This window comes from Pseudomonas sp. SWRI111, assembly GCF_014268555.1.
GTDB classification, from domain to species: Bacteria; Pseudomonadota; Gammaproteobacteria; order Pseudomonadales; family Pseudomonadaceae; genus Aquipseudomonas; species Aquipseudomonas hamedanensis.
The window spans coordinates 226,241-433,973 of the sequence record NZ_JABWQQ010000002.1 but is presented as its reverse complement, the minus strand read 5'-3'; the positions used below and the strand labels follow the sequence as shown (position 1 = coordinate 433,973).

Sequence of the window (207,733 nt, the reverse complement as noted above, 5' to 3'; positions counted from 1 at the left end):
AACCACTTGCGCTTCCGATCTCTCGTTAGCGGGAGGCGAATTCTACAGCGTTACTCGCTGTTGTCAACACCTCTTTTACACCGCTTTCGACCGAGAAGATCGAACCGTTGAAAGCGCCAAACATCACTGCGATTCCAACTCCTTCCAGGCTTCGATGATCTGAAGCAAGCCGCTGTCGAAAACCGCGTAACTCTTTGAATCTCAAGGAGTTTTCCGTTTCGACTGCGCCGGAAGTGGGGCGAATTATAGACTTCCAGAATCTGCCGTCAACCGTTAATTTCGCTTTTCTTTCAATAACTTGCAGATTGGCTAAAAAACAGACAATTCGCCGTCGAATATGAGGAAAAACCAGCGCCTTCTATATAGAAGGAGATCTTAGAGCACCCCAGCGCCCTTAAGCTCAGCCACCGCACCCGCACTGAGACCCAGCACCCGCTGCAAAACTTCCAACGTGTGCTCGCCTAATAAAGGAGGAGCATGACGATACTTGACAGGCGTCTCTGACAGCCGAATCGGGCTGGCCACTTGAGGCACCAATCCGGCGAGCGCGTGCGGCAGCTCGATAGCCAGACCGCGTGCCTTCACCTGCGCGTCTTCAAATACCTGCGACAAATCATTGATCGGCCCACAGGGCACACCCGCTTGCTCCAACCGGGCTACCCACTCGGCCGTGGTCTTGAAGACCGTGGCCTGGCGGATCAATGGAATCAACACTGCGCGGTTCGCCACTCGCAGCTTGTTCGTCGCGAAGCGCGGATCATCCGCCCACTGCGGCTGCCCCGCCACTTCGGCAAACTTGCGGAACTGCCCGTCGTTACCCACAGTGAGGATGAAGTCGCCATCAGCCGTAGGAAAGTCCTGATAAGGCACGATGTTCGGATGCGCATTACCCAGACGCTTTGGCGCATTGCCTGTGGTCAGGTAGTTCATGGCCTGGTTGGCCAGACAGGCGACCTGCACATCGAGCAATGCCATATCGATATGCTGACCACCGCCACCATGGTCCCGATGGGCCAACGCCGCCAGAATCGCCACCGTCGAATACAGCCCGGTCAGGATATCCGTCAATGCCACCCCAACCTTAACCGGACCAGCCCCTTCATCGCCATCGGGCCGGCCGGTCAAGCTCATCAAGCCGCCCAGCCCCTGAATCATGAAGTCATAGCCGGCACGCTTTGCATACGGTCCGGTCTGGCCGAAGCCGGTGATGGAACAATAGATAAGATTCGGGTTGATCGCTTTCAGCGACTCATAGTCCAGCCCGTACGCCGCCAGACCGCCGACCTTGAAGTTCTCGATAAGAATGTCCGACTTCGCCGCGAGGTCCCGCACCAGTTTCTGCCCTTCGGCACGTGTGAAATCGATGGTCACCGATTGCTTGTTGCGGTTCGCCGAAAGGTAATACGCCGCCTCGGACGTATTCTCGCCATACGCATCTTTAAGGAAGGGCGGCCCCCAGGCACGCGTGTCATCACCATTGCCGGGGCGCTCGACCTTGATCACCTCGGCGCCAAGGTCAGCGAGGATCTGCCCGGCCCACGGCCCGGCCAGCACTCGCGATAAATCCAGTACCCGCAGATGCGACAGCGCGCCCATGGTCCGCTCTCCTATTAATAGAACGCCTGCAGACCGGTTTGCGCCCGCCCGAGGATCAAGGCATGAACGTCGTGAGTACCTTCATAGGTGTTCACCACCTCAAGGTTGACCAAGTGACGGGCCACGCCGAACTCGTCAGAGATGCCGTTGCCACCGAGCATGTCGCGAGCCATACGGGCGATGTCCAGCGACTTGCCGCACGAGTTGCGCTTCATGATTGAAGTGATTTCGACCGCAGCGGTGCCTTCATCCTTCATGCGCCCCAGACGCAGGCAGCCCTGCAGGGCCAGCGTGATCTCAGTTTGCATGTCGGCCAGCTTCTTCTGGACCAATTGCGTAGCGGCCAAAGGACGACCGAACTGCTGGCGATCCAGGGTGTACTGGCGCGCGGTGTGCCAGCAGAATTCGGCAGCGCCCAATGCGCCCCAGGAAATGCCATAGCGCGCAGAGTTAAGGCAGGTGAACGGCCCTTTCAGGCCACGCACTTCGGGGAAAATGTTCTCTTCCGGCACGAACACGTTGTCCATCACAATTTCACCGGTGATCGACGCCCGCAGGCCGACCTTGCCATGAATCGCCGGCGCGCTCAGGCCTTTCCAGCCTTTCTCCAGGACGAAGCCGCGGATGTCGCCGGCATCGTCTTTGGCCCAGACCACGAAGACATCGGCGATCGGACTGTTGGTGATCCACATCTTTGCGCCAGTCAGGCTGTAGCCGCCGTCGACTTTACGTGCGCGGCTAATCATGGCGCCAGGATCGGAACCGTGATTCGGCTCGGTCAGGCCGAAGCAGCCGATCCATTCGCCGGAGGCCAGTTTCGGCAGGTACTTCTGCTTCTGCGCTTCGGTACCGAATTCGTTGATCGGCACCATCACCAGCGAAGACTGCACGCTCATCATCGAGCGGTAGCCGGAGTCGACGCGCTCTACTTCACGAGCGATCAAGCCGTAGCTGACGTAATTCAAGCCGCTGCCGCCGTACTGCTCTGGGATAGTCGCGCCCAACAGGCCGACTTCACCCATTTCACGGAAGATTGCCGGGTCGGTTTTCTCATGTCGGAAAGCTTCGAGGACACGCGGTGCCAGGCTCTGTTGAGCGAACTGCTCGGCGGTGTCGCGGATCATGCGCTCTTCTTCAGTGAGCTGTTGATCCAGCAGCAGGGGATCGATCCAGTTGAAACTCGCTTTACCGCCCATGGGTGTGTCCTCGCAAATCGGGTGAATTAACGTGGCATTGATCCTAGGCGCGGTTCTCGTTGGCGGCAAACGAGGATTTCGCATGCTGTTGTGTGATTTTCTCACTTCGAAACGGCGTAAACTGCCGTTTGCCCGACGTATCAGTGAGATTAACGTACATGCGCAGGAAGATCCCCAGCACTGCCGCCCTGATCAGCTTCGAAGCCGCCGCACGCCACGAGAGCTTTACCAGGGCCGCCGAAGAACTTTCGCTGACTCAGGGCGCGATATGCCGACAGATCGCCAGCCTCGAGGAGTTTCTCGGAGTGGAACTGTTCCGGCGTTCGCGGCGCGGCGTAAAGCTGACCGAAGCAGGCCTTTCCTACAGTCGTCGTGTGGCGACTCAGCTTGATGCCGTCGAGCGCGACACCCTTTCAGTGATGGGCCAGCAAGGCACCAACGTGATCGAATTGGCCGTAGTGCCTACCTTCGGCACGCAATGGCTACTGCCACGGCTCAAGGATTTCCAGCTCAAGCACCCGGAAGTCACCGTTAACCTGACCAACCGCACCCGGCCCTTCCTGTTTGCCGATACCGAATTCGACGCTGCGATCTACTTCGGCGACGCCGATTGGTCCGGTACCGAGTCCCACCGGTTGATGGGCGAAAATCCGATGCCGGTGTGCAGCCCCGCCCTGCTTCAAAACCAAGAGCAACTGACAGCTCAAGCCATCGCAGAATTGCCACTGTTGCAACAGACCACTCGCCCGTATGCCTGGCGTCAGTGGTTCAATTCACAACAATTGAACATCCCCCGAGACATGACAGGCCCGCGCTACGAGCTATTCTCCATGCTCGCCCAAGCCGCGATGCACGACATGGGGATTGCGTTGATTCCCCCCTTCCTGATTCAGCGCGAGCTGGCCGAGAAGCGCTTGGTGATTGCCAACCCCCAAGCACTTACGAGCATCAAGGCCTATTACTTGATGATTCCCGAGCGAAAGGTCGAATCGGCGTCGCTCAAGGCATTTCGCGACTGGTTGGTGAATCAGGCACATAGCTACAGCCTAGAGGAATAAGGGCATACAGCACTTCCTAACTGCGTAGTCAGGAAACCGAAAGCACTACAGATATAACTATTTGTCGCAATTTCGGTGACTGTATCCGAAAGTCGTACAGACGTCCCAGAAGCGCCTAAGTACGTGGCTTTGAGCCTCCATTGGCGACGCATTACTGCCTATTCACGCCACCGATGAGAAATTTTTCCATCTTCAGCCAGAATCCTTACAGGGCACGGTCTGCAAGGGATTCAACTGGCCATCTGCGACATTCGGTCACGGCATGACTTGTAGTTAATTTTCCGTCACCCGTCATAATCCCTTGAAGGGCATAAAGTTCGCCTGCAAAATGCCGCGCCCCGCCCTGATTTGGCGGGATCGTGCTGATCGGCCGCCCCAGTCGCACCATCCGCAGTGCCTGGGTTTACTCAATAAGATCACGCAGGAGATTTGACGTGCACATTGGTGTTCCTCTCGAAACCCAGACCGGTGAAACGCGGGTTGCTGCGACCCCGGAAACCATTAAAAAGCTGATCAGCCAAGGTCATAAGGTCACTGTGCAAACCGGTGCAGGCGTCAAGGCCAGCATCGTCGACAGTGCCTATGAAGCGGCAGGCGCAACCATTGGCAGTGCCAACGATGCGTTTGGCGCCGAGCTGATTCTCAAGGTGGTTGCCCCAAGCGATGCCGAACTGACGCTGATCAAGCGCGGAACGGTGCTGGTGGGCATGCTCAATCCGTTCAACAACGAAACCCTCGCGAAAATGGCCGAGTGCGGTATTACCGCGTTTGCCCTCGAAGCGGCACCACGCACTTCGCGGGCGCAGAGCCTCGATGTGTTGTCATCGCAGGCGAACATTGCTGGCTACAAAGCGGTGTTGCTGGCCGCGCACTACTATCCGCGTTTCATGCCGATGCTGATGACTGCCGCGGGCACGGTTAAAGCGGCGCGGGTGCTGATTCTCGGCGCGGGCGTGGCCGGGTTGCAGGCGATTGCCACGGCAAAACGTCTGGGTGCAGTGATTGAAGCGTCTGACGTGCGTCCAGCGGTGAAAGAGCAGATCGAGTCCCTCGGCGCGAAGTTCGTCGACGTGCCTTACGAGACCGATGAAGAGCGCGAGTGCGCCGTCGGTGTCGGCGGTTATGCGCGGCCGATGCCAGCGAGCTGGATGCAGCGCCAGGCCCAGGCCGTTCACGAACGCGCGAAACAGGCTGACATTGTCATCACCACCGCATTGATCCCGGGCCGCAAGGCTCCAACGCTGTTGAGCGCAGACACCGTGGCGCAGATGAAGCCGGGTTCGGTGGTTATCGACCTCGCTGCCGCTCAGGGTGGCAACTGCCCGCTGACTGTGGCCGACCAGGTTGTCGTGGAAAACGGCGTGACCATCGTCGGTCCGACCAACCTCGCTGGTGAAGTCGCCGCCGACGCCTCGGCACTGTACGCACGCAACCTGCTGGACTTCCTCAAGCTGGTGTTCACCAACGAAGGCCAGTTCGACGTCAACCTCGAAGACGACATCGTCGCCGCGTGCCTGATGTGCCGCGACGGCCAAGTCATCCGCAAAAACGCCTAAGCAGGGATTCAGACGATGGAAGAGCTTATCTCCCCCGGTATCTACAACCTGATCATCTTCGTGCTGGCGATTTATGTCGGTTATCACGTGGTCTGGAACGTTACACCTGCGCTGCACACACCGTTGATGGCAGTCACTAACGCCATCTCGGCAATCGTGATCGTCGGCGCCATGCTTGCGGCCGCATTGACCGTGACCCCGCTGGGCAAAACCATGGGCACGCTCGCCGTGGCACTGGCGGCGGTCAACGTCTTCGGTGGTTTCCTGGTCACCCGCCGCATGCTCGAGATGTTCAAGAAGAAAGCCCCGAAAGTAAAAGAAGAGGCGCCGAAGTAAATGAGCATGAATCTCGTCACGACGCTCTACCTGATCGCGTCGATCTGCTTTATCCAGGCCCTTAAAGGCTTGTCGCACCCGACCACCTCGCGGCGCGGCAACCTGTTCGGCATGCTCGGCATGGCGTTGGCCATTATCACCACGGTTGGCCTCATCTATAAGCTGGGCGCAGAGCTTGCGACTGCCGGCATTGGCTATGTCATCGTCGGCCTGCTGGTCGGCGGCACCGCCGGTTCGATCATGGCCAAGCGCGTTGAAATGACCAAGATGCCGGAACTGGTCGCCTTCATGCACAGCATGATCGGTCTGGCGGCGGTCTTCATTGCCATTGCCGCTGTGGTTGAGCCGCAGTCGCTGGGCATCGTCAAGCAATTGGGCGACGCGATCCCGGCGGGCAACCGTCTGGAGCTGTTCCTCGGGGCGGCCATCGGTGCGATCACCTTCTCCGGTTCGGTGATTGCGTTCGGCAAGTTGTCGGGCAAGTACAAGTTTCGCCTGTTCCAAGGGGCACCGGTACAGTTTTCCGGTCAGCACAAGCTGAACGCGGTGCTGGGCCTGGCTACGCTGGCGCTCGGCCTGACCTTCATGTTCACCGGCAACCTCACCGCATTCGCGCTGATGCTGGCGTTGGCGTTCGTGATGGGTGTGCTGATCATCATCCCGATCGGCGGCGCCGACATGCCGGTCGTCGTGTCGATGCTCAACAGCTATTCGGGCTGGGCGGCAGCGGGTATCGGCTTCTCGCTGAACAACTCGATGTTGATCATTGCAGGCTCCTTGGTGGGTTCGAGCGGTGCGATCCTCTCGTACATCATGTGCAAGGCGATGAATCGTTCCTTCTTTAATGTGCTGCTGGGTGGTTTCGGCAACACCGCCGATGCCGGTCCGACCGGCGCGAAAGAAGCACGCCCGGTGAAATCCGGTTCGGCTGACGACGCGACCTTCCTGCTGACCAACGCCGACACCGTGATTATCGTGCCGGGATACGGCCTGGCAGTGGCTCGGGCACAACATGCCCTGAAGGAACTGACCGAGAAGCTGACCCACCGCGGCGTGACCGTGAAGTACGCGATCCACCCAGTGGCAGGTCGGATGCCCGGGCACATGAACGTATTGCTCGCCGAGGCCGAAGTGCCTTACGACCAAGTGTTCGAGATGGAGGATATCAACTCCGAATTCGGCCAGGCCGACGTGGTGTTGGTGCTCGGTGCGAACGACGTGGTCAACCCGGCCGCGAAGAACGATCCGAAGTCGCCGATTGCCGGCATGCCGATCCTTGAAGCGTTCAAGGCCAAGACCATCATCGTCAACAAGCGTTCGATGGCCAGCGGTTATGCCGGCCTGGACAACGAACTGTTCTACCTCGACAAGACCATGATGGTCTTCGGCGACGCGAAGAAAGTCATCGAAGACATGGTTAAAGCCGTCGAGTAATCCCCCGCAGCGATAACGAACGCCCCGACTTGTCGGGGCGTTTTAGTTTGCGCAAAACGCTGGACAATTTGCCGCGTTGTTGCCGATCCGGTAACGGTGTTTTACTTGAAAGCCGCTAAATAGACGCCTCATTTGCGACCTTGGTAGCGGGACAGGCGCCCGGCAAATTCACTAGACTGCGCATCCTGCTACTCGCTGCCCGAGAAATCATCAATGTACCGTGACCGTATTCGCCTGCCTTCGTTGTTGGACAAAGTGATGAGCGCCGCCGACGCCGCTGCTCTGATTGAGGACGGCATGACCGTCGGCATGAGCGGCTTCACCCGCGCCGGCGAAGCCAAAGCCGTCCCGCACGCACTGGCCGAGCGCGCCAAGGTCACGCCGCTGAAAATCAGCCTGATGACAGGCGCCAGCCTGGGCAACGACCTCGACAAGCAATTGACCGAGGCCGGCGTACTGTCACGGCGCATGCCGTTTCAAGTCGACAGCACCCTGCGCAAGGCGATCAACGCCGGCGAGGTGATGTTCATCGATCAGCACCTGTCGGAGACTGTCGAGCAACTGCGCAATCAGCAGCTGAAGCTGCCGGACATCGCCGTCATCGAAGCCGTCGCCATCACTGAACAGGGCCACATCGTGCCGACCACTTCGGTAGGCAACTCGGCCAGCTTCGCGATCTTCGCCAAACAGGTGATTGTCGAAATCAACCTGGCGCATAACGCCAACCTCGAAGGCCTGCACGACATTTATATCCCGACGTACCGCCCGACGCGGACGCCGATCCCGCTGGTAAAAGTAGACGACCGTATCGGCAGCACGGCGATACCGATCCCGCCGGAAAAAATCGTTGCCATTGTCATCACCCAGCAGGCGGACTCGCCGTCCACGGTGTCGACACCGGACGTTGATACCAACGCCATCGCTGAACATCTGATCACCTTTTTCAAGCAGGAAGTCGACGCCGGGCGAATGACCAACAAGTTGGGCCCTCTGCAGGCCGGGATCGGCAATATTGCCAACGCGGTGATGTGCGGCTTGATCGACTCGCCGTTCGAAGACCTGACCATGTACTCCGAAGTACTGCAGGACTCGACCTTCGACCTGATCGATGCTGGCAAGCTGAGCTTTGCCTCGGGCAGCTCGATCACCCTGTCGGAACGACGCAACAGCGACGTGTTCGGCAATCTGGAGAAGTACAAGGACAAGCTGGTGTTGCGTCCGCAAGAGATCTCCAACCACCCGGAAGTGGTGCGCCGCCTGGGCATCATCGGCATCAACACCGCGCTGGAATTCGACATCTACGGCAACGTCAACTCCACCCATGTCTGCGGCACGCGGATGATGAACGGCATCGGCGGCTCCGGCGATTTCGCGCGCAACGCGCATCTGGCGGTGTTTGTGACCAAATCGATTGCCAAGGGCGGCGCAATTTCCAGCGTGGTGCCGATGGTCAGCCACGTTGACCACACCGAACATGACGTCGACATTCTGGTGACCGAGGTCGGTCTGGCCGACCTGCGCGGCCTGGCACCGCGCGAACGTGCCCGTGTGATTATCGACAACTGTGTGCATCCGGATTTCCGCCAGGCGCTGAATGACTACTTCACCGCAGCCTGTGCCATTGGTGGGCACACGCCACACATCCTGCGTGAAGCCTTGAGCTGGCATATCAATCTGGAAGAAACCGGACGCATGCTCGCGGTGTAATCGCACAGATAAACCATCGGCGTACACGCACTGTGTGCCGATGGACTTTCGCACACGTCCTTTCCTGCAAAAACTGTACTGCTGTACCGGTCTATTCCCACGATAGTAGACTGCGATCTGGACTGAATCGGGCATAAACGCACTGAATCGGTGCGGACAGGTACAGTTTGCTCGATTTTGACCCGTACACCGCCTATAAACAGTTAACTGGTCACTCACAATACAGCTGAACTGTATCTACAGAGACTAGGCAAACAGGAGGATCATGGGCACCAGTCAAACCACTACCTGATCCCGCCACAAGCGGAAGGATGTCAACCATGGAACGTACACTCAGTTCCGAACTGTTCTTCGAAGACAAAGCTGCAAAAACCCAGGCTTCCCTGCCTCTGCGCGTTCTCGCCAACCTGATGTTGTGGCAGCGCCGCATCTCCAGCCGCCATCAACTGGCTCGTCTGGATTCGCGTCTGCTGGCTGACGCCGGTATCAGCGAAGCACAACGCTACGAAGAGCTGAGCAAGCCGTTCTGGCGCTAAGTAGCGTCGCTGGCTCTGGTCGCCAAGACCCACCGCCAGCAACCTGAATTGAATAAAACAGAACCCGTCGTGGGAAACCACGACGGGTTCTGTCGTTTTGGACTGCGGTGCCTCTAGCGTGCCGATTTGCGGCCGACCGTTACAGTTTTATCAATACAAACAATCACCATAACAGTTATGAAAAAGGCGCTTGCAAGGGTTGCCATCACTGGGCGAACCGCGCCCGCCAGCCTAATATCCACACAGTACGTGGCGAACGTTAAGCAACTGGCGTCTGACTCCTCAGATACCGAGCCACCTCTCACTACGGTTTATCCAAAGGAGTTACACCATGACCCGTCTTCGTCTGCTCAGTGCCGCTGCCCTGCTGGCTATGGCTACCAATGCCAGCGCTACCAGCTTCATCGTGACCACCGACTCCCTCGTCGGCGCTCTGAAAGCGTCTTCCGACGCCACGTCGGATGTGACGTCCTCCTTTCGTGACGACAAGATCGTCCTGGCCGCTCGTGACGACGCCGCCAGCTTCGTCGCCAGCGAAGGCGAGATCCGTGGCGTGAAGCTGGAAAGCGCGCTGGACCACATTCGCCACCAGGCGCCACAGCTGCAGGCCACCGACGCCCAGTTGGCTCAGGCTATCCTGACGATCTAAGCGACGGAACTGATCGGGACACTTCGCTCGTGTCCCGATGTTTCAACGCTGGCTCTGGCCCGGGCATTGCGCTAGCCTTTGAGCTCGCCAACCATTACCGAGTCTCATGCGTTTTCTTTCGAATCTGCTGTTCCCTTCTGCTGTATTGATTGTCTGCTGGACAACGCCTGCCAGCGCCTTCGATGCCTTCAATGCGTCGACCCAAGGCACCGTTGTCAGCGGTTACGCCACCAGCATGGTGTCTTCTGCACCGTTCGACCGTAAACTGCTGCTCGCCGCTCACGATGACGCGGCGGTATTCGTTGCCAGTGACGGTGAATGGCGAGGTGCCCGGCTGGAGTCCGCGCTGCATTATCTGCGCAAGACCCGGCCAAAACTTCATGCCAGCGACCTTGAACTGGCCGAGGCAATTCTCGTCCAATAGTTATCCTTGTCCTTCCGGAGTCGTTCCATGCGTAGCCCGCTGATTGCTGCCGCCCTTGGCCTGTTTTTGTTGGCCGACGTGGCCCAGGCGCAAACCCTGGTAGCCACCAGTAACATCATCGTTCGTGCCTCCCAGCGCACCATCGATTTCACCTCCGACACCACCACGTCCATCCGCGATTCGAAAATCATCCGCGAAGCCCATGACGACGCCGCCAGTTTCGTCGCCAGCAACGGCGACATCCGCGGTGCTCACCTCGAAGCCGCGCTCAATACCCTGCGTACCCGCGTGCCGGAAGCGCGCGACGCCAGTGACCAGGTACTCGCCGAAGCTATCCTCGCACTGTGAGGTCCATGGGTGCCTGGCTGCTGGCCGGGGCGTTGTTGCTGCTTGGTAACAGCGCCCACGCCGGCCTGCAATTGCGGCTCAAGACCGAGGGTCTGAGTCCGGCTCAACAACAGGCCAGCCAGGCGCTGATCGATGAGGCTCTGCAGAAGCTGCCGCCGAGCTTCATCGAGCGGCTGGACCGGCGCATTGATGTCGGCTGGACCGACGACATGCCCGCCAATGCTTACGGGCAGGCGACGCTGGTTGCCGAGCTCGACCTGAACCGCAAGTTGCTGCCCGGACTCACCGACGGCAGCGCGGCCAAAGAGAAAACCAATCGCCCCCACGGCACTGTTCGTCAGGAACTGCTCGCCACGGTGCTGCACGAGATCACTCATATTTACGACCGCGCGCGCTTATGGCCGGGCGCCGAACGCACGCTGATCCAACGCTGCACCCGGCGTTTCGATAGCGCAGGACTGATCGGCATTCCCGATGAGTGTCGCGGACAGAATGGCCGTCGCTTCACCCTCAGTGACGACCCGCGCCTGCTCGACCTTGCCGGCTGGCAGCAATATGTCGGTCGTCGCGGCGAGCGTGAACAACACAACCGGCAGATCGCCCGCAGCCCCGATCTGTACGAAATTTCCAGCCCCAAGGAATTCGTCGCGGTCAACATGGAGTACTTCCTCCTCGACCCGAGCTACGCCTGCCGCCGCCCGGCGCTGTATCGCTACTACAAGGACCACTTCGGCTGGGCGCCATCGGCCAAGGACACCTGCAGCAAGAGCTTCGCCTTTTTGAATGCGGGCAATGACTTCGCCAGGCAGCCCTTGGGGCGCGTCGATCCGGAACGCGTCTATGCCGTCGATTACCTGCTGGCCGAGGCGAATCAGAACTGGGTCAGCCGCTGGGGCCACAGCATGTTGCGCCTGGTCATCTGCGCGCCGGGCCGCCCGCGTGGCCCGGATTGCCGCCTCGACCTCGATCAGCATCTGGTGTTGTCGTACCGCGCCTTCGTTGGCGACGTGCAGCTGTCGAGCTGGGACGGACTGGTTGGCAAATACCCCTCGCGCCTGTTCGTATTGCCGTTGGCACAAGTGATCGACGAATACACCAAGACCGAGCTGCGCAGCCTCGCCTCCGTGCCGCTGAACCTGTCTCGCGAGGAAATCGAAGGCGTGGTCGAACATGCCGCCGAGATGCACTGGAGCTACGACGGCAATTATTTTTTCCTCTCTAACAACTGCGCGGTGGAAGGCTTGAAACTGTTGCGCAGCGGTAGCAACAACAGCCAACTCGTTGGGCTCGACAGCATCATGCCCAATGGCTTGCTCGAAGTGCTCAAGGGCCGAGGATTGGCCGACACCAGCGTGCTCGACGATCCGAAAGAAGCGCTGCGTCTGGGTTATCGCTTCGACTCGTTCCGTGATCGCTATCAGGCGATGTTCGATGTGCTGAAGAAGCAACTGCCGATCAAGGAGACCACCGTCGAGGACTGGCTTTCGCTGACAGCAGAGGAACGCCGGGAATGGTTCGAACGAGCCGACCTGCGTACCAGTGCGGCGCTGCTGCTATTGGAGCAGGCCAGTTTCCGTCGGCAGTTGCTGCTCGCGCAGGACGAGGTCAAACAGCGCTACCTCGGCGCGCGCGAACTGGAGAATGGTGGCATGGATAAAGCCAACGCTACCTTGCAGCAGATCCTCGCCAACAGCGGTTTCCTAAGCCGTCCGGCGGAGCTGCTCGACTCAAAAGGTTATGGATTACCGCAGCCAAGCGAGTTTGACAGGCTGGAAGCAGAAAGCAGTCAGCGGCAGAAGAAGCTGCTGGCCCTGTCCGGCGATCTCGATACCGAAGTGCGCAAGCTGCTCGAACCCAAGCGTGCCGCCGAGATTGCCGCCAGCGAGGCCAACGTGAAGCAGATTGGCGAGCATCTGCGCAAATTGCACAAGGCCTCGGGCGGACTGCAATTGCCCTGAAAAACAAAGGCTTCAGAACACGGTTCTGAAGCCTTTTTGTTTATTCTTTGTGCGCTTAGCCGCGAGCCTTGCGCACGCCTTGTGACAGCGCGGAGCACAGGCTCAATACACCGTCGATCGCCTGCTCAGGCGTATCGGCGCTGGCGATATGGTCGATCAAGGCCGAGCCCACCACCACACCGTCCGCCAGACGCGCGATCGCCGCGGCTTGCTCCGGCGTGCGGATACCAAAACCAATGCTGATCGGCAGATCGGTGTGCCGACGCAGACGCGCAACCGCCTCTTCGACATGCTCCAGCGTCGCCGCACCCGCCCCGGTCACGCCCGCAACCGACACGTAGTAGACGAAACCGGAACTGCCGTTGAGCACGCGCGGTAAACGCGCGTCGTCGGTGGTCGGCGTGGTCAGGCGAATGAAGTCCAGGCCGGCCGCCTGCGCCGGGTCGCACAGTTCTTCGTTGTGCTCCGGCGGCATGTCGACCACGATCAGGCCATCGACACCGGCATCCTTGGCTTCGGCGATAAAGCGCTCGACGCCGAATTTGTGGATCGGGTTGAAATAGCCCATCAGCACCAGCGGCGTGTCGCTGTTACCTTCACGAAACTCGCGAACCATTTGCAGGGTTTTCGCCAGGTTCTGCTTGGCGCCCAGCGCACGAATGTTGGCCAACTGGATGGCCGGGCCGTCGGCCATCGGATCGGTAAACGGCATGCCCAGTTCAATCACGTCGGCACCTGCCGCCGGCAAGCCTTTGAGGATCGCCAGCGAGGTGTCGTAGTCAGGATCGCCAGCGGTCACGAAGGTCACCAGTGCGGCGCGGTTCTGTTGCTTGAGGTCGGCAAAGCGGGTTTGCAGGCGGCTCATCAGTGTTTCTCCTGCTGCGATTGTTCCATATGGTGCATGACGGTCTGCATGTCTTTGTCGCCACGCCCGGACAGGTTGACCACCATCAGGTGATCCTTCGGCAGCTTCGGTGCGCGTTTAAATACTTCAGCCAGGGCGTGGGCACTTTCCAGCGCAGGGATAATCCCTTCCAGGCGGCAGCATTTGTGGAACGCTGCGAGCGCTTCGTCATCGGTCACCGAGGTGTACTGGACGCGGCCGATGTCGTGCAACCAGGCGTGTTCAGGACCGATGCCCGGATAGTCGAGGCCGGCGGAAATCGAATGAGCGTCGATAATCTGACCATCGTCGTCCTGCAGCAGGAAAGTCCGATTGCCGTGCAGCACGCCCGGAACACCGCCATTGAGGCTGGCCGCGTGCTTGCCGGTTTCGATGCCGTAACCGGCTGCTTCGACGCCGATGATTTCAACGCTCTTGTCATCCAGGAACGGGTGGAACAGGCCCATGGCGTTGGAGCCACCGCCGATGCACGCTACCAGGCTGTCTGGCAGACGACCTTCCTGAGCTTGCAACTGGTCGCGGGTTTCTTTGCCGATCACGGCCTGGAAGTCGCGAACCATCGCCGGGTACGGGTGCGGGCCGGCCACGGTGCCGATCAGGTAGAAGGTGTTGTCGACGTTGGTCACCCAGTCACGCAGGGCTTCGTTCATCGCGTCTTTCAGGGTGCCAGTGCCGGCGACTACCGGAATCACTTCGGCGCCCAGCAGCTTCATGCGAAAGACGTTGGCCTGCTGACGTTCGATGTCGGTGGTGCCCATATAGATCACGCAATCGAGACCGAAACGCGCAGCGACGGTGGCCGTGGCCACGCCGTGCATGCCGGCGCCGGTCTCGGCGATGATGCGTTTCTTGCCCATGCGCCGCGCCAGCAGGATCTGGCCGATGCAGTTGTTGATCTTGTGCGCGCCGGTGTGGTTCAGCTCTTCACGCTTGAGGTAAATCTTGGCGCCACCGCAGAACTCGGTCAGGCGTTCGGCGAAATACAGTGGGCTCGGACGTCCGACGTAATCACGCTGGAAGTAGGCCAATTCTTCTTTGAAGGCCGGATCTTCCTTGGCCGCTTCGTATTCGCGGGCCAGGTCAAGGATCAACGGCATCAGGGTTTCTGCCACGTAGCGACCACCAAACGCGCCGAACAGGCCGTTGGCGTCAGGGCCGTTACGCAGATCAGAGGTGTTCGAAGTCTGGGTCATGGGTCGCTCCAGGTGAATTCGGTCAAAAGACAATGAGTCCACTCTACCCCTGACACTGCGCCCTGAAAACCGATAAGATCGCCACAACCTGTCAGAAAAACTCACACATACTATGAGCCACGACCTGCCCCCGTTGAATGCCCTGCGTGCCTTCGAGGCCACTGCCCGCCTGAACAGCGTCAGTCAGGCTGCCGAGCAGCTGCACGTTACCCATGGGGCTGTCAGCCGCCAGCTCAAAGTGCTGGAAGAACACCTCGGCGTCAGTTTGTTCGTCAAGGACGGGCGCGGCTTGAAACTCACAGATGCCGGGGTACGTTTGCGCGATGCCAGCGGCGAAGCGTTTGATCGGTTGCGCAGTGTTTGCGCCGAACTGACGCAAAGTACCGCCGATGCGCCGTTCGTGCTCGGCTGTTCCGGAAGCCTGCTGGCGCGCTGGTTTATTCCCCGCCTGGGGCGTCTGAATGCCGACCTGCCGGATTTGCGCCTGCACTTGTCGGCCGGTGAGGGTGATCTCGATCCGCGTCGGCCTGGGCTGGATGCTTTGCTGCTGTTCGCCGAACCGCCGTGGCCGGCAGACATGCAGGTCTACGAACTGGCGGCAGAGCGCATCGGCCCAGTGATGAGTCCGTTGTTCAGTGGCTATCAACGCTTGCGCACAGCGCCCGCTTCGGCATTGCTCAAAGAACCGCTGCTGCACACGACGTCGCGCCCGCAAGCCTGGCCAAGCTGGGCGCAGCAATATGCCCTCGACGCCAAGGCGTTGAAGCTTGGGCAAGGATTCGAGCATTTGTATTACTTGCTGGAGGCTGCGGTGGCAGGCCTGGGCGTGGCCATCGCGCCGGAACCGCTGGTGACTGAAGATTTGAAGGCCGGGCGCCTCGTTGCACCGTGGGGCTTTTGCGAAACCCCGGCGCAACTGGCGTTGTGGCTACCCAAGCGCGCCGCAGACGGGCGCGCCCGGCAACTGGCGCAATGGCTCAAGAACGAGCTGCGCCAGACGGATCACTCGCCGCGCTTGAACAGCAAATAAGCCGCCAGCAGACCGATTGCACCGACCGCCACGCCGGCGGTGGTCCACGGATGCTCCTGCGCGTAGTCGCGGGTCGCAATGCCGGTCTCGCGGGTTTTCACTTTGACTTCTTCATAAGCGTCGCTGAGCAGGTGACGCGAGTGCTTCAGCGCACTTTCAGCATTGCTTTTCAGCGCCTTGAGGGTCTTGCGCGACTCGTCCGAAGCATCGTCTTTCAAGCTTTCCAACGATTTGAGCAGACTCTCGATCTCGGCTTCCATGCTTTGCAACGAGGCTTTACGTAAAGAGGTGTTGGCCATGGTGGCTCTCCTGCATTGGTGATGAGTGGCGTGTGTTGGTTGGGACTTCGCCGCTTCGAGAAAGTGCAGAAAATCTGAACTTCGGCAGCGCAACGCCGCCGAAATCAACAGAACGATTCACTGCTAGTCTCAATTCCACACGCCAAGGAGATCGCCATGAGTGACCATCACACCTACAAGAAAGTCGAGCTGGTCGGTTCGTCGACCACCAGCATCGAAGACGCCATCAACAACGCGCTGGCCGAAGCCAATAAAACCCTGCGCAACCTGGAATGGTTTGAAGTGACCGAGACCCGTGGTCATATCGAAAACGGCCAGGTGGCACATTTCCAGGTGACGTTGAAAGTCGGTTTCAAGATTGCCGCCAGCTGAGTTTGGTCCGGTCTTCTGAACTTGCGCGCTGGCGGAGTGCCATAGGGAATGGCAAAGCGCTATAGGTGAGCGTATCGGGCGAGGTCTCGATGCGCGCCTTTTTCAATCCGACCAGGAGTGCAACCGATGAAGAAGATCATGTTGGCAGTAGGTTTGTTGAGCCTTGCCGGTGGTGCGTTTGCAGCCGGCAAGCCTTGTGAAGAGCTGAAAGCCGAGATCGCGGCGAAGCTCGACGCCAAAGGTGTTTCCGGCTATTCGCTGGAGGTCGTCGACAAGGGCGCGGCGGCTGACGCCAAAGTGGTCGGGACCTGCGAAGGTGGCAGCAAGGAAATCGTCTACAAGCGCGGTTGATTGCGCCTGAAATACAAAAGCCGACGCGGATGCGTCGGCTTTTTTATGCACGGCACATTTCAAATGTGGGAGCGGGCTTGCTCGCGAAGGCGGTGTGTCAGTCGACATCCTGAGTGTTTGGCACTCCGCTTTCGCGAGCAAGCCCGCTCCCACAAGGTAACGTTTTGGCCGTGGATATCGGCTGTACTCAGCCCTTCATGACCTGCGCCAGCAGCTCGTAGGAATGCAGGCGGTCGGCATGCTCATACAGATCACAGGTAAAAATCAGCTCATCCGCCTGTGTCTGCTCAATCAGCACCTCCAGCTTGGCGCGGATCTTCTGCGGGCCGCCGACCATTGCCAGGCCGAGGAAATCACCGACGGCTTCCCGTTCGTGGGGCAACCACAGGCCGTCCATGGTTTTCACCGGTGGGCGCTGCACCAGGCTTTGCCCGCGCATCAGCGCAAGGATGCGCTGGTACACCGATGTCGCCAGATAATCGGCCTGTTCGTCGGTATCCGCTGCTACCAACGGCACACCAAGCATCACGTAGGGCTTGTCGAGTACCGCCGACGGCTTGAAGTGGTTGCGATAGACGCGGATCGCCTCGTGCATGAAGCGTGGCGCAAAATGCGAGGCGAAGGCGTAAGGCAAACCGCGCTCGCCGGCCAGTTGCGCGCTGAACAGGCTGGAACCGAGCAGCCAGACCGGCACGTTGGTGCCGGTGCCGGGCATTGCGATCACGCGCTGATCCGGGGTGCGCGGGCCAAGATAACGCACCAGTTCGGCGACATCTTCAGGAAAATCGTCAGCGCTGCCGGAACGTTCGCGGCGCAAGGCGCGGGCGGTCATCTGGTCAGAGCCGGGCGCACGGCCCAGGCCCAGATCAATCCGTCCCGGGTACAGGCTTTCAAGGGTGCCGAACTGCTCGGCAATCACCAGCGGCGCATGGTTGGGCAGCATGACGCCGCCGGAGCCGACCCGAATCGACGAGGTGCCGCCTGCCAGATAACCCAGCAGTACAGATGTCGCCGAACTGGCGATGCCGTCCATGTTGTGGTGCTCAGCAACCCAGAACCGTGTGTAGCCGAGTTTCTCGGCATGCTGGGCCAGATCCAGCGAATTGCGCAGCGACTGCGCGGGGCTGCCGTTCTCGCGCACCGGCACCAGATCGAGGGTGGAAAATTTTACGTCGGACAGTTGTTTCATGAACCTGCGTCTCCAAGTGGGGAGGCAGGTTTTTCTTGCGAACGAAAACCTGCCGAATCCATAAGCGTGTTTTATGGAATGAGGGCATATACCCGAGATTCAATAGCAGCGAAGAAATTTCCTACTAAAAAAGTCAACGATTCAGCCAGGCTGAACTTTGTTCCGCCGTCTATCCTCAGAAGCCTTGCATGCAAGAACCACGACGGCGCGGCGTTGCGCGCCACATTTAGGAGGCAGACATGGCTATCGTGAAAAAGGCATCCGCGCATTGGGAAGGCGACCTGAAAACCGGTCTCGGCTCGATTTCCACCGAAACCGGCGTCCTCAGAGAAGCCCCCTACGGCTTCAAGGCACGCTTTGAAGGCGGCAAGGGCACCAACCCCGAAGAACTGATCGGCGCGGCCCACGCCGGCTGCTTCTCCATGGCGTTTTCGATGATTCTTGGCGACGCCGGCCTGAAGGCGGACAGCATCGACACCAACGCTGAAGTGACCCTCGATCAGGTCGATGGCGGCTTCGCGATCACCGCAGTGAAGCTGATTCTCAAGGCGAAGATCCCGGGCGCGACTCAGCAGCAGTTTGAGGAGTTGAGCAACAAGGCCAAGGAAGGGTGCCCGGTTTCCAAGGTATTGAATGCGAAGATTACGCTGGAGGCTTCGCTGGTCAGCTGATTTGGCGTTGGCAGGTCTGAAGTCTTCGCGAGCAGGCTCGCTCCCGCAGGGGATTTGTGCACGACGCAGATTCAATGTGGGAGCGAGCCTGCTCGCGAAGGCGGTCTCAAAATCCAACTCAGCAGCTGGCGATTGATACAAGGTGTGAGCAAAGTCAGAACCCGCTCTGTAAAAATATGCTCGAATATCGACAGCAGCTTCAGCGCACGCCCGTGCGCGCTGCCTCAAGGAGCTTCACTGATGAAACGTATTGGCTTGGCGATTCTCTGCAGTGCACTGGCCATGTCCGCTATCGCAGCCCCCAAGGACTGCGAAGAGCTCAGAAAAGAAATCGAAATCAAGATTCAGGCGAAAGCCATTCCGTCGTATACCTTGGAAATCATCACCGCTGAGGAAGCGAAACAGCACGACGAGGCCATGATCGTCGGTTCGTGTGAAAACGGCACAAAGCGAATCATCTACCAGAAAAACGGCAACTGAACCGCTAGATGATGCAGCTGAATTCCCGGTCTTCAGCAACGATCTCGCGCTTGGCATTGTACAAGCGTGCGCTTGGGGTGAACGCCAACGAGCGCCCTTCCAGCAGATAACGCTGACCGGCCTCGAAGTGGTCGTAACGGATCGTCAGGTAACACAGACGCTCTACCGGGCCGGTCATCAGACTGCCACCGCCGCCAAACACTTCGAAGTCGAAACGCACCCGCAACTCATGGCTACCGGGCGTTACCTGAAAAAAACGGCCGTCGCGCAATCGCTGGTTGTCGAGACGTTCGGCCATCAACAGCTTGCCGCCGGGGCTTGGCGTCGAGAATTCGACCCAGGCCATTTGCGGGTCGACGGCCGGTAACGGCGCCTGACAACCGGCGACAAGACTGGCGATGAGCAACAGCGGCAACCTACGCATGACGGATATCCACAGTTCTGAATCACCAGCATAGCGCCGATCAGCTGCTCTGGCAGCCCGCCGGCGTGCCCTGACCGACGACTTTGCGCTGTTCATCATAGAGCTTGGCCCATGGCCGGAAGCCGATGCTGCCAGCCTGCAGTTGATAACGCTGGCCGGCGTTGAACTCCTTGAATTTCACGCTCAACTGACAATCGCGCCACAACGTTTCGGCATCGGGGCCTATGTTGGTCGCCTCCACCGGGAATTGATAACGCACCTTCAACTCATGACTGCCGGGCTGCACTTCGAAATAACGTTTGTCGATGGCCTGTCTGGCATCGACTTGCAGCGCTTGCAGCGCCGTGTCCGGTTGCCGGGCATCGAGATCGATCCAGGCTTGCGAAGGGTCCGGATCGGGCATGCCAAAATTGGCGCAACCGGCCAGCATCAGCAGGCTTCCTGTCAGCATTAACATGCGCATAGCGGTGCTCCTTAAGGCGGGATAGTCTTGCGGGCAGACTCTCCGGGGGATTTCTTATTGTGATCAGGCCGTTTTCAAGCCTTGGGTTACTTGATCGCGTTTTTGCGTTTTTGTTTCCGGGTGTGTTGTTTTTGTTGCTCAACGGTTGCGCCAGCGTCAGCTATTACGGCCAGTTGGCCAGTGGACAACTGCAATTGCTGCGCGCACGCGAACCTGTGGAAAAGGTCATCGCCGACCCAAGCCGTGACGCAACTCTGCGCGCCCACCTGGCCCAGTCGCAAAAGGCGCGCGCCTTCGCCAGCGAACACCTGCACTTGCCCGACAATCAGAGCTATCGCCTGTATGCCGACATTGGCCGCCCGTTCGTGGTGTGGAACGTGTTCGCCACAGCAGAGTTTTCCCTGACCCCGCAAAACCACTGCTTCCCGATTGCCGGCTGCGTTGCCTATCGCGGCTATTACAGCCAGAGCGCCGCGCGGGGCGAAGCGGCAATCCAGCGCCTGCAAGGCATGGACGTGGCGATTGGCGGCGTCGAGGCCTACTCGACGCTGGGCTGGTTCAACGACCCGATTCTCAATTCGATGGTGGGCTGGGGCGATGAGCGTCTCGCCACGCTGATCTTTCATGAGCTGGCGCATCAACGGGTTTATGTGCAGGACGACACCGAGTTCAACGAGTCCTTTGCCACGTTTGTCGAGCAGGAAGGCACGCGGCAATGGCGCGCCTTTCGCGGGCTGCCAGCAGAGTCGGAGGCCAGGCTCAAGCAGCGTGACCAGTTCATCGGGCTGATACTCGACACGCGTTCACGGCTGGAGAAGCTGTACGCGCAGCCATTGGCGGCCGAGCAGATGCGCGAGCGCAAAGCCGCGGAATTCGAACGCTTGCGCCGCGATTATCGGGCCATGAGGGACAGCCAATGGGCCGGGGACAAGCGCTATGACGCCTGGGTCAATGCACCGCTGAATAACGCACGGTTGTTGCCGTTCGGGCTGTACGACCAGTGGGTGCCGGCGTTTGCCGCGTTGTTCAGGCAAGCTGGAGGGGATTGGTTGAGGTTTTATGCCGGGGTTGAGCGGTTGGGAGGATTGCCGGTTGATGCGCGCAAGGCGGCTTTGAAAGCTCTGGCACCCTCCTGATTGTGCGGAGGCAGATCGTGCCTCTTCGCGAGCAGGCTCGCTCCCACATCAGATAGAGGCGCCCCTGTGGGAGCGAGCCTGCTCGCGAAAGCTGTTTCATCAGCGCTGCAAAAACGCCTGATGCAACTCGTCCAGCGTCTGGAAGTGATAAGCCGGCGCCTCGGCCGTCAACTCCTCGAAACTACCAAACCCATAGCCCACCGCCACCGCCGCCAGGCCATTGCTGCGCGCCCCGATCAGGTCGTGTTTACGATCGCCAATCATCAGGGTCTGCGTCGGATCCAGCCCTTCTTCGGCGAGCAAGTGTGCAATCAGCTCGACCTTGTCGGTCCGCGTGCCATCCAGTTCGCTGCCGTAAATCACTTTGAAATGCCGGGCGAAATCAAAATGCCGCGCGATCTCACGGGCAAACACCCACGGCTTGGACGTGGCAATGTACAACTGGCGTCCCTGGCCGCTAAGCGTTTCCAGTAGCGGCGTCACCCCGTCGAACACGCGGTTCTCGTAGAGACCGGTGACTCTGAAGCGCTCACGATAGAAATTCACCGCGTCCCAGGCCTTGGCCTCGTCGAAATCGTAGAACTGCATGAACGCTTGCAGCAGCGGCGGGCCGATGAAATGTTCCAGTTTGCTCAGGTCGGGTTCATCGATGCCGAGCCTGGCGAGGGCAAACTGAATGGAACGGGTGATGCCCTCACGCGGGTCAGTCAGGGTGCCATCGAGATCGAACAGTACGGTTTGATGATGCATGGAAATTCCTGGGCAGTGGCGAATCGATTCAGAGTGTGTCGTAGCCTTCGGCCAGATGCAGGTCCTTGAGCTTCACATAGTTCGCCGCGCTGTAGGTGAAGAAGGCGTTTTCCTTTTCGCTCAAGGGCCGCACCTGTTTCACCGGGCTGCCCACGTAGAGGAACCCGCTTTGCAGGCGTTTGCCCGGCGGCACCAGGCTGCCGGCGCCAATGATCACGTCGTCCTCAACCACCGCACCATCCATGACGATGCTGCCCATGCCGATCAGCACGCGGCTACCGACTGTGCAGCCGTGCAGCATGACTTTGTGGGCAATCGTCACGTCATCGCCGATCAATAAAGGGAAGCCGTCCGGGTTGAACGGGCCGGCATGGGTGATGTGCAACACACAGCCATCCTGGACGCTGGTGCGCGCGCCGATACGGATCCGGTGCATGTCGCCGCGGATCACCGTCAATGGCCAGACGGAGCTGTCTTCGCCGATTTCGACGTCGCCGATCACCACCGCGGAGCCGTCGACAAACGCGCCTTTGCTCAACTGCGGGGTGTGATTCTGGTATTTGCGAAGGGACACGATTAGTTCTCTCTCTGTCGCCGATAGCTGCGGTGAGTGTCGATTGTAATTAAGATGGGCGCATGTTTCTTCCAGCCAAGGTGCCAACCGTGAGCGTGAACAACCCTCTGCTGCAGTCCTACGACCTGCCACCGTTCTCCACGATCCGTGCCGAACATGTCCTGCCGGCCATCGAAACCATTCTGGCCGACAACCGCGCTGCGATCGCCGACATCCTCAAGACCCAGGGCCAGAACCCGACCTGGGCGGGTCTGGTGCTGGCGATGGACGAACTCAACGACCGCCTCGGTGCAGCGTGGAGTCCGGTCAGCCATCTTAACGCCGTGTGCAACAGCGCCGAACTGCGTGAAGCCTATGAGTCGTGCCTGCCGGCCCTGAGCGCTTATTCCACCGAAATGGGTCAAAATCGCGAGCTGTTCCAGGCCTATGAAGCCCTGTCCAACAGCCCGGAAGCTGCCGGCTTCGACGTGGCGCAAAAAACCATTCTGGAACACGCCCTGCGCGATTTCCGTCTGTCCGGTATCGACCTGCCGCCCGCGCAACAGAAGCGCTACGCCGAAGTGCAGAGCAAACTCTCCGAGCTGGGCAGCCGCTTCTCCAACCAATTGCTCGATGCCACCCAGGCGTGGACCAAACACGTCACTGACGAAGCCGCCCTCGCCGGCCTGACCGATTCGGCCAAGGCGCAAATGGCCGCTGCCGCTCAGGCCAAGGGCCTCGCCGGCTGGCTGATCACCCTCGAATTCCCTAGTTACTACGCCGTGATGACTTACGCGCAAGACCGTGCGCTGCGTGAGGAAGTCTACGCTGCCTATTGCACCCGCGCCTCGGATCAAGGCCCGAACGCCGGTCAGAATGACAACGGTCCGGTGATGGAAGAGATCCTCGACCTGCGCCAGGAATTGGCCGGCCTGCTGGGTTTCGCCAGCTTCGCCGAGCTGAGCCTGGCCACCAAAATGGCTGAGTCCAGCGACCAGGTACTGAGTTTCCTGCGCGATCTGGCCCAGCGCAGCAAACCGTTCGCCGAACAGGACCTGCAACAGCTGCGCGCCTATGCCGCCGAACAGGGCTGCAGCAATCTGCAAAGCTGGGACAGCGGTTTCTATGGCGAGAAGCTGCGTGAACAACGCTACAGCGTTGCCCAGGAAACCCTGCGCGCCTACTTCCCGATCGATAAGGTGCTGGGCGGTCTGTTTGCCATCGTCCAGCGTCTGTACGGCATTGAAATCGCCGAACTCAAAGGCTTCGACACCTGGCACCCGGACGTGCGCCTGTTCGAAATCAAGGAAAACGGCCAGCACGTCGGCCGCTTCTTCTTCGACCTCTACGCTCGCGCCAACAAGCGTGGCGGCGCGTGGATGGACGGTGCCCGCGACCGTCGCCGGACTGTTGACGGCGTGCTGCAAAGCCCGGTGGCCAATCTGGTCTGCAACTTCACCCCGGCTGACAGCGGCAAACCGGCGCTGTTGACCCACGATGAAGTCACCACGCTGTTCCACGAGTTCGGCCATGGCCTGCATCACTTGCTGACCCGCGTTGATCATGCCGGCGTATCGGGTATCAATGGCGTGGCCTGGGACGCGGTCGAGCTGCCGAGCCAGTTCATGGAAAACTGGTGCTGGGAGCCGGAAGGCCTGGCGCTGATTTCCGGTCACTATGAAACCGGCGAACCCTTGCCTCAGGACCTGCTGGAAAAAATGCTCGCGGCGAAAAACTTCCAGTCCGGCCTGATGATGGTGCGCCAACTGGAGTTCTCGCTGTTCGACTTCGAACTGCACGCCACCCATGGCGATGGCCGCAGCGTAGCGCAGGTGCTCGAAGGCGTGCGCGACGAGGTTTCGGTGATGCGTCCGCCAGCCTACAACCGCTTCCCCAACAGCTTTGCGCACATCTTCGCCGGCGGTTACGCCGCCGGTTACTACAGCTACAAGTGGGCAGAAGTACTGTCCGCCGATGCCTTCTCGAAATTCGAAGAAGACGGCGTACTCAACGCGGATACCGGTCGCGCCTTCCGCGAAGCGATTCTGGCCCGCGGCGGCTCGCAGGCACCGATGGTGCTGTTCGTCGACTTCCGTGGCCGTGAGCCGTCGATCGACGCGCTGTTGCGTCACAGCGGCCTGAGTGAGGACGCGGCAGCATGAGCGAGGGGCCTGTAATTACCAAGAAACGCTTTATCGCCGGGGCGGTCTGCCCGGCGTGCAGCGAGCCGGACAAGTTGATGATGTGGAACGAGGATGGCGTGCCGCACCGCGAGTGCGTGGCCTGCGGTTATTCCGACACGCTCAACGAACAAGGTCTGTCGGTGCCCAAAGAGCTGGGCACGCGGGTCAACACCAGCGCCTCGAAGCCTGCGCCGGACAAAAAGGTTCAGGCGGTGCAGTTCTTTCCGAACCCGAAACTGAAGAAAAAGCCCGACGAGCCTCAGTGAGTCGGCACCGCCCCCCTGCCGATTGTCGGATGGGGGGTGGTAACTATCTACCACCTCGCCCCTGCGCTTCCTGATTAGGCTGGTCAATCCAGCCATACTTCATGGAAGACGCCATGCCTGACACCAATCCGCTGCTACAACACTGGACGCTGCCACCCTGGTCGGCGGTGCGCGCCGAGCACCTGGTGCCCGCGATCGAAACGATCGTTGCCGACAACCAACGGATCATCAAACACGTCATCGCCACTCAGGTGGAGCATCCCAACTGGGACGATGTGGTCATCGCCATCGATGAAGCCGACGCGCGCCTGCACGAAACCCAGGCGGTCATCGAATTCCTGACGGTGATCCGTTCCGACGATCCCGACTGGTTACAGCAGAGCGCCCTGAGCAGCGTTGTCGCAGAACAATTCATCGCCGCGAAAAGCACTAATCCGGCATTGCTCCAGACCTGCCAACGGCTGGCAGACAGTTCGATTGCGGCCAGCTTCAGCGCGTCACGCAAAGCCTCGCTGGCGAAGATTCTGCGTGAATTCCAAATGGCGGGAACCGGACTGCCGGACGCTCAGCGGGAAAAACTCGCGCAATTGAACACCGAGATCGACCTCATGCAGAAGCTGTTCATGAGCAATCTCAACGCTGCCAGTGGCGCCTGGAGCAAGCACATTGTCGACGTCTCCCTCCTGGCAGGGCTGACGCCCGTCATGCAGGCGCATCTGGCGGCCAATGCAAAACAGGCAGGACTTCCCGGCTGGCGACTGACACTGGAGCAGAACACCTATCAGCAGATCATGACTCAGGCGCAGAATCGCGCGCTGCGCGAGGAATGCTACAAGGCAAATTGCACACGTGCTTCGGATCAGGGGCCTGATGCCGAACACCTCGACAACGAGCCAGTGTTGATGGTGTTGCTGGCCTTGCGTCACGAAAAAGCCCGAACACTGGGCTTCGACAATTTCGCGCAGTTGCGCCTGCTTGATCGTCTGGCCACTGACACCTCTCAGGTCAGCGCTTTTCTGCGCAGACAAATAGCGCTCAATGCCGCCTCTCTGGCGGTTGAAACCGAGGAACTGCTGGCTTTCGCTCGCGAGCAGGGCATCGAGCAGGTCGAAGCCTGGGATCAGGATTTTCTGGCTGAGCAGTTTCGTCGTCAACGCGTGGACGGCGCGCTGGATGATTTGCGCGAGTATTTTGCGCTGAACACCACGTTGCGCAGCCTTTGCCGATTCAGCGAGCATCTGCTCGGGATCAAAATCAGCGAAGACACCCAAAGCGAGCGCTTCGACGACAACGTCCGCCTGTTCGAAGTCAGCGAACATGGCCAACCGATTGGCTACGTCTATGTCGACCTGTTCCGCCGCGCAGCCGGCAATGACTATGCCTGGACGGGCGTGTTGCGCAACCGGCGAATCAATGCCGAAGGCCGGCCAGCGCTGCCGATTGCCTCGCTTCAGAGCAATTTTACCGCCGCAGCCGCCGGCCATGAAAACCTGCTGTCGCACCATGACCTGCGCGTATTGCTGCACGAGTTCGGGCATTGCCTGCACCACGTCCTTACCCGTTCGCCGCATTACAACCTCTCGGGTATTTCGCAACTGAGCCGCGACGCTGCCGAATTCATCGGGCAGTTGTTTGAACAATGGGCGCACTCGGCAGAGTTTCTGCGCTGGCTGGCCATTCATCACAAAACCGCCGAGCGCCTGTCCGAAACCCGGATAGCCACCGCGTTGACCGCCCTTGACGCACAACGCAGCCGGGAAACCGCCATGTTATTGATGAGTGCGCTATACGATTTCGAGCTGCACCGCAGTCAGGGCGACGGACGCAGCATTGCGCAAGTATTCGACGACGTACAACGCGAATTCTCCCAGTTGGCGATACCGGATTACTGTCGGTTTGCCAACAGCTTCGATTATCTGGCAACCGGGTACGAAGCCTCGGTGTACGCCTATAAATGGTCAGGGGTGATGGCCAGCGAAGCCTTCAAACGCTTCGAGCGCGAGGGGGTGTTCAACCCGCAAACGGGCCGGGATCTGCGCGAGACGCTGCTCTCGGGCGATACGCAGTCACTGCCCGCCGCGCTGGAAACCTTCCTTGGCCAACCCATCAGCCACGCACTGTTTGCCGGGCTGCCGAACTGATCAGCGCTGGACATGAGCCGAGTCGAACCAGCTCTTCATTGAGCAGATGGCGAACGCACTGGTGCTGCATTCGCCATTGACCCAGGCTTCACGCAACCGGTCGACATCAACCTGCATCACGTAGCGCACACTGTCGCGAAAGTGCTGGCTGTCGCCAAAGCCGCCCTCGGTCATCTCCTTGAGCGCCTGCTCTTTGGTCCAGCCCTGCACCACCAAGCGGTACATCGCCGCCATCAGACCGGTGCGATCAGAACCGTGCTTGCAATGCATCAGCACCGGGCCGTCGGCTTCGGCGGATTGAATCGCGCGCAATACCTTGAGCACATCGCTGTCATCGACATGATTGGTGCGATACGGCAACTGCACCTGCTTGATGCCAGGATCCGACAGCCAGACGCTGTCCGCTTCGGGCAGGAAATTGATCACCGTGACGACGTGCAGATTTTTCAGTAGCGCCACCGCGCCAGCGCTGGGCAAGGCGCTGCGATACAGGGTCGGTGACAGGCGGAACAGGTTGAACTGCGCCTCGACTGGCTGCGCCCACTCGGCCGGGCGAGACTGCATCGCGTCGGCAGCCCGGGCGGCGATGCCATGCAACAGGGCAATCAGGGAAAAACACAACACAGGGAAAAAGCGCACTTGGGACATGCTGGGCTGACCGTTTCGGCAATGTTCGTTGAAGGAATCGCAGCTTCGGTGTTTGGCGGTCAAGGCGTCGTGAGCGGGCCGTCAAAGAATCGTGAACCGTTGCGTTCGCGGGCTTTTTTCCGCGCAAGCGGTTTTTCTTGATGCTTAGCCTGCTACCATTTGTCACATGATGTTGCAGACGTGTCGCCTTTTCCCGGGCCAGACTTCCGTCATCGCAACGCGAAATCCTTCGAGCTGCTCGCAGAAGCGGCTGACTTTTTTGCCTGATGAGGTGCCCTTCCATGTCTGATCAAGATCAAGACAACCCGCGGCGTGAGTTTTTACGCAAATCCCTGACCCTGATCCCGGTGGTCACCCTGGCCAGCACCGGCCTGGGCAGCAGCGTGCTGCAAGCCGCTCCGCAAAGCGCGCCAGCGGCTGCCGCGCCACAACCTGCCTCCGCCGATGCGCAGGTTTACCAGCCGAACTACTTCACCGCCGAAGAATGGGCGTTCATCAACGCCGCCGTCGCGCAACTGATCCCCAACGATGCCCAAGGCCCGGGTGCGCTCGAAGCCGGCGTGCCGGAATACATCGATCGTCAGATGAACACGCCGTATGCCGCTGGCGCCCTCTGGTATATGCAAGGCCCGTTCAACGCCGACGCCGCGCCGGAAATGGGCTGGCAGAGCAAATTGGTCCCCAAGGACATCTATCGCCTGGGTATCGCCGCCACGGACCAGTGGGCAAAAGCCCTCAACGGTAAAACATTTGCCGAGCAAGACAGCGCTACCCGAGACGAATTGCTCAAGCAACTCGAAGCCGGCAAACCACAGTTTGACGCCGTTCCGGCGAAGATTTTCTTCAATCTGCTGCTGCAAAACACCAAGGAAGGCTTCTTCTGCGACCCGATCCACGGTGGCAATAAAGGCATGGTCGGCTGGACCTTGATCGGTTTCCCCGGCGCTCGCGCCGATTTCATGGATTGGGTGGAACGCAACGAGCCATACCCCTTCCCGGCAGTGTCGATTCGCGGCGAGAGGGCGTAAGCATGGCAACGGTAATGAAGAAGGTTGATGCCGTCATCGTCGGTTTCGGCTGGACCGGCGCGATCATGGCCAAGGAATTGACCGAAGCGGGTCTCAATGTGCTGGCGCTGGAGCGCGGGCCGATGCAGGACACCTACCCCGACGGTAACTATCCGCAGGTGATCGACGAACTCACCTACAGCGTGAGGAAAAAACTCTTTCAGGACATCTCGAAAGAGACCGTCACCATCCGCCACAGCGTCAACGACATTGCCCTGCCGAACCGCCAGTTGGGCGCGTTCCTGCCGGGCAACGGCGTCGGCGGTGCCGGATTGCACTGGTCGGGCGTGCACTTTCGCGTCGATCCGATCGAGTTGCGCATGCGCAGCCATTACGAAGAACGCTACGGCAAAAGCTTTATCCCCAAGGACATGACCATCCAGGACTTCGGCGTCAGCTATGAAGAGCTGGAGCCGTTCTTCGACTTCGCCGAAAAAGTCTTCGGCACCTCCGGCCAGGCCTGGACCGTGAAAGGCCAATTGGTCGGTCAGGGCAAGGGCGGCAATCCTTATGCGGCGGATCGTTCCAACCCGTTCCCGCTTGAAGCACAGAAGAACACGGTATCGGCACAGCTGTTCGGCAAAGCGGCTACAGAAGTCGGTTACAAACCTTACAACCTGCCTTCGGCCAATACTTCCGGGCCGTACACCAATCCCTACGGCGCGCAGATGGGTCCGTGCAACTTCTGCGGTTTCTGCAGCGGCTACGTCTGCTACATGTATTCGAAGGCCTCGCCGAACGTGAATATTCTGCCGGCGCTCAAGCCCCTGCCGAATTTCGAACTGCGGCCCAACTCCCATGTGCTGCGGGTCAACCTCGACAGCAGCAAAACCAAAGCGACCGGCGTGACTTACATCGACGGTCAGGGCCGCGAAATCGAGCAGCCGGCGGATCTGGTCATCCTCGGCGCGTTCCAGTTGCACAACGTGCGCCTGATGCTGCTCTCCGGCATTGGCAAACCGTACGACCCGATCAGCGGCGAAGGCGTGGTCGGGCGCAACTTCGCCTACCAGAACATGGCGACCATCAAGGCGTTCTTCGACAAGGACACCCACACCAACAACTTCATCGGCGCCGGCGGTAACGGCGTGGCGGTGGACGACTTCAACGCGGACAACTTCGACCACGGCCCGCACGGCTTCGTCGGCGGCTCACCGATGTGGGTCAACCAGGCCGGCAGCCGACCGATCGCCGGTACGTCGAACCCGCCAGGCACTCCGGCCTGGGGTAGCGCGTGGAAACGTGCGACTGCCGATTACTACACCCATCAGGTGTCGATGGACGCCCACGGCGCGCATCAGTCTTACCGTGGCAACTACCTCGATCTCGATCCGGTGTACCGCGATGCCTACGGCCTTCCGTTGCTGCGGATGACGTTTGACTGGCAGGAAAACGACATCAAGATGAACCGCTTCATGGTCGAAAAAATGGGCAAGATCGCTGAGGCCATGGGCCCGAAAGCCATTGCGGTGATTGGCAAGAAAGTCGGCGATCATTTCAACACCGCGTCGTACCAGACCACCCACCTCAACGGTGGCGCGATCATGGGCACCGATCCGAAGACCAGCGCGCTGAACCGCTATCTGCAGAGCTGGGACGTGCACAACGTGTTCGTTCCGGGGGCATCGGCGTTCCCGCAGGGGCTGGGTTACAACCCGACCGGTCTGGTCGCGGCATTGACCTATTGGTCGGCGAAAGCCATCCGCGAGCAGTACCTGAAAAACCCCGGCCCGCTGGTTCAGGCTTAAGGAGCGATGACCATGAAAAACCTCGTTATCGCCACCCTGGTCCTGCTCGGCAGCGCCTCCGTTCACGCCGCTGAAGCTGATCAGAATCTGATCAAACAGGGCGAATACCTGGCCCGCGCCGGTGACTGCGTGGCCTGCCATACGGCCAAGGGCGGCAAATCGTTCGCCGGCGGACTGCCGATGGAAACGCCGATCGGCACGATTTACTCAACCAACATCACTCCGGATAAAACCGGGGTGGGTGATTACAGCTTCGAGGATTTTGACCAGGCGGTGCGCCATGGTGTCGCCAAAAACGGTAGTACGTTGTACCCGGCGATGCCGTATCCGTCTTATGCCCGTGTCAGCGAAGGCGACATGAAAGCGCTGTATGCGTATTTCATGCACGGCGTCGAACCGGTGGCGCAGGACAACAAGGCCAGCGACATTCCGTGGCCGCTGAGCATGCGCTGGCCGCTGATGGGCTGGCGCTGGCTGTTTGCGCCAAAGGTCGAGGACTACAAGGCGACAAGTGACGATGCGGTGATCAATCGCGGTGCTTATCTGGTGGAAGGCCTCGGCCATTGCGGCGCCTGCCATACCCCGCGCGCACTGACCATGCAGGAAAAATCCCTGAGTGCGGCGGACGGCAGCGAATTCCTCGCCGGCAGTGCGCCGCTCGAAGGCTGGATCGCCAAAAGCCTGCGCGGTGATCACAAGGATGGCCTCGGCAGCTGGAGCGAGGAGCAACTGGTGCAGTTTCTCAAAACCGGACGCAGTGACCGCAGCGCGGTGTTCGGCGGCATGAGCGATGTGGTCACTCACAGCATGCAGTACATGACCGATGCCGACCTGACCGCGATTGCTCGCTATCTCAAATCGCTGCCGGCCAGTGATCCAGCGGATCAGCCGCATCAGTACGATGCGAAAGCGGCGAACGCTTTGTGGAACGGGGATGACAGCCAACCCGGCGCCTCGGTGTACATCGACAACTGCGCGGCCTGCCACCGCACCGACGGCCATGGCTACACCCGGGTGTTCCCGGCGTTGGCGGGCAACCCGGTGCTGCAAACGGAAGACCCGACTTCGCTGATCCACATTGTGCTCAAGGGCGGAACCTTGCCGGCGACACACGCCGCGCCATCGACCTTCACCATGCCCGGTTTCGCCTGGCGCCTGTCGGACCAGGAAGTGGCGGATGTGGTGAGTTTTATACGGGGCAGCTGGGGTAACAAGGGAGGGTCGGTAAGCGCTGATGAAGTCAGCCATTTACGCGCCAGCGATATGAGCAGCACGTCCAACGATGATCTTGGTCAAGTGACCCAGAGCAAATAAAAAACTGCCCGCCTATATAAGGCGGGCAGTTTTTCATGCATTTCAAATTTCAACTTTGAGCATTTAACAATGTCATGGATTCATGATATTGACGTAAGCCTTGGCCAATGCCAGCAACTTGTTCTTGTCATCCGCATCAATATCACCGTCGCCATCGATATCCTTGTCATTACGCACATCGAAAGTTTCTCCTCCATCATAAGAGGCGGCAATAATAATCCGCGAATCCAGCAGGGACTCGGTCGGAACCGCATTGCGCGCGTCCCAGCCGGCTTGCTTCAGCGCGAATTGTATCGACACCAGTACTTCGTCTGGGTCAACCGGAGTTGGGCCGAGTTTTTGCAGAAAGATGCCACGCTGGTTGAAGCTGGACATTACTAATTCCTTTTAAATAGAGTTATAAGAGTTGCAACACGGCGAATACTAACGGGATAAACAGCACGCCTGATACTTAAAAGGTGTGTCTTCGGATTGCGATAATAGTTGGAATAGTTGGCAACTTTCGCGTTAATAATTTTATGGATAGACCTGAGCGCCCAACGGCAGTAGCTATCATTTGAAGCACAGGATACTGTATGCACATACAGCCAACAGGATGCCTGCGATGTCAATCTCCCCGCCCCTTCGTGGTCGCGGCACCGCGACCAACCCGCACAACCGCTTCGCCCCCAGCCGTTCGGTGGCCGAGGACGATGGCTGGTATCAGGAAGTGCCGGACACGCAAAACACCGAGGTGATCATCGAAAAGGCCAAATCGATCATCACCCGCAACACCTCGCCGGATCTGCCCTTCGACCGCTCGATCAATCCCTATCGCGGCTGCGAGCACGGCTGCATCTATTGCTACGCGCGACCCAGCCATGCCTATTGGGACATGTCGCCAGGCCTCGACTTCGAAACGAAGCTGATCGCCAAAACCAACGCGGCCCAAGTGCTGGAAGAGCAGTTGGGCAAAAAAGGCTATCAATGCGCGCCGATCAATCTGGGCTCCAACACCGATCCTTATCAGCCGATCGAGCGCGAGCACAAAATCACTCGCCAGACCCTGGAGGTGCTGCTGCGCTATCGCCACCCGGTGACCATCGTCACCAAGGGCTCGCTGATTCTGCGCGATCTCGACTTGCTGACTGAACTGGCGCAACAGCGGCTGGTGGCGGTGATGATCAGCCTGACCACCCTGGACGACGAGCTCAAGCGCATCCTCGAACCGCGTGCCGCTGCGCCCAAGGCGCGCTTGCGCGCAATCCGGGTGATGCGCGAAGCGGGCATTCCCGTCGGGGTGCTGTGTTCGCCGTTGATCCCGATGATCAACGACAGCGAGATCGAAAGCCTGCTGACCGAGGCCCACGCGGCGGGCGCGCAGAGTGCCGCCTACATGATGCTGCGCCTGCCGCTGGAAGTCGCGCCGCTGTTCGAAGAGTGGTTGCAGGCGCACTATCCGCAACGCGCCGCGCATGTGCTGAGTCTGATTCGCCAGAGTCGTGGCGGCGAGCTCTACGACAGCCGTTTCGGTGCACGAATGCGCGGTGAAGGGCCATTTGCCGACCTGCTCGCCCAGCGCTTTGCCAAGGCAATAAAAAAGCTCGGCTTGAACAAGCGTGATGGCTATAACCTCGATTGCACAGCCTTCTGTCCGCCGGGTCGCCAGATGTCGTTGATTTAGCGACAATTGACGCAGGGTTGAAGGGTTGGAATCCTTCCGTCGAAACGCCCGGTCACGTTTTTTGTGACCTGGAACACACGTTCTAGAGCGTTTGATTCAGTTTCAGTTAAGTTTCGGCGGCTACCTTGTTCATCGAGTGACTGACGGGTCGGGATGACCCGGATGGTTTAAACAGCCACTGGCTTCATACCGGAATACCGGGGCAAGACTCCCTGAATCCGCACAAGAGGATGAATCATGAGTGACAAGGATAAACAGTCGTTGGCTGCGTCGGGGCAAACCCCGGAAGCGGAATCCGCCGATGCAGCGCTGCGACAGATCGTTGACGGCTTTTTGCGTTTTCACCATGAAGTTTTTCCGCAACAGGAAGAACTCTTCAAAAAGCTCGCCACCGCCCAGGCACCCAAGGCCATGTTCATCACCTGCGCCGACTCGCGCATCGTTCCCGAGCTGATCACCCAGAGCTCGCCGGGCGACCTGTTCGTGACCCGCAACGTCGGTAACGTCGTACCGCCTTACGGTCAGATGAACGGCGGCGTTTCCACCGCCATCGAGTACGCGGTCCTGGCGCTGGGCGTGCAGCACATCATCATCTGCGGCCACTCCGATTGCGGTGCGATGCGTGCGGTACTCAATCCGGAAAGCCTGGAAAAAATGCCTACGGTCAAAGCCTGGCTGCGCCACGCCGAAGTCGCGAAAACCATGGTGCACGACAACTGTCACTGCGCCGACGAAAAAGAAAGCATGCCGATCCTCACCGAGGAAAACGTCATCGCCCAATTGCAGCACTTGCGTACCCATCCTTCGGTAGCCTCACGCATGGCGAACGGTCATCTGTTCATCCATGGCTGGGTCTACAACATCGAAACCAGCGAAATCAAAGCTTACGACGCGGACCAGGGACGTTTCCTGCCACTCGACGGCAGTCATCCGATTCCTGTGGCGACGCCCAAAGCGCGCTTCTAAATCTTCCCAACAATCTGTGTGGTATGACGCCGGCCGCTGACTCAGCGGCCCGGCATCCCCACGCCTGAAGAAAACTTCGGGAGAATCGCCATGCGTGCGGCTCAATTGAAAGCTGTGTTGCCACGGGAGCTGCTTGCTTCCGTGGTTGTGTTTCTGGTCGCCCTGCCACTGTGCATGGGCATCGCCATTGCCTCGGGGCTGCCGCCGGCCAAGGGTTTGATCACCGGCATCATCGGCGGTCTGGTGGTGGGCTGGCTGGCCGGCTCGCCGCTGCAGGTCAGCGGACCGGCGGCAGGGCTGGCGGTGTTGGTCTTTGAGCTGGTACGCCAGCACGGTATCGAAATGCTCGGGCCGATTTTGCTGCTCGCCGGCTTCCTGCAACTGGTCGCCGGACGCCTGAAGCTCGGCTGCTGGTTCCGGGTCACGGCGCCAGCGGTGGTCTACGGCATGCTGGCGGGGATCGGCGTGTTGATTGTGCTTTCGCAAGTCCATGTGATGCTCGACGCCTCGCCCAAGCCTTCCGGACTGGATAACCTCACGGCGTTCCCAGGTGCGGTGGCGCAGGCCTTGCCGTCGTTCGGCTGGCAGGCCGGTTTGCTCGGCCTGTCGACGATCGCGGTGATGTGGCTGTGGGAAAAGTTTCGTCCGCATAAGCTGCGCTTCATTCCCGGCGCACTGCTGGGTGTAGGCCTGGCGACGGGGGCCAGTCTGATGCTGGCGTTGCAGGTCAAGCGCGTCGAGGTTCCGGCGAATCTGGCCGAAGCGATTGATTGGCTGAAGCCGGCCGATTTGCTCAGCCTCGCCGACCCGACGCTGCTGATCGCGGCGTTTGCCGTAGCGTTTATCGCCAGCGCCGAAACCCTGTTATCGGCTGCGGCTGTGGACCGTATGCACAGCGGCGTACGTTCGGATTTCGACCGCGAACTGTCGGCCCAGGGTGTAGGCAACATGCTCTGCGGCCTGGTCGGTGCGCTGCCGATGACCGGGGTGATCGTGCGCAGCTCGGCCAACGTTCAGGCCGGTGCGACCACGCGTTACTCGACAATTTTCCATGGCCTGTGGCTGCTGGCGTTCGTGCTGTTGCTGTCGAGCGTGCTGCAAAGCATTCCGGTGGCGAGCCTGGCGGGTGTGCTGGTGTATACCGGGTTCAAACTGGTCGACCTGAAAGCCTTCCGCGGCCTGAGTCGTTACGGACGCATGCCGATGTTCACCTACGCCGCCACGGCGCTGGCGATCATCTTCACCGACCTGCTGACCGGCGTGCTGATCGGTTTCGGCCTGACCTTGGTGAAGCTGGCGTTCAAGGCCTCGCGCCTGAAGATCAGCCTGATCGACCTGCCGCAGGACGGCGAGATGGAATTGCGTCTGGTCGGCGCGGGGACATTCCTTAAAGTACCGGCGCTGACACAGGTGCTGAACTCGATTCCACACGGCACGACGGTGCATGTGCCGCTCAACAACTTGAGCTACATCGACCATTCGTGTCTGGAGTTGCTGGAAGAGTGGGGCCGGGCGAATGCAGCGAAGGGTTCGAAGCTGTTGATCGAATCCCGCGGGTTGAAGCGCAGGCTTGAGGGCCGGGTGCGGACCAATACCGGGATTGGTGCGGCGGGTTGAATATCCCGTCTGGAATACAACCCCTGTAGGAGTGAGCCTGCTCGCGATGGCGATTGAACATTCAACATCTTTGTTGACTGATCGGCCGCTATCGCGAGCAGGCTCACTCCTACATTGGGATCGGCGTCGGCTTCGAATTATGCAGCTGGCTGATCCAGCTCCAGTCCCACGCCCAAGCGGCGACTCATGCACGGCCAGCGCTTCCACGCCGCGCCAGTGTCGGGGCTGCTGAGTTTCTCGCGGTAGGCTTCCACCGATTCCAGGGCAAAGCTCTCGTCGTTGAGCATCTCGTCGAAGGCGTGGTGCACAACTTCATCCAGTTGGTTGGCAAATTCTTCACCGATCAATTGGTGAGCAATCAGGTTGGCGACCGTCATGTCCAGCGGGATCAGCGGCTGGCCGAAATGCTTGATGTACAGGTCGTTGACCTCTTCGACAAACCGGTGCGCCAGATAGGCTTCGTCCAGCAGGCTATCCAGACCGACATGCCCGGCCATGATTGCCGGCGGCTGGAGGAAATACTGCTCGGCGATTTTCAGTACCGGTTTGATCTGCGATTCGATTCCCGCTTCCCTGGCAACTTCATTGGCTGCATCCAGCAGGTCTGGCACTTCATCGATGTAGGCGGCGACAAATCGCGTCAGCACGCCTTGGGCGTCGGCTTCCGGCAACTGGATCGCCGGGTGTAGATGGGGCAGCTTGCTTTCCAGCTGACGGGTCAGCAGGCCGGTGTCTTTTTCGTGCTGTTGGGCTTTTTGGATCTGCTCGCGCAATGCGGCGGTGTTCATGAAAACTCCAGGAAACAAGGCAAGAAATAGGGAAGACATAACTTAGCTGGCTTACGAAAAACGCTAAGACGCATTTGTCATAATTATTTCATCCTTGATGCACCTGCGTTATATCCATTTGCCACCACTCGTCTGCATCCTTCTCCATTCGTGCCCTTGAATGCAAGTCCCGCCTGTTTCAGATCATTTACGTCTTCGGGTTGCAATTCCCGGTCGCTGTCTATACTCGCCAATGAATGGAGTTAGCTGATGACGCCCGACTGCACCTGCAGCAAGGCCCGGCGATTCAAGTTCGTAGTCTGATGCAGCCGCTCCCTTGCCGCAGGCGATACGCCGGCGGGATAACAAGAACGATAAGGGGAACCCGCAATGATGCGACATCCACATGTCTGGATGGGCCTCCTGTTGTGGTCGATTTTCAGCCAGGCCAATGCGGCCTGGACTGTGAATATGGCGCCTGGAGCGACTGAAATCAGTCACGCAGTATTCGACCTGCACATGACCATTTTCTGGATCTGTGTGGTGATCGGGATCATCGTCTTCGGCGCCATGTTCTGGTCGATGATGGTGCACCGCCGCTCCACCGGGCAGGTCGCGGCAAAATTCCACGAAAGCACCGGCGTCGAGATCATGTGGACCGTGGTGCCGCTGCTGATTCTGGTGGCCATGGCCGTTCCCGCCACCGCCACGCTGATCAAGATGTACGACACCAGCGAAGCGGACATCGATATCCAGATCACCGGTTATCAGTGGAAGTGGCATTACAAATACCTGGGTCAGGACGTCGAGTTCTTCAGCAACCTGGCCACCCCCGCCGATCAGATCCACAACAAGGAAGCCAAGGGCGAGCATTACCTGCTCGAAGTCGACAAGCCATTGGTGCTGCCGATCGGCGCCAAGGTGCGCTTCCTCGTCACCTCCGCCGACGTCATCCATTCATGGTGGGTGCCGGCGTTCGCAGTCAAACGCGATGCGATTCCCGGATTCGTCAACGAAGCCTGGACGCGCATCGACAAGCCCGGCCTTTACCGCGGCCAGTGCGCCGAACTGTGCGGCAAGGACCATGGCTTCATGCCGATCGTGGTCGAGGTCAAGGAGAAGGCCGACTACGAAGCCTGGCTCGCCGAGCGCAAGGCCGAGGCGGCGCAGCTCAAAGAGCTGACCAGCAAGGAATGGACCCTCGACGAGCTCAAGGAGCGCGGCGACAAGGTCTATCACACCGCTTGCGTGGCCTGTCACCAGGCCGAAGGCCAGGGCCTGCCGCCGATGTTCCCGGCACTCAAGGGCTCGAAAATCGCCACCGGCCCGATCAAGGATCACCTGAGTATCGTCTTCCACGGCAAGCCCGGCACCGCCATGGCGGCGTTCGGCAAGCAATTGTCGGAAGTCGATATCGCCGCGGTCGTGACGTACGAACGTAACGCCTGGGGCAACAACAAGGGCGACATGGTCACGCCAAAACAAGTGCTGGAGCTGAAACAGGCAGAAAGCCAATGAGCCGGTCAATTGCGTACTGCGTGAACCGGTCGGGGCCAGACGCCCCGGCCCGCCCCGTCCATTCACTTGAAGGAGACCGGCCATGAGTGCTGTCATCGATGACCACGGTCACGCCGACCACGCCCACGGCCCTGCCAAAGGCCTGATGCGCTGGGTGTTGACCACCAACCACAAGGACATTGGCACCCTGTACCTGTGGTTTGCGTTCTGCATGTTCCTGCTCGGCGGCTCGTTCGCCATGGTCATTCGTGCCGAGCTGTTTCAGCCCGGCCTGCAGATCGTGCAGCCGGAATTTTTCAACCAGATGACCACCATGCACGGCCTGGTGATGGTCTTCGGCGCGGTCATGCCGGCGTTCGTCGGCCTCGCCAACTGGATGATTCCGCTGATGGTCGGCGCGCCGGACATGGCCCTGCCACGGATGAACAACTTCAGCTTCTGGCTGTTGCCGGCGGCGTTTCTGTTACTGGTCTCGACGTTGTTTACACCGGGTGGCGGGCCGAATTTCGGCTGGACCTTCTACGCGCCGCTGTCGACGACTTACGCGCCGGAAAGCGTGACGTTTTTCATCTTCGCCATTCACCTGATGGGTATCAGCTCGATCATGGGCGCGATCAATGTGGTCGCGACCATTCTCAACCTGCGCGCCCCCGGCATGACCCTGATGAAAATGCCGCTGTTCGTCTGGACCTGGCTGATCACCGCATTCCTGCTGATCGCGGTAATGCCGGTGCTGGCCGGGTGCGTGACGATGATGCTGATGGACATTCACTTCGGCACCAGTTTCTTCAGCGCGGCCGGCGGTGGTGATCCGGTGCTGTTCCAGCATGTGTTCTGGTTCTTCGGCCACCCCGAGGTGTACATCATGATCCTGCCGGCGTTCGGCGCGGTGAGCCAGATCATCCCGACCTTCGCGCGCAAGCCGCTGTTCGGCTACACCTCGATGGTCTACGCCACGGCGAGCATCGCCTTCCTGTCGTTCATCGTCTGGGCGCACCACATGTTTGTGGTCGGCATTCCGCTGGTGGGCGAGCTGTTCTTCATGTACGCGACCATGCTCATCGCGGTGCCGACCGGGGTGAAAGTGTTCAACTGGGCCAGCACCATGTGGCAAGGCTCGATGACCTTCGAGACGCCGATGCTGTTTGCCGTCGCGTTCGTCATCTTGTTTTCCATCGGCGGCTTCTCCGGGCTGATGCTGGCGATCGCCCCGGCGGACTTCCAGTATCAGGACACCTACTTCGTCGTCGCGCACTTCCATTACGTGCTGGTGCCGGGGGCGATCTTCGGAATTTTCGCCTCGGCGTACTACTGGCTGCCGAAGTGGACCGGACACATGTACGACGAAACCCTCGGCAAGCTGCATTTCTGGCTGTCGTTCGTCGGCATGAACCTGACCTTCTTCCCGATGCACTTTGTCGGTCTTGCGGGGATGCCGCGGCGGATTCCGGACTACAACCTGCAGTTCGCCGACTTCAACATGGTCTCGTCGATTGGCGCGTTCATGTTCGGCGCCACGCAGATTTTCTTCCTGTTTATCGTGATCAAGACCATTCGCGGCGGCGAGCCGGCCCCGGCCAAACCGTGGGATGGCGCCGAAGGGCTGGAGTGGAGCGTGCCGTCGCCGGCGCCGTATCACACCTTCACCACGCCGCCGGAAGTGAAATGAAACGCCTGGCCTCTGTGGGAGGGGGCTTGCTCCCGAATGCCATTTTTCATTCAACAGTTGAGTTGACTGATCCGACGCATTCGCGAGCAAGCCCGCTCCCACAGGGGTTCTCGATTGGGGATTGGAACCATGGCTGACTCGATCTCGCTGAAGAAACTGGTCACGCGCCTGTTGCTCGTCGTGGTGGCGATGTTTGTCTTCGGCTTCGCCCTGGTGCCGATCTACGACGTGATGTGCAAAGCCTTCGGCATTAACGGCAAGACCGGTGGCCAGTACGCCGGTGAGCAAGTGGTCGACACCTCGCGCCAGGTGCGCGTGCAGTTTTTGTCGACCAACACCGCCGACATGCCGTGGGATTTCTATCCCAAGCACGACGAGCTGACCGCCAACCCCGGTGCGGTCAACGAGATGGTGTTCATCGCGCGCAACCCCACCGACAAACCGATGAGCGCACAAGCGGTGCCAAGTATCGCGCCGAGCAACGCGGCGGCGTATTTCCACAAGACCGAATGTTTCTGCTTTACCCAGCAGGTGCTGCAGCCCGGTGAACAGATCGAAATGCCCGTGCGTTTCATCGTTGACCGCGACATGCCCAAGGAAGTGAAGCACCTGACGCTGTCCTACACGCTGTTCGATATCACCGCCCGACATCCGCCGGTGGCCGTTAGCACTGGCGGTTGAGCGTGCCCGATAAGGAGAACAATAAATGGCAACTCATGAGCACTATTACGTCCCGGCCCAGAGCAAATGGCCGATCATCGCCACGGTCGGAATGTTCGTCACCGTGTACGGCCTCGCGACCTGGTTCAACGATCTGAAGGCGGCGCGTCCGGATTCCCACGGCCCGCTGATCTTTTTCGTCGGTGGGCTGCTGCTGGCGTACATGCTGTTCGGCTGGTTCGGTGCGGTGATCAAGGAAAGTCGCGCGGGGCTGTATAGCCCGCAACTGGATCGCTCGTTCCGCTGGGGCATGAGCTGGTTCATCTTTTCCGAAGTGATGTTCTTCGTCGCCTTCTTCGGCGCGCTGTTCTATATCCGCGTCGTCTCCGCGCCTGGACTTGCCGGCGAAGGCAGCAAGGGCCTTTCGGAGATGCTCTGGCCGAACTTCGAATATGTCTGGCCATTGCTGAACAACCCGGACCCGAAACTGTTTCCGCCGCCCAAGGACGTCATCAGCCCGTGGGGCTTGCCGCTGCTCAACACCATTTTGCTGGTCAGCTCCAGCGTGACCATCACCATCGCCCACCATGCGCTGAAGAAAGGTCATCGCGGCGCGCTGAAACTCTGGCTGGCGATCACCGTGCTGCTGGGCGTCGCGTTTCTTGGCTTCCAGGCTGAGGAATACATCCACGCCTACAAGGAACTTGGACTGACCCTCGGCTCGGGCATCTACGGCGCAACGTTCTTCATGCTCACCGGGTTTCACGGCGCCCACGTGACCATCGGCACGATCATTTTGTTCGTGATGCTGATGCGCATCATGAAAGGCCATTTCGACAACGAGCACCAGTTCGGTTTCGAAGCGGCGAGCTGGTATTGGCACTTCGTCGACGTGGTGTGGATCGGCTTGTTCTTCTTCGTCTACATCCTTTGACAGCCGACGCTACCAGGGCGCATGCGACACCAACTGGCCGCTGTAGAAACCCCAGGCCATCAGGCCGACGGTGACGGCGGCCAGTGCCACCCGAACACTCAAGGCGATGACCAGGCGATTTGAACTGCTGTCGTCCTTGACCAGGAAAAACAGGCCGCTGAACAGGCTGATCACCGTGGCAATCAGCATCAGGACGATCGCTGCTTTGAACATGGCAAGACTCCGGGGGACAGGCGATGCATTTGAGTATAGCGATCGCGACGACTGACTTTGTGGCGCAGCCATGAAGCACTTTCGCCCGGGCGTAATACCGACGGTGGTGGTCGCGTTGTTGCTGCCGCTGATGGTTGCGCTGGGCTTCTGGCAACTGGGCCGGGGCGCTGAAAAGACCGCCCTGCTCGCCAGCTACGCCGAACGTCGCGTGGCCGAACCGATGGCCAGCAGCGAATTGCCGGGCAGTGCTGACCCGGCTTATCGCCGCGTGCAGCTACATGGCCAGTTCGATGCTGCTCATACCCTGTTGCTCGACAACCGCCAGCGTGGCGGCAAGGTTGGCGTCGAGTTGCTGCAACCGTTTCAGGATCAGCACACGGGGTTGTGGCTGCTGGTCAATCGCGGCTGGTTGCCCTGGCCGGACCGGCGCGTGCCGCCGCAATTCAGCACACCCGCCGAGACACTGACGCTCGACGCCTGGGTCTACGTCGCCCCGGGCGCGACGTTCCAGTTACACGCCGACCCGGTCAGCCGTGTCTGGCCGCAAACCATTACCGCCGTCGAGCCGGCCAGACTCTGGCAAACCCTGGAACGCGACGGTTTCGCCTACGAACTGCGCGCCGAGCCCGGCCCGATCAGCTATCAGACCGATTGGCCGGTGGTCGCGATGGGTCCGGAAAAACACCTCGGCTATGCCGTGCAATGGTTCGCCATGGCCACGGCCCTGCTCGGTCTCTACCTCTATCTTGGCTGGCACAACGCAAAGGAGAAACGCCATGGGAAGCGCCATGAATCCACCCAGCATGTCTGAAGCCAAACCCGCCCTCAGCCGTCGGCGCGGGCGCATTCAATTGCTGCTGATCGTGCTCGGCGTGGTCGGACCGATGCTGCTCGCCACCGGCATGTACAAGTTGCAGTTCTGGGTGCCGGAAGGACGCAGTTATCACGGCGAACTGATCGGCAACGGCCAGACCCGCGCCGACCTCGGCGTGCAGGCCGATGAGCAGCGCTGGCAGATTCTGGTGACAGCGCCGAAGGACTGCGCAGTCGACTGCCAGCAACTGGTGTATCTGGCGCGGCAGATCCAGATCAGCCTGGGCCGCGAAGCCGGACGCGCCAGCCACGCTCTGGCCGCCGCGCAACCGCTGAGCGCCGACTACGCCGCCAGACTCGACCGCGAATACCCGCAGTTGCAACGCTATCCGCTGGATGCCGGCGTGTTCGCCAGGACCACCGGCGACAAGGCGGCGCCGCAGCTATGGATCGTCGACCCACACGGCAATCTCGTACTGCGCTACGAGCCGAATGTGAAAGGCAAGGATTTGCTCAACGACCTGCGTCACCTGCTGAAACTGTCGAACATCGGATAAGGGCATCGTCATGGCCAAACCTGGATTTCGCCTCGCTCTGTTTGCCACCCTGCTGGCGCTGATTGTGGTGCTGCTTGGCGCCTACACGCGCCTGACCCACGCTGGCCTCGGCTGCCCGGACTGGCCGGGCTGCTACGGCTTTATCAGCGTGCCGAAAAGCGAGGCGCAACTGGCCCATGCCGAACTGCATTTTCCCGACGCGCCGGTAGAAGCGCACAAGGGCTGGAACGAGATGATCCACCGCTACTTCGCCGGCAGCCTTGGCTTGTTGATTTCGGTGCTGGCCGGACGCGCCTGGGTCAACCGCCGCCACCCGGGGCAACCGGTGAAGCTGCCTCTGTTTGTGCTGGCGGTGGTCATCGCCCAGGCGATGTTCGGCATGTGGACGGTGACGCTCAAGCTCTGGCCGCAAGTGGTTACCGGGCATTTGCTGGGCGGTTTTGCCACGTTGAGTCTGCTGTTTTTGCTGACGCTGAGGTTGTCCGGCGTGCTGCCGGCACTGAGCGTGCCCAAGCGCTTGCAGTATTGGGCGACCGCGGGGCTGTTATTGGTGATCGGCCAGATTGCGCTGGGTGGCTGGGTCAGTTCCAACTACGCGGCGGTGGCCTGCATCGACTTTCCAACCTGTCACGGACAATGGCTGCCGCCTGCGGACTTCGCCAACGGCTTTCACCTGACTCAGCACATCGGCCCGAATTATCTCGGCGGACAGCTGGACAGCGATGCGCGCACGGCGATTCACCTGACCCACCGGATCGGCGCATTGCTGGTGACGTTGGTGCTGCTCGGTCTGGCCTGGCAGTTGAAAGTCGTCGGCATGACCCGTCTGGCCGCTCTGCTGTTGATCGCCCTCGCCGCGCAGATCACCCTCGGAATCAGCAACGTGTTGTTTCATCTGCCGCTGCCGATAGCCGTTGCCCATAACGCAGGCGGCGCGGCGTTGTTACTGACGCTGGTGCTGGTCAACTATCACGCGCGCACCAGTCTGCTCCAAGTGGCGCAACCGACGCTTGCGCGCTGGCGCTTCAGCCCGAATAAACCTGCCGTCGCGCCCATTGCATTAAAAGGAGAAACGCCATGGCGAGTCTGATCGGCGAACGTCCCGCGCAAGCGCTGTGGCGCGATTATCTGGAACTGACCAAGCCCAAAGTCGTGGTGCTGATGCTGATCACCTCGCTGGTCGGCATGTTCCTCGCGACCCGCGCCGGAGTGCCCTGGACGGTGCTGGTGTTCGGCAACCTGGGAATCGCGTTGTGTGCCGGCGGTGCGGCGGCGGTGAATCACGTAGTGGACCGGCGCATTGACGCGGTGATGGCGCGCACCCACAAGCGACCGTTGGCCGAGGGCCGGGTGTCGCCGGCGGCGGCGCTGACTTTCGCCCTGGTGCTGGCGCTGCTCGGTCAGGCGTTGCTGCTGACGTTCACCAATCCGTTGACAGCATGGCTGACCCTCGCCTCGCTGCTGGGTTACGCGGTGGTCTACACCGGTTTCCTCAAACGCGCGACACCGCAGAACATTGTCATCGGCGGCCTCGCCGGCGCCGCCCCGCCGCTGCTCGGCTGGACCGCCGCCACGGGCCACGTCAGCGCCGAACCGCTGCTGCTGGTGCTGATCATCTTCGCCTGGACCCCGCCGCACTTCTGGGCGCTGGCGATTCATCGCAAGGAGGAATACGCCAAGGCCGACATTCCGATGCTGCCGGTCACCCACGGCGAGCGCTACACCAAAGTGCACATTCTGCTGTACACCTTCGCGCTGCTGGCGGTGAGCATGTTGCCCTACGTGATTCACATGAGCGGCGTGCTGTATCTGATCTGCGCGCTCGCCCTGGGCGCAAGGTTTCTGCAATGGGCCGTGGTGCTGTACCGTGGCACTCGGCCGCACGCGGCGATCAATACCTTCAAGTACTCTATTTATTACTTGTTCCTGTTGTTCATCGCCCTGCTCGTAGACCACTACTTACTGTTGAACCTATGACCCGAACCCAGAAAACCGTCTTCATCCTCGTGGCCGTGATCGCGCTGATCCTGGGCCTGACCGTCAACAAAGTGCTGAGCGGCAAAGGCCAGGGCGACCCCACCGCGCTGATCGATGCCGGGATCATCCTGCTGCCGCAAAGCCGCAACCTGCCGGACGTGACGATGACCGATCAGGACGGCAAACCGGTGGCCATCGATGAGCTGAAAGGCAAATGGAGTCTGTTGTTCTTTGGCTACACCTTTTGCCCGGACATCTGCCCGACCACTCTCGCGCAACTGCGCCAGATCAAGAGTGAGCTGCCCAAGGACGCGGTGGACAAATTGCAGGTCGTGCTGGTCAGCGTGGACCCGAACCGCGATACGCCAAAACAGCTGAAGCAGTATCTGGGCTATTTCGATCCGCAGTTCATCGGCCTGACGCCGGCCTCGATTGAAGAACTGCAAAAAGTCGCCAATGCGGTGAGCATTCCGTTTATTCCGGCCGATACCAGCAAGCCGAATTACACGGTAGATCACAGCGGCAATCTGGCGGTGATCGGCCCGGACGGCACGCAGCGCGGGTTTATCCGGGCGCCGTTGAACAATGCCAAGCTGGTTGCGCAACTGCCGGCGATGCTTGAGCGCAAGTAACCGACCTTGAAACGTGCACAGAGCTAATGTGGGAGCGGGCTTGCTCGCGAATGCGGTGGGTCAGTCAACCTGTCTTATCTGACACACCGCATTCGCGAGCAAGCCCGCTCCCACAGGGTCTGTGTTTCAGGCACAAAAAAGGGGACGCACATGGCGTCCCCTTTTTTGTAGCAGCAACCGGAATCAGAACGCCGGCAACACCGCGCCTTTGTACTTCTCGGTAATGAATTTTTTCACTTCCGGCGTGTGCAACGCCGCCGCGAGTTTCTTCATTGCCTCGCTGTCCTTGTTGTCCGCGCGGGACACCAGGATGTTGACGTAAGGCGAGTCGTTGCCTTCGATCACCAGCGCATCCTTGGACGGATCGAGCTTGGCTTCCAACGCGTAGTTGGTGTTGATCAGCGCCAGATCGACCTGGGTCAGCACGCGCGGGATGGTCGCGGCTTCCAGCTCCCGGAATTTCAAGTCTTTCGGGTTGGTCGCGATGTCTTTGATGGTCGACAGAATGTTGGTCGGGTCCTTCAGGGTGATCACGCCAGCCTTGGCCAGCAGCAACAGCGCACGGCCGCCGTTGGTGGCATCGTTGGGAATGACCACGTTGGCGCCGCTTGGCAGCTCTTCGATTTTCTTGACCTTGCTCGAGTAGGCGCCCAGCGGCTCCAGATGCACGCCGGTCACAGCGACGAGGCTGGTGCCCTTGGCCTTGTTGAATTCATCCAGGTACGGCTGGTGCTGGAAGAAGTTGGCGTCCAGGCGCTTTTCGGCGACCTGTACGTTCGGCTGAATGTAATCGGTGAAGACCTTGACCTTCAGATCCACGCCTTCCTTGGCCAGGGCTGGCTTGACGAATTCGAGGATTTCCGCGTGCGGCACCGGGGTGGCGGCAACGGTCAGGGTTTCGGCATGGGCCGAAAACGCAGCAACGGCAGCGAAAGCAGCAATCAGTTTTTTCATTCAGCTAACTCCTTTTGATGGCGCCCGCCAGCGAAGGCCGGCGCCTCTTGATGACAACAAACCGTTATTTGCGCGAGAAATGCACGACCAGTCGGTCGCCAACCATTTGCAGCACCTGCACCAGAACCAACAGTAGCACCACGGTGACAATCATCACGTCGGTCTGGAAACGCTGGTAACCGAAACGGATCGCCAGGTCACCCAGACCACCGGCACCCACCACACCGGCCATCGCCGTGTAGGACACCAGTGTAATCGCCGTCACCGTAATCGCTGCGAAAATGCCCGGACGTGCTTCCGGCAGCAAGGCGTTCATGATGATCTGCCGCGTGGTCGCGCCCATCGACTGGGTCGCTTCGATGATGCCGCGATCGACTTCACGCAACGCGGTTTCCACCAGCCGCGCGAAGAATGGGGTCGCCCCCACTACCAGCGGCGGAATCGCACCGGCCACGCCCAGCGACGTACCGGTGATCAGCACGGTGAACGGAATCATCACGATCAGCAGAATAATGAACGGCAGCGAACGCAGAATGTTCACCGCCAGCGACATGAACGCGTAGAGGACACGGTTTTCCAGCAACTGACGCGGGCTGCAAAGGAACAGCAGCACACCCAGCGGCAGGCCGAGCAACACGGTGAACAGCAGCGAACCGCCGAGCATCAGCATCGTGTCGTTGGTGGCCAGGCCGATTTCGAGCCAGTCGATGTTCTGGAAGAACAGTTTGATCGCCGCGACTGCGGCGTCGTAATGCTTGATTGCAGCGTCGAACATTTCCATTAACGCAGAACCTCCATGTGAACGTCAGCGGCGGTGAAGCGGGCGAACGCCGCTTCCATGTCGCCACCGGTGACGGCGAGGGTCAATTGCCCGTACGGAATGTCTTTGATGCGGTCGATGCGACCGGCGAGGATGCTGTAGTCGACGCCGGTTTCCCGGGCGACAGTGCCGAGCAACGGGGCGTAGGTCGCGTCGCCCTGGAAGGTCAGGCGCACGATGCGCCCGGGCACGTGAGCGAAATCGTCGCGTTGCTCGTCCTCGTCGATCTGCTCGCTTTCCTGGACGAAACGTTTGGTGGTCGGGTGTTGTGGATGCAGGAACACATCGGCCACCGGCCCCTGCTCGACGATCACGCCGGCATCCATCACCGCCACCTGATCGCAGACGCGACGGATCACGTCCATCTCGTGGGTGATCAGGACGATGGTCAGTTTCAGCTCACGGTTAATCTCGGCCAGCAATTGCAGAACCGACGCGGTGGTCTGCGGGTCGAGGGCGCTGGTGGCTTCGTCGCACAGCAGAATCTTCGGCTTGGTCGCCAGGGCGCGGGCGATGCCGACGCGCTGCTTCTGGCCGCCGGACAATTGCGCCGGGTACTTCTTCGCGTGGTCAGACAGACCGACCCGCGCCAGCAACTCGTCGACGCGCTGAAAGATTTCAGTGCTCGACAACTCACCGGCCAGGGTCAGCGGCAACGCCACGTTGTCGGCGACGGTCTTGGAGGCGAGCAGGTTGAAGTGCTGGAAGATCATCCCGACCTGCTGGCGGAAACGGCGCAAGCCGTTGGCGTCCAGCGCGGTGACTTCTTCGCCGTCGACGATGATCTTGCCGCCGCTGGCGTTTTCCAGGCGATTGATCAGACGCAGCAGGGTACTTTTGCCCGCACCGGAATGGCCGATCAGGCCGAACACCTGGCCGTTCTCGATAGAGAGACTGGTCGGGTGCAGCGCGGGAATATCCTTACCGGCGACGCGGTAAGTCTTGTGGACGTTTTGAAACTCGATCACGTAGCGAACCTTGTGGGGCGCGTTAGAAAAGGATCAGCGGTTAGCCGGGCGCGCATTTTAGCCTGTCCGTATAGAGGTTCTTAGCATTTATTTCGCAATTAACCTTCGATTTGGCAATAACGCGATCAAAGGTCATATAAACGGAACGGCTGAAACTCTCATCAGTCACTAAGTAAGCGACTTGAAACCCTGGGTGCCGTGCCCGGGAATCACTCAAGGGTCTGCGGAAGGCATCCGGGGCCAAACGAGGAGTTTACGTCTGATGAGCATCAAAAAGCCTGCACCTGATAAAAGCGAGATGGCCGGGACCGATACCCCGGATCGCGCCAACACCAACGCCAAACTCGACAGCCTGGAAAAATTCCGCTCCGACGCTACAGGCCAGGCGCTGCGTACCAATCAGGGCGTGAAGATCGCGGACAACCAGAACACCCTCAAGGCCGGTCCGCGCGGGCCATCGCTGCTCGAAGACTTCATCATGCGCGAGAAAATCACGCACTTTGACCATGAGCGGATTCCAGAGCGCATCGTCCATGCGCGCGGCACTGGCGCGCACGGCTTCTTTCAGAGCTACGAGAACCATGCAGCACTGACCAAGGCGGGCTTCCTACAGGACCCGGGCAAGAAAACCCCGGTCTTCGTGCGTTTTTCCACGGTGCAGGGGCCACGCGGTTCCGGCGATACCGTGCGTGACGTACGCGGTTTTGCGGTGAAATTCTTCACCGACGAGGGCAACTTCGACCTGGTCGGCAACAACATGCCGGTGTTCTTCATTCAGGACGCGATCAAGTTTCCTGACTTCGTACACGCGGTGAAGCCCGAGCCGCACAACGAAATCCCGACCGGCGGCTCGGCTCACGACACCTTCTGGGACTTCGTCTCGCTGGTGCCGGAATCGGCGCACATGGTGATCTGGGCGATGTCCGACCGGGCCATCCCGAAAAGCCTGCGCAGCATGCAGGGTTTCGGCGTCCACACCTTCCGCCTGATCAACGCCGAGGGCAAATCGCGCTTCGTCAAATTCCACTGGCGCCCGACGGCGGGTACTTGCTCGCTGGTATGGGACGAAGCGCAAAAGCTCGCCGGTAAAGACACCGATTACCACCGTCGCGACCTGTGGGAAGCGATCGAGATGGGCGACTACCCGGAGTGGGAACTGGGCGTGCAGATCGTTGAAGAGGAAAACGAACACGACTTCGATTTCGACATCCTCGACCCGACCAAGATCATTCCCGAAGAAATCGTACCGATTACGCCACTGGGCAAAATGACCCTCAACCGCAACCCGGACAATTTTTTTGCCGAAGTCGAGCAGGTCGCTTTCTGCCCGGGCCACATCGTGCCCGGCATCGACTTCTCCAACGACCCGTTGCTGCAAGGCCGACTGTTTTCCTACACCGACACGCAAATCAGCCGACTCGGCGGGCCGAACTTTCATGAATTGCCGATCAACCGTCCGGTGGCGCCATTCCATAACGGCCAGCGCGACGCGCAACATCGCACCACCATCGACAAGGGCCGCGCCTCTTATGAGCCCAACTCGATTGACGGCGGCTGGCCGAAAGAAACCCCACCGGCGGCACAGGACGGTGGTTTCGAGAGCTATCCGGAGCGCATCGACGCGGCGAAGATCCGCCAGCGCAGCGAGTCGTTCAGCGATCACTTCTCCCAGGCCCGACTGTTTTTCAACAGCATGAGCGAGCATGAGAAAGAACACATCATTGCCGCTTACAGCTTCGAACTGGGCAAGGTCGAGCGTGAATTTATCCGCGCGCGCGAAGTGAACGAAATCCTCGCCAACATCGACCTGACCCTGGCCAAGCGTGTTGCGCAAAACCTCGGTTTGCCGGCGCCGGTCAAAGGCACGGTCGAGGTGCGCAAGACTGCGCTGGAACGCTCTCCGGCGTTGAGTCAGGCCAACCTGCTGCCCGGCAATATCAAGACGCGCAAAGTGGCGATTCTCGCCGCCAATGGTGTGGACGGTGCGGCCATCGATGCCATGAAGAAAGCGCTGGAAGGCGAAGGTGCCCACGCAAAACTGCTCGGCCCGACCTCGGCGCCGGTAAAAACCGCAGACGGCAAGGCATTGGCGGTGGATGCATCGATGGAAGGCATGCCCTCAATCGCGTTTGACGCGGTGTTCGTGCCGGGGGGCGCGGCGTCGGTCACCGCTTTAAGCGGCGACGGTGTGGCGTTGCATTACCTGCTCGAGGCGTACAAGCACCTGAAAGCAATTGCGTTGCACGGTGAGGCCAAGCAACTGCAAGACTTGCTGAAGCTGGACGCGGATGCGGGGTTGCTGCAGGGCAAGGATGTGGGTGCGCTGACCAAGCCGTTCTTTGCCGCGATTGGCGAGCATCGGGTGTGGGCGCGGGAGCCTAAGGCCAAGGCGATTCCGGCTTGATTATCGGCTGACAGGAAGGACGCTATCGCGAGCAGGCTCACTCCTACAGGGGTCTCAGGATGCACAGGGGTTGTGTGTCAAACCGAGATCCATTGTAGGAGTGAGCCTGCTCGCGATGCTTTTTTCAGGGTTTACGCGGACTCAGAACCATCTGCGCCGGCACTGTGCGCAAAATCTGCTTCTCGATCTGCAGGTCAAAATCCGGATCAAGCTTTTTCACGCGCTTGCTCAGCAACGTTGCCAACCACGGATAATCCGCCGTGCGCGGTGCCTGGATGCTGACAGCGCACTCATAGTTCACGACATCGGCGGCGATCGCATCGAGTTGGCGCTGAAGTTTGTGAATATCACCGATGTTCAAGGCAACCGTGGTGCTTTCGGCAGTCGGGTCGATCACCTTGGCTTTTGGCTTGGCTTCGGCGGCCAGCAAGGCAGCTTCGGCCTTCTCCAGCTCGGCTTTGCGCGCCTCGGTGATGGCGCCGTTGACGCCGCCGGTCAGTGCCGGAGCCGTGGGCATCAAGGCACGGGCACGGCTCAACGCGGTCGCGGCAGCGTTGACATCGCCTTTTTGCAGGACGATCTGGCTGCGACGCAAATACGCCTCGGCCAGTTGTCGCTGGTATTGCTCCAGGGACTGGTCGTTGGGGGATGCGGCCTGCAACGCGGCCAACTGGTCTTCGGCGGTGGCCAGTTCGCTGCTGGCCAGGCTTTGCTCCAGCTGTGCGATGGCCGTAGCTCGCGCATCGGGGACTTCAGCCACCGGCGGCGTGCTTTGGCAGGCGCCCAGCAGCACTGAAAATGCGACAAGGAGCAGATAACGGGAGGCGAACGGCTTCATTCCTGCGACTCTCTAATTGCGCAAAAAGCGAGCAAGTCTACACCCCTCGACGGGGCAGAACAAAACTCAGCAGAAACAATGCGGCCGCTGTCACAACGATTGACGGTCCGGCCGGGGTGTCCTTGAACCACGACAATGCCAGCCCGCCACACACCGCGAGCATGCCCAGCAGGCTGGCGCCCAGCGCCATCTGCTCCGGGGAGCGGGCGTGACGCTGTGCCGCAGCGGCCGGGATGATCAGCAACGAGGTGATCAGCAACACACCGACGATTTTCATCGCCACCGCGATCACCACCGCAATCAACAGCATCAGCGCCAGGCGCAAAGCCGCCACCGGCAGGCCTTCAACCCTGGCCAGTTCTTCGTGCACGGTGACCGCCAGCAGCGGCCGCCACAGGGTCACCAGCAACACCAGCACTGCCGCCGTGCCGCCGAGAATCCACATGAGATCGGTCGGACTGATCGCCAGCAGGTCGCCGAACAGATAGGCCATCAGGTCGATCCGCACTTCATGCATGAAGCTTAGTACCACCAGGCCAAGAGAGAGCGTGCTCGGCGCAAGAATTCCCAACAGCGTGTCGGAGGCCAGTGGCTGACGTTGTTGCAGGGTCACCAACAGCACCGCCAGCAGCAGGCAGCCGACCGTCACCGCGACGGTGGGACTGACATCGAGCAAGAAGCCCAGCGCCACGCCAAGCAATGCGGCATGGGACAAGGTGTCGCCGAAGTAGGCCATGCGCCGCCAGACCACAAACGAACCCAACGGCCCGGCCACCATTGCCAGCGCCAGACCTGCAAGCAGGGCGTACAACAGAAAATCAGCCATGCTTGCAGTGGTCTCCATGAACGTGAGGCTGCCCGGCAACCGGGCCTTTGACCACCGAACCGTGCAGGTCATGGGCATGGTCGTGATGGTGGTGATAGATCGCCAGGCTCGGCGCGTTCTTGCCGAACAACTCGACAAACGCAGGGTCGCCGCTGACTTGCTCGGGGTGCCCGGAGCAGCAGACATGGCGATTGAGGCAGACCACCTGATCGGTGGTGCTCATCACCAGATGCAAATCGTGCGAGACCATCAGCACGCCGCAACCGTGGCGGTCGCGCAGACGGGTGATCAAGCTGTACAGCTCGGCCTGGCCGGCGACATCAACGCCCTGCACCGGCTCGTCGAGCACCAGCAGTTCCGGCTCGCGCAGCAGCGCCCGGGCCAGCAGCACGCGCTGCATTTCGCCGCCGGACACACTCTGCACCGGACTGTCGATAACGTGTTCGGCGCCGACTTCCTTCAGCGCGGCCAATGCGCGCGTACGGTCAACGCCCGGCACCAGACGCAGGAAACGCAGGACCGAGAGCGGCAAGGTCGGATCGACATGCAGCTTTTGCGGCATGTAGCCGACGCGCAGCTTCGGCTTGCGCCAGACGCTGCCGCTGTCCGGTTTCAACAGCCCGAGTACAGCGCGCACCAAGGTGGTTTTGCCGGCGCCGTTGGGGCCGATCAGGGTGACGATCTGCCCCGGCTCGACGCTCAGCTCGATGTTGTCCAGCACGGTCTGTCCGGCAAACGTGACGGCGACCTGGTCCAGACGAATCAACGCGTTGCTCATCAAGCCCCCTGGCACCCGGAGCACAGGCCGACGACTTCGACGGTCTGTGCCTCGACAATGAACCCGACCTCTTTGGCGCTATTGATGATCGCGTCGCTGATCACTTTTTGCTCAAGCTCAATGGCCGCATGGCACTCGCGGCAGATCAGGAACTGGCCCTGATGCGCGTGTTCAGGGTGGACGCAGCCAACAAAGGCGTTCAGCGACGAGATGCGGTGGACCAGGCCATTTTCCAGCAGGAAGTCCAGCGCGCGGTACACGGTTGGCGGCGCGGCGCGGCGGCCATCCTGCTCGCTGAGTACGGCAAGAATGTCATAGGCGCCCAGCGGCTTGTGACTCTGCCACACCAGTTCCAGCACCCGGCGGCGCAACGCGGTCAGGCGCAAGCCTTTCTGGGCGCACAAGGCATCGGCCTCGGACAAAGCGCTGTGCACGCAATGAGAGTGGTCGTGGGGACGGCTGGCGATCGGTGTAATAGGCATGGGCGGCGACGAGATTTGATAGAGACGTTATTATGTTACCCGTTCTCGCCTCCTTGAGTGGTCATCGTGTCCCGACTTTTTTCTGTTTTTGTAGCTTTTGTTGCCAGTTTTCTGCTGATCGGCTCGGCTCAGGCCGAGGTCAAAGTCCTCACCAGCATCAAGCCGTTGCAGTTGATTGCCGCTGCCGTGCAGGACGGCGTGGCGATTCCCGAGGTGCTGCTGCCGCCAGGTGCCTCGCCGCACAATTACGCGTTGCGCCCATCCGACGTACGGAAAGTGCAGTCAGTCGATCTGCTTTACTGGATCGGTCCTGACATGGAGGGCTTCCTGCCGCGCGTGCTCAGCGGTCGCACCTTGCCGAGCATCGCCGTGCAGGATCTGCCAGGGCTCAAACTGCGTCATTTCGGCGAGGACAACCACTCTCACGCCGAAGAGGCCGACGAGGCCGACGAACATGATCACGACCATCGCCCCGGCTCGCTGGACGCGCACTTGTGGCTGTCACCGATCAACGCTCGGGTGATTGCCGACAGGATGGCCGCCGACCTGAGCGCCGCCGACCCGGCCAACGCCGAGCGCTATCAGCGCAATGCCAAGGCTTTCGATGAACGCCTGGATGCGCTGGATCAGCGTTTGAAAAAGCGCCTGGCCAGCGTTGAAGGCAAGCCGTACTTCGTTTTCCACGAAGCCTTCGACTACTTTGAAGACGCTTATGGGTTGAACCACGCCGGGGTATTCGCCGTGGCCGCCGAGGTGCAGCCAGGGGCGCAGCACGTCGCGGCGATGCGCAAGCGCTTGCAGGAAGTGGGCAAGACGTGTGTATTCAGCGAACCGCCGTTGCGCCCGCGTTTGGCGGAAACGCTGGTGGCCGGTTTGCCGGTGAAACTGGCCGAGCTGGATGCGTTGGGTGGCTATACACCGGCGACGGCTCAGGGTTATGAGCAGGTGTTGGAGAAACTCGGCAACGACCTGGCCGGGTGCCTGGAGTCGCTGTAATCCCAGCATCGGCGTTGACCCATTCGCGAGCAAGCCCGCTCCCACATTGGATTTGTGAACGACACAGATCTCATGTGGGAGCGGGCTTGCTCGCGAAGCTTTTAAAGGGCGAAAGGCAACGGTGTGCTGATCTTCTGCCGTTGCGCCAACCGCTGTTCGAATTCCCTCGGATCGTGGATCAACACGTCCTGCCCGGCGAACTGCTCAGCCGCGATCAAGCGTGACAGCCAGAACCGCACACACGCGACGCGCAACATCGTCGGCCACAACTCAGCCTCCGCCGCCGTAAACGGCCGCAGCGCCGCGTAAGCTCCGAGGAACGCCCGCGCGCGCGGGCCATCGATCACGCCCTCCTCATCCGAGCACCAGTCGTTCAAGGCGATCGCCACGTCATACAGCATCGGCCCCGAACAAGCGTTGTAGAAGTCGATCAGGCCGGTCAGGTGCGTGCCTTCGAACATCGCGTTGTCACGGAACAGATCGGCGTGAATATTGGCCCGTGGCAGCGCGAGAATCCGCTCCTTCTGCGCGCTGATCTCCTCCAGCGCCTGTTGCAGCAAAGCCTGCGGCTCATCGCGCAGGTGCGATAAAAATTCGCCGCCCTCCGCCAGCATCCAGTCCAGGCCACGATCGGTCTTGCGCTTGATCATGCGCTCGCCCTGGGTCGCCAGATGCAGGTGCGCCTGCAACTCACCCACCTGCGCGCAATGCTGGGCATTGGCGATCTTGATGTGTTTGCCCGACAGGCGCGGTTGCAGCAGCGCCGGTTTGCCTTTGAGCTCACGCAACGCCACGCCGTCAGTGGTGCGCAGCGCGTATGGCACCGGCAGGTCGGCTTGGTGCAGCACGTCGAGCAGGTCGATGAAGAACGGCATCTCCTGCACCGGGCCGCGTTCGACCAGGGTCAGGACAAATTCGCCCTGCTCCAGGCTGATAAAGAAATTGGTGTTTTCGCTGCCGGCGGCGATCCCCTGGAAATCAAGCAGGCGGCCGAGCCCGTAAGGGGCGAGAAAGGTTTCCAGCTCGGGCCGAGCCAGGGGAGTGAACACAGACATTGAAAACTGCTCAGTTTTGGCGCCGCAGTCAGGCGACGCCGGTTAAAAATCGGGAAGCTTACTTCCAGGTAAAGATTTCCCACGACGGAATCAGCATATCCGGCTGGTCGGATCTGATGTAATTGGCGTCCGAACCATCGGCGCGCACCAGGAAATACGGTTTGCCCTTCTTGGGCGTGACCTTGATCGCATAGACGAAGCCATTCCGGCTGTACTCCTGAATGGTCTTGTCGCCCTCCGTGCGGATGGTGACCTCGGGGTCGCCGCCCGGCGCATCATCCGCCGCCATCGCGGCCAGTGGTGAGACAGCGATCAACCCGACCAGCAGCAAGCGATTTAACGTACGCATGATAACCTTGTCCCTTTGTCGTCAACGGTCCCGCTATTCTAGCGCCGGACCCGCCGAAAAGGTTGATCCTGCTCATGAGCCAAGCCCCCCTCGTCCTGGTGGACGGTTCGTCTTACCTGTACCGCGCCTTTCACGCACTGCCACCGCTGACCACGTCCAAAGGCCTGCCGACCGGCGCGGTCAAAGGCGTGTTGAACATGCTCAAGAGTCTGCGCAAGCAGTACCCGGACAGCCCGTTCGCCGTGGTGTTCGACGCCAAGGGCGGGACGTTTCGCGATGAGATGTACGCCGAATACAAAGCCAACCGCCCGAGCATGCCCGATGACATGCGTGTGCAGATCGAGCCGCTGCACCAGAGCGTGATCGCCCTCGGCTTCCCGCTGCTGTGCGTGGACGGCGTCGAGGCCGACGACGTGATCGGCACCCTCGCCCGCAGCAGCGCGGCGGCGGATCGCCCGGTGATCATCTCCACCGGCGACAAGGACATGGCGCAACTGGTCGACGGCCACATTACCTTGGTCAACACCATGTCCGGTAGCTCGATGGATGTGGAGGGCGTGAAGGAGAAATTCGGCGTCGCACCGGAGCAGATCATCGATTATCTGGCGCTGATGGGCGATTCCTCCGACAACATCCCGGGCGTGCCGGGCATTGGCCCGAAGACCGCATCCGGCCTGCTGGTTGGCGTCAATGGTGGTCTGACCGAGCTGTACGCCAACCTCGACATCGTGCCGACCCTGCCGATTCGCGGCGCTAAAACCCTGCCGGCCAAGCTCGAAGAGCACAAAGAGATGGCTTTCCTCTCCTATCAACTGGCAACCATCAAAATCGACGTGCCGCTGGACATTGGTCTCGATGATTTGCAGATGGGTCCGGAAGATCCGGCCAAACTCTACGAGCTGTACTCCTTGCTGGAGTTCAAGAGCTGGTTGAACGACCTTGATCGGGACGCCAAGCGCCTGGAACTGAGCGCGGCTGTCGAGCCGGCGCCGGCCGCCGATCTGTTCAGCACGCCAGAAGCCGAAGCGCCTGCCCCCGCTCAAGCCGCGTACGAAACCATTCTCGATCAGGCACGTTTCGACGCCTGGCTGGAAAAACTGCGCAACGCCAGACTCTTCGCCTTCGACACCGAAACCACCGGCATCGACGCGCAACAGGCGCAACTGGTCGGTCTGTCATTCGCCGTGCAAGCCAACGAAGCCGCCTACATCCCGCTGACCCACTCCTACATTGGTGTGCCTGAGCAACTGGATCGCGACACCGTGCTGCGCGCGCTCAAACCGATTCTCGAAGACCCGAACAAACTCAAGGTCGGCCAGCACGCCAAGTTCGACATGAATATTCTGGCCAACTGCGCCATCGGCGGCGATCAGAACGACGGCATCACCGTGCGCGGCATCGCCTTCGATACGATGCTTGAATCCTATGTGCTCAACTCCACCGCGACCCGTCACGACATGGACAGCCTCGCGCAGAAATACCTCGACCACACCACGGTGAGTTTCCAGGACATCGCCGGCAAAGGCGCCAAGCAGCTCACGTTCGACCAGATCGCCCTGGAGCAGGCCGGGCCATACGCAGCCGAAGACGCCGATATCACCCTGCGTCTGCACCAGACTCTGTTTGACAAGCTCAGCGCCATCCCGAGCCTGGCGAGCGTGCTGACCGACATCGAGATTCCGCTGGTGCCGGTGCTGGCTCGTATTGAACGCCAGGGCGCGTTCGTCGATGCCGAACTGCTGGGCATCCAGAGCATCGAGCTGGGCAACAAGATGGTCGCGCTGGAGCGTGAAGCGTTCGAGATTGCCGGCGAAGAATTCAACCTCGGCTCGCCCAAGCAACTGGGGGTGATTCTCTACGAAAAACTCGGCCTGCCGGTGCTGAAGAAAACTGCCAAGGGCCAGCCATCCACCGCCGAAGAAGTGCTGGCGAAGCTCGCCGAGGACGATCACCGCTTGCCGAAGGTGCTGATGGAACACCGCTCGATGAGCAAGCTGAAAAGCACCTACACCGACCGCCTGCCGGAGCAGATCAACCCGCGCACCGGGCGCATCCACACCTCGTATCATCAAGCCGTTGCCTCGACCGGGCGCCTGTCCTCCAGCGATCCGAACCTGCAGAACATCCCGGTGCGCACCGCTGAAGGCCGACGTATTCGTCAGGCTTTCGTCGCCCCCAAGGGCTACAAATTGCTGGCGGCGGACTATTCGCAGATCGAACTGCGGATCATGGCGCATCTGTCCAAAGACGAAGGTTTGATGAACGCCTTCCGCCACAACCTCGACGTGCACACCGCCACCGCAGCCGAAGTGTTCAAGGTCGAGCTCGACCAAGTGACCTCCGACCAGCGCCGCAGCGCCAAGGCGATCAACTTCGGGCTGATCTACGGCATGGGTGCGCAGAAGCTCGGCAAGGATATCGGCGTCGACACCAAGACCGCCAAGGCCTACATCGACACTTACTTCGCCCGTTATCCGGGGGTTCGCGAGTACATGGACCGCACCCGCGCGCAAGCGGCGGATCAGGGTTACGTCGAGACGTTCTTCGGTCGCCGCCTGTACTTGCCGGAGATCAATTCGAACAAGCCACAGGAACGCGCCGCTGCTGAACGCACAGCGATCAATGCGCCGATGCAGGGCACGGCGGCCGACATCATCAAGAAAGCCATGGTGGCTGTGGATAACTGGCTGGCGACGTCCGGACTGGATGCCCGGGTGATCCTGCAGGTCCACGATGAATTGGTACTGGAGGTTCGCGAAGATCTGGTCGCGCAGGTCAGTGCCGAAATCCGCGTGCACATGAGCGAGGCGGCGAAGCTGGATGTGCCGTTGCTGGTCGAAGTGGGCGTGGGCAACAACTGGGATGAGGCTCACTAAGCCCTTTGAGGCCCCTGTTGCCGCGACATCGCGGCGCGGCAACCGGGGTAAAATCAGCTTAGTCCGAAACGCGCTTGAACTTATTCCAAAGCTTTTCGAAAAAAATCTGAACTAATCTGCCAACCGAACACTCAGAGGTACTGAATGGCTGGTGAAGCCCTTCGATGCTCCTATGTTGTGTTAAGTGTTGGCAGATATCTGAACCCCGCCCTAGCGGTTCGGAACTTAAACCCCGGAATTCTCCCTCCCCAATGAATCCCGGGGCTTTTTTTGCCTGCGATTTACTCCGCAGGCAATTCAGCGCCCTTGTCAGCCAGCTCCATCCAGCCCGCCAAGACAGTGTAGGCCTCTTCCAGGCCCATGCGTTTTGGCGCAGAAAACAGCTGGATCGTCACCAGATCACCCCAACCCTTGCGAATTTCCGCCTGCACTTTGAGCAGGGTGTTCTTGGCTGCGCCGTAGGTCAGCTTGTCAGCCTTGGTCAGCAGAATGTGCATCGGCATGCCGGCGGCCACGGCCCAATCGAGCATCAGCAGGTCGAAGTCGGTCATTGGATGGCGGATGTCCATCATCAGAATCAGCCCTTTCAAACTTTCCCGGCCACCAAGGTAAGCCTCGAGGTGACGCTGCCAGTGCATCTTCAGCGGGATCGGTACTTTTGCGTAACCGTAGCCCGGCAGGTCGACCAGACGCCGATCATCGTCTAGCTTGAAGAAGTTCAACAGCTGTGTGCGACCCGGAGTTTTCGAGGTACGCGCCAGGCTGGCATGCGTCAGAGTGTTCAATGCGCTCGACTTGCCGGCGTTGGAACGACCGGCGAAAGCCACTTCGAAGCCTTCGTCGTCAGGACATTGATCGACTTTGGCAGCACTGAGCATGAACGTGGACTGTTGGCACAGGCCGAGGATGGGATTCTTGAGTTGCATGGGATTTCCGATGTGGGCGGCGCCGGGATTGGGCGCGGAACGCGGTGTCGCTTCCGTTTCAGTGACGCCAGTATATAATGCCGCAGATTTTGTGTGTGCTTTGTCCCAGCGAAGGATGAAGTTCACGAGAGCGACAGACTTTGATTGCGCATTAGAACGCAGAACGCTCTCAACCCTGAAAAGGTCGTTTTATGACGAAATGGCTGCTGGCTGCCGGAGTCTTGATGCCGCTTTACAGCGCACAGGCTACACAGGATCCGGAAGCTGTGTACAACCGTGTTTGTGGTGCCTGTCATTCCGGCCAACTACCCATGGCGCCCGAAAGAGGCGATCAGGAAGCTTGGACGCCGAGGTTGGCGAAAGGTATGGGGACGCTGGTGCAACACGTGACCCAGGGTTTCAAGGCGATGCCGCCGCGTGGTTTGTGCATGGACTGCAGTGCCGAGGATTACCAGGCCATCATCCTGTGGATGAGCGAGAGTAAACCCGGTCCATAACTTAACCCTTAGCCGTAGTTGGATTAGCTGATGAACAAATTGATCGTGAGTCTGCTGTTGACCGTGGGAATCTCAGGCTTCGCCCATGCTGCCGGCGATGCCGCAGCAGGCCAGGCGAAAGCCGCCGTTTGCGGGGCCTGCCATGGCCCGGACGGCAACAGCATGGCACCAAACTTTCCGAAACTGGCGGGTCAGGGTGAACGCTACCTGAACAAGCAACTGCACGACATCAAGTCGGGCAAGCGCGTCGTTCTGGAAATGACCGGCCTGCTGACCAACCTGAACGATCAGGATCTGGCCGACATGTCCGCCTGGTTCGCCAGCCAGAAAGGCAGCGTTGGCGCCGCCGATCCGAAGCTCGTCGCACGCGGTGAAGCGCTGTTCCGTGGCGGCAACCTGGAAAAAGGCCTGCCAGCCTGCACTGGTTGCCACTCGCCGAATGGCGCGGGCAACGCGGCCGCAGGGTTCCCGCACCTGGGTGGCCAGCACGCTCAATACATCGCCAAACAGCTGACCGACTTCCGCAAAGAAGAGGCCGGACGCAGCAACGATGGCGACGCGATGACCATGCGCACCATTGCACGCAAGCTGAGCGATGAAGACATCGCTGCCGTTTCCAGCTATATCCAGGGCCTGCACTAAGACCTTGCTTTCGAGCGTTGAACGCGGCGCGCAGCGCCTGCCACGTTAACGCTCGATTAATCCATCGCAGCAAGTATAAAAAGGGTGGCTTAGGCCGCCCTTTTTTGTGGCCGCTGCCGTTACACTACAGCACTCATGCCCGCCAGGATCTGTCCCGAACAACCCGCGCGAGGCGACCCAAATTGTCCAGGAGTAAAGCATGCGTAATCTGATCATCAGCGCCGCCCTCGTCGCTGCCAGCCTGTTCGGCGTGACCGCCCAGGCCGCTGAAGCCCCTGCCGCCCCTTATGTTGAACTGGCTAACCCGGTCCCGGTTGCGGTGCCTGGCAAGATCGAAGTGGTCGAGCTGTTCTGGTACGGCTGCCCGCATTGCTACGCCTTTGAACCAGTGATCAATCCTTGGGTTGAAAAGCTGCCGTCCGATGTCAACTTCGTGCGCATTCCCGCCATGTTCGGTGGCCCGTGGGACGCTCACGGCCAGATGTTCCTGACTCTGGAAGCCATGGGTGTCGAGCACAAGGTTCACAACGCCGTGTTCAACGCCATTCAGAAAGAACACAAAAAGCTCACCGACAAAAACGACATGGCTGACTTCCTCGCCACTCAGGGCGTGGACAAAGACAAATTTCTCGCCACCTTCGACTCGTTCGCCATCAAGGGCCAGATCGTCAAGGCTCGCGAGCTGGCCAAGAAGTATGAAATCACTGGCGTGCCAACAATGATCGTCAACGGTAAGTACCGCTTCGACATCGGCTCCGCCGGCGGCGCCGAACAAGCGCTGAAGCTGGCCGACCAACTGGTCGCCAAAGAGCGTGCCGCCACCAAGGCCGCTGCCAACTAAGCGCGGCAACCGCCATGCGCCGCTGGAAGTCCGAACGCATCGTTGGCCTGCATGATCCGCAGGTCAACGAGCATCACCTGGCATCGACGGGCTTGCCCGCGGATCAGCGTCTGCGCCTGCTCAGCTTCAACATCCAGGTCGGCATCAGCACCGAGCGCTATCGGCATTACCTGACCCGCAGCTGGCAGCATCTGCTGCCGCACACCGGGCGCTCGGGCAATCTGCAGAAGATCGGCGACCTGCTCGGCGACTTCGATCTGGTCGCCCTGCAGGAAGCCGATGGTGGCAGCCTGCGTTCAGGCTACGTCAATCAGGTCGAACACCTGGCCCACCTGGGCGCCTTCCCCTACTGGTATCAACAACTCAATCGCAACCTCGGCCGGCTGGCCCAGCACAGCAATGGCGTGCTCAGCCGTCTGAAACCGTGGGCGATCGAAGATCACCCGCTGCCCGGCCCGAAAGGTCGCGGCGCGATCCTGCTGCGTTTCGGCGAAGGCCCGGAAGCGTTGGTGGTGGTGATGATGCACCTGGCCCTCGGTGCGCGGACGCGCAGCCTGCAACTGGCCTACATCCGCGATTTGATCGGTGGCTATAAACACCAGGTACTGATGGGCGACATGAACACCCATGCCAGCGATCTGCTGGAACAGTCGCCGTTACGCGATCTCGGCCTGCTGGCCCCGCAGGTGGAAGCGACCTTCCCCAGCTGGCGCCCACAACATTGCCTTGATCATATTTTGCTCAGCCCGACCCTGACCCTGGAAAAGGTCGAGGTGCTGGCCCACCCCATTTCCGATCACCTGCCGGTCGCGGTGGAAATTCGTCTGCCGGGTTCGCTCATGGCCGATGCATTGCCCGCGTTGAGCCCTGCCCCTCGCGGAACCTGTGAATGAGCGACGAAGCCCAGCGCTGGAAAGAGAAGTACCTCAAAAGCATCGAACAGCAGGACAAGCTCGAACGACGCTGGGCCGCCCGGCTTGATCTGCTGCGACGCGGACTGGTGCGCAGTACGCTGGCGGCCGAGGGCACCGACAAAGTCGTCGATCAATGCATGAAGGAGATGCGCGAGGTAGTACGCACCGACGACATGGACGCCGGCCTCGCCGCCCTGCTGCCACGCCTGGAAAAAGCCGTGCTCGATTCCGAGCAGCGCCGTGAAACCCGGATCGATCAGGTCAGCACCGCGCTGACGGCACTGGTCACGCAGTTGCAGTCCTTGCCGCTGCCACGCGAAGTCGCCCAGCCATTGAAGAAGTTCGCCAAGCAACTGGACAGCCGCGTCGGTTCGGCACGGGAAATGCCACTGCTGCTCAGCGAATTGAGCGGGCTGCAAGGCAAGGCATTGAGTCACTTGGAGACGCCAACCGAACCGGGGCGTCCGGGGCTGCTACAACGACTGTTCGGCAGCCGCGACAGCGAGGAAATGCCCGCACCGACCCCAGTCGCCGTCGCATCGACGCAGGAAGCACCTGCGGCACCAGCGCCGGTCACGGTCGAGCTACAAGCGCAATCCACGCCAGTGGCCCCGGCTTCTGGCACCGAACCGCGGGGCGTAGAACCTGCGCCTGTAGATGCGGCGACTGCGCCCGTACCCGAGACTCACGCGGAACCGGACGTGGTGGCCTTCGCCCCGCCAACGGTGTCCACCGACGTGGCCCCTGTGGCGATTACCGACGAAGCCGCCCTGCCGGCACTCGACGCCGTCGCCGAACCGGCTCAAACGCACGCCACGCCGACCCCTTTCAACCCCGACGAACTGATCCGTCCGGGCGATCCAGCGCCGCTGATCCTCGATAGCCTGCCGCTGCCCGAACCCATCGCCCAAGCTCTGGCCGCGATCGACCCGGAGCAATCGGAACACGACATCCTGTTCGCGCTCCCGGATTCGCCGGAGCCTTCCTACAGCTCGGTAGCCAGGCACATCGAAGAAACCTTGATCGGCCTGCTGGACGACCTCACGCTGCCCGAGCGCCATCGTCCGCAAGCCGAGGCCATGCGAGACCGCCTCCAACACGGGTTGAACTGGTACGAACTGATCCCCATCCTCGACGACCTTGCGACGTTGATGCTGGCGATCACCGACAGCGGCCAGCACGAATTCGAAGCCTATCTGCAACAACTCAACGAGCGCCTCGAAGCGTTCCAGAGCAACCTGCAGGCGGCCAGTGACGGCCATGCCGACAACCGTTCGGCAGCGCGGGCCATGGACACGCAGATTCGCGAGCAAGTCGACGGCTTGCAGACCAGCGTGCAGGAAGCGGCGGATCTGGACGACCTCAAGCAAGTGCTGGAAAACCACCTCGAAGGCCTGCTCGGCACCATGGACCAGCACCAGAAGCAACGCGACGCCCGCGAGCAGGAAGTGGCGGCCCGACTCAAGGGCCTGTCCGAGCGCGTGGCCCACATGGAACAGGAAGCCCAGGGCTTTCGCGAGCATCTGGAGGAACAACGCCAGAAGGCCCTGATCGACCCGCTCACCGGTTTGCCCAACCGCGCGGCGTGGAGCGAACGCCTCGAACACGAGATCCAGCAGTGGCAACAACACGGCAACACCTTGAGCCTGGCGATGCTCGACCTCGATCATTTCAAACGGATCAACGACAGCTACGGCCATCTGGCGGGTGACAAGGTTTTAAAGATCATCGCCACGGTGCTGCGCAAACGCCTGCGCGGTTCAGACTTCATTGCCCGTTTCGGCGGCGAAGAATTTGTCTTGCTGCTGCCCGCAACGCCCCCGGCGGCGGGCGCCAAACTGCTCGAAACGTTGCGCGCGGCGATTGAAGCCTGCCCGTTTCACTTCAAAGGCGAACGGGTGACGATCACGATTTCCATGGGGCTGGCATCGTTCAGGGTCGGAGAACATAGCGATATGGTGCTTAAAAGAGCCGATCAGGCGCTGTATCGTGCAAAAAACGCCGGTCGCAACCGCGTGGAACTGAGCTGAAGCAATTGTTCCATTTTGTTTAAATCCGCTGGCTGACCGACTTCGGGCAAATCCGTACGTTACACTGTTGCATTATCGTCTTCTGCGTATCGCTCTCTGCCATGAAATTCTTAGTCCTTGTTGCCTCATTGCTCGTGCTGGCCGGTTGTGCCAGCGGTCCGCGCTTCGATACCAGCCATCCTTCGGCCAATTACGACAGCCGCATCCAGTTCGTGGTCGTGCATTACACCTCCACATCGCTGGAGCGCTCGCTGCAGTTGCTGACTCATGGCGACGTCAGCAGTCATTACCTGATCGGCGACGACAAGGGCGGCACCATTTACAAGCTGATGGATGAAAACCAGCGCGCCTGGCACGCCGGCGAAAGCCAATGGCAGGGCCGCACCTGGCTGAACTCCAGCTCGATCGGCATCGAAATCGTCAATCCCGGCTTCAAGGACACCCCGACCGGGCGCCTCTGGTACCCGTACAGCGAAGCGCAGATTCAATCGTTGATCGTTCTGCTCAAGGACATCAGCCAGCGCAACGGCATCAGTCCTCGCCATATCATCGGTCATAGCGATATCGCGCCACTGCGCAAACTCGATCCGGGGCCGTTGTTCCCCTGGAAGCGCCTCGCGGCCGAAGGCCTTGGCCTGTGGCCCGACGAGCAAGCCGTGGCGCGCCAGGAGGCACTGTTCAACAGCCGCGAGCTACCGGGCATTAGCTGGTTTCAGGCCCAACTGGCGCATCTGGGCTATGACACACCGCAGACCGGCGAACTGGATGTCGCCACGCGCCATGTCCTCGCCGCGTTTCAAATGCACTACCGCCCTTCGCGCTTCGACGGCACGCCGGATGCGCAAACGGCCGCGCTATTGCTGGTACTCAACCAGACAAAATAATGACGCCCGCCCGACGGTCAGGGCGAAATTGCAATCAGCAGCTATAACTCATTGGTAAATCTTCGGATATTCCATGATGGTTGCTACCCGAGAGACACTGCGTAGCGGACTCTATCGCCCCGGCGTTCTGGCGATGATCGCGGCTGTCCTCAGTGCGGGCCTGCTCATGGCTGGCGGCACGTTCGTCGCCATGCGCCAGCTCGAATACAACGAAAGTCAGGAAATGAACGCCCAGGGCGAGCGTTTTCTCGCGCGCCTTGAACAGTTGTTCGGTCAATTGCGTGAAAGTCTCGACGATCTCGAAGCCCAGCCTCTGCGCAGTTGTGACGACGAAATGATCGCCACCCTGCAACAAGTCACTTTCAATTACCGCTTCGTCTATGAGGCGGCTTTCATGGACGCTACGCGGGTCTGTTCCAATCGCCCGCGCCAGGACGGCTTGTCGATGGTCCGCGCACCGGACATCGAGGGCCCGACCTATAGCTACTGGCTGAACACCACCACCGAACCCGATGAAAATCGTGCCGCCTTGATGCTGGGGCGTGGCAATTTCCGTGTCGCCACCTCGCGCGGCCATTTGACTGACATGGTCGATTTGTCACCCGGTAGCAGCTTGCTCGTGGTGCTTGATCACGGCACCCGGGCAATCCCGGTGCTCGGCACGGCGCTGACGTGGCCCCCCACCGCACCCTGGCCACCGCAAACCGGCGATGCGCTGCAAGTCACCCAGACCCACCTGATCTACCGCATGCCCACCGATAACCCCGAATATCAACTGATGCTGATCACACCGCGTAACGGTATGCACATTCCGCCCGGCTGGTGGTGGCTGGTGCCGGCCTGTGTGCTCGCCGGGGCGATTGTCGGGTTTCTGGTGTTGTTACTGGTGCGCCAACGCCAGTCTCTGGACGCCGAACTGCACGGCGCCATTCGCCGGGGCGAGTTGCAGGTGCTGTATCAACCGATCTTCGACCTCGACAGCCGCAACTGCGTTGGCGCCGAAGCCCTGCTGCGCTGGCGGCGCCCCGACGGCAGCCTGACCAGTCCCGACCTGTTCATACCGATGGCAGAAAATACCGGACAGATTCGCCAGATGACCGACTTCGTCCTGCAGCGCTTGCTGGAGCAACTGGGCCAACTGCTGCGAGCCAATCCGCAGCTGTACATCTCGGTAAACCTCGCCGCATGCGATGTGATGGTGCCGCGCATCGGCCAGGTGATGGCGCGGCTTCTGACGCTGCACCGCGTCGCCGCGCGGCAGATCGCCTTTGAAGTTACCGAGCGCGGCCTGATCGATGTCGTGGTGGCGCGGGAAAACCTGCAGGCCCTGCGCGATGTCGGCCATCAAGTACTGATCGACGATTTCGGCACCGGCTATTGCAGCCTCGCCTACTTGCAGACACTGCCGGTGGATTGCCTGAAGATCGATAAATCATTCATCGATGCGCTCGGCCATGACGCGGCCAGCAGCGGCGTCGCTCCGCACATCATTCACATGGCGCAGGCGCTGGACCTGAAGGTGATTGCCGAAGGCATCGAGCTGGAATCACAAGCCCGACTGCTCAGCAGCGAGGGGGTGAAATTCGGTCAGGGCTGGCTGTTCGCCCATGCGCTGAGCGCGGTGCAGTTCATCGAACTGATCACCCGGGGGCGCCGGCTCGCCGCGCGCCGGATGGATGACGAAGCCTAAACCGCCAACGCCATGTAAAACTGCGTGCCCTGCCCCGGCCGCGAATAAACGCCCATCCGCCCACCGTGCAGCTGGACGATTTCCTTGCACAGAGCCAGGCCGAGACCCGCGCCGCCCTTCTTGCGCCCGACCTGCACGAACGGCTCGAAGATCCGCCCCTGCTGGCCGTAGGGAATCCCCTCGCCGTTGTCTTCGACACTGATGATCACTCGCTCGCCGTGGCGCCGCGCCTGCAAGCGGATCTGCCCGTCGCGCGTGGTATGGCGCAAGGCATTGTCGATCAGATTGTCGAGTACCCGATCAAGCTGCGCCTGGTCGGCCTGCAAACGCGGCAACGGGCCTTGCACTTCCACTGTCAACGCAATGCCTTGCGCTGCGGCGACATCGGCAAAGCGTGATTGCGCCTGCTCCAGCAAATCGTCGATGGAACACGGCGCCAGCGTCAGCTTCTGCAGGCCGTTCTGATACCGCGAGAAGTTGAGCAAGTCATTGATCAACTGCATCAGGCGCTGCATTTCTTCGTTCACGGTATCAAGCAGGTCGGCTTCGCGAGACTCGGGGGCAAACTGCGTCCGCTCGCGGAACAGACCAAACGCCATGTGCATGCCAGTGACCGGTGTGCGCAGTTCATGGGAAGCACGCAAGACGAACTCACTGCGCACGCGCTCAAAGGCGCGTTGCTCGGTAACGTCGTGCAAGACCATCACCGCGCCGAGGATATGTCCTTGCGTGTGGCTGACCGGCGTCAGGCTGTAGGTCAGCAAGCGCGACTCGCCATCGATCTCGATGTTCAAGTCTTCCGGCGCGCGCTCCAGCGTGCCGCCGCGCAACACCAGTTGCAGCTGCGCGTCGAGTTCCGGGCGCCCGAGAGCGGTCCCCAGTCCCTGCCCCAGACGATCGTCTTCCCAGCCCAACTGGCGCTGCGCCACCGGGTTGAGGTGCTCCAGATGGCCCTGTCGATCGATCATTAATAAGCCGTCGTCGATACTGTCGAGCACCGCCTGCAAACGTTGCTGGCCGGCGAGCAGCTCATCCACGTTGGTTGCCTGGTGCTGGCGCAACGCCTCGGCCATCAGGCCGAAACGCCGAGATAACAGGTTTACTTCCATGGCCGATGAAATCGGCAAGGTCACATCGTAATTGCCTTGGCCGATACTGTCGGCGGCCTTGGCCAGCGCCTCGATGGGCGCACCGAAGCGTCGGGCGATGCCCTGGGCCGTCACGAAACCGATGATCAACACCGCCAGGCCAACCAGCCCAAGCAGTCCGGCAATGAGCAAGGCGCGCTCACGCGCGGCGTGTTGCACCGCGTTGATATTGTCCAAGGCCTGCTTGTGCTCGGCGATCAAGCCACTGCGCAGAATATTGAAGCGCTCACGGAAGTCGGCACTGGCGCTGGCGTCTCTGGCCGCCTCTGCCGAGACATCGAAGGAGGCGAGAAACTTGAGGTAATCGGCCTTGGCCTGCTTGAAGCCATAGGCCAGCTCATCGCTGCCCTGTTGGGCGATACCCTGATCAAGCAATTGGAAATAATGCTGCTTGGACGCTTCAAACGCGACCGGATCGGGCTTCTGCGCGAGCATGATGATCAGTTGATCGCCCAGCGTCTGCCGCAGCTTGAGGCCCAGGTCCAGGGTGATGAAATTGCTGCGCACCAGCGCTTCCTGCGAACCGGCCATCTGCAACACGCTGACCAGCCCGAGCAGAAGCCCGAGCAAAGCCACCGTGATTAATGCAGAAATGCTCAGGAACAGGCGCGTGCGCAGCTTCATCGCCAGTTTCATCGCGCGGCGCTCACAGGTTGTACTGCTTGCGCTTGCGATACAGGGTCGAAGCGTCGATACCCAGGGTCTTCGCCGCCTGATCGAGGGTGCCGGCAGTGGCGAGCACGGCGCCGATATGCGCCTTCTCCAATTCATCGAGGCTCAGCGCTGCGCCGACACGAGGCGCATTGTTGGCCGGTTGCTCGGCCATGCCGAGGTGACTGATCTCCACGCGTTCCTGTGGGCAGATGATGCTCGCCCGCTCGACCACGTTGCGCAATTCACGAATATTGCCCGGCCAGCGATAGCCGAGCAGCGCTTCGCGGGCTTCATCGCTGAACCCCCGCGCTGGCCGCGCGTACTCTTTGACGAAACGCGCAAGAAAGCGGTCGGCCAAGGTCAAGATGTCCTCGGCGCGCTCGCGCAACGGCGGCAAGTGCAGCGTAATAACGTTGAGGCGATACAACAGGTCTTCCCGGAAACGCCCATCGCGGACCATGTCTTCAAGGTTGAGGTTGGTCGCGGCGAGAATTCGAACATCCGCCCGGCGCGTGACCGGATCGCCGACCCGCTCATATTCCTTGTCTTGAATGAAGCGCAACAACTTGGGTTGCAACGTCAAAGGAAAATCGCCGATCTCGTCGAGAAACAACGTGCCGCCGTCGGCCTGATTGACTCGCCCCAACGTGCTTTCGCTGGCGCCGGTAAAAGCGCCGCGGCTGTGGCCGAACAACTCGCTTTCCATCAATTCGGCGGTCAACGACGGGCAGTTGATGGTCACACAGGACTTCTTCTCGCGCTTGCTCCAGCCGTGAATGGCCCGGGCCAGCTCACCTTTACCGGTACCGGACTCGCCAAGAATCAGAATGTTGGCGTCAGTGCTCGCCACCTGCCGCGCCGTCTCCAGTACGACTTTCATCGCCGGGCTGTGGGAATCGAGACCGTCCTTGGGCTTGCGCATCTCGCCTTCGAGGGCTTCGAGGCGCGCCGAGAGCTGGCGCACTTCCAATTGCTTGGCGGTCGCCAGACGCAATTGATCGGGGCTGCACGGTTTGACCAGATAATCCGCGGCGCCCGCCTGAATGGCATCCACAGCGGTGTCGACCGCCGAGTGTGCGGTGACGATCACCACGCGCATCCACGGCGCCTGGATACGCATTTGCGCGAGGACGTCGAGACCGTTGTCCTCGCCCAGGCGCAAATCGAGAAAGCACAGATCAAAGACCTGGCGTTGCAGCAATGCTTCGGCCTGTGCCGCGCTGTTGGCGGTGGCCACCGTATAGCCTTCATCTTCAAGGCAATAACGGAACGTACGCAGGATGGCGGATTCGTCGTCCACCAGCAGAATGCGGCCTTGATGCTCAGTGGCAGATTCCATTTTTCCTACGCTCCATAGTGATTAGTCTTGGGTTAGTCCCGGAAAAATCGGGCAAGTTGCATGGTTGATTCTGAACGAAGCCAGTCATGGGAGGGTAGCCCTCTCCTGCCTTTACGGCCAATCCTTTGATTTTGTTGATTTTTTAAACAAACCGAGATTTTCACGACGCGCCTTACGTCCTGTTCTGACATCTGCATCCTGCCATCAATTCCATAACTATGAATTCTCCTACGAAATAATCGTGCATTGCGCACGACCGCAGATGAGCCATCGTGCAGGATGCGTCGTAGCCTTTTTCCATATCGATCATAACTTATTGATTTTATTGTATTTTTTTCAATGAAAAAACTGGCATGCAGACTGCAATACCTCCGGTAGCCCGGGCAGACATGAACTGCCCCAACCGAATAAGAGTGAGGAACCCAGGATGACTCGCCAACGTGCCGCCCAACTGCGTATTTCGCCACTGCACATTCAGCAAGCTCTGTTTGGCGCACTTGCCCTGTTGATCACCCTGATTGCCTGTCAGCAGTACCTGCGCTGGGAAAGCAGCCAGCAACCTGAGCCGCTGATCTCGGTCCAGCACACGACGCAAACGCACTTCAGTGCCGTCAGCAACAGCCAGGCCGAGAGCGCCTCGATGCGCATGATGGATGTCGACCAGGCGCAGCCACTGGACGAGCTACCGCAACAGGAACGCTGGGTGTTCTGAACGATTGAATGAATGAATTCGGGCGCCAGACGCCGGAAACGCAAGATCCCTAAATAGAGAAGTAAGGAGAATCACCATGTTGAGTTGGGCAATCACATTTCTGATCATTGCCATCATCGCTGCAGTTCTGGGCTTCGGTGGTATCGCGGGCACCGCCACGGGTATCGCCAAGATTCTCTTTGTCGTGTTCCTGGTGATGTTCATCGCTTCCTTCTTCTTTGGCCGTCGCGGCCGAGGTTAACGATGAGTGCGTTAAAGACATTGGCAGCCGCCCTGCTCCTGGGCGGCAGTGCCATGGTGATGGCGGCCAACGACGGCCAGACCCGGGTCAACGAATTGCTCGCCGCAGACGAGCAGTACCGCGAAACCTGGGAAGGCGTGATCAAAAAGGAAGAGCGTGTACCGGAGTGGGTGATCAACCTGTCGGGTACCTCCGAACAGCAGATGCACGCCGTGACTGAAGACGGCGACAAATATCTGGTCGGCCCGCTCTGCGAAAATCAGGACAAGTGCCTGAACCATCGCTTGATCGTCGCCTTCAGCTTCGACAAGGACGACGCTTACGCCATGCTGGTCGATGTGCCTGAAGGCCTGCCGCAGGACAAGTCGCCGACGCGACACGCCACCTACCGCTTCTTCGGCAAACCCGACCAGGGCATGCAGGATCTGTTGATGGAAACCCTCAAGAAAGATCCGAAGTGGTATTGAATTGATTCGCACATGAAGGCAGCAGCCCTGCTGCTTTCCACTGCCCGACCCACCCCAGGGTCGAGGCATGACCAGGGGGCCGGGACGCTCTGACTGTTGCAAGGTCGGAGTGACCTACGGGTACAGGGAGTGCCTGCGCGAGGGCCGGGTCAGGGTCAGTAAAAGCTGCAACGCAGGTTCGCCAGCCCACCGCGGCTCGACGGACTTGCGCTGAGCTTCCCATTCAGCAAAACGTTGATCCAGAGCGCCCAGCTCAGCGTTGGAAGCGACAATACTGCGCGGGAAAACATTTCGTAGTGTTTCCTGGCGACCGTATATCGACAAAGAGATCGTTCAAACAGTAAGACTTCTAGTCTCCCTACGTAGGCATTTTCCGAGATTTTTCGTCGATTTTTTTCGCTCAAAAAATAATCAATCTACGCTGCAATGGCCGGTTCACGGCACTTTTGCCGGCTGAAATGTCACAATCGAACCGGTTGGGACGCCAGTTTCATTTAAAAAAGCTCATGCCGATTCGGCATAGGGTAGGCGTTTACGGCATTAGACGGCGCAACCTTGCATCGGAATAGTTGCGCCTTTTTTCGCCTGCCGAAGAGCCGTAAATACGCGCTTCGGGGCACCTTATACGGAGGCAGATGCACAGACTTTTCCGCTGATGAGCGTTCCAGTTCCTGCATGTGCCTGAGTCAAACGCAAGTAAGGGTAAAGATAATGAAGAAGGCAAAGCTTAGCCTCGCCTGGCAGATCCTCATCGGTCTGGTATTGGGGATTGCAATTGGTGCGTTGCTCAACCACTTCAGTGCCGAGAAGGCCTGGTGGATCAGCAACGTCCTGCAACCGGCAGGCGATATCTTTATCCGTCTGATCAAGATGATCGTGATTCCGATCGTCATCTCTTCCCTGATCGTCGGCATTGCCGGCGTCGGCGACGCCAAGAAGCTGGGGCGGATCGGCCTGAAGACGATCATCTACTTCGAAATTGTGACGACCATCGCGATCGTCGTCGGTCTGGTGCTGGCCAATGTGTTCCACCCGGGCACCGGCATCGATATGAGCACCCTGGGCACGGTCGATATCTCGAAGTACCAGGCGACCGCCGCCGAAGTGCAGCATGAGCATGCGTTCATCGAGACCATTCTCAACCTGATCCCGTCGAACATCTTCGCGGCCATGGCCCGCGGCGAAATGCTGCCGATCATCTTCTTCTCGGTGCTGTTCGGTCTCGGTCTGTCGAGCCTGCAGTCGGACCTGCGCGAGCCGCTGGTAAAGATGTTCCAGGGCGTCTCGGAAAGCATGTTCAAAGTCACCCACATGATCATGAACTACGCCCCGATCGGCGTGTTTGCACTGATCGCGGTGACCGTCGCCAACTTCGGTTTTGCCTCGCTGGTGCCGCTGGCGAAACTGGTGATTCTGGTTTACGTCGCCATCGCCTTCTTCGCCTTCGTGGTGCTGGGCCTGATCGCCAAACTGTTCGGTTTCTCGGTGATCAAGCTGATGCGCATCTTCAAGGATGAGCTGGTGCTGGCCTACTCCACCGCTTCTTCGGAAACCGTGCTGCCGCGGGTCATCGAGAAGATGGAAGCCTACGGCGCGCCGAAAGCCATCTGTAGCTTCGTGGTGCCGACCGGTTACTCGTTCAACCTCGACGGCTCGACCCTGTACCAGTCGATTGCCGCGATCTTCATCGCTCAGCTGTACGGCATCGACTTGTCGATCAGCCAGCAATTGCTGCTGGTGCTGACGCTGATGGTCACCTCCAAAGGCATCGCCGGCGTACCGGGCGTGTCCTTCGTCGTGCTGCTGGCGACGCTGGGCAGTGTCGGTATTCCGCTCGAAGGCCTGGCGTTCATCGCTGGTGTCGACCGCGTCATGGACATGGCCCGTACCGCATTGAACGTGATCGGCAACGCCCTGGCAGTGCTGGTCATCGCACGCTGGGAAGGTATGTACGACGACGCCAAGGGCCAGCGCTACTGGAACTCCCTGCCGCACTGGCGCAGCAAGGAAAAACTGCCGGCGGGTGAGATCTCCAAGAACTGATACAAAACCTTGTAGGAGTGAGCCTGCTCGCGATAGCGGTGTGCCAGACAACAGAGATGTTGAATGTGCTGCCCTCAATCGCGAGCAGGCTCACTCCTACAGGGGACCGAGTCGAACACACGAACCCCGGAGCAATCCGGGGTTTGTCGTTTCTGGCGACCCCGCTATCATTCGCCGCATTCTTCGGGGGATTTGACTGATGCTTAATGGCCTGTGGCTTGGCTTCTTCATCGTGGCAGCCGTGTCGGCGCTGGCGCAGTGGCTGATTGGCGGCAACGCGGGGATTTTCGCGGCGATGGTGGATAGCATTTTTGCCATGGCCAAGCTGTCGGTCGAAGTCATGGTGCTGCTATTCGGCACGCTCACCCTGTGGCTGGGCTTTCTGCGCATCGCCGAGAAGGCCGGGATCGTCGAATGGCTGGCGAAAGTCCTTGGGCCGCTGTTCCTGCGGCTGATGCCGGAAGTGCCGGCCGGCCACCCTGCCCTTGGCCTGATCACCCTGAACTTCGCCGCCAACGGCCTGGGCCTGGACAACGCCGCCACGCCGATCGGCCTGAAAGCCATGAAGGCGCTGCAAGAGCTCAATCCCAGCGCCACCATCGCCAGCAACGCGCAAATCCTGTTTCTGGTGCTCAACGCCTCCTCCCTGACTCTGCTGCCGGTGACCATCTTCATGTACCGCGCGCAGCAAGGTGCGCCGGATCCCACCCTGGTGTTCCTGCCGATTCTGCTGGCAACCAGTTGCTCGACGATCGTCGGCTTTCTCTCAGTGGCGTTCATGCAGCGCCTGCGCATCTGGGACCCGGTGGTGCTGGCCTATCTGGTGCCCGGTGCGCTGATTCTCGGCGGTTTCATGGCCCTGCTCGGCACCCTTTCGGCCACCGCTCTGGCGGGATTGTCGTCGATCCTCGGCAATCTCACGCTGTTCGGGCTGATCATGCTGTTTCTGCTCATCGGCGCTTTACGCAAAGTGAAGGTCTATGAGGCGTTCGTCGAGGGCGCGAAAGAAGGCTTCGACGTGGCGAAGAATCTGTTGCCGTATCTGGTGGCGATGCTCTGCGCGGTTGGCGTGTTGCGTGCGTCAGGTGCGCTGGATTTCGGCCTGGACGGTATTCGTCATCTGGTCGAATGGGCTGGCTGGGACACGCGCTTCGTTGATGCGCTGCCGACGGCGATGGTCAAACCGTTCTCCGGCAGCGCCGCGCGGGCGATGCTGATCGAAACCATGAAGACTTCGGGCGTCGACAGCTTCCCGGCGCTGGTCGCGGCGACGATTCAAGGCAGTACCGAGACGACGTTTTATGTGCTGGCGGTGTATTTCGGTGCGGTGGGGATTCAGCGCGCGAGACATGCGGTGGGCTGTGCGTTGCTCGCGGAGTTTGCCGGGGTGGTCGGCGCCATTTTCGTCTGCTACTGGTTCTTCGGCTGATCACAGAGCCATTTGTAGGAGTGAGCCTGCTCGCGATAGCGGTGTAGCAGTCACCGATGATGGCGACTGCCACACCGCTATCGCGAGCAGGCTCACTCCTACAGGGGTTGTGGTGTGTCAGCGGGGTTGTGGAGCTAATTTCTGGCCTTGTTCTACCGCCCAAGCCACAACCTTGGCGGTAAGACGATCACTGGCCTGGCCAAACCCGGCCACCACCGCCGGGACCTGCACATCGTTCAGCGGCTGGCGCTCTTCAAAGCGGCGGCTCGCGAGAATCCGCTGATCGTAGCCACGCACCAGCAATGCATCGACCCGCACCACGACGCCGGCCTGCGTGCCCTGATACTCCGTCTGAAACGCCTGCAAGCTGCCGCCCAGTTCCAGATCCGCCTGGAAGTTGCTGTCATCAGTGCTCAGCAACGTCACCCGACCATCACGCGCAAAGCCGTCGAGCAAGCGGTTACGCAGCAACACCGGCGCCGGATCGCTCCAGCGCGAGCCCTTGTAGCTGCTGATCATGTCGCCCTGGGGGATCACCGCAATACTCGGCCGATTCAATGCTTCGCTCGCCTGCCATTTATTCAAGCGCAGCGACCACGATTGAGCCGCCGCCGGACTGGCCGAGGCGGGCGCCTGCGCGGCGGGCAAGCGGTAGACATCCGAAGGCTCCGACTGGGGCAAAATCGAGCAAGCGCCGATCAGGCTCAAGCCAGCGACGAGCAGGGCGATTCGAGTCAGTTTCATGGGGTGAATTCCTTGTTCTTGTCGCTGCCCAGCAGGTAACCGCTGGGGTTGGCCTCGAGGCGTTGGGAAATGGCGCGCAGCGAGGTCAGCGTCTCGCGCAGTTCGCGAATCGCCGGGGCCAGGCCGTTGAGGCCCTGCATGCCGTTATCCAGCGAATTCTGGTTTTTGCTGAGCAAGCCGTTGATGGTCACGCTGCTTTGCTCCAGCGACTTCATCGCCTGTTCGGCACTGCCCAAGGCCTGTTTGCCCTGATCGTTGAGCAAGCCATTGGCGTTGCGCATCAGCAGCGAGGTCTGTTCGAGCATGCTGCCGGCCTGTTTGCCGACAGTCGCCAATTGCTGCATGGCCTGTTTGATGTCGCCGCGTTGGTCGTTGATCGTCCCGGTGGTTTGCTCAAGGTGGGCGAGGGTGCTGCTGACGCGTTCGACGTTCTCGGCGGAAAACATCTGGTTGGCGTTGTGCAGCAGCGCGCTGATGCCCGTCATCAAGTCGCTGCTGTCGTTGAGCAGGCGCGAAATAGGCGAGGGCGAGGCGATGAGGGTCGGCAACTGGCCGTCGTGACCGCGCAGTTTCGGACTCTCGGGCGTGCCGCCGCTGAGCTGGATGATCGAGGTGCCGGTGATGCCAGTCAGCGCCAGTTTGGCCTGGGTGTCTTCCTTGACCGGCGTGTCGCCAGCGAGGCGAATCCGCGCCAGGACTCGCCGTGGATCCTGCGGGTCGAGACGCAGGCTGACCACGTCACCGACCTTGATCCCGCTGTACTGCACCGAACTGCCCTTGGACAAACCGCTGACCGCCTCGTTGAACACCACTTCGTAATCCTTGAACTCGGTGTCGACGCTGGATTTGGCCAGAAACAGGCCGAAGAGCAGGGCGCCCGCCACGACGATTACCGTGAACAGGCCAATCAACACATGATGGGCTCGGGTTTCCATGTCAGACCTCGTTGAGCAGTTTAGCGGCGTCCAGCGCCGAGCGGCCGCGCGGGCCGTGGAAATATTCGTGAATCCACGCGTCGTCGGTTTCCGAGACGACGTCGATGGGGCCGGCGACCAGCACCTTCTTCTGCGCCAGCACCGCCACGCGATCGGTGATGGTGTAGAGCGTGTCGAGGTCGTGGGTCACCAAAAATACGCTCAGGCCCAGCGCGTCACGCAGGGTCAGGATCAATTGATCGAACTGCGCCGCGCCAATCGGATCGAGGCCGGCGGTGGGTTCATCGAGAAACAGGATGTCCGGATCCAGCGCCAAGGCCCGCGCCAGTGCCGCGCGCTTGATCATGCCGCCGGACAGCGACGCCGGGTATTTGTCCGCCGCCGACAGCGGCAGCCCGGCCAGTGCCAGTTTTACCGCCGCCAGGTGTTCGGCGTCATGGCGGCTGAGGCCGGCGTGTTCGATAAGGGGCAGGGCGACGTTCTCGGTCACGGTCAGCGACGAAAATAGCGCGCCTTTCTGGAACAGCACGCCGAAGCGCCGTTCGATCAACGAACGCTCATGCTCAGCGAGGCTCGGCAGGTTCTGGCCAAAGACTTTGACGCTGCCTTCGCTGGGCCGGTTCAGCCCGACAATGCTGCGCAGCAGCACCGATTTACCGGTGCCGGAGCCACCGACCACGGCGAGAATTTCGCCTTTGTAGACATCCAGATCGAGGTGCTCGTGCACGCTCTGGCTGCCGAAACGATTGCACAGGTCACGGACTTCAATCACCGCCTCGGAGGGCGCGCGGGGTAAACGACTCACCAGCCCATCTCCATGAAGAACAAGGCGGCCACCGCGTCGAGCACGATCACCACGAAAATCGACTGGACCACGCTGGACGTGGTGTGAGCGCCAACCGATTCGGCGCTGCCGCTGACCTTGAAGCCTTCCAGGCAGCCAATCGCCGCGATCAGGAAGGCGAAGATCGGTGCCTTCACCAGGCCCACCAGAAAATGCTGAATACCGATGTCCGATTGCAGCAGCGAGAGGAACATCGCCGGCGAAATATCCAGCGACACCGCGCAGACCACGCCGCCGCCAACAATCCCCGAGAGCATCGCCAGAAACGTCAGCATCGGCAGCGCCACCAGGAGCGCCAGCACGCGCGGCACCACCAGCAATTCGATCGGGTCGAGGCCGAGGGTGCGGATCGCGTCGATTTCTTCGTTGGCCTTCATTGAGCCGATCTGCGCGGTGAAAGCACTGGCGGTGCGCCCGGCCATCAGGATCGCGGTGAGCAGCACGCCAAATTCACGCAGGAACGAAAAGCCGACCAGATCCACGGTAAAAATCGTCGCACCGAAACTGGCCAACACCGTCGCACCGAGAAAGGCCACCACGGCGCCGACCAGAAAGGTCAGCAGCGCCACGATGGGCGCGGCGTCGAGGCCGGTCTGCTCGATGTGCGCAATCATCGGCGTAATGCGCCAGCGTTTGGGCCGGAACAGGCCACGGGCGATGACTTCCAGAATCAGCCCGACGAAGCCGAGCAACTGCATCGTGTCTTTCCACACCGTATCCACCGCGCGGCCGATGCGCGTGAGCAGTTGCACGCTGACGCTGATTTCCGGCTCTTTGATCGGCACGCAGAAATCATTCAGCGAGCAATACACCGTTTGCAGCAGCGCGCGGTCGGCGGTGGACAGGGTGCAATCGGGGTGTTCGGCGGACTTGCCCAGGCGCTCGGCCCCAAGCAGTTCGACCAGCAACGAGGCGCCAGCGGTATCGAGGGCGCCGAGGCCATTGAGATCGATCGCAGTGTTGGCGTCGTACTGGCCGTGCAGTTTTTCGCTCAGGTGCTTGAGCGCGGTGTAATGGGCGAGCGTCCAGTCGCCGGTAATGCGCAGGCGGGCGGGGCTGAGCGAGGTGTCCAGGTGGGCACTGCCGGGCGTTGGGCTGCTGGTCATAAGCTCCGTGCTTATACGGCTGTTACAAGAACCTACGTAATAGCACGAACCGGATTACTTTTCTTTGGCCGGTGTGCTGTCCGTGATCGCGAAGCGCAGCACGCCGATCAACTGGCCATCCTCGGTCAGCACCCGCACCTGCCATTTGCCCGCCGGGTTGCCGGGGAAGTTCTGCTTGTGCGTCCACGCCCGATAGCCTTCCTTGCGGCCGCCATGGATATCGAGGGCGATGCGATCGACCTCTTTGCCGTTGAATTGCCAGACGTGATAAATCCGCTCGTCGAGGCCACGCGGTGCGTTGATCGCGGTGTAGGCATAGAGCCCGCCGTTGCGGATCTGCTCGGCGCTGACGGTATCCAGGCTGGCGCCCGGGGTGCGGTCCTGCAGTTGCGTACTGATCGCCACGTCAGTCATCCACAGCGTCGCCGGCGGCACCCACGAACGCAGCGCCCAACCGACGCCGCCGATGCCGACGGTGATAAACAGAATTGCCAGGGCGTTACGCACGGTGCGGATCGGGAAGATCGACGCCAGGCTCGGGAACGACAGCAGCACGGCAATCCCCAGCGCCCATTTGAAACTCTGCGCGGTGGTCAGGTGCATGATCACCGGCAGCGCCGTGAGCAGGGCGGCGAACAGGGTCAGGGTGTGCAGCGCCAGAAACGCCCAGCGCCGTGGTGCCAGCCATTTGTAATAGAGCGGATCGACGATGGAAATCAGCGCGGCGACGCTGAGCAGGCCGGTGAAAATCAACTGGCCGCTGTTCCAGGTCGTGGTGATAAAGAAAAACGGCAGAACGAAAAACAGGCTTTCCTGATGGATCATCTGCGTCGCGTAACGCAGCAACGGCTGGGGAATTTCGCGTTTGAAGATCCGCGTGAACAACCCGGTCAGGGTGTTTTCCAGCATCAGCCAGATCCAGCTCAGCAGCATGATCACGGTGATCCAGCTCGCCAGCCCCTGTTGGCGATCGACCAGAATGAAACTGCCGACCCCGGAGATGAAACCGCCCGCCGCAATGACCCCGGGATAGCGCTTCATCAGTTCGAGAAGGCGCTGGATCAGGAGGGTAATTTTCGACATGGGGGCGATTCACGACAAGGTAGGGAAATACTCCGACAGAGTAGCGTCCGCCGGGCGTTGTGGCGAGGTTGCGGATCGTAAATCACCCTCTGTCCTCTGTGGGAGCGGGCTTGCTCGCGAAGGCGGTGGGTCAGGGCAAGCATTCGTGTCTGATACACCGCATTCGCGAGCAAGCCCGCTCCCACATTTTGGGGGCAGTACAAGGTCAGTGTTCGGCGGGTTTTCGGCGGTGAAGGCGCCAGCCGATCACGATCAGCAGCAACACCCCGACACCACCCGCCACCAGCCACAGCACCTGATCATCACTGATCAACGGCTTTTCGACCCTGAAATACCCCGGTTGCAACAGCAGCTCGCGCATGGCCTTGTTCGCGTCTTCCAGCGTCACGCCTTGCAGCTCCCGCGCCGGGTTGGCGAAGCGGCCGTCCTCGTAGTCGTTCAGCGCGCTCCAGTAATAATCCGCCAGGGCGCTGTTGCCCTGCACGGCCCAAGCCTGGTGGGCGATGGCGGCTTGTTTGATGCGGGCGAAGGTGGTCGGGTCGAGGCCGTTTTTCAGCAGGTCGGCCTTGAGATCCTCGAGCACCTGGATGGCTTCGTCGACGTCATCGCGATCCAGGTCGGCATTGAGGCTCATGAAGCCGACGCCGCCAAACACTTCGCGCTCGGCCCACGGCCCGTAAGACAACCCATGGTTGAGGCGAATCTGCCGGTACAGCGCCCAGTCGAGGTAATCCTTGAGAATATCGAACGTCTCGTCGTGCTGATCGTCCAGCACCGGCTCCGGCACCAGCCAGTGCAGCTTGGCGCCATCGCCCATGAAACCACGGGTGAGGGTGCGCTCATGCGCGGCGCTGACGCGCAGGTCCGGCAGCGGACGATGTTCGCTCGGCTCGACGGCTTGCAACGCGCCCCAGGTGCGCTCCAGATACGCCGGCAGCAACTTGTCGAGCTCGCCGACGACGATCAGCGTCATGTTGTTCGGCGCGTACCAGGCCTGGCGCACTTTCTCCAGTTGCGCTTGGGTCAGGTGGCCGACTTCGGCGCGCTGCGGGCATTTCAGGCCCAGCTCGACCGCCAGTTGATTGCTCGCGGAGTGGCCCAGGTCCTGGCGATCGAGGAAGCGGCGCAGGCGCGTGTAATGGCCGCCGTCCTCACGCTCGACCACGCGTTTGGCGGCGTTGATCGCGTTCTCGTCGATGCGTGTCTGGGTCAACAGCGCGAGCAGCAGGTCGAGGACCTTGCGCTGGTTTTTCGCCGGAGCCTCGATAACAAACGTGGTGTCGGCGTTACTGGTGAACGCGTTCCAGTCGCCACCGAGCGCCTGCATGCGTTCTTCCAGGCCGCCTTCGCCCGTGGCGTCGATGCCGCTGAACAGCAAGTGTTCGAGCAAGTGCGGCAGCTCTTTGTCTGCGCAATCGAAGTCATCGAGACCGACGCCGACCACCAGACGAATCGCCACGTGGCCGCGCTCGGTGCCGGGTTTGAGCAGCAACTGCAAACCGTTGGGCAACGCATAGCCTTCAACCTGAAAACGATCCAGGGCAAAAGCGGGCAGGGAACCGAGCAACAGACAGGCGAACAACAGGCAACGCATAACAGGCTTCCATACGGCTGGTTTGGAGATCCGTGTCGTCAGTCAGACCGCTATTCGCAAGCAGGTCGAATCGTCACACCCTGTGGGAGCGAGCCTGCTCGCGAAGATCTTGAGGCTGAATCACTGTAACTGACTGACCCCAGCCCCAGACGTTCAAGGCGAATGCGTAATGTCGGCGATATCATCCACCGCCAGCGCCCCGGTATCCGCCGTTTCCAGCACCACATAGGCACTGCCGCAAAACAGCGAGTTCAGACGTTTCATATCGGCAATCAACTCCAGGTGCAACGAACTGGTCTCAATACTCTGCACGATCTTGCGTTGCAAACGGCTGACGTGGGCGTGGGCCAAGCGTCGTTCTTGTGCGCGAAAGCGGCGTTTTTCGCGCAGCAACTGCCGGGCACTCTCCTCGTCGCCACTGAGAAACACCGACAGCCCCAGCCGCAGGTTGGCGATCAGTTGCTGCTGCAGCCCGGCCAGATCTTCCAGGCCTTCCTCAGAGAACGAACGCCGTTGCGAGGTTTTCTGCTGCTGGATTTTGCGCAACATGCGCTCAATCAAATCAGCACCCAGTTTCAGGTTGATCGCCAGTTCGATGATCTCGGCCCAGCGCCGGCTGTCCTGTTCGCCGAGGTCCTCGCGCGGCATCTGCGCCAGGTAGAGCTTGATTGCGCTGTACAGCGACTCGATGTCGTCCGTCATCCGGCGAATTTCCTGGGTCACTGCCGTTTGCTTGCCGCGCAGGACATCAAGGCTGGCGTCGAGCATGTTGTCGAGCAGATCGCCCATGCGCAGGGTTTCTCGCGCCGCGTTGGCCAGCGCCAGGCTCGGCGTCGACAGCGCCGTCGCATCGAGGTGACGGGGCTTGGCCGTGCCATTGATCTCCGGGCGCTCCGGCAACAGCCAGGCACACAGCCGCGCCATCGGCCCGACGCTTGGCAGCAGAATCAGGCAGCGCGCGGTGTTGTACAGCAGGTGAAAGCCGATGACCATTTCCTGCGGGCTGAAATCGAGGCTGTCGATCCAGTGCACCAGTGGATCAAGCACCGGGATGATCAGCAGCAGGCCGATCAGTTTGTACAGCAGGCTGCCCAGCGCCACCTGGCGGCCGGCGGCGTTCTGCATGCTGGTGCTCATGAACGCAAGAATGCCGCTGCCGATGTTGGCGCCGATCACCAGACCGATCGCCACCGGTAAGCTGATCACCGCAGCGCCAGCCAGCGTGGCGGTGAGCAGCACGGCAGCGAGACTGGAGTAGGAAATCATCGCGAACAACGCGCCGACCAGGGCGTCGAGCAGAATGTCGCCGGTCAGCGAGGCGAAGATCACCTTCACCCCTTGCGCGTGGGTAATCGGCGCGGCGGCCTCGACGATCAATTGCAGCGCGAGAATGATCAGCCCCAGGCCGATCGATACCCGGCCCATCTGCCCGAGCCGCGTCTGTTTGCGCGAGAGAAAGAAAATCACCCCGAGGAAAATCAGCAGCGGCGACAGCCACGACAGATCGAAAGTCAGCACGCGCGCCATCAGCGCCGTACCGACGTCGGCGCCGAGCATGGTCGCCAGCGCCGGGGTCAGCGCCATCAGGCCCTGGCCGACAAACGAGGTGACGAGCATGGCGGTGGCGTTGCTGCTTTGCACCATCGCAGTCACCAGAATGCCGGCGACAAACGCCAGCCATTTCTTCGACATGTTCTGGCCGATCACATGTCGCAGGTTGGTGCCGTAGACCCGCAAAATGCCGGTTCGGACGATGTGCGTACCCCAGATCAGCAGGGCGACGGCGGAGAGCAGATTGAGCAGGGTGAGCATGCAGACCCCCTGAGTAGCAGCGCCCCAGAGGGGCAAGTGGACGGCACCGCGCGGTTTCTACGTGTTGGATACTTAAGCTGTAGTTGGCGAACGGTCTCGGCGCCAGCATTGCACAGCTAAAGAGTGGATTGAAACAAAAGTGTCATGGAGACAGGTGCACCCACCTCATCTGAATCAACACGATCCCCTGTAGGAGTGAGCCTGCTCGCGATAGGGCCATAAGCTTCAAAATTGTTGTCGGCTGACAGACCGCTATCGCGAGCAGGCTCACTCCTACAGGTTTGTGGCTTTGCAGGATCAATCGCTGAAGTGGTCTCTGCTCAGGCCAACGTCAATTAAATACCTGGCCGTCTTCACATTCCGCTCATCACAGCGCCAATACGAACAACCAGAAAATCCATTGGAAAGTGAAAAGACGTCAGGCACACGAACAACAAGCAGAACACTGCTGTGCGCCAGCATCGACTGTGCCCCCCGTAGCAATTTTTCACTTGCGACTTCGGTTATGAGCCGTATAGCGCTTGCTCATTCGCTGTAGTAATCCTTTCCTACGCTGACATCGATCAGATACTTAGCTGTCTCCGGATCGCGCTCATTACAGCGGGCGTAACATTTGACGTTGAGCGCGAGACTGTACTTATGAGGGATCAAGAGCACTGTCACCTTGACGTTATCAAACAACTCGACCTGGAGCGTCTTTCGACTGGTTTCATCAGCCGTATTCACCCAAGGATTTGTCTCACTGTTCCACTCTACCCATCCGGCGCTTTTAAGATGGCTCTGAAGTTGATCAAGCACCGCCATGAGTTGGTCGAAGGGCAACGTTTCGAGCATCGGAGAGGTCGTCATATTCGAAACCTTTCCCTCGTCAAATCCGATTGAGGCGAATTTGGTGGCAGGCAACGTAAAGCCGTGCTCCGGGTCATCGAAATGGATAATAACTGGTGAGGAAATCCAGGCTGAGCTCGGATGCGGAGGATTTCCAGGGTAAGTCACAGTGTGAGCTGCCACGCTAAATGTGGAATCGGCAACTGTCGCATCGTAAGTCTTTCCGATATGAACTCGCAGGGTGTCCGTACCCCAAGTGGAATACGCGATTCCCGCCCCAATTAAAGCAGCAGCGAGAATTATCACGAAGCGCTTTCTCGACAGCTGGATCACTGCACTCCCCCACCCTTAGAAATTTCTGTTATGGACTGCGTGAGTTTTGCTCGTGAAGCAGGGTCTTTGAGCAATGCATCGAACTGACTAGCCGCTCGGATGACGAACTCCATTCGTTGATCTTTGTCAGCCAAATTAGCCAGTGGGTTGCTACCAAATGCGACTTTTCTTTCGTCCGGAGCTTTGCATTGACTTGCAAGGGTCAACTGAATTTCCTCAGCGGCTCCTGACATAATTCCGGTAACCACGGATACCGCGTTGCCTGCGTGTGTTCCGCGCATCAGGTAGGAAAAGTGTGCATCGTCATACATCGCTGGCTGCAAAATATTGATTTGTTCGTGCTGAGCCATGAACTCAACACTTTTGGAAATCCTTCCTTCATCAATGGCTTTGAACGTGTCACTGACTTGCGATTGCACCAGCCCAAATTCAACTTTACTGGAAATAGGCCACAGCACTTCGTTTTTAAGTTTATTGCGCAGTGGGAGACACGCTTGCATCTCTTTGAATCCCCGCACCATAAAAAATCGGTGCAGCGGATAAACGTCCAGAAACAGCGATGTATTACCCAGCGCCAACATCTCATACACGTAGTCCAGCTGCTGCTGAACCACTGAACGTGGGTTGTCACCGAAGGTGATGTCCTCCGTCGGCATCGGATTGGCCGCCCGAGCCTTTTCCAGCTCCTGTTCCGCCTCGGGATTGGTCCTGCTGAATTTGAAGCCGAAACCTTCGAACAGGGTTTCAGATGGCGCGGTTCGGATCTTCTCCTGCGCAGCTTTCTGCGCAGCGATGGCGGTTTGCAGTTTAGTGGCGTGGATCAGCCCACACCCCACCTGCTTCGAAGCAAACGCCGCCAACCCTGCCCACTGAAAACGGTTATCCGCCAACCACAACTGCGCGTACGCGGCGTTGATCTTACGGTTGCGAGCCTGGGGGTCGGCGATGAGGACGCCGCCGGGGGCGACCCAGTCTTCGGCTTCTTTCTGGAAGCGCCGCCACAGGCAGTTGCAGGTCAGCAGCGGGACTTCGACGCGGGTTTTCGGATTGGGGCCGGCGGTGCTGGTTTCCCGTTTGCAGGTGGGCAGCTCGCAAGTGCTGTCCCAGAGTTTTTTCATGTCCAAGTCGTCTGGCGCGATGCATTGTGCAGTCATTGTTTCTTCCTTGAAGCTCAGGCAGTCCAGCGTACGACGGCGAGATCGGGCTGCAGGGTCGCGACGCTCTGGGTCATGCCCTGCGCATTGGTCAGGCCTTTGACGATACGGCCTTCAGCAGTTTCGATTTCATAGCCCTGTTCGGCGATGGGTTCGCCGTTGCCGGCACTGATCGCTTTGAATTCGACCACGGGCTGGCCGATGATCGGCAACGGTGGAACGAACGGCGCAGGGGTGTGCGAGCTGCCGATAATCACATTGCCGGAACCGCCAATCACGACGCCGCCATGGCTGGCGGTGCTGTCGATAGTCATGGCGTTCTTGCCGTTGATGAACACAGTCGACGAAAAGGCGCCGCTGAGCGCCTGGCCGCAGGTGCACTTGTCGCCGAGGCGGGCGGCGGCGAGGCCGTTGAAGAAGACGTCGCCGGAACCGCTGGCAATCGGGTTGGTGCCGTGGCCGGGAATCGGTCAAGTGGTCGGGTCCGTGACGCGCGCGGCGGGTTTTCCAGACATGAACGTTCCTTGTTTGTCGCTGAGGCGAGCAGGGACGCTAACGAGCGAAGGTCGGTGAGTCAACCTTTTCGGCCCGTTTCGAATGGATGCGATATGCCGCTGTGGGAGCGAGCCTGCTCGCGAAAGCGGTGGGTCAGACAGCCTCTTCTTCGACCGATATGGCGCCTTCGCGAGCAGGCTCGCTCCCACAGGTTTGGTGTCCGATCTGGAGCGAAATTCGTTGTTGGGGATCCAGCAAGTCATCATGTTGGGTGAGCTGGCCATCAACCGCGTCCTCGACAACCTCGTGCCGCCAGCCTGAACACAGAAACAAATGTAGGAGTGAGCCTGCTCGCGATAGGGCCATCAGCTTCAACATCATTGTTGACTGACAGACCGCTATCGCGAGCAAGCTCACTCCTACAAGGGGTGTTGCCTGAAGACTACCGGGTTATTGGCCCGGCATATCCTTGCGCAGTTTCACCGGGTCCTGCTGCTTCTTTTTCCGGTCCATCGCGCCGCGCAACTTGATGTTGATCGCTTCCACCGCCAGCGAGAACGCCATGGCGAAGTAGACGTAGCCCTTTGGTACGTGCACGTCGAACGACTCGGCGATCAGCACGGTACCGACCACCAGCAGGAACGACAGCGCGAGCATTTTCAGCGACGGGTGCTTGTCGATGAATTCGCTGATCTTGCCCGACGCCAGCATCATCACCAGCACCGCAACGATAATCGCCGCAACCATGACCGGGACGTGGGACACCATGCCCACGGCGGTGATCACCGAGTCCAGCGAGAAGACGATGTCGATGATCGCGATCTGGATGATGGTGTAGAGGAAGTTGCCGCCCTTGCCCGAAGGCGCGTCGTCGCTTTCGTCTTCGCCTTCCAGCGCGTGGTACATCTCCTGCGAGCTTTTCCACAGCAGGAACAGGCCACCGAAGAACAGAATCAGATCGCGGCCGGAGATGCCCTGGCCGAACACTTCGAACAGGTCGGCGGTGAGGCGCATGACCCACGTGATCGAGAGCAGCAACAGGATCCGCGTGATCATTGCCAGGGCAAGACCGAAGATCCGGGTGCGCGCCTGCATGTGCTTGGGCATGCGGCTGACCAGGATCGAAATCATGATGATGTTATCGATACCGAGGACAATTTCCAGGGCGGTCAGGGTAAAGAAGGCAACCCAGATTTCGGGGTTGGTCAGCCATTCCATGTGTATTCCTTTGATGTGTTAAACCAAGACGCCAGCGGGCAGCTGGCGTGTTGGTGAGTTGATGCCGTTACAAAGTGCTGAACAGCGGGAAAGTTCCCAACAGCAGGGCGGCCACCAGTATGCACAGGCAGACCAGAACTGCCCACTTCAGGGTGAAACGTTGATGGTCACCGAACTCGATACCGGCCAGGGCCACCAGCAGGTACGTCGACGGAACCAGCGGGCTGAGCAAGTGGACGGGCTGACCGACGATCGAGGCACGTGCCATTTCCACAGCGGTGATGCCGTAGTGGCTGGCCGCTTCGGAAAGCACCGGCAACACGCCGTAGTAGAACGCGTCGTTCGACATGAAAAACGTGAACGGCATGCTCACCAGCGCCGTGATCACCGCCAGGTACGGGCCGAGGAAGTCCGGAATCACTGCCAGCAAACTTTTCGACATGGCGTCGACCATCCCGGTTCCCGACAGGATACCGGTGAAAATGCCCGCTGCGAAAATCAGACTGACCACCGACAGCACGCTGCCGGCGTGGGCCGCCACACGATCCTTCTGCATTTGCAGGCACGGGTAGTTGACGATCATCGCGATACTGAACGCCACCATGAACAGCACCGGCAACGGCAGCAGTCCGGCGATCAGGGTGCACATCAACACCAGGGTCAAGAGGCCGTTGAACCAGATCAGCTTCGGACGGCGGGCGTCGGGGAACTGCGACACGCTGATTTCGCTGTGATCGAGGTCATCGCCGATCAGGTGCAGTTCGCCCAGGCGCGCACGTTCACGCTTGCCGTAGAAGTAGGCAATGATCAGGATCGCCACCACACCGGCGCACATTGCCGGAATCATCGGCACGAAAATATCCGACGGATCGACATGCAGCGCACTCGCCGCACGGGCAGTCGGGCCGCCCCACGGGGTCATGTTCATCACGCCGCCGGCGAGGATGATCAGACCGGCCATGATCCGCGGGCTCATGCCGATGCGGCTGTACAGCGGCAGCATGGCGGCCACGCAGATCATGTATGTGGTCGCGCCGTCACCGTCCAGGGAAACGACGAGCGCCAGCACGGCGGTGCCGACCGACACTTTCAGCGGGTCGCCCTTGACCAGCTTGAGGATCTTGCGCACGGCCGGGTCGAACAGGCCGGAGTCGATCATCAGGGCGAAATAGAGGATGGCGAACATCAGCATCACGCCGGTCGGCGCGAGCTTGGTGATGCCTTCGAGCATCATCGGACCGATCTTCGGCGCGAAACCACCGAACAGGGCAAACAGGATCGGGATAATGATCAGAGCGATCAGCGCGGACAGGCGCTTGGTCATGATCAGGAACATGAACGTGATGACCATGGCAAAGCCAAGGAAAGTCAGCATGGGAATACTCCAGGCGTAGCGCAGCGAATGAAATGAGCGGATCGGGCGCGATCAGCGCAGAGCAGCAAGCACAAGGCGTACGGGCGGAGTGACAGCGAAGAGGCGGGTTACAGAGAACATCAGAATCACCATTGTTGTTGTTAATTGGGCCGGGCGTGCAAGCCATCACACGCGTTGGGCCAACCGGTCTGTTGCCGGAGGTGGGGCGATCCTAATCGCGGAAGCTTTCAGCTACCTTTCGGTAGCGAAAGCGTCGAATGAACGGTCAACCGGCTGTCGGTTGCGGCCAAAGTCAATGAATACGGAAACGGGAGCTTTCGGAATGAGCCAATTGCACAGCGGTGGTTGCCATTGCGGACATATCCGCTATCAGTTCAGCGGTGCGTTGCAGGACATCGCTCATTGTCATTGCTCGATCTGCCGCAAGGTCAGTGGCGGGATCGTCACGACGTGGATCACCGTGCCCGCAGCGAATTTTCGTTGGCTGGCCGGTACGCCGGCGCGTTACGACTCGTCGTCCAGTTGCAGGCGGTTTTTCTGCCCGAACTGCGGCGCACATCTGGCGCTGGTGACATCGCTCAGCCCGGACAGCATCGATGTGACCATCGCCACCCTGGAACACGCGGAGCGGGCCGCCGCCGAGCGGCATATCTGGACCGACAGCCAATTGCCGTGGCTGCATCTGGATGAGCACCTGCCCGGCGAAGCCGAAGAAACGCTTGATTAGAAAACCGACAAATCCAACCGCCGGACCGCGCCCATCCAGATCGCATGCTCGGTGTGATCAAGCAAATCATTGCCCGTGTCCGGGTGCAGGAACACCACCAGGCCTTTGCGGTGGAGCGCAAGCCACGGCAATACCTCGCCAAGGAGCTCTGGACCGAAGGCCAGTTGGCAGCTCCAGTCGGGGTGCGGTCCCACCGGACGCTCATGCACACGGCCCATTTTCACTGCGAACAACTGCACAGCCTGTTCGCACAAGGCGCGCGCCTGCTCGATGGTTTGTGCATCGAAATAGACATGGGCGTGGTAGCCCTTGATCGCTTGCATGTGTACCTCTTCTGAATCGGTTCGAACCCTTGGCGGTTTCCACCGTCACAGGCCATATAGGACAACGATAAGGAAAACAGCCATGAAAAATGCCGAAACCCCGGCGATGAAAGTGGCGCTCTATGGTGCCATGGCCAGCCTGGGCGGTGCGTTGATGGCTGAATTGCTGCGTCGCCAGCACGAAGTCATCGCCATTCTCGACGATCTCACCGCGCTCGCGCCGCGCCCTGGGCTGCGCACTAAAACCGGCGATCTGTTCGACGCCGAGCGGGTCAATCAGAGTGTCGCCGGCAGTTCGGCAGTGATCTGCCTGCTGGACGCGCCGGGTTTGCCCTTCAATAGTGACCACGTTGAGCGTTCGGTAACGCTCGGGCCGGTCGAACAAGTGCTGGCCGTCGACGCGTTGGTTGAAGGCTTGCAACTGGCCAGCGTGCCGCGCTTGTTTCTGGTCGGCAATTTCGGCGTACTCGACGAGCGGGACAGCGACGAGCGCCTGCAACGCCATGCTGCCGAAGAAATGCTCGAGGCCGTACAAAGCAGCTCACTGCGCTGGACTTTGGTCAATGCGCCGCATGGCGTGGCCGGATTGACGATTGAGCATTTCAGCCAGGTCGGCGGCAATCTTGAGCCGGGTCTGGCCGAACCGCTGGAGCGCTTGAATCGCGTCGCGGTGGGTATCGCCGATGAGCTGCGGCTGAATCTGCATGTGGGGGAGCATGTGAATTTCGTGGCGGCTTCAGCGATTTGAAAGATCGTCCGAAGGCTCGGGCCGCGATCGGACGATCTCTTGATCTTCACACCGCAATCGAGGGCAGGGCCAGACCGTTGAGCGATTCGGCGCTGCTGGCCTGCTCGGACATCAACCAGTCGACAAACTGCTGGATCAGCGCCCCGCGGCGTTTGCGTTGCGGCAGCACCACGTAATACCCGAGTCGCGACAACGTGGTTTGCGCCAGCGGCCGGCACAGCAGACCCTGGACCAGCAAGTTATCCACAAGGTGGCGCCAGCCGATCGCCACGCCCTGACCACCAATCGCCGCTTGAATCAGCAAGGTGTAATTGTCGAAACGCAACTGCCCCGGTGCCGGCGGCGTGGTGATGCCCAGTTCGCGAAACAGACCACTCCAGTCAAACCAGTTGCTGCTGTTTTCCCCGCGCAAGTGCAGCAGCGGAAACTCCAGCAGCGCCTGGGCGGGCAGGGGCAATGGACGATCCTTGAGCAATTGCGGACTGCACACCGGGAAGACCTCCTCGCTGAACAGCCAATGGCTTTCGCCCTGCTTGAATCGACCGTCGCCAAACAGGATGGCCACATCGATATCGGTGCGCAGCATGTTGTGGTTGCGCTCGCTGGTGACCAGGCTGACGTCGACCTGAGGATTGGCGGCATGGAAGCGGTGCAAACGCGGCATCAGCCAATATGCGGCGAAGGCAAAATCCGTGGCGACCTGCAGCACTTCGTGCTGCTGCTGTGCGCTGATCGCGCTTAATCCGGCGTCGATATGGTGCAAACCGAGGGCCACTTGCTCAAACAGCAGGGCGCCGACCTCGGTCACTTCGATCCCCCGATAAATCCGATCGAACAGCCGCGCGCCGAGCTGCTCTTCCAACCGCTTGATTTGCTGGCTGATCGCCGGTTGCGTGGTGCCCAGCTCCACCGCTGCCGCCGTGAAGCTGCGATGGCGAGCGGCGGCTTCGAAGGCACGCAGCAGGTCAAGGGACAGGCTTCCCAAGGCTTCATACATAAGCTGTGCTTATCCTAGTCATTGCCCGGCGCGGGCTTTACCCGATACAGCATGGACTCCATGCTCAATCGCAGCAATGTCGCATAAATATTCACTATGGAATGCCGCGATCAGATGAAGCGCAAGAATATCCTGTTCATCATGGCCGATCAGATGGCCGCGCCCCTGTTGCCTTTCTACGGCCCGTCGCCGATCAAATTGCCCAATCTTTCGCGCCTCGCCGCTCAGGGCGTGGTGTTCGACGCGGCGTATTGCAACAGCCCGTTGTGTGCGCCGTCGCGTTTCACTCTGGTCAGCGGCCAGTTGCCGAGCAAAATCGGCGCCTATGACAACGCCGCCGATTTTCCCGCCGACATCCCGACCTACGCCCACTATCTGCGTCGCCTCGGCTACCGCACCGCGCTGTCGGGCAAGATGCATTTCTGCGGCCCCGATCAACTGCACGGCTATGAAGAACGCCTGACCAGCGACATTTATCCGGCCGATTACGGTTGGGCTGTGAACTGGGACGAACCGGATGTGCGGCCGAGTTGGTATCACAACATGTCGTCGGTCTTGCAGGCAGGGCCGTGCGTGCGTACCAACCAGCTCGATTTCGACGAAGAGGTGGTGTTCAAGGCGCAGCAGTATCTGTTCGATCACATCCGCGAGGAGGGCGACCAGCCGTTCTGCCTGACCGTGTCGATGACGCACCCCCACGATCCGTACACGATTCCCAAGGCATTCTGGGATTTGTATGACGACAGCGATATTCCGCTGCCGACAACGCCGGATCAGCACGAACTCGATCCGCACTCGCAACGCCTGCTCAAGGTCTATGACCTGTGGGACAAGCCGCTGCCTGTGGATAAGATTCGCGACGCACGCCGGGCCTACTTCGGTGCCTGCAGCTACATCGACGCCAATGTCGGCAAACTTCTGCAGACCCTCGAAGAAACCGGGCTGATCAACGACACCATCATTGTTTTCTCCGGCGATCACGGCGACATGCTTGGCGAGAAAGGCCTCTGGTACAAAATGCACTGGTACGAAATGGCCGCGCGGGTACCGCTGCTGATCAGTGCGCCCGGGCAGTTCGGTGCCGGTCGCGTCAGCGCTGCGGTTTCCACCGCCGATTTGCTGCCGACCTTCGTCGAACTGGCCGGCGGCACGCTGCAGCCGGGCCTGCCACTGGACGGCCGTTCACTGGTGCCGCACCTGCAAGGGCAGGGCGGCCATGACGAGGTGTTCGGCGAATACATGGCCGAAGGCACCGTCAGTCCGCTGATGATGATCCGCCGTGGCGCCTACAAATTTATCTACAGCGAAAGCGACCCGTGCCTACTCTTCGATGTGCATAACGATCCGCACGAAAGGGAAGAGCTGAGCCAGTCACCGCAACATCGTCAGCTGTTTGAAGACTTTCTCGCGCAAGCGCGGGCCAAATGGGACATTCCGGCGATCCATCGGGACGTACTTGCCAGCCAGCGCCGACGCCGTTTCGTCGCCGACGCCTTGACCATCGGCAAGCTGAAGAGCTGGGACCACCAGCCGCTGGTCGATGCCAGTCAGCAATACATGCGCAACCACATCGACCTTGATGATCTGGAGCGCAAAGCCCGTTATCCACAACCCTGCCAAAACCAATAATCTCAAGGGGAAGTCCATGCGCAAGTTATCCACAGCAGTGACCGTCGGCCTGATCGCGTTGAGCAGCGCCTCGGCCTTCGCCGAGCAAGGCTGCGAAACCGTGAAAATGGCCGATCCGGGCTGGAGCGACATCGCCGCGACCAATGCCATCACCGGGTTTCTGCTGGACGGCATGGGCTACAAGGCCAAGGTCGATACCCTCGCGGTGCCGATCACCTTCGGCGGCTTGAAGGACGGCCAGGTCGATGTGTTCCTCGGCAACTGGATGCCGGCGCAACAGGGTTTCTACGACAAATTCGTCGCCACCGGCGATGTCACGCAACTGGCGAAGAACCTCGAAGGCACCGAATTTACCCTCGCCGTACCCGATTATGTCTGGGAGGCGGGTGTGCATGATTTCGCCGATCTGAACAAGTTCGCCGACAAGTTCGACAAGAAGATCTATGGCATCGGTTCGGGCGCACCGGCGAACATCTCGTTGCAGGACATCATCAAGAAAAACGACTTCAACATGGGCCAGTGGAAACTGATCGAATCCAGCGAGCAGGCGATGCTCGCCGAAGTATCGAGGGCGGTGAAAAAGCAGAAATTCGTCACCTTCCTCGGCTGGACGCCGCACCCGATGAACGTGCAACTGAAGATGCGTTACTTGAAGGGTGGCGAAAAGTACTTCGGTGACACCGGCAGCGTATTCACCCTGACCCGCAAGGGCTACGCGGAGGCTTGCCCGAATGTGGGTAAATTGCTGACCAATCTTTCGTTCACTCAGGAAATGGAGAACAGCATCATGGCCGAGGTGGTGAACAAGAAGATCAGCAATGCCGAAGCCGCCAAGGCGTGGATAAAGGCCAATCCCGCGGTGTTGGATAAGTGGCTGGATGGCGTGAAGACTGTGGATGGCAAGGATGCGTTGGCGGCGGTGAAAGCCAAATTGTAATGCTATCTGACTGTCGACCACTTACCTGTGGCGAGGGGATTTATCCCCGATCGGCTGCGAAGCAGTCGCAAGACCCATGAACTCGATATACCTGACTCACCGAGAACTCTGGGTTTGGGGCCGCTTCGCGGCCCATCGGGGATAAATCCCCTCGCCACAATGATTGCTGTGTCCTGATAGGCTTGCCTGAAAACCCCAACCGCGAGGACCCATGGCCTTCCCCAGCCGTCACTCACTGTTCCCCTTCCTCGCCTGGCTGCCCCGGCAAACCCGTGCCAGCGTCGGACGGGATCTGGTCGTTGGCCTTAGCGGTGCGATTCTCGCCTTGCCCCAGTCGATTGCCTACGCGCTGATCGCCGGTTTGCCCCCTGAATACGGCCTGTACGCTGCGATTGTTCCAGTACTGATCGCCTGCCTCTGGGGCTCGTCCTGGCACCTGATCTGTGGCCCGACGGCGGCCATTTCGATTGTGCTGTATGCCAGCGTCAGTCCGCTTGCCATGCCGGCTTCCGAGGATTACATCACGCTGATTCTGCTGCTGACCTTGCTCGCCGGGGTTTTCCAGTGGCTGCTGGGTTTACTGCGCTTCGGCGCGCTGGTGAATTTCGTTTCGCATTCGGTGGTGCTCGGCTTCACCCTCGGCGCAGCGGTAGTGATTGCCATCGGCCAATTGCCGAACCTGCTGGGACTTGAGTTGCCGGCCAGTGCCACGGCTCTTGCCAGCCTGATGGATCTGCTGCGCCACCTCGGCGCTGTGGATAACCCTTCGCTGATGCTTGGCGCAGCGACGGTGGTGCTCGGCGTGGCGTTGAAACGCCTGTTGCCACGCTGGCCAACCCTGCTGATCACCTTGGTGTTGGCCAGTCTGTGGGTGTGGTTGTGGCCGGCCATGTTCGCGCATGTGCATCTGGTCAGCGCCTTTGTCGGGCGCTTTCCGCCCTTCAGTGCGCTGCCGCTGGATCTGGATCTGGTCCTGCGGTTGCTGCCCAGCGCCGTGGCCGTCGGCATGCTCGGGCTGGTCACCAGTCTGTCGATTGCCCGTTCGATTTCGGCGCGCTCGCAGCAACTGCTCGATGCCAATCAGGAAGTGCGTGCCCAAGGCTTGTCGAATATGGTCGGTGCGTTTTTTTCCGGATCGTTGTCGGCGGGGTCATTTACCCGTTCCGGTCTGAGCTACGAAGCAGGCGCCTGCTCGCCGCTGGCCGGGGTGTTTTCAGCGCTCTGGGTGGCGCTGTTCGCGCTTTTCGGTGCAGGGTTGATCGCGCACATTCCGATCCCGGCCATGGCCGGCAGCATTTTGTTGATCGCCTGGGGTCTGGTGGACCATCGCGGCATTCGCGCCTTGTGGCGGGTCAGCCGCGCCGAATTCGTGGTGATGGGCCTGACGTGTCTGGCGACACTGCTGCTGGAATTGCAGACGGCCATTTACGCCGGGGTGCTGGCCTCGTTGTTCTTCTACCTCAAACGTACCTCGCAACCGCGGGTGCAGCATTGGCGCGACGGTGAAGACGATGTGCTGCGGGTCGGCGGTTCGATCTTTTTCGGCGCCAGCCATTACTTGCAGGTGCGCCTGCAACGCCTGCACGGCACGCGAGTAGTGATCGAGGCGCAGCAGATCAACTTCATCGACTATTCAGGGGTGGAAATGCTGCATCAGGAGGCACGGCGCCTGCTGCGCCAGAATCGCAGCCTGACCTTGCGCCGGGCGCGGCCGCAGGTGGTGGAGGAGTTGCGGAAACTGGAAGGGGCAGAGAAATGCCCGATCCGGTTTGAAGACTGAGCATCACATACCCCTGTAGGAGTGAGCCTGCTCGCGATAGCGGTGTATCAGTTGAAACATTTATATCTGACGCACCGCTATCGCGAGCAGGCGAAGGCCTACAGGGAATTATTGCACTAGCTGGCGGCGCAGTTCGGCCAGCACCGGCGCCGTATCCGGGCGCACCCCGCGCCACAGGAAAAACGCCTCGGCCGCTTGCTCCGCCAGCATTCCCAGGCCATCCATCGAGACCGCCGCGCCGTGCTCACTGGCCCAGCGGCAGAACGCGGTCGGCTCCTTGCCATACATCATGTCGTAGCACAGCGTCTGCCCCGGTTCGATCAGGCTCGCGGCGATCGGCGGCACATCGCCGGTCAGGCTGGCGGACGTAGCGTTGATGATCACATCCACCGGCTCGCGCAGCCAGTCGAACCCACTGGCCGACACTGGCCCCAGATCGCCGAACAATTCGGCCAGCCGCTCAGCCTTGTCTACGGTGCGATTGGCGATGATCACCGACGCCGGTCGTTCCGCCAGTAACGGCTCCAGCGCGCCCCGCACTGCGCCCCCGGCCCCCAGCAGCAGGATGCGTTTGCCCGTCAGGCTGAGCCCGGCATTGACGGTCAGATCGCGTACCAGCCCGGCGCCGTCGGTGTTGTCGCCGAGCAGTGACGCGTCGTCCAGTTTGCTCAAGGTATTCACCGCACCGGCTCGCTGTGCGCGCGCGGTCAGGCTGTTGGCCAGACGATAAGCGTCTTCCTTGAACGGCACGGTGACATTGGCGCCGCGGCCTTCCTGAAAAAATACAGTGGCGCAGCCGACAAAATCATCCAGCGGCGCCAGCAGCGTGCTGTAGTCCAGCTGCTGGCCGGTCTGTTCGGCGAACAGCTTGTGAATCATCGGCGATTTGCTGTGGCCGATCGGGTTACCGAAAACGACGTAACGATCCATCGAAGGTCCTCAGGCCTGGGCCAGCCAATCGCGGTCTTGCAGGAAGTAGTCGGTCAGGCGCGCTTCTTCGCTGCCCGGTTCGGCCTTCCAGTCGTAGCCCCAGCGCACTTGGGGCGGCAGCGACATCAGGATCGACTCGGTACGCCCGCCCGATTGCAGCCCGAACAGCGTGCCACGGTCGTAAACCAGGTTGAATTCGACGTACCGGCCACGACGAAACTCCTGGAACTCGCGCTGCTGCGCAGTGAACGCAGCGTTCTTGCGGCGTTGCACGATGGGCAGGTACGCCTCGATATAGGCGTCGCCGATGGCACGCATGAAGGCGAAGCTGGTGTCGAAGTCCCATTCGTTCAGGTCATCGAAAAACAGACCGCCGATACCACGCGGTTCATGCCGATGCTTGATGTGGAAGTAGGTATCGCACCAGGCCTTGTAGCGCGGATAGACGTCCGCGCCGAACGGTGCGCACGCTTGCGCGGCGACACGGTGCCAATGAATGCAGTCTTCTTCGTTGCCATAGTAAGGGGTCAGGTCGAAGCCGCCGCCGAACCACCAGACCGGCTCTTCACCTTCCTTCTCGGCAATGAAAAAGCGCACGTTGGCGTGGGACGTCGGCACGTGCGGATTGTGCGGGTGAATCACCAGCGACACGCCGAGGGCTTCAAAACCGCGACCGGCCAATTCCGGGCGATGAGCGCTGGCCGAGGGCGGCAGACCGCTGCCGAAGACGTGAGAAAAGTTGACGCCGCCCTTTTCGATCAGCGTGCCGTTCTCGATCACGCGCGTGCGACCGCCACCGCCGGCAGGCCGGGTCCAGGCGTCTTCGACGAAGCGCGTGCCGCCGTCCTCGGTTTCGAGCGCGGCGCAAATGCGGTCTTGCAGGTCGAGCAGATAGGCCTTTACGGCGTCGGTGCGGGTCGTCATGGCATCACCTTGGATCGAGCGGCGCCCCAGGCAGGCGGGCAGCGCAAATGGGCGCGTAGCATACCATCGCAGACTGGCGCGCCGCAGTTGACGAAGATCAACCAGGGGAGTTGCATAGGGGCCTCGCAACAATCCCAAGGAGACAGGCAGATGGCAAAGCGTATCCAGTTCCGCGCCCATGGCGGTCCCGAAGTGCTCGAGTATGTTGACTACGAACCTGCCGCGCCCGGACCTCATCAGGTGCGCGTGGCCAACCAGGCGATTGGCCTGAATTTCATCGACACTTATTACCGCAGCGGGCTGTATGCGCCGCCCGCCTTGCCCTCCGGCCTGGGTGCCGAAGGCGCCGGTATTGTTGATGCGGTGGGCAGCGAGGTCACCCGGTTCAAGGTCGGTGACCGCGTGGCGTATGGCAGCGGCCCGTTGGGGGCTTACAGCACGCAACACGTTTTGCCCCAGGACAATCTGGTGCACCTGCCTGACGAAATCAGCTTCGAAACCGCTGCCGGGGTAATGCTCAAGGGTCTCACCGTGCAATACCTGCTGCGCCAGACCTACGAATTGAAGGGTGGCGAAACCATTCTGTTCCACGCCGCTGCCGGTGGCGTCGGGTCACTGGCCTGCCAATGGGCCAAGGCGCTGGGGGTGAAACTGATCGGCACGGTCAGTTCGAAAGAAAAGGCTGAACTGGCGAAGGCTAACGGCGCATGGGCAACCATCGATTACAGCCATGAAAACGTGGCCGAGCGCGTGCTGGCGTTGACCGATGGCAAGAAAGTCCCGGTCGTGTACGACGGGGTCGGCAAGGATACCTGGCTGACGTCGCTGGACAGCGTCGCACCGCGCGGGCTGGTAGTGAGCTTCGGTAATGCGTCAGGTGCGGTGGACGGCGTGAACCTGGGCATTCTGGCGGCGAAAGGCTCGCTGTACGTCACCCGTCCGACCCTGGCGACGTACGCCAATAACGCCGACAACCTGCAACGCATGGCGGATGAGCTGTTCGAGATGATCATCAGCGGCAAACTCAAGGTGGACATCAGCCAGCGCTACTCGCTGGCTGATGCGGCAAAAGCACAAACCGAACTGTCGGCACGGCGCACCACCGGTTCCACCATTCTGCTGCCCTGAACCCGTTGCTGACCCGACCCGTCACGCCAGGCGGGTCGGCGCCTGTTGCAACTCGACAAAGAACGGCGTCTTGCCGGCCGTGGTGGTCGCGAAGGCTCCACGGGGCAGCCGCCGCACCTGCAACCCAAGCACGCCAGGCAATTTGAGCAATGCACTGGCCTGCGCCTCGGCGTGCAAAGCCTGCTCTAGGCCACCCTGCGCAGCAGCGGGCAGTCTGTCCTCGGCGATGACCAGACGCATGTACGTGCCGTTCACCTGTCGCTCAATCTGCACCTGAATATCCGCCGCATGCAGATCAGGAATTGCTTGTGCGAGCACACTCAGAATCTGCCGCTGGGTAATGATCGCGCCGCCCAGCTTGATCGTCGTCTCTACTCGCCCCACAAGCTCCAGCACTGGCAGGGCACTGCCACAGGCGCACTTGGGCAAGTTGGGCACGATTCGCCCCCGGTCACCAATGCGGTAACGCAGCAACGGCACATGGTCCGGCAGCAAGGGCGTCAGCAGAAACTCGCCGCATTCACCGTCGGGCAGTGCTTGCAGGGTAAGGGGATCCACCACCTCGACCAGCATCGCGTCGGCATGCAGATGATAGAAACCCGGCTCCAGATGGGCGCACTGAAAACCGATCGGGCCGGTCTCCGTCGCGCTGTAGCCCAGTGATCGCAAGGTCAGGCCCGGCCAGTCTCGGGTCAGTTGCTCACGCAGCAGCGCGCTGCACGGTTCCCCAATGTAGTAGAGCCACTTCAGGCTACCCAACTGTCTTCTGTCGACAGCGACATCATTGAACAGCGCCGCCGCGAAGGAGGGCGTGCAGATCAGGGCATCGGCCTTTTGTGACTGGACCAATTCGGCAATGCGTTGAAGGCCCATCAGTGAGCCGGCGGGTAACAAGCGCTCGCCGAGGCGCTGAACGATGGCCGCCGCGTATTGAAACGCGCCCTGCATTTCGCCGGCAGTGAGGCAATTGACCACCACAGAGGGGGTCTGGCCCGTCGCAAACATCCGTACGCCCAAGCGCACGATGCTGTCGTTGAAGGCCCAGGAGTGGGTGATGTGTTTGCGGTTGCCGGTGCTACCGCCCGATGTCAGGGTCAGCCCACCGCCCGCCGCCAGATGCGATGCCTCGCCCAGCAGAGAAAACAGCAATCCACCCTGCTCGTCCTCTACGGCCTGAACCGGCAGCAGGTGCAGATCCTCCGCGCTCTGCACGCGCCGTATCGGCGGACACACCGTACAGAACCAGGACAACGAACGCGCATGGGCGAACTTGCGCGCAAGGGCTTCGGTCGCTGCCGCGTAAACCGTGGCAGCGCTGGCAAACAGCAGCGGATCATCGGTCATGGGTGCGTTCTCCCTGACGGATGCACAACTCGTCGAAGCCAGTGCTCACGGCTGTCGCCAGGTGTTCGAGCTGGGCCTGGCTGTGATTCGCGCTGATTGCCAGACGCAGCATCGCCTCGCCTTTGGCCACCACCGGAAACAGCGCAGTGGTGACCGCAATGGCCTGCCGGCGCAGATGCAGCGCCAGACTCACTGCATCACGCTCGGCGCCGACCCGGACGAAGCGTATGGGCGATGCGATTCGGTGATTGCCCAGTCGCGCTCCCAGCAAGTCATCGATCAGCGCGACATTGCGCCACAACGCGGCCTGAAGCGGACCCAACTGCGGTGAAAGATGAATGTTCGCAGAGGCGACCGCAGCACCGACACCGCCCATGGACAGAGGGCCGCCGAAGGTATAGGTCGAGGCGTGGCGCCGTATCAGTTCGGCATCGGCCACCGCCCGCACGGTAATTGCCCCACCGGTTGCGCCAAAGGCCTTGGACAGGGAAGACAACACAATCATGCGATCGCGCAGTGACTCCGTGGCGGCGACAAGCGCATATCCGCCGCCTGCCAGCCCGTGGATCGAGGTGCCATGGGCGTCATCTGCATACAGGTAACCGTCAAAGCGCTCGGCCAGTTGCAGCAAGCGATTGACCGGATACACCCCGCGCATCGAACCGATGCTGTCGGTCAGGATGATTGGCGTATTGCCTGCCGCGACGGCTGTTGTACAGGCATCTTCGACTTGCTGCACATCGCTGCAATCACAGCGCAGCACGGGTCCGAACTGGCACAGGATGCCTTGCAATACCTGCATTGAGGCATGGGCAGCCCGGTCGACGATCCAGCCGGGACCTCGACGCAGGGGATACGAGGGCAACTCGCCGGAGCCGAGCAGCGGCAGGCAACCGAGGTGTGCGCTGCCGACCGAGTTGAAGGTGACCGTATGCCCCTGGAAAATCCGGTTCAGCCGCTCATCAAGTTCGCGCATCGGCGGCAGCAGTGCCCGGGTGCGCGCGGCAGCGAACTGCACGCCGAACATTTCCACGGCCTGCACCGCGCCTTCAATCAAGCGGGGATCGCATTCGAGTCCCAGATAAGAGCAGGAAAGAAATTCAGTCAGGCATTCGCCACTGTCCAACTCGATGTTCTTGCCTTCGCGCTTCACGACTTTGAGACCGTTGAGGCCGGCATCGAACAGTTGCTGTTGGTCGTCACGGGCCTGGCGAACGCGATTGCTGACCCAGTTGACGGTCGGATGAGGTGTATTCATCGGGATACCTGCGCAGGTGAGGTCTGGCGATAGACCTGTACGCGCCAGAGCTGGGTTTTTTCACGCGCAATCGCTTCGTGATACTGCGAGCTGACATCACGGAAGCCTTCGCAATCGGGCCGGACCACGCGCAAATGACCGCGCATCACCGTGAGGGCATGCTCGGCCAGCGCCGGCCGCAGCCGCTGCAGAACCGTGGCGGCAGTAGCATCGGGCAAAAATGAAGGCACATCCGACAGCGAGACGAAATCCACATCAGTGCACGCGGCCACGCAATCAACGATGTCGCCCTGCACCACGCTCACTCGGCACTGCTTCAACGCTTCACGAGCACTTTGAAAAATCTGCGGATCACACTCCAGCGGGTAGCCTTGCGGATACCGCAGCTCACCGAAGAACAGCATCTGCAGAAAGAAGCTTTCGCGCACGACCTGTGTCGTGAACAAGGCATGGAAAATGTCGAGGTAGACCTTGCGCGAACTGATTCCGAGGTTATTGGCCGGAAACGCACCGCGGTACAGCAACGAGTTGAGTACGGCGGCATTGCCCAGCAACCCGATGACGGCTTTCCAGCGCCGAAGTGGAAAACGGCGGCGGTAATAGTCCGATTGCTCGCCAAGGTCGCAACACTGGAAAATCCCACGACCGGCCTTTCCAGTGACCAGAGCGTTGATCCTCGCCAGGCGCCGCAAGGTCTGCTCGAACGCGCCCAGATAGATCGGCGCGTGCCAGTGACTGGACTGGAACAGGTCCGCCAGCCAGCGGCGATCCGCCAGGGGCAGGTCCAGTTGCCGGAAAACCGACTGGCGCCGCGTGATCGAGGTGTCTGGCCGATACCCCATGAAGTCCATGAACGACTCATGGTCGGCCTGCTCCAGCAGGGCCAGGCGCAACCGGGTGAACGCCAGTTGCGGTGCACTGATATCAGCACAGGTCAGGCGTGCCGGGCATCGGGCGAGCAAGGGCAAAAGCCGGCTGCCACATCCGGCGACGTCCACCACATGCCGGGCATGCTCGGGCACAATCTCGTGCTCGAGCGCGGCATCTTCATCACCCAGCGAATAATTCAGCCGCTCGAAGTAATCAGCCATGCCGGCCTCCCTGCGTCCGCTGCGAAAATGAACAGGCACGCGTCATGATTGATCCAGGGCATGCAGAAAGTCGTAGCGGGGCGCCTGGCCGCTTTGCCAGGCTTCGTACTGCTCATACACCGCTTCGAGCATGTTGCCGGTCAGGCGCAGACTGGTTTCCATCACCACCGTAATGGCGTCCCAGTCAGCCTGACTTTTGCAGGTTCGCTGCAGGATGAGTTTGATCTCGTTGAAGTGCTCGATATCGATATCGGAGTGCGCAATAAAAAACGTCAACTGGGCAGGTTTCAGCGCCAGAACTTCGCTTATCCGCGTGATCAATGGCGTGATGAACTGATAGGCGTTTTCTGCCCAATAACTGTAGCCAAGTCGCTGTAAGGGATTCCCGGTGAAAGAGATCCAGTACAAATAAGCGATCAGCACTTCTGTGGCCGGAAGTGCAGGCGGCATATCGAAAACTTCGCTCTTGAGGCCCAGACTCATGACATCGTGCAGGGCCATTTTTTCATGGCCGACTTCTTGGGCGGCATGTTCGAAGCAGAACTTTGCATAGACCGGATTATCGGCGTGACGCACGCCCACCAATCCCTGATTACGGGCATTGTGCGCGGTGTAGTGGAATGTTTCGATCATATAGAGGGCATATAACGCTTTGCTCACGCTTCCTTCGCGGATGGCCCTGACCAACCGTGAGTTGTCGAGAATACCGGCCCATGATTTTTCGATTCGCTGGTCAAGCAGAATCAACTGCTGTTCAAAACTGACGGACGTGTTCATCGCAATTCTCCGAAGGGTTGGCGTTGAGGGCGACGGGTTGCTGCAGGGCTGCAAGGATTTCCCGCCATTGCGCCGCGAGCAGCCAGTAATCGCCACGCGCGCGTTGCTCGATATGAAGTGCGGTGGAGGGAAGCGGGGTCAGGCCGAAACGCTGGAACATGCGCCGCTGTGGCGACCGGCACAAGGCGGTGATCCCTTGATAGCCACGGTTGATCGCCCACTCGGTAGCAACCGCCAGCAGGCCATTGATCGGTACGGACCGGTGCTGTTGCGAATGGGTAATCAGGCGACTGAACTCGACATGACGCGCCAGCGCCACCGTCGGTGAAAGATACTGTTGCGCCAGGGAGGCCCATTCGAAAGGCGAGGGCGTTACCCTCAATACGCCCACCAGTTGGTCACGCTGGTACATCAGAAAATGAGTACTGCGCGCCACGATCGCCAGGCTGGTTTCCAGCGCCCGGGCTCTGGAGGTCAGCATGTAATGTTGTAAGCGCAAACGAAACTGCCGCCCGACAAATCGCTCAAATTCGCGAGCATCCGAGCCGGCTTCAAGAATAACGACACGATAACCGCCTTGCTGATTAATCAATGCCACTTGCAGTCGTTGCAGATAGTCCCTGAGTTGTAAATCCGTAGTATCCATTCCTTCTCCGCAAACGTTAACTTATCGAAGTTTTCTGCGCGCATTTGAATAATGGATGCTTTTGGAAATATCGCCACTGCGCGACTTCTGATAATCACGTGGGAAAAATTACTGGATTTTTATAGTTATCGATTCGTCTGACACACAAAGAAACAGCACAACAAACAAGTTGTTTAAATTACGAGTGAGATTGAAAGACGAATAACCAACGGATGTAGTACTCCTCGTCTGGACGATCGAGGAGTACTCACGGATTGCGGGAAAAAATGCTGTCAGTCGGGACGAATGACGTTGCCGGTGACCAGATCGCGGATGACGCTGGGGTTCTTGCGGCCTCCCAACTGCCCGCCCAGCACGCGGTCGATCTGCCCGCGAAAATATTGCTCGACCCGCAGGCGAGTACGCGCCGCCGGGCGCCCCTGTGGGTTGGCCGAGGTGGAGATCAGCGGCCCGACCATCGAGCACAGATCGCGCACCTGTGGATGATCGCTGACGCGCAGCGCCACGGTGTCGTGCACCCCAGTTACCCATTCCGGCAACAGGTTCTGGTGCGGTACCAGCCAGGTGTTCGGCCCCGGCCAGGTGCTGGCCATGCGGTCGAGCCACTCTTGCGGGAAGTCTTCAAACAAAAAGTCGAACTGGCGGATGTTGTCTGCCACCAGAATCAGGCCTTTATTGACCGAGCGATTTTTGATCGCCAGCAGCCGATCCACCGCTTCCTCGTTCCACGGGTCGCACCCCAGCCCCCAGACGGCTTCGGTTGGATAGGCAATCACCGCGCCGGCGCGAATATCTCGTGCGGCTTGCTGCACACGCCAACTGTTGACCATGAAAAAATCTCCGCAAACAGGTTTCGCGCAGTTTACCGATCTTCCCCGTAAAACCTAGCTTGTCCTGGCCAGCCAGCGACCGTTTTCGCACACGGCGCGGCCGTCCATTTCCAGTTCGGTCAGCGCTGCCAGCACTTTGGGCAAGGCCCAGCCACTGCTGTTGGCCAGCGCCTCGCTGGTATGAGGCGCCGCGTGGAGCAACATGAGCAGCGGATGATCGGCCTCAGCTATATCGGTGGATAAAGGCAGATGTTGCCAGCCACGCAAGGCTTCGAGGATATGTTCTATGGTTTCCACCAGGACTGCGCCGTCACGGATCAACTGGTGACAGCCACGCGCACCGGGATGGTGGATCGACCCCGGAATCGCATACACCTCGCGCCCCTGTTCCGCCGCCAGCCGGGCGGTGATCAGCGAACCGCTGGCGACACTCGCTTCGACCACCAGCACGCCGAGGGACAAGCCGCTGATAATCCGGTTGCGCCGGGGGAAGTTGCTGGCGCTCGGCCCGGCATCCAGCACCAGCTCCGACAGCACGGCACTGCCTGACTCGATCATGGCGTCGGCCAACCGCCGATTGCGCTGTGGATAAAATTTTTCAAGCCCGGTGCCAAGGACGCCAACGGTCTGCCCGCCGACGTCCAGCGCAGCTTGATGGGCCGCCGCATCAATGCCCAGCGCCAGACCACTGGTGATGACGAAACCGGCCCCGGCGAGACTGCGCGCAAACGCGGCCGCGGTGTCCATTCCCGGGCGCGATGCGCGGCGGCTGCCAACCATGGCCAGTTGCGGCTTTTCCAGAATCAGCGGATCCCCGGCCACAAACAGCAGCGGCGGCCGGTCGGGAATCTGCGCCAGCAGCGCCGGGTAATCCGGCTGGTCCCACATCAGCAGATGTTGGCCCGGACGCTCTAGCCAGCGCAGTGCATGGCTGGCGCCATCACGAACTTCAGGGCTGCGCCGGGCCTCGGCGCACGTTGCCGGCAACCCCAGCGAGCGCCAGGCGCTGGCCGGTGCGCTGAGGGCTTTTGACGCCGAGCCGAAGGCTTCGAACAATTTTGCAAAACGCTTTGGACCGATGTCCGGCAAGCGGTGCAAGCGCAGGCGCGCTTCCAGTTCTGCCGGCGAAACCGGCATACAGACAGACGACATCATGGATCATCCTTGATCGTGGACAAGCCCCGAACCCTTCGGGACAAGTTGTGGATAACTCTGTTTATAACTTGTTGAGCAAGCTTACGGATTGCGTACCTTGTCGAGCACCGCCAGCGAGCGCGATGCGTTGAGGACGAGGCCATAGCTGAGCTTTTCGTACGTACGGAACACCATCAGCAAACCGGCGCGTTCGTCGGGAATTTTCACCGGCTGGCCGGTGATCCGGTCGCGCACGGTTTCGCCGGTTTTCATCACCGCCAGCACGTTTCCTTCGGCCAGACCGTCGCGCCTGCCCTTGTTCAGGGTAACGACATCCATCACGCCGATCTGCGTGACACCGCGTGGCACGTCGATGATCACGCCGTTAATGGCGGTAGTGGGCGCGCCGGGCATGAAGGTCGAGTTGATCGAGCGCTCCTCACCGCTGAACAAGCGGTCCCCCAAACGGACTTCCTGGGTGGTGCGTTGCAGCGCGAGCGTGGCGACGTCGCCTTCGGTGGCGATAATTTCGCCGCCGCCAATGTCGTCGGCATTGATGCCGAGAAATTCCTGGGTCTGCGGGTCGGTGTAGACCTTGCCCTGGCGGAAGATCCCGTAGACCGGCTGATCCAGGTCGAAGTGACCACGGGCAAAGATGCGATCGCCGGTGCCGCTGAGGACGCGTTCGGCATCACCGGCAACGATATAGGGCGCCTTGTCGAAATCTTCGGCCGTGTCGACGATACGGTTGCTCAGCAGAAAGCTGTTGATCGACTTCAGTGGAATGCTCGGAATCGCCTCGGCCACCGGGCTGGTGCGGATCCGTGGCGACAGTTTGATGGTGCCGCGTGATTCGCCGCGCTTGACCGTCAGTTGTGGCTGGCCGTTGACGTAGCTGAGCGTCAGCGTGTCGCCGGGGTAGATCAGGTTGGGGTTTTCGATCTGCGGGTTGGCCCGCCACAGTTGCGGCCACTGCCAGGGCTCGCGCAGGTATTTGCCGGAAATGTCCCAGAGGGTATCCCCTGTCATCACCGTGTATTGCTGTGGAAAACCATCCCTGAGTTGCACTTGCCCTTGGGCCACGCCGGCCGAAGCCAGCAACAGCAGGGCGAGTAGTGTTTTCCTCATGCAGTGAATCCCTTTATCATGTGCGTTCGCGTGAATCGTCAGAGCCCCCGTGGCTCGCTTCTGATTTTGTAGAAGCTACGCTTCACAACGGTAGCCTGCATCCTCGGACCTGCCAGGCCATCGACCCGACTTTACTCAACGTGTGCAGCAATCAAAGCCTATGGCCATTTTAAACATCCTCGAATTTCCGGACCCGCGTCTGCGCACTATCGCCAAACCAGTGGCTGTAGTGGACGACGAAGTGCGTCAGTTGGTCGACGACATGTTTGAAACAATGTATGAAGCGCCCGGCATCGGCCTCGCCGCGACCCAGGTCAACGTGCACAAACGTATCGTCGTGATGGACCTTTCCGAAGACCGTACCGAGCCACGGGTGTTCATCAACCCCGAGTTCGAACCGCTGACCGAAGAGATGGACCAGTATCAGGAAGGCTGCCTCTCGGTACCGGGCTTCTACGAAAACGTCGACCGCCCGCAGAAGGTCAGAATCAAGGCGCTGGACCGCGACGGCAAGCCCTATGAACTGATCGCCGAGGGCCTGCTCGCGGTGTGCATCCAGCACGAATGCGACCACCTCAATGGCAAATTGTTCGTCGATTACCTGTCCACGCTCAAACGCGACCGGATCAAGAAGAAGCTGGAAAAGCTGCACCGCCAGAACGCTTGATGCCCCTCTTCAAAGGCTTGCTGCGGCAAGCCTTTTTCTTTTTGTGAGACGCCTTTCATGACTGAGCCATTGCGCATCGTATTTGCCGGCACCCCGGAATTCGCCGCCGAACACCTCAAGGCCCTGCTGAGCAGCCCTTACGAGATCGTTGCGGTCTACACCCAACCGGATCGCCCGGCCGGTCGTGGACAAAAACTGATGCCGAGCCCGGTCAAACAGCTGGCCCTGGAAAACCATATCCAGGTGTTGCAGCCACCGACGCTGCGCAACGCTGACGCTCAGGCTGAACTGGCCGCGCTGAAACCAGACCTTATGGTGGTGGTCGCCTACGGCCTGATCCTGCCGCAAGCGGTGCTGGATATTCCGCGTCTGGGCTGCATCAACAGCCATGCGTCCCTGCTGCCGCGCTGGCGCGGTGCGGCGCCGATCCAGCGCGCCGTCGAACACGGCGATGCCGAAAGCGGCGTGACCGTGATGCGCATGGAGGCCGGTCTCGATACCGGACCGATGCTGCTCAAGGTCGTCACCCCGATCAGCGCCGAAGACACCGGCGGCACGTTGCATGATCGACTTGCCGAAATGGGGCCGCCCGCCGTGGTGCAAGCGATTGCCGGGCTGGCTGCCGGCACGCTGGAAGGTGAGGTGCAGAACGACGAACTCGCCACCTATGCGCACAAACTGAACAAAGACGAAGCGCGTATTGACTGGAGCCGTCCGGCAGTTGAACTCGAACGTCTGGTGCGCGCCTTCAACCCTTGGCCGATCACCCACAGCACCCTCAACGGTGAAGCACTGAAAGTGCTGGCAGCGACGCTCGCCGAAGGCAAAGGCGCACCGGGTGAAATACTCAGCGCCAGCAAGGACGGCCTGATCGTCGCTTGCGGCGAACAGGCGCTGTGCCTGACCCGCCTGCAACTGCCCGGCGGCAAGGCACTGAACTTCAGCGACCTGTTCAACAGCCGCCGCGAGAAATTTGCCGTCGGCACCGTGCTGGGTAAAGCGGTGGACGCACAATGAATCCGCGTCTGGCTGCCGCCAAGGCACTCGCCGCCGTGCTCAGTGGCAAAGCTTCGCTGAACAGCTCCCTGCCGACACAACTGGACAAGGTTGAAGATCGTGACCGTGGCTTCACCCAGGACCTGGCCTTCGGCACTGCGCGCTGGCAGCCACGGTTGTCGGCGCTGGCGGAAAAGCTTTTGCAAAAGCCGTTCAAAGCCGCCGACGCCGATGTCGAGGCGCTGCTGCTGGTCGGTCTCTACCAATTGCTCTACACCCGCGTTCCGGCCCACGCCGCCATCGGCGAAACCGTCGGTTGCGCCGACAAGCTGAAAAAACCATGGGCTAAAGGTTTGCTCAACGCGGTGCTGCGCAATGCCCAACGCGAAAGCGAAACCATCTTTGCCGAGCTGGAACGCGACCCGGTGGTGCGCACTGCCCATCCTCGTTGGCTGCAAAAATCCCTGAAAGCATTCTGGCCGGAGCAGTGGGAAGCCATCTGCGAGGCCAACAATGCGCATCCGCCGATGATTCTGCGGGTCAACCGCCGTCATCACAGCCGCGACGCCTACCTCGCCCTGCTGGGCGAAGCCGGGATCGCCGCAACGCCGTGCGTGTACAGCCGCGACGGTATTGTCCTCGAAGCCGCTGCCGACGTGCGCAGCCTGCCGGGCTTCGCCGAAGGCTGGCTCAGCGTGCAGGACGAAGCCGCGCAACTGGCCGCCGACCTGCTCGACCTGGCGCCGGGCCAGCGGGTGCTCGACGCCTGCTGCGCGCCCGGCGGCAAGACTTGCCACATCCTCGAAGCCGAACCGGCGCTGGCCGGCGTGGTGGCGGTGGATCTGGAAGCCAAGCGCCTGGTGCGCGTAAAGGAAAACCTTGAACGCCTCGGCCTCAGCGCTGAACTGATCGCCGCCGACGGTCGTGATATCGATAAATGGTGGGACGGCAAACCGTTCCAGCGCATCCTGCTCGATGCGCCTTGCTCGGCCACCGGCGTGATCCGTCGGCATCCGGACATCAAACTGACCCGTCAGCCCGACGACATCGTCGCGCTCGCGCAACTGCAAGGCGAACTGCTCGACGCGATGTGGAAAACCCTTGAAGTCGGCGGCGTCCTGCTCTACGCCACTTGCTCGACGTTGCCGACCGAGAACACCGAAGTGATTGCCGCGTTCCTTGAACGCACGCCGGGCGCCCGCGAACTCGATCTGGCTACTGCGGCGGGCATCAAGCAGCCCCACGGTCGCCAGTTGCTGGCCCAGCAGGGTGGGCATGACGGGTTCTACTACGCCAAGCTGATCAAGATCGCTGCCGCGCGCGGCTAAACAGATTCGATGGAGTGACTGGATGAAAATCATCATCCTCGGTGCGGGACAGGTCGGCGGTTCGCTGGCCGAACATCTGGCCAGCGAGGCCAACGACATCACCGTGGTCGACACCGACGGCGAACGCTTGCGCGACCTTGGCGACCGCCTCGACATCCGCACGGTGCAGGGCCGCGGCTCACTGCCGTCGGTGCTGCGCCAGGCCGGTGCCGACGACGCCGACATGCTGGTGGCCGTGACCAACAGCGACGAGACCAACATGGTCGCCTGCCAGGTCGCCCACACGCTGTTCCACACGCCGACCAAGATTGCCCGGGTGCGCGAGGCCTCCTACCTCAATCGCGAGGAACAACTGTTCCAGAACGAAGCGATTCCAGTCGATGTGCTGATCAGCCCCGAGCAGGTCGTGACCAATTACATCAAGCGCCTGATCCAGCATCCCGGCGCCTTGCAGGTGATCGACTTCGCTGAAGGCGCGGCGCAACTGGTGGCGGTGCGCGCCTATTACGGCGGGCCGCTGGTGGGTCAGCAACTGCGCCAGTTGCGCGAACACATGCCGAACGTCGAAACCCGCGTGGCAGCGATTTTCCGTCGCGACCGGCCGATCCTGCCGCAGGGCGACACGGTGATCGAGGCCGACGACGAAGTGTTCTTCATCGCCGCCCGTGAGGACATTCGAGCGGTAATGAGCGAGATGCGCCGCCTCGATGAAACCTATAAACGCATTGTCATTGCCGGCGGTGGGCAGATCGGTGAGCGCCTGGCCGAAGCCATCGAAAGCCGCTATCAGGTAAAAATCATCGAGATGAGCCCGGCGCGCTGTCGCTACCTCTCCGACACCCTCGACAGCACCGTGGTGTTGCAGGGCAGCGCCTCGGACCGTGATTTGCTGCTGGAAGAAAACATCGCCGACGCCGATATTTTCCTCGCCCTGACCAACGATGACGAAGCCAACATCATGTCGTCGCTGCTGGCCAAACGGCTGGGGGCGAAGAAGGTCATGACGATTATCAACAACCCGGCCTATGTCGATCTGATCCAGGGCGGCGACATCGATATCGCCATCAGCCCGCAATTGGCGACCATCGGCACCTTGCTCGCCCACGTCCGTCGCGGCGACATCGTCAGCGTGCACTCATTGCGCCGTGGTGCGGCGGAAGCCATCGAGGCGATTGCCCACGGTGATTCGAAATCGAGCAAGGTCATCGGCAAACCGATCGAGAAGATCGGCCTGCCGCCAGGCACGACCATCGGCGCGGTGATCCGCAACGAACAAGTGATCATCGCCCACGACGACACGGTGATCGAAGCGGGCGACCATGTGATTTTGTTCCTTGTGGATAAAAAGCATATCCGCGATGTGGAGAAGCTGTTTCATGTGGGGTTGAGCTTTTTCTGACCTGAAGACAACGTTGCCCGTGATGGCCCTTTCGCGAGCAGGCTCGCTCCCACATTTGAAATGCGGTCCCCCTGTGGGAGCGAGCCTGCTCGCGAAGGCTGCCTCACTGGTTAGAAGACCGTCCTGACGATCAATAGAAAGGGATCCGCTGATGCTCGAATCTTTGGAAAAAATGCTCGCCAAGGGTGTGGATAACTCACTGCTGCGCTTCGGCCTGGGCAAGGGCTATCTGGATCAGGGCGAGCACGCCAAGGCTGCCGAACATTTCCAGCGCTGCGTCACGTTCGACCCAAAATACTCGGCGGCGTGGAAGCTGCTGGGCAAGGCGCACTTGGCGCTGGGCGACCACGCGGCGGCGCGTCAGGCCTGGGAGCACGGTCTGGAAGCGGCCCGCGCCCATGGCGACAAGCAGACAGAGAAAGAAATGACGGTGTTTCTGAAGAAGCTCGAGCGTCAGGCGCCTTGATCTACAAATAGCGCAGGCCGATGCCCTCGGCGTCTACGCTGATCACTTCCATGCGCACGCTCGGCGCGCCTGAGGGTAAGTCCTGAACCTGACCGTAGACCACCGCGCCTTTGGGCAATGACGCCAGTTTCGGATGCTGAACGTAGACCCCGGTCGGTGACAGGTTGCGCGTCTGCCCCAGGCATTCGCCGAAGCTGTCGTGGGTGATCTTGATGCGAAACGATTTGCGGTGTTCGGACATCTGCTGCGCCCTTGAATGAACGATTGTGGATAACCTCGCCAATGAGGTTATCCACAGACCATGCCAATCCCGTCGAATCTGTTCAGTACCAGCGTGCCTCACCCGGCGGACGTTTCTTGAAGCGTTTCATGCTCCACATGTACTGGCTCGGGTACGCCGCCACGTAACGCTCCACGACCTTACTCATGGCCGCGCAGGATTCAGCGGTATCCGTGCTGTACATGGCTTCGGGGGCCGCTTCGAGAATCACTTTGTAGCCTGAACCGTCCGGCAGGCGCAGGGCATGCAGAAACACACCGACCGCTTTGCCGCCGGCCAACATGTTCGGGACGAATTTGCTGGTCAGCGCTTGCGTGGCAAAGAACGGCACGAAGATCCCGGCGGATTCGGCCGGTTCCGGGTCGGCGGGAATACCCACTGCACCACCTTTGCGCACTTCCTTGATGACGCTGAGAATGCCTTCCTTGGTGGAGGCGGCGACCTTGTTGCCCAGTTGCACGCGCTGCTTGCGCAACAATTCATCCACAGCCTTGAGCTTGGGCGGGCGATAGAAAATGATCGGTTTGCACTGGCTGCAATAGAAGTGGTTGAGCACTTCCCAGTTGCCCAGATGGCTGGTGATGCCAACCACGCCTTTTCCCGAAGCCAGCGCATCCTTGAGGATGTCGAGGCCCTCGACTTCGCGCACCAGATCGATCGAACGCTGCGCCGGCCAGATCCACGCGCAGGCGCTTTCGGTCAACGACTTGCCGATGTCCTTCAGGCTCTGACCGACCAGACGCTCGCGTTCGGCCGGGTCCATCTGGGGAAAACATTTGGCGAGGTTGATCCGCACCACATCGCGGGAACGGTTGGGGGTTTTCCACATGATCCAGCCGATCGCCGAACCCACGGCTTGCACGGCCCGCCATGGCAGCAGGGCAAACAGCCGCAGAGCGCCTACCAGCAAGGCGCCTTTAAACTTTTCCACAGGTCACTCCTGATCTTGTGCGGTGCGCGAGGCGGCCATTCTAACCGCCGTTGGCGAGCTGCGCGTAGCGGTCGCAGTCTTGCGTGTGGTCCATGACCATGCCCGAGGCCTGCATCAGCGCGTAGCAAATGGTCGGGCCGACGAACGTGAAACCGGCTTTTTTCAGCGCTTTGCTCATCGCCAGCGCTTCAGCGGTGATCGCCGGGACTTCGCTGCGATCCTTGAAATGATTGATGATCGGTCGGTCGCCAGTGAACGACCAGAGCAACGCCACCGGATCCTCCAGCGCCAGCCACGCCTGGGCATTGCGCCGGGCGGCGTTGAGTTTCAGGCGATTGCGGATGATGCCCGGATCGAGCATGAGTTCGTCGATCTCGGCGTCGCTCATCTGCGCCACGCGCTGCACGTCGAAGCCGAACAGCACTTCACGATAACGCTCGCGTTTGCGCAGCACCGTGATCCACGACAGCCCGGCCTGGAACCCTTCGAGCAAAAGCAACTCGAACAAACCCTGCGCATCGCGTAGCGGCGTGCCCCACTCCTGATCGTGATAAGCCATGTACAGCGGATCTTCGGTACACCAAAAGCAGCGTGGCATAAGGCTCCAGGGGGCGTGCGCAGCAACGAATCGGGTATACTCCCGCTCTTTAAATCGCAGCCCAAGAAACAGGTGAATTTCGTGAGCCAGCCTACGCCAGCCGTGCGTACCTTCCAAGACTTGATCCTCGCGCTCCAGCAATACTGGGCCGAGCAAGGTTGTGTGGTACTTCAGCCCTACGATATGGAAGTAGGCGCCGGCACTTTCCACACCGCGACCTTCCTGCGCGCCATCGGCCCGGAAACCTGGAACGCCGCCTACGTGCAGCCAAGCCGCCGTCCGACTGACGGCCGTTATGGTGAAAACCCGAACCGTCTGCAGCACTACTATCAATTCCAGGTCGTGCTCAAGCCAAACCCGGACAACTTCCAGGAGCTGTACCTGGGCTCGCTCAAGCATGTCGGCCTCGACCCGCTGGTCCACGACATCCGCTTCGTTGAAGACAACTGGGAATCGCCGACCCTCGGCGCCTGGGGTCTGGGCTGGGAAGTCTGGCTCAATGGCATGGAAGTCACTCAGTTCACTTACTTCCAGCAGGCCGGCGGCATCGAGTGCTACCCGGTAACCGGCGAGATCACCTACGGTCTCGAGCGTTTGGCCATGTATCTGCAAGGCGTGGACTCGGTCTACGACCTGGTCTGGGCTGACGGTCCGTTCGGCAAGGTCACCTACGGCGACGTGTTCCACCAGAACGAAGTGGAGCAGTCCACTTACAACTTCGAACACGCCAACGTCGACAAACTGTTCGAACTGTTCGACTTCTATGAAAGCGAAGCCAAGCGCCTGATCGAACTCGACCAGCCGTTGCCGTTGCCGAGCTATGAAATGGTTCTGAAGGCCTCGCACACCTTCAATCTGCTGGATGCGCGCCGGGCGATCTCGGTGACCGCGCGTCAGCAATACATTCTGCGCGTGCGCACCCTGGCGCGTTCCGTTGCGCAAGCCTACCTGCTGGCGCGCGCCAAGCTGGGCTTCCCGATGGCGACCCCGGACCTGCGTGACGAAGTACTGGCCAAGCTGGAGGCTGCACAATGAGTGCGCAAGATTTTCTGGTTGAACTGGGCACCGAAGAACTGCCACCCAAAGCCCTGAACACTTTGGCTGAAGCGTTCCTCGCCGGTATCGACAAGGGCCTGCAAGCCGCCGGCCTGAGCTACGGAAGCAAAACCGTTTACGCCGCGCCGCGTCGTCTGGCCGTGCTGATCACAGCGCTGGACACCCAGCAGCCGGATCGCAGCATCAACCTCGACGGCCCGCCACGTCAGGCCGCGTTCGACGCCGAAGGCAATCCGACCCAGGCCGCCCTGGGCTTTGCCAAGAAGTGCGGCGTCGAGCTGAGCGAAATCGACCAGAGCGGGCCAAAACTGCGCTACAGCCAGAACATCGCCGGCAAGCCGACCGCGAGCCTGCTGCCGACCATCGTCGAAGATTCGCTGAACGACCTGCCGATCCCGAAACGCATGCGTTGGGGTGCGCGCAAGGAAGAGTTCGTGCGTCCGACCCAGTGGCTGGTAATGCTGCTCGGCGACCAGGTCATCGACTGCACGATCCTCGCGCAGAAGGCTGGTCGTGATTCCCGTGGGCACCGCTTCCACCATCCGGAATCCGTGCGCATCGGTTCGCCGTCGAGCTACCTCGCCGATCTGCGTGCCGCCTACGTGCTGGCCGACGCCAACGAGCGTCGCGAGATCATCAGCAAGCGCACCGAAGAACTGGCCACGCGCCAGGAAGGTACCGCGATCGTGCCGCCGGCGCTGCTCGATGAAGTGACTGCACTGGTTGAATGGCCGGTGCCGCTGGTGTGCTCGTTCGAGGAACGCTTCCTCGACGTGCCGCAGGAAGCCCTGATCACCACCATGCAGGACAACCAGAAGTATTTCTGCCTGCTGGATGCCGACGGCAAGTTGCTGCCACGTTTCATCACTGTGGCCAACATCGAAAGCAAAGACCCGCAGCAGATCATCGCCGGTAACGAGAAAGTGGTGCGCCCACGCCTGACCGACGCTGAGTTCTTCTTCAAGCAAGACAAGAAGCAGAAGCTCGAAGACTTCAACCTGCGCCTGCAGAACGTGGTGTTTCAGGAAAAACTCGGCAGCGTCTACGACAAGGCCGAGCGCGTGTCGAAACTGGCGGCGTACATTGCCGCACGCATTGGCGGCAACGCTTCCTGGGCCGCCCGCGCGGGCCTGCTGTCGAAGTGCGACCTGGCCACCGAAATGGTCGGCGAGTTCCCGGAGATGCAAGGTGTCGCCGGCTACTACTACGCGCTGAATGACAACGAGCCGCAAGACGTTGCGCTGGCGCTGAACGAGCAGTACATGCCACGTGGCGCGGGTGCTGAACTGCCGGCAACGCTGACCGGTGCGGCCGTCGCGATCGCCGACAAGCTCGATACCCTGGTCGGCATCTTCGGTATCGGCATGTTGCCAACCGGCAGCAAAGACCCGTATGCCCTGCGCCGTGCCGCCCTCGGCGTGCTGCGCATCCTGATCGAGAAACAACTGGATCTGGACCTGAACGACGCCGTCGCCTTCGCCGTGAATGCGTTCGGCAGCAAGGTCAAGGCTGCCGGTCTCAACGAGTCCGTGCTGGAATTCATCTTCGACCGTCTGCGTGCGCGTTACGAAGACGAAGGCGTCGATGTTGCCACCTACCTGTCGGTACGTGCCCTGAAGCCGGGCTCGGCGCTGGACTTCGACCAGCGCGTGCAAGCGGTGCAGGCGTTCCGCAAACTGCCGGAAGCGGCAGCGTTGGCGGCGGTGAACAAGCGCGTGTCGAACCTGTTGAGCAAAGTCGAAGGCTCGGTACCGACCGTGGTCGAGGCCAAATACTTCGACAACGCCAACGAGTTCTCGCTGTATTCGGCGATCCAGCAAGCGGATCAGGCCGTGCAGCCGATGGCCGCGGCGCGTCAGTACAACGAATCGCTGGCGCGCCTGGCGGCGCTGCGTGAGCCGGTGGACGCGTTCTTCGACGCGGTGATGGTCAATGCCGACGACGCCAAAGTGCGGGCCAACCGTTACGCGCTGCTGGCGCGTCTGCGCGGTCTGTTCCTCGGCGTTGCCGACATCTCGCTGCTGGGTTGAGGGATTGCTGGTGAAACTGCTGATTCTCGATCGGGACGGAGTCATCAATTTCGACTCCGACGCTTACATCAAGTCGGTAGAGGAGTGGATTCCGCTGCCCGGCTCGATCGAAGCGATTGCGCAGTTAAGCAAGGCCGGCTGGACGGTGGCGGTGGCCACCAACCAGTCGGGCATTGCTCGCGGCTATTACGACCTCGCCACCCTCGAGGCCATGCACGTGCGCTTGCGCGAACTGGTCGCGGAACAGGGCGGCGAAGTCGGGCTGATCGTGTATTGCCCGCATGGTCCGGACGAGGGTTGCGATTGCCGCAAGCCGAAACCTGGGATGCTGAAAACCATCGCCGAGCATTACACCGTGCCATTGACCAACGTCTGGTTCGTGGGTGATAGCCTTGGTGACCTGGAGGCTGCCAAAGCCGTCGATTCACAGCCAGTTCTGGTGAAGACCGGGAAAGGCGCAAAGACTCAGGGCAAACCCCTGCCGGTTGGCACTCTGATTTTTGACGATCTGGCGGCGGTTGCCGCAGAACTTATCCACAAATAGAGTATTTCCGATTTCCTGACCAGGGATTGATCGGGAGTGCGCTTGAACAGTCGGGCATTGACCCGTAACGGTAAACGTCACTATGTCGATACTGCGGGCCATCAGGATTTTTCTCTTTTACCTGCTGCTGGGCACCACTTCCCTGCTGTGGTGCACTTTGAGTTTTTTTATCGCGCCTTTTCTTTCGTTCAAGGCGCGTTATCGTTTTATCAACGTGTACTGGTGCCGCTGCGCCTTGTGGTTGACCAAGGTATTTCTCGGTATCCGCTACGAAATCAAAGGCGCGGAAAACGTGCCAGACCGGCCCTGCGTGATTCAATCGAACCACCAGAGCACCTGGGAGACCTTTTTTCTCTCCGCTTATTTCTCGCCATTGAGCCAGGTGCTCAAGCGCGAATTGCTCTATGTACCATTCTTCGGCTGGGCCATGGCCATGCTGCGACCGATTGCGATCGACCGGGACAACCCGAAAGCCGCGCTCAAGCAAGTGGCGGCCAAGGGTGACGAGCTGCTCAAGGACAATGTCTGGGTGTTGATCTTCCCTGAAGGCACGCGCGTTCCTTTTGGCACTGTCGGCAAATTCTCACGCAGTGGCAGCGCATTGGCGGTGAATGCGGCGCTTCCGGTACTGCCGATTGCACACAATGCCGGCAAGTTCTGGCCGAAAATCGGTTGGGGCAAGAAGTCCGGCGTGATTACCGTGGTCATCGGTGAACCGATGTACGCCGAAGGCACGGGTCCTCGTGCCATCGCCGAGTTGAACGACCGTGTGCAAGCGTGGAACGAAAAAACCCAGCGCGAAATGGGCTCGTTGCCAGCGGCCCCACAAGCCCCGGCTGCAACCGACCAGTTGGCTGTCTGAGATTTGTGGATAACCTGTGTACGGTTTTCTCTATAACGCCCGTAATCAAGACTTAACTATTTGATTTTTCTATATATTTCTTGAACGACTAAAGCGCCGCAAAAGGTGCATAAGTTTTTTGCGCTCGTCATTCGGCGACCAATGGCAGGCCGAGTCGAAACGTCGTCCCGTGATTAACCACGCTATGGCATTCAATCGTGCCGCCATGGTGATCGACCACAGCCTTGACCATCGACAGGCCCAAGCCGACGCCGTCGATGCCCTGCGCGGAAGAAAAACGCCGATACTGGCTGAACAGATCGGGCAACTCGTCGGCGGCGATGCCTTTGCCCTGATCCGTCAATTCGCAACACAGCCAGTCCTTTTCGCAGCTGACGCGCAATTCAATCGATGTCTCTGCCGGACTGTACTTGATCGCGTTTTCCAGCAGGTTAAACAACGCTCGGGTCAATAAGCCTTGATCCGCCATGATCAGCCGCTCCTGGCAGGCCTCATCAAGATCATGAAGCAGTTCGATGCGTTTCTGCCGAGCGATGGGCATCGCCTGGTCGAATACATCCAGCACCAGCATGGCGAACAGACTTGGCTGGAACTGATAGGCCTCGGACTCGGCCCTCGCCAGCAAGACAAAGCCATCGGTGAGTTCCAGCGCCCGGCGCACTTGACGCTCAATCTGCTCGAACAGCGGCGCGTCGGTGCCGGCCTCATGTCGATGCACATCCAGCAGCGCAAGAATCGCTGAATGCGGGGCACGCAAATCATGGGAAAGAAAGCGCAACAAAACCCCACGCTGCTCTTCGGCTGCGCGCTCGGCGCTCAGGTCGGTGAGGCTGAGCAACCAGCCGATCGGGGTGTCGCCGTCCACCGGCAGCAATGCTGCACGTTCCAGGCGCAGGCTTCGTTCGCGCAGGTCACGAAACTCAAGCAGGGGCAGGGCCGACAAGGCAGGGCGCGCACCTGTGGACAAGTCGGGATAGCCGAGCCGCGCCAGTTGTTCGAGAATGCCATCGCCCACCAATTCGCTGTCGAAGAGCTGCCGGGCCTTGCGATTGCCCAAAAGGATCTGCCCCTTCGGGTCACTGATCAGCGTCGCCACGGGCAAGTACTCCAGGCCATCGGCGATGAAGCGACGCGTATCGCGCGTGCGGCTCATGGCTTGTTCAAGGGCCATGATCTGTCCTTGCAACCGATCAGCGCCGGTAAATTGTGTGCGTCGGCGTTCGGGGAACACTTTGGGTTCGCTGTCCAGCCGCGCCAGTTCCCAACCAAAATAGGTCAGTACCACGCTCAGGCGCCGCCAGTTCCAGATCAGATAACCAAACAACATGCCCAGCACAGCCGGTGTCGGCGACCACCAGCGCTGTATTTCGGCCAGACCGGCGCTGGCCGCCAGCGCACCGGCCATGCCGGTCAGGGTGATCCACAACGCCAGGCGTGGACGCCACAGCAACAGCCCGAGCACACAGGCGACCAGCCCTGCCGAGAACAACGCTCCGATGATGGGCGCTATATCCCGCAGGTTGACCTGCGCGCGATACGACAACAGTGCAGTCAGCGGCAACAGCACTAGACTTATCCACAACCACTCGCGCACCAATTGCCGAAACAATCGCTGAACTTGGCTGGGCTCGCGGCTTTCACGTCGGCGCGGGTTAGACATGGCAAACAGGGCAGGGCAGTGGGAATGGTTTCATGGGCCACAGGTCAGAGACGTAGACCCAGGAATCATAGCGGACGTCGACCAATGTCGGGCTGCGGACTTTCATCGCGTTGATCGAGCGACTATCGTGCGAGACTCACCGCCCAAGCAACAAGGAATCGTCACCCATGCGCGTTGCCATTCTGGACGACGAGCCCGCCGAGTTACGGCGGGTCGAGCAAACCCTGCAGCAAATTGCCGATGCCGACGGACAGGTCTGGTCGCTGCACAGTTTCGAACGCGGCGAAGACCTGCTGCGTCAGCTGCGCAGGGAGACCTTCGACTTGCTGATCCTCGACTGGCAACTGCCCGACCTCACCGGCCTTGCGCTGCTGCGCTGGACTCGCGAACACATGGAAGCGCCCCCGGCGGCGATCATGCTCACCAGTCGCGATGGCGAAAACGATATCGTTCAGGCGTTGAATGCGGGTGCCGATGATTACGTCAGCAAGCCGTTTCGACCCAATGAACTGAAGGCCCGGGTGGCTGCCGTTTTGCGTCGGCACAGCCAGCAACGCACCGCCAGCGCCGAAGTGCTGAGCATTAATGACCTGACGTTTGACGATGCCGAGCTGACCGTAACCCGCGAGGGCAAGCCGATCGTCATGACCGAACGCGAGTACCGACTGGCCCGCTGCCTGTTCAGTAATCTGGGGCGGCCGTTGTCGCGGGATTATCTGTATGAGCGGTTCTGGCCGCACGAAGAAATGGCGTCGTCGAGACCGCTGGATACGCATATCTACCGCTTGCGCAACAAACTGGGGTTGACGGCTGATCGCGGTTGGCAGTTATTGACGATCTATGGGTATGGGTATCGATTGGAGAGTGTGGCGGGAGCTGCCGAATAACGCGACAGGACGCAGGCTGGGCAACGCTGGCACAACTGCGATCTTTTGATCCGCCAACAAAAAGGCCAACGCAATGCGTTGGCCTTTTTTTATGCAACCCTGATCAGAAATCCAGGTTGGAAACCGCCAGCGCATTGCTCTCGATGAAGTCCCGGCGAGGTTCGACCGCATCACCCATCAGGGTGTTGAAGATCTGGTCTGCGCCGATGGCGTCTTCGATGGTGACCTTCAGCATGCGACGCACGCTTGGGTCCATGGTGGTTTCCCACAGCTGATCCGGGTTCATTTCGCCCAGACCTTTGTATCGCTGGATAGTGTGGCGCTTGGTGCTTTCGGCCATCAGCCAGTCCAGGGCTTCCTTGAACTCGGTGACGGCTTTCTTGCGCTCGCCACGCTGGATGTACGCGCCTTCGTCGAGCAGGGTGCTCAGTTGCGCGCCAAGCGTAACAACGGTTTTGTAATCGTTGCTGCCGAAGAAGTCGCGGTTGAAGGTGACGTAGTTCGACAGGCCGTGGGAGATCAGTTCGACCTCTGGCAGCCATACGCCACGTTCACGGTCCTCGCGCAGGCTGGCCTTGTAGACCAGACCCGACTTCTCGTTGGTGCGCAGGCGTACTTCGTACTGGGCCAGCCACTCTTGCATCGCCGCGTGGTCGCCAAGCTTTTCAAGACTGACGGCCGGCAGGTAGATGAAGTGTTCGGTCAGTTCCTGCGGGTACAGACGCGACAGACGCTTGAGGGTCTTCATCACCATGCGGAAATCGTTCACCAGACGTTCCAGCGCTTCACCGGAAATGCCCGGAGCGTCTTCGTTCAGGTGCAGGCTCGCATCTTCCAGGGCCGACTGCGTCATGTACTCTTCCATGGCGTCGTCGTCTTTGATGTATTGCTCTTGCTTGCCTTTCTTGACCTTGTACAGCGGCGGCTGGGCGATGTAGATGTAGCCGCGCTCGATCAGCTCCGGCAACTGACGGAAGAAGAAGGTCAGCAGCAGGGTACGGATGTGCGAACCGTCGACGTCAGCATCGGTCATGATGATGATGTTGTGATAACGCAGCTTGTCGATGTTGTACTCTTCGCGGCCGATGCCACAGCCCAGCGCGGTGATCAGCGTGCCCACTTCCTGGGACGAGATCATCTTGTCGAAACGGGCTTTCTCGACGTTGAGGATCTTGCCCTTCAACGGCAGGATCGCCTGGGTCTTGCGGTTACGTCCCTGCTTGGCAGAGCCGCCCGCGGAGTCACCTTCCACCAGGTACAGTTCGGACAGCGCCGGGTCTTTTTCCTGGCAGTCAGCGAGCTTGCCCGGCAGGCCGGCGATGTCCAGCGCGCCTTTGCGGCGGGTCATCTCACGGGCCTTGCGCGCGGCTTCACGGGCACGGGCGGCGTCGATCATCTTGCCGACGACCAGCTTGGCTTCGTTGGGGTTTTCCAGGAGGAAGTCGGAGAAGTACTTGCCCATTTCCTGTTCGACCGCGGTCTTCACTTCGGAAGACACCAGCTTGTCCTTGGTCTGCGAGCTGAACTTCGGATCCGGCACCTTCACCGAAATGATCGCGGTCAGGCCTTCGCGGGCATCGTCACCGGTGGTGGCGACCTTGTGCTTCTTCGCCAGGCCTTCCTGCTCGATGTAGTTATTGAGGTTACGCGTCAGCGCCGAACGGAAGCCCACCAGGTGGGTGCCGCCGTCGCGCTGCGGAATGTTGTTGGTGAAGCACAACAGGTTCTCGTTGAAGCTGTCGTTCCACTGCAGGGCGATTTCCACGCCGATGCCGTCTTCGCGCTGGATGTTGAAGTGGAACACCTGGTTGACCGGGGTCTTGTTGGTGTTCAGGTACTCAACGAACGCACGCAGGCCGCCTTCGTATTTGAACAGCTCTTCCTTGCCGCTGCGTTCGTCCTTGAGGACGATGCCGACACCGGAATTGAGGAAGGACAGTTCACGAATTCGCTTGGCGAGGATGTCCCAGCTGAAGTGAATGTTCTTGAAGGTCTCGCTGGAAGCCTTGAAGTGAATCTGCGTACCGGTGGTCTCGCTGTCGCCAACGATGGCCATCGGAGCCTGAGGCACGCCGTGGACGTAGGTCTGTTCCCAGATCTTGCCGCTGCGGCGAACGGTCAGTACCAGCTGTTCCGACAACGCGTTCACTACCGACACACCTACACCGTGCAGACCGCCAGAAACCTTGTAGGAGTTGTCGTCGAACTTACCGCCCGCGTGGAGGACGGTCATGATGACCTCGGCGGCAGAAACGCCTTCCTCTTTGTGCACGTCTACCGGGATGCCACGACCGTTGTCTTTAACGGTGATGGACTCGTCCGGATGGATGATGATGCTGATGTCGTCGCAATGGCCGGCGAGGGCTTCGTCGATCGAGTTGTCGACCACCTCGAACACCATATGGTGCAGACCGCTGCCATCATCGGTGTCACCAATGTACATACCGGGACGTTTGCGTACGGCATCCAGGCCTTTCAGCACTTTAATGCTCGTTGAGTCGTACGTATTTTCTTCGCTCAATGCCTTCACTCCCGATGGTCGTGGGTCTGGGTGATACGGCCCTGTTCCACGTGGAACAGAGCGACTGGCGTTTCCGTCTGCCAGCCTTCCCTCAATAATTCGTGATCTACACAGGTGATGAAAACCTGGCAGCGTAAGTCTTCCAGCAAGCGGCACAGCGCGCGGCGGTGACCCTCGTCCAGCTCGGACGGCAAGTCATCCACCAGATAAATACACTGACCGCGGCGAGCCTGGCTGACCAGATGCCCTTGGGCAATCCGCAGTGCACAGACCACCAACTTTTGCTGACCCCGCGACAAGATGTCCGCGGCGTTGTGTGCGCCCAATCTGAGACGCAAATCAGCCCGTTGCGGTCCGGCTTGGGTATGGCCCATTTGCTGATCCCGTTGTACGGAACCGGCGAGCACGGCGCTCAATTCCCGGTCTTTGTCCCAGCCTCGGTAATAGCTGAGCGTCAAACCCTCGAGCTCAACCAGTTCGCTCAAGGTCTGTTCGAAGACCGGTTTCAAGGCTGTGATGTAAGCGCGGCGGTATTCATCGATTTCAGCGCTGGCCTGGCACAGTTCCCTGTCCCAAACCGCTTGCGAAACGGCGTCAAGTGTACCATGCCGCAGCCAGGAGTTTCTCTGGCGCAAGGCCTTCTGCAAACGCTGCCAGGTTGCCATGAAACGCGGTTCGACGTGGAACACGCCCCAGTCGAGAAACTGCCGGCGAATCTTCGGCGCTCCTTCCAGCAGACGAAAGCTGTCCGGGTTGATCAACTGCAGCGGCAGGATCTCCGCCAACTGCGCAGCGCTACGGGCATTCTGGCCGTCGATGCGGATCTGGAATTCGCCCTGACGGTCGCGGGAAATCCCCAACGCGCTATGCCTGCCCTCAGCCAGTTCAACCTGGCCGAATACGGTGCAAGCCAATTGTTCGTACTGGATGACCGGCAACAGCCGCGTGCTACGAAACGAACGGGCAAGCCCCAGCAGGTGTATGGCTTCCAGAACACTGGTTTTGCCGCTGCCGTTGGCGCCGTAAAGAATATTGATGCGGGGAGAGGGGGAGAAGGTCACCGGGTGCAGATTGCGCACCGCGGTGACCGAAACACGACTTAAGGACATCCAGATTCAGCTGATTACAGACGCATCGGCATGACAACGTAAGCCGAGTCGTCATTGTCGGACTCTTGCACCAGCGCACTGCTGTTGGAGTCGGACAGGATCAGGCGAACCTGCTCGGTGGTCATCACGCCCAGCACGTCGAGCAGGTAGCTGACGTTGAAGCCGATTTCCAGCGAGCCGCCGTTGTATTCAACGCCCACTTCTTCTTCCGCTTCTTCCTGCTCCGGGTTGTTGGCCTGGATCTTCAACTGACCGCTGGCCAATTGCAGACGGATGCCGCGGTACTTCTCGTTAGACAGGATCGCGGTGCGGCTGAACGCTTCGCGCAGCGCCTGACGATCGCCCAGCACCAGCTTGTCGCCGCCCTTCGGCAGTACGCGCTCGTAGTCCGGGAATTTGCCGTCGACCAGTTTCGAGGTGAAGGTAAATTCACCCGTGGTCGCGCGGATGTGGTGCTGACCCAGGACAATGCTGACATTGCCGTCCGGTTCGGTGAGCAGACGCGCCAGTTCGAGGATACCCTTGCGTGGCACGATGACCTGGTGGCGATCCGGCTGACCGATATCGGCCTGCATCGAGCACATGGCCAGACGGTGACCGTCGGTGGCCACAGCGCGGATGATGCCGGCGGAAACCTCCAGCAACATGCCGTTGAGGTAATAACGCACGTCCTGCTGGGCCATGGCGAAGCTGGTGCGCTCGATCAGGCGGCGCAGCTTGCTTTGCTCCAGGCTGCAGGTCAGCGAACCCGGGCCTTCCTCGACAGTCGGGAAATCGTTGGCCGGCAAGGTCGACAGGGTGAAACGACTGCGACCGGCCTTCACCACCAGCTTCTGCTCGTCGACCTTGATGTCGATCAGCGCATCGTTGGGCAGGCTTTTGCAGATATCCATCAGCTTGCGTGCAGGCACGGTGATGGAGCCTGTTTCAGCCGGCTCTTCAAGTTGCACACGACCGACCAGTTCGACTTCAAGGTCGGTACCGGTCAGCGACAGTTGCTGGCCTTCGACAACCAGCAGCACGTTGGAGAGTACCGGCAAGGTCTGTCGGCGCTCGACAACGCCTGCGACCAGTTGCAGGGGTTTCAACAGGGCTTCGCGTTGAATGGTGAAATGCATGGTCTAGTCCCTTGCCTTAATAAGCTGCGCTGGTGTTCATCAAGTGGTCAGTGTACGCAGCAGGTTCTTGTAGTCCTCGCGGATGTCCGCGTCGGATTCCTTAAGTTCGTTGATCTTGCGGCAGGCGTGCAACACGGTGGTGTGATCGCGGCCGCCAAACACATCGCCGATTTCCGGCAGGCTGTGGTTGGTCAGCTCCTTGGACAAGGCCATGGCCACCTGACGCGGACGAGCCACCGAGCGCGAACGGCGCTTGGACAGCAGGTCGGAGATCTTGATTTTGTAGTATTCGGCGACCGTGCGCTGAATGTTATCCACAGAGACCAGCTTGTCTTGCAACGCCAGCAGGTCTTTCAGCGATTCGCGGATCAGTTCGATGGTGATGTCGCGGCCCATGAAGTGCGAGTGGGCAATCACGCGTTTCAGCGCGCCTTCCAGCTCACGGACATTGGAGCGAATACGCTGGGCAATGAAGAACGCGGCGTCGTGGGGCAGCTCGACTTTGGCCTGGTCGGCCTTTTTCATCAGGATCGCCACACGGGTTTCCAGCTCTGGCGGCTCGACGGCCACCGTCAGCCCCCAGCCGAACCGGGACTTGAGGCGCTCTTCAAGGCCTTCGATTTCTTTCGGGTAGCGGTCACTGGTAAGAATGACTTGCTGGCCACCTTCAAGCAAAGCGTTGAAGGTGTGGAAAAACTCTTCCTGCGAACGCTCTTTGCGGGCGAAGAACTGAATATCGTCGATCAGCAAGGCGTCCACCGAACGGTAGAAGCGCTTGAACTCGTTGATCGCATTCAGTTGCAGCGCCTTGACCATGTCAGCGACGAAACGCTCGGAATGCAGGTACACGACCTTGGCATTCGGGTTCTTCTTTAATAGGTGGTTACCCACCGCATGCATCAAGTGGGTCTTACCCAGGCCGACGCCACCATAAAGGAAGAGTGGGTTGTAGCCATGCTTGGGGTTGTCCGCCACTTGCCAGGCCGCCGCACGGGCGAGCTGGTTGGATTTACCCTCGACGAAATTTTCAAAGGTAAACGTGCGGTTCAGGTAGCTGGTGTGCTTGAGCGCGCCTTCCACCTGGACCGTGCGCTGTTCAGCGCGGACCGGGGCCTGTTGCGAAGCGGCGCCGGACATCGGGTCGAAACTGTCGCGAGACGGTTCATCGCTGACTTCGGGGCTTTTCTGCGTCGAGCGCTTGGCGGCCGGGGCTGGCGTCTGAGCTGGCGCCGGAGCGCTTACCGGCGCGGCATTGGCCTGAGCCTGGGACACCTGCGCGGCAGCCAGCGGCGCATTCGGCGCGGCACGCGGAGCGGAACTGCGTTTGCTGCCTATTAATAAGGAGAGCGCCGGCGCCATGCCGTTGCCATGCTCATCCAGCAGTTCAAGGACGCGCCCCAGGTACTTTTCATTGACCCAGTCGAGCACAAAACGGTTCGGTGCGTAGACGCGCAACTCGTCGCCTTCGGCTTCGACCTGTAGTGGACGGATCCAGGTGTTGAATTGTTGGGCAGGCAGCTCCTCGCGCAAAAGCTCCACGCACTGCTGCCAAAGTTCCACTGACACGGATATCCCCTAAGTTGAAAGCCGGTGAGGCAAAAACAAGCGGCCATTGTAGCGGCGAGCGGTTCACTTATCCACATGCAGGTTGCCCGCCGACCATGATTTATCAATGCCTTAAGTGATGAAAAAGCGACCAACGGTGTGTGCATAAGGTCTGTGGATAACCCCGACTGAGCTCACTGGACAACTGGGGGTTGAACTCGGTGGATAACCCGCCTGTGGATAAACAGCCATTTCACGCACAGCTTATCCGACAGCGCAGCACAGGCTTGTCACCGCTTACCACGGTAGTTGTCATTCTCTGTACACCTTGTATTCAAAGGCTTGATGGTACTTATCCACAGAGGAAGGCGGGTCTAGCTTTTATAAGCTTTACAGAAAAGCTTTAAATAATTCCCTTCTTTATTTTTATGTATACCGGGCAGGTGTTCTGGCAAAGACGAGCCTCGGATCTATTTATAAGGAAACGCTGGTTGGAAATTGACCTGAAGGCTTGCTTTCTCTAGAATCCCCGGTCTCTTAAAACGGGGGCCATTCCGGCCCGTTGTGGACGAACCAGGTAACACGACATGAAACGTACTTTCCAACCAAGCACTATCAAACGCGCTCGTACCCACGGTTTCCGTGCTCGCATGGCTACCAAGAACGGCCGCGCAGTCCTGTCGCGTCGTCGCGCCAAAGGTCGTGCGCGTCTGGCAGTTTGATAATCCGGTACTGGAGGTGAGTCAGGACTTCAGTCGGGAAAAGCGTCTGCTTACTCCCCGGCATTTCAAGGCAGTCTTTGACTCCCCTACCGGCAAGGTTCCGGGGAAAAATCTCCTGCTCCTTGCACGCAACAACGATCTCGATCACCCCCGTCTCGGGCTGGTTATCGGGAAAAAGAGCGTAAAGCTCTCCGTTGAGCGCAATCGCCTCAAACGTCTGATGCGCGAATCGTTCCGTCTGCACCAGGATTCACTGGTCGGCTGGGATATCGTTATCGTCGCGCGCAAAGGTTTGGGTGATGTAGAAAACCCCGAATTGATTCAGCATTTCGGCAAACTCTGGAAGCGTCTGGCACGCAGCAAGCCCGTTCCGGCAGTTAAAACCGAAACTGTAGGGGTAGACAGTACCGATGCGTAAACTGGCCCTCGTTCCGATCCAGTTTTATCGCTATGCCATTAGTCCTTTAATGGCCAGCCACTGTCGTTTCTACCCCAGTTGTTCCTGCTACGCGTATGAAGCCATTGAAAATCATGGCCTTCTGCGCGGTGGCTGGCTGACCTTTCGTCGTTTAGGTCGCTGTCATCCGTGGAATCCCGGTGGTTATGACCCGGTTCCACCTATCCCTACCTCCCGTTCTTCTTCGATGGCCGAGTAATCATGGATATCAAACGCACGATCCTGATCGTCGCCCTGGCAATCGTGTCCTACGTCATGGTTCTTAAATGGAACCAGGACTATGGCCAGGCTGCCCTGCCGACTCAGAATGTTGCTTCCAGTACGACTACATCCGGTTTGCCGGACACCGCCACAGGCACTAATGCTGCTGCCAGTGACGATATTCCGCGTGCCGCCAGCGATACCAGCGCACCTGCCGAAACGCCGGTCGCCGCCAGCAAGGATCTGATCCAGATCAAGACCGACGTGCTCGATCTGGCGATCGATCCACAGGGTGGCGACGTTGCCCAACTGACTCTGCCGCTGTATCCGCGTCGTCAGGATCGTCCTGATGTGCCGTTCCAGCTGTTCGATAACGGTGGCGAGCGTGTTTATCTGGCACAAAGCGGTCTGATCGGCACCAACGGCCCGGATGCAAACCCGGCCGGTCGTCCGGTTTACTCCTCGGAGAAGAAGACTTATCAACTGGCTGACGGTCAGGACCAACTGGTCGTTGACCTGAAATTCAGCAAGGACGGCGTCAATTACATCAAGCGTTTCACGCTGAAACGCGGCCTGTACGACGTAGCCGTTTCCTACATTGTGGATAACCAGAGCGCTCAGCCCTGGAACGGCGCAATGTTTGCCCAGTTGAAGCGCGACGCCAGCGCTGATCCCTCGTCGACTACGGCGACCGGTACCGCGACTTACCTGGGCGCAGCCCTGTGGACAAGTTCGGAGCCGTACAAGAAAGTCTCCATGAAGGACATGGACAAGGCGCAGCTCAAGGAAACCGTCACCGGTGGTTGGGTGGCCTGGCTGCAACACTACTTCGTGACCGCGTGGATTCCGGCGAAGGGCGAGAACAATATCGTCCAGACCCGTAAAGACAGCAAAGGCAACTACATCATCGGTTACACCGGTCCGACGTTGACCGCTGCTCCGGGTGCCAAGGTTGAAACCAGCGCTGTGCTGTACGCCGGCCCGAAAAGCCAGGCCGTGCTGAAAGAGTTGTCCCCAGGTCTGGAACTGACCGTCGACTACGGCATTCTGTGGTTCATTGCCCAGCCAATCTTTTGGTTGCTGCAACACATCCACGCCATTGTCGGTAACTGGGGCTGGTCGATCATCTTCCTGACCATGCTGATCAAAGGGATCTTCTTCCCGCTGTCGGCCGCCAGCTACAAATCGATGGCGCGCATGCGTGCCGTGGCGCCGAAACTGGCTGCATTGAAAGAGCAACATGGCGATGACCGGCAGAAAATGTCGCAAGCCATGATGGAGCTGTACAAGAAAGAGAAGATCAACCCGCTGGGCGGCTGCTTGCCGATCCTGGTGCAGATGCCGGTTTTCCTTTCGCTGTACTGGGTGCTGCTGGAAAGCGTGGAAATGCGCCAGGCGCCGTTCATGCTGTGGATCACTGACCTGTCGATCAAGGATCCGTTCTTCATTCTGCCGATCATCATGGGCGCAACCATGTTTATCCAGCAGCAGTTGAACCCGACACCTCCGGATCCGATGCAGGCGAAGGTCATGAAAATGATGCCAATCATCTTCACCTTCTTCTTCCTGTGGTTCCCGGCCGGTCTGGTGCTGTACTGGGTGGTGAACAACTGCCTGTCGATTGCACAGCAGTGGTACATCACGCGTAAGATCGAAGCGGCGACGAAAAAAGCCGAGGCGTAACTTGCACTGTGGATAACACCACTCAAAACGCCCCCTAGTGGGGCGTTTTGCTATCTGCCACTTTTGTCTGGATTCCGGTTTATGAGCACACCTCGCGAAACCATTGCCGCCGTCGCCACCGCCCAAGGCCGTGGTGGGGTGGGTATCGTCCGTATTTCCGGGCCGTTGGCCAGTGTTGCAGCGAAAGCCATCAGCGGCCGCGAACTGAAACCGCGTTACGCACATTACGGTCCATTTTTCAGTGATGATCAGCAGGTGCTCGATGAAGGTCTGGCCCTATATTTCCCGGGTCCGAACTCGTTCACCGGCGAAGACGTTCTGGAATTGCAAGGTCATGGCGGTCCGATCGTTCTGGACATGCTGCTCAAGCGCTGCCTGGAACTGGGCTGTCGTTTGGCGCGGCCGGGGGAATTCAGCGAGCGGGCGTTCCTCAATGACAAACTCGATCTGGCTCAGGCCGAGGCGATTGCTGATTTGATCGAGGCCAGTTCTGCCCAGGCTGCGCGTAACGCTTTGCGTTCATTGCAGGGCGCGTTTTCCCAGCGTGTGCATAACCTGACCGAACAGCTGATCGGCCTGCGTATTTACGTCGAGGCCGCCATCGACTTCCCGGAAGAGGAAATCGACTTTCTCGCCGATGGCCATGTTCTGAGCATGCTCGACAAGGTGCGTGACGAGTTATCCACAGTCCTCCGCGAAGCCGGGCAGGGTGCCTTGTTGCGCGACGGCATGACCGTGGTCATTGCCGGCCGGCCGAACGCCGGCAAATCGAGTCTGCTCAATGCCCTGGCGGGTCGCGAAGCAGCGATCGTGACCGAAATCGCCGGCACGACCCGGGATATCCTGCGCGAACATATCCACATCGATGGTATGCCGCTGCACGTTGTCGACACCGCAGGCCTTCGTGATACCGACGATCATGTGGAAAAGATCGGCGTCGAGCGCGCATTGAAGGCTATCGGTGAAGCGGACCGCGTTTTGTTGGTCGTCGATGCAACCGCACCGGAAGCGCTGGATCCGTTTGCACTTTGGCCAGAATTCCTGGAAACCCGACCAGATCCGGCAAAAGTTACCCTGATCCGCAACAAAGCGGACCTGACGGGTGAAGCAATTACCCTGGAAACCAGTGAGGATGGCCATGTGACGATCAGTCTCAGCGCCAAGTCCGCCGAAGGACTGGATCTGCTGCGCGACCATCTCAAGGCCTGCATGGGTTACGAGCAGACTTCAGAGAGCAGCTTCAGCGCACGCCGTCGGCACCTCGAAGCGTTGCGTCACGCCAGTACGGCGCTGGAACACGGCCGTGCGCAGTTGACCCTGGCAGGCGCGGGAGAACTGCTGGCCGAGGACTTGCGCCAGGCTCAGCATTCCCTGGGGGAAATCACTGGCGCGTTTAGCTCTGATGATCTGTTGGGAAGGATCTTTTCCAGCTTCTGCATCGGTAAATAGTCCCTTCGCTACTCCCGGCAGGTCCGCTCGCGACCTGCCATCTCCCCTCTCAGCATTATTTCCGCTCGCTGTTTGTCTGACTTTTCGGTCCCGACAAGGATTTTCTGCGTCTGCGATTCGCCTTTTCAGTCAATATCTGTGGATTAAGCCCTGTGAATAACTGCCGCTAAGGTCGGTTGATAACAGGGCCTGAAAACTGGATATAAACCCCTCTGTGGATAACCGTCTCTTTAATCCACAGGCTTACACCGATTATCCAAGCCCCTCACTGGCACATGGTCACAGGGTTTTGAAACTCTGTACATGTAGAAAAATAAGGCCTACAGCGATCTATCCACAGAATTGGTGCCCAGTAAGAATAAACATAAAAACAAAGGTTTTATAAATTTCTCTCTTTTTTATTCTTTTAATCTTGAGTTCTCCACAGCTGGTTAAATTTTGTGCAAAGGGTTCTTTAGGAAGGGCGAAGTCCCTATACTTGTCGACCAGGTCCAGAAACCTGATCTCAAACTAATTCCTGAATGACCTACATAAGCAGGCACGAGGTGCGTGGTGGATTTCCCTTCCCGTTTTGAAGTGATCGTCATCGGCGGCGGTCATGCCGGTACCGAGGCAGCACTGGCCTCAGCACGTATGGGGGCAAAAACCCTGTTGCTGACGCATAACGTGGAAACCCTCGGTGCAATGAGTTGCAACCCGGCCATTGGTGGCATTGGCAAAAGCCACCTGGTCAAGGAAATCGATGCCCTCGGCGGCGCGATGGCCATGGCCACCGATAAGGGCGGCATCCAGTTTCGCGTGTTGAACAGCCGCAAAGGCCCTGCCGTACGGGCGACCCGTGCGCAAGCCGACCGGATTTTGTACAAAGCCGCTGTCCGCGAAATCCTCGAAAACCAGCCGAACCTGTGGATATTTCAACAGGCTGCTGATGATTTGATCGTTGAGCAGGACCAGGTGCGCGGTGTTGTCACTCAAATGGGTCTGCGTTTCTTCGCCGATTCCGTTGTGTTGACCACAGGCACGTTCCTCGGTGGACTTATCCACATCGGTTTGCAGAATTTCTCCGGCGGCCGCGCTGGTGATCCGCCATCCATCGCTCTGGCCCACCGTCTGCGTGAGTTGCCATTGCGGGTAGGCCGCTTGAAAACCGGTACGCCGCCGCGCATTGACGGCAAGTCTGTGGATTTCTCGGTGATGACCGAGCAACCTGGCGATACGCCGATCCCGGTGATGTCGTTCATGGGCAACAAGGAGCAGCATCCGCGGCAAGTCAGTTGCTGGATCACGCATACCAACGCTCGCACCCACGAAATCATCGCGGCGAACCTTGACCGTTCGCCGATGTACTCGGCTGCCGGTGAAATCGAAGGCGTCGGCCCGCGTTATTGCCCGTCGATCGAAGACAAGATCCACCGCTTTGCCGACAAGGAAAGCCATCAGGTATTCATCGAGCCGGAAGGCCTGACTACCCATGAGTTATATCCGAACGGGATATCCACAAGCTTGCCGTTCGACGTGCAATTGCAGATCGTGCAATCGATCCGCGGCATGGAAAACGCACACATCGTGCGGCCGGGTTATGCGATCGAGTACGACTATTTCGATCCGCGCGATCTGAAGTACAGCCTCGAAACCAAAGTCATCGGCGGTCTGTTCTTCGCCGGGCAGATCAACGGCACCACCGGTTACGAAGAAGCCGGCGCCCAGGGTTTGCTCGCGGGGGCCAATGCCGCGTTGCGCGCCAAAGGCAAGGAAGCCTGGTGCCCGCGCCGCGATGAGGCGTACATCGGTGTGTTGGTCGACGACCTGATCACCCTCGGTACCCAAGAGCCGTACCGCATGTTCACGTCCCGTGCCGAGTACCGCCTGATCCTGCGTGAGGACAACGCCGACCTGCGTCTGACCGAAAAAGGTCGCGAGCTCGGCCTGGTCGATGACGCGCGTTGGGCGGCCTTCTGCAAAAAACGCGAGAGCATCGAGCTCGAAGAACAGCGTCTGAAAAGCACTTGGGTTCGTCCGGGCACGCCGCAGGGCGAAGCGATTGCGGCAAAATTCGGCACACCGCTGACCCACGAATACAACCTGCTCAATCTCTTGAGTCGTCCGGAAATCGACTACGCTGGTCTGGTCGAAGTGACCGGGCAGGGCGCAGAGGATCCACAGGTCGCCGAGCAGGTCGAGATCAAGACCAAATACGCCGGTTACATCGACCGCCAGCAGGACGAAATCGCCCGTCTGCGCGCCAGCGAAGACACGAAACTGCCTGTGGATATCGATTACACCAACATTTCCGGTCTCTCCAAGGAGATCCAGAGCAAGCTCGGTGCAACGCGTCCAGAGACGCTGGGCCAAGCTTCGCGAATTCCGGGTGTAACCCCGGCGGCGATTTCGCTGCTGATGATTCATTTGAAAAAACGCGGCGCGGGCCGTCAGTTGGAGCAAAGCGCTTGAGTTCTAAGGTCACTTCGCAGCACGCCGAAGAGTTATCCACAGGAGCCCGCGCGCTCGGTGTCCATCTGACGGAAACCCAGCATGAATTGCTGCTGGGTTACCTGGCCCTGTTGATCAAATGGAACCAGGCCTACAACCTGACCGCCGTGCGCGATCCGGATGAAATGGTTTCTCGTCACTTGCTCGACAGCCTCAGCGTGATGTCGTTTATCGAAAACGGCCGTTGGCTCGATGTTGGCAGTGGCGGCGGCATGCCCGGTATCCCGCTGGCGATCCTGTATCCGGACTCGCAAGTGACCTGTCTGGACAGTAACGGCAAGAAAACCCGCTTCCTGACTCAGGTCAAACTCGAACTGAAACTGGATAACCTCCAAGTTATCCACAGTCGTGTCGAAGCGTTCCAGCCTGATCAGCCGTTCAACGGGATCATTTCCCGGGCGTTCAGCAGCATGGAAAACTTCACCCACTGGACGCGTCACTTGGGCGATGCCAATACACGCTGGCTGGCAATGAAGGGCGTTCATCCGGCCGATGAGCTGGTAGCATTGCCGGCAGACTTCAAACTCGATAGCGAACACGCCCTGGCCGTACCCGGTTGCCAAGGCCAACGCCATCTGCTGATACTGCGCCGCACGGCATGATTGGGAACACAAGCAAGAATGGCTAAGGTATTCGCGATAGCGAACCAGAAGGGTGGTGTGGGCAAGACCACCACCTGCATCAACCTCGCAGCATCCCTGGTCGCTACCAAGCGCCGGGTGCTGTTGATCGATCTCGATCCACAGGGCAACGCCACCATGGGTAGCGGTGTGGATAAACACGGCCTGGAAAACTCGGTCTACGACCTGCTGATCGGCGAATGCGATCTGGCCCAGGCCATGCACTACTCCGAGCATGGCGGTTATCAGTTGCTGCCGGCCAACCGCGACCTGACGGCGGCCGAAGTAGTGCTGCTGGAAATGCAGATGAAGGAAAGCCGCCTGCGCAGTGCGCTGGCGCCGATCCGCGATAATTACGATTACATTCTGATCGACTGCCCGCCGTCGCTGTCGATGCTCACGCTCAACGCGCTGGTTGCCGCTGACGGGGTAATTATCCCCATGCAGTGCGAATACTTTGCGCTCGAAGGGTTGAGCGACCTTGTGGATAACATCAAACGCATCGCCGAGTTGCTGAACCCGAACCTGAAGGTCGAAGGTTTGCTGCGCACCATGTACGACCCGCGCCTGAGCCTGATGAACGATGTCTCGGCACAGCTCAAGGAGCACTTCGGCGAGCAGCTCTACGACACGGTAATCCCGCGCAACATCCGCCTGGCCGAAGCGCCAAGCTACGGCATGCCGGCGCTGGCCTACGACAAGCAATCGCGCGGCGCGCTGGCCTATCTGGCGTTAGCGGGTGAGATGGTTCGCCGTCAGCGCAAAAATTCACGCACCGCCGCCGCTCAGGCAATTTAAGGAATCCCCATGGCCGTCAAGAAACGAGGTCTCGGACGTGGACTGGATGCACTGCTGAGTGGTCCGACGGTCAGCGCGCTGGAAGAACAAGCTGCGCAGGCCGACACCCGCGAACTGCAACACCTGCCGCTGGATTTGCTGCAGCGTGGCAAATATCAGCCACGCCGCGACATGGACCCGCAGGCGCTGGAAGAACTGGCGTCGTCGATCAAGGCCCAAGGCGTCATGCAACCCATCGTGGTGCGCCCGATTGGCGGCGGACGCTTTGAGATCATCGCCGGTGAGCGACGCTGGCGAGCCAGCCAGCAGGCCGGGCAGGAAACGATCCCGGCCATGGTTCGCGATGTACCGGACGAGACGGCTATTGCCATCGCGCTGATCGAGAACATCCAGCGCGAAGACCTCAATCCGATCGAAGAAGCGGTCGCCCTGCAACGCTTGCAGCAAGAGTTCCAGCTGACCCAGCAGCAAGTGGCTGACGCTGTGGGTAAGTCGCGGGTGACTGTGGCTAACCTGTTGCGACTTATTGCACTGCCGGAAGTGATCAAGACCATGCTGTCCCACGGCGACCTGGAAATGGGTCACGCCCGCGCTTTGCTTGGTCTGCCGGACAATCAACAGGTCGAAGGGGCGCGACATGTTGTCGCACGAGGGCTGACCGTGCGCCAAACCGAGGCACTGGTTCGTCAGTGGTTGAGTGGCAAACCGGAGCCTGTCGAAGCAAGCAAACCCGACCCGGACATTGCTCGCCTCGAGCAGCGCCTGGCCGAGCGCCTAGGCTCTGCGGTGCAGATTCGCCATGGCAAGAAGGGCAAAGGGCAACTGGTTATTGGTTATAACTCGCTCGATGAGCTGCAAGGCGTGCTCGCACACATTCGCTGAAACAATTCCTCATGTAGCGCGCAGTCGGAAATCACTACCTGACAGTTGAATAGGGGCAGAACCGCCCCTATACTCTGCGCGCATTTTGTCGGCACAAATTATGCCAAGTTATTGAATTCTGGCAGCCGACCATTGGAGAGCAAACGTGATGGAAACCCGCAAGCCAAACCGCCTGCCCTTCCATCGCCTGGCAGTTTTTCCGGTGCTGATGGCTCAATTTGTCATTTTGCTCATTGCCGCTTTGGCGCTCTGGCAATGGCATGGAGTCGTTGCCGGATACTCGGGACTTTGCGGAGGCCTGATAGCCTTGCTGCCCAATGTTTATTTCGCTCACAAGGCATTTCGGTTTTCCGGCGCCCGAGCAGCCCAGTCCATCGTCCGGTCTTTTTATGCCGGCGAGGCAGGCAAACTGATTTTGACGGCAGTGCTGTTTGCACTGGTGTTTGCAGGTGTGAAGCCACTGGCGCCGATAGCAGTATTCGGCGTGTTCGTGCTGACTCAGTCGGTCAGCTGGTTCGCTCCCCTGCTGATGAGAACAAGACTTTCGAGACCTTAGGGCGTTTGAGGCAACCATGGCAGAGACAACCGCTTCGGGCTATATCCAGCACCACTTGCAGAACCTGACTTTCGGTCAGCTACCCAACGGCGGCTGGGGCTTTGCCCACACCGCAGCAGAAGCCAAGGAAATGGGCTTCTGGGCTTTCCACGTCGATACTCTCGGCTGGTCGGTCGCGCTGGGTCTGATCTTCGTTCTTCTTTTCCGCATGGCGGCAAAGAAAGCGACTTTGGGTCAGCCGGGTGCCTTGCAGAACTTCGTTGAAGTATTGGTCGAATTCGTCGATGGCAGCGTGAAAGACAGCTTCCATGGCCGTAGCCCGGTGATTGCACCGCTGGCACTGACCATCTTCGTCTGGGTGTTCCTGATGAACGCTGTCGACCTGGTACCGGTCGACTGGATTCCTCAGCTGGCCATCCTGATCTCCGGTGATGCGCACATCCCGTTCCGCGCCGTGTCGACGACCGACCCGAACGCGACCCTGGGCATGGCCTTCTCGGTGTTCGCACTGATCATCTTCTACAGCATCAAGGTCAAGGGCATCGGCGGCTTCATCGGCGAACTGACCCTGCACCCGTTCGGCAGCAAGAACATTTTCGTTCAGGCCCTGCTGATCCCGGTGAACTTCCTGCTGGAATTCGTGACTCTGATTGCCAAGCCGATCTCCCTGGCTCTGCGTCTGTTCGGCAACATGTATGCCGGCGAGCTGGTGTTCATTCTGATCGCTGTGATGTTCGGCAGCGGCCTGCTCTGGCTGAGTGGCCTGGGCGTTGTTCTGCAGTGGGCGTGGGCTGTGTTCCACATCCTGATCATCACCCTGCAGGCGTTCATCTTCATGATGCTGACCATCGTCTACCTGTCGATGGCGCACGAAGAAAACCATTAAGACCAGTCTCGACTAGTCTGATGTCCTTCCCGGTAAAACGGGAAGGGGCTCCTGACGGGGCATCTGAAACGATTTGTTTTACCGCTTTAATCTAAAAAACCTAAACCATACGACGTAAAAGTCGGGAGGAAAGATGGAAACTGTAGTTGGTCTAACCGCTATCGCTGTTGCACTGTTGATCGGCCTGGGCGCACTGGGTACCGCAATTGGTTTCGGCCTGCTGGGCGGCAAGTTCCTGGAAGGCGCCGCGCGTCAGCCAGAAATGGTGCCAATGCTGCAAGTTAAAATGTTCATCGTTGCCGGTCTGCTCGACGCCGTAACCATGATCGGTGTTGGTATCGCTCTGTTCTTCACCTTTGCGAACCCGTTCGTTGGTCAGATCGCTGGCTGATTACTCGGATATTCCGGGTAATTTGGTGTGATGGACAACGTAACTGCGAGGTGTTGGCGTGAACATTAATGCGACCCTGATTGGCCAGTCCGTTGCGTTCCTGATTTTTGTACTGTTCTGCATGAAGTATGTATGGCCTCCGGTCATCGCTGCTCTGCACGAACGTCAAAAGAAGATCGCTGATGGTCTGGACGCTGCCAGCCGTGCAGCTCGCGACCTGGAGTTGGCCCAAGAAAAAGCGGGTCAGCAACTGCGCGAAGCGAAAGCTCAGGCAGCTGAAATCATCGAGCAAGCCAAGAAACGCGGTAACCAGATCGTCGAAGAGGCTGTTGAAAAAGCCCGTATCGACGCTGACCGTGTGAAGGTTCAGGCTCAAGCCGAGATCGAACAGGAACTGAACAGCGTCAAAGACAAGCTGCGTGCCCAAGTGGGCTTGCTGGCTGTTGGCGGCGCCGAGAAGATCCTGGGTGCCACAATCGATCAAAACGCGCACGCAGAGCTGGTTAACCAACTGGCTGCTGAAATCTAAGCGAGGGCGATCATGGCAGAACTGACCACGTTGGCCCGACCTTACGCTAAGGCGGCCTTCGAGCACGCTCAGGCCCACCAGCAACTGGCCAATTGGTCAGCCATGCTCGGCCTGGCAGCGGCGGTGTCGCAAGACGACACCCTGCAGCGCGTGCTCAAGGCCCCGCGACTGACGAGCGCAGAAAAGGCCGCCACGTTCATTGACGTGTGCGGCGACAAGTTTGATGAAAAGGCACGCAATTTCATCAACGTCGTTGCCGAAAACGACCGTCTCCTGCTTCTGCCGGAGATCGCCGCTCTGTTCGACCTGTACAAGGCCGAACAAGAGAAATCGGTAGACGTTGAAGTAACCAGTGCTTTCGCATTGAACCAAGAACAGCAAGACAAACTCGCCAAGGTTCTCAGTGCACGACTCAACCGGGAAGTGCGCCTGCAAGTTGCGGAGGATGCTGCCCTTATAGGTGGTGTCGTTATCCGCGCCGGCGACCTGGTTATCGATGGCTCGATTCGCGGCAAAATCGCGAAACTTGCCGAAGCATTGAAATCTTGAGTTTGAAGGGGCAGCAGAGCAATGCAGCAACTCAATCCTTCCGAAATAAGTGAAATTATCAAGGGCCGCATCGACAAGCTCGATGTGACCTCCCAAGCCCGTAACGAAGGCACTGTCGTCAGCGTATCTGACGGCATCGTGCGGATTCACGGTCTGGCCGACGTCATGTACGGCGAGATGATCGAGTTTCCGGGCGGCGTCTACGGTATGGCCCTCAACCTGGAGCAGGACTCCGTAGGTGCCGTGGTATTGGGCTCCTACCAGTCGCTGGCTGAAGGCATGAGCGCCAAGTGCACCGGCCGCATCCTTGAAGTTCCTGTTGGTAAGGAATTGCTGGGCCGCGTAGTCGATGCACTGGGTAACCCTGTTGACGGCAAAGGTCCACTGGGCAACACCCAGACCGACGCGGTCGAAAAAGTTGCTCCAGGCGTGATCTGGCGTAAGTCGGTAGACCAGCCTGTACAGACTGGCTACAAGGCTGTCGATGCCATGATCCCTGTCGGCCGTGGCCAGCGTGAGCTGATCATCGGTGACCGTCAGATCGGTAAGACCGCTCTGGCGATCGACGCGATCATCAACCAGAAAGACAGCGGCATTTTCTGCGTCTATGTGGCCATCGGTCAGAAACAATCGACCATCGCCAACGTGGTTCGCAAGCTGGAAGAAAACGGCGCCCTGGCCAACACGATCATCGTGGCTGCCAGTGCTTCGGAATCTCCTGCGCTGCAATTCCTGGCACCGTACTCCGGTTGCACCATGGGTGAATTCTTCCGCGACCGCGGTGAAGACGCGCTGATCGTTTATGACGATCTGTCCAAGCAAGCAGTGGCTTACCGCCAGATTTCCCTGCTGCTGCGCCGTCCACCAGGCCGTGAAGCTTACCCAGGCGACGTGTTCTATCTCCACTCCCGTCTGCTGGAGCGCGCATCCCGCGTTTCGGAAGAATACGTAGAGAAGTTCACCAACGGCGCAGTGACCGGCAAAACCGGTTCCCTGACCGCACTGCCGATCATCGAAACCCAGGCTGGCGACGTTTCCGCGTTCGTTCCGACCAACGTGATTTCCATCACCGACGGTCAGATCTTCCTGGAATCGGCCATGTTCAACTCGGGCATCCGCCCTGCAGTGAACGCCGGTGTTTCGGTATCCCGTGTGGGTGGTGCCGCTCAGACCAAGATCATCAAGAAGCTCTCCGGTGGTATCCGTACCGCTCTGGCTCAGTACCGTGAACTGGCGGCATTCGCCCAGTTCGCTTCTGACCTGGACGAAGCGACCCGTAAGCAACTTGAGCATGGTCAGCGCGTTACCGAGCTGATGAAGCAGAAGCAATACGCACCAATGTCGATCGCTGACATGGCGCTGTCGCTGTATGCCGCTGAGCGTGGGTTCCTGACTGACATTGAAATCGCCAAGATCGGCAGCTTCGAACAAGCGCTGATTGCTTTCTTCAACCGCGATCACGCCGATTTGATGGCCAAGATCAACGTTAAAGGTGACTTCAATGACGAAATCGACGCTGGCATGAAAGCCGGTATCGAGAAGTTCAAGGCCACCCAAACCTGGTAAGCCGCAGCGGGAGCCGCGAGGCTCCCGCTTGCTAACCTGATAGGTGTTACATGGCAGGCGCAAAAGAGATTCGCAGTAAGATTGCGAGCATCAAAAGCACGCAAAAGATTACCAGCGCCATGGAAAAAGTGGCGGTCAGCAAAATGCGCAAGGCACAAATGCGCATGGCTGCTAGCCGTCCTTATGCGGAGCGTATCCGCCAGGTAATTGGGCATCTGGCCAACGCCAACCCGGAATACCGCCACCCGTTCATGATCGACCGCGAAATCAAGCGCGTCGGTTATGTCGTCGTGAGCAGTGACCGTGGTTTGTGCGGCGGCTTGAACACCAACCTGTTCAAGGCCCTGGTCAAGGACATGGCGGTAAACCGCGAAAACGGCGTTGAGATTGATCTGTGTGTAGTCGGTAGCAAGGGTGCGGCCTTTTTCCGCAACTTCGGCGGTAACGTCGTTGCAGCTATCAGCCACCTGGGTGAAGAGCCGTCGATCAATGATCTGATCGGCAGCGTCAAGGTGATGCTGGATGCCTACCTGGACGGCCGTATTGACCGCCTGTCCGTGGTGTCCAACAAGTTCATCAACACCATGACGCAACAGCCTACCGTGGAGCAGTTGATTCCATTGGTGGCGACCCCGGATCAGGATCTCAAGCACCACTGGGACTATCTCTACGAACCGGACGCCAAAGAGCTGCTTGACGGCTTGATGGTCCGTTACGTCGAGTCGCAGGTCTACCAGGCGGTGGTCGAGAACAACGCGGCTGAACAGGCTGCGCGGATGATCGCGATGAAGAACGCTACCGACAACGCCGGTGATTTGATCAGCGATTTGCAGCTGATCTACAACAAGGCGCGTCAGGCTGCGATCACCCAAGAGATCTCGGAAATCGTCGGCGGCGCTGCCGCGGTTTAACGGTTCAAATATTCAGAGGATCCAGCTATGAGTAGCGGACGTATCGTTCAAATCATCGGCGCCGTTATCGACGTGGAATTTCCACGCGACAGCGTACCGAGCATCTACAACGCGCTGAAAGTAGTGAGCGCGGCTGAAACCACCCTGGAAGTTCAGCAGCAGCTGGGCGACGGCGTGGTTCGTACCATTGCGATGGGTTCCACCGAGGGCTTGAAGCGCGGTCTGGAAGTCACCGACTCTGGCGCAGCCATCTCCGTACCGGTCGGTAAAGCGACCCTGGGCCGGATCATGGACGTCCTCGGCAACCCGATCGACGAAGCTGGCCCGATCGACACCGAAGAGCGTTGGGGCATTCACCGTCCAGCACCTTCGTTCGCTGAACAAGCGGGCGGCAACGACCTGCTGGAAACCGGCATCAAGGTTATCGACCTGGTTTGCCCGTTCGCCAAGGGCGGTAAAGTCGGTCTGTTCGGTGGTGCCGGTGTAGGCAAAACCGTAAACATGATGGAACTGATCCGTAACATCGCCATCGAGCACAGCGGTTATTCCGTGTTCGCCGGTGTGGGTGAGCGTACTCGTGAGGGTAACGACTTCTACCACGAGATGAAGGACTCCAACGTTCTGGACAAAGTGGCACTGGTTTACGGTCAGATGAACGAGCCGCCGGGAAACCGTCTGCGCGTAGCCCTGACTGGCCTGACCATGGCCGAGAAGTTCCGTGACGAAGGTAACGACGTTCTGCTGTTCGTCGACAACATCTATCGTTACACCCTGGCCGGTACCGAAGTATCCGCACTGCTGGGCCGTATGCCTTCGGCAGTAGGTTACCAGCCGACCCTGGCTGAAGAGATGGGCGTTCTGCAGGAACGTATCACTTCCACCAAGGAAGGTTCGATCACTTCGATCCAGGCGGTATACGTACCGGCGGACGACTTGACCGACCCGTCGCCAGCGACCACCTTCGCCCACTTGGACGCCACCGTCGTTCTGTCCCGTGACATCGCTTCCCTGGGTATCTACCCGGCGGTAGATCCACTGGATTCGACTTCGCGCCAGCTGGACCCGAACGTGATCGGCCAGGACCACTACGACACCGCTCGCGGCGTCCAGTACGTTCTGCAGCGTTACAAAGAGCTGAAAGACATCATCGCGATCCTGGGTATGGACGAGCTGTCGGAAGCCGACAAACAGTTGGTAAACCGTGCTCGTAAGATCCAGCGCTTCTTGTCGCAGCCGTTCTTCGTGGCTGAAGTCTTCACCGGTGCCTCGGGTAAATACGTTTCCCTGAAAGACACCATTGCTGGCTTCAAAGGCATCCTCAACGGTGACTACGACCACCTGCCAGAACAAGCGTTCTACATGGTTGGCGGCATCGAAGAAGCGATCGAGAAAGCCAAGAAACTGTAATCCCGGCGCCCGGCAACGGGCGCTAATTTAGGTTGAGGCAATCAGATGGCTATGACAGTCCATTGCGATATCGTCAGTGCGGAAGGGGAAATCTTCTCCGGTCTGGTCGAGATGGTGGTTGCGCATGGTGAGCTGGGCGATCTTGGTATCGCCCTGGGTCACGCACCGCTGATCACTAACCTGAAACCAGGTCCGATCCGCCTGATCAAGCAAGGCGGGGAAGCCGAGGTGTTCTACATCTCCGGTGGTTTCCTCGAGGTTCAGCCGAACATGGTCAAGGTGCTTGCCGATACTGTGCAACGTGCCGCCGATCTGGATGAAGCTCAGGCTCAGGCAGCGCTCAAGGCTGCCGAGAATGCGCTGAACGAAAAGGGCGCGGACTTCGATTACGGCGCTGCATCCGCTCGTCTGGCCGAGGCCGCAGCTCAGCTGCGCACCGTCCAGCAGATCCGCAAGAAGTTTGGCGGTTAATCCGTCAGCCGCTTGTTGTGCGATTGATAAAAAAGGGTAGCCTCGGCTACCCTTTTTTCTTTTCCGAATTTCAAACCCCGGTCGCAGTTGCTGACCACCCAGGATTGGTAGCCAGTCATGTCTCTCGAAATCGTTATCCTCGCGGCCGGTCAAGGCACTCGTATGCGCTCGGCACTGCCGAAGGTATTGCACCCGATTGCCGGCAACTCCATGCTAGGTCATGTTATCCACAGCGCGCGGCAACTTGATCCGCAGCGCATTCATGTGGTCATTGGCCATGGTGCCGATGCGGTGCGCGAGCGTCTGGCCGCCGACGATCTGAACTTCGTTCTGCAGGACCAGCAACTGGGTACGGGCCACGCCACGGCTCAAGCAGTGCCATTCATCAGCGCCGACACGGTATTGATACTCTATGGTGACGTGCCTTTGATCGAAGTCGAGACCCTGCAGCGCCTGCTCAAGCATGTCGTGCCCGGGCAGATGGGTTTGCTCACTGTTGAGCTGGACGATCCGACCGGTTATGGCCGCATCGTGCGCGACGCTGATGGCAAAGTTGCGGCGATCGTAGAACACAAAGATGCCAGCGAAGCACAACGGGCAATTACCGAAGGCAACACCGGAATCCTCGCCGTGCCGGCCAATCGCCTGGCCGACTGGATGAGCCGCCTGTCGAACAACAATGCCCAGGGCGAGTATTACCTGACCGACGTGATCGAGATGGCGGTCAGCGACGGTCTGGTGGTGGCCACTGAACAGCCGCACGATCCGATGGAAGTGCAGGGTGCCAACGATCGCAAACAGCTGGCCGAGCTGGAGCGTCATCACCAGTTGCGTGCCGGTCGCCGTTTGATGGCGCAAGGCGTGACCCTGCGTGACCCGGCGCGCTTCGATGTGCGCGGTGAAGTCACTGTGGGCCGCGACGTACTGATCGATATCAACGTGGTCCTCGAAGGTCATGTGGTGATCGAAGACGACGTTGTCATCGGCCCGAATTGCGTAATCAAAGACAGCACTCTGCGTAAAGGCGTAGTGGTCAAGGCCAACAGCCACATCGAAGGCGCTGTGCTGGGCGAGGGCAGCGATGCCGGTCCGTTCGCGCGGCTGCGTCCTGGCACGGTGCTCGAAGCGCGCGCGCATGTGGGTAACTTTGTCGAGTTGAAAAACGCTCATATGGGTGAGGGCGCCAAGGCCGGGCACCTGACCTACCTGGGCGATGCCGAAATCGGCGCGCGCACCAACATCGGGGCGGGCACCATCACTTGCAACTACGACGGCGCCAACAAGTGGAAAACCGTATTGGGTGCCGACGTGTTCATCGGTTCGAACAATTCGCTGGTCGCGCCTGTGGATATCTCCAACGGTGCAACCACCGCGGCCGGTTCGACCATTACGCAGAATGTGGATAACGCGCAATTGGCCGTTGGCCGTGCACGGCAAAAGAACATCGACGGCTGGAAGCGGCCGGAGAAGATCAAGAAAGACTGAGTTATCCACAGCGGAAAACATGTGGGAGCGGGCTCGTTCACGAATGCAGAGTATCAGTGCTGAAATGTGCACCTGATACACCGCATTCGCGAGCAAGCCCGCTCCCACATTCGTTTCGCGTCTGTAAAAAATCAATCAGCGACTTGACGATTTTCCTCTAATAGGTTTTGATTGCTTTCGTTAACTTTCGAATCGAAACTTAAGCCGCCATGTCGAAACGCAATACGCCCCAGCGCCGCCACAACATTCTCGCCTTGCTCAACGAGCAGGGCGAGGTCAGTGTCGACGAGTTGGCCAGACGCTTCGAAACTTCGGAAGTTACGATTCGCAAGGATCTGGCTGCGCTCGAAACCCATGGTCTGTTGCTGCGTCGCTACGGCGGAGCGATCACCATGCCTCAGGAGTTGGTCGCGGAACCTGCCCAGAGCGTTTCCAGCTACAAGCAGGCGATCGCTCGCGCGGCGGTCAAACGCATCCGCGAACACGCGCGCATCATCATCGACAGCGGCAGCACCACCGCGGCGATGATTCCCGAACTCGGCCAGCAGCCGGGTCTGGTGGTGATGACCAATTCCCTGCACGTCGCCAACGCCCTGAGCGAACTTGAGCACGAGCCGGTGCTGTTGATGACCGGCGGCACCTGGGATCCGCATTCGGAGTCCTTCCAGGGCCAGGTCGCCGAGCAAGTACTACGCTCGTATGACTTCGATCAGTTGTTCATCGGTGCCGATGGCATCGACCTGGTGCGTGGCACCACCACCTTCAATGAGTTGCTGGGTCTGAGCCGCGTGATGGCCGAAGTCGCGCGCGAAGTCATTGTCATGGTCGAAGCCGACAAGATCGGTCGCAAGATTCCCAATCTGGAGTTGCCCTGGAGCAGCATCCATACCCTCATTACCGATGATCGCCTGCCCGATGCTGCACGCGATCAGCTCCAATCCCGCGGTATCACAGTGATTTGCGCGGCTGTCAGTCAGGAGAAATAAACATGTGTGGAATTGTTGGCGCAGTGGCTGAACGTAATATCACTGCCATCCTTCTCGAAGGCCTCAAGCGCCTCGAATACCGCGGCTATGACAGTGCCGGTGTAGCGGTTTTTACCAACGACGCAACCCTTGAGCGCATGCGCCGCCCGGGTAAAGTCAGCGAACTTGACGCCGCGCTGGCCGAGCATCCGCTGGTGGGTCGTCTTGGCATTGCCCACACCCGTTGGGCCACCCACGGCGCCCCGTGCGAGCGCAACGCTCACCCGCATTTCTCTGGCGATATCGCGGTGGTGCACAACGGCATCATTGAAAACCACGAAGCGCTGCGTGAACAGCTCAAGGCGCAGGGTTACGTGTTCACCTCGGACACCGACACCGAGGTGATCGCGCACTTGCTGACGCACAAGCTCAAGGACCAGCCTGACCTGACCGTTGCGCTCAAGGCTACGGTCAAGCAATTGCACGGTGCGTACGGTCTGGCGGTGATCAATGCCAGGCAGCCGGATCGTCTGGTCGCCGCGCGCAGTGGCAGCCCGCTGGTGATCGGCCTCGGCCTGGGTGAGAACTTCCTCGCGTCCGACCAACTCGCCCTGCGTCAGGTTACCGACCGCTTCATGTACCTGGAAGAAGGCGATATCGCCGAAATCCGTCGCGACAGCGTGCAAATCTGGGACGTCACCGGCAAAGCGGTCGAGCGTCAGACTGTGCAATACAGCGACGGTGCCGAAGCGGCCGACAAAGGCGAATTCCGCCACTACATGCTCAAGGAAATCCACGAACAACCGGCGGTGGTACAACGCACGCTCGAAGGTCGTCTGAGCGACCACCAAGTGCTGGTACAGGCCTTCGGACCGCAGGCACCCGAGCTGTTCGCCAAGGTCCGCAACGTGCAAATCGTCGCCTGCGGCACCAGTTACCATGCCGGCATGGTTGCCCGCTACTGGCTTGAAGAACTGGCCGGCATCCCCTGCCAGGTCGAAGTCGCCAGCGAGTTTCGCTACCGCAAAGTCGTGGTTCAGCCGGACACCTTGTTCGTGACCATCTCGCAGTCCGGCGAAACCGCCGACACCCTGGCGGCCCTGCGCAATGCCAAAGAGCTGGGTTTCCTCGCCAGCCTGGCCATCTGCAACGTCGGCATCAGCTCGCTGGTGCGTGAATCCGACCTGACCCTGCTGACCCAGGCCGGTCGCGAAATCGGTGTGGCTTCCACCAAAGCCTTCACCACGCAACTGGTCGGGCTGCTGCTGTTGACCCTGTCGCTGGGTCAGGTTCGCGGTACGTTAGGCCAAGGCGTCGAAGCCACACTGGTCGAAGAACTGCGCCGCCTGCCCACCCGTCTGGGCGAAGCGCTGGCGATGGACAGCACCGTGGAAAAAATCGCCGAGCTGTTTGCCGAGAAAAACCACACCTTGTTCCTCGGCCGAGGCGCGCAGTTCCCGGTGGCGATGGAAGGCGCCTTGAAGCTCAAGGAAATCTCCTATATCCACGCCGAAGCCTACCCGGCCGGCGAACTGAAGCACGGCCCGCTGGCGCTTGTGGATAACGACATGCCGGTGGTCACCGTCGCGCCCAACAACGAGCTGCTGGAAAAGCTCAAGTCCAACCTGCAGGAAGTCCGCGCCCGTGGCGGCGAACTGGTGGTGTTCGCCGACGAGAAAGCCGGGATGACCAACGGCGAAGGCACCCACGTCGTACAGATGCCGCACATCCACGACATCCTCTCGCCGATTCTCTACACGATTCCGCTGCAGTTGCTGTCGTACTACGTCGCGGTGCTCAAGGGCACGGATGTTGACCAGCCGCGTAACCTGGCGAAGTCGGTGACGGTGGAATAAGTTATCCACCGCCAAAAAGATTTTCGAGCAATGCCAAAGCCCCTGATTTCAGGGGCTTTTTCTATTTAAGGGCTTCTACCGAATGTACGAATGGGCGTTGCGGGATTATCGATGTCGAAGAGCGGGTTGCGGTGAGCCCTGCTCACCACAGTCGGCAATAAATTTCTCGCCCCTGTGCAGGTGACGAGAATACGCCGTTAAACCACCGCGGCAGCCGCGCCGGGTTCACCGTCGACCACTACGTTGTACGGTGCCTGTTCGCGATCACGCAGACCGTAATCACGAATCACCGATGTCACACGCACGCGATAGTCATCGAAGATTTTGTCGCGTCCGGCGCGCTGTGCCGACAGGTGGGCTGTCACGTTGCGCCATTGCACCACGGCCTCCTCATCGCGCCAGGTAGTGACCGACATCACCTTCTTGGGGTTGAGCGTGCTTTGAAAGCACTCGACGGAGATAAACCCGTCCATGGGTTCAAGCAGCGGGGTCAGCTTGTTGACCAGGTCAACATAGGTCTCGCCCTGGCCTGGCAGTGCCTGTAACTCAAACAAAACGACGATCATTTTTGATTCCTCATCCTTGATATTTTTCAGGTGGTTTTACACGGTGCAAATGCGCTGGGCGGGTGCCCGACCGCTATCAGTGTTTTATCGGGGTGCCCAGGTTGTTCAGCCAGGCCCGCATGACTTGGCTCGCGGCGCGGGTGAGGCGGTCGCCGAGGTGAATGGCCTCGCTGCGCAGCGCAACAGGGTCGATGCCGGTTTGTGCCAGTTCGCTGGCATGGCCAACCAGCCATTGCTCGATGTTGGCGGTATCGGCTTCGAGGTGAAATTGCAGGCCGAGAATCGTGTTGCCCACGGCGAACGCCTGATGAGCACCCACCGGGGTACTGGCCAGCAGCACAGCGCCTTCTGGCACATCGAACTGATCGCCGTGCCAGTGCAGCACGGGGGTGTCCATCAGTGCGGCGAGCGGCGAGTCTTGACCGGCCGCGGTCAGGGTCAGCGGTGAAAAACCGATCTCCTTGACCCCCATCGGGTAGACGTCGGCCTGCATGGCCCGGGCGATCAGTTGCGCACCGAGGCAGATGCCCAGCAGGGGATTTCCCGACGCAACGCGCTGGCGCACCAGTTTCAACTCGTCGTGCAAAAACGGATACGACTGCTCGTCATAGGCTCCAATCGGGCCGCCGAGCACGATCAACAAGTCGGCCTGCAGCACCGGCTCGCTGTAGATGGCGTCGACCGTGGGGTCCAGGTAAATCAGCGTATAGCCTGCTTCGGCGAGAACGGCATCCAGGGTGCCAACGTCTTCGAAGTGAATGTGGCGCAATGCAATGGCAGTTTTCATGGAAAAAACCAGTTGTTGAAGTAAGGGCGGTAAGTGTTCATACCGTGGTGGAGAGGTCGACTTTGATCGTCCCGGATTGCGGGAAGGTGCAGCAGGCGAGGGCGTAGCCGTCGTCCTTGTCCTTGTCGGTCAGGCAAAAGTCGGGTTCAAGGGTGTAGTGACCCTCCGATACCTTCAGCCGGCAGTGACCGCAGATGCCGGCGCGGCAAAGGCTGCGCACCGCGATGCCGCTGGTTTCAAGCATCTCCAGCAAACTCTTGCCGGCGGGCGGCTCCAGCACCTGATCGTTGTGGTTCAAGTGCAGGCGCAGCGTCGCGTCGGCTTGAGCCTGCGGCTGAGCGGCGCAGGCCGGCGCGGCCGGTGGTGTGAATGACTCGATGAGCAAGCGGCTCGCGGGGAACATGGCCAGGGTGTGTTCGCGCATGCCCTGGGCGAAGCCATGGCTGCCGCAGATCACCACGCGGTCGGGATTACCCAGCCGGCTCAGGTCCTGGATCTGGGGACGACCGGCGCTGAAGTGTCCGTTGTTGTTGACCGCTTCGCGGGTTACGAACACCTGCAAGGAGAACCACGATGTGGTCAGCTCAAGCTCCAGCAACTCCTGTAGAAACGCAATCTCGGCGATGGACGGCACACACAGCAGCAGGCTCACATCGGGCACCGCCAATCCGCGTCGCGCACGCTCGGCCAGGCCACGCAACAATGCAATCGGCAAGGTGATGCCGATGCCGCCGGCGAGCATGCCGACCTGGCGGCAACCCAGAACCGACTCCAGCGAAATATCACCTGCGACAAACTGCATCGCGATGCTTGAGCCGGCTTGCAGCGTAGTGTGCAACTGGTCCGAAACTCCGCCATGGCCTTCACGCTTGATCGCAATGTCGAACCGGTCGACGCCATGCTTGCGCGTGATCGAATACAACCGTTGGTGATAGGTGCCCGCCATGTCAGCGGCGTGCAGGGCCACGTGTCTGCCAGCCTCCAGGCTGTCGAGAAATTCGACGGGGGCGTCCACCGCGCGCAGGGTGAAGACTTTTACGTTGGCCGTTTCAGTGCTTACGTGTTCGCACAGGGCCGTGAGGAATGCCATGCCGTTCATGCGCGGGCCTTCTCGCCTAAGGTTTCAATGGCATGCTCGGCACTGCTGAGGCCGTTGCCGGTCAAGCCGATCCGGTCTATCAGGGCTTCGAGCGAGTCGGTGTAGACGCTGATTTCGTTGTTGTCGCCCACGTCACGCACGATCTCGCCGGCGTGGGGGAAATCCAGCATCGAAAACACGCTGGACCATGCGCCCATTTCGTTATTGGCGAACATCTGCACCGTGCGCAGGATGATCGCGCGCAGGTACTCGCGTTCCTTGCGGCTCAGGCCATTGACGATGTCGGAAGCGACGAAGCTGAAGACGCTGGAATGGCTCCACTCGTCCATGGCATGGGTGCGCGTGACCTCATGGCACACCGCCTGAATGCTGGCGTCCTCGGCCATGGTCTTGAGGTAGTCGGTGATGAGCGTTTCGCTGGCACACGCGACGCCGAAGCGGGTCAGGCGTCGCTCCCATTCGGCAGTGCAGTTGGCCAAGAGGGCCTCGCGCCAGGTCACCAGGTTGAACGCGCTGAAGTCCAGAGGGGGGAGTTTGCGCATGTCATAGATATAGTTGCAGGCCATGATGGACATGCGCGTGTGCAGGGCTTCGTCGAGCAGTGCCTGAGACATCACGTCTTGCAGCAGGGCGCGGTTGTTGCTCGGCGGCGGGGTCTTGATAATGTCCTCGCAGGCCGGCACGACCACATTGCATTCGATGTAGATGGTCTTTAGGTTGTAGATGCCCCACGCATAGGACAGACATTTGGATTGCAGGTCCTGAGGGGCTTCGAGCCAGGCCTGGTGATGACGAAACGGTAACAGCGACAAACTGAAGTCGTGCTTGTCGGCATCGAAGGCGAGGCCCCAGTAGTTCGGTTGCGGGTTGTTGACGGCCGCGCGGGTATTCCAGAGCATGGAGAGTTTGGCCAGCATGTTTTTTACTACGTCATCGGTACCACAATTCAAACGTTCCATGTTTTAACTCCAAGGGAATCGGCTATTGGTGTTGGGGTTTACCGTGCAGTCCTTGCAAAAATAACGAGTGCGCACAAGCGAGGGGTGCAGCGCAATAAATGCGGGACGGCGCCCTTCAAGTCTGCGGCAAAAACACGTGGCGGCTATTGATTCAGGTCACTTGAAAGCCACTTGGAGTGCTGCCATTTTTCGGACCCTTGCCATGGACCGCTCCTGTATCAGGGTCAGTACAACGGTCAGGCTCATGAAGGCGGCGCTGGCCCAGAAAATGGCGTTGGGCTGACCTTGGTCGAGCAGCCAGCCGAACCCGACTGGCCCGATGGCGCCACCGATGTTGAAGCCGGTAGAGACGATGCCGAAGGTTTTGCCTTCAGCACCCTTCGGGGCAGCCGCCCGTACCAGCATGTCGCGGGACGGGGCGATCACTCCAGTCAGAAAGCCCGCAGCCCCCAGCACGATCAGCAGTGCGGGCTCGCTCAAGCGTGCCGTGGCGACCAGCAGCATCAGCACGGTGGCCAAGGCGAACGCGCTGGCCGCGACTACGCCATGGCGGCGAGTCCGGTCGGCCAAGGCTCCCCCCGCCAGCACGCCGAAAGCGCTGGCAAAGAGGAAGGCGGTCAACGCCGAGTTGGCCCAAGTCAAGGCCACGCCCTGACCTTGCATCAGGGCCGCGACCGAGAACTTCTCAATCGCGCCGGTGCTCAGGTTCAGCAGCACGAACAACAGGGTCAGGCTGAGCACCATAGGCGAGAACAGCGACAGGCGACTGGCGCCGATGGGTGTCGGCTCTGCGGCGGGATACACGTGAGTGACTCGGGCCAGTGCGGAGCCAGGGAGCAACAATAGCGCCAGCACGAAAAAGCCCACCAGGGCCGCCGCCGCGAAGGCCATGGGCAGGTTGCTCGCCATCGCGATACTCAGCAAAAACACCGGGGCCACGGCCGCGCCAAGGAACCCGGCAAAGGTATGCACGGAGAACGCCTTACCGATGTGGGCGGGGTCAATGTGGCGCGACAGCAGGGCGTAGTCGGCCGGGTGATAAATGGCATTGGCGACACCGGCCAGCACCATGCCGATCAACAAACAGGTGTAGCCGGGCATGAGTGCAATCAGCAGGAAAGTGCTGCTGCCCAGTGCCAGCGCGACCGAGAGCAAACGCCTGGCACCGTAGCGGTCCACGGCAAACCCCATGGGTGCCTGCACCAGCGCCGTAACGATATTGAACAGACTCAACGCCAGGCCCAGCTCCACATATTCCACGTTGAAAAAAGCCGGAAGCAGGGGGAATAGCGCCGCCAGCACCATGATGTGCAAATGACTGACAAAGTGTGCGGCGGCGACCTGAGGCAGCAACCCAATACGAATCGTCATGGCGAAACCCGTGTAGTGAGCATGGCAAATCCGGCGCAGAGCTTAATAAGGCGCCGGTCTTGCGCGATAGTCCATTACCGATGCGGCCACCAGACCACTTTTAATGGCGGCGATTTCACCACGCCTGCCCCCGCTTAGACGCGTGGCAAGGACTTTGGGTGCGGTGGTCTGCAACAACCGAGCGAACTGGTATGGTTGGCCGGCCCTTGGGCGGCTAGGGTAGTGCGGCGTGTTATCGGGCGTTTACAAAGGAGTGACCATGCCGCATTTCGCTTATCAGGAGGGCCACGCGCTGCCTGGGGTCAGTGGCGTTGCGCTGCCCCAGGTGGACGGGCAGGTGTGGCGCGCCATTGACGCCGAGCGCCAGCGCCAAGTGCAGTCAATCGAGCTGATCGCCGCTGAGAATGTGGTCAGTCGTGCGGTGCTCGAGGCCCAAGGGTCGGTACTGACCAACAAATATGCCGAGGGCTACGCAGGGCGTCGCTATTACGCCAGTTGCTGCAATGTCGATGCAATTGAAGAGCTCGCCATCGAACGGGCCAGGCAGCTGTTCAGCTGTGCCTATGCCAACCTGCAGCCTCATTCGGGCAGCCAGGCCAACCAGGCGGTGTTTCTGGCTCTGCTGGCGCCGGGGGACAAGATCCTCGGCCTTGACCTCAAGTCCGGTGGGCACCTGTCCCATGGTGCTGCGTTCAACTTGTCCGGGCGCTGGTTTCAGGCCCTCAGCTATGGCGTGCACCCGGTGACCCACAGGGTCGACATGGATCAGGTCGAGCAGATCGCCCGACAAGAACGTCCACGCCTGATCATCGCAGGGGCCTCGGCGTATTCACGAGCGCTGGATTTCGCCCGGTTTCGTGCGATTGCCGACGAGGTGGGTGCGTACCTGATGGCCGACATTGCCCACGTTGCAGGGCTGGTCGCGGGTGGTGCGTATCCGTCTCCTGTGCCGTTCGCCCATGTCACTACCCTCAGTACCCATGCCACATTGCGCGGCCCGCGTGGCGGGATGATCCTGTGTAATGAGCAGGCCATTGCGCAGAAGATCAATGCAGCGGTGTACCCCGGCCTGCAGGGCGCAGCACTGATGCATATCGTTGCAGCCAAGGCCGTGGCGCTGGGTGAGGCATTGCAACCGGCGTTCGGCGCTTACGCCCATGCCGTGGTCGCCAACGCCCAGGCCTTGTGCGGCCGATTGGCTGAAGGTGGGTTGTTGGTCGTGTCGGGAGGGACCGACTGTCACTTGGGGGTGATTGACCTGCGGCCGTGGGGCCTGGCAGGGAATGTCGCCGAACGAGCGCTGGAGGCAATCGGTATTACCGTGAACAAAAATGTGGTGCCCGGCGATGAGGTCAAGCCCACCGTGACGTCCGGGATTCGTCTCGGCAGTGCGGCGTGCACTTCGCGTGGCATGGGGGTCGATGAATTCAGAGAGATAGGCGACATGATTCTGGCCATGCTCGGTGGCGTACGCAGCGGTGCCCTTGACGGCCGCACTGAACGCTCGATTCGTGAAGGTATCAGCGACCTGACCAAGCGTTTCAGGCTGCCGTATTAACTGTCTGCGCTTTTTTGCAAAGGAATTCCGATGCCCGACATCATCCCCACCGGCCGCCTGGCGGCTACCCGCACGTCACGTTTCAGGTTGTTCACCACCGCCAAGCCGCAACCCGTCAGCACGGCTGAACACTCCATGCTGCCCCGGCGTGCGCGGATGGCCGTCCAGGCCCAGCAGTTGCTGATGAACTATGCGCTGGGCCATTAGATTTTCAGGGCGTTGGCCAGACGCAACATGGCGGCTTCTATTTCATACGCGGTCAGTGAGGAGTAACCCAGCAGCCAGCCCTGTTGCTTCGGTTCGCCCGCGTACAAGCCGCTGAGGCCGGACAGTTGCACGCCGGCAGTGGCGGCCTGGCGGATGGTTTTTTCCTCGGACCATCCGGCTTTCAACAAGCAGGGGATTTGCAACCCGCCCGGCGGCAGTTCGGCGCTGACCACCGTGCTCAAGTACTTGCCGATGGCGTCGTGCATGATCGATCGGCGTCCGGCATACAGCTTGCGCATGGCCCGGACATGCGCGTTGTAATGGCCGTCCTCCATAAAGCGCGCCAGCGTCAGTTGCAGCGTTTGCGGAGTGTGGCCGTCCATCATGCTGCGCGCATAGGCAAAGGGCTTGACCAGTTCGCAGGGCAGCACCATGTACCCCATGCGCAGTCCGGGGTAGAGGGTTTTGCTGAACGTGCCGATGTAGAGCGTGCGCTGATACTTGTCCAGGCCTTGCACGCACGCCGTGGGTTGCCCGTCGTAATGGAACTCGCTGTCGTAGTCGTCCTCGATGATCCACTTGCCTTTTTGCGCCGCCCAATTGATCAACTCAAGACGCCGCTCCAGCGGCAATGTCGCGCCGGTGGGGTATTGGTGAGAGGGCGTGACATACACGCAATTGGCGCCGCTGCGGTCGGCGTACAACAGGTCGGTACGGATGCCCTGTTCATCGACATCAATGGGCATCACCTTGGTTTCGGCGATCTGGAAGGCCTTGCGGGCGCCATAGTAGCCGGGGTTTTCCATCAGGATCGGCTTGCCGGCGTCTACCAGCAATTGCGCGCACAGATACAACGCCTGACGCGTACTGCTCAAGACCAGTATCTGGTCGGGGGAGCATTTGGCGCCGCGTTCGAGGTTCAGGTAGGTGGCGATCGCTTTGCGCAGGGGCTCAGCCCCTTGTGGATCGCCATGCAGCAGCACGCTTGCGCGATAGTCCTTCATGACCTGGCGCTGCAAACGCTCCCAGACATCCGTCGGGAAACTGCGGGTTTCCGGCAGGCCGGTGGCGAATGCCTTGATGACTTGCTGATCGCGCACGCCGCCGGTGTCGAAAATCATGCGTCCGCGTTGGCTGAGCGCTGCGCCCGGTGCGGCGACGCTGCTCCTGATTTCCTGAGCCCTGAGGCGTCGGCGGCCAGCACCGCGCAATTCGACGCCCACCGTGTCGCAGACGTAACTGCCGGCACCTTCTCGGCGCACGATAAACCCGTCCCGATGCAACTGCACATAGGCGTTCTCAACGGTATCGCGGGCGCACCCCAGTGACTTGGACAGCACCCGCGTGGCGGGCAGTTTCAAGCCGGGGCCGAGGGCGCCGTCGAGAATCAGCGCACGCAATGCACGCTGGATCCGCTGATGCAGATCCAGCAGCTGAAATTCAGCGTCGTTGAGGCGCATCTTCAGGGTTTCCAGCTCGAAGGTCTTGGCCATGTGGTCTGCTCTCTTTCCATGAACTGGCAGGTAAAGGCAGGCCAGTTTATCCGTAGACTCTGGCCCTCGCTACTGCACCTTTACCTCGATTGATGACGCGAGGGCGAGCGTTCTCGAACAGGAGTTACTCAACCATGGCTCGGTCACACAACTTCAGTGCAGGCCCCACCGCGGTGCCGTTGGACGTCCTCACTCAGGCGCACGAGGAGTTTTTCGATTTTGCCGGCACCGGCATGTCGGTGATGGAAATCAGCCATCGTTCGCAGGTGTTCATGGCGGTGGCCCGTGATGCCGAACGGGACCTGCGCGATATTCTCGGGGTGCCGCCCGCCTACAAAGTGCTGTTCCTGCAAGGCGGCGCCTCGTTGCAGTTCGCACAAGTGCCGATGAACCTGATCGGCGATAAAGGCACGGCGGATTACCTGCACACCGGCCTCTGGTCGGGCAAGGCGATCGAGGCCGCCCGGCGCTACTGCGATGTGCGCGTGGTTGCCAGCGCCCACGCGTCCGGTTTCGACCATGTCCCCCACGCCTCGGACTGGCGCCTTAACGCCGACGCCGCCTACCTGCACTACACCGAGAATGAGACGGTGCACGGCGTGCAGTTCATCGACACGCCCTCGAGCGACGCGCCGCTGGTATGCGATGCCTGTTCAAGCCTGCTGTCCAAGCCGATCGACATCGCCAGGCATGGGCTGGTGTATGCCGCCGCGCAGAAAAACATGGGCGTGGCCGGGTTGACGGTGGTCATCGTGGACCCGGCGTTGCTGGAGCGTTCCCATGCCTTTACCCCGGACATCCTCAACTACGCGCGCATCAGCGACGCGCAGTCGATGCTCAATACCCCTGCGACCTTCCCCTGGTACCTCACAGGCCTGACGCTCAAGTGGATCAAGCGCAGTGGCGGTCTGCAGGCCCTGCATCAGCGCAACCAGGCCAAGGCGCGAATGCTTTACCGCGCCATCGATGAAAGTGACGGGTTTTATCGCAACTCGGTGCAGGCACCCTATCGCTCCATCAATAACGTGCCCTTCCGCTTGGCCGAAGTGGCGCTGGAGAAGACCTTTTTGCGGCAAGCGGCGCAGGCCGGCCTCAACGGCCTCAAAGGCCACGTCAGCGTCGGCGGCCTGCGCGCCAGCCTCTACAACGCCGTTTCAGTGACGGCGGTCGAAGCGCTGTGCGATTTCATGAGCGCCTTTGCACGTGAGCACGGCTGAGCCGACCACAAAAAGTGGTCTGGTCTGCTGCGTTAAAGCGTAGGGGTAAAACCCTCCATTCAACCGCTATAAATGACCGCCTACCAGCGGCCGGATGCATCGTCCAGCAAGGAGCCAAGACCTATGTCATCTACTCAATCCCTCTCGTCCCTGCGTCTGCGGGACCTGCTGCACCCGGTGGTTGCCGGGTTGATTTCGGTGATCGTCAATTACGGCGGCACCTTCATCCTGGTGTTTCAGGCCGCCAAGGTCGCAGGGCTCAGCCCCGAGCTGACGGCTTCGTGGGTCTGGTCTGTGTCGATCGGGGTAGGGGTGACCGGGCTGTTCCTCAGTTGGATGAGCCGCGAGCCGATCATCACCGCATGGTCGACCCCGGCGGCGGCATTTTTGATCGTCGCCCTGGCGACCACACCCTACGCCGAAGCCATTGGGGCGTACATGATTTCGGCTGCAGCGTTCGTGCTGCTGGGCGTATCCGGTTACTTTGAAAAAGCCGTCCGCCTGATCCCGCCGGGTGTAGCAGCGGGCTTGTTGGGCGGCATCTTGTTGCAGTTCGGCATCGGTGCGTTTGCCAGCATGAGCGTCGACCCGTTATTGGTCGGGGTGTTGATCGGCGCCTACATTCTGTTCAAGCGTTTAAGTGCGCGCTACGCGGTCGTCGGCATTCTGCTGCTGGGGCTTGGCTTTCTGCTGATGCAGGCACGCGTGGATTTCACGGGGCTGGCGCTGGAGTTTGCGACACCGGTGTTCACCCGCCCGGAGTTCTCGATCAATGCGTTGTTGAGCGTGGCGTTGCCGCTGTTTCTGATCACCCTTACCGGGCAGTACATGCCGGGCATGCTGGTGCTGCGCAGTGACGGCTTCAACACCAGTGCCAACCCGATCCTCAGCGTGACCGGGCTGGGTTCTCTGCTGATGGCGCCGTTCGGTTCTCATGCCTTCAACATCGCGGCCATTACCGCCGCTATCTGCACGGGCAAGGAAGCGTCGGAAGACCCGTCCCAACGCTGGATCGCAGGCGTGGCCGCGGGCATCTTCTACATTCTGGTGGGGATCTTCGGCGTAACCCTGGCGGCGGTGTTCATGGCCTTCCCGGCGACCTTCATCACCACCCTGGCCGGGCTGGCTCTGCTGGGCACACTCGGCGCGAGCCTGGCCAATGCCATGGCGGACGTGAAATCGAGGGAAGCGTCGCTGATCACGTTCCTGGCCTGCGCGGCCAATATCACCTTGCTGGGCATCGGTGGCGCGTTCTGGGGTCTGGTCATCGGCCTGGCCGCCTATGTCGTACTCAATGGGCAGTTGCCGCGTCGTGAAAAGACTGCAGGCCCACAGGCCGAACCGGTTGCAGTGTCCACCAAGGGAGCAGCCAACTGATGCCTGATCAAACCGAAGACCTCAACATCCTGCATGCGCGCCATGGTCGTTACCCACAGGCCGACAGTGTCGAAGACTTTCGCCGCAACCTGGCCGCCGTGCAGCAACGCATTGTCCAAGCGTGCCATCGGGTAGGGCGGGATCCGGCCGGTGTGCGCTTGCTGCCGGTCAGTAAAACCTTTGATGAAGCTCATCTGCGTCTGGCCTATGCCGCCGGTTGCCGCCTGTTGGGCGAGAACAAGGTGCAGGAAGCACAGCGCAAGTGGGAAGCCATGACCGACCTGCAAGACTTGCAATGGTCGGTGATCGGCCACTTGCAGACCAACAAGGCCAGGCAGGTCGCGCGCTTCGCCAGTGAATTCCAGGCCCTGGACAGCCTGCGGGTGGCCGAGGCGCTGGACCGTCGCCTGCGCATTCTGGATCGGCAGATGGACGTGTTCGTTCAGGTCAATACCTCCGGCGAAGCCAGCAAGTACGGGCTGGCGCCCGATGACGTGGCGGCTTTCCTTGAGGCAATGCCAGCGTTCCCGACGCTGCGGGTTCGCGGGTTGATGACGCTGGCGCTGTTCTCGGCCGACGCGCTGCGGGTACGCCCTTGCTTCGTCCGGCTGCGTGAATTGCGCGACCGGTTGCGTCATTGCGCCCCTGACGGGGTGTCGCTGCAAGAGTTGTCGATGGGCATGTCGGGTGATTTTGAAGTCGCCATTGAAGAGGGCTCGACCGTGGTGCGCGTCGGGCAGGCGATCTTCGGTGCCCGAGCCATGCCGGATGCGTATTACTGGCCGACCGCTGATGCCCGCCCTCCCATTGAAGACACGTTGTTATCGATCACACCCAGCCGTTGATCCCCCTCTACAGGAGGCCCGCAATGTCCGCTGCACCCGCTTACCTCATGCACACCTCAGCCCGACAACCGGTTTCGTTCAGCCGAGGCCAGGGCGCCTCGTTGTGGGACACCGAGGGTGTTGAATACCTGGATGCCATCGCCGGCGTGGCGGTGACGAGCCTGGGGCATGCCAACCCCGAAATTGCCGCGGCCATCGCCGAACAGGCCTCGGTGTTACTGCACACGACCAACATGTTTCGCATCCCATGGCAGGAGCAATTGGGCGAACGACTGTGCCTGTTATCGGGCATGCAACGGGCGTTTTTCTGCAACTCCGGAGCGGAGGCCAACGAGGCGGCGCTCAAACTGGCCCGCCTGCATGCCAACGCGCGGCAGGTGGCCCAGCCGCAAGTATTGGTGATGGAAAACAGTTTTCACGGGCGAACCCTGGCCACTCTCGCCGCCACCGGCAACCCCGCCGTGCATCGCGGCTTCGAGCCCCTGATGCCGGGCTTTGTGCGGGTGCCTTTCGACAACATCGAGGCGATTCGCCAGATCGCGGCGCAGTCTCCCGATATCGTCGCGGTGCTCGTCGAGCCGGTGCAGGGTGAGGGGGGCGTGCACGCCGCCTCTGCCGGCTACCTGCAGGCCCTGCGCCAAGTGTGCGATGAACACGACTGGCTGATGATGATCGATGAAGTGCAGACCGGGCTGGGCCGCACCGGTACCTGGTTTGGCTTTGAGCATGCGGACATCAAGCCGGACGTCATTACCCTGGCCAAAGCGCTGGGCAACGGTTTCCCCATCGGCGCATGCCTGGCGCGGGGCAAGGCCGCCCAGCTGTTTTCCCCCGGCCACCATGCGTCCACGTTCGGCGGTAACCCGCTGGCGTGCCGCGTGGGCTGCACAGTGCTGGACATCATGCAGCGCGATCACATCCCGCAACGCGCCGCAGCCTCGGGCCGCCGCTTGTTGGCGGCCTTGAAGCTCGCGCTGGGCAACCATCCTCAGGTGGTGTCCGTTCGCGGCATCGGCCTGATGATCGGCATTGAACTCAATGGCCCGTGCGCCGAACTGGTCGGCCGGGCCCGTGAAGAACAACGTCTGCTGATCACCGTCACACGCGGCAACACCGTGCGCCTGTTGCCGCCGCTGATCTGCGATGACGCACAGATCGACGACATCGCCGCGCGCATCACCCGCCTGCTGTCACCCGCCGCTTGAATTCTTGACCAAGGACACTTTGCCCATGTACGACTCGACGCTGACCCTCCACGCTTTCGATCCTGAGCTGTATGAATCGATTCACAACGAAGAGCATCGCCAGGAAGACCATATCGAGCTGATCGCCTCGGAAAACTATGCCAGCCCGCTGGTCATGAAAACCCAGAGCACGGTGCTCACCAACAAGTACGCCGAAGGCTACCCCGGCAAGCGCTATTACAGCGGTTGCGAGTACGTCGATGTAGCCGAGCGGCTGGCCATCAAGCGGGTCAAGGCCCTGTTCGACTGCGACTACGCCAACGTACAACCCCATGCGGGCGCCCAGGCCAACGCGGCGGTCTTCCTGGCGCTGATCAACCCCGGTGATACGGTGATGGGTATGAACCTGGCCCAGGGCGGTCACTTGACCCACGGCAACCCGGCCAATTTTTCGGGGCGTCACTACACCATCGTGCCTTACGGACTGGACCCGAAAACCGGCTTTCTCGACTATGACGAGATGGAGCGAATCGCACTGCAGACACGCCCAAAAATGCTGATCGGTGGTTTTTCTGCGTATTCGCGGTACAAGGACTGGGCACGCATGCGCAGCATTGCCGACAAGGTCGGGGCTATTTTCTGGGTCGATATGGCCCACGTCGCCGGGCTGGTCGCCGCGGGCGAATACCCAGACCCGCTGCCCCATGCGCATGTGGTCACCAGCACCACACACAAAACCCTGCGTGGGCCACGCGGCGGTTTGATTTTGTCCAAGGGACAGGATGAAGCTTTCTACAAAAAGCTTGATTCCGCTGTGTTTCCCGGCGTTCAGGGCGGGCCGCTGATGCACCAGATCGCAGCCAAGGCCGTGGCGTTCAAGGAAGCGCTTGCGCCTGAGTTCAGCATCTATCAGACCCAAGTGGTCATCAACGCCCGGGCCATGGCCGGGGTGTTGCAGAAGCGCGGGTACAAGATCGTCTCGGGCGGCACCGACAACCACATGATGCTGATCGACCTGTCCGACAAGCCCTACACCGGCAAGGAGGCAGACGCGGCCCTGAGCAATGCCTATATCACCGCCAACAAAAACTCGGTACCGAATGACCCGCGCTCACCGTTTGTGACATCCGGCCTTCGTATCGGTACCCCGGCGGTGACCACCCGCGGGTTTGGCGTGGAAGCCTGCGAGCAAGTGGCCGGCTGGTTATGCGACATACTGGACGCCCTGGAAAACGGAAGCAGTGACAAGGTCGGGCACCACGTGCGCGAACAGGTTGTCGCGCTGTGCCGTCGTTTTCCGGTCTATCGCTGAGTCTGGCCCGGCCATTGCCTGATCGGGTGGTGGCCTGGTATTAACTGTTTTATCAGGCGATCCCTTTGGCCACGCCCACGCACCATTGACCTGGCAATTGCCCACAATCCTCTAAAGCCGCATCCAGATGCCAGGACAACAGGCGCTTGCGACTCTGATAAATTGATCATTGTGATCAATTCGCTTTACGCCCAATGTACCGGGACGGCAATGTTGATGTTTCACTGCTCGCATGACTGGCTGTCAGGGCGGCATCAAGCCCAGTGCGACAGTTCTGATTCACAAAATTCAACACTCCAACAATCGCAGCTTCGGCTGCGATTGTTGTGTCCGACCCGGGGGAATTTCATGGACCGCTTCCAGGAAATGCACATCTTCATCACCATCGCTCAAGAGCAGGGTTTCTCTGCCGCTGCGCGGCGGCTGGGGTTGTCGGCGGCGAGTGTGACGCGGGCGGTGGCGGCGCTGGAGCTGCGGATCGGTACGCAGTTGTTGGTGCGGACCACGCGCAGCGTGCATCTGACCGAAGCCGGTCAGCGTTATCTGGACGACTGTCGGCGGATTCTGCTGGAAGTGCAGGAAGCTGAGAATTCGGCGGCGGGCAGCCATGCGCAGCCGCGCGGGCAATTGACGGTGACGGCGCCGGTGTTGTTTGGCGAGCTGTTCGTGACGCCGCTGATGGCGGCGTATCTGACGCAGTATCCGGACGTTTCGATCAATGCGCTGTTGCTCGATCGGGTGGTGAGCATGGTCGAGGAGGGCATTGATGTGGCGGTGCGCATCGGTGAACTGCCGGACAGCAGTCAGCATGCGATTCGCGTCGGCGAGGTGCGGCGCGTGGTGTGTGGTTCGCCGCTATACCTGGCGCAACATGGTCGGCCGCAACATCCGCAGGCGCTGTCCGCAATGCCGGTGGTGGCGACTTCTGCTGCCTGGCAGCCACGCAACTGGCCGTTTCTGGAACACGGCGAACCGTTGCTCGTGCGCCCTGAGCCGCGGCTGGTGGTAACTGCTAACCAGGCGGCTATCACGGCGGCCTGTCTCGGCCTGGGGTTGACGCGGGTGCTGTCGTATCAAGTGGCAAGCAAGGTGGCGGCCGGCGAACTGGAGATCGTCCTCGCCGAGTTCGAGCTGCCGGCATTGCCCATTCATGTTGTCTATCAGGGCGGACGCAAGGCTGCAGCACGGGTGCGCAGTTTCGTCGACTTCACCGTGCAGGCCTTGCGCGAGCACCCGGCCCTGCAGAACGCAGCGTTATTACACCCAGTGAAATAATCGATTGCGGTTGCTGGTTATTCTGTTGTTTTGAACAAACGTGGAAGATTGCTGCCATCGGTGACGTCAACTCGGACGCCACCCTCACCCAGCGGAGTCGACCATGCAAGCGATCAAACTCTACAACTTCCCGCGTTCCGGCCATGCCCACCGCGTCGAGCTGATGTTGTCCCTGTTGCAGTTGCCGACCGAGCTGATTTTCGTCGATCTGGCGAAAGGCGAGCACAAGCAGCCTGCCTATCTGGCGATCAACAGTTTTGGCCAGGTGCCGGCCATCGATGACGGCGGCGTGGTGCTCGCCGACTCCAACGCGATTCTGGTGTACCTGGCGCAAAAATACGGCAACGGGCGTTGGTTGCCGGCCGACCCTGTCGGTGCGGCGCGGGTGCAGCGCTGGTTGTCCGCCGCGGCCGGCCCGATTGCCTTTGGCCCCGCGGCCGCGCGTTTGGTGACAGTGTTTGGTGCCCAGTTGAACGCTGAAGAAGCGATCGCCCGTGCGCACAATCTGCTCAAGGTAATGGATGTCGAGTTGGGCAAAACTGCGTTCCTGGCCGGCGCCGAACCGAGCATTGCCGACGTTTCCGCCTACAGCTATATCGCCCACGCGCCGGAGGGCAATGTCTCGCTGGACGACTATGGCAACGTTCGCGCCTGGCTGGCCCGGGTCGAAGCCTTGCCCGGTTTCGTCGGCATGCCGCGCACGATCGCCGGTCTGCAAACTTCAGCCTGACAGGCGCAGGGGGGGAATCGTGATGGAACGTTCACCTTGGCACGCCGGCGAGCAGCGGTTGCAGTCCCAGTGCACAGCCGCTGGTGCTGGATCTCTAAAGCGCACCCATCGGAACCTTGTGGGAGTGAGCCCGCTCGCGAAATGCGGACTGCCAGTAACGACTTCAGCGGCTGACTTGACGCTTTCGCGAGCAGGCTCGCTCCCACAGGGTGAATGTGTTTCGACCTGAATCAAGCGTAGGACAGGGCCTTTTCTTCCAGCAGTTCCTGATACAGCGCTGTCCACTTGCGACCCATGTCATCGGCGGTGAATAGCTGCCGGTATCGCGCCTCGGCCTTGAGACCCATGGCCGCGGCACGATCCGGGTTGTCCCAGAGCGTGCGCATCGCCTCGCGAAATGCCTGTGGATGACTGGGTGGCACCACCAGTCCGGTTTCGTTGTGGATATTGATGTAGCTGGTACCGGTGCCGATCTCGCTGGAGATCATCGGTTTGCCGTACATCGCTCCTTCCAGCAGCGAAATACCAAACGCTTCCGAGCGCAGATGAGACGGGAAGACGATGGCGTAGCTCAATTGCAGCAGCGCCACCTTGTCTTCATCACCCAGACGTCCGAGAAAGTGAACGTTGCGCAGGCCCAATGCCTGCGCCTGGGCATGCAGTTCCAGCTCCAGCGGACCGGCGCCGACAATCACCACCGGATAGTCGATGTCTTTCATGGCGTCGAGCAGGATGTGCAAGCCTTTGTAATAACGCATCACGCCGACGAACAGGAAAAACTTATCCCCAAGCTGCTGGCGCCAGTGATTCATGCGCTCGCTGTCAGCCTGTGGATAACCGGCCTTGTTCAAGCCGTAGGGGATGACCCGGGTCTTGCTCTGGAATTGCTGCAACACATCGCTGGTGTGCAGGTAGTTCGGCGAGGCCGCGACGATGCGATCGGCGCTGGCGAGAAAGCGGTTCATCAGCGGTCGGTAGAGTTTGAGCAGGTGTTTCTGGCGGATGATGTCCGAGTGGTAGGTGACCACGCTGGGTTTGTTCAGGGCGCTGGCGAAATGCACCAGGTCCATGAACGGCCACGGAAAGTGGTAATTGACCACGTCGGCTTCAGCGGCCAATTCGCGAAACTGTTTGAACACGCTCCAGGAAAAACCGGTGGAGGCGAACTGAATATCCAGGCGCGCCCGGTGGACTTCATGCTGACCCAATTGCACCACCGCCGGCGTCGGATCGGCGCTGAGCGTCAGGACCTGGCCGTCAATGCCATGCTGGGCACCGCTCTCGCAGAGCTGGAAGATGACTTGCTCGATGCCACCGACCGAGTCCGGCAGGTACGTCTTGAAAAAGTGAAGAACTCGCATTCAACCTCCCATGGCCTGGCGGTAGGCACCGGCCGTGGCCTGTGCACAACGTTCCCAGGAAAACAGCCTTGCCTGCTGCAATCCGGCGTGTCGGCATGCCTGCCAATGCGCGGGATCGTCGATCAGCCGGCTCAGCGCATCACGCAAGCCTTCTGCATCGTCAGCTTCAATGTAGTTGCCCGCCGGGCCCGCGACTTCGGGCATGGCCGAAGCGTCAGTGAGCACCACCGGTGTACCGCTGGCCATGGCCTCCAGTACCGGCAGACCAAATCCCTCATACCGCGACGGAAAAATCAGCGCCCTGGCGCCAGCCAACAATTGCGCAACCTGTTCATCGGGCAAATAACCGAGCAGGCAGACATGTCCGCTGGCCAGCGCCTGACGCAGGGGGTCGTTGAACTGCTCGCGTTGCCACCCGGCCATGCCCACGATCAGCAGCGGAAAGCGCTGGCGCACGCCTTCGGGTAACAGCGCGTGAGCGCGCAAGGCCAAGCCGAGGTTCTTGCGCGGCTCCAGCGTGCCGACACAGAGGAAATATTCGCGCGCCGTCACCGCATGGGCCTTGAGCACCGCATCAATGGCGCTCGCTTCGCGCGGATGAAAGCGTTCGGCGACCCCCAGCGGCGCCACCACAAAACGTTCGGCGGGCAGGGCGAAATAGTCTTGGGCTTCGTCGGCAATGGCTTGCGAGTCGGTGAGAATCACTTGTGCCTGCTGCACACCCAGAGCCAGTCGCCGCTCGATCTCCTTGAGCCGTGCCGGTGGCTGGGTCTGCGGGAAATGCAGATGAGTCAGGTCATGCAGGGTGATTACCGTCGGGCCGTCGAAGGCCAGCGGCCACAGGCTCGGCTCGTGATAGAGGTCGATGCCTTGCGCGCGGCCCTGATCGAAGCGTCGCTGTTCCAGCCAGCGGCGCGCCTGATACGCCCCGGGAATTTGCCGCAGCAATGGTGTCAGCCGCGAGTAGCCGGGCATGGCCGCTTGCGGCAGCGCCGAGCTCCAGCCCCAGCCATGGAACAGCGTCACCTCAACGTCGGGCTCGTTGCGCAAGGCGTTGACCAGTTCAGCCACGTAATGGCCGATGCCGGTGCGCGGCGCCTGCAGAATCCGCGCGTTAAGAGCAATGCGCATGCTGACCTTCACGTGCCGGCAGGGCAGGGTTGAGGTGACGTTCGATGCGCTCGACCAATTGTCCGCTTGCCTCGCGCCAGCTCAGCCAGCGCCAGTGTTCCAGGCTCAATGGCGCCGGGAAGACTCGGGTGCGCTCCATGTCGATCAGCAGTTCGGTCAGGCTCTGCGGGTCGGCGAGGTCGAAATAGGCCATGTAATCGCCGCCGATTTCGCGAAACACCGGAATATCGCTACCCATTGCGGGCAAGCCGCGTTGCATGGCTTCTACCAGCGGCAGGCCGAAGCCTTCGACGTGGGACGGGAACACCAGTGCCGTAGCGTGGGAGTAGGCGTGCTCCAGGCTTTTGTCCGAGAGTTCGTTAAACATGAACAAGCGTCGGTTCAATTCGGGGTGCTGACGGATGCGTTCGATCAGCGCCTCGCACTTCCAGCCGATCTTGCCGACGATGCATAACCTGGCGTTGCCGCCCGCAGCCCAGGCACGTTCGAACGCATCAAGCAGATAAGCATGGTTTTTGCGCGGCTCGATGGTGCTGACCATGAGAAACACCGGCTGCGGTTTTTCAAACATCTTCAGCAAGTTCCGGTCGACCGCAACATCGGCTGCACTCAAATCCAGTTCCGAGCCCAGGTGGAAATAATCGAACCAGCGGTGCGCGACCTGTTGTGCGCCGATCCTGCGCAGCATTTCCTCGCGCACCTGATCGCGAATGGTGGTCGAGATCGCCACATAGCCGTCGGCGGTGCGGGCGATCCAGTCGAACCAGTCGTTGAAGACCTTGACCAGTCCGGCGTCGCAAAACTGTGGGTGAGTCAATGGAATCAGGTCATAAATGACCGACACGATGCCGACGCCGTCACGTTTGAGTTGTTCGGCCAACGGGAAAAAATTCGCGTGCCAGGACGAGTCGAGCAGCACCAGTTGATCGCCGGCCCGGTGCGCCAGTGGCACGCAGCGTTGCGGAATCTGCTGGCCCCTGAGCACCCGATCGAGCAGGCGCATCGGCACACTGAAACAGGCGAGTGCCGTGAGCCTGCAGCCGACGTAAAGCACCCGGCGGGCAAAGTGTGAGTGACTGAAGGGACGTCGCCGCTCCACGGCGCGATGGCGTAGCCAGAAGCCGTTTCTCCATTGCTCCAGCTTCACCCGCAGGCCGGTCAGATCGAGCTTCAGCGACTTCAACGGTGCCAGGCTTTTTACCTCATACAGGCCGCCATGGATCATCACCACCGGGATGCATTGGGTTTTTTCGTTGGGCGGCGGCAGTTGCTGAATGACGTTACGCACCACCCGCTGAATGCCCGAGTTGGCGGTGGGGTGTTCGAAGACGTAAGTGCATTCCACCAATAATCGCGTCATCGCAGCATCTCCGTATCCGGCGCTTGTTCAAGGTGGTCACTGCTACGGCTGATGGCGGTCTGCGCCTGGAGCCACGAGCAGCCGACAAAATCTTCCTGGCGGTTGTTGATCACGTGGAAGACCAGCCCGTAGTCGCGCCATTCGTAATTGCGGTCCAGGTGCGAGTCCAGGCGCGAGAGGCTCAGGGCCACCGAATAATTGCCCTTGCCCAGGCGCATGTCGAAGGCGAAACGGAAGGTCACCCGCTCGCCAGCGGTCAGGTCTGTGACGGCCTTGTCCAGACGGTGGGTGTTGATCCCATAGATCGCCTGGCCCAGGCGATCCTTGATCATGAAGCCCAGCACCAGGCGCTCGATGTCCTGACGGACTTCGGTCTGGACTTCCAGCACCACGGGCTGGCCGACCTCGGCCACTTCCAGGCTGCGGCCCTGCGCATCGAGCAAGCGCACACTGACGATGCCAGCTTCTCCCGTGCCGGAAATGGTTTGCACCTGACCGTTGGCGAGCATTTCCTGGCGCACGGTCTGGCCCTCGCGCTGGGCGAGCATGGCGTTGTAGTAGTCCATGACTTCTTCCGGCTTGCCGCGCATGGCCAGACGACCGTTTTCCAAGAGGATGGCCGTGTCGCAAATCGACTGAATGGCGGAACGGTCATGGGAGACGATCAACAGGGTCGTCCCGGCCTTGCGAAAGCTGCGGATGCGGTCGAAGCTTTTGTGTTGGAAATAGGCATCGCCCACCGACAACGCCTCGTCGACGATCAGGATGTCCGGACGTCGCGCGGTCGCGACGCTGAACGCCAGACGCATCTGCATCCCGCTGGAATAGGTGCGCACGGGGTGATCGATGGCCTCGCCGATTTCGGCAAAGTGCTCGATTTGCGGCATCAGCGCTTCGATCTCTTCAACCTGCATGCCCAGCAACTGCCCGGCCATGAACGCGTTCTGGCGCCCGGTGAAGTCTGGGTGAAAGCCCATGCCCAGTTCGAGCAAGGCGGCCACGCGGCCTTGCAGTTGAATCTGTCCACGGGTCGGTTGCGTGGTACCGGTGATCATTTTCAGCAGGGTGCTTTTACCCGCGCCGTTGACACCGACGATGCCCACGGCTTCACCGGGTTTGATCTCGAAATCGACGTCTTGCAGGATCCAGTGCAAGTGATGGCGGGGCCGTGAGAACGGCACCAGCCACTCCAGCAGGCGGCTCCAGCGATTGGGGTATTGCTTGTAGGCCTTGGCCAGGCCAGTGACGCGTATATGTCCCATCAGAGTTCGTCCACCATTTCACCGACACGCTGACGAAACAGGCGCAAGGCCATGGCACAGCACAGCAGGCCGAGGATCAGCAGCGGCAACAGGGAATGCCAGTCGGGCCATTGGTTGTAGAGGAAAACGTTCTGGTAGCTGGTCATCAGCGCCGTCATCGGGTTCAGCCCGATAAGGTGCTGGATGCCGGGGGGGAGAATCGACAGCGGATAAACGATCGGGGTCAGCCAGAACCAGAATTGCAGACAGATACCGAACATCTGCCCGACATCGCGAAAGAACACGTTGAGGACGCCGAGCAACATGCCCAGTCCGGCGGCAAACAGCACTTGCAACATCAGCAACGGTATCAGCGCCAGCAACGCCATGCCGGGCAGACGCCCGCTGATCAACAGGAAACCGAAAAACAGGCCCAGGATGATCGCAAAATTGACCCCGGCATTGAGCAGCGTAATGACCGGCAGACAAATGCGCGGGAAGCTGATTTTCTTCAGCAGGTTGGCATTTTCCAGAAACATGCTCTGGCTGCGCGTGGTGATCTCGGCGAACAGGCCCCAGGTCAACAGGCCTGCGCACAGGTACACGCTGTAGGCCAAGCCATCCTCTACGCCGGGCAGGCGGGCGCGCATGATCTGGGAAAAGATCACGGTATACACCACGATCATCGATAACGGATTGAGTACCGTCCACAGCGCACCGAACAGCGAATTGCGATAGCGCGTCTGGAATTCTCGCTTGACGCTGCCGAAGATGAATCCGCGGTAGCTGCGCAGCGAGCGGTAAAGGGAAAGCAGCATTCAGACCGTCCTGCCGTATTGGTCTTCGAAGCGGACGATATCGTCCTCTCCCAGGTATTCGCCGCTCTGCACTTCGATGATCACCAGATCGATCACGCCGGGGTTTTCCAGGCGATGCTTGTGGCCGGCGGCGATGAATGTCGATTCGTTCTTGGCGACCAGCGTTGTACCGCTGCCATTGTTGGTGACCTTGGCCATGCCCTCGACGACCACCCAGTGTTCGTTGCGATGATGGTGCATCTGCAGCGAGAGCTTGCCGCCGGGCTTGACCACGATGCGCTTGATCTTGAAGCGCGGACCCTCCTCGAGCACGGTGTAGGTGCCCCACGGGCGGCTGACCGTGCGGTGCAGGCGATAGGCCTCGTGGGATTTGTCCTTGAGTTGCCTGGCGACGCGACGCACGTCCTGGGCGCGGTCGGCATGCGCTACCAGTACCGCATCGGCAGTGTCGACGATGATCAGGTTGTCCACACCGACGGTGGCCACCAGGCGCCCGTCGCTCTGGACGAAGTTGTTATGGCTGTCGATGAAAATCGCTTCGCCGTTGGCGCGATTGTTGTCGGCATCGGCGGGTATCAGTGCCGCGACGGCGCCCCACGAACCGATATCGCTCCAGTCGAAGCCGGCGGGCACCACGACGACTTTGTCTGAGCGTTCCATCAACGCGTAGTCGATGGAAATATCAGTGATTTCAGCGAACAGCGCCGGCGCCAGTTCCTGTTGCAGACAACCGGCGTTTTCCACCGGAGCGCTGGCGGCCATGCACGCTCGGGTCTGCTCCAGCAGCTCGGGCGCATGCACTTGCAGCTCGGCAATCAGCGTCGCGGTGGTAAAGCAGAACATGCCTGAGTTCCACAGAAAGTCGCCGCTTTCCAGGTAGTGCGTGGCGGTTTGCAGGTCCGGCTTCTCGACGAAGCGCTGGACCTTCGCCGCACCTTTGGCGTCCAGTGGCGCGCCGGTCTCGATGTAGCCGAAGCCGGTTTCCGGTGCGGTCGGGATCACGCCGAAGGTCACCAGATAACCGTCTTTCGCCAGATTCACGGCATGCTCGACGGCGCTTTTCAGCGCGTCCTGATTAACGATCAGATGGTCGGCGGGCATCACCACCATAATCGCGTCGTCACCGTGCAAGGCTTGCAATGAGAGCGCTGCCGCAGCGATGGCGGGGGCTGTGTTGCGCCCGCTCGGTTCGAGCAGAAAGTGGCCGCGATGGCGCGACACCTGAGCCGCGCAGTAGTGATCCTTGCTCTGGAAGTAGTACTCGCGGTTGGTCACCGTGACAATGTCGCCCCAGCCGTCGAGCAGCGCGGCAGCCCGCTGGTAGGTCTTGACCAGCAGCGACTGGCCGTCGGGCAGAATCATGAACGGCTTGGGATGGCCCTCGCGGGACACCGGCCATAAACGGGTGCCGGCACCGCCGGACAGAATCACGGGAATCAGCATGGCCTACTCCTTGGCAACGCGTTGCATGTCCGCATCCATCATCATGCGGATCAAGGTGTCCAGGTCGGTTTTCGGCTTCCAGCCCAGCACGCGCTGGGCCTTGGCCGGGTTGCCGAGCAGCACTTCGACTTCCGCCGGCCGGAAGAACGCCGGGTCGATCTTGACGTAGTCGCGGTAATTGAGGCCGACGTGATCGAAAGCGATGCGGCACATCTCGCGTACCGTGGTGGTGACGCCGGTGGCGACCACATAATCGTCAGGCTTGTCCTGTTGCAACATCAGCCACATGGCTTCGACGTAATCGCCGGCAAAACCCCAGTCGCGTTTTGCGTCGATGTTGCCCAGGGCCAGCGCCTGCTGTTTGCCCTGCTTGATGCGTGCAGCGGCATCGGTGACTTTGCGGGTGACGAATTCGATGCCGCGCAGTGGCGATTCATGGTTGAAGAGGATGCCGCTGCTGGCGTGCAGGTTGAAGCTTTCGCGGTAGTTGACGGTGATCCAGTGACCATACAACTTGGCCACGCCGTAAGGGCTGCGCGGGTAGAACGGGGTGTTCTCGTCCTGCTGCTCAGCCTGGATCAGGCCGAACATTTCGCTGGTCGAAGCCTGATAAAAGCGCGTGTGCGGGCTGAACTGGCGAATCGCTTCGAGCAAGTGGGTGACGCCCAGGCCATCGACAATGCCGGTGGTCACCGGTTGATCCCAGGACGCGGCGACAAAACTCTGCGCGGCGAGGTTATAGACCTCGTCCGGCGCCGACTTGATGACCGCGCGCTGGACCGAGCAGGCATCGGCCATGTCGCCGTCCAGATAGACGATGTCGGCTTCGACCCCCATCTCGCGCAGGCGCCAGCGCGAATCGCTGCTGCGTCGTGCCACCAGGCCGTGGACCTTGTAGCCCTTGTCCAGCAACAGTTTGGCCAGATACGCGCCGTCCTGACCGGTGATCCCTGTGATCAATGCACTTTTTGTCATTCTTGTCGTACTCGCGTCTCCCAGTCGGACAGAATCGCCCGCAGGGATTGTTGTGTGGTGATGGCCGGCGACCATCCGGTGGTTTTCGCCAGTCTGGCGTGGCTGCCGCAAACGCGGCGCTGCTCGGCACGGCGCATGCGCGCCGGGTCCTGAACCAGTTGCACTTCGACTTCGGCCAGATCAGCCAATTGCTCGATCAGGCTGCGGATGCTTTGCTCACGGCCCGAGCAGATGTTGTAGACCTGCCCCGGCGTGGCGTTTTCCAGGAGTGCGAGGTAGGCCGAAACCACATCGCTGACATCAAGAAAATCGCGGGTCACGTCGATATCGCCGACTTCCAGTTGTGGCGCCTGCAGACCCTGTTTGATGCGGCAAATCTGCCGGGCGGCACTGGCGATGACGAAGCTGTCCTTCTGCGCGGTGCCGATGTGGTTGAACGGCCGCGCAACCAACACCGGCCAGGCTTCGCTCAGGCCCCATTGCAGCGTGAGAAATTCCGCTGCGAGTTTGCTCACCGCATAGGGATTGCGCGGCAGGGGCGCTTGTTGCTCGGTGATCGGCAGGGCGCTGGTTTCGACCTGACCGTAAACATCGCCCGAGCTGACATACAGGAAGGTGCCGCAAAAGCCGCGTGCCTTGAGCGCCTGCAACAGATTGAGGGTACCGAACAGATTGATGTCGAGGGTGCGGGCCGGGTCGCGAAAGGCTTCCGGCACGAAGGTCTGGCCGGCCAGATGTATGACCGCGTCCGGCATCTGCGGCCATAGCCCGGTGAGGCTATCGGTGTCCGTCAGGTCGTAAGGGGTGGCGGCAGGCAGCAGCTCCCACGACGAGTCGGGCAAGGCCAGACGTGATTGAAGATGTTGCCCCACGAAGCCACTGAGGCCCGTGACGAACAGACGCTTTTTCAAACAGCGACCCCTTGGTCTTTGACTTTTGCCCATTTCCCACAGGCTTTGTGGGAAACGTCTGTCTGACCGATAGAAAGGTCCGACAGGAAAACAGGCGAAGTCGTTGTTGTAGTTGTTTGGTTGCCAATCTGTGCCAATTGCGCGGCGATTTCAACAGGGCAAACCGTGACCGGTCAGTTCTCGTCAGCGTAGTCCGATTTATTCTTGTCGGGCGGTTCCCGGATCGTTGATGGATGTGTTTAGAATGGCCCTCGTCGCCGCTTCCCCGGTCCACCGCGGGCGCAGCGCAACAGGGTGAAACTGACCACTAAAACAAGAACGAAGACGTAACTGAGGATGATGGACAAGCAACGGCGCTGCCGGCTTGATCCAGCACCCGGTCGTCATAGCATGAGGTTGCCGGGACGGCTGCTTCATCGTGGGATGCCATGAATTTCATTCTTTACTCGGACGTCAACGACCGCACCATCAGCCACAGTCTCGGGCGTCCCGAATACAGTTATTACTTCGTGCTCAAGGCCTACCGCCCGGTGCTGGAAAGCCTCGGACAAGTGCACGTCGTGTCCTCGGTGGCCGAGGTCGATCCGCTGTATCGGCAACTGCAACAGGCCGGTCAGGACAGCCTCTTTCTTTCGTTTGCGCCGCCGCACAAGACCCCGATCGACCTGCACTGCCCGATGGTCTGCGTGATCGCCTGGGAGTATGACTCGATTCCGTCCGAGGTCAGCGATGACGATCCTCGCCACGACTGGCGCCAGACACTGGCGCGCCATGGCCGGGTGATTACGCTGTCCACCCACACGGCGCAGGCCATCCGTCGCAGCCTGGGTGAAGATTTCCCGGTACTGGTATTGCCCACGCCGCTGTGGGAACGCTTCGCCGAGGTACGGCGCGACTATCCCAGTGTCCCGGTAAACCCCGGCAGCACATTGCAGATCAAGGGCTGCATCATCGACAGCCACGCGCTGGGACTGTCGGCGGATGGCTTGATCGCACCGATACTCGATGAGCAGCAAATGCCCGAGCCAGAGGCGATCGAGCCAGTGCCGGAGCCGACTCCGGAACCGCCGCCCGAACTGACCCTGCGACGGCGGGCTTTCATCACCCGGCATTATTTGTACGAAGGCTACAAGGCCCTCGCGAGGCCCTCCGAGCACGCACCGCTGTTTTTGCTCAAGCACAACCTGCGGCAGTGGTATCGCGAAGCGGTCAGTGATCTGCTGCCAAGAACCATCCGCGAGGAACGCCCTGAGCTAGCGCCGCCGGTGCCTGCGGTGGTTGAAGCGCCGGCGCAGCCTGAGCATCCGCAAGCCTTGCTGCCCGATACCCGTCAACACGTGCAGATCGACGTCAGCGGCGTGGTGTATGTCAGCGTGTTCAACCCCGAGGACGGACGCAAGAACTGGCATCACTTGATCACCGCGTTCTGCTGGGCCATGCGCGATGCCGACGACGCGACTCTGGTGCTGAAAATCACCCAGAACGACCTGTCGAGCTATTACGTTCACCTCATAACCTTGCTCTCGCAGCTCTCGCCATTCGCCTGTCGCGTGGTGGTGATGCATGGCTATCTGGAAGATGAGGAGTTCGCCCGGCTGTATGGCGCTGCCAGTTTCTACGTCAATGCATCACGCTGCGAAGGACTGTGTCTGCCGCTGATGGAGTTCATGTCATGCGCACGCCCGGTGATTGCGCCGAACCACACGGCGATGGGCGATTACATCGATGAACGCGTGGCGTTCATCGTCAAGTCCGGCCGCGAGCCGGCCATCTGGCCGGAAGACGCGCGCATCCTCTATCGGACCCTGCGTCATCGCCCCGACTGGGGCTCCTTGAAAGCCGCTTATGAGGACAGCTACGCCATGGCCAAGAACCATCCAGAGGCCTATGTGGCAATGGCCGCTGCCGCCAATGAACGCATGCGTGAATATTGCGGTTTCGCCCCGGTACAGCAGCGCGTGGAGGCGTTTTTCGGTCTGAAGGCTACTAGCGAAAGCAGCGCCATGGCACTTGCGACCGGAGCGGCGTCATGCTGATCATCATTCATTCGGAAACCAACAAGAGCAACATCCAGCAGAACCTCGGTCGGCCTGAGTACAGCTACTATTTTGTGCTCAAGGAGTTTCGCCCGGTTCTGGAACGCATCGGCCAGGTACTGGAAGTCAGCCACCCTGACGAGCTGGTGGATCGTTTGTATTTCGACTGTTTGAGCCGGGGCGAAGACTGCGTCTTTCTGTCGTTCTCGCCGCCGCACCGCACGCCCGTTCATTACGCTTGCCCGACCATCCCGGTGTTCGCCTGGGAATTCAGCACGATCCCCACGGAAAGCTGGCAAGGCGAGCCGCGTCACGACTGGCGTACGGTGCTTCAGGCCTGTGGCCGGGCGATTACCCATTCAACGTTCACGGTGAATGCGGTGCGTGACGTGATGGGGCCGGATTATGCGATCTGCGCGATCCCGGCACCGGTATGGGACCGCTTTGCCGCGCGTGGCGCGTCCTTGGCCAAGCGGCCGGTGATTGACCCGGTCACGCTGAATTTGCGTGGGTTGCTGATCGACAGCCGGCGCACCGATTTGCGTCCCTACGGTCCTCCGGGATTGCGTGACGGATCGCCGTTAGACTTGTCCGCACCGGCCGCGGATTGCCAGTTGCAGCTTGAAGGCGTGGTCTACACCTCGGTGTTCAACCCTTACGACGGTCGCAAAAACTGGCAGGACATGATCAGCGCGTTCTGCACAGCGTTTCGCGACATCAGCGATGCGACGCTGGTGCTCAAGCTGACCCACCATGACATCGCCGATGCGCTGACCGACATGCTGCATCACCTGTACAAGAACCAGTCGTACCAATGCCGCATCGTGCTGATCCACGGCTATCTGGCCGATGCCGATTACGAAGCGCTGGTGCAGGCCACCAGCTATGTGGTCAACAGTTCCTACGGAGAAGGACAGTGCCTGCCGCTGATGGAGTTCATGTCCTGCGGCAAGCCGGCGATTGCGCCGTTGAACACGGCGATGGCCGATTATGTGAGCAGCGATAACGCCTTTATCGTCGACTTCACCGAAGAGCTCACCGCCTGGCCGCACGACCCGCGCGCGGCCTATCGCACGCTGCGCTACATCACCGATTGGGATTCGTTGTGCCTGGCGTACCGCGCCAGCTATGACGTGGCAAAAGCTGATGAGCCGCGTTACGCCGCCATGTCCGCCGCGGCGATTGGCAGTCTGCAACGCTTCTGCAGCCAGGCCAGTACCGAGCAGCGACTGCGCGCGTTTTTCGCCCAGCCCCTGCGCACCGTCGGATCGCTGCCTGCGCAAGTCACGCTCGCATGATCCGCCGTTTGCTCGGCCGATGGCGTCCGGCGCGTGCCGCGCATGCGGTGCCGGCACCGTCGGCCAAAGTGTCGCCACGGGATGTCGGTCTGCATGACGCAGTGCTCGACGGCTGGTTCCTGAACGACAGCGGCGAGTTGCTCAAGGGCTTTGCGATAACGGCTGACGACACGTTGCTCGATGTCGGTTGCGGCGAAGGCGTGGCGACGCTGTTTGCCGTGCGTCAGGGCGCTTCGGTGATTTTCACCGACAGCGAACATGCCAAGGTGCGCGACCTTGCGCGGCAGGTCGAAGCGCAAAGCGACAACGCCAGTCTGGGACTGGTCAGCAACAGCCTGCCGTTGCCTCTGGCTGACGGCTGCGCCAGTAAAGTGGTGTGCATGGAAGTGCTGGAACACATTGATCAGCCTGAGCCGTTCATGGCTGAACTGGTGCGCATGGGGCGCCCCGGTGCGCAGTATCTGCTCAGCGTGCCGGCACCGCTGGGCGAGCACCTGCAAAAAGGCATCGCTCCCGACAGCTACTATCGGTCGCCCAATCACGTACAGATTTTCACCCCCGAGCGCTTCGCTGCGCTGGTAGAGGAGGCCGGGCTGGTAATCGAGCATCGTCAGGCCAGCGGATTTTTCTGGGTGATGGGCATGATATTTTTCTGGGCCGGCGAACGGGCTGCCGGGCGCGATCCGGGCGGTGCGGTGCGTGACCGTATTCAGGCGCCGTTCATGCCGTTGATGGAAAGCTGGGCGAGGACCTGGCAAGAGCTGCTCGCACAGCCGGACGGACTGGCGGTCAAGCAGACGCTCGACCGCTTCATGCCCAAGAGCCAGGTGATCATTGCGCGCAAGCCAATGGCTGCGAGGGAGGCGCCATGAACGGCAAGCGCATCATGGACATCGAAGTGCTGCGCGCCATTGCCGTGCTGGGCGTGTTGTTCCATCACTTGCAGGGAAGCCTGTTTACCGATGTCGTGCCGACGCTGGAAAAAATTCATGCCTGGGCGCAACCGTGGTGGGGCGTTGACCTGTTTTTTGCGATCTCCGGTTTTGTCATTGCCCGTAGCCTGATTCCGGCGCTGCGAGGTTGCACAAGCGGCCAGGAACGCTGGCAACAGACGCGCAACTTCTGGCTTCGTCGGGCTTTCCGGTTATTGCCGTCTGCCTGGTTATGGCTGGCGCTGATGTTGCTCGCGTGCCTGTTCGTCAATCGCTCGGGGGCGTTCGGCACGTTGCCCGCCAACCTGCAGGCGACGCTGGCCGGGGTGCTGCAGTACGCCAACTTCCGTTTTGCCGACAGCTTCTTTCGCTACGAGTACGGCAGCAGTTTCGTCTACTGGAGTCTGTCACTGGAGGAGCAGTTCTATCTGCTGTTTCCGCTGCTGATTGTGTTCTGTCGCAAGCATCTGGTCTGGGCATTGCTGGCGCTGATCGTGGTACAGATTTTCAGCGTGCGCACGCCGTTGCTGATGGTGGTGCGCACCGATGCGCTGGCCCTCGGTGTGCTGCTGGCGATGTGGAGTGCGCAGCCGGGTTATCAACGGTGGCGGCCGGCGTTTCTCGCGCGGCCCTGGGCGGGGGTTTCGGCGTTGATCATGATCGGCGCGCTGCTGAGCTTCATGGCCACTGACCGCTTCACGCTCGCCTGGTATCGCATCGGTTCAATCGCCGTGCTGAGCGCGATACTGGTGTGGATTGCCTCGTATAACCGCGATTACCTGATGCCCGCTGGCGCCGTGCAGCGGCTGCTGGGCTGGATCGGCAGCCGCTCCTACGGCATCTACCTGATTCACATACCCGCCTATCAACTGGTACGTGAACTGATCTTCCGCCTGCAGAGCGCCGGTCTGCCCAGTCCCGCTGGCCACCCTGTGCTGACGGTGCTGATCGCTTTCTGTCTGATCGTGCTGCTCAGCGAGCTCAATTACCGCCTGGTCGAAATGCCCATGCGCAACCGCGGTGCTGCGCTTGTGCGTCGCCTCGGCACGTCCCGTTCCGTCGTCCCAACCTCTGGAGCCACCCCATGCTGAGCCTATTGAAGAAACTCACAGCGGCGACGCCAGCGCCGGCCCCGACTGCGCCCGCGGAACCGCCCGCCGGCAAGGTCGATCCGTACATGCTCGGGCTGTACGATGCCAAGCTCAGCGGCTGGTTCAACCAGGAGACCAACGAGCTGTTCAAAGGCTTTGTGGTGTCTGCCGATGACACCCTGCTGGATGTCGGCTGCGGCGACGGCGGCAACGTGCATTTCTGCGGCATGCGCGGGGCGAAGATCATCATTGCCGACATCGATGCCGCCAAGGTCGAAGCGACCCGCCAGCGCTTGAGCGATACCCCGGCGCGTGACGTCGAGTGTCACGTCACCGACTGCAATCCGTTGCCGATTGCCGACGCCACCGCGTCGCGCGTTGTATCCACGGAAGTGATTGAACACGTCGACGATCCTGCGCAGTTTCTTGCCGAGTTGGTCCGTGTCGGCAAACCTGGCGCGCTGTACCTGCTGAGCGTGCCGCACCCGAGTTCCGAGGACCTGCAAAAAGACCTCGCCGCGCCCGAGTATTTTCAGAAGCCCAACCACATTCGCATCCTCAGCGAGGCGCAGTTCAAGGCGCTGGTCAGTGAGGCTGGATTGGAGATCATCAGCCACAGCCAGTACGGTTTTTACTGGTCGATGTGGATGCTGCTGTTCTGGGAAGCCAAGGTCGATTTCAGCGACCCGGATCATCCGCTGCTCAATCACTGGGCCGAGACCTGGCAGGCCGTGCTCGATTCACCGCGCGGCGCACAGATCAAACAGGCGCTGGATGCGGTGGTCGCGAAAAGCCAGGTGATTATTGCCCGCAAGCCCTGATCATGATTTGTGTAACCTTGCAGCCTCGTAGTGTCAGGGATCTGCAAGGTATGCGCTTTATCGTCGGTCTGTTTGCGTTGATGGTGCTTTCTGCTTGCCGGCAGCAGGACGCGCCCGCTCTCGACCAACAACTCTACATCTGGCAACGCCAATGGACGCCGGCCCATGAACAGGCGTTGCGTGACAGCCGCGCGGACTTCTCGACGCTGCGTGTGCTGGCGCTGCAGGCCTTCCCCAATACGGGACTGAGCCGGGCGCGGATCGATGCGCGCTTATTGAAAGCCGATGGCCGTCCGTTGATCGCGGTGATTCGTCTCGACGGACAGCTCAAGTCGCTGGATCGGGATCAAGTCACCGCGCAGATTTTGCAAGTGCTGAGCGACTGGCAGGCGCAAGGGCTGGTGCCGAGCGGTGTCGAGATCGACCACGACGCGGGCACTGCGCGGTTGCCGGCTTATGCCGAATTCCTCAACCATCTGCGCTCGGCATTGCCGACCTCCCTGCCGTTGAGCATCACCGCGCTGCCAGCCTGGCTTAACAGTGCGCAACTGCCGGCGTTGCTGCAAACCGTCGACAGCAGCGTGCTGCAAGTCCACGCGGTCAGCGATCCGCGCCGTGGTCTGTTCGATGCCAGGCAAGCGTTGAAATGGGCAAAGGCCTGGGCGCGCAGTACGGACAAGCCTTTTTATCTGGCGCTGCCGGCTTACGGCGTGGCGCTGTTGCCGGATGACGGCGGTGCGCCACAGATAGAGAGCGAAGTGCAGCTTGAGCGGGGCGGGCAGCGTCGGGAATTGCTAGCCGATCCGCTGCAACTGAGCCAATTGGGCAAAACCCTGCGCGACGATCCGCCACCACACCTGGCCGGGCTGATCTGGTTTCGTCTGCCCTTGGCCAATGATCGTCGTGCCTGGAGCCTGACCACGCTGCGCGCCGTCGCCCGGGGGGATGCGTTGGGCAGCCGCCTCGGCGTGACAGTCAGCGCACAGGACGGCCTTTACGATATTCAGCTCGACAACCCGGGCAATCTCGACAGCGCCTGGCCAGCGCGCATCACCTTAACGGGCCGAGGCTGTGAGAGCGCCGATGCGCTTGCCGGTTACTCGTTGCAACAGCGTGCGGATCTGCTTACCTTCACCCGCTTGCACGACGGCCGCTTGCTGGCGGGCGGGCAGCGCGCCATCGGTTGGGCGCGTTGCGCAATCATTGATCAAGGAGGTTCGCATGTTGACCCGTAACTGGCCTCGCCATCTGCTCTGTCTGAGCCTCAGCCTGCCGCTGGGTTCGGCGCTGGCCTGTGGTCCGGACTTCCCGATGCGGCTGCTCGACAATCGCGCGCAGACGCTGGCCGATCTGCCGGAGGGCAGCTTCAGCTTCGAAGTCAGCCGCCTTGGCAAAACCATCGCCGGCCTGAAAAACGTCACGGCAGCGACCCATAACCCCAACGATTACACCGAAGACAATGCTTCTGAAATGGCCCGCGAACAGGCTGAGCAGGTGGGCCTGAGCGCCGAGCAACAAGGCGTGGTCGAACGCTTGCGCGGGTTAAGCGATGCCCGTCAGGTTGAAGAGCAGGGCGCCAGTCTGCCCGCGGAAATTCGTTTGTACGTGGCCGGTGCGGTGGCCTTTGCCACCGGCGATCATCAAATGGCAGCCGACTACTTCAACAAGGTCTTGGCATTGCCGGCAGACCAGCGTCCATTGCGCAGCACCTGGGCGGCCTATTCCCTGGGGCGTCTCGCCTTCGCCACGAGCAGTGCGGCGCAGAACCGCATCGAGGCGCTGGAGCAGGCGCGGGATGCCTTTCGCCAGACCCGCCAGTTGAGCATCGACGGCTTCAGCGATCCGCTCGAACTGGGTGTCGCCAGCCTGGGCGAGGAGGCGCGGGTATTGCGCACCGCTGGCGACTGGAGCGGCGCCATCCAATTGTATGAAGCGCAGAACCTGCACGGTTCCGCCGTCGGCTATACCTCGCTCAAACAGGTGATGAACGAACTGGCCGAGTTGCCCGAGGCGCAGCTGGCGCGATTGCTGGAGCACAAAGCGGTGCAGCAACTGGTCACCGCATCGCTGGTCAGCCGCCAGGGCTGGTCGTTTGGCGATGAGCCGCCGCACCAGAAGAAACTGGTGAAGCTACTGCAGGACAGCACCCGTGGCAGCCTCGAAAACGCCGATCGGCTGGCCGCGATGAGTTATCAACAAGGCGACTACGCCGGTGCCAGGGCCTTTCTGGAAAACGCCGGCGACGGCGGGCTGGCCTGGTGGCTGCGGGCCAAACTGGCGGTGCGTGACGGCGACAGGAACGCGGCAGCCGCCGCCTATGCCAAAGCCGCGCAGGCCTTCCCGCAGAACGAAGACTGGGGCTACCGGCGTACGCCTGACTGGGCGTTTGAAACCGTGCAGCCCAAGTGCCGGGTCGAGGGCGAAAGCGCGATTCTCGCGTTGCAGCGCGGCGAATACCTGCAAGCTTTCGTGCAGTTGTACCGCAGCAACAGCGTTTATTGGTTCGATGCCGCAACCGTCGCCGAACGGGTGCTGACGGTTGCCGAACTCAAGCAGTACGTCGACGAAAACGTCCCCGCACCGCCCGCATTGACCCAGCAGGAGCGCGACAACTACGTGCCGCTACCGGTCGCTGCCAGCCTGCGCAACTTGCTCGGTCGGCGATTGCTGCGCGAGGGCCGCTACGCGGAAGCTGTGGCTTATTTCGACAATCGCGACCTGCAAAAAAAAGCGCAGCTCTACGGCGAACAACGGCTGAAGGCTGACGCTGCGTGGTGGCCGACCAAACGCGCCAGTGCGTTGTACAACGCTGCCTGGACGGCGCGTGAATGGGGTATGGATATTCTCGGTTACGAGATGGCGCCCGACTACGCCACATTCGGCGGCAACTACGCGCTGGAGAGCGCCGAGCTGCAAGTCGGTCCGCTGGTGAGCGAGGCCGAAGTGCAGCGTCAGGTCGCCAGTGCAGCGAAACCGGATCAGCGCTACCACTACCGTTTCGTCGCCACTGCGCTGGCAGCCCGCGCTGCTGATAACTTGCCGCACACCAGCCAGGCGTTTGCCGCTGTGCTGTGTAACGCGGCCGGCTGGAACAGCAGCCTGGAAGATCAGAGCGCGCTGTATCAGCGTTATGTGAAGGAAGGTCCTTACGTATTGTGGGCGGTAGATTTTGGCAACCAGTGTCCGTACCCGGATTTTGAAAACGCCGATAAACGTTACGTCACCCAGGTCACCGATGCCGTGCGCGCCACGTTGCGCCCTTACAAGTGGCCAGTGCAGGTTGGGGCGATTGTGCTGATCACGGCCGCCGCGTTACTGCTGATTACCCGTCGCCAACGCAAGGCCCGTCGGGACTAAGCCTGCTGGACGAAGGTCAGGCGCACGGCGAAACCGATCAGCAGGCTGCCGAACAGCCATTGTTGGACGCGTTGCGCCGTTGGGTTGTGTTGCAACCAACGGCCCAGCGCGGCGCCGGCGAGGGCGTAGGCACTGTCGAACATCAGGCCGACGCCGACCAGCAGCAGACCGAGCACGGCAAATTGGCTGAGCACGGAGGCGCCGTCATTGACGATGAATTGCGGCAGCAGCACCGAGCAGAACAACAGTGCCTTGGGGTTGAGCAGGTTGGTCAGCAATCCCCGACGGATCGCTTCGCGCCATTGGCCGTGGGTATCGCCAGCCTCGTCAGCATTAAGGTTCGGCAGCAATGTGCTGCGCAGGCACTGGATGCCGACCCAGAGCAGATACGCCGCCCCCGCCAAGCGCACCACCTCGAATGTCCATGGCGCCGCTTTGAACAGTGCCGCCATGCCCAGCGCTGCCAGCGCCACATGACAAGCTCGGGCGACAGCAAGGCCGACCGCGGTGGCCAACGCCGCGCCGCGTCCCTGGCGCGCACCGGTTTGCAGCAGCAGGATCATGTCCGGGCCGGGCAATAGAAAGACCACGGCCAATGCCAGGAAAAACAGCCAGAGATTCGCCATGTCGCAGCCCTTTCGTTGTCGATTCGGTCCGCCAAGTCTAGGGCTGAAGGGTGGGGCAGGTGCTTGCGTAGTCAGCTTCAAATCCACGTTGGATTGGCATAGTCTGCCGCTCTACGTGCAGCAACTATTGGAATCTGCCAAACATGAAACTTGATGCCTTCGACCGCAAGATTCTCGCGGCCCTGCAACGCAACGGTCGTCTGAGCAACGTCGAGCTGGCCGACGAAATCGGTTTGTCCGCTTCGCCGTGTCTGCGTCGGGTGCGGATACTGGAAGAGGCCGGGGTGATTCGCGGTTATCAGGCCAATCTCGATCGCGACGAAGTCGGGCTGGGCCTGACGGTATTTGTCGGGGTCAAGGTCGAGCGCCACAACGATCAACAGGCGGAGGCGTTTTATGCCGCGGTGACGGCACTGCCGGAAGTGATTTCCGCGTTTCTGGTATCCGGTGAATCGGATTTTCTCTTGCAAGTAGTGGTGCCGGATCTGCGCGCTTATGACCGGTTTCTCAGCGGCTGTCTGCTGAAACTGCCGGGGGTGAGTGACATTCGCAGCAACTTTGCGATTCACACGGTGAAGGCGCCGGGGCCGTTGCCGTTGGGGCATCTGCCGCTGTGAACCGGGGCGCGATCCCGCATTCGAGCGCATTCTCCTGAAGAAATACGCTCGAATGTGGGAGCGAGCCTGCTCGCGAAAGCGCCGGTTCAGCCAATAAAATTGGCGAAACCTACATCTGCGTCGCCATCCCCTCGACATTCATCGCCGCCTGGCGCAACGCCTCGGAGCGGGTCGGATGTGGATGGCAGGTCAGGGCGATGTCTTCGGCCGAGGCACTAAACTCCATCGCCACACAAAACTCGCCAATCATTTCACTGACACTCGGGCCGACCAGGTGCACGCCGAGCACTTCGTCAGTGCGCTCGTCAGCCAGGACTTTGGCAAAGCCCTCGGTCTCATGGTTGATTTTTGCCCGGCTATTGGCAGTGAACGGAAACTTGCCGACCTTGTAGGCGCGTCCTTCGGCCTTGAGCTGTTCTTCGGTCTTGCCGACGCTGGCCAGTTCCGGTTTGGTGTAGATCACGTTGGGGATCAGCGCGTAATTGACCTCGCCGGCCTTGCCGTGAATCTGCTCGACGCAGGCCATCGCCTCGTCTTCGGCCTTGTGCGCGAGCATCGGCCCGGAGGTCACGTCGCCGATGACCCAGACGCCCGGGGCTTCGGTGCGGTGTTGTTGGTTGGCGAGCATGCCGCGCTTGTCGGTGCTCAGTCCGACGTTTTCCAGGCCCAGCCCTTGGGTGTAAGGACGCCGACCGATGGCCACCAGCACGTAGTCGGCTTCGAGCAACTCAGCGCTACCGCCTGCTGCTGGCTCAACACTGAGCTGTACGCCAGTGGCTGACGTCGTCGCGCCAGTAACCTTCGAACTCAACTTGAACGCGATGCCCTGTTTGCTCAACGCGCGCTGCAAGGTTTTTCCGGCTTCGCCGTCGACGCCGGGACAGATCCGGTCAAGGTATTCGATCACTGTCACCTGCGCGCCCAGACGACGCCATACTGAGCCCAGTTCGAGGCCGATGACCCCGGCACCAATCACCACCAGATGTTTCGGCACCTCGCTCAGGGACAACGCGCCGGTGGAGTCCAGAATACGTTGGTTGTCGATCTCGACGCCCGGCAGGGGAGTGGGTTCGGAGCCGGTGGCGATGATGATGTCTTTGGCGGTCAGCCCGATTTTGCCGCCCTGATCATCGGTGACCGTGACCTTGCCCGGTCCGTCGATGTGGCCCCAGCCCTTGATCCAGTCGACTTTGTTTTTGCGAAAAAGGAATTCGATGCCTTTGGTCAGACCGGCCACGCTCTGGTCTTTTTGTCTCATCATCTGCGCAAGGTTCAGCGTCGGTTTGACCTCGATGCCGAGGTTGGCAAACTCCGCGCCCATTGCCGCGTCGTACAACTCCGAAGCATGCAGCAAGGCCTTGGATGGCATGCAACCGACATTCAGGCAGGTGCCACCCAAGGTCGCACGGCCTTCGACACACGCGGCCTTGAGGCCCAGCTGTCCTGCACGGATAGCGGCGTTATAGCCGCCGGGGCCACCGCCGAGAATCACTACGTCATAGTTGCTCATGCGCCTTGCTCCTGATTGAGGGATGCGGATCGCTACACGTGGTTGGCTAAGATTACGGACGTAATATGTTGCTTTCGAGAGCTTTCGGTCAAGGCTTCAGCCAAGCGACAGGTGGCAGCCTTTTAATAAACCTGATTGTGTACGAATATTTCACGTTTTTCGTTATATCGTAACGCTATGAATGGCGAGCCAAAGAGTTTGGGGTGATATGCAAGTCGATCTGCAGGTTGATGGCACGTCGGTCAGCGCATTGCCGCGCTTTCAGCAAGCGGCGGTGCAGGGGCGACGATTGCGCAGGCTGGCCTTCGGTCTCGGCACACTGGCCGGTGGTTCATGGGCACTGGCGTTGTTGGTTGCGCTGTTTGCGGCGCAATCGCTGTGGATCCCGTGGCTGGTTAATCAGGGGGCGGCGCTATGGCTGCTGGTCGCCGGGCTGCAATCGGCTTGGCGGGTGACGCAATGGCGCGCGCGGGTGATTACGCCCGTGGAGGCGCCGCCTTCGCAGGATGAGCCCGTGCCGCCTGAGGGTTGGTATGAGCGGCTGTTGGACCGGCTGAGTCAGCGCGGTGCGCAGGCGCTCGACCAAATCGGCCCGGCGACGCTGTGGCTGGGTGGATGGGCGCTGCTGGTGTTGCTCGGCATCGAACAGGCCTGGGGCCTGACGTTGCCGAGCGCAGCGTTGGGTGTGTCTGCTTCCGTCGGCGCGGCATTGGCGTTGTCGCTGGCGTTCGGTCTGTTGGTCGTGGAACGGCAACTGGCTCAGGAGCACCCGGCGCAATGGCCTGAGGCGGCGGCGCTTGCCCGGTTGGTCCGGGTGCCGATTACCAGTTTGGTGTTGGGCGGGCTGTGTTTGTTGTTTGCCAGCGAGGGCGCGATATGGCCGGTGCGCCTGGCCGTGTTGATCGGGCTCTTGCCAGGCCTGGTCGCGATCGAGCTGCTGCTGCGCGCGGTTCTGTCGCTGTTCACGCCTCGCCGCGAACAGCTTGAACCGACGTTGCTGTCGCGCAGTTTTGTCGCCGATCTGCTGCGCTGGCCGCCACAACCGTTGCTTGCCTTGCAGGATGAATTGCACAACCGTTTCGGCATTGATCTACGGCAGATCTGGGCGTTCAGCTACATGCGCCGTGCGTTGCTGCCGGTGCTGGCGCTGGTTGCTGTGGTGGCTTGGCTGCTGACCGGCATTCATGAAATTCCACTGCAAGGTCGGGGCATTTATGAGCGGTTCGGCAAACCGGTGCAGGTGTTCGGCCCCGGCCTGCACGTCGGCTGGCCCTGGCCGTTAGGGCGGGTGTTGAGCGTTGAGAATGGCGTGGTGCATGAGCTGGCCACCAGCGTCGGCGCCAATCCTGCGCCGGCCTCACTCGATCCCGCTGAAGGCCCGGCACCGCTTGCGGCCAACCGGTTGTGGGACGCCAGTCATGTCAACGATAAGTCGCAGGTGATTGCCAGCAGCCGGGGCGGGCAACAGAGCTTCCAGATCGTCAACATGGACGTGCGCTTCGTTTACCGGATCGGTCTGGACGATCAAGCAGCCCTCGCCGCTACCTACAATCACGCCGATGTACCGACGCTGATTCGCAGTACCGCCAGCCGAATTCTGGTGCACGACTTTGCCTCGCGCACGCTGGATGGTTTGCTCGGACAGGACCGGGTCGGTCTGGCCGAGGAAATCGGTCGCGCGGTGCAAAGTGACCTGAAGACCCTCGACAGCGGGGTGGAAATACTCGCCACGGTCGTCGAAGCCATTCATCCACCCGCCGGCGCGGCGAATGCTTACCACGGCGTGCAAGCGGCGCAGATTGGCGCGCAGGCGCTGATCGCCCGGGAACGCGGTGCCGCCGCGCAAGCCAGCAATCAGGCGCAGTTGCAAGCCACGCTTGCGCGCGACAGAGCCAGCGCCAGCGCCCGCGAGAATCAGGCCACCGCGCAAGCGGCGGACCTTAAATTCAGCGCCGAGCAAAAAGCCTATGCCAGTGCCGGTCAGGCTTTTGTGCTGGAACAATACTTCGCGCAACTCAGCCAGGGCCTGGGCAAGGCCAAACTGTTGCTGCTCGACCACCGTCTGGGCGGCAGCAGCAATGCGCCGACCATCGACCTGCGTACGTTTACGCTGCCGGCTGATCCGACGCCCGCGCGCACCACCGTTCAACCAGGAGTCGCCCCTTGAGCCAGTCGCCCACTCACGACCATCACGATCACAGCGGCCACGCTCATCACCACGGCGGGCACCACCATCATGGGCATCATCACCACGGTGCAGGGGAGGAAGCGGCGGGACCGTTTCCCTGGCGACGCATGGCATGGGCGGCGCTGTTAGTCGCCTTTGCTCTGGCGGCCGCAAGCCTGGTGCAAGTGCGTTCCGGCGAAGCGACTGTGATTACCCGTTTCGGCAATCCCGCCCGGGTCCTGCTTGATCCGGGCCTGAGCTGGCGCTGGCCAGCACCGTTCGAAGCGGCGATTCCCGTTGACCTGCGCCTGCGGACCACCTCCAGTGGCTTGCAGGATGTCGGCACGCGCGACGGTTTGCGCATCATTGTGCAGGCTTACGTGGCATGGCAGGTGCAGGGCGATCCGGACAACGTACAGCGCTTTATGCGTGCGGTGCAGAATCAGCCGGACGAAGCCGCGCGGCAGATTCGTACCTTCATCGGTTCGGCCCTGGAGACCACTGCCAGCAGTTTTGATCTGGCCAGTCTGGTCAACACTGATGCCAGTCAGGTGCGCATCGGCGATTTCGAGGCGCAGTTGCGCCAGCAGATTGATCAGCAATTGCTCGCCACTTATGGCGTGCGTGTATTGCAGGTCGGTGTTGAGCGGCTGACATTGCCGTCCGTAACGCTCACGGCCACGGTCGACCGGATGCGCGCCGAGCGTGAAACCATCGCCACCGAGCGCACCGCGATCGGCAAACGCGAAGCGGCGCAGATTCGCTCTGCTGCCGAGCGCGACGCACGCATCGTCCAAGCGGACGCGACGGTGCAGGCCGCCGAGATCGAAGCGCAGTCGCGCGTCGAAGCCGCGCAGATTTACGGCCGCGCCTACGCCAGCTCACCGCAGCTCTACAACCTGCTGCGCTCGCTGGATACTCTCGGCAGCATCGTTACCCCAGACACCAAATTGATTTTGCGTACTGACGCCGCACCTTTCCGCGTACTGGTAGACGGCCCGCCGACACTGGACAGCAAAGCCGGGTCGCAGCCATGAATGATGAAGTTCCACGTGGAACACCCGCATTGAACGGTCCATGGATTCAGGCCGGACGTTTGGCTTTTTTAGCCCTGTATGCGGTGACGGTGCTGGCCGCGCTGGCTTGGGCATTCTCCAACGTCCGGCAGATTGATCCGCAATATCGCGCAGTTGTTTTGCACTTCGGCGCTCTCGACCGGGTGCAAAATGCCGGTCTGTTGCTGGCTTGGCCACAGCCGTTCGAGCAGGTGGTGTTGCTGCCGGCAGCGGATCGGGTGATTGAGCGCCGAGTCGAGAATCTGCTGCGCAGCGATGAAGCGCTAAAGGCCGATCGAGTCGCGTCCTTTGCCACACCGTTGAGCGATGCGCTGGCCGGCTCCGGTTATCTGTTGACCGGTGATGCCGGTGTGGTGCAACTGGATGTGCGAGTGTTCTACAAAGTCACCGACCCCTATGATTTCGTCCTGCAGGCCGATCACGTGCTGCCGGCACTCGACCGACTGGTGACGCGCAGTGCGGTGGCGCTCACCGCTGCCCGTGACCTGGACACCATTCTGGTCGCTCGCCCGGAATTGCTCGGATCTGACAATCAGGCCGCCGAGCGCCGCGAACGCCTGCGTGGCGATCTGGTCCACGGCATCAACCAACGCTTGGCCGAACTGAAGGCGGCGGGGCAGGGTATCGGTATTGAAGTGGCGCGGGTCGATGTGCAATCGAGCTTGCCGGATCCCGCCGTCAGCGCGTTCAACGCGGTTCTGACGGCCAGTCAGCAAGCTGACAAGGCAGTCGCCAATGCGCGCACCGACGCCGAAAAAGTCACCCAGATGGCCAACGAACAGGCCGATCGAACTCGCCAAGTGGCCCATGCGCAAGCCGGCGAACGTTTGGCCAAGGCCAGCGCTGACACGGCCACCGTGTTGAGCCTGGGCAATACCCGCGATCCGCAATTGCTCCTGCGTTTCTACCGTGAGCGCATGCCGAAAATTCTTGGTCAGGCCGGTTCCGTGACCACAGTCGACCCGAAAGACGATTGCCGCCTGATCATTCAGGGAGCCAGCCAATGACTGCATCCACCCCTGCACCGAGTCTGTTGTCCTCGGCCGAGCAACGCCGCGCCGCCCGTCAACTGACCCTGGCGATGCTGGCGCTCGGTCTGTTGGGCCTCGGCCTGGTCTGGCGCTGGCTGTTGCCGGAGCAGACCGGCGTCAGTCAGTTGCTGCTCGGCGTCGCTTCGTTGCTGGTGGCCGTCCCGGTGATGCGTTCGGCCTGGTACAGCCTGCGGTATCCGAGTCTGCACGGCATCACCGATCAATTAATCGCCCTGGCAATGTTGGGCGCGTGGGCGACCGGCGATCTGCTGACCGCTGCGTTGCTGCCGATCATCATGATTTTCGGCCACGTGCTGGAGGAGCGGAGCGTCATCGGCTCCCAGGAAGCCATTCATGCGCTCGGCCAATTGACCCGCAGCCACGCTCGCAAGATTCTGGCCGATGGCACGATCGTCGAGGTGGACAACGGCACACTCCGATCCGGTGACACCGTTGAGGTGCGTGCCGGTGATCGGGTGCCCGCGGACGGGCGAGTGTTGGCCGGCCAGGCGAGCCTCGACACCGCGTCGATTACCGGTGAATCGGTGCCGGTGGAAGCGGGCGTCGGCATGTCGGTGTTTGGCGGCGCGATCAACCTCGATGGGCTGCTGCGCATCGAAGTCACGCGCACCGGGGATGAATCGACGCTCGGCAAAGTCATCGCACTGATGCAAAACGCCGAGCGCTCGAAGCCGCCAATCACCCGTTTGCTCGAACGGTATGCCGGCAGCTACATGGTGTTGGTGCTGATGCTGGCGGCGGTGACCTGGTTCATTACCCACGACGCGCAAGCGATGCTCGCGGTGCTGGTGGCGGCGTGTCCCTGCGCGTTGGTCCTGTCGGCGCCAGCCACCGCGATTGCCGGGGTTGCCGTCGCTGCGCGGCACGGGATTCTGATCCGCAGCTCGGCGTTTCTCGAGGAGTTGGCCGACCTCACCTCGTTGGTGGTCGACAAGACCGGCACCCTCACCTTCGGCACTTTGCGTTTGCACTCGATCAACACGCTGCACGCGGACACCTCGACGCTCCTGGCGCTGGCCGCCAGTTTGGGCGCGGCGAGCAGTCATCCGGTGAGCCGGGCGCTCGCCGGACTGGGCCAGCAAAAGGATGCGCTGCCACTGAGCGACATCCACGAACGGCAGGGCCTTGGTGTGGTTGCCATGACCGCGCAGGGCCAGGCAGCGCTAGGCCGGCCAGAGCTGTTTGCGCAACTGGGCGTAGTCACCACAGCTGTCCCGGCTCACGACGGGCCGATTGCCGGCTTGGCGTTGAACGGTGAATTTCTCGCCTGGCTGTTGCTCGCCGACACGGTCAAACCGGAAGCGCGATTTGCCCTCGGCGAATTGCGCGAACTGGGCCTCGGCCGTCAATTGCTGCTGACCGGTGACCGTCAGAGCGTGGCGCAGTCGCTGGCAGAGGAGGTCGGCTTGCACGAGATCGAAGCCCAGGCCTTGCCCGAGGACAAACTGAATCGGGTGCTCAAGGAAATCGACAGCGGCTTCCGCCCGATGGTGGTGGGCGATGGCATCAACGATTCGCTGGCTCTGAAGGCCGGCGTAGTCGGTGTGGCGATGGGCGCGGGAGGCGCGGATATCGCGCTGGCCTCGGCGGACATCGTGCTGATCGGCAGCGATCTGCGCAGGCTGGGTACTTGTGTACGGCTCAGCCGCCAATGCCGGCGGACATTGCAGGTCAACGTAATCATTGGGCTGGGCTGGACGCTGGCCATCGTGGTGTTCGCCGCGTTCGGCTGGCTGGGCGCCGCCGGGGCGATGATTGCCGCGTTGTTGCATAACCTCAGCACGTTGCTGGTGTTGGGCAATGCTGGTCGCTTGTTACGCTTTCAAGAGCCGCTGCTCAAGCTCGAGGCCGATACATGACAAGAATTTCATCGAACTGCGCCTGACGTTGGCAGTCCTTTATTCTGAGGGCGTTCGCCAATGACTGCCTGGCTGAAGCGTCCGTAGCGATAGATACGGCTAATCATATCGATAGCCTGCTATTTTTCTGCAATGGGCTACCCTCAGATCTGACGTCTGAAACAAGGGGGGATTTCCATGCTCGCGCAACTTCCACCGGCCTTACAGAATCTGCAGCTTCCGCTTCGCCTGCGTCTCTGGGACGGCCATGAGTTCAATCTGGGGCCAACGCCCAGCGTTACCATCGTGGTCAAGGACCCACAGATGGTCAGTCAGTTTACCCATCCAAGCCTGGACGCCCTCGGGGCCGCCTTCGTCGAAGGCAAACTCGAACTGGAGGGTTCGATCAGCGAGGTGATTCGGGTCTGTGACGAATTGAGCAGTGCCTTGCTCGATGAAAACGAAGGCAGTCATCCCGAGCGCAAACTGCACGACAAGGAAACCGACGCCAAAGCCATTTCCTACCACTACGACCTGTCGAACGCGTTCTACCAGCTCTGGCTGGACAGCGACATGGCGTATTCCTGCGCGTACTTCGAAACCGGCAGCGAGACGCTTGAGCAAGCGCAACAAGCCAAATTCCGTCATTTATGCCGCAAGTTGCGTTTGCAACCGGGCGAATACCTGCTGGATGTCGGTTGCGGATGGGGTGGTCTGGCCCGCTTTGCGGCCCGCGAGTTCGGCGCCAGGGTGTTCGGTATCACCTTGAGCCAGGCGCAACTGGAACTGGCCCGGGAACGGGTCAAAGCCGAGGGCCTGGACGACCAGATCGAACTGCAACTGCTCGATTATCGCGATCTGCCCCAAGATGGTCGCTTCGACAAAGTCGTCAGCGTGGGCATGTTCGAGCACGTCGGCCACGCCAATCTCGCGCAGTACTGCAAAGCCCTGTTTGGCGCGGTGAAAGAGGGCGGGCTGGTGATGAACCACGGCATCACCGCCAAGCACACCGATGGCCGCCCGGTCGGGCGAGGCGCCGGGGATTTTATCGAGAAATACGTGTTCCCCAACGGCGAACTGCCGCACCTGTCGATGATCAGCGCCGAGATCAGCGAAGCGGGGCTGGAAATCGTCGACGTCGAGAGCCTGCGGCTGCACTACGCGCGCACGCTGGATCACTGGAGTGAGCGGCTGGAGGACAACCTCGAAGCCGCCGCAAAACTGGTGCCAGAGCAAGCCCTGCGCATCTGGCGCCTTTACCTGGCCGGTTGCGCTTACGCTTTCGCACGCGGCTGGATCAATCTGCACCAGATCCTCGCAGTGAAAGCGCACCCCGACGGTAGCCATGAACTGCCATGGACGCGCGACGACCTCTACCACCCGTGACGCTCAACTGGCTGAGACGCTGAGGCTGTTCAGAGGATCGGTGAAATCAGCCGGGCGATTCGCATGCCGACCTGTTGCAGGCGGTGGATCTCCCGGCTTTCCTCTTTGGCAATTTCACTGGCCTGGGCGAAGTCATCGATCAGCATCTGCTCCACGGACGTGGCGAACTCGCTGTCGACGGTCAGCAACATCACTTCGAAATTCAGCCGGAACGAACGGTTATCGAGGTTGGCGCTGCCGATGGCGCTGATCTCGCGGTCGATCAATACCACTTTCTGATGGAGAAACCCGGGCTGATAGCGGAACACCCGCACCCCGGCTCGTACCGCTTCGAAGGCATACAGACTGGAAGCTGCATAAACGATGCGGTGATCGGGCCGCGACGGCAGCAACAGTCGGACGTCCACGCCGCGTAAAACCGCCAGGCGCAGCGCGGCGAACACGGCTTCATCGGGGATGAAATAAGGGCTGGTGATCCACACCCGTTCGGTTGCCGCATGGATTGCTTCGACGAAAAACAGCGAACAGGTTTCGTAGGCATCCGCCGGACCGCTGGCGAGCAGTTGGCAGAGCACGCCGTCTTCGGGGTACGCGTCCGGGAGGATCAATGGCGGCAAGGTCCGCGCGGCCCAGAACCAGTCCTCGGCAAACGACTCCTGCATGCACGCGACCACCGGGCCACGCACCTGCACATGGGTATCGCGCCACGGTGCCAGCGGCGGTTTTTCACCCATGTATTCATCGCCAACGTTATGCCCGCCGACAAACCCGAGCACGCCATCGACCACGACAATTTTGCGGTGGTTGCGGAAGTTGACCTGGAACCGATTGAGCCAGCCACTGCGCGTGGCGAAGGCTTTGACCTCGACGCCGGCATCGCGCAAGGCCTGCACATAGCGGTGGGGCAGGGCGTGGCTGCCGATGCGATCGTAGAGCAGATGAATGATCACGCCTTCAGCGGCCTTCTTGAGCAGCAAATCCTGCAAGCGCTGGCCGAGCCGGTCGTCGTGAATGATGAAAAACTGGATCAGAATCGCTTCCTTCGCGTGTTCGATCGCTTGGAAGATTGCGTTGAAGGTTGCGTTGCCATTGATCAGCAATTGCACTTCGTTGTTGGCCAGGCAGGGCATGCGGCCCAGCTTGGGCATGGCCCGCAAGGAAGCATAGGCATTCGATGCGCGAGCGGCGAGGGCTTCTTCCACCCACGGCCGCCAGTTCAACTCGGAAATCGCCAGGCGCATCTGTTCGTTGGCCTGGCGCCGCGCCTTGATATAGCCATCGAAAGTACTGCGGCCGAACACCAGGTAAGGAATCAGCGTGAGGTAAGGAATGAAGATCAGCGACAATGCCCAGGCGATCGAGCCTTGCGCGGTGCGCACGGTGAGCACCGCATGGAGGGCAGCGATGAGGCCGAGGGTGTGTAGCAGGGCAATCAGATAACCGAAAAGGTGCGGTCCGAAGTAATCCATGGGGCAGCCTTGCTCCGCGAGAATCAATGCTTAACAGACCATGTTCTACCGCGAATGTCGCTATTTAATTGGGGCATGAACCGAAGCGATTGGCCGACGTCTAACGGCCACTACTGATCAGGAGTTTTTCGATGAACGTTCGTCTGCTGGGTTTGGCGCTGGGCCTGGGTTTGGCATTGCCGGTGGTTGCGCAAGCGCAGATGCTGCAGCCAGGGCTGTGGGAGATGTCTTCGAGCAATCTGAAGGTCGATGACCAGGCGATGGATGTGCAATCGATTCTTGGCCAGATTCAAGGTCAGATCACGCCGCAACAGCGCGCTGCGCTAGAGAAGAACGGCATCAATATTGGCGGCAAGGGGATCCGTGCCTGCCTGACACCTGAGCAAGTAGCGACCAACGATATCCCTTTGGCCGACCCGCAATCGGGCTGCAAACAGCAGATCACCGAGCGTAACGGCAACCAGTGGAAATTCCGCTTCAGTTGCCCGAAAGCCCAGGGGACGGGTGTAGCGACATTCCTCAGCGATCGAGAATTCACCACGGTGGCCAACGGCACGTTCAATGCCATCGGCATCAATCAGAAGGGCAGCCTGGAAACCCGCGCCGTGTGGCTCGGTCAGGACTGCGGCACCGTCAAACCACGCGCCTGAACCCTGCCGCCAGCCAGCTCGCTCTCCTGTTTTTTGCGGAAGCGAGCCTGCTCGCGGAAACGTCAGCCAAGTCAGCGCATGAACCTTAACGCCAACCCCCGACACTGCTCATTTATCCGACCCTCGTGCCAGGCGATTTGCCCCGACACCATGGTCAGGCTCACCCGGTGCCGAAAGCTGCGCCCGGCAAACGGCGTCCATCCGCACTGCGACAGAATCGGTTGCTGATTCACTTCAAATGCCTGCGCAGCGATCAGCACCAGATCCGCCCAGTAGCCCTCGCGCAAATACCCACGATCCGGAATGGCAAACAGATCTGCTACGCGATGGCTGGTCTTCGCCACCAGCGTGGTGATCGGTAGCACGCCCTCTTCGACCAGCTCCAGTAACGCCGGCAAGGCGTGTTGCACCAATGGCAGACCGGCAGGCGCCTGGGCATAGGGCCGTTGTTTTTCTTCCCAGGTATGCGGCGCGTGGTCACTGCCGATGACATCCAGGCGATTGCTGTTCAACGCCGCGCGCAGGGCGTCGCGGTCAGCCTGGGTCTTGATCGCCGGATTGCATTTGATCAGGTTGCCGAGGTCGGCATAGCCGCGATCGTCAAACAGCAGATGGTGCAGGCAAACTTCCGCGGTGATGCGTTTGTGCGCCAGTGGTTTATCTTCGAACAGCGCCAGTTCACGCGCGGTCGTCAGGTGCAGGACATGCAAGCGGGTGCCGTGACGTCGGGCCAGTTCCACCGCCAGACTTGAAGACCGATAGCAGCTTTCGGCGTTGCGGATCAGTGCGTGCGCTGTCGGCGGCAGACGGTCACCGAACTGCTCATGCAGGTTGACTGCATTGGCGTCGATGCTCGGCGTGTGTTCGCAGTGGGCCAACAGAATCGTCGGCACTTCGGCAAACAGCCGCTCGAGCGTCGCCGGGTCATCCACCAGCAGATTGCCGGTCGACGCCCCCATGAACACTTTCACACCGGCCACCTCACAGGGATTGAGCGCGGCCACTGTATCGAGATTGTCGTGACTGACACCGAAGTGAAAGCCGTAATTGGCCACCGAAGTGGTTGCCGCCCGGTGCTTCTTGTCTGCCAGCGCTTCGAGGGTCAGCGTCGCCGGTTGGGTGTTGGGCATGTCCATGAAACTGGTGATGCCGCCTGCCACCGCTGCGCGCGACTCGGTGTAAAGGCTGCCCTTGGCCGGCGCCCCGGGCTCACGGAAATGCACCTGATCGTCGATCATGCCCGGCACGAGCCATTGACCGTTTGCATCGATCTCCAGCGTCGCCCGTTCGCCTTCAATGCTGCGGGCGATTTTGACGATGCGGCCATGGCTGACCAACAGATCGCCTTCCACTTCGCGCCCTTCGTTGACCAGCCTTGCGTTGCGAATCAGCACGCTGTTCATGGCTCAGAACTCGTTCTGCAAGGCTTTGTAGCCACGCACCAGATCGACATTGGTGCGTGCCACGTCTTCGGAAAACTCCGATGCGCTGACGCTTACCGGCGGGAATTGCGTGAGGTCGGTGGTCGGGCCGATGCGCGTGGTAGACGGTACGTAAAACGCATCGGGCAAATCCCGGCCGTCGACCACCGAGTTGTGCCGCACCACGCAGCCGTTGCCGACGACGCAGTTGAACAGCACGCTGTTGAACCCGATGAACACCCGGTCGCCGACCACGCAGGGACCATGCACGATCGAGCGATGGGCAATCGAACTGAATTCGCCGATGGTCACTGCCGCGCCGGATTTCGAGTGGATCACCACGCCATCCTGGATGTTCGAATTGGCGCCAATGGTGATTGCCTCCATCTCGCCTGACGCATCTACTTCATCGGCGCGGATGACCGCGTAGGGACCGACGAAGACGTTTTCGCCAATTACCACTTTGCCGCAGATGATTGCGGTTTTATCGACGTAGGCCGACTCAGCAATGGTCGGCAGATCGCCCGAAGGATTCTTGCGGATCATGGTTGGCTCAACGCGTTGTAAAGGGTGTTGAGGTTGTATTCGAACAGTCCGGTGAACGTGCTCGCCGGCCCGCTGGCAGCGAGGGCATCGGAGTACAGCGTGCCGCCGATGTGCGCGCCGCTTTCATCGGCGATCTGCTTGAGCAGGCGTGCGTCCTTGATGTTTTCCATGAACACCGCTTTGACCTTGGCCTGACGGATCTGGGTAATCAGCGCAGCCACTTCGGCGGCCGACGGTTCGCGCTCGGTGGACAGTCCCTGTGGCGCCATGAAGTCGATACCGTAGGCCTGTCCGAGATAGCCGAAGGCGTCATGGCTGGTGACGATCTTGCGGTTGCCCGCTGGCAGCGCACCGAGTTTGGTTTTTGCTTCAGCGAGCAAGGCGTAGATCTGCTTGAGGTAGGTCTGGCTATTGCGCTCGTAGTCCGCCTCGTTCGCCGGGTCGGCAGCGATCAGCGCCTTGGTGATGTTGCCAACGTACAACTCGGCGTTAGCCAGATTGTGCCAGGCGTGCGGGTCGGGAACGGTTTCGCCATCTTCATCCAGTGAGCGCGGAATCAAGCCGCGACTGGCACTGATGACTGTGGCTTTGGTGCCGGTACTGGCCACGAGGCGATCCAGCCAAGGCTCGAAACCGAGACCGTTTTTGATAATCACGCGTGCCTTGAGCAAGGCTTTGGCGTCGTCCGGGGTCGGCTCGTAAGTGTGGGCATCGGCGTCCGGGCCGACCATGCTGGTGATCTGCACATGATCACCGCCAACTTGATGAACCATGTCGGCGAGGATGCTGAAGCTGGTGACCACCGGCAATTTTTCCGCCGCCGACAATGACATCGACAACAACAGACTGAACAGCACGACCAAGACGCGCATCAGGAAACACCTCATAGGGATGTGAGCAAAGGAGGGCGGCGCAACAAACCGTGAACCGGCCCGAACACTACGGACAGCAGATAACCCGCCCCGGCAACCAGCACGATGGCCGGGCCGCTGGGCAGCGAGTAATAGAACGACAGCAACAATCCGAGCCATACCGACAGGCAGCCGATCAGCGCGGCGATTGCGATTAGCATCGGCAGGCGGCGGCTCCAGAATCGAGACGCGGCGGCGGGGAGCATCATCAGTCCGACGACCATCAGCGCGCCGATCGCCTGAAACCCGATCACCAGATTGAGCACGACCAACGTCAGGAATACGCCATGGGCGAGTGGGCCGAGGCGGCTGACGGTGCGCAGAAATAACGGGTCCAGTGTGTCGAGCAGCAGCGGTTTGTAGATCAGCAGCAGGGTGATCAGGCTGATCGCCGAGACCCACAGCATGCCGTGGAGTGTCGGGCCGTCGACGGCCAGTGCCGAGCCGAATAGCAGATGCAACAGGTCCAGACGTTTACCGGCAATGCCCAGTATCAGTACGCCACTCGCCAAGGAAATTGGATAGATCGCGGCAAGGCTGGCGTCTTCGCGCAGGCCGGTGCGGCGAGTGATCCAGGCCGCGAGCCCTGCCATGCTCATGCCCGCGCCGAGACCGCCGAGCGTTAGCGCCGGCAGGCTCAGGCCGGCGAACCAGAAGCCCAACGCCGCACCGGGGAGAATGCCGTGCGCGACGGCGTCACCGATCAGGCTCATGCGCCGCAGAATCAGAAACACGCCCAGTGGCGCCGTGCTGCAAGCCAGTACCAATCCGCCCAGCAAGGCGCGACGCATGAACATGAACTCACTGAACGGTTGCCAGAAGTGAGCGAGGGTGAGCATCAGGCCACCTGCGCATGCGGTGTCTGTTGAATCACTTCGGTGCTGGGACCATAGACGCAACGGCTGTTCTTGATCAGCAATGTCCGGGGGATGTGTTGGCGCACAGCGCTGAGATCGTGGCAGACCACAACGATCGTTCGGCCTTCGGCGTGCCAGGCGTGGATGTGTTGCCAAAGCAGCGCCTGGCCCAGTTCATCGAGGGCAGCATGAGGCTCGTCCAGCAATAATATCGGGGCGTCGGCGAGGCTTAGCCGCGCGAGCAGGGCACGTTGCAGTTCGCCACCAGAGAGGGCCATCAACGGGCGATGGCCTAGGCCGCTCAGATGCCAGTGTTCCAATGCGGCATTAAGGCGTTGCGTGCGCAGCTGCGTCGAGAGCCTGCGTCCCCAGAACCCGGCGGCGACCAACTCTTCCAGGCTGATCGGGAATTGTCGATCCAGGTGCTGCTGCTGGGGCAGGAACGAGAGCCCGCTCTGGCGTGGAATACTCAGCGCCACGTGGCCCGCCAACGGTTTTTGCAGCCCGGCGATGACCTTGAGCAGGCTGCTTTTTCCACAGCCGTTAGCGCCAACGATGGCAGTCAGGCTCGCACTTTCCAGTTCAAGATCCAGCGGTGTCGTCAGTGGGTGGCCGGGTGCACCCCAACTCAGGGAATGGCAGCGAATCATGCTTGCTCCCGACGCCAACTGCTTTCAGCCACAGCATCATGGGCGTGAAGGCTTTCAGCGTGGATGACTTTCAAGTGGAACTGGCTGACGCCTTGGGTGCGGCGCAGCGCCAGATTCAAGCGTCGCGCAGCGTCTTCGCAGAACATCAAGTTCTGGCCATTGGCGAGCGCGAACGCTTGTTCATCGGCGCGTTTCACTGCGGTTTGTACGGCGGTGCCGAGCGCTGCTTCGACGTCATCAATAACCTTGATCAGCGGCAACTCGCTGAGGGACTCGTTCAGGTGCAGGCGTAACTGCGCGGTGCTGCGTTGGCTATGCGGTGTCGCGACGATGCCTTTGGTCGACCCCAGCCAGGCCAAAACATCCGCGTGCTCAAGTGATTGGTTGGCGAAGTCGTCGATAAATTGCTGCTGAATCAGCTGGCGGGCTAATGCTGCAGAACATGGGCAAGTGGAGGAATAGGGCACTTCGATTTCTAGTTCCACGTGGAACATTTGGTTCTTCAAGCGCGCGGAAACGCTCACCGGATAGGATTTCCATCCCGCGAGAGGACTGACCAGCGCCGGTCTGTTCAGCAGTAATTCGGTGCGGATATTCAGGTACGCGCAGTGCGATAAACCTGCGTGGCTCTGCAGAAACTGCTCAAGAACCTGGCGCAGTAAAGCGGGGGAAAGTGCCTCTTGCGCGAGAGGCTCCAATGCCACAAACAGGCGCGACATATGAATGCCGCGTGCCTCACCATCATCCAGACTGACGCCTGCATCGGCCTTGGCGGTCATCCGTTGCCCCTCCAGCCATACAGGCAATGCGATGCCGCGCATGCCCACCCAGTCGAGGGGCAAGGCCTCACGAGCGGCCTGCGCGGCGATGTCCGGTAGCGTCAACGCGTTCATGTTCAGACTCATCGTGTGATTTCATTTAATGTTATATTATAACAATAAATAACACGATAGCTTTTTCATGAACACACTTTCATGTTACATCCGCAGCCCGAGCGTTCCACGTGAAACACCGCATTCTGCGCTACAGCCAAGGCTAATCCCGTCCGGAATGCATTGGGCAAAACGACGATCTAACAGCCGGTCACCCGGCTGCACGTGAATTTCGCCCTGCTTCCCCCCGAACTCGAGAAGCGATTGATGGTGGTCCAACCCACCCGCCGGGTGTAGCCAACCCATGCTTCGCCATCGGAGGCGATCCCGGTGAAGAAGGTCAACTGGCCAAAGCGGCTATTGGTCTGTGCCCAATACCGATTGCCGTTCTTTTCGAACCCGCGCAAGTACAGCGTCGTACCGACGGTATTGACGCTATAGGCGTTGCCCTCGGCATCCTGACACGCCAGCAGATTTGCGCTACGCGTGCAGGTGGCGAGTTCCGGCAGTTGCGCCCAGGCGTTGCCCGTCACCAGTAACGCAAAGCTCAATATCAAGCGCCTCAGCGTAGCGTTCATCGTCGTGTCCTGAGTTTGATTCACTCTTTACCGAAGGAAGCCAAAGGAGGGCTCGCTTGTTTATATTGTTATACTATAACATAAATCGAAAGCCAGCCTGGGCACTGCCGATTACCAGCGCTAAAACGCAATGCGCCAGCAAAAGCGCACATCGGCTGCCACCTGTAGAGGATTATCCAATGTCAGCCGAACTGCCTGTGACCGTACTTTCAGGATTTCTCGGTGCCGGAAAAAGTACGCTTCTCAATTACGTACTACGTAACCGGGCCGGACTGCGTGTAGCCGTCATCGTTAATGATATGAGCGAAATCAACATCGATGGCAGTGAAGTTCAGCGTGATGTCAGCCTGAACCGCGCGGAAGAAAAAATCGTCGAGATGAGCAACGGCTGCATTTGCTGTACGTTACGCGAAGACCTGCTGGAAGAGGTCAGCAAGCTCGCCCGCGAAGATCGCTTCGATTATTTGCTGATCGAGTCCACCGGCATCTCCGAGCCACTGCCCGTAGCGGAAACGTTCACCTTTCGCGATGAGCACGGGCAAAGCCTCAGTGACATCGCGCGTCTGGACACCATGGTCACGGTGGTCGACGGCATGAACTTTCTACCGGACTTTCAGGCTGCCGAAAGCCTCGCCTCGCGTGGCGAGATTCTCGGGGAAGAAGACGAACGCTCCATCACCGATCTGCTGATCGAGCAAATCGAGTTCGCCGACGTGTTGCTGATCAGCAAAATTGACCTGATCAGCCAGCGTGAACGCGAAGAATTGATCGCGATCCTGCAACGCCTTAACGCCCATGCCGAAATCATCCCGATGGTGATGGGTGAGGTACCGCTGGAGAAAATCCTTAACACCGGTCGTTTCGATTTCGCCAAAGCCGCACAGGCACCTGGCTGGCTGCAAGAGTTGCGCGGTACACACACACCGGAGACCGAGGAATACGGCATCGCCTCAACGGCCTACCGTGCGCGCCGGCCTTTTCATCCGCAACGCTTCTTCAGTTTCATCGACCGTCCATGGCCGAACGGCAAACTGCTGCGTTCCAAAGGCTTCTTCTGGCTCGCCAGCAAGCCCACGGACGCGGGCAGTTGGTCGCAGGCCGGCGGTTTGATGCGCCATGGTTTCGCCGGCCGCTGGTGGCGTTTTGTGCCGAAGGACCAGTGGCCACAGGACCAGGAGAATACCCGCGCCATCATGGAGAACTGGACGCCGAGCGTCGGCGATTGTCGCCAGGAGCTGGTGTTCATCGGGCAGAACATCGATTTCGCCCGACTGTCTGCCGAGCTGGACGAATGCCTGCTGACCGATGATGAAATGGCACTGGGTGTCGACGCTTGGCGGTTGCTGCCGGATCCGTTCGGCGCCTGGGACGAAGAGGCCGCATGATGCTTGCAATGAAACCATTACAAGGGCGGACTCGCCTGCACCATCAGGGGCCGACGCCTACAGCGCTGGCGCGAATCCTCGATGACGACGTCAACCTCGCCATCTGGCAGCGGCAATTGCCCCTGCATGTCGCCGATTTTGCCCGTTTGTTGCTGTCGCTCGACGAACCCCTGGCGGAGTCGTTGTGCCTTGAGCTTGCGGATGAGGACAGCGAGCCGGATCTGGCCGGGCTGGCCGCAGGATTTCGCGACCTTGAGGACTACGAAGGCTTTGTTGCCGACCTGAAATGGCTGGTCGGTGCCTTCGCCTGTCTGTTGGGCGCGCGACGCATCGGCCTGCGTCTGCGCGCGTTGGATAAGGCGATGTGTCCCCGTTTCCATGTCGATCACGTGCCCGTACGCCTGATCACCACCTACGCCGGCGTGGGTAGCCAATGGCTTGAGGAAGGCGTGATGGATCGCAGGCAACTGGGTCAGGCCAACGCGGAGCCTCAGGATGCCGCACAGATTCAGCAACTCCGCTGCGGCGAGGTCGCGCTTCTGAAAGGCGAGAAATGGCACGGTAACGAGGGTTTCGGGCTGATCCACCGTTCGCCGCACCTGGCCGTCGGCGAACGTCGGCTGATAGTGACCCTCGACTGGCTCGGCTGACCGTCAAGGCTTGCGCCATGATCCGCGGCTTTGTGCTTCGCAATAGGGCTTCAGGTAGGCTGCATCGGTCGCCACGCCGTAATAGTGGATATCCTGGCGATAGGGCATATTGGCAACCTGCGCGTTGCTGCACACGCCGAACGCACCGCTCGGGCACTGGTCGAGGTATTGCACCTCGACTTTCTGCCCGGCCAGCGTCGGTTGGCAGAAACCGCCGCTGAACAGTTTTTTCGGGATGGAGCGATTCTGCTGGCAGACTTTGACATCGAGGCGCTCGCCCTGGCTGTGCACCAGACAGGCCTGAGCCAACGCTTCGCTCGACACCAGCAGCAACAGCAACGACCATCCCATCCAGCGCATTTGCAAACTCCTCAAAAACGTTCTTCAAAGAAATGCCCACCATGCTGCAGAACATTCCGACCCATGTCATCGCAGGCCCCCTGGGCGCCGGCAAGACCAGCCTGATTCGCCACCTGATGGCGCAGCGACCGGAGGGCGAACGCTGGGCGGTGCTGATCAACGAGTTCGGCCAGATTGGCCTGGACGCGGCGCTACTGAGCAATGACGCCGATGGTATCGCACTGGGCGAAGTGGCCGGCGGCTGTTTGTGTTGCGTCAACGGCGCGCCGTTCCAGATCGGCCTTGGCCGATTGCTGCGCAAGGCCAGGCCAGACCGGCTGTTTATCGAACCGTCCGGACTGGGTCATCCGGCGCAGCTCCTCAAGCAGTTGAACGAGGCTCCGTGGCTGGGTGTGCTGGCGGTTCAGCCCTGTGTGCTGGTGCTGGACGCGCAGGCTTTGCACGCTGGGAAAACGTTGCCGCAGGCCCAACGGCAAGCACTGACTGACGCAGGTCTGTTGCTGCTGAACAAGGCGGAAAACCTTGATCAAGCGGCGCGAGAAGAAATCGCCAGCCAGTTGCCAGCCGTCAGCCTGATCTGGACGCAGCAGGCGCAACTGTCCTTGAGCGAGTTACCCGGGCGGACAGCGCGAGCCTTGGAGGGGGTCGATAAGCTGGAGATGCCCAAAGGCCTGGGCCAGATCCCGGCCGTCTGGAGCGATCCGGCGCTGCCGATCTGCCTGAGTCAGGCCCAGGCGGGGGGCTGGAGCATCGGCTGGCGCTGGCATCCGGGGCAGATGTTCGATAAGCAAGGCATCATCAAGTGGCTGACACGCCTTGATTGGCAACGGGCCAAGCTGGTTATCCACAGCGCGGATGGCTGGGTGTCGGCGAATGCCCTGGATAATGCCGAACTGACCTGGCGCGCCAGCGAATGGCGAAAAGACTCGCGCCTTGAGCTGATTTTTACCGAGCCGCAGAATATCGATAAGTTACAGGCGGGGCTGGCGCGATGCCGGCTCGGTGAATCAGCTTAAGGTTTCCACTTCGTGTGTTCCTGCCGCCACTGGCTGAGCTCCACCACTTGCGCCCGCGGTTTTTGCACCTCAACCACCGGCGGTGTGTCGTCGAACGGCGCGGGGTAGGGCGCCAGTTCGATCTGTGCGCTGTGCGCGCCGAATTGCGTGACCGTACCGTTGTGGCGGCTTTCGCCCGTCACGGTGAACTCGAAATTGTAGACCCGCGCCAGGCGGCGTCGCCCGTTGGCGTCCTTGATCAAGCCGATCTTTTTCAGGGCCACGTTGCCGTCAAGCAGCTCGACGCCAACGTTGAGGCAATGCTGCTTGACCCGTTCCAGCGCCCGTTCGCGCAAGCCGTGGTTGTGCCATAACCACGCACCGGCAGCGGCGAACAGCATCAGCACAAAGATGTTTTCCAGGGTCAGCATCAACATCGAACTCCAAAAGATGGCATCAGCTTAACTGCGTCGCCGGTCTGTCGTACAGGCTGTGTTTCGTCGCATACTGCGCGGCTTGAATTTCAATCGTTTTACGGAATGCCCCGAATGAAACGTACGCCTCATCTGCTCGCCATCCAGTCCCATGTGGTGTTCGGCCACGCCGGCAACAGCGCAGCGGTTTTTCCGATGCAGCGGGTCGGGGTCAACGTCTGGCCGCTCAATACCGTGCAGTTTTCCAATCACACTCAGTATGGTCAGTGGGCCGGGGAAGTGTTGGCACCGCAGCAGATTCCCCAGCTGATCGAAGGCATCGCCGCGATTGGCGAACTGGGCAACTGCGATGCGGTACTGTCGGGTTATCTGGGCAGCGCTGCCCAGGGCCGGGCAATTCTCAGCGGCGTAGCGCGTATCAAATCGGTCAATCCGAAAATGCTCTACTTGTGTGACCCAGTGATGGGTCATCCCGAGAAGGGCTGCAGCGTGCCGACCGAGGTCAGCGATTTCCTGCTGGACGAAGCGGCGGCAGTGGCGGATATCCTGTGTCCGAACCAACTGGAGCTGGACAGCTTTTCCGGGCGCAAGCCGCAGTCGCTGTTCGATTGCCTGGCGATGGCGCGAGCGCTGCTGGCGCGTGGGCCGAAGGCAGTGCTGGTCAAGCATCTGGACTACCCGGGCAAACCGGCGGATGGCTTCGAGATGCTGCTGGTGACGGCTGAGGGCAGTTGGCATCTGCGCCGCCCATTGCTGGCGTTTCCGCGTCAGCCGGTGGGTGTTGGCGACCTGACGTCCGGCCTGTTTCTGGCGCGGGTGCTGCTCGGCGACAGCCTGCTGGCGGCGTTCGAGTTCACTGCAGCGGCGGTGCACGAGGTGCTGCTGGAAACTCAGGCGTGCGCCAGTTATGAGTTGCAACTGGTGCGGGCGCAGGACCGGATAGCGCATCCGCGGGTAAAGTTCGAAGCGACAGCGATCAGTCTGTAACACCGAGTCGTCTTTATTCGCGAGCAGGCTCGCTCCCACATTTGGAGTGTGTTCCACCTGTGGGAGCGAGCCTGCTCGCGAAAGCTATCTATCAGCCGGCATCAATCCAGCGTCTGATCAAGCGTCGCCCTTGATCTCCTGATAACGCTTCTCCAGTTCCTGACGAATCTGCCGACGCTGCTGCGCCTGCATGTAGCGGCGCTTGTCTTCGCTGTTCTGCGGTTGCAGCGGCGGTACCGGGGCAGGCTTGCGCTGGTCATCGACCGCGACCATGGTGAAGAAACAACTGTTGGTGTGACGCACCGAGCGTTCGCGGATGTTCTCGGTCACCACCTTGATGCCGACCTCCATCGAGGTATTGCCGGTGTAGTTGACCGAGGCGAGGAAGGTCACCAGTTCGCCGACATGGATCGGCTCGCGGAAAATCACCTGATCCACCGACAGGGTCACCACATAGCGGCCCGCATAGCGGCTCGCGCAGGCGTAGGCCACTTCGTCGAGGTATTTGAGCAGGGTGCCGCCGTGGACATTGCCAGAGAAGTTGGCCATGTCGGGGGTCATCAGTACCGTCATCGACAGCTGGGCGTTTCCGGGTTCCATAACGTTCTCACGGATCAAGGCTGATTGCTGGAAGCACCTCTGCGGGCGCCTGGTCGCTTTTCAAAAAGCACCGTTATCGGGACGCCGGGCGACGGGTCGCCGTCACGCGGGGTGTCGATCTGTTTCCATATATTGCACCGGCTTCCAGACGGAAGTCGCGGTGTTAACCTGCAAAAGCCCTGCCCAAGGGCAATTCCCACACCAAAAGCGGATTTTTACCCTGCTCGCGCAGACCGTTCTGACGTCTGTCCGTGAGCCTCGTGATCAAGGAGCCCACGCCATGCATGCCATCAGTTTCATTCAGGATCTGGCAGTGATCATGTTGCTCGCAGGCGTGGTGACCGTGTTGTTTCATCGTTTCAAGCAGCCGGTGGTGCTTGGCTACATCGTCGCCGGCTTCATCATCGGCCCACACACGCCGCCGTTCGGCCTGATCCACGACGAAGAAACCATCAAGACCCTCGCCGAGCTCGGGGTGATATTCCTGATGTTCTGCCTCGGCCTGGAGTTCAGCCTGCGCAAGCTGTTCAAGGTCGGCGCCACGGCGTTTATCGCGGCGTTTCTCGAAATCATCCTGATGATCTGGATCGGTTACGAAATCGGCCGCTGGTTCGACTGGAACACCATGGACTCGCTGTTCCTCGGCGCGATCCTGGCGATTTCCTCGACGACCATCATCGTCAAGGCTCTCAATGATCTGAAGATGAAGAACGAGCGCTTTGCCCAGTTGATCTTCGGCGTGCTGATCGTTGAAGACATCCTCGGCATCGGCATCATCGCCTTGCTGTCGAGCATTGCCGTCAGCGGCACAGTGAGTTCGGGCGAGGTCTTTTCCACAGTCGGCAAGCT

Annotated in this window: 199 protein-coding genes (1 of these 199 only partly in view); 114 read left to right on the top strand and 85 right to left on the bottom strand. The window is 60.4% G+C overall.

The annotated features are described in order from the left end of the window. Positions 1-375: 375 nt before the first annotated feature. Positions 376-1,596 (bottom strand): CaiB/BaiF CoA-transferase family protein, encoded by a 1,221-nt coding sequence (locus HU755_RS05535; protein ID WP_186630858.1) that lies wholly within the window; start codon positions 1,594-1,596, stop codon positions 376-378. 14 nt (positions 1,597-1,610) lie between these two features. Then, positions 1,611-2,792, bottom strand: coding sequence for an acyl-CoA dehydrogenase (locus HU755_RS05530; RefSeq protein ID WP_186630857.1), 1,182 nt, complete (start codon positions 2,790-2,792; stop codon positions 1,611-1,613). A 158-nt stretch (positions 2,793-2,950) separates the two neighbouring features. On the opposite strand from HU755_RS05530, the gene HU755_RS05525 reads away from it, so the two are divergent. The 10 genes from HU755_RS05525 (at position 2,951) to HU755_RS05480 (ending at position 12,798) form a co-directional block, all read left to right on the top strand. Continuing rightward, a complete protein-coding gene (locus HU755_RS05525; RefSeq protein WP_186630856.1) occupies positions 2,951-3,850 on the top strand; it encodes a LysR family transcriptional regulator in 900 nt (299 codons plus the stop codon). Positions 3,851-4,284: 434 nt separating this feature from the next. Further along, a complete protein-coding gene (locus HU755_RS05520) occupies positions 4,285-5,406 on the top strand; it encodes a Re/Si-specific NAD(P)(+) transhydrogenase subunit alpha (protein WP_186630855.1) in 1,122 nt (373 codons plus the stop codon). Positions 5,407-5,421: 15 nt separating this feature from the next. Next, entirely contained in the window at positions 5,422-5,742 is a 321-nt protein-coding gene (locus HU755_RS05515; RefSeq protein WP_003187417.1) for an NAD(P) transhydrogenase subunit alpha, read from the top strand. Then, positions 5,743-7,176 carry an NAD(P)(+) transhydrogenase (Re/Si-specific) subunit beta gene (locus HU755_RS05510; protein ID WP_186630854.1) on the top strand — a complete coding sequence of 478 codons (1,434 nt, stop codon included), beginning with the start codon at positions 5,743-5,745 and terminating at the stop codon, positions 7,174-7,176. It abuts the gene before it with no gap. A gap of 213 nt (positions 7,177-7,389) precedes the next feature. After that, complete coding sequence (locus HU755_RS05505) at positions 7,390-8,883, top strand: acetyl-CoA hydrolase/transferase family protein (protein WP_186618925.1); 1,494 nt, start codon at positions 7,390-7,392, stop codon at positions 8,881-8,883. Positions 8,884-9,203: 320 nt separating this feature from the next. Continuing rightward, entirely contained in the window at positions 9,204-9,419 is a 216-nt protein-coding gene (locus HU755_RS05500) for a DUF1127 domain-containing protein (protein ID WP_007924247.1), read from the top strand. 331 nt (positions 9,420-9,750) lie between these two features. Then, complete coding sequence (locus tag HU755_RS05495) at positions 9,751-10,068, top strand: DUF2388 domain-containing protein (RefSeq protein WP_186618924.1); 318 nt, start codon at positions 9,751-9,753, stop codon at positions 10,066-10,068. Positions 10,069-10,174: 106 nt separating this feature from the next. Beyond that, a complete protein-coding gene (locus tag HU755_RS05490) occupies positions 10,175-10,492 on the top strand; it encodes a DUF2388 domain-containing protein (RefSeq protein ID WP_186618923.1) in 318 nt (105 codons plus the stop codon). 27 nt (positions 10,493-10,519) lie between these two features. Beyond that, the gene (locus HU755_RS05485; RefSeq protein WP_186546325.1) at positions 10,520-10,840 is read left to right on the top strand and encodes a DUF2388 domain-containing protein; all 321 of its coding nucleotides are present in this window, start codon (positions 10,520-10,522) and stop codon (positions 10,838-10,840) included. Next, the gene (locus HU755_RS05480; protein ID WP_186630853.1) at positions 10,837-12,798 is read left to right on the top strand and encodes a DUF4105 domain-containing protein; all 1,962 of its coding nucleotides are present in this window, start codon (positions 10,837-10,839) and stop codon (positions 12,796-12,798) included. The genes HU755_RS05485 and HU755_RS05480 overlap by 4 nt, the downstream gene beginning before the upstream one ends. Positions 12,799-12,853: 55 nt before the next feature. On the opposite strand, the gene trpA is transcribed toward HU755_RS05480, so the two are convergent. Further along, complete coding sequence (gene trpA, locus HU755_RS05475) at positions 12,854-13,663, bottom strand: tryptophan synthase subunit alpha (protein WP_186630852.1); 810 nt, start codon at positions 13,661-13,663, stop codon at positions 12,854-12,856. After that, positions 13,663-14,895, bottom strand: a complete 1,233-nt coding sequence (gene trpB / locus HU755_RS05470) for a tryptophan synthase subunit beta (protein WP_186630851.1) — start codon at positions 14,893-14,895, stop codon at positions 13,663-13,665. The genes trpA and trpB overlap by 1 nt, the downstream gene beginning before the upstream one ends. A 112-nt stretch (positions 14,896-15,007) precedes the next feature. Between trpB and HU755_RS05465 the strand changes: the two genes are divergently transcribed. Further along, a complete protein-coding gene (locus tag HU755_RS05465; RefSeq protein ID WP_186630850.1) occupies positions 15,008-15,925 on the top strand; it encodes a LysR family transcriptional regulator in 918 nt (305 codons plus the stop codon). Here the strand turns inward: HU755_RS05465 and HU755_RS05460 are convergent. Continuing rightward, positions 15,898-16,224 (bottom strand): YqjD family protein, encoded by a 327-nt coding sequence (locus HU755_RS05460; protein ID WP_007911686.1) that lies wholly within the window; start codon positions 16,222-16,224, stop codon positions 15,898-15,900. The two genes, HU755_RS05465 and HU755_RS05460, sit on opposite strands and share 28 nt — an antisense overlap. Before the next feature lie 156 nt (positions 16,225-16,380). Between HU755_RS05460 and HU755_RS05455 the strand changes: the two genes are divergently transcribed. Together HU755_RS05455 and HU755_RS05450 are read left to right on the top strand one after the other, a co-directional pair. Then, positions 16,381-16,596, top strand: coding sequence for a dodecin (locus HU755_RS05455; RefSeq protein WP_016772305.1), 216 nt, complete (start codon positions 16,381-16,383; stop codon positions 16,594-16,596). A 126-nt stretch (positions 16,597-16,722) separates the two neighbouring features. After that, entirely contained in the window at positions 16,723-16,947 is a 225-nt protein-coding gene (locus tag HU755_RS05450; RefSeq protein ID WP_186546320.1) for a DUF1161 domain-containing protein, read from the top strand. Between the two features lie 187 nt (positions 16,948-17,134). Here the strand turns inward: HU755_RS05450 and HU755_RS05445 are convergent, their stop codons facing one another. Beyond that, the gene (locus tag HU755_RS05445) at positions 17,135-18,136 is read right to left on the bottom strand and encodes an LLM class flavin-dependent oxidoreductase (RefSeq protein ID WP_186630849.1); all 1,002 of its coding nucleotides are present in this window, start codon (positions 18,134-18,136) and stop codon (positions 17,135-17,137) included. 239 nt (positions 18,137-18,375) lie between these two features. Between HU755_RS05445 and HU755_RS05440 the strand changes: the two genes are divergently transcribed. Together HU755_RS05440 and HU755_RS05435 are read left to right on the top strand one after the other, a co-directional pair. Next, complete coding sequence (locus HU755_RS05440) at positions 18,376-18,807, top strand: OsmC family protein (RefSeq protein ID WP_016772308.1); 432 nt, start codon at positions 18,376-18,378, stop codon at positions 18,805-18,807. A gap of 240 nt (positions 18,808-19,047) precedes the next feature. After that, positions 19,048-19,287 (top strand): DUF1161 domain-containing protein, encoded by a 240-nt coding sequence (locus tag HU755_RS05435; protein WP_186618915.1) that lies wholly within the window; start codon positions 19,048-19,050, stop codon positions 19,285-19,287. Positions 19,288-19,291: 4 nt separating this feature from the next. Here HU755_RS05435 and HU755_RS05430 read toward each other — a convergent pair whose 3' ends face one another. Together HU755_RS05430 and HU755_RS05425 are read right to left on the bottom strand one after the other, a co-directional pair. Further along, positions 19,292-19,711, bottom strand: a complete 420-nt coding sequence (locus HU755_RS05430; RefSeq protein ID WP_186630848.1) for a hypothetical protein — start codon at positions 19,709-19,711, stop codon at positions 19,292-19,294. Between the two features lie 40 nt (positions 19,712-19,751). Then, the gene (locus HU755_RS05425; RefSeq protein ID WP_186546315.1) at positions 19,752-20,174 is read right to left on the bottom strand and encodes a hypothetical protein; all 423 of its coding nucleotides are present in this window, start codon (positions 20,172-20,174) and stop codon (positions 19,752-19,754) included. A 59-nt stretch (positions 20,175-20,233) separates the two neighbouring features. Here HU755_RS05425 and HU755_RS05420 point away from each other — a divergent pair, with 59 nt between their 5' ends. Then, positions 20,234-21,310, top strand: a complete 1,077-nt coding sequence (locus HU755_RS05420) for an aminopeptidase (RefSeq protein ID WP_186630847.1) — start codon at positions 20,234-20,236, stop codon at positions 21,308-21,310. Between the two features lie 99 nt (positions 21,311-21,409). Here the strand turns inward: HU755_RS05420 and HU755_RS05415 are convergent, their stop codons facing one another. Together HU755_RS05415 and HU755_RS05410 are read right to left on the bottom strand one after the other, a co-directional pair. Then, a complete protein-coding gene (locus tag HU755_RS05415) occupies positions 21,410-22,060 on the bottom strand; it encodes an HAD family hydrolase (RefSeq protein ID WP_186630846.1) in 651 nt (216 codons plus the stop codon). 28 nt (positions 22,061-22,088) lie between these two features. Then, positions 22,089-22,634 carry a gamma carbonic anhydrase family protein gene (locus HU755_RS05410; protein WP_186618911.1) on the bottom strand — a complete coding sequence of 182 codons (546 nt, stop codon included), beginning with the start codon at positions 22,632-22,634 and terminating at the stop codon, positions 22,089-22,091. 89 nt (positions 22,635-22,723) lie between these two features. Here HU755_RS05410 and prlC point away from each other — a divergent pair, with 89 nt between their 5' ends. The 3 genes from prlC (at position 22,724) to HU755_RS05395 (ending at position 27,203) form a co-directional block, all read left to right on the top strand. Next, positions 22,724-24,775 (top strand): oligopeptidase A, encoded by a 2,052-nt coding sequence (prlC, locus tag HU755_RS05405; protein WP_346655425.1) that lies wholly within the window; start codon positions 22,724-22,726, stop codon positions 24,773-24,775. Then, positions 24,772-25,062, top strand: coding sequence for a YheV family putative zinc ribbon protein (locus tag HU755_RS05400; RefSeq protein WP_186630844.1), 291 nt, complete (start codon positions 24,772-24,774; stop codon positions 25,060-25,062). The genes prlC and HU755_RS05400 overlap by 4 nt, the downstream gene beginning before the upstream one ends. A gap of 113 nt (positions 25,063-25,175) precedes the next feature. After that, positions 25,176-27,203 (top strand): M3 family metallopeptidase, encoded by a 2,028-nt coding sequence (locus tag HU755_RS05395; protein ID WP_186630843.1) that lies wholly within the window; start codon positions 25,176-25,178, stop codon positions 27,201-27,203. Here the strand turns inward: HU755_RS05395 and HU755_RS05390 are convergent, their stop codons facing one another. Next, a complete protein-coding gene (locus HU755_RS05390) occupies positions 27,204-27,851 on the bottom strand; it encodes a tyrosine-protein phosphatase (RefSeq protein ID WP_186630842.1) in 648 nt (215 codons plus the stop codon). Positions 27,852-28,132: 281 nt separating this feature from the next. Here HU755_RS05390 and HU755_RS05385 point away from each other — a divergent pair, with 281 nt between their 5' ends. The 3 genes from HU755_RS05385 to HU755_RS05375 are packed head-to-tail and all read left to right on the top strand — an operon-like array spanning position 28,133 to position 31,980. Beyond that, a complete protein-coding gene (locus tag HU755_RS05385) occupies positions 28,133-28,879 on the top strand; it encodes a gluconate 2-dehydrogenase subunit 3 family protein (RefSeq protein ID WP_186630841.1) in 747 nt (248 codons plus the stop codon). 2 nt (positions 28,880-28,881) lie between these two features. Beyond that, the gene (locus HU755_RS05380; protein ID WP_186546306.1) at positions 28,882-30,666 is read left to right on the top strand and encodes a GMC family oxidoreductase; all 1,785 of its coding nucleotides are present in this window, start codon (positions 28,882-28,884) and stop codon (positions 30,664-30,666) included. Positions 30,667-30,678: 12 nt separating this feature from the next. After that, entirely contained in the window at positions 30,679-31,980 is a 1,302-nt protein-coding gene (locus tag HU755_RS05375) for a cytochrome c (RefSeq protein WP_186630840.1), read from the top strand. Between the two features lie 72 nt (positions 31,981-32,052). On the opposite strand, the gene HU755_RS05370 is transcribed toward HU755_RS05375, so the two are convergent. Then, positions 32,053-32,355, bottom strand: a complete 303-nt coding sequence (locus HU755_RS05370) for a hypothetical protein (RefSeq protein WP_186630839.1) — start codon at positions 32,353-32,355, stop codon at positions 32,053-32,055. A gap of 229 nt (positions 32,356-32,584) precedes the next feature. On the opposite strand from HU755_RS05370, the gene HU755_RS05365 reads away from it, so the two are divergent. The 3 genes from HU755_RS05365 to HU755_RS05355 all read left to right on the top strand — a co-directional run bounded on the left by HU755_RS05365 (position 32,585) and on the right by HU755_RS05355 (position 36,226). Next, on the top strand, positions 32,585-33,643 hold the full coding sequence (locus HU755_RS05365) for a PA0069 family radical SAM protein (RefSeq protein WP_186630838.1): 1,059 nt from the start codon (positions 32,585-32,587) through the stop codon (positions 33,641-33,643). 237 nt (positions 33,644-33,880) lie between these two features. Further along, positions 33,881-34,609 carry a carbonic anhydrase gene (locus HU755_RS05360; RefSeq protein ID WP_186630837.1) on the top strand — a complete coding sequence of 243 codons (729 nt, stop codon included), beginning with the start codon at positions 33,881-33,883 and terminating at the stop codon, positions 34,607-34,609. A 90-nt stretch (positions 34,610-34,699) separates the two neighbouring features. Next, positions 34,700-36,226: a SulP family inorganic anion transporter gene (locus tag HU755_RS05355; protein ID WP_186546301.1), complete on the top strand. Its 1,527-nt coding sequence runs from the start codon at positions 34,700-34,702 to the stop codon at positions 36,224-36,226. A gap of 137 nt (positions 36,227-36,363) precedes the next feature. On the opposite strand, the gene HU755_RS05350 is transcribed toward HU755_RS05355, so the two are convergent. Continuing rightward, entirely contained in the window at positions 36,364-37,014 is a 651-nt protein-coding gene (locus HU755_RS05350) for a hypothetical protein (protein ID WP_186546300.1), read from the bottom strand. Between the two features lie 369 nt (positions 37,015-37,383). On the opposite strand from HU755_RS05350, the gene coxB reads away from it, so the two are divergent. The 4 genes from coxB to HU755_RS05330 all read left to right on the top strand — a co-directional run bounded on the left by coxB (position 37,384) and on the right by HU755_RS05330 (position 41,774). Beyond that, the gene (gene coxB / locus HU755_RS05345; protein WP_186546299.1) at positions 37,384-38,511 is read left to right on the top strand and encodes a cytochrome c oxidase subunit II; all 1,128 of its coding nucleotides are present in this window, start codon (positions 37,384-37,386) and stop codon (positions 38,509-38,511) included. Between the two features lie 82 nt (positions 38,512-38,593). Then, entirely contained in the window at positions 38,594-40,180 is a 1,587-nt protein-coding gene (ctaD, locus tag HU755_RS05340; protein WP_042609004.1) for a cytochrome c oxidase subunit I, read from the top strand. Between the two features lie 129 nt (positions 40,181-40,309). Further along, entirely contained in the window at positions 40,310-40,861 is a 552-nt protein-coding gene (locus HU755_RS05335; RefSeq protein WP_186546298.1) for a cytochrome c oxidase assembly protein, read from the top strand. Positions 40,862-40,886: 25 nt separating this feature from the next. After that, positions 40,887-41,774, top strand: coding sequence for a cytochrome c oxidase subunit 3 (locus tag HU755_RS05330; RefSeq protein ID WP_186618903.1), 888 nt, complete (start codon positions 40,887-40,889; stop codon positions 41,772-41,774). A gap of 9 nt (positions 41,775-41,783) precedes the next feature. On the opposite strand, the gene HU755_RS05325 is transcribed toward HU755_RS05330, so the two are convergent. Then, positions 41,784-41,987: a twin transmembrane helix small protein gene (locus HU755_RS05325; RefSeq protein ID WP_186546296.1), complete on the bottom strand. Its 204-nt coding sequence runs from the start codon at positions 41,985-41,987 to the stop codon at positions 41,784-41,786. Between the two features lie 70 nt (positions 41,988-42,057). Here HU755_RS05325 and HU755_RS05320 point away from each other — a divergent pair, with 70 nt between their 5' ends. Genes HU755_RS05320 through HU755_RS05300 form a run of 5 tightly spaced genes read left to right on the top strand, consistent with a single transcriptional unit; the run spans position 42,058 to position 45,966 of the window. Further along, entirely contained in the window at positions 42,058-42,798 is a 741-nt protein-coding gene (locus HU755_RS05320) for an SURF1 family protein (protein ID WP_186630836.1), read from the top strand. After that, on the top strand, positions 42,764-43,357 hold the full coding sequence (locus HU755_RS05315; protein ID WP_186618900.1) for a hypothetical protein: 594 nt from the start codon (positions 42,764-42,766) through the stop codon (positions 43,355-43,357). The genes HU755_RS05320 and HU755_RS05315 overlap by 35 nt, the downstream gene beginning before the upstream one ends. Positions 43,358-43,367: 10 nt before the next feature. Further along, positions 43,368-44,447 (top strand): heme A synthase, encoded by a 1,080-nt coding sequence (locus tag HU755_RS05310; protein ID WP_186618899.1) that lies wholly within the window; start codon positions 43,368-43,370, stop codon positions 44,445-44,447. Then, positions 44,435-45,334 (top strand): heme o synthase, encoded by a 900-nt coding sequence (cyoE, locus tag HU755_RS05305; RefSeq protein WP_186630835.1) that lies wholly within the window; start codon positions 44,435-44,437, stop codon positions 45,332-45,334. Before HU755_RS05310 ends, cyoE begins: the two co-directional genes overlap by 13 nt. Then, positions 45,331-45,966 (top strand): SCO family protein, encoded by a 636-nt coding sequence (locus HU755_RS05300; protein ID WP_186546291.1) that lies wholly within the window; start codon positions 45,331-45,333, stop codon positions 45,964-45,966. Before cyoE ends, HU755_RS05300 begins: the two co-directional genes overlap by 4 nt. 183 nt (positions 45,967-46,149) lie before the next feature. Here the strand turns inward: HU755_RS05300 and HU755_RS05295 are convergent, their stop codons facing one another. The 3 genes from HU755_RS05295 to HU755_RS05285 all read right to left on the bottom strand — a co-directional run bounded on the left by HU755_RS05295 (position 46,150) and on the right by HU755_RS05285 (position 48,708). Further along, positions 46,150-46,920 (bottom strand): MetQ/NlpA family ABC transporter substrate-binding protein, encoded by a 771-nt coding sequence (locus HU755_RS05295; protein WP_186546290.1) that lies wholly within the window; start codon positions 46,918-46,920, stop codon positions 46,150-46,152. Between the two features lie 64 nt (positions 46,921-46,984). After that, positions 46,985-47,695: a methionine ABC transporter permease gene (locus HU755_RS05290; RefSeq protein ID WP_186618936.1), complete on the bottom strand. Its 711-nt coding sequence runs from the start codon at positions 47,693-47,695 to the stop codon at positions 46,985-46,987. A gap of 5 nt (positions 47,696-47,700) precedes the next feature. Continuing rightward, positions 47,701-48,708, bottom strand: coding sequence for an ATP-binding cassette domain-containing protein (locus HU755_RS05285; protein ID WP_186618895.1), 1,008 nt, complete (start codon positions 48,706-48,708; stop codon positions 47,701-47,703). Between the two features lie 262 nt (positions 48,709-48,970). On the opposite strand from HU755_RS05285, the gene katE reads away from it, so the two are divergent. Then, positions 48,971-51,112, top strand: a complete 2,142-nt coding sequence (gene katE, locus HU755_RS05280; RefSeq protein ID WP_186630834.1) for a catalase HPII — start codon at positions 48,971-48,973, stop codon at positions 51,110-51,112. Between the two features lie 124 nt (positions 51,113-51,236). Here katE and HU755_RS05275 read toward each other — a convergent pair whose 3' ends face one another. From HU755_RS05275 to HU755_RS05260, 4 genes are read right to left on the bottom strand one after another with little or no spacing between them, the layout of a single operon-like run. Continuing rightward, the gene (locus HU755_RS05275; RefSeq protein WP_186546287.1) at positions 51,237-51,950 is read right to left on the bottom strand and encodes a PA5502 family lipoprotein; all 714 of its coding nucleotides are present in this window, start codon (positions 51,948-51,950) and stop codon (positions 51,237-51,239) included. 37 nt (positions 51,951-51,987) lie between these two features. Next, positions 51,988-52,776 carry a zinc ABC transporter permease subunit ZnuB gene (gene znuB / locus HU755_RS05270; protein WP_186618892.1) on the bottom strand — a complete coding sequence of 263 codons (789 nt, stop codon included), beginning with the start codon at positions 52,774-52,776 and terminating at the stop codon, positions 51,988-51,990. Further along, the gene (gene znuC / locus HU755_RS05265; RefSeq protein ID WP_186546285.1) at positions 52,769-53,554 is read right to left on the bottom strand and encodes a zinc ABC transporter ATP-binding protein ZnuC; all 786 of its coding nucleotides are present in this window, start codon (positions 53,552-53,554) and stop codon (positions 52,769-52,771) included. The genes znuB and znuC overlap by 8 nt, the downstream gene beginning before the upstream one ends. Further along, on the bottom strand, positions 53,554-54,036 hold the full coding sequence (locus tag HU755_RS05260; protein WP_186546284.1) for a Fur family transcriptional regulator: 483 nt from the start codon (positions 54,034-54,036) through the stop codon (positions 53,554-53,556). The genes znuC and HU755_RS05260 overlap by 1 nt, the downstream gene beginning before the upstream one ends. Positions 54,037-54,102: 66 nt before the next feature. Between HU755_RS05260 and znuA the strand changes: the two genes are divergently transcribed. Continuing rightward, positions 54,103-55,032, top strand: a complete 930-nt coding sequence (gene znuA, locus HU755_RS05255; RefSeq protein WP_186630833.1) for a zinc ABC transporter substrate-binding protein ZnuA — start codon at positions 54,103-54,105, stop codon at positions 55,030-55,032. A gap of 101 nt (positions 55,033-55,133) precedes the next feature. On the opposite strand, the gene HU755_RS05250 is transcribed toward znuA, so the two are convergent. Together HU755_RS05250 and HU755_RS05245 are read right to left on the bottom strand one after the other, a co-directional pair. Next, positions 55,134-56,087, bottom strand: a complete 954-nt coding sequence (locus tag HU755_RS05250) for a homoserine kinase (RefSeq protein ID WP_186630832.1) — start codon at positions 56,085-56,087, stop codon at positions 55,134-55,136. Between the two features lie 58 nt (positions 56,088-56,145). After that, positions 56,146-56,436, bottom strand: coding sequence for a DUF2782 domain-containing protein (locus tag HU755_RS05245; RefSeq protein ID WP_024014988.1), 291 nt, complete (start codon positions 56,434-56,436; stop codon positions 56,146-56,148). A 74-nt stretch (positions 56,437-56,510) separates the two neighbouring features. Here HU755_RS05245 and polA point away from each other — a divergent pair, with 74 nt between their 5' ends. Further along, positions 56,511-59,312: a DNA polymerase I gene (gene polA / locus HU755_RS05240; RefSeq protein ID WP_186630831.1), complete on the top strand. Its 2,802-nt coding sequence runs from the start codon at positions 56,511-56,513 to the stop codon at positions 59,310-59,312. A 281-nt stretch (positions 59,313-59,593) separates the two neighbouring features. On the opposite strand, the gene yihA is transcribed toward polA, so the two are convergent. Beyond that, positions 59,594-60,238 carry a ribosome biogenesis GTP-binding protein YihA/YsxC gene (gene yihA / locus HU755_RS05235; protein ID WP_186630830.1) on the bottom strand — a complete coding sequence of 215 codons (645 nt, stop codon included), beginning with the start codon at positions 60,236-60,238 and terminating at the stop codon, positions 59,594-59,596. A 191-nt stretch (positions 60,239-60,429) separates the two neighbouring features. On the opposite strand from yihA, the gene HU755_RS05230 reads away from it, so the two are divergent. From HU755_RS05230 to HU755_RS05200, 7 genes are all read left to right on the top strand, one after another. Beyond that, positions 60,430-60,735: a cytochrome c5 family protein gene (locus tag HU755_RS05230; RefSeq protein WP_186546279.1), complete on the top strand. Its 306-nt coding sequence runs from the start codon at positions 60,430-60,432 to the stop codon at positions 60,733-60,735. A 30-nt stretch (positions 60,736-60,765) separates the two neighbouring features. After that, positions 60,766-61,377 (top strand): cytochrome c, encoded by a 612-nt coding sequence (locus HU755_RS05225; RefSeq protein ID WP_186630829.1) that lies wholly within the window; start codon positions 60,766-60,768, stop codon positions 61,375-61,377. 199 nt (positions 61,378-61,576) lie between these two features. Then, positions 61,577-62,218, top strand: coding sequence for a thiol:disulfide interchange protein DsbA/DsbL (locus HU755_RS05220; RefSeq protein ID WP_186630828.1), 642 nt, complete (start codon positions 61,577-61,579; stop codon positions 62,216-62,218). A 14-nt stretch (positions 62,219-62,232) separates the two neighbouring features. Further along, on the top strand, positions 62,233-63,111 hold the full coding sequence (locus tag HU755_RS05215) for an endonuclease/exonuclease/phosphatase family protein (RefSeq protein WP_186630827.1): 879 nt from the start codon (positions 62,233-62,235) through the stop codon (positions 63,109-63,111). Further along, positions 63,108-65,162: a diguanylate cyclase gene (locus tag HU755_RS05210; protein ID WP_186630826.1), complete on the top strand. Its 2,055-nt coding sequence runs from the start codon at positions 63,108-63,110 to the stop codon at positions 65,160-65,162. Before HU755_RS05215 ends, HU755_RS05210 begins: the two co-directional genes overlap by 4 nt. A gap of 101 nt (positions 65,163-65,263) precedes the next feature. Further along, complete coding sequence (locus HU755_RS05205) at positions 65,264-66,046, top strand: N-acetylmuramoyl-L-alanine amidase (RefSeq protein ID WP_186630825.1); 783 nt, start codon at positions 65,264-65,266, stop codon at positions 66,044-66,046. A gap of 73 nt (positions 66,047-66,119) precedes the next feature. Then, entirely contained in the window at positions 66,120-67,736 is a 1,617-nt protein-coding gene (locus HU755_RS05200) for an EAL domain-containing protein (RefSeq protein WP_186630824.1), read from the top strand. Here the strand turns inward: HU755_RS05200 and HU755_RS05195 are convergent. Both HU755_RS05195 and algB read right to left on the bottom strand, forming a co-directional pair. Then, complete coding sequence (locus HU755_RS05195; RefSeq protein ID WP_186630823.1) at positions 67,733-69,520, bottom strand: ATP-binding protein; 1,788 nt, start codon at positions 69,518-69,520, stop codon at positions 67,733-67,735. The genes HU755_RS05200 and HU755_RS05195 overlap by 4 nt on opposite strands. A 10-nt stretch (positions 69,521-69,530) precedes the next feature. Next, positions 69,531-70,877, bottom strand: a complete 1,347-nt coding sequence (gene algB, locus HU755_RS05190) for a sigma-54-dependent response regulator transcription factor AlgB (protein WP_186546271.1) — start codon at positions 70,875-70,877, stop codon at positions 69,531-69,533. A gap of 427 nt (positions 70,878-71,304) precedes the next feature. Here algB and HU755_RS05185 point away from each other — a divergent pair, with 427 nt between their 5' ends. From HU755_RS05185 to HU755_RS05165, 5 genes are all read left to right on the top strand, one after another. Then, positions 71,305-71,589, top strand: a complete 285-nt coding sequence (locus HU755_RS05185; protein ID WP_186630822.1) for a hypothetical protein — start codon at positions 71,305-71,307, stop codon at positions 71,587-71,589. 76 nt (positions 71,590-71,665) lie between these two features. Continuing rightward, positions 71,666-71,830: a DUF1328 domain-containing protein gene (locus HU755_RS05180; RefSeq protein WP_003177151.1), complete on the top strand. Its 165-nt coding sequence runs from the start codon at positions 71,666-71,668 to the stop codon at positions 71,828-71,830. A 2-nt stretch (positions 71,831-71,832) separates the two neighbouring features. Beyond that, positions 71,833-72,297 (top strand): inhibitor of vertebrate lysozyme family protein, encoded by a 465-nt coding sequence (locus HU755_RS05175; protein ID WP_186630821.1) that lies wholly within the window; start codon positions 71,833-71,835, stop codon positions 72,295-72,297. A gap of 711 nt (positions 72,298-73,008) precedes the next feature. After that, complete coding sequence (gltP, locus tag HU755_RS05170) at positions 73,009-74,340, top strand: glutamate/aspartate:proton symporter GltP (protein WP_186618880.1); 1,332 nt, start codon at positions 73,009-73,011, stop codon at positions 74,338-74,340. Positions 74,341-74,539: 199 nt separating this feature from the next. Then, positions 74,540-75,769 (top strand): nucleoside recognition domain-containing protein, encoded by a 1,230-nt coding sequence (locus HU755_RS05165; protein WP_186630820.1) that lies wholly within the window; start codon positions 74,540-74,542, stop codon positions 75,767-75,769. A 117-nt stretch (positions 75,770-75,886) separates the two neighbouring features. Here the strand turns inward: HU755_RS05165 and HU755_RS05160 are convergent, their stop codons facing one another. The 12 genes from HU755_RS05160 to HU755_RS05105 all read right to left on the bottom strand — a co-directional run bounded on the left by HU755_RS05160 (position 75,887) and on the right by HU755_RS05105 (position 89,290). After that, positions 75,887-76,513 (bottom strand): ABC-type transport auxiliary lipoprotein family protein, encoded by a 627-nt coding sequence (locus tag HU755_RS05160; protein ID WP_186630819.1) that lies wholly within the window; start codon positions 76,511-76,513, stop codon positions 75,887-75,889. Then, positions 76,510-77,448 (bottom strand): MlaD family protein, encoded by a 939-nt coding sequence (locus HU755_RS05155; RefSeq protein ID WP_186546265.1) that lies wholly within the window; start codon positions 77,446-77,448, stop codon positions 76,510-76,512. The genes HU755_RS05160 and HU755_RS05155 overlap by 4 nt, the downstream gene beginning before the upstream one ends. A gap of 1 nt (position 77,449) precedes the next feature. Then, positions 77,450-78,253, bottom strand: coding sequence for an ATP-binding cassette domain-containing protein (locus HU755_RS05150; protein WP_186630818.1), 804 nt, complete (start codon positions 78,251-78,253; stop codon positions 77,450-77,452). Next, complete coding sequence (locus tag HU755_RS05145; protein WP_186630817.1) at positions 78,250-79,398, bottom strand: ABC transporter permease; 1,149 nt, start codon at positions 79,396-79,398, stop codon at positions 78,250-78,252. Before HU755_RS05145 ends, HU755_RS05150 begins: the two co-directional genes overlap by 4 nt. A gap of 54 nt (positions 79,399-79,452) precedes the next feature. Next, positions 79,453-80,481: a DUF5924 family protein gene (locus HU755_RS05140; protein ID WP_186546262.1), complete on the bottom strand. Its 1,029-nt coding sequence runs from the start codon at positions 80,479-80,481 to the stop codon at positions 79,453-79,455. Between the two features lie 205 nt (positions 80,482-80,686). Continuing rightward, positions 80,687-82,075, bottom strand: a complete 1,389-nt coding sequence (locus HU755_RS05135; RefSeq protein ID WP_186630816.1) for a pitrilysin family protein — start codon at positions 82,073-82,075, stop codon at positions 80,687-80,689. 153 nt (positions 82,076-82,228) lie between these two features. Continuing rightward, a complete protein-coding gene (locus HU755_RS05130; RefSeq protein WP_186630815.1) occupies positions 82,229-83,887 on the bottom strand; it encodes a Na/Pi cotransporter family protein in 1,659 nt (552 codons plus the stop codon). A gap of 525 nt (positions 83,888-84,412) precedes the next feature. Beyond that, entirely contained in the window at positions 84,413-85,048 is a 636-nt protein-coding gene (locus HU755_RS05125; RefSeq protein WP_346655424.1) for a hypothetical protein, read from the bottom strand. Further along, positions 85,045-86,202 (bottom strand): hypothetical protein, encoded by a 1,158-nt coding sequence (locus tag HU755_RS05120; protein WP_186630814.1) that lies wholly within the window; start codon positions 86,200-86,202, stop codon positions 85,045-85,047. The genes HU755_RS05125 and HU755_RS05120 overlap by 4 nt, the downstream gene beginning before the upstream one ends. Before the next feature lie 17 nt (positions 86,203-86,219). Next, positions 86,220-86,669 (bottom strand): PAAR domain-containing protein, encoded by a 450-nt coding sequence (locus tag HU755_RS05115; RefSeq protein ID WP_346655426.1) that lies wholly within the window; start codon positions 86,667-86,669, stop codon positions 86,220-86,222. Positions 86,670-87,147: 478 nt separating this feature from the next. Then, positions 87,148-87,915, bottom strand: coding sequence for a TerC family protein (locus HU755_RS05110; protein ID WP_186546257.1), 768 nt, complete (start codon positions 87,913-87,915; stop codon positions 87,148-87,150). Between the two features lie 67 nt (positions 87,916-87,982). Further along, complete coding sequence (locus HU755_RS05105) at positions 87,983-89,290, bottom strand: CitMHS family transporter (protein WP_186546256.1); 1,308 nt, start codon at positions 89,288-89,290, stop codon at positions 87,983-87,985. 322 nt (positions 89,291-89,612) lie between these two features. Here HU755_RS05105 and HU755_RS05100 point away from each other — a divergent pair, with 322 nt between their 5' ends. Continuing rightward, the gene (locus tag HU755_RS05100; protein WP_186630813.1) at positions 89,613-90,017 is read left to right on the top strand and encodes a GFA family protein; all 405 of its coding nucleotides are present in this window, start codon (positions 89,613-89,615) and stop codon (positions 90,015-90,017) included. Here the strand turns inward: HU755_RS05100 and HU755_RS05095 are convergent. Beyond that, positions 90,014-90,340, bottom strand: coding sequence for a DOPA 4,5-dioxygenase family protein (locus HU755_RS05095; RefSeq protein WP_186546254.1), 327 nt, complete (start codon positions 90,338-90,340; stop codon positions 90,014-90,016). The two genes, HU755_RS05100 and HU755_RS05095, sit on opposite strands and share 4 nt — an antisense overlap. Positions 90,341-90,422: 82 nt before the next feature. On the opposite strand from HU755_RS05095, the gene HU755_RS05090 reads away from it, so the two are divergent. Next, positions 90,423-91,088, top strand: coding sequence for an NAD(P)-dependent oxidoreductase (locus tag HU755_RS05090; protein ID WP_186630812.1), 666 nt, complete (start codon positions 90,423-90,425; stop codon positions 91,086-91,088). Positions 91,089-91,134: 46 nt separating this feature from the next. Here HU755_RS05090 and HU755_RS05085 read toward each other — a convergent pair whose 3' ends face one another. Further along, positions 91,135-92,085, bottom strand: coding sequence for a LysR family transcriptional regulator (locus HU755_RS05085; RefSeq protein ID WP_186546252.1), 951 nt, complete (start codon positions 92,083-92,085; stop codon positions 91,135-91,137). Between the two features lie 114 nt (positions 92,086-92,199). Between HU755_RS05085 and betC the strand changes: the two genes are divergently transcribed. From betC to HU755_RS05070, 3 genes are all read left to right on the top strand, one after another. Continuing rightward, positions 92,200-93,714: a choline-sulfatase gene (betC, locus tag HU755_RS05080; RefSeq protein WP_186546251.1), complete on the top strand. Its 1,515-nt coding sequence runs from the start codon at positions 92,200-92,202 to the stop codon at positions 93,712-93,714. Between the two features lie 16 nt (positions 93,715-93,730). Next, positions 93,731-94,651, top strand: coding sequence for a choline ABC transporter substrate-binding protein (gene choX / locus HU755_RS05075; protein ID WP_186546250.1), 921 nt, complete (start codon positions 93,731-93,733; stop codon positions 94,649-94,651). 211 nt (positions 94,652-94,862) lie between these two features. After that, positions 94,863-96,431: a SulP family inorganic anion transporter gene (locus tag HU755_RS05070; protein WP_186630811.1), complete on the top strand. Its 1,569-nt coding sequence runs from the start codon at positions 94,863-94,865 to the stop codon at positions 96,429-96,431. 108 nt (positions 96,432-96,539) lie between these two features. Here the strand turns inward: HU755_RS05070 and aroE are convergent, their stop codons facing one another. Continuing rightward, entirely contained in the window at positions 96,540-97,361 is an 822-nt protein-coding gene (gene aroE / locus HU755_RS05065; protein WP_186630810.1) for a shikimate dehydrogenase, read from the bottom strand. Between the two features lie 9 nt (positions 97,362-97,370). After that, a complete protein-coding gene (hemF, locus tag HU755_RS05060; RefSeq protein WP_186546247.1) occupies positions 97,371-98,285 on the bottom strand; it encodes an oxygen-dependent coproporphyrinogen oxidase in 915 nt (304 codons plus the stop codon). A gap of 150 nt (positions 98,286-98,435) precedes the next feature. Here hemF and HU755_RS05055 point away from each other — a divergent pair, with 150 nt between their 5' ends. Continuing rightward, on the top strand, positions 98,436-99,413 hold the full coding sequence (locus HU755_RS05055; RefSeq protein ID WP_186630809.1) for a quinone oxidoreductase: 978 nt from the start codon (positions 98,436-98,438) through the stop codon (positions 99,411-99,413). 21 nt (positions 99,414-99,434) lie between these two features. On the opposite strand, the gene HU755_RS05050 is transcribed toward HU755_RS05055, so the two are convergent. From HU755_RS05050 to HU755_RS05015, 8 genes are all read right to left on the bottom strand, one after another. Further along, positions 99,435-100,757, bottom strand: a complete 1,323-nt coding sequence (locus HU755_RS05050; RefSeq protein ID WP_186630808.1) for a phenylacetate--CoA ligase family protein — start codon at positions 100,755-100,757, stop codon at positions 99,435-99,437. After that, complete coding sequence (locus tag HU755_RS05045) at positions 100,747-102,015, bottom strand: aminotransferase class I/II-fold pyridoxal phosphate-dependent enzyme (RefSeq protein ID WP_186630807.1); 1,269 nt, start codon at positions 102,013-102,015, stop codon at positions 100,747-100,749. The genes HU755_RS05050 and HU755_RS05045 overlap by 11 nt, the downstream gene beginning before the upstream one ends. Continuing rightward, entirely contained in the window at positions 102,012-103,106 is a 1,095-nt protein-coding gene (locus HU755_RS05040) for a DUF3419 family protein (RefSeq protein WP_186630806.1), read from the bottom strand. The genes HU755_RS05045 and HU755_RS05040 overlap by 4 nt, the downstream gene beginning before the upstream one ends. A 42-nt stretch (positions 103,107-103,148) precedes the next feature. Beyond that, entirely contained in the window at positions 103,149-103,853 is a 705-nt protein-coding gene (locus tag HU755_RS05035) for an iron-containing redox enzyme family protein (protein ID WP_238349956.1), read from the bottom strand. A 7-nt stretch (positions 103,854-103,860) separates the two neighbouring features. Further along, positions 103,861-104,529 carry a hypothetical protein gene (locus HU755_RS05030; protein WP_186546241.1) on the bottom strand — a complete coding sequence of 223 codons (669 nt, stop codon included), beginning with the start codon at positions 104,527-104,529 and terminating at the stop codon, positions 103,861-103,863. Positions 104,530-104,801: 272 nt separating this feature from the next. Continuing rightward, positions 104,802-105,359, bottom strand: a complete 558-nt coding sequence (locus HU755_RS05025) for an L-threonylcarbamoyladenylate synthase (protein ID WP_186546240.1) — start codon at positions 105,357-105,359, stop codon at positions 104,802-104,804. A gap of 54 nt (positions 105,360-105,413) precedes the next feature. Next, positions 105,414-106,511: a DNA-processing protein DprA gene (gene dprA / locus HU755_RS05020; RefSeq protein ID WP_186630804.1), complete on the bottom strand. Its 1,098-nt coding sequence runs from the start codon at positions 106,509-106,511 to the stop codon at positions 105,414-105,416. Between the two features lie 84 nt (positions 106,512-106,595). Next, on the bottom strand, positions 106,596-107,621 hold the full coding sequence (locus HU755_RS05015) for a LysM peptidoglycan-binding domain-containing protein (protein WP_186630803.1): 1,026 nt from the start codon (positions 107,619-107,621) through the stop codon (positions 106,596-106,598). 160 nt (positions 107,622-107,781) lie between these two features. Here HU755_RS05015 and def point away from each other — a divergent pair, with 160 nt between their 5' ends. The 5 genes from def (at position 107,782) to HU755_RS04990 (ending at position 112,477) form a co-directional block, all read left to right on the top strand. After that, positions 107,782-108,288: a peptide deformylase gene (gene def, locus HU755_RS05010; protein WP_186546237.1), complete on the top strand. Its 507-nt coding sequence runs from the start codon at positions 107,782-107,784 to the stop codon at positions 108,286-108,288. Between the two features lie 57 nt (positions 108,289-108,345). Continuing rightward, positions 108,346-109,305, top strand: a complete 960-nt coding sequence (gene fmt, locus HU755_RS05005) for a methionyl-tRNA formyltransferase (RefSeq protein ID WP_186630802.1) — start codon at positions 108,346-108,348, stop codon at positions 109,303-109,305. Further along, positions 109,302-110,612: a 16S rRNA (cytosine(967)-C(5))-methyltransferase RsmB gene (rsmB, locus tag HU755_RS05000; RefSeq protein WP_186630801.1), complete on the top strand. Its 1,311-nt coding sequence runs from the start codon at positions 109,302-109,304 to the stop codon at positions 110,610-110,612. The genes fmt and rsmB overlap by 4 nt, the downstream gene beginning before the upstream one ends. 22 nt (positions 110,613-110,634) lie before the next feature. Continuing rightward, a complete protein-coding gene (gene trkA, locus HU755_RS04995; protein WP_186546234.1) occupies positions 110,635-112,011 on the top strand; it encodes a Trk system potassium transporter TrkA in 1,377 nt (458 codons plus the stop codon). 151 nt (positions 112,012-112,162) lie between these two features. Then, a complete protein-coding gene (locus HU755_RS04990; protein ID WP_186630800.1) occupies positions 112,163-112,477 on the top strand; it encodes a tetratricopeptide repeat protein in 315 nt (104 codons plus the stop codon). A 1-nt stretch (position 112,478) separates the two neighbouring features. Here the strand turns inward: HU755_RS04990 and HU755_RS04985 are convergent, their stop codons facing one another. From HU755_RS04985 to tag, 3 genes are all read right to left on the bottom strand, one after another. Next, on the bottom strand, positions 112,479-112,718 hold the full coding sequence (locus HU755_RS04985) for a PilZ domain-containing protein (protein ID WP_186630799.1): 240 nt from the start codon (positions 112,716-112,718) through the stop codon (positions 112,479-112,481). 82 nt (positions 112,719-112,800) lie between these two features. Beyond that, positions 112,801-113,688, bottom strand: coding sequence for a lysophospholipid acyltransferase (locus HU755_RS04980; RefSeq protein WP_083367454.1), 888 nt, complete (start codon positions 113,686-113,688; stop codon positions 112,801-112,803). Positions 113,689-113,728: 40 nt separating this feature from the next. Continuing rightward, the gene (gene tag, locus HU755_RS04975; protein ID WP_186546231.1) at positions 113,729-114,286 is read right to left on the bottom strand and encodes a DNA-3-methyladenine glycosylase I; all 558 of its coding nucleotides are present in this window, start codon (positions 114,284-114,286) and stop codon (positions 113,729-113,731) included. Positions 114,287-114,367: 81 nt separating this feature from the next. On the opposite strand from tag, the gene glyQ reads away from it, so the two are divergent. From glyQ to HU755_RS04955, 4 genes are all read left to right on the top strand, one after another. Next, positions 114,368-115,321: a glycine--tRNA ligase subunit alpha gene (glyQ, locus tag HU755_RS04970; RefSeq protein WP_003187265.1), complete on the top strand. Its 954-nt coding sequence runs from the start codon at positions 114,368-114,370 to the stop codon at positions 115,319-115,321. Further along, the gene (gene glyS, locus HU755_RS04965; RefSeq protein WP_186630798.1) at positions 115,318-117,372 is read left to right on the top strand and encodes a glycine--tRNA ligase subunit beta; all 2,055 of its coding nucleotides are present in this window, start codon (positions 115,318-115,320) and stop codon (positions 117,370-117,372) included. The genes glyQ and glyS overlap by 4 nt, the downstream gene beginning before the upstream one ends. A gap of 4 nt (positions 117,373-117,376) precedes the next feature. Further along, the gene (gmhB, locus tag HU755_RS04960; RefSeq protein WP_186630797.1) at positions 117,377-117,916 is read left to right on the top strand and encodes a D-glycero-beta-D-manno-heptose 1,7-bisphosphate 7-phosphatase; all 540 of its coding nucleotides are present in this window, start codon (positions 117,377-117,379) and stop codon (positions 117,914-117,916) included. Between the two features lie 82 nt (positions 117,917-117,998). After that, on the top strand, positions 117,999-118,778 hold the full coding sequence (locus HU755_RS04955) for a 1-acyl-sn-glycerol-3-phosphate acyltransferase (protein WP_186546228.1): 780 nt from the start codon (positions 117,999-118,001) through the stop codon (positions 118,776-118,778). A gap of 127 nt (positions 118,779-118,905) precedes the next feature. Here the strand turns inward: HU755_RS04955 and HU755_RS04950 are convergent, their stop codons facing one another. Further along, positions 118,906-120,438, bottom strand: a complete 1,533-nt coding sequence (locus HU755_RS04950) for a HAMP domain-containing sensor histidine kinase (RefSeq protein ID WP_186630796.1) — start codon at positions 120,436-120,438, stop codon at positions 118,906-118,908. A 167-nt stretch (positions 120,439-120,605) separates the two neighbouring features. Between HU755_RS04950 and HU755_RS04945 the strand changes: the two genes are divergently transcribed. Continuing rightward, positions 120,606-121,325, top strand: a complete 720-nt coding sequence (locus tag HU755_RS04945; protein WP_186630795.1) for a response regulator transcription factor — start codon at positions 120,606-120,608, stop codon at positions 121,323-121,325. A gap of 103 nt (positions 121,326-121,428) precedes the next feature. On the opposite strand, the gene gyrB is transcribed toward HU755_RS04945, so the two are convergent. Genes gyrB through dnaA form a run of 4 tightly spaced genes read right to left on the bottom strand, consistent with a single transcriptional unit; the run spans position 121,429 to position 127,639 of the window. Further along, positions 121,429-123,846, bottom strand: coding sequence for a DNA topoisomerase (ATP-hydrolyzing) subunit B (gyrB, locus tag HU755_RS04940; protein ID WP_186630794.1), 2,418 nt, complete (start codon positions 123,844-123,846; stop codon positions 121,429-121,431). A 5-nt stretch (positions 123,847-123,851) separates the two neighbouring features. Then, positions 123,852-124,955: a DNA replication/repair protein RecF gene (gene recF / locus HU755_RS04935; RefSeq protein ID WP_186630793.1), complete on the bottom strand. Its 1,104-nt coding sequence runs from the start codon at positions 124,953-124,955 to the stop codon at positions 123,852-123,854. A gap of 14 nt (positions 124,956-124,969) precedes the next feature. Beyond that, positions 124,970-126,073: a DNA polymerase III subunit beta gene (gene dnaN / locus HU755_RS04930; RefSeq protein WP_186546224.1), complete on the bottom strand. Its 1,104-nt coding sequence runs from the start codon at positions 126,071-126,073 to the stop codon at positions 124,970-124,972. 39 nt (positions 126,074-126,112) lie between these two features. Continuing rightward, positions 126,113-127,639 carry a chromosomal replication initiator protein DnaA gene (gene dnaA / locus HU755_RS04925; protein WP_186618846.1) on the bottom strand — a complete coding sequence of 509 codons (1,527 nt, stop codon included), beginning with the start codon at positions 127,637-127,639 and terminating at the stop codon, positions 126,113-126,115. Positions 127,640-128,205: 566 nt separating this feature from the next. Here dnaA and rpmH point away from each other — a divergent pair. The 21 genes from rpmH to glmS all read left to right on the top strand — a co-directional run bounded on the left by rpmH (position 128,206) and on the right by glmS (position 148,492). Next, a complete protein-coding gene (gene rpmH / locus HU755_RS04920; protein WP_003213577.1) occupies positions 128,206-128,340 on the top strand; it encodes a 50S ribosomal protein L34 in 135 nt (44 codons plus the stop codon). A gap of 16 nt (positions 128,341-128,356) precedes the next feature. Then, positions 128,357-128,758, top strand: a complete 402-nt coding sequence (rnpA, locus tag HU755_RS04915) for a ribonuclease P protein component (RefSeq protein ID WP_217844315.1) — start codon at positions 128,357-128,359, stop codon at positions 128,756-128,758. Further along, the gene (gene yidD, locus HU755_RS04910; RefSeq protein WP_010465488.1) at positions 128,751-128,996 is read left to right on the top strand and encodes a membrane protein insertion efficiency factor YidD; all 246 of its coding nucleotides are present in this window, start codon (positions 128,751-128,753) and stop codon (positions 128,994-128,996) included. Before rnpA ends, yidD begins: the two co-directional genes overlap by 8 nt. Before the next feature lie 2 nt (positions 128,997-128,998). Then, positions 128,999-130,681 (top strand): membrane protein insertase YidC, encoded by a 1,683-nt coding sequence (yidC, locus tag HU755_RS04905; protein WP_093096467.1) that lies wholly within the window; start codon positions 128,999-129,001, stop codon positions 130,679-130,681. An 81-nt stretch (positions 130,682-130,762) separates the two neighbouring features. After that, the gene (gene mnmE / locus HU755_RS04900; RefSeq protein ID WP_186630792.1) at positions 130,763-132,130 is read left to right on the top strand and encodes a tRNA uridine-5-carboxymethylaminomethyl(34) synthesis GTPase MnmE; all 1,368 of its coding nucleotides are present in this window, start codon (positions 130,763-130,765) and stop codon (positions 132,128-132,130) included. 552 nt (positions 132,131-132,682) lie between these two features. Next, a complete protein-coding gene (gene mnmG, locus HU755_RS04895; RefSeq protein WP_186630791.1) occupies positions 132,683-134,581 on the top strand; it encodes a tRNA uridine-5-carboxymethylaminomethyl(34) synthesis enzyme MnmG in 1,899 nt (632 codons plus the stop codon). Further along, positions 134,578-135,222: a 16S rRNA (guanine(527)-N(7))-methyltransferase RsmG gene (gene rsmG, locus HU755_RS04890; protein WP_186546220.1), complete on the top strand. Its 645-nt coding sequence runs from the start codon at positions 134,578-134,580 to the stop codon at positions 135,220-135,222. The genes mnmG and rsmG overlap by 4 nt, the downstream gene beginning before the upstream one ends. Positions 135,223-135,240: 18 nt before the next feature. Further along, positions 135,241-136,038: a ParA family protein gene (locus HU755_RS04885; protein WP_186546219.1), complete on the top strand. Its 798-nt coding sequence runs from the start codon at positions 135,241-135,243 to the stop codon at positions 136,036-136,038. A 9-nt stretch (positions 136,039-136,047) separates the two neighbouring features. Continuing rightward, positions 136,048-136,920 (top strand): ParB/RepB/Spo0J family partition protein, encoded by an 873-nt coding sequence (locus HU755_RS04880; RefSeq protein ID WP_186546218.1) that lies wholly within the window; start codon positions 136,048-136,050, stop codon positions 136,918-136,920. A 148-nt stretch (positions 136,921-137,068) separates the two neighbouring features. Next, entirely contained in the window at positions 137,069-137,476 is a 408-nt protein-coding gene (locus HU755_RS04875; RefSeq protein WP_008084411.1) for a F0F1 ATP synthase subunit I, read from the top strand. Positions 137,477-137,492: 16 nt separating this feature from the next. Further along, positions 137,493-138,362, top strand: a complete 870-nt coding sequence (gene atpB, locus HU755_RS04870) for a F0F1 ATP synthase subunit A (protein ID WP_186630790.1) — start codon at positions 137,493-137,495, stop codon at positions 138,360-138,362. 133 nt (positions 138,363-138,495) lie between these two features. Further along, positions 138,496-138,753, top strand: a complete 258-nt coding sequence (atpE, locus tag HU755_RS04865; protein WP_003097235.1) for a F0F1 ATP synthase subunit C — start codon at positions 138,496-138,498, stop codon at positions 138,751-138,753. 58 nt (positions 138,754-138,811) lie between these two features. Then, positions 138,812-139,282 carry a F0F1 ATP synthase subunit B gene (locus tag HU755_RS04860; protein ID WP_016772403.1) on the top strand — a complete coding sequence of 157 codons (471 nt, stop codon included), beginning with the start codon at positions 138,812-138,814 and terminating at the stop codon, positions 139,280-139,282. Positions 139,283-139,294: 12 nt separating this feature from the next. Continuing rightward, positions 139,295-139,831 (top strand): F0F1 ATP synthase subunit delta, encoded by a 537-nt coding sequence (locus HU755_RS04855; RefSeq protein WP_016772404.1) that lies wholly within the window; start codon positions 139,295-139,297, stop codon positions 139,829-139,831. Between the two features lie 21 nt (positions 139,832-139,852). Continuing rightward, the gene (atpA, locus tag HU755_RS04850) at positions 139,853-141,397 is read left to right on the top strand and encodes a F0F1 ATP synthase subunit alpha (RefSeq protein ID WP_186630789.1); all 1,545 of its coding nucleotides are present in this window, start codon (positions 139,853-139,855) and stop codon (positions 141,395-141,397) included. A 50-nt stretch (positions 141,398-141,447) separates the two neighbouring features. Further along, positions 141,448-142,308 carry a F0F1 ATP synthase subunit gamma gene (atpG, locus tag HU755_RS04845; protein WP_007911960.1) on the top strand — a complete coding sequence of 287 codons (861 nt, stop codon included), beginning with the start codon at positions 141,448-141,450 and terminating at the stop codon, positions 142,306-142,308. Between the two features lie 27 nt (positions 142,309-142,335). Beyond that, positions 142,336-143,715: a F0F1 ATP synthase subunit beta gene (atpD, locus tag HU755_RS04840; protein ID WP_007911961.1), complete on the top strand. Its 1,380-nt coding sequence runs from the start codon at positions 142,336-142,338 to the stop codon at positions 143,713-143,715. A 45-nt stretch (positions 143,716-143,760) separates the two neighbouring features. Next, positions 143,761-144,186 carry a F0F1 ATP synthase subunit epsilon gene (locus HU755_RS04835; protein ID WP_186630788.1) on the top strand — a complete coding sequence of 142 codons (426 nt, stop codon included), beginning with the start codon at positions 143,761-143,763 and terminating at the stop codon, positions 144,184-144,186. Positions 144,187-144,303: 117 nt separating this feature from the next. Continuing rightward, positions 144,304-145,671 (top strand): bifunctional UDP-N-acetylglucosamine diphosphorylase/glucosamine-1-phosphate N-acetyltransferase GlmU, encoded by a 1,368-nt coding sequence (gene glmU / locus HU755_RS04830; protein ID WP_186630787.1) that lies wholly within the window; start codon positions 144,304-144,306, stop codon positions 145,669-145,671. Positions 145,672-145,880: 209 nt separating this feature from the next. After that, positions 145,881-146,657: a DeoR/GlpR family DNA-binding transcription regulator gene (locus HU755_RS04825; RefSeq protein ID WP_186630786.1), complete on the top strand. Its 777-nt coding sequence runs from the start codon at positions 145,881-145,883 to the stop codon at positions 146,655-146,657. A 2-nt stretch (positions 146,658-146,659) separates the two neighbouring features. Next, positions 146,660-148,492, top strand: coding sequence for a glutamine--fructose-6-phosphate transaminase (isomerizing) (gene glmS, locus HU755_RS04820; RefSeq protein WP_186630785.1), 1,833 nt, complete (start codon positions 146,660-146,662; stop codon positions 148,490-148,492). 197 nt (positions 148,493-148,689) lie between these two features. On the opposite strand, the gene HU755_RS04815 is transcribed toward glmS, so the two are convergent. The 5 genes from HU755_RS04815 to HU755_RS04795 form a co-directional block, all read right to left on the bottom strand. Further along, positions 148,690-149,058 carry an antibiotic biosynthesis monooxygenase gene (locus HU755_RS04815; RefSeq protein WP_186546214.1) on the bottom strand — a complete coding sequence of 123 codons (369 nt, stop codon included), beginning with the start codon at positions 149,056-149,058 and terminating at the stop codon, positions 148,690-148,692. A gap of 76 nt (positions 149,059-149,134) precedes the next feature. Then, complete coding sequence (locus HU755_RS04810) at positions 149,135-149,845, bottom strand: glutamine amidotransferase (protein WP_186630784.1); 711 nt, start codon at positions 149,843-149,845, stop codon at positions 149,135-149,137. 37 nt (positions 149,846-149,882) lie between these two features. Further along, on the bottom strand, positions 149,883-150,944 hold the full coding sequence (locus HU755_RS04805; protein WP_186618836.1) for a 2Fe-2S iron-sulfur cluster-binding protein: 1,062 nt from the start codon (positions 150,942-150,944) through the stop codon (positions 149,883-149,885). Beyond that, positions 150,941-151,903: a diiron oxygenase gene (locus HU755_RS04800; protein ID WP_186630783.1), complete on the bottom strand. Its 963-nt coding sequence runs from the start codon at positions 151,901-151,903 to the stop codon at positions 150,941-150,943. Before HU755_RS04800 ends, HU755_RS04805 begins: the two co-directional genes overlap by 4 nt. 156 nt (positions 151,904-152,059) lie before the next feature. Beyond that, positions 152,060-153,274 (bottom strand): MFS transporter, encoded by a 1,215-nt coding sequence (locus tag HU755_RS04795; protein ID WP_186630782.1) that lies wholly within the window; start codon positions 153,272-153,274, stop codon positions 152,060-152,062. 259 nt (positions 153,275-153,533) lie between these two features. Between HU755_RS04795 and HU755_RS04790 the strand changes: the two genes are divergently transcribed. Continuing rightward, positions 153,534-154,832, top strand: a complete 1,299-nt coding sequence (locus HU755_RS04790) for a serine hydroxymethyltransferase (protein WP_186546209.1) — start codon at positions 153,534-153,536, stop codon at positions 154,830-154,832. A gap of 30 nt (positions 154,833-154,862) precedes the next feature. After that, positions 154,863-155,039: a hypothetical protein gene (locus HU755_RS04785; protein ID WP_186630781.1), complete on the top strand. Its 177-nt coding sequence runs from the start codon at positions 154,863-154,865 to the stop codon at positions 155,037-155,039. On the opposite strand, the gene HU755_RS04780 is transcribed toward HU755_RS04785, so the two are convergent. Further along, complete coding sequence (locus HU755_RS04780; protein WP_186630780.1) at positions 155,036-156,532, bottom strand: PLP-dependent aminotransferase family protein; 1,497 nt, start codon at positions 156,530-156,532, stop codon at positions 155,036-155,038. The two genes, HU755_RS04785 and HU755_RS04780, sit on opposite strands and share 4 nt — an antisense overlap. A 134-nt stretch (positions 156,533-156,666) precedes the next feature. On the opposite strand from HU755_RS04780, the gene serC reads away from it, so the two are divergent. From serC to HU755_RS04745, 7 genes are all read left to right on the top strand, one after another. Beyond that, the gene (serC, locus tag HU755_RS04775; RefSeq protein WP_186630779.1) at positions 156,667-157,749 is read left to right on the top strand and encodes a 3-phosphoserine/phosphohydroxythreonine transaminase; all 1,083 of its coding nucleotides are present in this window, start codon (positions 156,667-156,669) and stop codon (positions 157,747-157,749) included. Positions 157,750-157,872: 123 nt separating this feature from the next. Then, on the top strand, positions 157,873-159,126 hold the full coding sequence (locus HU755_RS04770) for a benzoate/H(+) symporter BenE family transporter (protein WP_186546205.1): 1,254 nt from the start codon (positions 157,873-157,875) through the stop codon (positions 159,124-159,126). Then, positions 159,126-159,971 carry a YggS family pyridoxal phosphate-dependent enzyme gene (locus HU755_RS04765; RefSeq protein ID WP_186630778.1) on the top strand — a complete coding sequence of 282 codons (846 nt, stop codon included), beginning with the start codon at positions 159,126-159,128 and terminating at the stop codon, positions 159,969-159,971. Before HU755_RS04770 ends, HU755_RS04765 begins: the two co-directional genes overlap by 1 nt. 23 nt (positions 159,972-159,994) lie before the next feature. Continuing rightward, positions 159,995-161,176: an aspartate aminotransferase family protein gene (locus HU755_RS04760; RefSeq protein ID WP_186618833.1), complete on the top strand. Its 1,182-nt coding sequence runs from the start codon at positions 159,995-159,997 to the stop codon at positions 161,174-161,176. Between the two features lie 25 nt (positions 161,177-161,201). Further along, a complete protein-coding gene (glyA, locus tag HU755_RS04755) occupies positions 161,202-162,467 on the top strand; it encodes a serine hydroxymethyltransferase (RefSeq protein ID WP_186630777.1) in 1,266 nt (421 codons plus the stop codon). A 348-nt stretch (positions 162,468-162,815) separates the two neighbouring features. Continuing rightward, entirely contained in the window at positions 162,816-163,742 is a 927-nt protein-coding gene (locus tag HU755_RS04750; RefSeq protein WP_186618832.1) for a LysR family transcriptional regulator, read from the top strand. A 103-nt stretch (positions 163,743-163,845) separates the two neighbouring features. Then, positions 163,846-164,472: a glutathione S-transferase family protein gene (locus HU755_RS04745; protein WP_186618831.1), complete on the top strand. Its 627-nt coding sequence runs from the start codon at positions 163,846-163,848 to the stop codon at positions 164,470-164,472. A 230-nt stretch (positions 164,473-164,702) separates the two neighbouring features. Here the strand turns inward: HU755_RS04745 and HU755_RS04740 are convergent, their stop codons facing one another. From HU755_RS04740 to HU755_RS04705, 8 genes are read right to left on the bottom strand one after another with little or no spacing between them, the layout of a single operon-like run. Then, a complete protein-coding gene (locus HU755_RS04740) occupies positions 164,703-165,833 on the bottom strand; it encodes a glycosyltransferase family 4 protein (protein ID WP_186630776.1) in 1,131 nt (376 codons plus the stop codon). Beyond that, positions 165,834-166,964, bottom strand: a complete 1,131-nt coding sequence (locus HU755_RS04735; protein ID WP_186630775.1) for a glycosyltransferase family 1 protein — start codon at positions 166,962-166,964, stop codon at positions 165,834-165,836. Further along, positions 166,948-168,324, bottom strand: coding sequence for a glycosyltransferase family 1 protein (locus HU755_RS04730; protein ID WP_186630774.1), 1,377 nt, complete (start codon positions 168,322-168,324; stop codon positions 166,948-166,950). The genes HU755_RS04735 and HU755_RS04730 overlap by 17 nt, the downstream gene beginning before the upstream one ends. Then, positions 168,321-169,586, bottom strand: a complete 1,266-nt coding sequence (locus tag HU755_RS04725) for an ABC transporter ATP-binding protein (protein ID WP_186546196.1) — start codon at positions 169,584-169,586, stop codon at positions 168,321-168,323. Before HU755_RS04725 ends, HU755_RS04730 begins: the two co-directional genes overlap by 4 nt. Continuing rightward, complete coding sequence (locus tag HU755_RS04720; RefSeq protein WP_186546195.1) at positions 169,586-170,383, bottom strand: ABC transporter permease; 798 nt, start codon at positions 170,381-170,383, stop codon at positions 169,586-169,588. Before HU755_RS04720 ends, HU755_RS04725 begins: the two co-directional genes overlap by 1 nt. Then, positions 170,384-171,826, bottom strand: a complete 1,443-nt coding sequence (locus HU755_RS04715; protein WP_186630773.1) for a mannose-1-phosphate guanylyltransferase/mannose-6-phosphate isomerase — start codon at positions 171,824-171,826, stop codon at positions 170,384-170,386. Between the two features lie 3 nt (positions 171,827-171,829). After that, positions 171,830-172,801, bottom strand: a complete 972-nt coding sequence (gmd, locus tag HU755_RS04710; RefSeq protein ID WP_186630772.1) for a GDP-mannose 4,6-dehydratase — start codon at positions 172,799-172,801, stop codon at positions 171,830-171,832. Further along, the gene (locus HU755_RS04705; RefSeq protein ID WP_186618825.1) at positions 172,798-173,712 is read right to left on the bottom strand and encodes a GDP-mannose 4,6-dehydratase; all 915 of its coding nucleotides are present in this window, start codon (positions 173,710-173,712) and stop codon (positions 172,798-172,800) included. The genes gmd and HU755_RS04705 overlap by 4 nt, the downstream gene beginning before the upstream one ends. A 428-nt stretch (positions 173,713-174,140) precedes the next feature. Between HU755_RS04705 and HU755_RS04700 the strand changes: the two genes are divergently transcribed. Genes HU755_RS04700 through HU755_RS04670 form a run of 7 tightly spaced genes read left to right on the top strand, consistent with a single transcriptional unit; the run spans position 174,141 to position 183,247 of the window. Further along, positions 174,141-175,748 (top strand): glycosyltransferase, encoded by a 1,608-nt coding sequence (locus HU755_RS04700; protein WP_186630771.1) that lies wholly within the window; start codon positions 174,141-174,143, stop codon positions 175,746-175,748. Beyond that, positions 175,742-177,046 carry a glycosyltransferase gene (locus tag HU755_RS04695; protein WP_186630770.1) on the top strand — a complete coding sequence of 435 codons (1,305 nt, stop codon included), beginning with the start codon at positions 175,742-175,744 and terminating at the stop codon, positions 177,044-177,046. Before HU755_RS04700 ends, HU755_RS04695 begins: the two co-directional genes overlap by 7 nt. Further along, on the top strand, positions 177,043-177,918 hold the full coding sequence (locus HU755_RS04690; protein WP_186630769.1) for a class I SAM-dependent methyltransferase: 876 nt from the start codon (positions 177,043-177,045) through the stop codon (positions 177,916-177,918). The genes HU755_RS04695 and HU755_RS04690 overlap by 4 nt, the downstream gene beginning before the upstream one ends. Then, positions 177,915-179,069 (top strand): acyltransferase, encoded by a 1,155-nt coding sequence (locus tag HU755_RS04685; protein ID WP_186630768.1) that lies wholly within the window; start codon positions 177,915-177,917, stop codon positions 179,067-179,069. Before HU755_RS04690 ends, HU755_RS04685 begins: the two co-directional genes overlap by 4 nt. Continuing rightward, entirely contained in the window at positions 179,063-179,890 is an 828-nt protein-coding gene (locus HU755_RS04680; RefSeq protein ID WP_186546187.1) for a class I SAM-dependent methyltransferase, read from the top strand. Before HU755_RS04685 ends, HU755_RS04680 begins: the two co-directional genes overlap by 7 nt. 50 nt (positions 179,891-179,940) lie before the next feature. Continuing rightward, positions 179,941-181,125: a DUF3142 domain-containing protein gene (locus HU755_RS04675; protein ID WP_186630767.1), complete on the top strand. Its 1,185-nt coding sequence runs from the start codon at positions 179,941-179,943 to the stop codon at positions 181,123-181,125. After that, complete coding sequence (locus HU755_RS04670; protein WP_186630766.1) at positions 181,112-183,247, top strand: hypothetical protein; 2,136 nt, start codon at positions 181,112-181,114, stop codon at positions 183,245-183,247. The genes HU755_RS04675 and HU755_RS04670 overlap by 14 nt, the downstream gene beginning before the upstream one ends. Here the strand turns inward: HU755_RS04670 and HU755_RS04665 are convergent. Further along, positions 183,244-183,873: a LysE family translocator gene (locus tag HU755_RS04665; RefSeq protein WP_186630765.1), complete on the bottom strand. Its 630-nt coding sequence runs from the start codon at positions 183,871-183,873 to the stop codon at positions 183,244-183,246. The two genes, HU755_RS04670 and HU755_RS04665, sit on opposite strands and share 4 nt — an antisense overlap. A 143-nt stretch (positions 183,874-184,016) precedes the next feature. Here HU755_RS04665 and HU755_RS04660 point away from each other — a divergent pair, with 143 nt between their 5' ends. Then, on the top strand, positions 184,017-184,490 hold the full coding sequence (locus HU755_RS04660) for an Lrp/AsnC family transcriptional regulator (RefSeq protein WP_186618817.1): 474 nt from the start codon (positions 184,017-184,019) through the stop codon (positions 184,488-184,490). Between the two features lie 109 nt (positions 184,491-184,599). On the opposite strand, the gene lpdA is transcribed toward HU755_RS04660, so the two are convergent. Beyond that, complete coding sequence (lpdA, locus tag HU755_RS04655; RefSeq protein ID WP_186630764.1) at positions 184,600-186,000, bottom strand: dihydrolipoyl dehydrogenase; 1,401 nt, start codon at positions 185,998-186,000, stop codon at positions 184,600-184,602. Positions 186,001-186,208: 208 nt separating this feature from the next. On the opposite strand from lpdA, the gene hflK (HU755_RS04650) reads away from it, so the two are divergent. The 5 genes from hflK (HU755_RS04650) to cfaB all read left to right on the top strand — a co-directional run bounded on the left by hflK (HU755_RS04650) (position 186,209) and on the right by cfaB (position 193,519). Further along, positions 186,209-188,167: a protease modulator HflK gene (gene hflK, locus HU755_RS04650; protein WP_186630763.1), complete on the top strand. Its 1,959-nt coding sequence runs from the start codon at positions 186,209-186,211 to the stop codon at positions 188,165-188,167. Continuing rightward, positions 188,164-189,204, top strand: a complete 1,041-nt coding sequence (gene hflC / locus HU755_RS04645; protein ID WP_186630762.1) for a protease modulator HflC — start codon at positions 188,164-188,166, stop codon at positions 189,202-189,204. The genes hflK (HU755_RS04650) and hflC overlap by 4 nt, the downstream gene beginning before the upstream one ends. Then, positions 189,201-190,250: a protease modulator HflK gene (hflK, locus tag HU755_RS04640; protein WP_186630761.1), complete on the top strand. Its 1,050-nt coding sequence runs from the start codon at positions 189,201-189,203 to the stop codon at positions 190,248-190,250. The genes hflC and hflK (HU755_RS04640) overlap by 4 nt, the downstream gene beginning before the upstream one ends. After that, complete coding sequence (locus HU755_RS04635; RefSeq protein WP_186630760.1) at positions 190,247-192,154, top strand: heavy metal translocating P-type ATPase; 1,908 nt, start codon at positions 190,247-190,249, stop codon at positions 192,152-192,154. The genes hflK (HU755_RS04640) and HU755_RS04635 overlap by 4 nt, the downstream gene beginning before the upstream one ends. A gap of 177 nt (positions 192,155-192,331) precedes the next feature. Beyond that, the gene (gene cfaB / locus HU755_RS04630) at positions 192,332-193,519 is read left to right on the top strand and encodes a C17 cyclopropane fatty acid synthase CfaB (RefSeq protein WP_186546177.1); all 1,188 of its coding nucleotides are present in this window, start codon (positions 192,332-192,334) and stop codon (positions 193,517-193,519) included. A 29-nt stretch (positions 193,520-193,548) separates the two neighbouring features. Here cfaB and cls read toward each other — a convergent pair whose 3' ends face one another. After that, positions 193,549-194,988, bottom strand: coding sequence for a cardiolipin synthase (cls, locus tag HU755_RS04625; RefSeq protein WP_186630759.1), 1,440 nt, complete (start codon positions 194,986-194,988; stop codon positions 193,549-193,551). Between the two features lie 131 nt (positions 194,989-195,119). Between cls and HU755_RS04620 the strand changes: the two genes are divergently transcribed. Further along, positions 195,120-195,638 carry a DUF3617 domain-containing protein gene (locus HU755_RS04620; RefSeq protein ID WP_186546175.1) on the top strand — a complete coding sequence of 173 codons (519 nt, stop codon included), beginning with the start codon at positions 195,120-195,122 and terminating at the stop codon, positions 195,636-195,638. A gap of 71 nt (positions 195,639-195,709) precedes the next feature. On the opposite strand, the gene HU755_RS04615 is transcribed toward HU755_RS04620, so the two are convergent. The 7 genes from HU755_RS04615 to HU755_RS04585 form a co-directional block, all read right to left on the bottom strand. Next, positions 195,710-197,041, bottom strand: a complete 1,332-nt coding sequence (locus HU755_RS04615; protein WP_186630758.1) for a dihydroorotase — start codon at positions 197,039-197,041, stop codon at positions 195,710-195,712. Positions 197,042-197,044: 3 nt separating this feature from the next. Further along, positions 197,045-197,605, bottom strand: coding sequence for a carbonate dehydratase (locus HU755_RS04610; protein ID WP_186546173.1), 561 nt, complete (start codon positions 197,603-197,605; stop codon positions 197,045-197,047). Next, positions 197,602-198,477: a metal ABC transporter substrate-binding protein gene (locus HU755_RS04605; RefSeq protein WP_186630757.1), complete on the bottom strand. Its 876-nt coding sequence runs from the start codon at positions 198,475-198,477 to the stop codon at positions 197,602-197,604. Before HU755_RS04605 ends, HU755_RS04610 begins: the two co-directional genes overlap by 4 nt. 11 nt (positions 198,478-198,488) lie before the next feature. Next, on the bottom strand, positions 198,489-199,355 hold the full coding sequence (locus tag HU755_RS04600) for a metal ABC transporter permease (protein ID WP_186546171.1): 867 nt from the start codon (positions 199,353-199,355) through the stop codon (positions 198,489-198,491). After that, complete coding sequence (locus HU755_RS04595; RefSeq protein ID WP_186630756.1) at positions 199,355-200,023, bottom strand: metal ABC transporter ATP-binding protein; 669 nt, start codon at positions 200,021-200,023, stop codon at positions 199,355-199,357. Before HU755_RS04595 ends, HU755_RS04600 begins: the two co-directional genes overlap by 1 nt. Next, positions 200,020-200,916, bottom strand: coding sequence for a GTP cyclohydrolase FolE2 (folE2, locus tag HU755_RS04590; protein WP_186630755.1), 897 nt, complete (start codon positions 200,914-200,916; stop codon positions 200,020-200,022). The genes HU755_RS04595 and folE2 overlap by 4 nt, the downstream gene beginning before the upstream one ends. Positions 200,917-201,095: 179 nt before the next feature. Further along, on the bottom strand, positions 201,096-201,473 hold the full coding sequence (locus tag HU755_RS04585; RefSeq protein WP_186630754.1) for a glutamine synthetase: 378 nt from the start codon (positions 201,471-201,473) through the stop codon (positions 201,096-201,098). A gap of 179 nt (positions 201,474-201,652) precedes the next feature. Here HU755_RS04585 and zigA point away from each other — a divergent pair, with 179 nt between their 5' ends. Both zigA and HU755_RS04575 read left to right on the top strand, forming a co-directional pair. Then, positions 201,653-202,858: a zinc metallochaperone GTPase ZigA gene (zigA, locus tag HU755_RS04580; protein WP_186630753.1), complete on the top strand. Its 1,206-nt coding sequence runs from the start codon at positions 201,653-201,655 to the stop codon at positions 202,856-202,858. Continuing rightward, on the top strand, positions 202,858-203,508 hold the full coding sequence (locus HU755_RS04575) for a DUF1826 domain-containing protein (protein ID WP_186630752.1): 651 nt from the start codon (positions 202,858-202,860) through the stop codon (positions 203,506-203,508). Before zigA ends, HU755_RS04575 begins: the two co-directional genes overlap by 1 nt. Positions 203,509-203,511: 3 nt before the next feature. Here HU755_RS04575 and HU755_RS04570 read toward each other — a convergent pair whose 3' ends face one another. Then, positions 203,512-203,868: an NADH:ubiquinone oxidoreductase gene (locus HU755_RS04570; protein ID WP_186546165.1), complete on the bottom strand. Its 357-nt coding sequence runs from the start codon at positions 203,866-203,868 to the stop codon at positions 203,512-203,514. 41 nt (positions 203,869-203,909) lie between these two features. Here HU755_RS04570 and HU755_RS04565 point away from each other — a divergent pair, with 41 nt between their 5' ends. Next, positions 203,910-204,884 (top strand): GTP-binding protein, encoded by a 975-nt coding sequence (locus tag HU755_RS04565; protein WP_186630751.1) that lies wholly within the window; start codon positions 203,910-203,912, stop codon positions 204,882-204,884. Here the strand turns inward: HU755_RS04565 and HU755_RS04560 are convergent. Then, complete coding sequence (locus HU755_RS04560; protein ID WP_186546337.1) at positions 204,881-205,294, bottom strand: DUF3301 domain-containing protein; 414 nt, start codon at positions 205,292-205,294, stop codon at positions 204,881-204,883. The genes HU755_RS04565 and HU755_RS04560 overlap by 4 nt on opposite strands. Before the next feature lie 117 nt (positions 205,295-205,411). On the opposite strand from HU755_RS04560, the gene pdxY reads away from it, so the two are divergent. After that, entirely contained in the window at positions 205,412-206,284 is an 873-nt protein-coding gene (pdxY, locus tag HU755_RS04555; protein WP_186630750.1) for a pyridoxal kinase PdxY, read from the top strand. Between the two features lie 117 nt (positions 206,285-206,401). On the opposite strand, the gene HU755_RS04550 is transcribed toward pdxY, so the two are convergent. Beyond that, a complete protein-coding gene (locus HU755_RS04550) occupies positions 206,402-206,884 on the bottom strand; it encodes an acyl-CoA thioesterase (protein ID WP_041073853.1) in 483 nt (160 codons plus the stop codon). A 280-nt stretch (positions 206,885-207,164) separates the two neighbouring features. Here HU755_RS04550 and HU755_RS04545 point away from each other — a divergent pair, with 280 nt between their 5' ends. After that, a protein-coding gene (locus HU755_RS04545; RefSeq protein WP_186630749.1) for a cation:proton antiporter crosses the window boundary here: on the top strand, positions 207,165-207,733 show its start. Its footprint extends 1,195 nt past the window's final position; the window shows 569 of its 1,764 coding nt (coding positions 1-569); the start codon lies at positions 207,165-207,167; its stop codon lies beyond the right edge, outside the window.

Coding starts and splice junctions, on each gene's coding strand:
- HU755_RS05535 (WP_186630858.1), bottom strand. CDS start 1,596: ATGGGCGCGCTGTCGCATCTGCGGGTACTGGATTTATCGCGAGTGCTG.
- HU755_RS05530 (WP_186630857.1), bottom strand. CDS start 2,792: ATGGGCGGTAAAGCGAGTTTCAACTGGATCGATCCCCTGCTGCTGGAT.
- HU755_RS05525 (WP_186630856.1), top strand. CDS start 2,951: ATGCGCAGGAAGATCCCCAGCACTGCCGCCCTGATCAGCTTCGAAGCC.
- HU755_RS05515 (WP_003187417.1), top strand. CDS start 5,422: ATGGAAGAGCTTATCTCCCCCGGTATCTACAACCTGATCATCTTCGTG.
- HU755_RS05510 (WP_186630854.1), top strand. CDS start 5,743: ATGAGCATGAATCTCGTCACGACGCTCTACCTGATCGCGTCGATCTGC.
- HU755_RS05505 (WP_186618925.1), top strand. CDS start 7,390: ATGTACCGTGACCGTATTCGCCTGCCTTCGTTGTTGGACAAAGTGATG.
- HU755_RS05500 (WP_007924247.1), top strand. CDS start 9,204: ATGGAACGTACACTCAGTTCCGAACTGTTCTTCGAAGACAAAGCTGCA.
- HU755_RS05495 (WP_186618924.1), top strand. CDS start 9,751: ATGACCCGTCTTCGTCTGCTCAGTGCCGCTGCCCTGCTGGCTATGGCT.
- HU755_RS05490 (WP_186618923.1), top strand. CDS start 10,175: ATGCGTTTTCTTTCGAATCTGCTGTTCCCTTCTGCTGTATTGATTGTC.
- HU755_RS05485 (WP_186546325.1), top strand. CDS start 10,520: ATGCGTAGCCCGCTGATTGCTGCCGCCCTTGGCCTGTTTTTGTTGGCC.
- trpA (WP_186630852.1), bottom strand. CDS start 13,663: ATGAGCCGCCTGCAAACCCGCTTTGCCGACCTCAAGCAACAGAACCGC.
- trpB (WP_186630851.1), bottom strand. CDS start 14,895: ATGACCCAGACTTCGAACACCTCTGATCTGCGTAACGGCCCTGACGCC.
- HU755_RS05465 (WP_186630850.1), top strand. CDS start 15,008: ATGAGCCACGACCTGCCCCCGTTGAATGCCCTGCGTGCCTTCGAGGCC.
- HU755_RS05460 (WP_007911686.1), bottom strand. CDS start 16,224: ATGGCCAACACCTCTTTACGTAAAGCCTCGTTGCAAAGCATGGAAGCC.
- HU755_RS05455 (WP_016772305.1), top strand. CDS start 16,381: ATGAGTGACCATCACACCTACAAGAAAGTCGAGCTGGTCGGTTCGTCG.
- HU755_RS05450 (WP_186546320.1), top strand. CDS start 16,723: ATGAAGAAGATCATGTTGGCAGTAGGTTTGTTGAGCCTTGCCGGTGGT.
- HU755_RS05445 (WP_186630849.1), bottom strand. CDS start 18,136: ATGAAACAACTGTCCGACGTAAAATTTTCCACCCTCGATCTGGTGCCG.
- HU755_RS05440 (WP_016772308.1), top strand. CDS start 18,376: ATGGCTATCGTGAAAAAGGCATCCGCGCATTGGGAAGGCGACCTGAAA.
- HU755_RS05435 (WP_186618915.1), top strand. CDS start 19,048: ATGAAACGTATTGGCTTGGCGATTCTCTGCAGTGCACTGGCCATGTCC.
- HU755_RS05430 (WP_186630848.1), bottom strand. CDS start 19,711: ATGCGTAGGTTGCCGCTGTTGCTCATCGCCAGTCTTGTCGCCGGTTGT.
- HU755_RS05425 (WP_186546315.1), bottom strand. CDS start 20,174: ATGCGCATGTTAATGCTGACAGGAAGCCTGCTGATGCTGGCCGGTTGC.
- HU755_RS05415 (WP_186630846.1), bottom strand. CDS start 22,060: ATGCATCATCAAACCGTACTGTTCGATCTCGATGGCACCCTGACTGAC.
- HU755_RS05400 (WP_186630844.1), top strand. CDS start 24,772: ATGAGCGAGGGGCCTGTAATTACCAAGAAACGCTTTATCGCCGGGGCG.
- HU755_RS05395 (WP_186630843.1), top strand. CDS start 25,176: ATGCCTGACACCAATCCGCTGCTACAACACTGGACGCTGCCACCCTGG.
- HU755_RS05390 (WP_186630842.1), bottom strand. CDS start 27,851: ATGTCCCAAGTGCGCTTTTTCCCTGTGTTGTGTTTTTCCCTGATTGCC.
- HU755_RS05385 (WP_186630841.1), top strand. CDS start 28,133: ATGTCTGATCAAGATCAAGACAACCCGCGGCGTGAGTTTTTACGCAAA.
- HU755_RS05380 (WP_186546306.1), top strand. CDS start 28,882: ATGGCAACGGTAATGAAGAAGGTTGATGCCGTCATCGTCGGTTTCGGC.
- HU755_RS05375 (WP_186630840.1), top strand. CDS start 30,679: ATGAAAAACCTCGTTATCGCCACCCTGGTCCTGCTCGGCAGCGCCTCC.
- HU755_RS05370 (WP_186630839.1), bottom strand. CDS start 32,355: ATGTCCAGCTTCAACCAGCGTGGCATCTTTCTGCAAAAACTCGGCCCA.
- HU755_RS05365 (WP_186630838.1), top strand. CDS start 32,585: ATGTCAATCTCCCCGCCCCTTCGTGGTCGCGGCACCGCGACCAACCCG.
- HU755_RS05360 (WP_186630837.1), top strand. CDS start 33,881: ATGAGTGACAAGGATAAACAGTCGTTGGCTGCGTCGGGGCAAACCCCG.
- HU755_RS05355 (WP_186546301.1), top strand. CDS start 34,700: ATGCGTGCGGCTCAATTGAAAGCTGTGTTGCCACGGGAGCTGCTTGCT.
- HU755_RS05350 (WP_186546300.1), bottom strand. CDS start 37,014: ATGAACACCGCCGCATTGCGCGAGCAGATCCAAAAAGCCCAACAGCAC.
- coxB (WP_186546299.1), top strand. CDS start 37,384: ATGATGCGACATCCACATGTCTGGATGGGCCTCCTGTTGTGGTCGATT.
- ctaD (WP_042609004.1), top strand. CDS start 38,594: ATGAGTGCTGTCATCGATGACCACGGTCACGCCGACCACGCCCACGGC.
- HU755_RS05335 (WP_186546298.1), top strand. CDS start 40,310: ATGGCTGACTCGATCTCGCTGAAGAAACTGGTCACGCGCCTGTTGCTC.
- HU755_RS05330 (WP_186618903.1), top strand. CDS start 40,887: ATGGCAACTCATGAGCACTATTACGTCCCGGCCCAGAGCAAATGGCCG.
- HU755_RS05325 (WP_186546296.1), bottom strand. CDS start 41,987: ATGTTCAAAGCAGCGATCGTCCTGATGCTGATTGCCACGGTGATCAGC.
- HU755_RS05320 (WP_186630836.1), top strand. CDS start 42,058: ATGAAGCACTTTCGCCCGGGCGTAATACCGACGGTGGTGGTCGCGTTG.
- HU755_RS05315 (WP_186618900.1), top strand. CDS start 42,764: ATGGGAAGCGCCATGAATCCACCCAGCATGTCTGAAGCCAAACCCGCC.
- HU755_RS05310 (WP_186618899.1), top strand. CDS start 43,368: ATGGCCAAACCTGGATTTCGCCTCGCTCTGTTTGCCACCCTGCTGGCG.
- cyoE (WP_186630835.1), top strand. CDS start 44,435: ATGGCGAGTCTGATCGGCGAACGTCCCGCGCAAGCGCTGTGGCGCGAT.
- HU755_RS05300 (WP_186546291.1), top strand. CDS start 45,331: ATGACCCGAACCCAGAAAACCGTCTTCATCCTCGTGGCCGTGATCGCG.
- HU755_RS05295 (WP_186546290.1), bottom strand. CDS start 46,920: ATGAAAAAACTGATTGCTGCTTTCGCTGCCGTTGCTGCGTTTTCGGCC.
- HU755_RS05290 (WP_186618936.1), bottom strand. CDS start 47,695: ATGTTCGACGCTGCAATCAAGCATTACGACGCCGCAGTCGCGGCGATC.
- katE (WP_186630834.1), top strand. CDS start 48,971: ATGAGCATCAAAAAGCCTGCACCTGATAAAAGCGAGATGGCCGGGACC.
- HU755_RS05275 (WP_186546287.1), bottom strand. CDS start 51,950: ATGAAGCCGTTCGCCTCCCGTTATCTGCTCCTTGTCGCATTTTCAGTG.
- znuB (WP_186618892.1), bottom strand. CDS start 52,776: ATGGCTGATTTTCTGTTGTACGCCCTGCTTGCAGGTCTGGCGCTGGCA.
- znuC (WP_186546285.1), bottom strand. CDS start 53,554: ATGAGCAACGCGTTGATTCGTCTGGACCAGGTCGCCGTCACGTTTGCC.
- HU755_RS05260 (WP_186546284.1), bottom strand. CDS start 54,036: ATGCCTATTACACCGATCGCCAGCCGTCCCCACGACCACTCTCATTGC.
- HU755_RS05250 (WP_186630832.1), bottom strand. CDS start 56,087: ATGTCTGTGTTCACTCCCCTGGCTCGGCCCGAGCTGGAAACCTTTCTC.
- HU755_RS05245 (WP_024014988.1), bottom strand. CDS start 56,436: ATGCGTACGTTAAATCGCTTGCTGCTGGTCGGGTTGATCGCTGTCTCA.
- polA (WP_186630831.1), top strand. CDS start 56,511: ATGAGCCAAGCCCCCCTCGTCCTGGTGGACGGTTCGTCTTACCTGTAC.
- yihA (WP_186630830.1), bottom strand. CDS start 60,238: ATGCAACTCAAGAATCCCATCCTCGGCCTGTGCCAACAGTCCACGTTC.
- HU755_RS05230 (WP_186546279.1), top strand. CDS start 60,430: ATGACGAAATGGCTGCTGGCTGCCGGAGTCTTGATGCCGCTTTACAGC.
- HU755_RS05225 (WP_186630829.1), top strand. CDS start 60,766: ATGAACAAATTGATCGTGAGTCTGCTGTTGACCGTGGGAATCTCAGGC.
- HU755_RS05220 (WP_186630828.1), top strand. CDS start 61,577: ATGCGTAATCTGATCATCAGCGCCGCCCTCGTCGCTGCCAGCCTGTTC.
- HU755_RS05215 (WP_186630827.1), top strand. CDS start 62,233: ATGCGCCGCTGGAAGTCCGAACGCATCGTTGGCCTGCATGATCCGCAG.
- HU755_RS05210 (WP_186630826.1), top strand. CDS start 63,108: ATGAGCGACGAAGCCCAGCGCTGGAAAGAGAAGTACCTCAAAAGCATC.
- HU755_RS05205 (WP_186630825.1), top strand. CDS start 65,264: ATGAAATTCTTAGTCCTTGTTGCCTCATTGCTCGTGCTGGCCGGTTGT.
- HU755_RS05200 (WP_186630824.1), top strand. CDS start 66,120: ATGATGGTTGCTACCCGAGAGACACTGCGTAGCGGACTCTATCGCCCC.
- HU755_RS05195 (WP_186630823.1), bottom strand. CDS start 69,520: ATGAAACTGGCGATGAAGCTGCGCACGCGCCTGTTCCTGAGCATTTCT.
- algB (WP_186546271.1), bottom strand. CDS start 70,877: ATGGAATCTGCCACTGAGCATCAAGGCCGCATTCTGCTGGTGGACGAC.
- HU755_RS05185 (WP_186630822.1), top strand. CDS start 71,305: ATGACTCGCCAACGTGCCGCCCAACTGCGTATTTCGCCACTGCACATT.
- HU755_RS05180 (WP_003177151.1), top strand. CDS start 71,666: ATGTTGAGTTGGGCAATCACATTTCTGATCATTGCCATCATCGCTGCA.
- HU755_RS05175 (WP_186630821.1), top strand. CDS start 71,833: ATGAGTGCGTTAAAGACATTGGCAGCCGCCCTGCTCCTGGGCGGCAGT.
- gltP (WP_186618880.1), top strand. CDS start 73,009: ATGAAGAAGGCAAAGCTTAGCCTCGCCTGGCAGATCCTCATCGGTCTG.
- HU755_RS05165 (WP_186630820.1), top strand. CDS start 74,540: ATGCTTAATGGCCTGTGGCTTGGCTTCTTCATCGTGGCAGCCGTGTCG.
- HU755_RS05160 (WP_186630819.1), bottom strand. CDS start 76,513: ATGAAACTGACTCGAATCGCCCTGCTCGTCGCTGGCTTGAGCCTGATC.
- HU755_RS05155 (WP_186546265.1), bottom strand. CDS start 77,448: ATGGAAACCCGAGCCCATCATGTGTTGATTGGCCTGTTCACGGTAATC.
- HU755_RS05145 (WP_186630817.1), bottom strand. CDS start 79,398: ATGACCAGCAGCCCAACGCCCGGCAGTGCCCACCTGGACACCTCGCTC.
- HU755_RS05140 (WP_186546262.1), bottom strand. CDS start 80,481: ATGTCGAAAATTACCCTCCTGATCCAGCGCCTTCTCGAACTGATGAAG.
- HU755_RS05135 (WP_186630816.1), bottom strand. CDS start 82,075: ATGCGTTGCCTGTTGTTCGCCTGTCTGTTGCTCGGTTCCCTGCCCGCT.
- HU755_RS05130 (WP_186630815.1), bottom strand. CDS start 83,887: ATGCTCACCCTGCTCAATCTGCTCTCCGCCGTCGCCCTGCTGATCTGG.
- HU755_RS05120 (WP_186630814.1), bottom strand. CDS start 86,202: ATGACTGCACAATGCATCGCGCCAGACGACTTGGACATGAAAAAACTC.
- HU755_RS05110 (WP_186546257.1), bottom strand. CDS start 87,915: ATGGAATGGCTGACCAACCCCGAAATCTGGGTTGCCTTCTTTACCCTG.
- HU755_RS05105 (WP_186546256.1), bottom strand. CDS start 89,290: ATGCTGACTTTCCTTGGCTTTGCCATGGTCATCACGTTCATGTTCCTG.
- HU755_RS05100 (WP_186630813.1), top strand. CDS start 89,613: ATGAGCCAATTGCACAGCGGTGGTTGCCATTGCGGACATATCCGCTAT.
- HU755_RS05095 (WP_186546254.1), bottom strand. CDS start 90,340: ATGCAAGCGATCAAGGGCTACCACGCCCATGTCTATTTCGATGCACAA.
- HU755_RS05090 (WP_186630812.1), top strand. CDS start 90,423: ATGAAAAATGCCGAAACCCCGGCGATGAAAGTGGCGCTCTATGGTGCC.
- HU755_RS05085 (WP_186546252.1), bottom strand. CDS start 92,085: ATGTATGAAGCCTTGGGAAGCCTGTCCCTTGACCTGCTGCGTGCCTTC.
- betC (WP_186546251.1), top strand. CDS start 92,200: ATGAAGCGCAAGAATATCCTGTTCATCATGGCCGATCAGATGGCCGCG.
- choX (WP_186546250.1), top strand. CDS start 93,731: ATGCGCAAGTTATCCACAGCAGTGACCGTCGGCCTGATCGCGTTGAGC.
- HU755_RS05070 (WP_186630811.1), top strand. CDS start 94,863: ATGGCCTTCCCCAGCCGTCACTCACTGTTCCCCTTCCTCGCCTGGCTG.
- aroE (WP_186630810.1), bottom strand. CDS start 97,361: ATGGATCGTTACGTCGTTTTCGGTAACCCGATCGGCCACAGCAAATCG.
- hemF (WP_186546247.1), bottom strand. CDS start 98,285: ATGACGACCCGCACCGACGCCGTAAAGGCCTATCTGCTCGACCTGCAA.
- HU755_RS05055 (WP_186630809.1), top strand. CDS start 98,436: ATGGCAAAGCGTATCCAGTTCCGCGCCCATGGCGGTCCCGAAGTGCTC.
- HU755_RS05050 (WP_186630808.1), bottom strand. CDS start 100,757: ATGACCGATGATCCGCTGCTGTTTGCCAGCGCTGCCACGGTTTACGCG.
- HU755_RS05045 (WP_186630807.1), bottom strand. CDS start 102,015: ATGAATACACCTCATCCGACCGTCAACTGGGTCAGCAATCGCGTTCGC.
- HU755_RS05040 (WP_186630806.1), bottom strand. CDS start 103,106: ATGGCTGATTACTTCGAGCGGCTGAATTATTCGCTGGGTGATGAAGAT.
- HU755_RS05030 (WP_186546241.1), bottom strand. CDS start 104,529: ATGGATACTACGGATTTACAACTCAGGGACTATCTGCAACGACTGCAA.
- HU755_RS05025 (WP_186546240.1), bottom strand. CDS start 105,359: ATGGTCAACAGTTGGCGTGTGCAGCAAGCCGCACGAGATATTCGCGCC.
- dprA (WP_186630804.1), bottom strand. CDS start 106,511: ATGTCGTCTGTCTGTATGCCGGTTTCGCCGGCAGAACTGGAAGCGCGC.
- HU755_RS05015 (WP_186630803.1), bottom strand. CDS start 107,621: ATGAGGAAAACACTACTCGCCCTGCTGTTGCTGGCTTCGGCCGGCGTG.
- def (WP_186546237.1), top strand. CDS start 107,782: ATGGCCATTTTAAACATCCTCGAATTTCCGGACCCGCGTCTGCGCACT.
- fmt (WP_186630802.1), top strand. CDS start 108,346: ATGACTGAGCCATTGCGCATCGTATTTGCCGGCACCCCGGAATTCGCC.
- rsmB (WP_186630801.1), top strand. CDS start 109,302: ATGAATCCGCGTCTGGCTGCCGCCAAGGCACTCGCCGCCGTGCTCAGT.
- trkA (WP_186546234.1), top strand. CDS start 110,635: ATGAAAATCATCATCCTCGGTGCGGGACAGGTCGGCGGTTCGCTGGCC.
- HU755_RS04990 (WP_186630800.1), top strand. CDS start 112,163: ATGCTCGAATCTTTGGAAAAAATGCTCGCCAAGGGTGTGGATAACTCA.
- HU755_RS04985 (WP_186630799.1), bottom strand. CDS start 112,718: ATGTCCGAACACCGCAAATCGTTTCGCATCAAGATCACCCACGACAGC.
- tag (WP_186546231.1), bottom strand. CDS start 114,286: ATGCCACGCTGCTTTTGGTGTACCGAAGATCCGCTGTACATGGCTTAT.
- glyS (WP_186630798.1), top strand. CDS start 115,318: ATGAGTGCGCAAGATTTTCTGGTTGAACTGGGCACCGAAGAACTGCCA.
- HU755_RS04955 (WP_186546228.1), top strand. CDS start 117,999: ATGTCGATACTGCGGGCCATCAGGATTTTTCTCTTTTACCTGCTGCTG.
- HU755_RS04950 (WP_186630796.1), bottom strand. CDS start 120,438: ATGTCTAACCCGCGCCGACGTGAAAGCCGCGAGCCCAGCCAAGTTCAG.
- HU755_RS04945 (WP_186630795.1), top strand. CDS start 120,606: ATGCGCGTTGCCATTCTGGACGACGAGCCCGCCGAGTTACGGCGGGTC.
- recF (WP_186630793.1), bottom strand. CDS start 124,955: ATGTCCTTAAGTCGTGTTTCGGTCACCGCGGTGCGCAATCTGCACCCG.
- dnaN (WP_186546224.1), bottom strand. CDS start 126,073: ATGCATTTCACCATTCAACGCGAAGCCCTGTTGAAACCCCTGCAACTG.
- rpmH (WP_003213577.1), top strand. CDS start 128,206: ATGAAACGTACTTTCCAACCAAGCACTATCAAACGCGCTCGTACCCAC.
- yidD (WP_010465488.1), top strand. CDS start 128,751: ATGCGTAAACTGGCCCTCGTTCCGATCCAGTTTTATCGCTATGCCATT.
- yidC (WP_093096467.1), top strand. CDS start 128,999: ATGGATATCAAACGCACGATCCTGATCGTCGCCCTGGCAATCGTGTCC.
- mnmE (WP_186630792.1), top strand. CDS start 130,763: ATGAGCACACCTCGCGAAACCATTGCCGCCGTCGCCACCGCCCAAGGC.
- HU755_RS04885 (WP_186546219.1), top strand. CDS start 135,241: ATGGCTAAGGTATTCGCGATAGCGAACCAGAAGGGTGGTGTGGGCAAG.
- HU755_RS04880 (WP_186546218.1), top strand. CDS start 136,048: ATGGCCGTCAAGAAACGAGGTCTCGGACGTGGACTGGATGCACTGCTG.
- HU755_RS04875 (WP_008084411.1), top strand. CDS start 137,069: ATGGAAACCCGCAAGCCAAACCGCCTGCCCTTCCATCGCCTGGCAGTT.
- atpB (WP_186630790.1), top strand. CDS start 137,493: ATGGCAGAGACAACCGCTTCGGGCTATATCCAGCACCACTTGCAGAAC.
- atpE (WP_003097235.1), top strand. CDS start 138,496: ATGGAAACTGTAGTTGGTCTAACCGCTATCGCTGTTGCACTGTTGATC.
- HU755_RS04855 (WP_016772404.1), top strand. CDS start 139,295: ATGGCAGAACTGACCACGTTGGCCCGACCTTACGCTAAGGCGGCCTTC.
- atpA (WP_186630789.1), top strand. CDS start 139,853: ATGCAGCAACTCAATCCTTCCGAAATAAGTGAAATTATCAAGGGCCGC.
- atpG (WP_007911960.1), top strand. CDS start 141,448: ATGGCAGGCGCAAAAGAGATTCGCAGTAAGATTGCGAGCATCAAAAGC.
- atpD (WP_007911961.1), top strand. CDS start 142,336: ATGAGTAGCGGACGTATCGTTCAAATCATCGGCGCCGTTATCGACGTG.
- HU755_RS04835 (WP_186630788.1), top strand. CDS start 143,761: ATGGCTATGACAGTCCATTGCGATATCGTCAGTGCGGAAGGGGAAATC.
- glmU (WP_186630787.1), top strand. CDS start 144,304: ATGTCTCTCGAAATCGTTATCCTCGCGGCCGGTCAAGGCACTCGTATG.
- HU755_RS04825 (WP_186630786.1), top strand. CDS start 145,881: ATGTCGAAACGCAATACGCCCCAGCGCCGCCACAACATTCTCGCCTTG.
- glmS (WP_186630785.1), top strand. CDS start 146,660: ATGTGTGGAATTGTTGGCGCAGTGGCTGAACGTAATATCACTGCCATC.
- HU755_RS04815 (WP_186546214.1), bottom strand. CDS start 149,058: ATGATCGTCGTTTTGTTTGAGTTACAGGCACTGCCAGGCCAGGGCGAG.
- HU755_RS04810 (WP_186630784.1), bottom strand. CDS start 149,845: ATGAAAACTGCCATTGCATTGCGCCACATTCACTTCGAAGACGTTGGC.
- HU755_RS04805 (WP_186618836.1), bottom strand. CDS start 150,944: ATGAACGGCATGGCATTCCTCACGGCCCTGTGCGAACACGTAAGCACT.
- HU755_RS04800 (WP_186630783.1), bottom strand. CDS start 151,903: ATGGAACGTTTGAATTGTGGTACCGATGACGTAGTAAAAAACATGCTG.
- HU755_RS04795 (WP_186630782.1), bottom strand. CDS start 153,274: ATGACGATTCGTATTGGGTTGCTGCCTCAGGTCGCCGCCGCACACTTT.
- HU755_RS04790 (WP_186546209.1), top strand. CDS start 153,534: ATGCCGCATTTCGCTTATCAGGAGGGCCACGCGCTGCCTGGGGTCAGT.
- HU755_RS04785 (WP_186630781.1), top strand. CDS start 154,863: ATGCCCGACATCATCCCCACCGGCCGCCTGGCGGCTACCCGCACGTCA.
- HU755_RS04780 (WP_186630780.1), bottom strand. CDS start 156,532: ATGGCCAAGACCTTCGAGCTGGAAACCCTGAAGATGCGCCTCAACGAC.
- serC (WP_186630779.1), top strand. CDS start 156,667: ATGGCTCGGTCACACAACTTCAGTGCAGGCCCCACCGCGGTGCCGTTG.
- HU755_RS04770 (WP_186546205.1), top strand. CDS start 157,873: ATGTCATCTACTCAATCCCTCTCGTCCCTGCGTCTGCGGGACCTGCTG.
- HU755_RS04765 (WP_186630778.1), top strand. CDS start 159,126: ATGCCTGATCAAACCGAAGACCTCAACATCCTGCATGCGCGCCATGGT.
- HU755_RS04760 (WP_186618833.1), top strand. CDS start 159,995: ATGTCCGCTGCACCCGCTTACCTCATGCACACCTCAGCCCGACAACCG.
- glyA (WP_186630777.1), top strand. CDS start 161,202: ATGTACGACTCGACGCTGACCCTCCACGCTTTCGATCCTGAGCTGTAT.
- HU755_RS04750 (WP_186618832.1), top strand. CDS start 162,816: ATGGACCGCTTCCAGGAAATGCACATCTTCATCACCATCGCTCAAGAG.
- HU755_RS04745 (WP_186618831.1), top strand. CDS start 163,846: ATGCAAGCGATCAAACTCTACAACTTCCCGCGTTCCGGCCATGCCCAC.
- HU755_RS04740 (WP_186630776.1), bottom strand. CDS start 165,833: ATGCGAGTTCTTCACTTTTTCAAGACGTACCTGCCGGACTCGGTCGGT.
- HU755_RS04735 (WP_186630775.1), bottom strand. CDS start 166,964: ATGCGCATTGCTCTTAACGCGCGGATTCTGCAGGCGCCGCGCACCGGC.
- HU755_RS04730 (WP_186630774.1), bottom strand. CDS start 168,324: ATGACGCGATTATTGGTGGAATGCACTTACGTCTTCGAACACCCCACC.
- HU755_RS04725 (WP_186546196.1), bottom strand. CDS start 169,586: ATGGGACATATACGCGTCACTGGCCTGGCCAAGGCCTACAAGCAATAC.
- HU755_RS04720 (WP_186546195.1), bottom strand. CDS start 170,383: ATGCTGCTTTCCCTTTACCGCTCGCTGCGCAGCTACCGCGGATTCATC.
- HU755_RS04715 (WP_186630773.1), bottom strand. CDS start 171,826: ATGCTGATTCCCGTGATTCTGTCCGGCGGTGCCGGCACCCGTTTATGG.
- gmd (WP_186630772.1), bottom strand. CDS start 172,801: ATGACAAAAAGTGCATTGATCACAGGGATCACCGGTCAGGACGGCGCG.
- HU755_RS04700 (WP_186630771.1), top strand. CDS start 174,141: ATGAATTTCATTCTTTACTCGGACGTCAACGACCGCACCATCAGCCAC.
- HU755_RS04695 (WP_186630770.1), top strand. CDS start 175,742: ATGCTGATCATCATTCATTCGGAAACCAACAAGAGCAACATCCAGCAG.
- HU755_RS04690 (WP_186630769.1), top strand. CDS start 177,043: ATGATCCGCCGTTTGCTCGGCCGATGGCGTCCGGCGCGTGCCGCGCAT.
- HU755_RS04685 (WP_186630768.1), top strand. CDS start 177,915: ATGAACGGCAAGCGCATCATGGACATCGAAGTGCTGCGCGCCATTGCC.
- HU755_RS04680 (WP_186546187.1), top strand. CDS start 179,063: ATGCTGAGCCTATTGAAGAAACTCACAGCGGCGACGCCAGCGCCGGCC.
- HU755_RS04675 (WP_186630767.1), top strand. CDS start 179,941: ATGCGCTTTATCGTCGGTCTGTTTGCGTTGATGGTGCTTTCTGCTTGC.
- HU755_RS04670 (WP_186630766.1), top strand. CDS start 181,112: ATGTTGACCCGTAACTGGCCTCGCCATCTGCTCTGTCTGAGCCTCAGC.
- HU755_RS04665 (WP_186630765.1), bottom strand. CDS start 183,873: ATGGCGAATCTCTGGCTGTTTTTCCTGGCATTGGCCGTGGTCTTTCTA.
- HU755_RS04660 (WP_186618817.1), top strand. CDS start 184,017: ATGAAACTTGATGCCTTCGACCGCAAGATTCTCGCGGCCCTGCAACGC.
- lpdA (WP_186630764.1), bottom strand. CDS start 186,000: ATGAGCAACTATGACGTAGTGATTCTCGGCGGTGGCCCCGGCGGCTAT.
- hflK (WP_186630763.1), top strand. CDS start 186,209: ATGCAAGTCGATCTGCAGGTTGATGGCACGTCGGTCAGCGCATTGCCG.
- hflK (WP_186630761.1), top strand. CDS start 189,201: ATGAATGATGAAGTTCCACGTGGAACACCCGCATTGAACGGTCCATGG.
- HU755_RS04635 (WP_186630760.1), top strand. CDS start 190,247: ATGACTGCATCCACCCCTGCACCGAGTCTGTTGTCCTCGGCCGAGCAA.
- cfaB (WP_186546177.1), top strand. CDS start 192,332: ATGCTCGCGCAACTTCCACCGGCCTTACAGAATCTGCAGCTTCCGCTT.
- cls (WP_186630759.1), bottom strand. CDS start 194,988: ATGGATTACTTCGGACCGCACCTTTTCGGTTATCTGATTGCCCTGCTA.
- HU755_RS04620 (WP_186546175.1), top strand. CDS start 195,120: ATGAACGTTCGTCTGCTGGGTTTGGCGCTGGGCCTGGGTTTGGCATTG.
- HU755_RS04615 (WP_186630758.1), bottom strand. CDS start 197,041: ATGAACAGCGTGCTGATTCGCAACGCAAGGCTGGTCAACGAAGGGCGC.
- HU755_RS04610 (WP_186546173.1), bottom strand. CDS start 197,605: ATGATCCGCAAGAATCCTTCGGGCGATCTGCCGACCATTGCTGAGTCG.
- HU755_RS04605 (WP_186630757.1), bottom strand. CDS start 198,477: ATGCGCGTCTTGGTCGTGCTGTTCAGTCTGTTGTTGTCGATGTCATTG.
- HU755_RS04600 (WP_186546171.1), bottom strand. CDS start 199,355: ATGCTCACCCTCGCTCACTTCTGGCAACCGTTCAGTGAGTTCATGTTC.
- HU755_RS04595 (WP_186630756.1), bottom strand. CDS start 200,023: ATGATTCGCTGCCATTCCCTGAGTTGGGGTGCACCCGGCCACCCACTG.
- folE2 (WP_186630755.1), bottom strand. CDS start 200,916: ATGAACGCGTTGACGCTACCGGACATCGCCGCGCAGGCCGCTCGTGAG.
- HU755_RS04585 (WP_186630754.1), bottom strand. CDS start 201,473: ATGAACGCTACGCTGAGGCGCTTGATATTGAGCTTTGCGTTACTGGTG.
- zigA (WP_186630753.1), top strand. CDS start 201,653: ATGTCAGCCGAACTGCCTGTGACCGTACTTTCAGGATTTCTCGGTGCC.
- HU755_RS04575 (WP_186630752.1), top strand. CDS start 202,858: ATGCTTGCAATGAAACCATTACAAGGGCGGACTCGCCTGCACCATCAG.
- HU755_RS04570 (WP_186546165.1), bottom strand. CDS start 203,868: ATGCGCTGGATGGGATGGTCGTTGCTGTTGCTGCTGGTGTCGAGCGAA.
- HU755_RS04565 (WP_186630751.1), top strand. CDS start 203,910: ATGCTGCAGAACATTCCGACCCATGTCATCGCAGGCCCCCTGGGCGCC.
- HU755_RS04560 (WP_186546337.1), bottom strand. CDS start 205,294: ATGCTGACCCTGGAAAACATCTTTGTGCTGATGCTGTTCGCCGCTGCC.
- pdxY (WP_186630750.1), top strand. CDS start 205,412: ATGAAACGTACGCCTCATCTGCTCGCCATCCAGTCCCATGTGGTGTTC.
- HU755_RS04550 (WP_041073853.1), bottom strand. CDS start 206,884: ATGGAACCCGGAAACGCCCAGCTGTCGATGACGGTACTGATGACCCCC.